The organism is Corynebacterium sp. ES2715-CONJ3 (genome assembly GCF_024814365.1).
Classification (GTDB): Bacteria; Actinomycetota; Actinomycetes; order Mycobacteriales; family Mycobacteriaceae; genus Corynebacterium.
On sequence record NZ_JANUXS010000002.1, the window covers coordinates 115,344 to 346,029 of the forward strand.

Annotated in this window: 210 protein-coding genes (2 of these 210 only partly in view); 153 read left to right on the forward strand and 57 right to left on the reverse strand. The window is 53.4% G+C overall.

Features of this window, described 5'->3' with window-relative positions; genetic code table 11:
* On the forward strand, nucleotides 1–104 hold the 3' end of the coding sequence (gene pulA, locus NXT00_RS02765) for a type I pullulanase (protein WP_259157976.1). It extends 1,708 nt beyond the left edge of the window; the window shows 104 of its 1,812 coding nt (coding positions 1,709–1,812); its start codon lies off the left edge, out of view; the stop codon is at nucleotides 102–104.
* Nucleotides 105–133: 29 nt separating this feature from the next.
* On the opposite strand, the gene NXT00_RS02770 is transcribed toward pulA, so the two are convergent.
* On the reverse strand, nucleotides 134–1,273 hold the full coding sequence (locus NXT00_RS02770; RefSeq protein ID WP_259157977.1) for an HNH endonuclease signature motif containing protein: 1,140 nt from the start codon (nucleotides 1,271–1,273) through the stop codon (nucleotides 134–136).
* An 89-nt stretch (nucleotides 1,274–1,362) separates the two neighbouring features.
* Entirely contained in the window at nucleotides 1,363–2,880 is a 1,518-nt protein-coding gene (locus NXT00_RS02775) for an alpha-amylase family glycosyl hydrolase (RefSeq protein WP_259157978.1), read from the reverse strand.
* Between the two features lie 34 nt (nucleotides 2,881–2,914).
* On the opposite strand from NXT00_RS02775, the gene NXT00_RS02780 reads away from it, so the two are divergent.
* From NXT00_RS02780 to NXT00_RS02830, 11 genes are all read left to right on the forward strand, one after another.
* Nucleotides 2,915–4,240, forward strand: coding sequence for a TrkH family potassium uptake protein (locus tag NXT00_RS02780; RefSeq protein ID WP_259157979.1), 1,326 nt, complete (start codon nucleotides 2,915–2,917; stop codon nucleotides 4,238–4,240).
* Nucleotides 4,233–4,883 carry a TrkA family potassium uptake protein gene (locus NXT00_RS02785; RefSeq protein WP_259077474.1) on the forward strand — a complete coding sequence of 217 codons (651 nt, stop codon included), beginning with the start codon at nucleotides 4,233–4,235 and terminating at the stop codon, nucleotides 4,881–4,883. Before NXT00_RS02780 ends, NXT00_RS02785 begins: the two co-directional genes overlap by 8 nt.
* A gap of 319 nt (nucleotides 4,884–5,202) precedes the next feature.
* Nucleotides 5,203–6,447 carry an extracellular solute-binding protein gene (locus NXT00_RS02790; protein ID WP_259077472.1) on the forward strand — a complete coding sequence of 415 codons (1,245 nt, stop codon included), beginning with the start codon at nucleotides 5,203–5,205 and terminating at the stop codon, nucleotides 6,445–6,447.
* A 158-nt stretch (nucleotides 6,448–6,605) separates the two neighbouring features.
* Nucleotides 6,606–7,961 (forward strand): carbohydrate ABC transporter permease, encoded by a 1,356-nt coding sequence (locus NXT00_RS02795; protein ID WP_259077469.1) that lies wholly within the window; start codon nucleotides 6,606–6,608, stop codon nucleotides 7,959–7,961.
* Nucleotides 7,962–7,990: 29 nt separating this feature from the next.
* Nucleotides 7,991–8,845, forward strand: a complete 855-nt coding sequence (locus NXT00_RS02800; protein WP_396124724.1) for a sugar ABC transporter permease — start codon at nucleotides 7,991–7,993, stop codon at nucleotides 8,843–8,845.
* Nucleotides 8,846–8,920: 75 nt separating this feature from the next.
* On the forward strand, nucleotides 8,921–9,640 hold the full coding sequence (locus NXT00_RS02805) for a hypothetical protein (protein WP_259077465.1): 720 nt from the start codon (nucleotides 8,921–8,923) through the stop codon (nucleotides 9,638–9,640).
* Between the two features lie 277 nt (nucleotides 9,641–9,917).
* Entirely contained in the window at nucleotides 9,918–10,289 is a 372-nt protein-coding gene (gene rpsL, locus NXT00_RS02810) for a 30S ribosomal protein S12 (RefSeq protein ID WP_025251882.1), read from the forward strand.
* A 3-nt stretch (nucleotides 10,290–10,292) separates the two neighbouring features.
* Complete coding sequence (gene rpsG / locus NXT00_RS02815; RefSeq protein ID WP_259077463.1) at nucleotides 10,293–10,760, forward strand: 30S ribosomal protein S7; 468 nt, start codon at nucleotides 10,293–10,295, stop codon at nucleotides 10,758–10,760.
* Between the two features lie 143 nt (nucleotides 10,761–10,903).
* On the forward strand, nucleotides 10,904–12,976 hold the full coding sequence (gene fusA, locus NXT00_RS02820) for an elongation factor G (protein WP_259077795.1): 2,073 nt from the start codon (nucleotides 10,904–10,906) through the stop codon (nucleotides 12,974–12,976).
* Nucleotides 12,977–13,292: 316 nt separating this feature from the next.
* Nucleotides 13,293–14,483 (forward strand): elongation factor Tu, encoded by a 1,191-nt coding sequence (gene tuf, locus NXT00_RS02825; protein ID WP_259077461.1) that lies wholly within the window; start codon nucleotides 13,293–13,295, stop codon nucleotides 14,481–14,483.
* A 230-nt stretch (nucleotides 14,484–14,713) separates the two neighbouring features.
* Entirely contained in the window at nucleotides 14,714–15,265 is a 552-nt protein-coding gene (locus tag NXT00_RS02830; protein WP_259077460.1) for a DUF421 domain-containing protein, read from the forward strand.
* A gap of 58 nt (nucleotides 15,266–15,323) precedes the next feature.
* On the opposite strand, the gene NXT00_RS02835 is transcribed toward NXT00_RS02830, so the two are convergent.
* From NXT00_RS02835 to NXT00_RS02850, 4 genes are all read right to left on the reverse strand, one after another.
* Nucleotides 15,324–17,024, reverse strand: coding sequence for an ABC transporter family substrate-binding protein (locus NXT00_RS02835; RefSeq protein ID WP_259077457.1), 1,701 nt, complete (start codon nucleotides 17,022–17,024; stop codon nucleotides 15,324–15,326).
* A 266-nt stretch (nucleotides 17,025–17,290) separates the two neighbouring features.
* A complete protein-coding gene (locus tag NXT00_RS02840) occupies nucleotides 17,291–19,192 on the reverse strand; it encodes an ABC transporter ATP-binding protein (RefSeq protein WP_259157980.1) in 1,902 nt (633 codons plus the stop codon).
* The gene (locus NXT00_RS02845) at nucleotides 19,189–20,211 is read right to left on the reverse strand and encodes an ABC transporter permease (protein ID WP_259157982.1); all 1,023 of its coding nucleotides are present in this window, start codon (nucleotides 20,209–20,211) and stop codon (nucleotides 19,189–19,191) included. The genes NXT00_RS02840 and NXT00_RS02845 overlap by 4 nt, the downstream gene beginning before the upstream one ends.
* A 4-nt stretch (nucleotides 20,212–20,215) precedes the next feature.
* Nucleotides 20,216–21,199, reverse strand: coding sequence for an ABC transporter permease (locus NXT00_RS02850; RefSeq protein WP_259077448.1), 984 nt, complete (start codon nucleotides 21,197–21,199; stop codon nucleotides 20,216–20,218).
* A gap of 635 nt (nucleotides 21,200–21,834) precedes the next feature.
* On the opposite strand from NXT00_RS02850, the gene NXT00_RS02855 reads away from it, so the two are divergent.
* The 12 genes from NXT00_RS02855 to rpsQ all read left to right on the forward strand — a co-directional run bounded on the left by NXT00_RS02855 (nucleotide 21,835) and on the right by rpsQ (nucleotide 28,770).
* Complete coding sequence (locus NXT00_RS02855) at nucleotides 21,835–22,800, forward strand: DUF5996 family protein (protein ID WP_259157983.1); 966 nt, start codon at nucleotides 21,835–21,837, stop codon at nucleotides 22,798–22,800.
* Nucleotides 22,801–23,616: 816 nt separating this feature from the next.
* Nucleotides 23,617–23,922, forward strand: coding sequence for a 30S ribosomal protein S10 (gene rpsJ / locus NXT00_RS02860; RefSeq protein ID WP_259077445.1), 306 nt, complete (start codon nucleotides 23,617–23,619; stop codon nucleotides 23,920–23,922).
* Nucleotides 23,923–23,955: 33 nt separating this feature from the next.
* A complete protein-coding gene (gene rplC, locus NXT00_RS02865) occupies nucleotides 23,956–24,612 on the forward strand; it encodes a 50S ribosomal protein L3 (protein WP_259077442.1) in 657 nt (218 codons plus the stop codon).
* Nucleotides 24,609–25,262 (forward strand): 50S ribosomal protein L4, encoded by a 654-nt coding sequence (gene rplD / locus NXT00_RS02870; protein WP_259077441.1) that lies wholly within the window; start codon nucleotides 24,609–24,611, stop codon nucleotides 25,260–25,262. Before rplC ends, rplD begins: the two co-directional genes overlap by 4 nt.
* Nucleotides 25,262–25,564, forward strand: coding sequence for a 50S ribosomal protein L23 (gene rplW, locus NXT00_RS02875; RefSeq protein ID WP_259077439.1), 303 nt, complete (start codon nucleotides 25,262–25,264; stop codon nucleotides 25,562–25,564). The genes rplD and rplW overlap by 1 nt, the downstream gene beginning before the upstream one ends.
* 23 nt (nucleotides 25,565–25,587) lie before the next feature.
* Nucleotides 25,588–26,430 carry a 50S ribosomal protein L2 gene (gene rplB / locus NXT00_RS02880; RefSeq protein WP_259077437.1) on the forward strand — a complete coding sequence of 281 codons (843 nt, stop codon included), beginning with the start codon at nucleotides 25,588–25,590 and terminating at the stop codon, nucleotides 26,428–26,430.
* A gap of 16 nt (nucleotides 26,431–26,446) precedes the next feature.
* Nucleotides 26,447–26,728: a 30S ribosomal protein S19 gene (gene rpsS, locus NXT00_RS02885; protein WP_207118735.1), complete on the forward strand. Its 282-nt coding sequence runs from the start codon at nucleotides 26,447–26,449 to the stop codon at nucleotides 26,726–26,728.
* Between the two features lie 3 nt (nucleotides 26,729–26,731).
* The gene (gene rplV, locus NXT00_RS02890; protein ID WP_259077431.1) at nucleotides 26,732–27,088 is read left to right on the forward strand and encodes a 50S ribosomal protein L22; all 357 of its coding nucleotides are present in this window, start codon (nucleotides 26,732–26,734) and stop codon (nucleotides 27,086–27,088) included.
* Nucleotides 27,089–27,090: 2 nt separating this feature from the next.
* Nucleotides 27,091–27,837 carry a 30S ribosomal protein S3 gene (gene rpsC, locus NXT00_RS02895; protein WP_259077429.1) on the forward strand — a complete coding sequence of 249 codons (747 nt, stop codon included), beginning with the start codon at nucleotides 27,091–27,093 and terminating at the stop codon, nucleotides 27,835–27,837.
* Between the two features lie 5 nt (nucleotides 27,838–27,842).
* Entirely contained in the window at nucleotides 27,843–28,259 is a 417-nt protein-coding gene (gene rplP / locus NXT00_RS02900; RefSeq protein ID WP_259077427.1) for a 50S ribosomal protein L16, read from the forward strand.
* Nucleotides 28,259–28,489, forward strand: coding sequence for a 50S ribosomal protein L29 (gene rpmC / locus NXT00_RS02905; RefSeq protein ID WP_259077419.1), 231 nt, complete (start codon nucleotides 28,259–28,261; stop codon nucleotides 28,487–28,489). Before rplP ends, rpmC begins: the two co-directional genes overlap by 1 nt.
* Before the next feature lie 2 nt (nucleotides 28,490–28,491).
* Nucleotides 28,492–28,770, forward strand: a complete 279-nt coding sequence (gene rpsQ / locus NXT00_RS02910; RefSeq protein ID WP_259077418.1) for a 30S ribosomal protein S17 — start codon at nucleotides 28,492–28,494, stop codon at nucleotides 28,768–28,770.
* A 52-nt stretch (nucleotides 28,771–28,822) separates the two neighbouring features.
* Here the strand turns inward: rpsQ and NXT00_RS02915 are convergent, their stop codons facing one another.
* The 7 genes from NXT00_RS02915 to NXT00_RS02945 all read right to left on the reverse strand — a co-directional run bounded on the left by NXT00_RS02915 (nucleotide 28,823) and on the right by NXT00_RS02945 (nucleotide 38,441).
* Entirely contained in the window at nucleotides 28,823–32,683 is a 3,861-nt protein-coding gene (locus NXT00_RS02915) for an AMP-binding protein (protein WP_259157984.1), read from the reverse strand.
* Between the two features lie 9 nt (nucleotides 32,684–32,692).
* Complete coding sequence (locus NXT00_RS02920) at nucleotides 32,693–33,931, reverse strand: alpha/beta hydrolase-fold protein (protein ID WP_259157985.1); 1,239 nt, start codon at nucleotides 33,929–33,931, stop codon at nucleotides 32,693–32,695.
* Nucleotides 33,932–33,994: 63 nt separating this feature from the next.
* Complete coding sequence (locus tag NXT00_RS02925) at nucleotides 33,995–34,216, reverse strand: phosphopantetheine-binding protein (RefSeq protein ID WP_259077398.1); 222 nt, start codon at nucleotides 34,214–34,216, stop codon at nucleotides 33,995–33,997.
* Between the two features lie 11 nt (nucleotides 34,217–34,227).
* Nucleotides 34,228–35,937 (reverse strand): (2,3-dihydroxybenzoyl)adenylate synthase, encoded by a 1,710-nt coding sequence (locus NXT00_RS02930; RefSeq protein ID WP_259157987.1) that lies wholly within the window; start codon nucleotides 35,935–35,937, stop codon nucleotides 34,228–34,230.
* Nucleotides 35,934–37,046, reverse strand: a complete 1,113-nt coding sequence (locus NXT00_RS02935) for an isochorismate synthase MenF (protein WP_259157988.1) — start codon at nucleotides 37,044–37,046, stop codon at nucleotides 35,934–35,936. The genes NXT00_RS02930 and NXT00_RS02935 overlap by 4 nt, the downstream gene beginning before the upstream one ends.
* Before the next feature lies 1 nt (nucleotide 37,047).
* A complete protein-coding gene (locus tag NXT00_RS02940) occupies nucleotides 37,048–37,689 on the reverse strand; it encodes an isochorismatase family protein (protein ID WP_259077393.1) in 642 nt (213 codons plus the stop codon).
* Between the two features lie 32 nt (nucleotides 37,690–37,721).
* Nucleotides 37,722–38,441 (reverse strand): SDR family oxidoreductase, encoded by a 720-nt coding sequence (locus NXT00_RS02945; protein WP_259157990.1) that lies wholly within the window; start codon nucleotides 38,439–38,441, stop codon nucleotides 37,722–37,724.
* An 847-nt stretch (nucleotides 38,442–39,288) separates the two neighbouring features.
* Between NXT00_RS02945 and NXT00_RS02950 the strand changes: the two genes are divergently transcribed.
* From NXT00_RS02950 to NXT00_RS03040, 20 genes are all read left to right on the forward strand, one after another.
* A complete protein-coding gene (locus NXT00_RS02950) occupies nucleotides 39,289–41,541 on the forward strand; it encodes a YncE family protein (protein ID WP_259157992.1) in 2,253 nt (750 codons plus the stop codon).
* Nucleotides 41,542–41,970: 429 nt separating this feature from the next.
* Nucleotides 41,971–44,253 (forward strand): YncE family protein, encoded by a 2,283-nt coding sequence (locus NXT00_RS02955; RefSeq protein ID WP_259157994.1) that lies wholly within the window; start codon nucleotides 41,971–41,973, stop codon nucleotides 44,251–44,253.
* 203 nt (nucleotides 44,254–44,456) lie between these two features.
* Complete coding sequence (locus NXT00_RS02960) at nucleotides 44,457–45,461, forward strand: iron-siderophore ABC transporter substrate-binding protein (protein ID WP_259077377.1); 1,005 nt, start codon at nucleotides 44,457–44,459, stop codon at nucleotides 45,459–45,461.
* Nucleotides 45,462–45,485: 24 nt separating this feature from the next.
* Nucleotides 45,486–47,600, forward strand: a complete 2,115-nt coding sequence (locus NXT00_RS02965) for a hypothetical protein (protein WP_259157996.1) — start codon at nucleotides 45,486–45,488, stop codon at nucleotides 47,598–47,600.
* Between the two features lie 52 nt (nucleotides 47,601–47,652).
* Nucleotides 47,653–48,600 (forward strand): hypothetical protein, encoded by a 948-nt coding sequence (locus NXT00_RS02970; RefSeq protein WP_259157998.1) that lies wholly within the window; start codon nucleotides 47,653–47,655, stop codon nucleotides 48,598–48,600.
* Between the two features lie 42 nt (nucleotides 48,601–48,642).
* On the forward strand, nucleotides 48,643–49,644 hold the full coding sequence (locus NXT00_RS02975; RefSeq protein WP_259157999.1) for an iron ABC transporter permease: 1,002 nt from the start codon (nucleotides 48,643–48,645) through the stop codon (nucleotides 49,642–49,644).
* Nucleotides 49,641–50,693, forward strand: coding sequence for an iron chelate uptake ABC transporter family permease subunit (locus NXT00_RS02980; protein ID WP_259077357.1), 1,053 nt, complete (start codon nucleotides 49,641–49,643; stop codon nucleotides 50,691–50,693). The genes NXT00_RS02975 and NXT00_RS02980 overlap by 4 nt, the downstream gene beginning before the upstream one ends.
* A 59-nt stretch (nucleotides 50,694–50,752) precedes the next feature.
* The gene (locus tag NXT00_RS02985) at nucleotides 50,753–51,580 is read left to right on the forward strand and encodes an ABC transporter ATP-binding protein (RefSeq protein ID WP_259158000.1); all 828 of its coding nucleotides are present in this window, start codon (nucleotides 50,753–50,755) and stop codon (nucleotides 51,578–51,580) included.
* A 242-nt stretch (nucleotides 51,581–51,822) separates the two neighbouring features.
* A complete protein-coding gene (locus NXT00_RS02990; RefSeq protein WP_259158001.1) occupies nucleotides 51,823–52,443 on the forward strand; it encodes a DUF4230 domain-containing protein in 621 nt (206 codons plus the stop codon).
* A gap of 318 nt (nucleotides 52,444–52,761) precedes the next feature.
* Nucleotides 52,762–54,669 carry a Rib/alpha-like domain-containing protein gene (locus NXT00_RS02995; RefSeq protein WP_259158002.1) on the forward strand — a complete coding sequence of 636 codons (1,908 nt, stop codon included), beginning with the start codon at nucleotides 52,762–52,764 and terminating at the stop codon, nucleotides 54,667–54,669.
* 328 nt (nucleotides 54,670–54,997) lie between these two features.
* Nucleotides 54,998–57,037, forward strand: coding sequence for a pentapeptide repeat-containing protein (locus NXT00_RS03000; RefSeq protein ID WP_259158003.1), 2,040 nt, complete (start codon nucleotides 54,998–55,000; stop codon nucleotides 57,035–57,037).
* 356 nt (nucleotides 57,038–57,393) lie between these two features.
* On the forward strand, nucleotides 57,394–57,774 hold the full coding sequence (locus tag NXT00_RS09440) for a siderophore-interacting protein (protein WP_259289357.1): 381 nt from the start codon (nucleotides 57,394–57,396) through the stop codon (nucleotides 57,772–57,774).
* Nucleotides 57,775–58,005, forward strand: a complete 231-nt coding sequence (locus NXT00_RS03005) for a siderophore-interacting protein (RefSeq protein ID WP_259158005.1) — start codon at nucleotides 57,775–57,777, stop codon at nucleotides 58,003–58,005.
* 812 nt (nucleotides 58,006–58,817) lie between these two features.
* Nucleotides 58,818–59,186 carry a 50S ribosomal protein L14 gene (gene rplN, locus NXT00_RS03010; protein WP_259077338.1) on the forward strand — a complete coding sequence of 123 codons (369 nt, stop codon included), beginning with the start codon at nucleotides 58,818–58,820 and terminating at the stop codon, nucleotides 59,184–59,186.
* A gap of 4 nt (nucleotides 59,187–59,190) precedes the next feature.
* A complete protein-coding gene (gene rplX, locus NXT00_RS03015) occupies nucleotides 59,191–59,505 on the forward strand; it encodes a 50S ribosomal protein L24 (RefSeq protein WP_259077336.1) in 315 nt (104 codons plus the stop codon).
* Nucleotides 59,505–60,059 carry a 50S ribosomal protein L5 gene (gene rplE, locus NXT00_RS03020; protein WP_259077794.1) on the forward strand — a complete coding sequence of 185 codons (555 nt, stop codon included), beginning with the start codon at nucleotides 59,505–59,507 and terminating at the stop codon, nucleotides 60,057–60,059. Before rplX ends, rplE begins: the two co-directional genes overlap by 1 nt.
* A 237-nt stretch (nucleotides 60,060–60,296) precedes the next feature.
* Nucleotides 60,297–61,070: an enoyl-CoA hydratase gene (locus NXT00_RS03025; protein ID WP_259158007.1), complete on the forward strand. Its 774-nt coding sequence runs from the start codon at nucleotides 60,297–60,299 to the stop codon at nucleotides 61,068–61,070.
* Between the two features lie 202 nt (nucleotides 61,071–61,272).
* Nucleotides 61,273–63,114: an efflux RND transporter periplasmic adaptor subunit gene (locus NXT00_RS03030; RefSeq protein ID WP_259158009.1), complete on the forward strand. Its 1,842-nt coding sequence runs from the start codon at nucleotides 61,273–61,275 to the stop codon at nucleotides 63,112–63,114.
* 17 nt (nucleotides 63,115–63,131) lie between these two features.
* Nucleotides 63,132–63,881, forward strand: coding sequence for an ABC transporter ATP-binding protein (locus tag NXT00_RS03035; protein WP_310470301.1), 750 nt, complete (start codon nucleotides 63,132–63,134; stop codon nucleotides 63,879–63,881).
* Entirely contained in the window at nucleotides 63,878–65,158 is a 1,281-nt protein-coding gene (locus NXT00_RS03040) for an ABC transporter permease (RefSeq protein WP_259077329.1), read from the forward strand. Before NXT00_RS03035 ends, NXT00_RS03040 begins: the two co-directional genes overlap by 4 nt.
* 61 nt (nucleotides 65,159–65,219) lie before the next feature.
* Here the strand turns inward: NXT00_RS03040 and NXT00_RS03045 are convergent, their stop codons facing one another.
* The 3 genes from NXT00_RS03045 to NXT00_RS03055 all read right to left on the reverse strand — a co-directional run bounded on the left by NXT00_RS03045 (nucleotide 65,220) and on the right by NXT00_RS03055 (nucleotide 73,463).
* The gene (locus NXT00_RS03045) at nucleotides 65,220–66,344 is read right to left on the reverse strand and encodes a hypothetical protein (RefSeq protein WP_259158011.1); all 1,125 of its coding nucleotides are present in this window, start codon (nucleotides 66,342–66,344) and stop codon (nucleotides 65,220–65,222) included.
* Nucleotides 66,345–66,368: 24 nt separating this feature from the next.
* Nucleotides 66,369–68,606 (reverse strand): HtaA domain-containing protein, encoded by a 2,238-nt coding sequence (locus tag NXT00_RS03050; RefSeq protein WP_259158013.1) that lies wholly within the window; start codon nucleotides 68,604–68,606, stop codon nucleotides 66,369–66,371.
* Nucleotides 68,607–71,204: 2,598 nt separating this feature from the next.
* Nucleotides 71,205–73,463: an HtaA domain-containing protein gene (locus tag NXT00_RS03055; RefSeq protein WP_259158016.1), complete on the reverse strand. Its 2,259-nt coding sequence runs from the start codon at nucleotides 73,461–73,463 to the stop codon at nucleotides 71,205–71,207.
* A 749-nt stretch (nucleotides 73,464–74,212) separates the two neighbouring features.
* On the opposite strand from NXT00_RS03055, the gene rpsH reads away from it, so the two are divergent.
* The 20 genes from rpsH (at nucleotide 74,213) to NXT00_RS03155 (ending at nucleotide 89,032) form a co-directional block, all read left to right on the forward strand.
* Nucleotides 74,213–74,611: a 30S ribosomal protein S8 gene (gene rpsH / locus NXT00_RS03060; RefSeq protein ID WP_259077320.1), complete on the forward strand. Its 399-nt coding sequence runs from the start codon at nucleotides 74,213–74,215 to the stop codon at nucleotides 74,609–74,611.
* Nucleotides 74,612–74,626: 15 nt separating this feature from the next.
* Entirely contained in the window at nucleotides 74,627–75,163 is a 537-nt protein-coding gene (gene rplF, locus NXT00_RS03065) for a 50S ribosomal protein L6 (RefSeq protein ID WP_259077317.1), read from the forward strand.
* Between the two features lie 3 nt (nucleotides 75,164–75,166).
* Nucleotides 75,167–75,571: a 50S ribosomal protein L18 gene (gene rplR / locus NXT00_RS03070; RefSeq protein ID WP_259077315.1), complete on the forward strand. Its 405-nt coding sequence runs from the start codon at nucleotides 75,167–75,169 to the stop codon at nucleotides 75,569–75,571.
* A 38-nt stretch (nucleotides 75,572–75,609) separates the two neighbouring features.
* Complete coding sequence (rpsE, locus tag NXT00_RS03075) at nucleotides 75,610–76,227, forward strand: 30S ribosomal protein S5 (protein WP_259077314.1); 618 nt, start codon at nucleotides 75,610–75,612, stop codon at nucleotides 76,225–76,227.
* Nucleotides 76,228–76,230: 3 nt separating this feature from the next.
* Nucleotides 76,231–76,416 carry a 50S ribosomal protein L30 gene (rpmD, locus tag NXT00_RS03080; RefSeq protein ID WP_259077313.1) on the forward strand — a complete coding sequence of 62 codons (186 nt, stop codon included), beginning with the start codon at nucleotides 76,231–76,233 and terminating at the stop codon, nucleotides 76,414–76,416.
* Nucleotides 76,417–76,419: 3 nt separating this feature from the next.
* Nucleotides 76,420–76,866 carry a 50S ribosomal protein L15 gene (gene rplO / locus NXT00_RS03085; protein ID WP_259077312.1) on the forward strand — a complete coding sequence of 149 codons (447 nt, stop codon included), beginning with the start codon at nucleotides 76,420–76,422 and terminating at the stop codon, nucleotides 76,864–76,866.
* 377 nt (nucleotides 76,867–77,243) lie between these two features.
* Nucleotides 77,244–78,038 (forward strand): formate/nitrite transporter family protein, encoded by a 795-nt coding sequence (locus NXT00_RS03090; RefSeq protein WP_259158018.1) that lies wholly within the window; start codon nucleotides 77,244–77,246, stop codon nucleotides 78,036–78,038.
* 419 nt (nucleotides 78,039–78,457) lie between these two features.
* Nucleotides 78,458–79,777, forward strand: coding sequence for a preprotein translocase subunit SecY (gene secY, locus NXT00_RS03095; protein WP_259077310.1), 1,320 nt, complete (start codon nucleotides 78,458–78,460; stop codon nucleotides 79,775–79,777).
* Complete coding sequence (locus NXT00_RS03100) at nucleotides 79,777–80,322, forward strand: adenylate kinase (protein WP_259077308.1); 546 nt, start codon at nucleotides 79,777–79,779, stop codon at nucleotides 80,320–80,322. The genes secY and NXT00_RS03100 overlap by 1 nt, the downstream gene beginning before the upstream one ends.
* Before the next feature lie 264 nt (nucleotides 80,323–80,586).
* On the forward strand, nucleotides 80,587–81,381 hold the full coding sequence (gene map, locus NXT00_RS03105) for a type I methionyl aminopeptidase (RefSeq protein WP_259158019.1): 795 nt from the start codon (nucleotides 80,587–80,589) through the stop codon (nucleotides 81,379–81,381).
* 161 nt (nucleotides 81,382–81,542) lie between these two features.
* Nucleotides 81,543–82,199 (forward strand): L,D-transpeptidase, encoded by a 657-nt coding sequence (locus NXT00_RS03110; RefSeq protein WP_259077306.1) that lies wholly within the window; start codon nucleotides 81,543–81,545, stop codon nucleotides 82,197–82,199.
* Nucleotides 82,200–82,467: 268 nt separating this feature from the next.
* Nucleotides 82,468–82,689, forward strand: a complete 222-nt coding sequence (infA, locus tag NXT00_RS03115) for a translation initiation factor IF-1 (RefSeq protein WP_005519800.1) — start codon at nucleotides 82,468–82,470, stop codon at nucleotides 82,687–82,689.
* A gap of 250 nt (nucleotides 82,690–82,939) precedes the next feature.
* Nucleotides 82,940–83,308 (forward strand): 30S ribosomal protein S13, encoded by a 369-nt coding sequence (gene rpsM / locus NXT00_RS03120; RefSeq protein ID WP_259077305.1) that lies wholly within the window; start codon nucleotides 82,940–82,942, stop codon nucleotides 83,306–83,308.
* A 3-nt stretch (nucleotides 83,309–83,311) separates the two neighbouring features.
* Nucleotides 83,312–83,716, forward strand: a complete 405-nt coding sequence (gene rpsK / locus NXT00_RS03125; protein ID WP_259077304.1) for a 30S ribosomal protein S11 — start codon at nucleotides 83,312–83,314, stop codon at nucleotides 83,714–83,716.
* A gap of 23 nt (nucleotides 83,717–83,739) precedes the next feature.
* The gene (gene rpsD, locus NXT00_RS03130) at nucleotides 83,740–84,345 is read left to right on the forward strand and encodes a 30S ribosomal protein S4 (protein ID WP_259077303.1); all 606 of its coding nucleotides are present in this window, start codon (nucleotides 83,740–83,742) and stop codon (nucleotides 84,343–84,345) included.
* 124 nt (nucleotides 84,346–84,469) lie between these two features.
* Nucleotides 84,470–85,486 carry a DNA-directed RNA polymerase subunit alpha gene (locus tag NXT00_RS03135; protein WP_259158020.1) on the forward strand — a complete coding sequence of 339 codons (1,017 nt, stop codon included), beginning with the start codon at nucleotides 84,470–84,472 and terminating at the stop codon, nucleotides 85,484–85,486.
* A 75-nt stretch (nucleotides 85,487–85,561) separates the two neighbouring features.
* Entirely contained in the window at nucleotides 85,562–86,002 is a 441-nt protein-coding gene (gene rplQ, locus NXT00_RS03140) for a 50S ribosomal protein L17 (protein ID WP_259077301.1), read from the forward strand.
* A gap of 98 nt (nucleotides 86,003–86,100) precedes the next feature.
* Nucleotides 86,101–86,955 (forward strand): tRNA pseudouridine(38-40) synthase TruA, encoded by an 855-nt coding sequence (gene truA, locus NXT00_RS03145; protein WP_259158172.1) that lies wholly within the window; start codon nucleotides 86,101–86,103, stop codon nucleotides 86,953–86,955.
* A gap of 173 nt (nucleotides 86,956–87,128) precedes the next feature.
* Nucleotides 87,129–88,448 carry a type VII secretion protein EccB gene (eccB, locus tag NXT00_RS03150; RefSeq protein ID WP_259077300.1) on the forward strand — a complete coding sequence of 440 codons (1,320 nt, stop codon included), beginning with the start codon at nucleotides 87,129–87,131 and terminating at the stop codon, nucleotides 88,446–88,448.
* 125 nt (nucleotides 88,449–88,573) lie between these two features.
* Nucleotides 88,574–89,032, forward strand: coding sequence for a TIGR02611 family protein (locus NXT00_RS03155; RefSeq protein ID WP_259077299.1), 459 nt, complete (start codon nucleotides 88,574–88,576; stop codon nucleotides 89,030–89,032).
* Here NXT00_RS03155 and NXT00_RS03160 read toward each other — a convergent pair.
* Both NXT00_RS03160 and eccD read right to left on the reverse strand, forming a co-directional pair.
* Nucleotides 89,029–90,180, reverse strand: coding sequence for a S8 family serine peptidase (locus NXT00_RS03160; RefSeq protein ID WP_259158021.1), 1,152 nt, complete (start codon nucleotides 90,178–90,180; stop codon nucleotides 89,029–89,031). The genes NXT00_RS03155 and NXT00_RS03160 overlap by 4 nt on opposite strands.
* Nucleotides 90,177–91,601 carry a type VII secretion integral membrane protein EccD gene (eccD, locus tag NXT00_RS03165; protein ID WP_259158023.1) on the reverse strand — a complete coding sequence of 475 codons (1,425 nt, stop codon included), beginning with the start codon at nucleotides 91,599–91,601 and terminating at the stop codon, nucleotides 90,177–90,179. Before eccD ends, NXT00_RS03160 begins: the two co-directional genes overlap by 4 nt.
* Before the next feature lie 407 nt (nucleotides 91,602–92,008).
* Here eccD and eccCa point away from each other — a divergent pair, with 407 nt between their 5' ends.
* The 11 genes from eccCa (at nucleotide 92,009) to NXT00_RS03220 (ending at nucleotide 103,121) form a co-directional block, all read left to right on the forward strand.
* Nucleotides 92,009–95,656 carry a type VII secretion protein EccCa gene (eccCa, locus tag NXT00_RS03170; protein WP_259158025.1) on the forward strand — a complete coding sequence of 1,216 codons (3,648 nt, stop codon included), beginning with the start codon at nucleotides 92,009–92,011 and terminating at the stop codon, nucleotides 95,654–95,656.
* Nucleotides 95,656–96,720 carry a type VII secretion-associated protein gene (locus NXT00_RS03175; protein ID WP_259158027.1) on the forward strand — a complete coding sequence of 355 codons (1,065 nt, stop codon included), beginning with the start codon at nucleotides 95,656–95,658 and terminating at the stop codon, nucleotides 96,718–96,720. Before eccCa ends, NXT00_RS03175 begins: the two co-directional genes overlap by 1 nt.
* Before the next feature lie 131 nt (nucleotides 96,721–96,851).
* Nucleotides 96,852–97,166 (forward strand): WXG100 family type VII secretion target, encoded by a 315-nt coding sequence (locus NXT00_RS03180; protein ID WP_259077293.1) that lies wholly within the window; start codon nucleotides 96,852–96,854, stop codon nucleotides 97,164–97,166.
* A gap of 794 nt (nucleotides 97,167–97,960) precedes the next feature.
* Complete coding sequence (locus NXT00_RS03185) at nucleotides 97,961–98,248, forward strand: WXG100 family type VII secretion target (RefSeq protein WP_259077291.1); 288 nt, start codon at nucleotides 97,961–97,963, stop codon at nucleotides 98,246–98,248.
* A gap of 43 nt (nucleotides 98,249–98,291) precedes the next feature.
* Nucleotides 98,292–98,429: a hypothetical protein gene (locus NXT00_RS03190; protein ID WP_259077289.1), complete on the forward strand. Its 138-nt coding sequence runs from the start codon at nucleotides 98,292–98,294 to the stop codon at nucleotides 98,427–98,429.
* Nucleotides 98,430–98,760: 331 nt separating this feature from the next.
* Entirely contained in the window at nucleotides 98,761–99,204 is a 444-nt protein-coding gene (gene rplM, locus NXT00_RS03195) for a 50S ribosomal protein L13 (protein ID WP_259077288.1), read from the forward strand.
* On the forward strand, nucleotides 99,201–99,725 hold the full coding sequence (gene rpsI / locus NXT00_RS03200) for a 30S ribosomal protein S9 (RefSeq protein WP_259158029.1): 525 nt from the start codon (nucleotides 99,201–99,203) through the stop codon (nucleotides 99,723–99,725). Before rplM ends, rpsI begins: the two co-directional genes overlap by 4 nt.
* A 217-nt stretch (nucleotides 99,726–99,942) precedes the next feature.
* Nucleotides 99,943–101,289, forward strand: coding sequence for a phosphoglucosamine mutase (gene glmM / locus NXT00_RS03205; RefSeq protein ID WP_259158031.1), 1,347 nt, complete (start codon nucleotides 99,943–99,945; stop codon nucleotides 101,287–101,289).
* 224 nt (nucleotides 101,290–101,513) lie between these two features.
* On the forward strand, nucleotides 101,514–101,819 hold the full coding sequence (locus tag NXT00_RS03210; protein WP_259077282.1) for a hypothetical protein: 306 nt from the start codon (nucleotides 101,514–101,516) through the stop codon (nucleotides 101,817–101,819).
* Nucleotides 101,809–102,900: a hypothetical protein gene (locus NXT00_RS03215; protein ID WP_259077281.1), complete on the forward strand. Its 1,092-nt coding sequence runs from the start codon at nucleotides 101,809–101,811 to the stop codon at nucleotides 102,898–102,900. Before NXT00_RS03210 ends, NXT00_RS03215 begins: the two co-directional genes overlap by 11 nt.
* A 56-nt stretch (nucleotides 102,901–102,956) precedes the next feature.
* A complete protein-coding gene (locus NXT00_RS03220) occupies nucleotides 102,957–103,121 on the forward strand; it encodes a hypothetical protein (RefSeq protein ID WP_259077280.1) in 165 nt (54 codons plus the stop codon).
* Here NXT00_RS03220 and NXT00_RS03225 read toward each other — a convergent pair.
* Nucleotides 103,118–103,966 carry a dienelactone hydrolase family protein gene (locus tag NXT00_RS03225; protein WP_259158033.1) on the reverse strand — a complete coding sequence of 283 codons (849 nt, stop codon included), beginning with the start codon at nucleotides 103,964–103,966 and terminating at the stop codon, nucleotides 103,118–103,120. The two genes, NXT00_RS03220 and NXT00_RS03225, sit on opposite strands and share 4 nt — an antisense overlap.
* 189 nt (nucleotides 103,967–104,155) lie before the next feature.
* Here NXT00_RS03225 and alr point away from each other — a divergent pair, with 189 nt between their 5' ends.
* The 8 genes from alr to groL all read left to right on the forward strand — a co-directional run bounded on the left by alr (nucleotide 104,156) and on the right by groL (nucleotide 110,992).
* A complete protein-coding gene (gene alr / locus NXT00_RS03230; RefSeq protein ID WP_259077278.1) occupies nucleotides 104,156–105,274 on the forward strand; it encodes an alanine racemase in 1,119 nt (372 codons plus the stop codon).
* 42 nt (nucleotides 105,275–105,316) lie between these two features.
* The gene (gene tsaE / locus NXT00_RS03235) at nucleotides 105,317–105,808 is read left to right on the forward strand and encodes a tRNA (adenosine(37)-N6)-threonylcarbamoyltransferase complex ATPase subunit type 1 TsaE (RefSeq protein ID WP_259077276.1); all 492 of its coding nucleotides are present in this window, start codon (nucleotides 105,317–105,319) and stop codon (nucleotides 105,806–105,808) included.
* A 176-nt stretch (nucleotides 105,809–105,984) separates the two neighbouring features.
* Nucleotides 105,985–106,461 carry a hypothetical protein gene (locus tag NXT00_RS03240; RefSeq protein ID WP_259077271.1) on the forward strand — a complete coding sequence of 159 codons (477 nt, stop codon included), beginning with the start codon at nucleotides 105,985–105,987 and terminating at the stop codon, nucleotides 106,459–106,461.
* Between the two features lie 119 nt (nucleotides 106,462–106,580).
* Nucleotides 106,581–107,336: a tRNA (adenosine(37)-N6)-threonylcarbamoyltransferase complex dimerization subunit type 1 TsaB gene (tsaB, locus tag NXT00_RS03245; RefSeq protein ID WP_259077270.1), complete on the forward strand. Its 756-nt coding sequence runs from the start codon at nucleotides 106,581–106,583 to the stop codon at nucleotides 107,334–107,336.
* 41 nt (nucleotides 107,337–107,377) lie between these two features.
* A complete protein-coding gene (rimI, locus tag NXT00_RS03250) occupies nucleotides 107,378–107,854 on the forward strand; it encodes a ribosomal protein S18-alanine N-acetyltransferase (RefSeq protein ID WP_259158035.1) in 477 nt (158 codons plus the stop codon).
* Complete coding sequence (gene tsaD, locus NXT00_RS03255; protein ID WP_259077266.1) at nucleotides 107,851–108,900, forward strand: tRNA (adenosine(37)-N6)-threonylcarbamoyltransferase complex transferase subunit TsaD; 1,050 nt, start codon at nucleotides 107,851–107,853, stop codon at nucleotides 108,898–108,900. The genes rimI and tsaD overlap by 4 nt, the downstream gene beginning before the upstream one ends.
* A gap of 157 nt (nucleotides 108,901–109,057) precedes the next feature.
* The gene (gene groES, locus NXT00_RS03260) at nucleotides 109,058–109,351 is read left to right on the forward strand and encodes a co-chaperone GroES (RefSeq protein WP_259077265.1); all 294 of its coding nucleotides are present in this window, start codon (nucleotides 109,058–109,060) and stop codon (nucleotides 109,349–109,351) included.
* A gap of 33 nt (nucleotides 109,352–109,384) precedes the next feature.
* On the forward strand, nucleotides 109,385–110,992 hold the full coding sequence (groL, locus tag NXT00_RS03265; protein ID WP_259158036.1) for a chaperonin GroEL: 1,608 nt from the start codon (nucleotides 109,385–109,387) through the stop codon (nucleotides 110,990–110,992).
* A 43-nt stretch (nucleotides 110,993–111,035) separates the two neighbouring features.
* Here the strand turns inward: groL and NXT00_RS03270 are convergent, their stop codons facing one another.
* Nucleotides 111,036–111,356 (reverse strand): WhiB family transcriptional regulator, encoded by a 321-nt coding sequence (locus NXT00_RS03270; RefSeq protein WP_259077261.1) that lies wholly within the window; start codon nucleotides 111,354–111,356, stop codon nucleotides 111,036–111,038.
* Between the two features lie 223 nt (nucleotides 111,357–111,579).
* Between NXT00_RS03270 and NXT00_RS03275 the strand changes: the two genes are divergently transcribed.
* The gene (locus NXT00_RS03275) at nucleotides 111,580–112,143 is read left to right on the forward strand and encodes a sigma-70 family RNA polymerase sigma factor (RefSeq protein WP_259077260.1); all 564 of its coding nucleotides are present in this window, start codon (nucleotides 111,580–111,582) and stop codon (nucleotides 112,141–112,143) included.
* On the forward strand, nucleotides 112,144–113,037 hold the full coding sequence (locus NXT00_RS03280) for a hypothetical protein (protein WP_259158040.1): 894 nt from the start codon (nucleotides 112,144–112,146) through the stop codon (nucleotides 113,035–113,037).
* Nucleotides 113,038–113,151: 114 nt separating this feature from the next.
* Here NXT00_RS03280 and NXT00_RS03285 read toward each other — a convergent pair whose 3' ends face one another.
* Complete coding sequence (locus tag NXT00_RS03285) at nucleotides 113,152–113,517, reverse strand: DUF5319 domain-containing protein (RefSeq protein WP_396124920.1); 366 nt, start codon at nucleotides 113,515–113,517, stop codon at nucleotides 113,152–113,154.
* A gap of 357 nt (nucleotides 113,518–113,874) precedes the next feature.
* On the opposite strand from NXT00_RS03285, the gene guaB reads away from it, so the two are divergent.
* Entirely contained in the window at nucleotides 113,875–115,392 is a 1,518-nt protein-coding gene (guaB, locus tag NXT00_RS03290) for an IMP dehydrogenase (RefSeq protein WP_259158044.1), read from the forward strand.
* Between the two features lie 79 nt (nucleotides 115,393–115,471).
* Entirely contained in the window at nucleotides 115,472–116,605 is a 1,134-nt protein-coding gene (locus NXT00_RS03295; protein ID WP_259077256.1) for a GuaB3 family IMP dehydrogenase-related protein, read from the forward strand.
* A 117-nt stretch (nucleotides 116,606–116,722) separates the two neighbouring features.
* Here NXT00_RS03295 and NXT00_RS03300 read toward each other — a convergent pair whose 3' ends face one another.
* A complete protein-coding gene (locus NXT00_RS03300) occupies nucleotides 116,723–117,694 on the reverse strand; it encodes a DMT family transporter (protein WP_259158047.1) in 972 nt (323 codons plus the stop codon).
* A 198-nt stretch (nucleotides 117,695–117,892) separates the two neighbouring features.
* Here NXT00_RS03300 and NXT00_RS03305 point away from each other — a divergent pair, with 198 nt between their 5' ends.
* Together NXT00_RS03305 and guaA are read left to right on the forward strand one after the other, a co-directional pair.
* Nucleotides 117,893–118,837, forward strand: a complete 945-nt coding sequence (locus NXT00_RS03305; RefSeq protein WP_259077254.1) for a LysR family transcriptional regulator — start codon at nucleotides 117,893–117,895, stop codon at nucleotides 118,835–118,837.
* Nucleotides 118,838–118,925: 88 nt separating this feature from the next.
* Nucleotides 118,926–120,503, forward strand: a complete 1,578-nt coding sequence (gene guaA / locus NXT00_RS03310) for a glutamine-hydrolyzing GMP synthase (RefSeq protein WP_259077253.1) — start codon at nucleotides 118,926–118,928, stop codon at nucleotides 120,501–120,503.
* Nucleotides 120,504–120,582: 79 nt separating this feature from the next.
* On the opposite strand, the gene NXT00_RS03315 is transcribed toward guaA, so the two are convergent.
* Nucleotides 120,583–121,674 (reverse strand): PspC domain-containing protein, encoded by a 1,092-nt coding sequence (locus tag NXT00_RS03315; protein WP_259158049.1) that lies wholly within the window; start codon nucleotides 121,672–121,674, stop codon nucleotides 120,583–120,585.
* A 158-nt stretch (nucleotides 121,675–121,832) separates the two neighbouring features.
* Between NXT00_RS03315 and NXT00_RS03320 the strand changes: the two genes are divergently transcribed.
* The 4 genes from NXT00_RS03320 (at nucleotide 121,833) to NXT00_RS03335 (ending at nucleotide 126,143) form a co-directional block, all read left to right on the forward strand.
* Entirely contained in the window at nucleotides 121,833–122,957 is a 1,125-nt protein-coding gene (locus NXT00_RS03320) for a PspC domain-containing protein (RefSeq protein WP_259077251.1), read from the forward strand.
* Nucleotides 122,958–123,001: 44 nt separating this feature from the next.
* Nucleotides 123,002–123,724 carry a response regulator transcription factor gene (locus NXT00_RS03325; protein ID WP_259158050.1) on the forward strand — a complete coding sequence of 241 codons (723 nt, stop codon included), beginning with the start codon at nucleotides 123,002–123,004 and terminating at the stop codon, nucleotides 123,722–123,724.
* Between the two features lie 155 nt (nucleotides 123,725–123,879).
* A complete protein-coding gene (locus NXT00_RS03330; protein WP_259158052.1) occupies nucleotides 123,880–124,602 on the forward strand; it encodes a hypothetical protein in 723 nt (240 codons plus the stop codon).
* Nucleotides 124,602–126,143, forward strand: a complete 1,542-nt coding sequence (locus NXT00_RS03335; protein WP_259077248.1) for a DNA polymerase Y family protein — start codon at nucleotides 124,602–124,604, stop codon at nucleotides 126,141–126,143. Before NXT00_RS03330 ends, NXT00_RS03335 begins: the two co-directional genes overlap by 1 nt.
* 3 nt (nucleotides 126,144–126,146) lie before the next feature.
* Here NXT00_RS03335 and NXT00_RS03340 read toward each other — a convergent pair whose 3' ends face one another.
* Complete coding sequence (locus NXT00_RS03340) at nucleotides 126,147–126,776, reverse strand: hypothetical protein (protein ID WP_259158054.1); 630 nt, start codon at nucleotides 126,774–126,776, stop codon at nucleotides 126,147–126,149.
* A gap of 907 nt (nucleotides 126,777–127,683) precedes the next feature.
* Here NXT00_RS03340 and NXT00_RS03345 point away from each other — a divergent pair.
* The 4 genes from NXT00_RS03345 (at nucleotide 127,684) to NXT00_RS03360 (ending at nucleotide 130,263) form a co-directional block, all read left to right on the forward strand.
* Nucleotides 127,684–127,845 carry a type II toxin-antitoxin system RelE/ParE family toxin gene (locus NXT00_RS03345; protein WP_259158055.1) on the forward strand — a complete coding sequence of 54 codons (162 nt, stop codon included), beginning with the start codon at nucleotides 127,684–127,686 and terminating at the stop codon, nucleotides 127,843–127,845.
* A 353-nt stretch (nucleotides 127,846–128,198) separates the two neighbouring features.
* On the forward strand, nucleotides 128,199–128,651 hold the full coding sequence (locus tag NXT00_RS03350; RefSeq protein ID WP_259077245.1) for a hypothetical protein: 453 nt from the start codon (nucleotides 128,199–128,201) through the stop codon (nucleotides 128,649–128,651).
* Nucleotides 128,652–128,891: 240 nt separating this feature from the next.
* A complete protein-coding gene (locus tag NXT00_RS03355; protein WP_259158058.1) occupies nucleotides 128,892–129,215 on the forward strand; it encodes a hypothetical protein in 324 nt (107 codons plus the stop codon).
* Nucleotides 129,216–129,363: 148 nt separating this feature from the next.
* A complete protein-coding gene (locus NXT00_RS03360; RefSeq protein ID WP_259158061.1) occupies nucleotides 129,364–130,263 on the forward strand; it encodes a sucrase ferredoxin in 900 nt (299 codons plus the stop codon).
* Between the two features lie 68 nt (nucleotides 130,264–130,331).
* Here NXT00_RS03360 and NXT00_RS03365 read toward each other — a convergent pair whose 3' ends face one another.
* The 3 genes from NXT00_RS03365 to NXT00_RS03375 form a co-directional block, all read right to left on the reverse strand.
* Nucleotides 130,332–131,009, reverse strand: a complete 678-nt coding sequence (locus NXT00_RS03365; protein WP_259158063.1) for a methionine ABC transporter permease — start codon at nucleotides 131,007–131,009, stop codon at nucleotides 130,332–130,334.
* Entirely contained in the window at nucleotides 131,006–132,037 is a 1,032-nt protein-coding gene (locus tag NXT00_RS03370; protein WP_259077241.1) for a methionine ABC transporter ATP-binding protein, read from the reverse strand. The genes NXT00_RS03365 and NXT00_RS03370 overlap by 4 nt, the downstream gene beginning before the upstream one ends.
* A 172-nt stretch (nucleotides 132,038–132,209) precedes the next feature.
* Nucleotides 132,210–133,097 (reverse strand): MetQ/NlpA family ABC transporter substrate-binding protein, encoded by an 888-nt coding sequence (locus NXT00_RS03375; RefSeq protein WP_259077240.1) that lies wholly within the window; start codon nucleotides 133,095–133,097, stop codon nucleotides 132,210–132,212.
* A gap of 311 nt (nucleotides 133,098–133,408) precedes the next feature.
* Between NXT00_RS03375 and NXT00_RS03380 the strand changes: the two genes are divergently transcribed.
* The 3 genes from NXT00_RS03380 (at nucleotide 133,409) to NXT00_RS03390 (ending at nucleotide 138,519) form a co-directional block, all read left to right on the forward strand.
* Entirely contained in the window at nucleotides 133,409–136,564 is a 3,156-nt protein-coding gene (locus tag NXT00_RS03380; RefSeq protein ID WP_259158065.1) for an error-prone DNA polymerase, read from the forward strand.
* A 66-nt stretch (nucleotides 136,565–136,630) separates the two neighbouring features.
* Nucleotides 136,631–137,095: a PH domain-containing protein gene (locus tag NXT00_RS03385; RefSeq protein ID WP_259077238.1), complete on the forward strand. Its 465-nt coding sequence runs from the start codon at nucleotides 136,631–136,633 to the stop codon at nucleotides 137,093–137,095.
* On the forward strand, nucleotides 137,092–138,519 hold the full coding sequence (locus tag NXT00_RS03390) for a PH domain-containing protein (RefSeq protein WP_259158067.1): 1,428 nt from the start codon (nucleotides 137,092–137,094) through the stop codon (nucleotides 138,517–138,519). Before NXT00_RS03385 ends, NXT00_RS03390 begins: the two co-directional genes overlap by 4 nt.
* Nucleotides 138,520–138,591: 72 nt before the next feature.
* Here the strand turns inward: NXT00_RS03390 and NXT00_RS03395 are convergent, their stop codons facing one another.
* The gene (locus tag NXT00_RS03395; RefSeq protein ID WP_259077236.1) at nucleotides 138,592–139,068 is read right to left on the reverse strand and encodes a tRNA (cytidine(34)-2'-O)-methyltransferase; all 477 of its coding nucleotides are present in this window, start codon (nucleotides 139,066–139,068) and stop codon (nucleotides 138,592–138,594) included.
* 32 nt (nucleotides 139,069–139,100) lie between these two features.
* Here NXT00_RS03395 and NXT00_RS03400 point away from each other — a divergent pair, with 32 nt between their 5' ends.
* The 3 genes from NXT00_RS03400 (at nucleotide 139,101) to NXT00_RS03410 (ending at nucleotide 142,310) form a co-directional block, all read left to right on the forward strand.
* The gene (locus NXT00_RS03400; RefSeq protein WP_259077235.1) at nucleotides 139,101–140,738 is read left to right on the forward strand and encodes a cation:proton antiporter family protein; all 1,638 of its coding nucleotides are present in this window, start codon (nucleotides 139,101–139,103) and stop codon (nucleotides 140,736–140,738) included.
* 48 nt (nucleotides 140,739–140,786) lie between these two features.
* The gene (locus NXT00_RS03405; protein WP_259077234.1) at nucleotides 140,787–141,644 is read left to right on the forward strand and encodes a bifunctional methylenetetrahydrofolate dehydrogenase/methenyltetrahydrofolate cyclohydrolase; all 858 of its coding nucleotides are present in this window, start codon (nucleotides 140,787–140,789) and stop codon (nucleotides 141,642–141,644) included.
* A 303-nt stretch (nucleotides 141,645–141,947) separates the two neighbouring features.
* Nucleotides 141,948–142,310: a DUF3017 domain-containing protein gene (locus NXT00_RS03410; RefSeq protein ID WP_259077233.1), complete on the forward strand. Its 363-nt coding sequence runs from the start codon at nucleotides 141,948–141,950 to the stop codon at nucleotides 142,308–142,310.
* Nucleotides 142,311–142,522: 212 nt separating this feature from the next.
* Here the strand turns inward: NXT00_RS03410 and NXT00_RS03415 are convergent, their stop codons facing one another.
* Entirely contained in the window at nucleotides 142,523–143,098 is a 576-nt protein-coding gene (locus NXT00_RS03415; RefSeq protein WP_259158069.1) for a hemin receptor, read from the reverse strand.
* Nucleotides 143,099–143,271: 173 nt separating this feature from the next.
* Here NXT00_RS03415 and NXT00_RS03420 point away from each other — a divergent pair, with 173 nt between their 5' ends.
* From NXT00_RS03420 to NXT00_RS03450, 7 genes are all read left to right on the forward strand, one after another.
* Nucleotides 143,272–145,194: an HtaA domain-containing protein gene (locus NXT00_RS03420; RefSeq protein WP_259158174.1), complete on the forward strand. Its 1,923-nt coding sequence runs from the start codon at nucleotides 143,272–143,274 to the stop codon at nucleotides 145,192–145,194.
* A gap of 109 nt (nucleotides 145,195–145,303) precedes the next feature.
* Nucleotides 145,304–146,317 (forward strand): hemin ABC transporter substrate-binding protein, encoded by a 1,014-nt coding sequence (locus tag NXT00_RS03425; protein ID WP_259158177.1) that lies wholly within the window; start codon nucleotides 145,304–145,306, stop codon nucleotides 146,315–146,317.
* Nucleotides 146,301–147,374, forward strand: coding sequence for an iron ABC transporter permease (locus NXT00_RS03430; RefSeq protein WP_259077230.1), 1,074 nt, complete (start codon nucleotides 146,301–146,303; stop codon nucleotides 147,372–147,374). Before NXT00_RS03425 ends, NXT00_RS03430 begins: the two co-directional genes overlap by 17 nt.
* The gene (locus NXT00_RS03435) at nucleotides 147,371–148,174 is read left to right on the forward strand and encodes a heme ABC transporter ATP-binding protein (protein ID WP_259077229.1); all 804 of its coding nucleotides are present in this window, start codon (nucleotides 147,371–147,373) and stop codon (nucleotides 148,172–148,174) included. Before NXT00_RS03430 ends, NXT00_RS03435 begins: the two co-directional genes overlap by 4 nt.
* Nucleotides 148,175–148,216: 42 nt before the next feature.
* Nucleotides 148,217–149,398, forward strand: a complete 1,182-nt coding sequence (locus tag NXT00_RS03440) for an HtaA domain-containing protein (protein WP_259077228.1) — start codon at nucleotides 148,217–148,219, stop codon at nucleotides 149,396–149,398.
* Between the two features lie 161 nt (nucleotides 149,399–149,559).
* Nucleotides 149,560–150,519 carry an HtaA domain-containing protein gene (locus NXT00_RS03445; protein WP_259158071.1) on the forward strand — a complete coding sequence of 320 codons (960 nt, stop codon included), beginning with the start codon at nucleotides 149,560–149,562 and terminating at the stop codon, nucleotides 150,517–150,519.
* A 34-nt stretch (nucleotides 150,520–150,553) separates the two neighbouring features.
* Complete coding sequence (locus NXT00_RS03450) at nucleotides 150,554–151,417, forward strand: HtaA domain-containing protein (protein ID WP_259077226.1); 864 nt, start codon at nucleotides 150,554–150,556, stop codon at nucleotides 151,415–151,417.
* A 60-nt stretch (nucleotides 151,418–151,477) separates the two neighbouring features.
* Here the strand turns inward: NXT00_RS03450 and NXT00_RS03455 are convergent, their stop codons facing one another.
* A complete protein-coding gene (locus tag NXT00_RS03455; RefSeq protein WP_259158072.1) occupies nucleotides 151,478–153,697 on the reverse strand; it encodes an NADP-dependent isocitrate dehydrogenase in 2,220 nt (739 codons plus the stop codon).
* Nucleotides 153,698–154,020: 323 nt separating this feature from the next.
* Here NXT00_RS03455 and NXT00_RS03460 point away from each other — a divergent pair, with 323 nt between their 5' ends.
* The 4 genes from NXT00_RS03460 (at nucleotide 154,021) to yhjD (ending at nucleotide 157,862) form a co-directional block, all read left to right on the forward strand.
* On the forward strand, nucleotides 154,021–155,268 hold the full coding sequence (locus NXT00_RS03460; protein ID WP_259077221.1) for an MFS transporter: 1,248 nt from the start codon (nucleotides 154,021–154,023) through the stop codon (nucleotides 155,266–155,268).
* A 116-nt stretch (nucleotides 155,269–155,384) separates the two neighbouring features.
* Nucleotides 155,385–155,573 carry a hypothetical protein gene (locus tag NXT00_RS03465; RefSeq protein WP_259077219.1) on the forward strand — a complete coding sequence of 63 codons (189 nt, stop codon included), beginning with the start codon at nucleotides 155,385–155,387 and terminating at the stop codon, nucleotides 155,571–155,573.
* An 81-nt stretch (nucleotides 155,574–155,654) separates the two neighbouring features.
* Nucleotides 155,655–156,683 (forward strand): tryptophan--tRNA ligase, encoded by a 1,029-nt coding sequence (gene trpS / locus NXT00_RS03470; protein WP_259077218.1) that lies wholly within the window; start codon nucleotides 155,655–155,657, stop codon nucleotides 156,681–156,683.
* A gap of 93 nt (nucleotides 156,684–156,776) precedes the next feature.
* Complete coding sequence (gene yhjD / locus NXT00_RS03475) at nucleotides 156,777–157,862, forward strand: inner membrane protein YhjD (RefSeq protein ID WP_259077217.1); 1,086 nt, start codon at nucleotides 156,777–156,779, stop codon at nucleotides 157,860–157,862.
* Nucleotides 157,863–158,076: 214 nt separating this feature from the next.
* On the opposite strand, the gene NXT00_RS03480 is transcribed toward yhjD, so the two are convergent.
* From NXT00_RS03480 to NXT00_RS03490, 3 genes are read right to left on the reverse strand one after another with little or no spacing between them, the layout of a single operon-like run.
* Nucleotides 158,077–159,309 (reverse strand): hypothetical protein, encoded by a 1,233-nt coding sequence (locus NXT00_RS03480; RefSeq protein WP_259158077.1) that lies wholly within the window; start codon nucleotides 159,307–159,309, stop codon nucleotides 158,077–158,079.
* A gap of 38 nt (nucleotides 159,310–159,347) precedes the next feature.
* Nucleotides 159,348–160,289, reverse strand: coding sequence for a C40 family peptidase (locus tag NXT00_RS03485; protein WP_259077213.1), 942 nt, complete (start codon nucleotides 160,287–160,289; stop codon nucleotides 159,348–159,350).
* Nucleotides 160,286–160,567 (reverse strand): hypothetical protein, encoded by a 282-nt coding sequence (locus tag NXT00_RS03490; protein WP_259077211.1) that lies wholly within the window; start codon nucleotides 160,565–160,567, stop codon nucleotides 160,286–160,288. Before NXT00_RS03490 ends, NXT00_RS03485 begins: the two co-directional genes overlap by 4 nt.
* Before the next feature lie 95 nt (nucleotides 160,568–160,662).
* Here NXT00_RS03490 and upp point away from each other — a divergent pair, with 95 nt between their 5' ends.
* From upp to NXT00_RS03510, 4 genes are all read left to right on the forward strand, one after another.
* Nucleotides 160,663–161,298 carry a uracil phosphoribosyltransferase gene (upp, locus tag NXT00_RS03495; protein WP_259158080.1) on the forward strand — a complete coding sequence of 212 codons (636 nt, stop codon included), beginning with the start codon at nucleotides 160,663–160,665 and terminating at the stop codon, nucleotides 161,296–161,298.
* Between the two features lie 271 nt (nucleotides 161,299–161,569).
* The gene (locus tag NXT00_RS03500) at nucleotides 161,570–162,733 is read left to right on the forward strand and encodes an amidohydrolase (protein WP_259077783.1); all 1,164 of its coding nucleotides are present in this window, start codon (nucleotides 161,570–161,572) and stop codon (nucleotides 162,731–162,733) included.
* 136 nt (nucleotides 162,734–162,869) lie between these two features.
* Nucleotides 162,870–164,285, forward strand: coding sequence for an NAD(P)H-quinone dehydrogenase (locus tag NXT00_RS03505; protein ID WP_259077209.1), 1,416 nt, complete (start codon nucleotides 162,870–162,872; stop codon nucleotides 164,283–164,285).
* Between the two features lie 49 nt (nucleotides 164,286–164,334).
* Nucleotides 164,335–166,122 carry an HSP90 family protein gene (locus NXT00_RS03510; RefSeq protein WP_259077208.1) on the forward strand — a complete coding sequence of 596 codons (1,788 nt, stop codon included), beginning with the start codon at nucleotides 164,335–164,337 and terminating at the stop codon, nucleotides 166,120–166,122.
* A gap of 73 nt (nucleotides 166,123–166,195) precedes the next feature.
* On the opposite strand, the gene NXT00_RS03515 is transcribed toward NXT00_RS03510, so the two are convergent.
* From NXT00_RS03515 to NXT00_RS03525, 3 genes are all read right to left on the reverse strand, one after another.
* Entirely contained in the window at nucleotides 166,196–166,549 is a 354-nt protein-coding gene (locus NXT00_RS03515) for a hypothetical protein (protein WP_259077207.1), read from the reverse strand.
* Nucleotides 166,550–166,620: 71 nt separating this feature from the next.
* Nucleotides 166,621–168,393: an acetyl/propionyl/methylcrotonyl-CoA carboxylase subunit alpha gene (locus tag NXT00_RS03520; RefSeq protein ID WP_259077781.1), complete on the reverse strand. Its 1,773-nt coding sequence runs from the start codon at nucleotides 168,391–168,393 to the stop codon at nucleotides 166,621–166,623.
* A 292-nt stretch (nucleotides 168,394–168,685) separates the two neighbouring features.
* Nucleotides 168,686–169,585: a sulfurtransferase gene (locus tag NXT00_RS03525; RefSeq protein WP_259077206.1), complete on the reverse strand. Its 900-nt coding sequence runs from the start codon at nucleotides 169,583–169,585 to the stop codon at nucleotides 168,686–168,688.
* A gap of 534 nt (nucleotides 169,586–170,119) precedes the next feature.
* Between NXT00_RS03525 and NXT00_RS03530 the strand changes: the two genes are divergently transcribed.
* Together NXT00_RS03530 and NXT00_RS03535 are read left to right on the forward strand one after the other, a co-directional pair.
* On the forward strand, nucleotides 170,120–171,178 hold the full coding sequence (locus tag NXT00_RS03530) for a Cj0069 family protein (protein WP_259077204.1): 1,059 nt from the start codon (nucleotides 170,120–170,122) through the stop codon (nucleotides 171,176–171,178).
* A gap of 187 nt (nucleotides 171,179–171,365) precedes the next feature.
* Nucleotides 171,366–173,711 carry an acyltransferase family protein gene (locus tag NXT00_RS03535; RefSeq protein WP_396124911.1) on the forward strand — a complete coding sequence of 782 codons (2,346 nt, stop codon included), beginning with the start codon at nucleotides 171,366–171,368 and terminating at the stop codon, nucleotides 173,709–173,711.
* On the opposite strand, the gene NXT00_RS03540 is transcribed toward NXT00_RS03535, so the two are convergent.
* The 6 genes from NXT00_RS03540 to NXT00_RS03565 form a co-directional block, all read right to left on the reverse strand.
* Nucleotides 173,695–174,255: a DUF3151 family protein gene (locus tag NXT00_RS03540; RefSeq protein WP_259077203.1), complete on the reverse strand. Its 561-nt coding sequence runs from the start codon at nucleotides 174,253–174,255 to the stop codon at nucleotides 173,695–173,697. The two genes, NXT00_RS03535 and NXT00_RS03540, sit on opposite strands and share 17 nt — an antisense overlap.
* Nucleotides 174,236–174,868: a nucleoside triphosphate pyrophosphatase gene (locus NXT00_RS03545; protein ID WP_259077201.1), complete on the reverse strand. Its 633-nt coding sequence runs from the start codon at nucleotides 174,866–174,868 to the stop codon at nucleotides 174,236–174,238. The genes NXT00_RS03540 and NXT00_RS03545 overlap by 20 nt, the downstream gene beginning before the upstream one ends.
* A 19-nt stretch (nucleotides 174,869–174,887) precedes the next feature.
* The gene (locus NXT00_RS03550) at nucleotides 174,888–175,808 is read right to left on the reverse strand and encodes a ribokinase (RefSeq protein ID WP_259077200.1); all 921 of its coding nucleotides are present in this window, start codon (nucleotides 175,806–175,808) and stop codon (nucleotides 174,888–174,890) included.
* Between the two features lie 81 nt (nucleotides 175,809–175,889).
* Nucleotides 175,890–176,111 (reverse strand): acyl-CoA carboxylase subunit epsilon, encoded by a 222-nt coding sequence (locus NXT00_RS03555; protein ID WP_259077198.1) that lies wholly within the window; start codon nucleotides 176,109–176,111, stop codon nucleotides 175,890–175,892.
* A gap of 44 nt (nucleotides 176,112–176,155) precedes the next feature.
* Nucleotides 176,156–177,787, reverse strand: a complete 1,632-nt coding sequence (locus NXT00_RS03560; protein ID WP_259077196.1) for an acyl-CoA carboxylase subunit beta — start codon at nucleotides 177,785–177,787, stop codon at nucleotides 176,156–176,158.
* Between the two features lie 137 nt (nucleotides 177,788–177,924).
* Nucleotides 177,925–179,565, reverse strand: coding sequence for an acyl-CoA carboxylase subunit beta (locus NXT00_RS03565; protein ID WP_259077195.1), 1,641 nt, complete (start codon nucleotides 179,563–179,565; stop codon nucleotides 177,925–177,927).
* A 181-nt stretch (nucleotides 179,566–179,746) separates the two neighbouring features.
* Between NXT00_RS03565 and NXT00_RS03570 the strand changes: the two genes are divergently transcribed.
* The 6 genes from NXT00_RS03570 (at nucleotide 179,747) to NXT00_RS03595 (ending at nucleotide 184,861) form a co-directional block, all read left to right on the forward strand.
* Nucleotides 179,747–180,721 (forward strand): biotin--[acetyl-CoA-carboxylase] ligase, encoded by a 975-nt coding sequence (locus tag NXT00_RS03570; protein ID WP_259158082.1) that lies wholly within the window; start codon nucleotides 179,747–179,749, stop codon nucleotides 180,719–180,721.
* A 28-nt stretch (nucleotides 180,722–180,749) separates the two neighbouring features.
* Nucleotides 180,750–181,211 carry a hypothetical protein gene (locus tag NXT00_RS03575; RefSeq protein ID WP_259158084.1) on the forward strand — a complete coding sequence of 154 codons (462 nt, stop codon included), beginning with the start codon at nucleotides 180,750–180,752 and terminating at the stop codon, nucleotides 181,209–181,211.
* A gap of 56 nt (nucleotides 181,212–181,267) precedes the next feature.
* A complete protein-coding gene (locus tag NXT00_RS03580; RefSeq protein ID WP_259158086.1) occupies nucleotides 181,268–182,485 on the forward strand; it encodes a 5-(carboxyamino)imidazole ribonucleotide synthase in 1,218 nt (405 codons plus the stop codon).
* Nucleotides 182,486–182,535: 50 nt separating this feature from the next.
* Nucleotides 182,536–183,036 (forward strand): 5-(carboxyamino)imidazole ribonucleotide mutase, encoded by a 501-nt coding sequence (gene purE / locus NXT00_RS03585; RefSeq protein ID WP_259077190.1) that lies wholly within the window; start codon nucleotides 182,536–182,538, stop codon nucleotides 183,034–183,036.
* Nucleotides 183,037–183,116: 80 nt separating this feature from the next.
* On the forward strand, nucleotides 183,117–183,488 hold the full coding sequence (locus NXT00_RS03590; protein WP_259158087.1) for a hydrogenase maturation nickel metallochaperone HypA: 372 nt from the start codon (nucleotides 183,117–183,119) through the stop codon (nucleotides 183,486–183,488).
* Between the two features lie 137 nt (nucleotides 183,489–183,625).
* Nucleotides 183,626–184,861: an HNH endonuclease signature motif containing protein gene (locus NXT00_RS03595; protein WP_259077187.1), complete on the forward strand. Its 1,236-nt coding sequence runs from the start codon at nucleotides 183,626–183,628 to the stop codon at nucleotides 184,859–184,861.
* 21 nt (nucleotides 184,862–184,882) lie between these two features.
* Here NXT00_RS03595 and NXT00_RS03600 read toward each other — a convergent pair whose 3' ends face one another.
* The 6 genes from NXT00_RS03600 to NXT00_RS03625 form a co-directional block, all read right to left on the reverse strand.
* Entirely contained in the window at nucleotides 184,883–185,077 is a 195-nt protein-coding gene (locus NXT00_RS03600) for a hypothetical protein (RefSeq protein ID WP_259077186.1), read from the reverse strand.
* Between the two features lie 5 nt (nucleotides 185,078–185,082).
* Nucleotides 185,083–185,904, reverse strand: coding sequence for a carbohydrate ABC transporter permease (locus NXT00_RS03605; RefSeq protein ID WP_259077185.1), 822 nt, complete (start codon nucleotides 185,902–185,904; stop codon nucleotides 185,083–185,085).
* Entirely contained in the window at nucleotides 185,897–186,919 is a 1,023-nt protein-coding gene (locus NXT00_RS03610; RefSeq protein WP_259158090.1) for a carbohydrate ABC transporter permease, read from the reverse strand. Before NXT00_RS03610 ends, NXT00_RS03605 begins: the two co-directional genes overlap by 8 nt.
* 119 nt (nucleotides 186,920–187,038) lie before the next feature.
* Nucleotides 187,039–188,316 carry an ABC transporter substrate-binding protein gene (locus NXT00_RS03615; protein WP_259158093.1) on the reverse strand — a complete coding sequence of 426 codons (1,278 nt, stop codon included), beginning with the start codon at nucleotides 188,314–188,316 and terminating at the stop codon, nucleotides 187,039–187,041.
* Nucleotides 188,317–188,555: 239 nt separating this feature from the next.
* Entirely contained in the window at nucleotides 188,556–189,227 is a 672-nt protein-coding gene (locus NXT00_RS03620) for a TIGR03089 family protein (protein ID WP_259158095.1), read from the reverse strand.
* 31 nt (nucleotides 189,228–189,258) lie between these two features.
* Nucleotides 189,259–190,836, reverse strand: coding sequence for an LCP family protein (locus NXT00_RS03625; protein WP_259158097.1), 1,578 nt, complete (start codon nucleotides 190,834–190,836; stop codon nucleotides 189,259–189,261).
* A gap of 108 nt (nucleotides 190,837–190,944) precedes the next feature.
* On the opposite strand from NXT00_RS03625, the gene NXT00_RS03630 reads away from it, so the two are divergent.
* The 3 genes from NXT00_RS03630 to NXT00_RS03640 all read left to right on the forward strand — a co-directional run bounded on the left by NXT00_RS03630 (nucleotide 190,945) and on the right by NXT00_RS03640 (nucleotide 193,877).
* Nucleotides 190,945–191,922, forward strand: a complete 978-nt coding sequence (locus NXT00_RS03630; RefSeq protein WP_259158099.1) for a glycosyltransferase family 2 protein — start codon at nucleotides 190,945–190,947, stop codon at nucleotides 191,920–191,922.
* Nucleotides 191,923–192,087: 165 nt separating this feature from the next.
* On the forward strand, nucleotides 192,088–193,179 hold the full coding sequence (locus NXT00_RS03635) for an NDP-sugar synthase (protein WP_259077179.1): 1,092 nt from the start codon (nucleotides 192,088–192,090) through the stop codon (nucleotides 193,177–193,179).
* A gap of 398 nt (nucleotides 193,180–193,577) precedes the next feature.
* Nucleotides 193,578–193,877, forward strand: coding sequence for a WhiB family transcriptional regulator (locus NXT00_RS03640; RefSeq protein WP_310470282.1), 300 nt, complete (start codon nucleotides 193,578–193,580; stop codon nucleotides 193,875–193,877).
* Between the two features lie 173 nt (nucleotides 193,878–194,050).
* Here the strand turns inward: NXT00_RS03640 and NXT00_RS03645 are convergent, their stop codons facing one another.
* Complete coding sequence (locus tag NXT00_RS03645; RefSeq protein ID WP_259077766.1) at nucleotides 194,051–194,497, reverse strand: metallopeptidase family protein; 447 nt, start codon at nucleotides 194,495–194,497, stop codon at nucleotides 194,051–194,053.
* 89 nt (nucleotides 194,498–194,586) lie between these two features.
* On the opposite strand from NXT00_RS03645, the gene NXT00_RS03650 reads away from it, so the two are divergent.
* The 12 genes from NXT00_RS03650 (at nucleotide 194,587) to secA (ending at nucleotide 208,484) form a co-directional block, all read left to right on the forward strand.
* Nucleotides 194,587–195,015 (forward strand): DUF3499 domain-containing protein, encoded by a 429-nt coding sequence (locus tag NXT00_RS03650; protein ID WP_259077178.1) that lies wholly within the window; start codon nucleotides 194,587–194,589, stop codon nucleotides 195,013–195,015.
* Between the two features lie 130 nt (nucleotides 195,016–195,145).
* Nucleotides 195,146–196,522 carry a phosphomannomutase/phosphoglucomutase gene (locus NXT00_RS03655; protein WP_259077177.1) on the forward strand — a complete coding sequence of 459 codons (1,377 nt, stop codon included), beginning with the start codon at nucleotides 195,146–195,148 and terminating at the stop codon, nucleotides 196,520–196,522.
* Nucleotides 196,523–196,525: 3 nt separating this feature from the next.
* On the forward strand, nucleotides 196,526–197,518 hold the full coding sequence (locus tag NXT00_RS03660) for a hypothetical protein (protein WP_259077176.1): 993 nt from the start codon (nucleotides 196,526–196,528) through the stop codon (nucleotides 197,516–197,518).
* A gap of 43 nt (nucleotides 197,519–197,561) precedes the next feature.
* Nucleotides 197,562–198,758: a mannose-6-phosphate isomerase, class I gene (gene manA / locus NXT00_RS03665; RefSeq protein ID WP_259158181.1), complete on the forward strand. Its 1,197-nt coding sequence runs from the start codon at nucleotides 197,562–197,564 to the stop codon at nucleotides 198,756–198,758.
* Nucleotides 198,759–198,837: 79 nt separating this feature from the next.
* Nucleotides 198,838–199,188, forward strand: coding sequence for a hypothetical protein (locus tag NXT00_RS03670; RefSeq protein WP_259077762.1), 351 nt, complete (start codon nucleotides 198,838–198,840; stop codon nucleotides 199,186–199,188).
* A gap of 28 nt (nucleotides 199,189–199,216) precedes the next feature.
* Nucleotides 199,217–199,885 (forward strand): dTMP kinase, encoded by a 669-nt coding sequence (locus tag NXT00_RS03675; RefSeq protein WP_259158101.1) that lies wholly within the window; start codon nucleotides 199,217–199,219, stop codon nucleotides 199,883–199,885.
* Between the two features lie 119 nt (nucleotides 199,886–200,004).
* Nucleotides 200,005–200,679 (forward strand): MtrAB system response regulator MtrA, encoded by a 675-nt coding sequence (gene mtrA, locus NXT00_RS03680; protein ID WP_259077174.1) that lies wholly within the window; start codon nucleotides 200,005–200,007, stop codon nucleotides 200,677–200,679.
* Nucleotides 200,679–202,292, forward strand: coding sequence for an MtrAB system histidine kinase MtrB (gene mtrB, locus NXT00_RS03685; RefSeq protein ID WP_396124706.1), 1,614 nt, complete (start codon nucleotides 200,679–200,681; stop codon nucleotides 202,290–202,292). Before mtrA ends, mtrB begins: the two co-directional genes overlap by 1 nt.
* Before the next feature lie 17 nt (nucleotides 202,293–202,309).
* Nucleotides 202,310–204,037 (forward strand): MtrAB system accessory lipoprotein LpqB, encoded by a 1,728-nt coding sequence (gene lpqB, locus NXT00_RS03690; RefSeq protein WP_259077173.1) that lies wholly within the window; start codon nucleotides 202,310–202,312, stop codon nucleotides 204,035–204,037.
* A 276-nt stretch (nucleotides 204,038–204,313) separates the two neighbouring features.
* Entirely contained in the window at nucleotides 204,314–204,817 is a 504-nt protein-coding gene (locus NXT00_RS03695; protein ID WP_259077172.1) for a ComF family protein, read from the forward strand.
* Nucleotides 204,818–204,958: 141 nt separating this feature from the next.
* Nucleotides 204,959–205,624: a ribosome hibernation-promoting factor, HPF/YfiA family gene (gene hpf, locus NXT00_RS03700; RefSeq protein WP_259077734.1), complete on the forward strand. Its 666-nt coding sequence runs from the start codon at nucleotides 204,959–204,961 to the stop codon at nucleotides 205,622–205,624.
* 289 nt (nucleotides 205,625–205,913) lie between these two features.
* Nucleotides 205,914–208,484 carry a preprotein translocase subunit SecA gene (gene secA, locus NXT00_RS03705; RefSeq protein ID WP_259077171.1) on the forward strand — a complete coding sequence of 857 codons (2,571 nt, stop codon included), beginning with the start codon at nucleotides 205,914–205,916 and terminating at the stop codon, nucleotides 208,482–208,484.
* Nucleotides 208,485–208,586: 102 nt separating this feature from the next.
* On the opposite strand, the gene NXT00_RS03710 is transcribed toward secA, so the two are convergent.
* Complete coding sequence (locus NXT00_RS03710) at nucleotides 208,587–209,030, reverse strand: hypothetical protein (RefSeq protein ID WP_259158103.1); 444 nt, start codon at nucleotides 209,028–209,030, stop codon at nucleotides 208,587–208,589.
* A 223-nt stretch (nucleotides 209,031–209,253) separates the two neighbouring features.
* Between NXT00_RS03710 and NXT00_RS03715 the strand changes: the two genes are divergently transcribed.
* The 4 genes from NXT00_RS03715 to NXT00_RS03730 all read left to right on the forward strand — a co-directional run bounded on the left by NXT00_RS03715 (nucleotide 209,254) and on the right by NXT00_RS03730 (nucleotide 212,785).
* Entirely contained in the window at nucleotides 209,254–209,664 is a 411-nt protein-coding gene (locus NXT00_RS03715) for an HAD family hydrolase (RefSeq protein ID WP_259077169.1), read from the forward strand.
* Entirely contained in the window at nucleotides 209,664–210,170 is a 507-nt protein-coding gene (locus NXT00_RS03720; protein WP_259077168.1) for a DUF6912 family protein, read from the forward strand. Before NXT00_RS03715 ends, NXT00_RS03720 begins: the two co-directional genes overlap by 1 nt.
* A 217-nt stretch (nucleotides 210,171–210,387) precedes the next feature.
* Nucleotides 210,388–211,479 carry a ferredoxin reductase gene (locus NXT00_RS03725; RefSeq protein WP_259077167.1) on the forward strand — a complete coding sequence of 364 codons (1,092 nt, stop codon included), beginning with the start codon at nucleotides 210,388–210,390 and terminating at the stop codon, nucleotides 211,477–211,479.
* Between the two features lie 19 nt (nucleotides 211,480–211,498).
* Nucleotides 211,499–212,785 (forward strand): acyl-CoA desaturase, encoded by a 1,287-nt coding sequence (locus NXT00_RS03730; RefSeq protein WP_259158104.1) that lies wholly within the window; start codon nucleotides 211,499–211,501, stop codon nucleotides 212,783–212,785.
* 16 nt (nucleotides 212,786–212,801) lie between these two features.
* Here NXT00_RS03730 and rsgA read toward each other — a convergent pair whose 3' ends face one another.
* The gene (rsgA, locus tag NXT00_RS03735; RefSeq protein WP_259077165.1) at nucleotides 212,802–213,821 is read right to left on the reverse strand and encodes a ribosome small subunit-dependent GTPase A; all 1,020 of its coding nucleotides are present in this window, start codon (nucleotides 213,819–213,821) and stop codon (nucleotides 212,802–212,804) included.
* Between the two features lie 8 nt (nucleotides 213,822–213,829).
* Complete coding sequence (gene aroA / locus NXT00_RS03740) at nucleotides 213,830–215,155, reverse strand: 3-phosphoshikimate 1-carboxyvinyltransferase (RefSeq protein WP_259158105.1); 1,326 nt, start codon at nucleotides 215,153–215,155, stop codon at nucleotides 213,830–213,832.
* 18 nt (nucleotides 215,156–215,173) lie between these two features.
* Between aroA and NXT00_RS03745 the strand changes: the two genes are divergently transcribed.
* Nucleotides 215,174–215,923 carry an SOS response-associated peptidase gene (locus tag NXT00_RS03745; protein ID WP_259158107.1) on the forward strand — a complete coding sequence of 250 codons (750 nt, stop codon included), beginning with the start codon at nucleotides 215,174–215,176 and terminating at the stop codon, nucleotides 215,921–215,923.
* A 45-nt stretch (nucleotides 215,924–215,968) separates the two neighbouring features.
* Here NXT00_RS03745 and ybaK read toward each other — a convergent pair whose 3' ends face one another.
* The 3 genes from ybaK to NXT00_RS03755 all read right to left on the reverse strand — a co-directional run bounded on the left by ybaK (nucleotide 215,969) and on the right by NXT00_RS03755 (nucleotide 217,300).
* Nucleotides 215,969–216,469, reverse strand: coding sequence for a Cys-tRNA(Pro) deacylase (ybaK, locus tag NXT00_RS03750; protein ID WP_259158108.1), 501 nt, complete (start codon nucleotides 216,467–216,469; stop codon nucleotides 215,969–215,971).
* A 208-nt stretch (nucleotides 216,470–216,677) separates the two neighbouring features.
* Entirely contained in the window at nucleotides 216,678–216,752 is a 75-nt protein-coding gene (locus NXT00_RS09445) for a 50S ribosomal protein bL37 (protein ID WP_396124722.1), read from the reverse strand.
* 287 nt (nucleotides 216,753–217,039) lie between these two features.
* Nucleotides 217,040–217,300 carry a WhiB family transcriptional regulator gene (locus tag NXT00_RS03755; protein ID WP_259077161.1) on the reverse strand — a complete coding sequence of 87 codons (261 nt, stop codon included), beginning with the start codon at nucleotides 217,298–217,300 and terminating at the stop codon, nucleotides 217,040–217,042.
* Nucleotides 217,301–218,019: 719 nt separating this feature from the next.
* On the opposite strand from NXT00_RS03755, the gene NXT00_RS03760 reads away from it, so the two are divergent.
* The gene (locus tag NXT00_RS03760) at nucleotides 218,020–218,451 is read left to right on the forward strand and encodes a hypothetical protein (protein ID WP_259077160.1); all 432 of its coding nucleotides are present in this window, start codon (nucleotides 218,020–218,022) and stop codon (nucleotides 218,449–218,451) included.
* Between the two features lie 22 nt (nucleotides 218,452–218,473).
* Here NXT00_RS03760 and NXT00_RS03765 read toward each other — a convergent pair whose 3' ends face one another.
* Both NXT00_RS03765 and NXT00_RS03770 read right to left on the reverse strand, forming a co-directional pair.
* Nucleotides 218,474–219,766, reverse strand: a complete 1,293-nt coding sequence (locus tag NXT00_RS03765; RefSeq protein WP_259158110.1) for a hypothetical protein — start codon at nucleotides 219,764–219,766, stop codon at nucleotides 218,474–218,476.
* Nucleotides 219,767–219,797: 31 nt separating this feature from the next.
* Nucleotides 219,798–221,168, reverse strand: a complete 1,371-nt coding sequence (locus NXT00_RS03770) for a DEAD/DEAH box helicase (RefSeq protein WP_396124721.1) — start codon at nucleotides 221,166–221,168, stop codon at nucleotides 219,798–219,800.
* A gap of 213 nt (nucleotides 221,169–221,381) precedes the next feature.
* Between NXT00_RS03770 and NXT00_RS03775 the strand changes: the two genes are divergently transcribed.
* From NXT00_RS03775 to NXT00_RS03800, 6 genes are all read left to right on the forward strand, one after another.
* Nucleotides 221,382–221,609 (forward strand): DUF3107 domain-containing protein, encoded by a 228-nt coding sequence (locus NXT00_RS03775; RefSeq protein WP_259077157.1) that lies wholly within the window; start codon nucleotides 221,382–221,384, stop codon nucleotides 221,607–221,609.
* A gap of 158 nt (nucleotides 221,610–221,767) precedes the next feature.
* The gene (locus tag NXT00_RS03780) at nucleotides 221,768–222,631 is read left to right on the forward strand and encodes a DUF3152 domain-containing protein (RefSeq protein ID WP_259158183.1); all 864 of its coding nucleotides are present in this window, start codon (nucleotides 221,768–221,770) and stop codon (nucleotides 222,629–222,631) included.
* A gap of 189 nt (nucleotides 222,632–222,820) precedes the next feature.
* Complete coding sequence (locus tag NXT00_RS03785) at nucleotides 222,821–223,882, forward strand: TIGR02569 family protein (protein ID WP_259158112.1); 1,062 nt, start codon at nucleotides 222,821–222,823, stop codon at nucleotides 223,880–223,882.
* A gap of 50 nt (nucleotides 223,883–223,932) precedes the next feature.
* Nucleotides 223,933–227,181, forward strand: a complete 3,249-nt coding sequence (locus NXT00_RS03790) for an ATP-dependent DNA helicase (protein ID WP_259158113.1) — start codon at nucleotides 223,933–223,935, stop codon at nucleotides 227,179–227,181.
* 71 nt (nucleotides 227,182–227,252) lie between these two features.
* Nucleotides 227,253–230,585 (forward strand): ATP-dependent helicase, encoded by a 3,333-nt coding sequence (locus NXT00_RS03795; RefSeq protein ID WP_259077154.1) that lies wholly within the window; start codon nucleotides 227,253–227,255, stop codon nucleotides 230,583–230,585.
* 79 nt (nucleotides 230,586–230,664) lie between these two features.
* A protein-coding gene (locus NXT00_RS03800) for a TrkA family potassium uptake protein (protein WP_259077153.1) crosses the window boundary here: on the forward strand, nucleotides 230,665–230,686 show its beginning. The gene runs 1,055 nt beyond the window's last position; the window shows 22 of its 1,077 coding nt (coding positions 1–22); its start codon is at nucleotides 230,665–230,667; the stop codon falls past the right edge of the window.

Below are 230,686 nucleotides of genomic sequence, written 5' to 3' on the forward strand. Positions count from 1 at the left end.
ATGTCAACCAAGGTGTGGTATTCCACAACCCCGCTCCTATAAACCTAAGCCATGAATATGTGGTGGGCCCCCTGAGTGGAACGGTTTTGGAGTGTGTCGAGTAGGCCACTAAGCGATATGCGTAGCGGCCTTTCTAGGATTGCTTTCCGTAGAACTCGAGTGCCCACTGGGAGACGCTTTTGGGGTGCGTCCGAAATTCGAGCTTTCCGCGTTTAGAACGGCGCAGCCCGGGAACCCCAGTTTTGGGATCTTTCTCGATTCGCCCGTGCCTCGAACTGATCCCTGGCACGTCGCAATTAAGACGATTATGCACCCGACACAGGGGCGCTAAATTGTCGTAGGTGGTCGGTCCCCCGCGGCAATGGGCCTCGATATGGTGTCCATCGCAGCTGATCGCTGCGATATCGCAACGCGGATGCACGCAGCTTAGATGCTCAATCGCGGCAATATATTTTTGATAAGGATTAAAGTAGCGGCCCTGTATGGTGCGCTGAATTCGAGCAGAGCTGACAGGTGCTGGGCGACCTTCGGCATCAAGCCCCCAGCAGATTACGTAGCCGAAAGTGCTGATCTTCTCGTTGATGAATTGGCTGAGGTTAATTGTCGCGCCATCACTGGTAGCGATGCGCCCATCGGAAAAATACCTGGTTCCAGCCTCGAGCGGAAGAATAAAACAGGGCTCGTGGATGGGCTTTTTCTCCGGTGATCCCGTGATAAGGCGGTTGATGGCGGCTTGGCCGATGGCGTCGAGAAGCGTCAGTGATTCGTGTGCGGCGCGTAGGGCGCGGGCATCGGCGGCGAGCCTGACCCGCAGCATGTGAGCGCGATCTTCACTTAACCACCCAGAGAAGTGGATTCGCCCGTGGGCGTCGGGGACGGTACCCATGGAAAAGCGTGCCTGCGGCATCGGTTTCTCCATCCCGGCGTTTTCTTCGCGCACCCGCCGGGTCATGAAAGTTCGCAAATCGCGAAGCAGCATGGAGGGTGCTCGGCGGATGAATTCCTCGCGTAAAACGTGAGTATCGATAGATGCTGAGATCTTCTTTATATATTTATTGATCACATCAACCTGATCGACGCTCAGCTCCAAGCGAGCGGCGAGCGCTAAGTGCTTACGATCGAATTGCCGTGCCAACCAATGGAGGTGTTTTGCGCGGCTTAAATCGATCCCCGCACCCGCTTCAAGCTCCTCGGGTGTGATGGAGTGCGTGCGCACATGGTTCAACATCGCGGCGCCGGAGCGCTGTGCGGTGATCCATGTGCGGTAGCTCATGCCCTCAGCCTAACCTGAGCCGGCTGTTATCGCGCGGCGAGCTTTAGACCCCTGTGGATAACCTTTTCCCGCCCCACTACGCTGTGTTTTTACTGGCCGACGATCACCGCACTCGCAGGTGGCAACCACTTACCCGAATTTAGGTCAGCGTTGAGAGCAAAGAGAATCTCGCCTTCATCGCGGATCTCTATTGGCTCAGTAGACATATTGATGGTGACCACTACCGATGAGCGGCGATAGCGTAGCACCCGATCGGAGGGGATATCGGAGAGGAATTCTAGACCCCCTGAGGCGTGGAGGTCCGGGGTATCGCGGCGCAATTTAATCAGGGTGCGCACCACGTGCAGCAGCGATTGGGGATTCTGCTCGTGTCGCTCCACCGTCTTCTCAGGGCCCTGATTAGCGAAAGTGGGCAGGTAAGTATTTGGGTTCGTGCTAAATCCCGCTTGTGGCTTCGTTGACCACTGCATAGGGGTGCGCGCGCCGGTGCGGGTATAGCCGCCCTCATGGGTAGGAAGATCTTGATAGTCCATGGCGATTTCATCGCCGTAGTAGATAAACGGAATACCTGGCATGGTGAGCAGGAAAGTGAAATAGAGCCGCAACTCAGCGTCGGTGAGGTAGTGGGAGATACGTGGATTGTCATGGTTGCCCGTAATCAGGCTGAAATGGCCCGCGCCGACGCTGGCACGGTAGTGCGGGAGGTACTGGTCGATGAAGTCGCTGGCTGCTCTCGAGCTCACGGCCGAGAAGAAAGCGTTATCGGCACGAACCAGTAGGTTATAGCCGTTCCCCGGCCAATCGAGGTAGAAATCCATATCGAACCCGGCTTCCAGGGACTGGCTGGGGTTTCCCCACTCGGCAACAAAGACCGCACCGGGGTGCGTTTTCTTGACGTTTGTGAAGATCTCCTGCCACGCCCTTATGGTTGCGCTCTTATCCGGATCGTGTTTGACCAAGGAATCAGCCATATCGACACGGAATCCATCAACACCCTTATCGAGCCAGAATGTGATTACTTTCGCCATCTCTTCGCGGTTGCGCTGCGCCCCCTGAGAGGATGTGGGCTGCTGCCACGGGGTCTTCGGTGTGGCGAAGCCGTAGTTCAGAGCTGGTTGGGAGTAGAAGAAGTTGAGCACATAGCAACCGTTGCGCGGAGCTACTCCGGCGACGAAAGGCAAAGAATCGGCGTCGCCAAACCATGAGTTCGTCCAGATATAGCGGTCATCCTCAGGGGTCTTATCAGGGGAGGAGGATTGGATAAACCAGGGGTGTTCATCGCTGGTGTGGCCGGGTACAAGATCGAGCAGGAGGCGGATACCTGCGGCGTGGAGAGCGTCGATAAGCGCGCTGAGATCGTTGGTGGTGCCGTAGCGAGGCGCTATCTGGTAGTAATCGCGCACATCGTAGCCGGCATCCTTGAAGGGGGAGTCGAAGATGGGGTTGAGCCAAATGGCGGAGATGCCAAGCTGTTGTAAATAGGGGATCCTGTCGATGATGCCGCGCAGGTCTCCGATGCCGTCACCATTGGAGTCTGCAAAGGATTGGGGATAGATTTGATAAAATGTGGCTTTTTCCAGCCAGCTTTTTCCGCTGTGCGTTTCCATAAATACCATGTTAGTAGTGACTAGGATGTGATTCATGAGGCGTTTTCGACGGTCGCCAGCCCGCTTGGTGGCAGAGTCTTTTCTGGGCCTCATTGTGCTGGGTACGGTGCTTCTAAGCATGCCGTTCTCGCATGCCACCGAGGAGTCGAGCATCCTAGTTTCTTTGTTTACCGCCACCTCCGCGGTCTGTCTCACCGGTCTCGTGGTGGTTGATACTGCCACTTATTGGACGCATCTGGGTCAACTTATCATTATCGGCCTCGTGCAGCTCGGCGGACTGGGAATTATGACCTTGGCAACCCTAGCCTCGTGGGCAATAGCCGGCAGAATGGGGGTTCGCTCCAGACTTAATGCATCCGCAGAGGGCCGGGGATTGCATCTTGGTGAAGTCAAGGGACTCCTCGCAGCCACGATAGGATTTACGCTCGTCGTAGAAATAGTGGTGGCAATGAGTCTCAGCTTGCGTTTTTATCACCACTATGGCCTCGGTGTTCCGGCCGCTATCTGGGAGGGGAGCTTCCACGCCATTTCTGCCTTTAATAACGCTGGTTTCGGGCTCGCCTCCGATAACCTCGTGCCGTATGTCCGCGACGAAGTCATGCTCTGGCCAATCGCGCTAGCCATAATTTTAGGCGGTCTGGGTTTTCCGACGCTCCTAGAGTTAGCCAAGCGGGTGCGTACGCGCGGACACCTGAGCTTGACGACGATTTTCACCCTCTATGGCACGGCCATCCTATTGTCCGCTGGCATGATTGTGACGGCTTTCTTTGAGTGGAATGGGGCGCTCGCGCACCTATCCCCAGGGGATAAGCTCTTCTCCGCTTTCTTTCACCCGGTGAGCTCGCGTACGGCAGGGTTTAACTCCATCGACCTATCGATGTTTCACCCCAATGAACTCATGGCTACCAATATTTTGATGCTCATTGGAGGCGGATCTGGGGGGACCGCCGGTGGGGTGAAAATAACCACAGTTGGAGTCTTAGTTGCTGTGTTGATCGCAGAGATCAAAGGCGACGATGAGGTGGCTATTTATGGTCGCAAATTGCCTGACCGTACCTTACGGCAGGCGTTGGCCGTGGTAACCATAGCGGCATTTCTGGTCTTTTCCTCCATTATGATCGTAATAGTCTTGGCACCAGACTTCGCCACTGATCAATTGGTCTTTGAGGTCATTAGTGCCTTTTCTACGGTAGGACTGTCTACTGGTATCACCTCAGCCCTGCCCCAAGGCGCTCAGATTGTGCTCATTATATTGATGTACGCTGGACGGATTGGGCCGATTACCGTGGTGGCGGCGTTGGCAGCCCGCGACCAGCAGCGACATTATTCTTTCCCTGAAGAAAGGCCGTTCATTGGTTAAATTATTTCGGCGCCAATCCGTGGTGGTTATTGGTTTAGGTCGCTTTGGTATGGCATTGTCTGAAGAATTGGAAAAGCAGGGTGTGGAAGTGCTCGGCCTCGATATGAACCGCGAGGTGGTGGCGCGGGCGACCGAGAAACTTAGTCATGCCGTGGTGGGCTCGGGCACCGATGAGGCGGCCCTTAAGCAATTGGGCGTGCAGGAGGCGCGCCGGGTCGTGATTGCCATCGGATCCGATTTGGCGGCCAGTGTTCTTGCTGCGCAATCCATTTTAGATTTAGGGGCGCCAAATGTGTGGGCTAAGGCCGATGGAGACGCTCACGAGAAGATACTCAAACGGATTGGGGTGCACCACACCATTCGCCCCGAACGCGATACTGGCCGCAGGATTGCCCATCTGATTGGGGGAGCGGCGGAGGAGTATGTGGAATTCGATCACGATTTTTCCATGATCAAATTGGCTCCGCCGGTAAATTTCTTGGGTTTAAGAGTGGAGGAAACTCCTCAGGGGGTCGATATTGTGGCCGTGCGTAAGCAGGGGGGTAGGTTCACTCGCCCCGTTCCCGGCCAGCGCATCGAGTCGGGCGATATCATCATCGTTGCTGGTGCTCTGAGGAGTTTAGAGAGCTTCGCAGCATCCTAATTTCTACCCCCTTTCGTGGGCTTTTTCGGGCGACGGAAGGGGGCTTTACTGTGACTAACTGCGGGTCAAAATGTGATTATCTTCATTTTTTTAGCAGACGTGATTCTAAATTCACAGCATAAGCCCCCTTCATGCTCTGCTAACAGCCTTCTTCGTCTTTGTTCAGGTGGTGCGCTGTGTTTAGATATGATTATTGAGCTTTAGCAGGATCCTTTTCCTTTGGTAGGAAAAAGAACATTGCATATCGCACATATCTTAAAAGTTCTCCCTTTTGTTCAAAAGTGGAGAGAATCTTCTACAAGAAAGTGGTGTTTGTACAGTGCTGAACACTCGCAAAGCCTTCGCAGCAGTAATTGCTGTGGCCTTGGGCTCCGCTAGCCTGGTTGCTTGCTCTAATGACGACGCTTCGACCAATGATGCCGCAGGTTCCGCATCCGGCAGCGATATCACCTTAACCGTATGGACCTCCCAAGAAGATCAGACCAACTCCGATGCCTGGCTACAGTCCATGGAGAAGGCTTATGAAGAGGCTAATCCAGATCTGAATATCACCTGGAAGAACTCCGTGGTGTCCTCGGCTGATGCTGCTACCACCGTGACCCAGGACCCATCCGCTGCTGCTGACGTGTACGTATTCGCCAACGATCAGCTCGGCTCGCTGATGGCTGCTAATGCTATTGGCGCACTGTCCGACGATGGCAAGGCACAGCTCGATATGCAGGCTGAAAAGTCCCTGGCTGACTCCGTCGTGGGTAGCGATGGAGAGTTCTACGGGCTGCCTTATGAGCCAAATACCTGGTTCATGTACTACAACAAGTCCAAGCTGAGCACCGAAGATGTCAAGAGCTTCGACACCATGTTGGACAAGGCTAAGGTTTCCTTCCCAATCTCTAACTCGTGGTACCTCTCAGGCTTCTATGCAGGTGCTGGAACCACGTTCTTTGGTGCTGACGGCCTGGATGAGGCTGACGGCATTAAGGCCGGCGATAACGCAGCCGCCGTTACCGAGTACCTCGCAGGCGTTGCCAAGAACCCGAACTTCATTAACGACGCTGATGGCGCCGGCATGGGCGGACTCGCAAACGGCTCCGTCGACGTGGTCTTCTCCGGCGCCTGGGATGCGCAGGCCGCTGAAGAGGCTCTAGGCGATGACTACGCTGTCGCTGCTCTGCCAACCTACAAGCTCAACGGTGCAGATGTGCAGATCAAGGCCTTCTCCGGTTCTAAGGCTGTGGGTTATAACCCAACCTCTAAGAACCAGGTTGAAGCTGCTAAATTCGCTCAGTTCCTCGCCTCCAGCGAGTCTCAGAAGGCTCACTACCAGCTCAACGGTGTGATCCCTGCTGATAAGACCCTCGTTGATGACCCCGAGATTTCTCAGGATCCAGTGGCCGTCGCTCTCTTCGAGACCGTTGCTAATGCCTCCGTGCTGCAGCCTACCTTCAAAGAGATGAGCGATTTCTGGGAGCCCGCTGATAACTTCGGCAAGGCTCTTGCTAACGGTGAGGTCACCGAGGCTAATGCAGCTGAGAAGACCGAAGCCTGGTTCAGCGCCTACAAATAAGGCTGCACGTTTTTCCTAGCTTCCAAGTAGTTCGATAGCTACTTGATAAAAAGCCCTGAAGCGCTCTGCCTTCATAGCACGATCTGCTTCAGGGCTTTTGTCGAATCGAGATACTGACGACGCTGGGAGTACCCCTCTTTTCACAAAGGAGAATTCCAATGAAGCACCGCGGCCAAGAAGCCGAGTTCAAGATTGGGCAAGCGTGGAGCGATGGCGATATCCTCACCAAGCTATCCCTTTTTGTCTTCGGTTTAGGCAATCTCGCGCGCAAGCAGTACGTCAAAGGTGTGATGCTGCTGGCCATCGAGATCTTAAGCGTCACTCTCTTTATTACCAAAGGCTTTTCTAAGATCGCTGCGCTGCCCGAGCTTGGTGGCGAGGGCGGTCAAACCCGGGTGAAGGTAGACGGTTTCTGGACCTACGTCACCTCAGAGCCATCGATCGTTGTGCTGCTAAACGGCATTGTCTCCGTCGTCGGAGTCCTCGCCTTCTTATGGTTTGCCACCATCGCTTTGCGCAGCGCCTTCAAAGCTCAGGTACAGATTGAAAACTACGGTCAAGCTCGTAGCTTCAAGGGCGATCTGAAAGCACTGCTGAATACAGATGCACCTATTCTGTTTATGACCTTGCCAACTGCCGGCATTCTCATCTTCACCGTCTTGCCACTGATCTTCATGATTTCGATGGCATTTACCAGCTTCGATTCCAATAATTCCCAAAACTTCAAGTGGGTCGGTTTCGAAAACTTCGGACAAGTATTTAGCAACGACGGCGGCCAAGTGAACTTTAACCTGTTCATTGGTGTGTTGATCTGGACCCTCGTCTGGGCTTTCTTCGCTACTTTCTTGAACTACTTCTTGGGCATGTTCTTGGCTATGGTGATTAACCGCCGTACCACCCGCGGTAAATCCTTCTGGCGGGCGATTTTCTCGCTCTCGGTAGCTGTTCCACAGTTCGTATCGCTATTGGTGCTGCGCTCTATGCTGCAGCCTCAGGGTGCTATCAACCGGTTGCTACTCGATTATGGTCTCATCGATTCGGCACTGCCATTTTTTACCGATACCACCTGGGCCCGTGTCACGGTGATTGTTATCAACCTTTGGATCGGTATTCCTTATACCATCATGCAGGTCACCGGCATTCTGCAGAATATTCCCGGTGAGCTCTACGAGGCAGCGCGCCTCGACGGCGCCAGCTGGTGGCAGACCTTCCGCAGTGTCACCATGCCCTATATGTTGTTCGTGATGACCCCGTACCTCATTACTACCTTCACGGCCAATGTGAACAACTTCAACGTTATCTACCTGCTCTCCGGTGGTGATCCGACCCCAGTCGGAGCCTCGGCTGGTAAGACTGACCTCTTGATTACCTGGTTGTACAAGCTCACTGTGGACAAGGGCGACTACAATATTGGTGCCGTCATCGGTATCTTGACCTTCATCGTTTTGTCCACCGTGGCGTTAATTACCTATCGCCGTTCCGGCTCTTACCGCAATGAGGAGGGTTTCCAGTGAGTAAGACCCTTGATCACACTGATGCCAAGATGACCGACCAGCGGGCTGCCCGCCGGGTGGGGGATATCTTAAGCTACGCATTATTAGGCACGCTCTCCATAATCTGGGTCATGCCCATTATCTGGATTTTTGCCAACTCTTTTAATAAGAATACGGCACCTTATTCCTCGACTTTCTTCCCCACGGAGTACACCTTCGATAACTATATTGCGCTCTTTACCGAACGCGATGTTCTCGATTTCCCGAGGATGTTCCTCAATACCTTTGTCATCGCGGTATTCACCATGCTGATTTCGGTATTCTTCGTCTTGATCGTCTCGTTCTCCCTCTCGCGGATGCGCTTTAGGTTCCGCAAGGTTTATATGAACCTCGCGCTGACCTTGGGCATGTTCCCAGGCATTATGGCCGTCGTTGCTATTTACTTCATTTTGAAGGCCATGGGTCTTACGGGTGGTTCGATGACCAATATCGCCTTGATCATCGTCTACTCCGCTGGCTCCGGTATGGGCTTCTACATCATGAAGGGCTATATGGACACCATTCCTAAGTCCTTGGATGAGGCTGCTTATCTAGATGGCTGCTCGCGGTGGCAGGTCTTCTATATGATCATTTTGCCTATTGCCAAGCCCATGATTGTCTACCAAGCTATTATTGGCTTCCTGGTACCATGGCTTGACTTCGTGCTGGCAAAGGCAATCGCACGCACCCAGGATAACTACACGGTAGCTCTTGGGTTGTGGAAGATGCTGGAGAAGGAGTATATCCACGATTGGTTCGCTCGGTTCGCTGCTGGTGCAGTGTGCGTTTCGATTCCTATCGTGATCCTCTTCATCGTCATGCAGCGCTACTATCAGGAGTCTATGGCGGGCTCCGTCAAGGGCTAAGAATAGCGCACAGATTTTTTCAGGGCGCCTTACTATATATAAGTAAGGCGCCCTTCATTACTATGATTAGGGGCTATGATGACCAGTAATTTCGCAGCCAAAGGGCTCAAAATCCGCGGCCTTCTCATCATTGCGAGCATCTTCTTGCTTTTCCACGTGATCAGCCTCGGTATCGAGCGTCGCTTGGTACCGGATATTGCCCAAGCGAGTTTTGGGAATCTTTCTTTTGTGATCATCCTTGAGATCCTCAGCTGGGCCGCCTATCCACTTCTGGCCTTTTGTTTCCTTATTGCACTTGAGCATCTTACGGTTACGCGGGACCTTGTTTTGTTGACCCTAGGGCTAAGCGTTGTGAGTGAATGTGCAGAGGATTTTGCCCGTAGTGGGCGGCTGATCGATATGCGTTCCCAGAGTTTTGTTTGGGCTTTTGTATTGTGCATCATTTGCTACCAAGCGCTGAAGTCTAAAAAGGTGCGCTCGCGTCCGCTAGTGGCCGTGGCCATAATCGTGGCCGCTTTATTATGGGCGTTTATTGCCCAACTGGGAGTGCGTTTTAGTGGGTTCGTGCCAGGGGCTATCCTCCTTGTGTTCTTCCTCGTATTCTTCTACCTCAAAGGCCGCGAAAATACTATGATGCTCTCCGCGGCCTTAATGGGCGCTACCTTTGCCGTCGCTCCGGCTTTCGGTGTGGTCTTTTTGCACTACCGTGCCCCTAGCGTGGAGATTGAGCCGCAGTTTCCACCCGCGTGGATACTAGCGGCCTACCCGGTGGCACTGATCATTGCTGGGTTTTAGAATTTGACGAGCCCATGTCCATGGGACTAGAGTGTCCAATAGTCCCATATGTGGGAGTCTTGGAATTTTGCCCAGTGTCTACTGGGAGCCTGGATTCTAGCAATTAGTTAGATCTTCAAGATTCTTCAAGAAAAACGGTAGCGGCCCCGGAAAGAGCCCCTATTTTTGTTTGTTTAGGGGCATATAGGGATTGTCGCAATCGTCAAGAAAATTCCAGATAGTGAGCGAAATTTCCTCCTCCGGATGGATGAGGATCAATCGAAGAGAAAGACTGTTCATGCCAACTATTCAGCAGCTGGTCCGCAAGGGTCGCCATGATAAGACTGCAAAGGTAAAAACTGCAGCTTTAAAGGGTTCCCCTCAGCGTCGTGGCGTGTGCACCCGTGTGTACACCACCACCCCTAAGAAGCCTAACTCCGCTCTGCGTAAGGTCGCCCGTGTGCGCCTAACCTCCGGCATCGAGGTTTCCGCTTATATCCCAGGTGAGGGCCACAACCTCCAAGAGCACTCCATGGTGCTCGTGCGTGGCGGTCGTGTGAAGGACCTCCCAGGTGTTCGCTACAAGATCATCCGTGGCGCCCTCGATACTCAGGGTGTGAAGGACCGTAAGCAGGCCCGTTCCCGTTACGGCGCAAAGAAGGAGAAGTAAACAATGCGTAAGAATGCAGCTCCCAAGCGTCCAGTTATCAAGGATCCAGTCTACGGATCCGAAGTTGTGACCCAGCTGGTTAATAAAGTCCTTCTTGATGGCAAGAAGTCCACTGCCGAGCGCATCGTGTATGGTGCCCTTGATAAGTGCAAGGAAAAGACCGGCACCGATCCGGTGCTCACCTTGGAAAAGGCACTGGGCAATATCAAGCCTGAGTTCGAGGTTCGCTCCCGTCGTGTCGGTGGCGCTACCTACCAGGTTCCTGTTGAGGTTCGTGCCGCTCGCGCCAATACTCTCGCCCTGCGCTGGTTGGTGACCTTCACTCGTCAGCGTCGTGAGAACACCATGATTGAGCGTCTTGCTAACGAGATCCTCGATGCCGCAAACGGTTTGGGTGCTTCTGTGAAGCGTCGTGAGGATACCCACAAAATGGCTGAGGCTAACCGTGCCTTCGCTCATTACCGCTGGTAATCTTAACGCTTGCGGGCGCTATTAAGGCGCCCAATATGTGGATTACTATTAGAACTATTATCCCTTCAGCTACATAAGTTAGGAATACCGTGGCACCACAAGAAGTGCTTAAGGACCTCCACAAGGTCCGCAATATCGGCATCATGGCTCACATCGATGCCGGTAAGACCACCACCACCGAGCGTATCCTCTTCTATACCGGTATCAACCGCAAGGTAGGCGAGACCCACGATGGCGCCTCGACCACCGACTGGATGGAGCAGGAAAAAGAGCGCGGCATCACCATTACCTCCGCTGCTGTGACCTGTTTCTGGAATGGCAATCAGGTTAATATCATCGACACCCCAGGTCACGTTGACTTCACCGTTGAGGTGGAGCGTTCCTTGCGCGTGCTTGACGGTGCCGTAGCCGTTTTCGACGGCAAAGAGGGCGTAGAGCCCCAGTCCGAGCAGGTGTGGCGTCAGGCCGCTAAATACGATGTTCCTCGTATCTGCTTCATCAACAAGATGGACAAGCTCGGTGCTGACTTCTACTACACCGTGCAAACCATCATCGACCGCCTCGGCGCCAAGCCATTGGTTTTGCAGCTGCCGATCGGCGCAGAAGATGATTTCGACGGTGTTGTTGATCTGCTCGAGATGAAGGCTATTACCTGGCGCGGCAAAGTCGAGACAGGCGCTGAGCCAACCATCGAGGAAATCCCAGCTGATCTGCAAGAGAAGGCTGAGGAGTACCGCGAGAAGCTGCTCGAAACCGTTGCTGAGTCCGATGAATCCCTCATGGACAAGTACTTCAGCGGTGAAGAACTCAGCGTTGAGGAGATCAAGGCTGCGATCCGTAAGCTGACCGTTGCCTCTGAGGTTTATCCAGTGCTTTGCGGTACTGCTTACCGCAATAAGGGCGTTCAGCCTTTGCTCGATGCCGTCATTGATTACCTCCCGAATCCTCTCGATATTGGCGAAGTGATCGGCCACGCTGTGGGCGACGAGTCCACCAAGGTCTCCCGTAAGCCTTCTATCGACGAGCCTTTCTCCGCTCTCGCTTTCAAGATCGCCGTTCACCCCTTCTTCGGTAAGCTCACCTTCGTGCGCGTCTACTCCGGCATTGTGGAGCCTGGCACCCAGGTTGCTAACTCCACAAAGAGCAAGAAGGAGCGCATTGGCAAGCTCTTCCAGATGCACGCCAACAAGGAGAACCCTGTCGACCAGGCTCGCGCTGGAAATATCTACGCTTTCATCGGGCTCAAGGAAACCACCACCGGTGATACCCTCTGCGATGCCAATAACCAGATCATCTTGGAGTCCATGGACTTCCCGGATCCTGTGATCAAGGTATCCATCGAGCCTAAGACCAAGTCTGACCAGGAGAAGCTCGGCGTTGCTATTCAAAAGCTCGCTGAAGAGGATCCAACCTTCACCGTGGAACTCGACGACGAAACCGGCCAGACCGTTATCGGTGGTATGGGCGAGCTCCACCTAGATGTTCTGGTGGACCGCATGAAGCGCGAATTCAAGGTGGAAGCTAACGTTGGTAACCCCCAGGTTGCTTACCGCGAGACCATCCGCAAGGCCGTCGATCGTGTGGAGTACACCCACAAGAAGCAGACCGGTGGCTCCGGCCAGTTTGCAAAGGTCATTGTTGCCTTCGAACCTTATACCCCAGACCCAGAGACCCTCGAAGAGGGCCAATCTGCTACCTATGCTTTCGAGAATGCCGTGACCGGTGGTCGCGTGCCTCGCGAGTATATCCCGTCCGTCGACGCAGGTATCCAAGATGCCATGCAGTACGGTTACCTCGCTGGCTACCCCTTGGTTAATATCAAGGCCACGCTGCTCGACGGCGCCTACCACGACGTTGACTCCTCTGAAATGGCCTTCAAATTGGCTGGTTCCCAGGCTCTCAAGGAAGGCATTGCTAAGGCAAAGCCAGTCCTGCTCGAGCCAGTGATGGCCGTCGAAGTGATCACTCCGGAAGAGTATATGGGCGACGTGATCGGCGATATCAACTCCCGCCGTGGTCAAGTCAACGCCATGGATGACCGCGCCGGTGCGAAGGTTGTTAAGGCACGTGTGCCGCTATCGGAGATGTTCGGTTATGTTGGTGACCTGCGTTCTAAGACCCAGGGTCGTGCCAATTACTCGATGATTTTCGATTCCTACGCTGAGGTTCCTGCGAGCGTATCCGCCGAGATTATCGCGGAGCGCAACGGTAGCTAGACGCTCACCCAGGTAGCCTCCGTTGAAAGTCCAGTACATGGGAGGCTATCTGGGTAACTAGGGTAGTGGCTTCCTTGAGTCATTTTTCTTAGATATAATTCTAAAAGTGGCTTAAGGTGGCCGTTACCCTAGTAGATCCTATATCCACGAGATTTCACTAGCGGTTTGAAAAAAATGCGGTGGAACCTTAGGATCATGTAACTGGCATAAGTAATCGCTGAGCGCCAGATCATCCCCGAGGTGAGAAGGATCAGCACCATCAATTTTTGTGGCTGCGAGGTTCGTGGCCACCACGAAAAGTCCAGGAGGACACACTGTGGCAAAGGCCAAGTTTGAGCGCACTAAACCCCACGTAAATATTGGTACCATTGGTCACGTTGACCACGGTAAGACCACTACTACCGCTGCTATCACCAAGGTTCTGGCTGATACTTACCCAGATCTGAACCAGGCTTTCGCCTTCGATGCCATTGATAAGGCACCTGAGGAAAAAGAGCGCGGCATTACCATCAACATTTCCCACGTTGAGTACCAGACCGAGAAGCGCCACTACGCTCACGTTGACGCTCCAGGTCACGCCGACTACATCAAGAATATGATCACCGGTGCTGCCCAGATGGACGGCGCTATCCTCGTTGTAGCTGCAACTGACGGCCCCATGCCTCAGACCCGTGAGCACGTTCTTCTTGCTCGCCAGGTTGGCGTTCCTTATATCCTCGTTGCTCTTAACAAGTGCGATATGGTCGATGATGAGGAAATTATCGAGCTCGTGGAGATGGAAGTTCGCGAACTTCTCGCTGAGCAGGATTACGATGAGGAAGCTCCTATCGTTCACATCTCCGCTTTGAAGGCTCTCGAGGGCGACGCTAAGTGGACCGAGTCCATCGTTGAGCTCATGAACGCCTGCGACGAGTCCATCCCAGACCCAGAGCGCGAGACCGACAAGCCATTCCTCATGCCTATCGAGGATATCTTCACCATTACCGGCCGTGGCACCGTGGTCACCGGTCGTGTCGAGCGCGGTCAGCTCAAGGTTAACGAGGATGTTGAGATCATCGGTATCCGCGAGAAGAGCACCTCCACCACCGTTACCGGTATCGAGATGTTCCGTAAGCTCCTTGACTACACCGAAGCTGGCGACAACTGCGGTCTTCTTCTCCGCGGCATCAAGCGCGAAGACGTTGAGCGCGGCCAGGTTGTTGTAAAGCCAGGCGCTTATACTCCTCACACCGAGTTCGAGGGCTCTGTCTACGTTCTCTCCAAGGACGAAGGCGGCCGCCACACCCCATTCTTCGACAACTACCGTCCACAGTTCTACTTCCGCACCACCGACGTGACCGGTGTTGTGAAGCTTCCTGAGGGCACCGAGATGGTTATGCCTGGCGACAACGTCGACATGTCCGTCACCCTGATCCAGCCTGTTGCTATGGACGAGGGCCTGCGCTTCGCTATTCGCGAGGGCTCCCGTACCGTTGGCGCCGGCCGCGTTACCAAGATCATCAAGTAATGATCACCGCACCCTAAAAGGTGCGCACTAATCACCGCCTTATCTCCGCTTAGGGGATGGGGCGGTTTTTGGCATTCCTACAGGCATTTACTTCTGCGAGATTATAACGCTCAGAAATGCTGAACCTCCCAGGCTAAGATTTCAGATTGCTGGTGATGTCTTCCAGGCCCATAACGGGCTTGATGAAACTGATCAAGCGCTTATACCAAAGGCTGCTAAGCTGAGTTTTTATGGACCAATTAAGGCTCTATATGTACGAGCAGTTAACGATCGATCCCTGGCGTATCCCCGTGGTGATTCTTTCGGGGATTTTTACCTACCTCGGCTTTATCGTATTGGTTCGGATTTTTGGAGCCCGGGTGCTCTCCAAGATGCACACCTTCGATGCCGTTGTTATTGTCATGTTTGGAGCGGTGGCAGGACGTGCAGTTATCGGTCACCCGCCCACTTTAATGGCGGGAATAGTGGGACTCGGCACGCTTATGGTCATGGAATCCATTTTTGGGATGATCCGCGACGGTCGGTATATCAAGCGAGTCATCAATAGCCACCCCCAGGTCATCGTCGCCAACGGAGAGATGATCGACGATCAGCTACGCAAAACTCATGTATCCCCCTCTGATATTCGCTCTGCACTACGCAGAGCAGGTATACCGACACTCTCTATGGTGCAGCTGATGATTCTAGAACCAACCGGGGACCTTACAGTTTTCAAGGTCGGTATTCCCGTAGATCCCGATCTTCTCAAAGGGGTGGCTGGTGTGGAGTATCTCTACCCCTAAATAGAGAAATTCTCCTGCCGGCATTATGCCGACAGGAGAATACTAAAAAAGAATCTTATTACTTAGCCCAGCCGATATTCTCTACCGGAAGATCAGCGAAAGCGGTGGCGCCGAAGTTAGCCAAACCCTTCTTTACGCCAACCATTTGAGGTCCGTTGTACATAGGGACAACACCGTAGGTAGCAAAAGCTTCCTCTTCTAGTTTATTCGCTTCCTTAATTTGCTCCTCAGCGGTGGGTAGCTTTTGGAGCTTGTCAATCTTGGCATCGAGTTCAGCAGAACCCGTGCCCGAGATATTCAGCTCGGAGTCGGTATTATAGAGCTGACCGAAGTACGCGGCTCCAAAAGGATCAGAAGACCTAAAGCTAAGGAAGAAGAGATCGAAGTCCTTGGCGGCCATAATCTTTGAGAAATCAGATGACGGGCGCTCTTGGATGGAAAGATCCACACCAATATCCTTCATCATTTTCTGCAAAGCAGAGGCAAATGCCTTATCAATTGCGGAGTCGCCCAGCATGGTATAGCGGATGCTGAACTTTTGGCCATCCTTCTCGCGGATTCCATCGCTACCAGCAACCCACCCAGCTTCGTCGAGCAACGCTTGAGACTTTTCTGGGTCGAAAGCCCCCACAGAACTAAAGTTATCTTCGTAGCCCGGCTGGAAGGTGAAATAGGTCAGTGAGCCTGGCAGCTCCTCAGTATAGTCCAGACCATTGAAACGGATCTCTGAGATTAGTGCGCGGTCGATGCCCTTCACAATAGCCTCGCGAACTTTAATATCGCCCAGTTGTGGTGCCTGAGCGTTGAGCATCATCAAAGCATTGGAGGTAAGTACCGAGGAACGAATATCAATAGCATCACCCAGCCCGCGAGCGGTGGCAAGGTTGTCTTTGCTGCTCACGCCGGCGGCATCGATCTCGCCAGCTTTGAAGGCATTGATCGTTGCCAAATTCTCCATGGCGCGCAGCGTCAGCTTCTCAAGTTTGGCGGTCTCGCCCCACCACTTATCATTGCGAACGAAGGTTACGGTATTGGCGTTCGGGTCGAAGCTGTCCACGATGAATGGACCGGCACCCCATTCAGGATGCAGAGTGTTGATATAGCTCTCATTGAAAGTCGCGGGATCGTTAACCTTTGGGTGCAGGATCGAGTTAAACAAGCCCTGCCACCACGGGTAGGTGCCATCGAAGGTGATGATTACTTGCTTATCATCGTCACCCCGGGTGACAGCGGAAATGCGCTCATAGCCATCGGTGCCGCTAGGAACCACCTGAGGGTTAGAGCCGTTATTCATCTTCCAGGTGTTCTCAAAGGCGGTCCAGTCAATGGGGGTACCGTCGTTGAAGGTTGCATCAGGGTGAATATCCCAGGTGAGTACCAAATTCCCATCTACGATATCGTCCTTGACATCAGTGAGGTAGGCGGGATTGGCGTGCCAGGTGCCATCACCGTCGAAGAGGGCGATCTGTGGGTTGAAATAGCGCCAGATCCTGGTTGTATCAGCCGAGCTATTACCGTGGAAACGATTGAGTTGCTCGGGAATTTCTGAGATAGGCAAGACCAGCTCGCCGCCATCCTTGATCTGATCGCGCTCGAGCGGGTTATAATCGCCAGCAGCCTTGATCTCGAACTCGGCTGAGCCTTGGCCGGAGGCTGATTGGGAGCCAGTGCCCGTGGTGGCACCGTCGGCGCACGCACCGAGGGTCAGAGCAGCAACAGATAGCGCAGCCATCGTTGCAATGCGGATATTCTTCTTCATAAGGAAAAAATCTCCTTCATTGATCGTGTGAGGGTGGGTATAAGCGGACGTCAAGAGGGCACCGGGTTATCATGCCCGTGAGTCCAGAGCCTTTCTCATGATGAAGAAAATCTCTGCACGAGACTGCGATACGACGGATCAATCGACCGCAACCTCGTGCAGAAACCTTTTCGCTCTCTAAGCAAACTATAGAGGTGGTGCCAGGATCTTAGTACTCATGTATATTGCTGATACTTTATAATCCTGACACCACAGGGGCAAAGTCTTTATCGACGCGCAACCGTTGGATCGGGGATGGGGATCGCCTCGAGCAGTTGCTTGGTGTACTCGTGTTGCGGATGATCGAAGATATCATCCACCTCACCCTCTTCCACGAAGCGGCCTTTGTACATCACTGCGACCCTATCGGAAAGATGGCGCACGACAGAGAGATCGTGGGCTACGAAAAGATACGATAAACCGAGCTTGCGTTTGAGGTCTTCAAGAAGGTTAATTACACCCGCTTGGATCGAAACGTCGAGGGCAGATACCGGTTCATCGAGAACGATCACACTGGGATTGGTCGCCAAGGCTCGAGCGAGGCCGATACGCTGGCGTTGACCGCCAGAGAAATGCCCGGGGAAGCGATCAATTTGGGAGGTATCCAGGCCGACCAAAGTCATGAGTTCTTGGACTCGGCGATCAATATCGCCGTCGAAGCCGAGCGCATATAACGGTTCAGCGATAACTTCCTTTACCGTCAACCGGGGGTTGAGCGAACTCATGGGATCTTGGAAGACAATCTGGATTTGCTTTCGCGCTTCTCGACGCTGGGTGCGTGTCATCGATGATGCATCAATACCATTGAGAATCACGTGGCCGTGGGCTGGATCAAGATCCATGATCTCAAGGAGAGTTGTGGTTTTACCGCAACCAGATTCACCAACAATAGCCATGCACTCACCCTGGTGAATATCAAAGGTCAATCCGTCGACCGCCTTCACGGTGCCAACTTTGCGCTTAATGAGAGCACCTTTAGTCAGCGGGAATTCCTTGCGAAGATCCTTGACACTGAGCGTAACTGGACGTTCGTCGCGTGGGATTTCAGCAAGAATATCCGGGCTCAGTGGGGGTAGTTGGTACATGCGCTCACCATCGATCCTGCCATCGAGGATCTCTTGAGAGCGAAGGCAAGCCGATTGATGAGCCTGGGTTCCTGGCACGAGATTGAGGGAGGGCTCTTCTTCGTGGCAGCGTGGTTGTACCACTGGGCATCGGGGGGCGAATTGGCAGCGATCGCGCAGTCCCACGAGCACGGGGGGATTGCCCACGATAGGTGTTAAGGGTTCGTCTGAGGAAATATCAGGGCGGGGGGTCGATCCGAGGAGGCCGACGGTATAGGGCATCCGCGGTTGGGCAAAGACCTCAAAGACATTACCTTTTTCCACAGGCCGCCCCGCGTACATCACGAGGACGTCATCGGCGGTTTCGGCCACCACACCCATATCATGGGTGATCATGATAGTGGCGGCACCAGTCTCGCGTTGGGCGAGTTTAATGACATCGAGGATTTGCGCTTGGATGGTGACATCGAGCGCGGTGGTGGGCTCATCCGCAATGAGCACACGAGGATTATTTGCAATCGCAAGGGCGATGACCACGCGCTGGCGCATACCACCAGAAAATTCGTGGGGGAAGGACCTCACCCGTTTGTGCGGCTCTTTAATACCGACAAGATCTAATAACTCTATGGCCCGCTTGAGTGCATCGGCTTTGGAAATCCTTTGGTGCGCTTGCAACGCTTCTACAAGCTGGGTGCCAATATCAAAGACGGGGGTCAGTGCCGAGAGCGGATCCTGGAAGATCATACCGATGCCGTTACCGCGAATCCGTGACATCTCACTGTCGGTTTTGCCAATTAGTTCTTCACCGGCGAAACGAACCGAGCCAGCAATCTTGGCATAATCCGGAAGGAGCCCCATAACAGACAGTGAGGTGACCGACTTCCCCGATCCGGACTCGCCCACAATTCCTAGAGTTTGACCAGGAAAGAGGTCAAAAGACACACCGCGCACAGCATTGACAACACCGGCTTCGGACGGGAAAGAGACATTAAGGTCGCGGACTGAGAGTATTGGGGTATCTAAGGCAGTTGTGCCTTCGAGGGAATACGAGCTAGGCGAACTCATGCGTTTCCTCCGGACTTTGAGTTGGGATCGATGGCATCGCGCAATCCGTCAGCAATAAGCGCTAACGAGACCGTCAGTAGGGTCAAGATCGTGGCTGGGATATAAAACTGCCACGGAGCAGTGAGAACAGTGGCGGTGCCGCCTGATAATAAGGTTCCCAAAGACACATCGGGGAGTTTGACACCTAAGCCGAGGAAGGACAACCCAGTCTCGCCCATAACTGTCGATACCGTGCCGAGAACAAATTGGATAACTAACAGCGAGCTGATATTGGGGAGCATATGGCGGACGATAATTCGTGACTTGGATACGCCCATATAGCGAGCAGCCCGAACAAAGTCGTTTTCACGCACGGAGATGGATAGTGACCAAATCACACGAGCCGAGTACATCCAGCCGAGGAGAATCATTACGAAGATGAGCACCTTCCAGTCGCCGCCGGAGTCAGAAACCAGCAGCGCCAAAATGAGGAAGCTGGGAACCGCGAGGAGGAAGTGAATAATCGCTAGAATGATCTTTTCTACCCAGCCGCCGAGAAGGGCCGCTCCGGCACCAACGATGGCGGAGATTATGGTGGTCGACAGTGCAACACTCACGCCGATAATGAGAGAGCGTCCCAGACCATGGGCGGCCTGTGCAAAAAGGTCTTGGCCACCGTCGGTGGTGCCAAACCAGTGCTCGGACGATGGAGCGCTTGACAGGTTAAGGAAATCAGGTTCTGTAAACGACCACGGGGTGAGCAGGCCACCAAAGGCTGCGAAGAGAGCGAGGAGCCCAAAAATGACCGAGCCGATGACCGCACCCTTATTGCGCATGAAGCGGCGTGCGTAGAGTGTGAGACGGGAGGTGCCGCGGACGAGTTCCGGTGTCTCGGGAGGGGTAGGTTGGGATTCGTTCTCATCGGAACGAATCTCTGAGCCATGGGGCACAGTTGCACCGACGTGGAGGTTTGCTGGCGGCATCACCGTTGAGGTGGCCTCGTCGATATCGCCTGTGGGGCGTTGATTATTATCGTTCATGGTATTAACTCACTCGTACTCGAGGATCGAGGGCAACGACGACTAGATCGGCCAAAATTGCGGAGACGCCGGTGAGTGCAGCCCCGAAGGCGGCAACGGCCACGGCACCGTGGACATCATTTTTCGATATGGTTTCCACAAAATACACGCCCATGCCGTTCCATGCGAAGATTTTTTCAGTCAGTACCGCGCCCGTAAAGATGCCGGGAACAGCGAAGGCGACCGAGGTGGCGACCGGGATGATGGAGGTGCGCAATGCGTGCCGGCGAATAGCCTGTCCCTTTGTCAGCCCTTTAGCTCGGGCTGTGCGTACATAGTCGGCGTTAATATTGTCGAGTAGCAGGGAGCGCTGCATGAAGTGGTAGCCAGCATAGCCAATAATTACGAGAGCGATTGTTGGCAGAATGAGGTGCTGGGCATAATCGACGAGCTTGGGAAAGAATCCCTCCACGCTGGGGTTCGAGGCCCCGGTGACATAGAGGATACGAGCTCCTACTAGGTCGTTGATCTTAATCGCTGCGGCTACAACGATAATCGATGCGACGACGACGTGGACATTCATGGCCACGATTGAGATAGCCTGCCAGATTCGGTCACCTCGCTGGTATTGCCTAGACGCTGTGTACACGCCCACCGACACTCCAAGGACGATGGTTATGAGGGTAGCGACGAGCATCAGTTGAGCGGATACCCAGATGCGGAAACTAATTTCATCATTAACGAGGGATCCAGTTGGAGAATAGCCCCAGTTCCAGTGGAGCAGGATATCGCTTAACCAATTCCACCACCGCTGCCACAAGGGGATGGTGGGGCTGAGATTATAGGGCACAAGGAGTGTGTCAATCTGCTCGGGGGTTAACGGTGGCCTCCGCCCAATATAATTCGAGCGAGGGTCGAGGAAGGCCGACGCTAGGAAGAAAGTAATATTTGTTGCCAGAAAGACGATGAGCGTCCAGCTAGCTGCTTTCCTCAGTAGATATTTGAACAATGGTTTTCTCCATCACGTGCGAAAGTCACAGGGCTTTAAAGTTCTCCAGGAGGCTTAAAACCGGCGTTGGTGCGTAAAACGACAGTATCCCACATCTACTCCGGCATTGTGAATACGGAGCCTGCGGAATTATTGGAATTGTTGTGCTTATAATTTACGGCTCTACGCGGACTTTTAATAATTACAGCTCGCAGAAGCTAAAAAAATTTCGATAATATTCGATCCGTCCACTACCCCCACAGCGGTGATGTGAGGATTATTGCTGCTGGATTTTCTCCCTATTGAAGCTAGGTTTAGGGGCCAAAAATACCGGTTTTCTTAGTCTTGAACTGGATAAATCAAGTCTTCTCCCAGTTGTTTTGTGGTATCGGGTTGATGAGCATCCTTCCGGGGCTAGGTAGTGAGGTCTAGGGCGGAGCTGCGGGTGATGATGATCCAATTTTATTCATTGGATCTCATAGGAGGTACTCCTTAGTGACTTCTCATCATCCTTTGGCGATGTGTGTATGTGATCGAGAGCATAGTGCTAAAAGCCCCGGTGCAGCGGCTGGCGCCGAGGTGTGGGGTGGCTTAAACTATAAGTAGTTGACTTATCAACTTTCCTATCCATTACGTACGCGAAAGTAGCTTAAATCATGAACCACTCTCTCCACTCCGGCTGGCCTGCGCTCAAAGTTGCCGATTGGGAGGAAACCCGCACGACTGTTCATATGTGGACACAAATCATCGGTAAGATCCGCATGGCCTACGCACCCCTCGTCAATCACTGGTGGCAAGTGGCGCTCTATGTCACCCCAGCGGGTCTAAGTACATCCGCGATCCCCTTTGAAGACGGATCCTTTGATATTGAGTTCGACTTTCTCGCCCATGAGATCCACTTCCGTCGCTCAAATGGAAAGCGGGCACATTTTGCCTTGCAATCCATGAGCGTGGCCGCGTTCTACCGTCTCGTGGCAGAGGCAATGGAGGCGATCGAGGTCCCATTCGATATTCGACCTATCCCAACCGAAGTAGACCCCGCACCTGACTTCCGCACAAATGAGACCGACGCTGCCTACGATAAGAGCGCAATCGAGGCATTTTTCCACCAACTTGTGCAAGCGAATAATCTCATCGGTGAATTCCGTGCCGACTATATTGGCAAGGTCAGTCCCGTTCACTTCTTCTTTGGTTCCTTTGATCTTGCATGCACGCGCTTTAGTGGAGAACTCGCCCCCCGCCACCCGGGCGGCGCGCCCAACTGTGGCGACTGGGTCATGGTTGAAGGTTATTCGCACGAACTATCCAGCTGCGGCTTCTGGCCGGGTGGGGGAGATGAGGGAGCATTCTATGCCTACGCCTACCCCGTGCCCGAAGGATTCGAGCGCGCAGCTATCGCCCCCGAAGGCGCTTATTATAGTGAGGAATTCCAGCAATTCCTGCTTCCCTATGAGGTAGTTCGCCAGTCGGCCGATCCTCGCGCTGCAGTCCTTGCCTTCTTACAGAGCACCTACGAGGCCGGAGCCACTCTCTTGAAATGGCCGCGTACCCAACTAGAATGCGACGACTCTAGGCTTGAAGCCTATAAGAATGGCCGCACCCCGCGTGATCTACACTCTTAAAGGTCCACCCTAGGGGCAAAACGAGAGTAGCCGAATCCCCCCTCGTGGCGAGCATATAGACCCACGAGGGGGGCTTCTGTGCCATTCGTACAATTTTCCACCTCGTAGGTTGCGCGGTAGATTGCGCGACCTGTCATCCGGTGTTATATAGAATCTCCGCCGCCGCAGCTACGTTAGGGAGCCGATCGGCATTCAAGGGGGATATGAAGTGATAAAGGTGGTGTGCTAAGCGCTGAAAAAAATTGGCAATCTAGCTTGCAACTTTCCTTCATACATGTTTTAATGATCAGGTTGCTTTGACAGGTGCACTGGTATCGCCCTCAATCGGTTTCAGTGAGGCTGGCAAAGCAAACATGACACCTTCACTTAAGGTGACTTTAGTATTTAAGAGGTACGGATCCTCCTTACGAGGGTTAGCGGCCTTGTTATTACTGAAGCATCTAGGAGGTTTCTTCAAGGAGAATGAGCTCACGCGAGTTCTATTTGAAGGCCAGGATAAGTGACGTGGATGCATGGCAAATAAACAGCGGCAGTACGTAAGTGATCACCTAGGTGAAAACCTAGCGCCCGATCCCTTCCGGCTTGACTTCTTGGGTCTTGTACCCCGAGGGCTAGTGAAAAGGCCAAAGTTTGTGAGCTTTGTAGCCACATCGACATGTTCGACATTTTCCTAGCAAGTCTGGAATAGACAATCAAGTAAGAAACTGGCGTTGCGCCCAGGTATCCCAAGAACTCCTGGACAACGTTATAGAGAATAAGATGAAGCGATTCCCACCAATCCATTGTGGAAGTGGGACAAGCGAGGAAGAGGAAAGCGTGGCGGGACAAAAGATCCGCATTCGGCTAAAAGCCTACGACCACGAAGCAATTGACGCGTCTGCACGCAAAATTGTCGAGACCGTCACCCGTACGGGTGCACGAGTGGTAGGCCCAGTGCCATTGCCAACCGAAAAGAACGTATATGCCGTTATCCGTTCTCCCCATAAGTACAAGGACTCTCGCGAGCACTTCGAGATGCGCACTCACAAGCGCCTCATCGACATCCTCGACCCGACGCCGAAGACGGTCGACGCGCTCATGCGCATCGATCTTCCGGCCAGCGTCGATGTGAATATTGTGTAATCGACGACTTTCTTGGCATCCGGAGAATAAATAATGAGTGAAACTGAGATCAAGGGCATTCTGGGCCGCAAGCTCGGTATGACCCAGATCTTCGACGAAGAGAACCGCGTAGTACCGGTGACCGTCGTTGAAGCTGGGCCATGCGTTGTAACCCAGATTCGTACCCCCGAAATCGATGGCTATAGCGCCATCCAGATCGCCTTTGGCGATATCGACCCACGCAAAGTAAACAAGCCAGGCACCGGCCACTTCAACAAGGCCGGAGTTACCCCGCGCCGTCACGTAGCCGAAATCCGCATGGATGATGTATCTGGTTACGAAGTCGGCCAGGAAGTCACCGCTGATATCTTCGAAGGCACCACCTTCGTCGACGTTACCGGTACCTCCAAGGGCAAAGGCTTCGCCGGCGGCATGAAACGCCACGGCTTTGCCGGACAGGGTGCATCTCACGGTAACCAAGCAGCTCACCGCCGTGTCGGTGGTATTGGTGCTTGCGCTACCCCAGGCCGCATCTTCAAGGGCAAGCGCATGGCTGGCCGCATGGGTTCCGACCGCGTCACAACCCAGAACCTCAAGGTTCAGAAGATTGACGCCGATGCTAACCTCATCCTGATCAAGGGTGCAATCCCGGGCAACCGTGGAGGCATCGTGACCGTTAAGACCGCAGTGAAGGGCGGTGCACACGCATGAGCCATTTAACATTGGACGTCCACACCGCTCAAGGTGCCACCAATGGCACCGTTGAGTTGCCAGCAGAGATCTTCGATCGTGAAGTCTCAATCGCGCTGCTGCACCAGGTAGTCAACGCTCAGCTCGCTGCTAAGCGCCAGGGTACCCACTCCACCAAAACTCGCGGTGAAGTCCGTGGCGGTGGGCGTAAGCCTTTCCGTCAAAAGGGAACCGGTCGTGCTCGTCAGGGCTCGATCCGCGCACCTCACTTCGCCGGTGGTGGCATTTCGCACGGCCCTAAGCCACGCGATTATGCGCAGCGCACCCCGAAGAAAATGATCAAGGCCGCTCTCTTCGGCGCCCTGTCGGATCGTGCACGCAACGCACGCATCCACGTGGTGGAAGAGCTCGTTCCTGGTCAAACCCCTTCAACCAAGTCCGCAAAGACGTTCTTCGAGCGTCTCACCGATCGTCGCAACGTATTGTTCGTCGTCGGCCGTGAGGATATTACTGCCCAAAAGAGTGCTCGCAACTTAGAGCATGTCCAGGTGCTATTCGCTGATCAGCTGAACACCTATGATGTGCTCAAGTCTGATGATCTAGTATTCTCCGTCGAGGCTCTCAATACCTTCATCACCCGCACCCAGGGTGCGGTTAAGGAGGAGAACTAATGGCTAAGATCGCAAATCCCCGCGATATTATCCTCGCACCGGTTGTATCCGAGAAGTCTTATGGTCTGATGGAAGAAAACACTTATGTTTTCTACGTCGCTAAGACCGCTAATAAGACCGAAATCAAGATTGCCGTCGAGCAGATCTTCGGCGTTCAGGTAGCTTCCGTGAATACCATTAATCGAGAGGGCAAGCGCAAGCGCACTCGCTCCGGTTTTGGTTCCCGCAAAGCCACCAAGCGCGCCTACGTGACGCTCCGTGAGGGCAGCGACACAATCGACATCTTCGGCCAGAGCGCTTAAGAGAGTCGAGGTAAGGAAAAACTATGGCTATTCGTAAATACAAGCCGACAACCCCGGGTCGCCGCCAGAGCTCCGTTTCCATGTTCGAGGAGATCACTCGCTCGACCCCGGAAAAGTCCCTGGTTCGCCCACTTCCCAAGAAGGGTGGCCGTAATGTACACGGCCACATCACTGTTCGCCACAAGGGTGGTGGACATAAGCGGCAGTACCGTCTCATCGACTTCCGTCGCAATGACAAAGATGGTATCCCCGCTAAGGTCGCTCATATCGAGTACGACCCGAACCGTACTGCTAATATCGCCCTGCTGCACTACGTAGACGGCGAGAAGCGCTATATCGTGGCTCCTAAGGGCCTCAAGCAGGGGCAGATGCTCGAAGCTGGCGCCAATGCTGATATCAAGGTTGGTAACAACCTGCCACTGCGTAATATCCCAGCTGGTACCGTTATCCACTGCGTAGAACTCAAGCCTGGCGCCGGCGCCAAGCTCGCCCGTTCTGCTGGTGCATCCATCCAATTGCTCGGTAAGGCTGGTAAATACGCTGTACTGCGTATGCCATCTTCCGAAATCCGCCGCGTCGACATCCGTTGCCGCGCTACCGTTGGTGAGGTTGGCAATGCTGATCAAATCAACGTGCGCTGGGGCAAGGCTGGCCGTATGCGTTGGAAGGGCGTTCGCCCAACCGTCCGTGGTGTCGTTATGAACCCGGTCGACCACCCACACGGTGGTGGTGAAGGTAAGACTTCTGGTGGTCGTCACCCAGTGTCCCCATGGGGCAAGAAGGAAGGCCGTACCCGCAACCCGAACCGGTACAGCAACAATATGATCGTGCAGCGTCGCCGGTCTAATAAGAGCAAGAAGCGCTAAGAGGAGGTAAGGAAAGATGCCACGTAGCCTAAAGAAAGGCCCGTTCGTCGATGAGCACCTCCTCGCGAAGGTAGACGCTCAAAACGAAAAGGGTACGAAGCAGGTCATCAAGACCTGGTCCCGCCGTTCCACCATTCTCCCAGATTTCATTGGACACACCTTCGCCGTTCACGACGGTCGTAAGCATGTTCCAGTATTCGTAGACGACTCCATGGTCGGCCACAAACTGGGTGAATTCGCACCAACCAAGACCTTCAAGGGTCATATTAAAGACGATAAGAAGAAGGGACGTCGATAAGCGATGAGCGAAATCAATTCCGCACGCGCGACCGCCCGCTTCGTCCGCGTAACCCCTATGAAGGCTCGTCGTGTTATCGATCTCGTACGCGGCAAGTCAGTCGAAGAAGCTCTGGCTATTTTGAAGTACGCTCCCCAGCATGCTTCTGAGCCACTAGCTAAAGTGATTCATTCCGCAGCGGCCAACGCTGAGAATAACTTCGGCTTGGATCCACGCACCTTGGTCATCTCTGAAGCCTATGCTGACGAGGGCCCCACCATGCGTCGTTTCCAGCCTCGCGCCCAGGGTCGTGCTTTCGCGATCCGCAAGCGCACCAGCCACATCACCGTGGTTGTCGAGAGCCAAAAGGCAGGTGCATAAACGTGGGACAGAAGATCCATCCACACGGTCTCCGATTGGGTATCACTTCCGACTGGAAGTCCCACTGGTACGCCGATAAGAATTACGCAGAGTACCTCGCAGAAGATATCAAGATCCGCGAGTTCCTCACCAAAACCCTCGACCGCGCTGGTATCGCCGATATTGTTATCGAGCGCACCCGCGACCGCGTCCGCATCGACATCCACACCGCCCGCCCGGGTATTGTGATCGGTCGCCGTGGTTCCGAGGCTGACCGTCTGCGCGGCGAGCTCGAGAAGCTCACCCGTAAGCAGGTTGCCCTCAATATCCTCGAGGTCAAGAACGTTGACGCCAATGCACAGCTGGTTGCACAGTCGGTAGCCGAACAGCTCACCAACCGTGTGGCATTCCGCCGTGCTATGCGTAAGGCAATCCAAGGCGCTATGCGTCAGCCTCACGTCAAGGGCATCAAGGTTGTATGTTCTGGTCGTCTCGGCGGTGCCGAAATGTCTAGGACCGAGCGCTACCACGAAGGTCGCGTTCCACTACATACCCTCCGCGCCGAAATCGATTACGGCACCTACGAGGCTCACACCACCTTCGGACGCATTGGCGTCAAGGTGTGGATCTACAAGGGTGACGTTGTCGGCGGCCGTCGCGAGAGTGAAATCAACGCACCAGCAGAGCGCCGTGGCCGCGGTGACCGCAACGCACGTCCGCGTCGCGGTGGCCAGCGTCGTCAGCGCGCTGAGCAGAAGCAGGAGGGCTAAGACCTATGCTTATTCCAAAGCGCGTGAAATACCGCCGCCAGCACCGTCCACACCGTAGTGGCGTTTCTAAGGGCGGTAACCGCATTGTTTTCGGTGATTACGCAATCCAGGCTCTCGAGCCCGCCTATATCACCAACCGTCAGATCGAGTCTGCACGTATTGCAATTAACCGCCACGTCAAACGTGGTGGCAAGGTTTGGATCAATATCTTCCCAGACCGTCCACTGACCCAGAAGCCACTCGGTGTTCGTATGGGTTCCGGTAAGGGCCCTGTGGAAAAGTGGATTGCAAACGTCAAGCCGGGTCGCATTCTCTTCGAGATGAGCTACCCAAATGAGGAAACCGCTCTTGAGGCGCTGCGTCGTGCAGGCCAGAAGCTTCCTTGCAAGGTTCGTATTGTTAAGAAGGAGGACCAGTTCTAATGGCTAACGGTACCCCCGCACACGAGCTTCGCGAGCTGAACGCCGAGGAGCTAGCAACCCGCCTCTCTGAGGCTAAGGAAGAGCTGTTCAACCTGCGCTTCCAGGCCGCAACCGGTCAGTTGACCAATAACCGCCGCCTGCGTGCAGTGAAGACCGATATTGCTCGTATCTACACTGTCATTCGCGAGCGCGAACTTGGCCTGTCTGTAGTTCCAGGAGCTGAGGCTTAATTATGAGTGAGGCAAAAGTGAACAAGAAGGAAAAGGGCGCACGCAAAGTACGCACCGGTTATGTCGTCTCTGACAAGATGCAGAAGACTATCGTGGTTGAGCTCGAAGACCGTCACCAGCACGCTCTTTACGGCAAGACCATCCGTACCAACTCGAAAGTAAAGGCTCACGACGAGAATGAGATTGCCGGCATTGGCGATCTGGTTCGCATCGAAGAGACCCGTCCACTTTCAAAAGATAAGCACTTCCGTCTCGTAGAAATCGTCGAGAAGGCACGTTAAATCAGTGTGGTTGAAAGACCTTGTGAAGAAAATATCTTCACAGGGTCTTTTTTTAATGCGAAATCCGCTGAGCCAGGTCATTTAGAACCTCTACTCCCACCATCCCTGGATGATTGACGGGATACTCAACGCACTCCAGGTGCTCAATCAGATGATCCCAAGCGCTCACCGTAATCTCCGGTAACCGGGTTGCTCGATCTAGCCCCGCGGTATAGTGCACCGCTTGCCCAGAGTAAAAGCCCGCAGTGTGCTCACGCATCAACGATGCATTGTGCGCCACCATTGTCCTAATGCCATCAATTTCGTGGTCACGCAACTGGGAAAAAACTCCATGGGAATCCCTCATGGCCGCGATGATCTCAGCTGCGCTCAGGGGAGTATCATCGGCGCGCTTGAGCCCTGCCATGGCGAGAACTCCTGCCCATAACTCCTCCTCAGAGGGGATCGGCACAGATTGCCATACCTGAGGAGGGTAGGCATCAAGGAGATAGAGTCCGCTGATAGCGACACCGTCCCAGCTGTGCTGAAGTTGGCAGGCCACTTCATGAGCCACAACGCCACCCACCGACCAGCCGACAAGCACGACAGAGCTAAAATGATGGATCTGCCACAGCTCTCGAATTTTATCTAGTGAAGCTCGCGCTTGTGCCTGAATGCTGGTTGCTCGGTGCGCAGTATCGAGAATACCCAGAGATTGCATACCAAAAATGCCGCTACCTGAGTGCCGATCGTACTCTTCCAGGAGGTGCGCCAAGGGGGAATAGGACCAGGTGAGTCCACCTGCTGGAGCGAAGCAGAAAATAGCTGCCCCACCGTGATGCGGACGCAGAGTAATAACCGGATCGAAACCTCCAGCATCTGTTGAATAGTTCAGACATTTAGCCAGGCCGGAAATCGTGGGGTGGGCAAATATATCTGCCACACTAAGTTGCGGAAATTTCAGCGCCAAGTCCACCGCACTAAGCGAATGACCGCCTAGGGAAAAGAAACTCTGATCAGCATCGTTGACACGCTGCCCCAGAACCTCTTCAAAAGCCTTGTGGACTGCCTGTTCCGTGGGATCGAGTGAAATTATCGCGCCACCTGTGTGCTCTGGGACGGGGGCTGGTAGGGCCTGGGTATCTAGTTTGCCATTGGGAGTCATGGGGAAAGCGTCAAGCGCTATATAGAACGAGGGCACCATATATTCCGCGAGGAAGGAGCGTGCATGGCGATCGAGTAATTCGGGAACTTCTCGATCAGCGGGAATATAATAAGCCACAATTTTGGGGTCCCCATGGCTGTGGTCAATAACGACCGCCACGGCGAGCACCTCGGGGAGCTTCGATAGGGTATTCTCGATCTCCGCGAGCTCCACACGCTGGCCGCGAATTTTCACCTGGCTATCTGCTCGCCCCGTATAGATCAGCTCCCCATTCAACCAATAAGCCGTGTCACCGGTGTTATAGAGCGTGGTGGGGCCCAGGTGGGGGAGGGTAATAAAGTGCTGCGCGGTGAGATCTTCGCGCCCTATATATCCCAATCCCACCTGTATGCCACCAATCAGTACAGTGCCGCTAAAGCCTGGTGGCAGGGGCGCGAAATAGGGGTCAACAATATGGATATCGGTATTCCACACCGGTGCCCCAATGGGGACCAGATGATCGGTCGGTGTAAAGGTATGGGCGGTGACATCAATCGCCGCCTCGGCGGGTCCATAAAGGTTATGAATATCAGCATCAAAGAAATCCTGAGCGCGAGATGCCAGGCTTGCCTCCAATGCCTCACCTGAGCAGATAAGGGCGCGCAGATTAAAGCGAGCTGCGTCCCACTGGTCTCTTTTCGAGGGGTGTTGAGTGAAACTTAAAAAGGATGTGAGGGCGGCAGGCACAAAATGACAAATCGTGGCGTGCGCCAGAGTGAGATGGGAGGCAATGACGGCTGGATTCTTATGAGCTAGTGGCGTCGCAATCGCAGTTGGGATCCCGTGAGTAAAAGCTAAGAGATACTCCCATACTGACACATCGAAAGAACTGGGTGTTTTATGCAGCACAATATCCTCAGGTGTTATCTGGTAATACTCGCACATCCAGCTGAGTCGATTGACAATACCTGCCTGAGAATTTGCTACCGCCTTCGGGGCGCCAGTGGATCCGGAAGTAAAAAGGATATAGGCGCACTGTGGATGCGCATGGGGGGATCGGATAGGGGACGTAGGAGCTGAGCAGGTGGAATCGGTGACCCTTATAGTAGGGATCGGGTGATCGAGCGAAGTGGCAGACATTACCACGTCCGCTCCGCTGGCGTCGATCATATAGGTGCGTCGCGCTAGCGGCAGGGTGGGGTCTACTGGGCACCACGTCACTCCCATGAGAGCAAGAGCCGCGACAGTAAGAAGGAATTCCATTCCGCGTTCTATATGCAGGACGACGATATGCCCGGGCTGGAGACCGTAGCTGCGCAGAGCCGCGCATCGCCTATCAACTCTCGCCCATACCTCGGGAGCACTAAGCCAACGCAGATCTTCCCCACCGAGGTCAAAGGTACCAAGAAGTTTATCCAGCTGACCATAACGCTTGCGGGCAGCGGTGATCATCTCTCCGAGGGTCTGGTACTCGATGGCTCGGCGATCCCCTTGGTAATGAGCAATGGAGCTACGTTCATGCGCCGTAGCTACAGATTTTCCCGCAAAGAGGGGGCCACCCGAGATATCTAGTGTGCTGATAAACTCAGCGAAGCGCTGGGCGTGGTCGCGAACAAGGTGCGCGTTATTGGAGCCGCGACCCAAGACAATTATTTCTAATTCCGCTAATGGTGTGGACTGAATGATGAATTCGCAATCATTAATCGGCCCCACGGCAATGGTCTCCAGGAGTGCTTGGATCGTTGCAAATTGAAACCTCGGGCTAAAGGGCCGGAAATTTAGATGCGGCCCAATAAAACGCTCATAGGGATCCGAGATCCCTTTAAGCGCTCGCAATTGGGCCGCGCTGATATCACTATGGGCGCGGAGGAGACTCAGCGCCTTAGATACCTCGTTGATATCGATTCCAGGCTGCGGGATATGAAGATCAACGTCGAGGCCTAGAACATTGACTAAGGGGCCCTGGCTTACCAGCGCCTGTCCTAGGGGGCGGTTCATCATGGGGACCCCGATACTAATGCGCTCGGTGACGCCTGAGAGCACACCGCAATAATGAGCCAAGCTCGCCAATAATAACTCCAGCTCCTGGGCGTGATACTCGCGCGCTAAAGCCATAAATGATCGGCGCGCCGAAGCAGCTACAGTGGCCCTAGCGCTGACCATGAGTTCATCTCCCGCCGGTTCCAGCAAAGGGGGTGGGGTGACCAGCGGAGTCGCACTCCAATAATCGCGTGTCGCCGCACTCGGAGTAGGCGGTTCAAGGGTGAATTCTGCTGCCACATAGTCAGGAGGAATAAAGGGTGACGACGGTAAGTGCGCGTGATTGACGAAGGCGGTGTAGGTATCCGCTATCCAGCGGATAAGAGCATTGACAAAGAAACCATCACAGCAGATATGGTGAAAGCGAGCCAGCCAGTACACCCTATGATCTTGATCCCTAAACAGCCAGTGAGCAGTGAGTGTTTCTCCCACGAGATCGCCATTAAGCCGGGTAAGCATGATGGTGCGGGCGAACTTTCTAGGGTAATCAACGGGCGCCTCTACCACGGTCACCTGGCACGGATTCGGCTGGAGCACGGCGCGGTGCGGACTATCGTAATGAGCATTGATAACCTCCACCGATTGAATACACTGCGTGATGGCCGTGCGGAGGAGATCGATATCTACCTCGCCGTCGAAAATAATGAGCTCCGCGGTTTGGTACTGCGCGCTGGTGGGGTCAAGCATATGGGCGAACCACATAGATTGCTGCGTGGGACTCAGAGCGATGTAGGTAGTGGGGGAATGCATGATGAGTCCTTATCGGGGATAGGTAGTCGAAAAAGCGCGAGGATCGAGGTGGGCGCGTGGGTACTCGCTGAGGGCGGCGCTTAGATCGTCGAAAAGCGTCTCCCGCCACCACGCGAGGTCATGGCCGCCGTCGATAAGAGAAAATGAATGGGGCCAATCTAGGTCATCGAGGGCTGTTATTAATGACATAACATGCGGTAGGAGTTGATCCTCCCGCAGTCCTGTGGAGATATAGAAGTGGGGTAGGCGCTGTGGAATGCTCAGCTCATAGAGTTCGGTGACCAGCCATGGAAGCACCTGGTTATTTAGATCGCGCGGGCTGGCTTCCGGCCCTGGGTGCCACCACAGCGACGGTGACTGCGCAATAACCGCCCCGAAAAGATCAGCACAATTAAGAGCTATATACAGCGCCTGAAAAGCCCCAAGGCTCTGACCTGCAATGAGAGGCTTGGCGCTGCTGAGGCGATGGCCGCGGGTCTTAGCCAATTGCTGGGCCATAAGAGGTAATTGGGAAGCAATATAATGCGAAGTCTCGGGATTTACAGTGAGCATCTGGCGACGCTTATCGGGCGAGGAAAAACCAAGGCCGATAACAGCAACCGGAGGAATCATGCCGTGCGCGATGGCCTGATCGAGCGCCACCTCAAGGTGGAGACGCTGAAACCATATATCGGCGTCGAGCAGAATCAGCAGGGGCAAATCAGCACAAGGGATTGCCGGAAAATAGGAGTAGATACCCTCGGGTGAGCAATCGAAGCGCGCCGGGTGTGGGTGCGTGAGTGCATCCCATATAGGGTGTGGGGGAGCCGACCGCCCGCGGATGAGCGAGAGCCCTTTTCTCCCTTCAGAAATGAGATGACCGAATCGGGCGTGGGGGTCGAAGAAGTGAGGATAATTATTGTGCCCTGGAGGGCGATAGTGGCCAGCATTGATGCGGAAGCAATAGGAAGCGCGCACAGTTGGGGGAATTGTCAAGGTGCGGACCCACACGGATGTTCCTGGGACCTGGCGCATCAACCCGTGAGCGTGGCGTGTCTTATCGGTCAGGCGATTAATCCATACATGAACGTCATCTGGTGGAGAGACCCCGTAGGCGGGGTCAAGCTCGCAGAGATCCACAAGGAAAGTCATCTCGATCCCGGTGGGGTGATGTAGTGGGGTTCCCTGGGTGAGAAGCTGGGATAAAAAGTGCGCAGGGTTGTTCATTGTCGCACAGGCATCGATGATCTCTGCATCGCGATAAAACACTGATAACTCCCAGCTTTTTGGCTGCCTAGTAGTGGCAGCACGATGGTTATATGTCCTGTGGTTTTAGGTGCTGAGAATGTCGAGCCACTGACCAAAGGTGGGGGCAGCAATCAGGTCGTTGAATTCCACCTCGTAGCCATCGGCTCGCCATTTCTCTACCAACATAATGAGCCCCATGGAATCAAGACCGAGATCAACCATTAAAGCGTCGGCAGTGATGATCTCAGGGGAAATGCCTAAAACTGTGGCGAGTTCATCTTTTAATTGTGTCTCGGTCAGTTTCATTGGTGTGCTCCTTACTCTGATGATGGTGTGGACTCCGAAGTGCTTTGGATATATTTGAGTACTAAAGCGCGTAATTCTTTGCGGCTGGTTTTGCCCACCCCGGTGTGTGGAAATTCCTGGGCGAATTCGAAGAAATCGGGAATTTTATAGCTTGCTACACCACGGTTGCGTAGATACTGCCGTAGTTCTGCAGCACTGAGACCACTAGGCCTACTAGGCCTACTAGGACCACTAGTGCTGAGCTCGGTGTCAGTGGTGAGTACTTCGCGCACGATAAAGGCACAGGTTTTCTCCCCGTGCATGTCATCTGCTACGCCCACGAGGGCGGCGTCGCGGATCAGGGGGTGGGTGATGAGGTGGTTTTCGATGTCCTCGGCGGAGATTTTCTCGCCTCCGCGGTTAATCTGATCTTTGGAACGACCCTCAACGATCAGGTGGCCTGTGGGGAGTTGGCGGACAATATCGCCAGTGATATAGAAGCCGTCTGGGCTAAAGGAATCTGGGTCCGCGCCGTTGAAATAACTATTGATGGTATACGGGCCGCGGGTTAGCAAAATACCGGGTTCACCTGGGGCTACCGGTTGGCCAGAATCATCAATGATCCTGATCTCATCATCAGCGGAGATGGGACGGCCTTGAGTTGTGGTGACCAGCTCAGGTGGATCATCATATCTGGTATAGTTCACCAAACCTTCGGCCATCCCGAAGACCTGTTGCAACTGACACCCGAGCTCTGGGCCGATGCGGCTGGCTGCAGCGCTAGAGAATTTAGCCCCACCTACTTGGAGAATCTCCAGCGAAGAGAGATCGGGTTTGGTGTTGGCATGAACAGCAAGCCATGCGAGTGCCAAGGGAGGTACCAATGAGGTCATGGTAATAGCCTCATGAGCGATAATCTTAAAGGCCGTGGAGGGAGAGGGATCGGTGCAAAAGACGACAGTGCCACCCTTGAGCCAAACCCCTAAGACCCCGGGGGAGCTCATCGTAAAATTATGGGACACCGGCAAAATGACAAGGAAGCGGGTGTGCTCGTCGAGGCTGCATATGAGAGCGGATTCACGCACCGAATAGAGATAGTCGGCGTGGGTCCTAGGGATGAGCTTAGGGGTTCCGGTGGTTCCTCCGGAAACCTGCAAGAAGGCAAGATCTAAGGCATCGACAGCGTGGCGCGGGTAGGTAGCACCACTGAGCCACACGCCGGAATGAAGGTAGAGGTTGTCGCTGTGGTCCTTATGCGGGCCAGCGATGATAACGGTGAGCGTAGGAAATTCTTCGCGCAAAGAATCCGCGAGTGCCGCGTGATTAAATCCTTGAAATTCGGCGGCGCACACCAGTGCTGTAGCTTTGCTCTGACTAATAAAATGCCGTAATTCGTGGCCACGGTGTGCCGGTAGGGCGAATACTGGCAGTGCCCCGAGGTGGAAGAGGGCGCCAATAGTGACGGCAAATTCGTAGATATTAGGAAGCTGCACGACCACGAAATCGCCGTTGTTTATTCCACTTTCGGCGAAAAAGGCGGCGGTAGCTTCGATATGTGTGTTGAGGTCCAGATAGCTGGAGCGGTGTATGTCTCCTCCACTGTCCTGGGCTACGAGTGCAGTGTGGTGTGGATATTTTTGCGCTTGGTGCGCAAAGAAATCAGCGAAGGTATCGGATGTCCAATATCCCCTACTGAGGTAATACGCGGCGCGCTCTGGTGGGTAGGGGGTATAGGTCATCATATCGAGTCCTTCTCGGAGCTCTGATGAGGTGGTCCTTGGGGCACGGGATGCACCACTTCTGGACCAAGATTGAGAACCGCGCGGATCGGCCCCAACTTCGTGGAGGTTTCTGCCAGTTCATCCGCAGCTACCGAATCGGCTACAATTCCGCCCCCAGCGTACGCGGTGACATCACGTCCACCAATGAGCGCGCTCCGGATAGCCACCCGCCACTCACCGTTGCCATGGCGGTCCGACCACCCCACCGTGCCAGCATAAAAGCCGCGATCCGGTTCACGCTCTTTGAGTATCTCAAGAGCTCGGTTTTTTGGGTAACCGTTGACTGCTGCCGTGGGGTGTAATAGAGAGGCCAATTCAAGGGCAGTCATATTTTCTTTTAGTTCTCCCTGAATACGGGTCCCCAAATGCCACGTATGCGTGGTGCGAATGAGTGAAGGGTGGCGTGGAATATCCAACGTGCGGCTTAGCGGAGCGAGAATCTCTCGGAGCCCTTCGGTAACATAGGCGTGCTCAATATGATCCTTATGCGAGTTTTTTAATAACTCCGCACGCTGGTTATCGATTGTAGAGTCCTCACTGCGCGGGGCAGTGCCAGCCAAGGGCAAGGAGATGAAACTTTTACCGCGCTTGAGGAGGAGAATTTCTGGGCTGGGTCCTACGAAGTACTCGCCGTTGCCGACTGCGCTGAGATAGCCGTAGCCGGTGCCGGCACTGTGCATATATCGCGCCAGGATGGCCTCGGGGTGCGGTTCGTGAAGGAGGCGGTAACGCTGCGCGCGGGAGAGCACAATCTTGTCAACCTTCCCTGCTTTAATATCACCAATAGCGCGGTTGATTGATTCATAGTGCTGGCTAGGGCTAGGAGAATCTGTCACGGATACGACGGTGAGTGATTCCTGCTCAGTAAGGGTAGGGGTGGTAGAAGAGAACTGAAAACTGTCCGGAGCAAAAAGATAGGGTGTGCGATCAGGGTGGAAGGAAAGAGCTCCTAGAACAATTTCTCCGTCATTATTGAGGTAGTCAATTCCATCGTGCACGGTGGAGAATTTCTGAGCAATCCCGTGGGCGCTGAGGTTTTCTTCTGGTGAAATAAAAATAAAGCTGCGCATATTATTCTCCTCCCGCAGGATCTAATTGTTTGAACACGTGGCGGGTAGGAAGAACAACGCCGCACCGCTTGGCCACCCATAATAGTGCTTGTTCGTGCTCGTCGCGGGTGAAGTCAGCTATGGCGTCACTGATAAGGAACGGCTGAATATCTTTCATAAAGGCATCGCCGGCACTGACTTGGCATCCCATATGCCCGTAGACTCCAGTAATGATGAGTTGATCGCGCCCACTGTACGAGAGTGCTCCAGCTAGGCAGGTCCGTTCGAAAGCCGAGTAGCGCCATTTTTCAATCACATGATCTCCTGCTTCTGGCGCCAAGGGGGCGATGATCTCCGCATCATGAGCGGTCTGCATTCCAACTCCCCACACCTCGTTAAGAAGACCCCGCTGGTGGGGGTGTTGCCGAGGGGGTTGCGCCGAATAAAAGACGGGGATGTCAAGGGAACGAGCTCGATCGGCGAGGGCTGCGATATTGGCTATGACGGTGCGGATGGGCTCCTGATCAGGGTGATAGGCGCGGATAAAATAATTTTGCATATCGTGAATCAGCAAGGCCGCTCGATACACATTGAGTTGCCAATCTGCGGCGCGCACAGCTGGCGGTTGGGGCAGACCGTAAGGAGAAATCTGGGGGATAGCCATTAAAGTGTCCAATCGCAAGATACCGGTAGAGCCTAGCTGTCGAGAGTTGCGCCCCCGTCGATACGCAGATCGTGCATCGTGATATGAGCTGATTCAGGGGAGACGAGGAAGAGGCACGCATGGGCAATATCATCAGGTTGGGCGAGTTTCTGCAGCGGAATTCCGAGGCGATACTCACTAGCGGTGCCGGCAATGACGCGCTCGCTTGCATCGACGCCATCTGGCCACATACCGGTGAGCATGGGCGTGAGTGTGGATCCTGGGGAGACGATATTGCAGCGGACATCGTAGCGAGCGCATTCGAGCCCTAAGGTGCGAGTCCAGGCTGTCACGGCTGCCTTTGACGCCCCGTAGCTGGCCATCCCGATGCGTGGAGTCGTTGCGGAATTAGAGGAAACCACAACAATGCTTCCGCGCCGCCGGGCGCACATGGCCTGGGCTATGGGTGAGACTACAGCGATGGTGCCTCCTATATTGACCTCAAAATTCTGGTTGCCAAAGAAGCTATGGTCTTCTTCTAAGCAGCGATCGGGCTGCATGACGCCAGCAACGTGGATGAGTGCATCGATTGGGCCGTGTTGATTTTCGGCGCGGGCAATGACCTGACGTACCTGCGCCTCATCGCGGATATCCACGGTGTCTTGGTCGATGGCGGTGATCGCCCGGTAGCGAGCAGTGGCCTGCGCGATGACGGCACGTCCTATTCCTCCGGCTGCTCCGGTGACACAGAGATGTTGTGATGGGGAATGCATAGCTGTGGAGTTCTTTTCGCTGATTAAAGGGATGCTGATTAAGGGGATTAAGGGAATCAAAAGTACGGTGTGCAAAGAAAAATGACAGTGTCAGGCGTCTATTCATCTTTTTGCCGTCGCCGGTGCAGCCGATTTGTGATCAGGTCTACATTCCAGCCGAAGCCTTAAGCTAGAACGTAGTACAACTTTTTGTTAACTAAGCCTAACCAAAATGATGTACCCATTAAAGCACGACGATGCGATCGAGGCTAATTATTTTCCACCTTCTGGCTGAATCATCCGATGATTACTCGATTGCAAGCCGGTGGCCAGGGATAGTCATGGGTATGGACTGCCCATTTAGTGGGTGTGCTGCTTTTTTACCCCCGAGTTTTTGTGAGGTATTCAACTTTTTGAGAATCAATCGGGGCGCGTGAGGTTATCCGGCTTCTGAAAAGCTTTGGCTAACCATATCAATTAGGCGTTTACAAAAAGACTGGTCACCTTTTACGTCACCCAGCGCGAGGTGCCATTATCGCCTCAAGTGCGGATTTGCCCCGTTGAGAGCCCAGTGGGGCCGGCTTAAGATCATCAACCGAGAGTACGGTTGAGAAATCAGTCAAAAGGTTGAATTCTGCATCTGGCTCCCCAAGATTTTCTACAGATTTTCTACGTATATGGGGGTGATATCGAGCTTGATATCAGATCTCCCAAAATGCTCAGATACACCCTCTGGTTTCCATAGCCTGCTCACGGTGATGCTGAAAATCTATTCCCCCCAAGTCGAGCTATGTGGCCCCTTATAGATAACAGATTAGCGGTCTGCACTTGCAGGTATGGATCAAATAAAAAAACGGAAAGTGATTATATGAAGAATCTTCTCGCCCCCAAAGCTCACCAGCGCGCTCTCGCTGGACTCATGAGTATAACCGTGGTGGCCTCTGGTCTCGGCGTCGTTGCTACGACTCCCGCATTTGCCACCGAGGTTTGCGCCTCTGTGCAGGCGCCCGGCAATATAGCTCCCGAGGATATGACCCTCACCATCGACAATGCTGATGTCAAAAATTTCCGTTCGGGAGATACCATCCATCTAACCGCCAGCGGGGTCGCCCCTCGCAGCGCTGAAAACCCTTTGGTTATCAAAATTAATAAAGGTGCTAATAATTGGGTTCGCGCCGATCAGGCTCAGGGATCAAACCTCGAAATTTCGGGAACAGAAACGGAATCCCCGAACTTAATAGTTCCGTCCGATCTATTTGCTAATGGCGAATTGGATATCCACGTTGTCCTTCCGCAGGATCTTCCTAATGGCCAAAACTTCCTGACCGTCTTAGGTGGAGGGCAAGGGGGCGAACGACTGTCTTATTCTGTCCCCTTCTTTGTGGATAACACCGCAGCTGACGACGGTTTGTGTGGCACCCTCACCATCCAATCTCCTGAGATTAAAAGTGTAACCGGGTATGCCACGGACTCTCGACGTGCCAAGGCCGGCGAGATCCGCGTTTCCCTCGTCGTCGAGGGGATGATGGCAGGCGCCACACCCACGATGAGTATCGGTACCCAAGCGCTGACTCTGCCCGATGATCTCGTGGTTGATCCTGCTGGTGTATTAAAAACTACCGTGACTCTACCCGTGGGCAGTGCTCTTGCAGGAGCGCATATGCTTACTGTGAGCGATGGTACGACCACAAAGGAGCTCCGTCTGCTGACCACTGGTTATGCCATGATTAGTGAGAATGCCGCTCAAGGCTCCCAAGCTACTGTGCGAGTAGTCAATCTCCCCGATGGTTCTGAACTTACGGGTGTTGGCGTGGAGGGGCAGAACTGGTTGAGTGCCCCGGTAAGCGCCGTGGGTGGAATAGCGGAGCAAACTGGAGTGATGGTTCCTGCCGACGCACCATTCCGTGAGAAGGTGCGGGCCACCTACTCCATAGCTGGTCGCGACTACACGGTTGACACCGGTGAGCGGGTCAATGCCCCTCGTGATCTCATAGCCACGGAACTCTATGATTCTCAGTCGATGGAACTAGGGAAGGGCTTATACCAGAGTGCCATCAACGATAAGACTGGCAAGCTATTTGTCACGCGGGCAAATCGCAGAGAGGATTCTTCGATCTACAAGATTGATGCTAAGACCTTCACGATAGAGCAAACTCTTGATATTCAAGATCGTGATTCCACAGGTGAGAGCGTGCGTGGAGCCTTTGGTGTTGGGTTAGATAATGAGCGTGGTCTCGTCTGGGTGAGCAATACACTGCAAGATACCGTCAGTGTCTATCGCCAAAGCGATCTCAGTCTGGTGAAGACGTGGAGCGAGGGGAGTACCGCGCATCCACGCGATGTTGTTATCGATGAGAAAACAGGTTTGGCTTATGTTTCCATGGTTTCTCGTGCCACCGGCGCTGTGCATATCTATGATCTCGAGGCTGATGCTCCCGTAGCCATTGATCTCGGCCCAGATTTTGCCATCACAATGTCACTTGCTCTTAATGCTGACAAGGGCTTGCTGTATACCACTTCGAGGGTCAACCCGAATATTGCCAAGATCGATATCGCCTCGGCGAATAAGCAGGTGACGACAAAGAGCATGGATTCAGATCTAGTGGAATCCGCATCGGGTGTCGCGTTGGATCCGGTACACAATAAGCTTTATATCACCGCGCAGGGAACCGGTAATACCGTGGTATTCGACGCCGATACCATGGACTTCATTACCGAGATTCCTACTGGAGCATCAGCGTTGAATGCCCGCTACAATCCGAGCGATGGTCGCATCTACGTGGCTCACCGCAAGGCAGGTACGGTAGTAGCGATTGATACGGAGACCGACACGGTTGTGGCCCGTCTGGACGCCGGTATGAATACGAACCATATCTCGGTCGGCGCTGACGGCACTGTCTATGCGGTCAATAAGGCAAGCCAAGCTGATCCAGAGGCCAAAGATAGACTCTTCGCCTTCAAGCTAAAGGAGCAACGAGGCGATGACATGTCGAGTTCTGATCCGCTGCCAATGTGGGCCACAGTTCTGATCTCCATCACAAGTATCCTGGGTATCTTTGGATTGATCATAGGCGGCCTGCGCAATCTAGCGATGCAGTTCGGTATTCGGTTGCCATTCTGAGGCTGCTAGCTCTCGTCATCATCTAGTTCGCTGACTGGGTACGGGGGTAGATCCCGCCCCCGTACCGGCATGGACATATAAACAAGTCCAAATTATATGACGTATCTAACATTTGGGAGCTGTTCGAGCTCTCATGCCACATTCCACTAAGGGTGACCTCATTAATTAGAGGTTTAGCTAAGGGTAGATTTACCTCCCATGTGATACCTGTATCTGAATCTACCTATAAAAGCTGGCTTGAAGTGGGAAAAAGCGTTGATTTGCGCTGTGGCTTACCTTAGGATTTGCAGCGAAGGACTGGTTATATCAATCGAAAGATTGAATATAAGTTACAACTTATCGGTGACAACGGTGGGATCGCTATTTTCTTGAACCTATATAAGTCGCCTGACAAATTTTGGTATCTACAAACAAAGGAATTTTTCTTCAATGAATAAAACTTCAATGAATAAAATAAGAATAAGTGGCACCCAACGCGCTCTGGCAGGACTCATGAGTGCCGCTCTCCTCGGCTCCGGTCTCGGAGTCGTCTCAAGCACCCCTGCCTTCGCTAACGATGCTGAGTGCGCTAGCGTCCAACCGCGCGCTTCTCGCGGCATCATAGGAACCGATCTGAAAATTGTCGGCGCTGATACGAAAAACTTCCACGCAGGCGATATTGTCCGTATCACCGCAACGGACGTTGTCCCTCGCCCTGGTGGATTCCTAGTGCTGAAAATCGACAGCAATGATAAACAGTGGGACCTTGCTGCGCAATCACAAGCTTCCGGACTTCAAGGCTTTCAAGGGCGCTCCGATACTTTAGAAATACCCGCTGATATGTTCGCCGATGGCAACCTCGATGTTTCCGTCGTCCTACCTGGGAACCTGGAAAATGGCCAGCATGTCATTTCGGTCCTCGGAGGCACCGATGGTGGTACCGCTATTTCTGCTCACCTCACCTTCGATGTCAATAACACCGGCGTAGATGATGGCATTTGCATGACAAAGGTCATTGAAGCCCCCACATCTTCTCCCGAAATCACTTCAGTTCGAGGTAACGCCGCCGACAACCGCCATGGACCAGCTGGCCTGCTCCGCATCAAGATGGAAGTACCCGGTTTCACCGCCGGTGAAGAAGCAACTGTCACCATAGGCGAAGATGCTTTCTCACTCGGCACCTTCACCGTGGGCGATGATGGAGTTCTCAAAGCTAGCCTGCGTATGACGGAACCTAAGGCGCTAGCTGGCGTTCACAAAATCGTCGTCACCGCTGGCAGCATGAGCAAAGAACTCACACTTGTCACTACTGCATATGCTGAAGTTAGCGACGGAGCGCCGCAGGGCGCACCTGTGACTGTCAGCGTGGCCAACCTGCCACTTGGAGCTGAGGTCGTACGCGTGGGCACCGATGGTGCTAACTGGTTGAGTGCTCCTGTTAGCGCTGATGATCGCGGCCAAGTGGCGATAGACAATGTGATGGTCCCCGCCGATGCCCCATTCGGGGAGCCAGTAACTGTTACCTACAGCTCGTCTGGAATCGAAACCACTATTTCGGCTGGCACTAATATCAATGCCCCTAGTGCGGCTCTCAATGTTAGTGACTACGAACAGCAGTCAGTAATGCTCCCCACTGGTCTCTACCAGTCAGTCTATGATTCTCGTACCGATACAGTGATCGTTAATGGATCTAACCGCACTGATGACTCCGTCTTCTACCGCCTGGATGCTCAGGATCTCAGCAAGAAGGACGAAGTCGAAATTGCTCACCGCGATGACGAAAATGGTATCTTCGCTGCTTTTGGTATCGCCCTCGATACCGAAAATAACCTGCTGTGGGCTGCAAACTCCCGCCAGGATGCCATTGCCGCCTATGACGGAACAACACTGGAACTTAAAAAGCAATGGCCTGTAGGTACCGCACAGCATCCCCGCGATGCCATTGTGGATGAAACTACCGGCAAGGTGTACTTCTCCCTGGCAGATCGAGACCACGGCAAAGTCTTGGTCGCTGATCCAAACCTCGAGCTAGATCCAGTAGAGATTTCCTTGACCGAGGATTTCAAACTCGCGATGGATCTCGAACTCGATTCGGCTAAGGGTTATCTCTATACCGTTGCCCGAAACTCCAACCATGTGGCAAAGATCAACGTGAAAACTAACGACGTTGAGCTCTTCACGGTTGACGGTTTAATTGGCGGAACCGGAGTGGCTCTCGATCCAGAACGCAACGAGCTATATATTTCATCCCAGAAAACCGGTGAGACTACGATTCTCGATGCGGACACCGGAAATAAGAAGCAGACTATCCGTACTGGTGCGACCGGACTTGGTGTCGCTTATAACCCTGTGGACAAGCGCGTTTATGTGGCCAACCGTGGTGATGGCAACCTCATTGCTATTGATCCCGCAACCAAGGATATCGTTGCAAAGATTCCAGTTGGGCCTTTAGCTAACCATGTGAATGTCGGCCCCGACGGTACCGTCTATGTGACAAATAAAGCCCGCGCGGGTGTCGGCGACGATCGGCAGGACGGCTTCTACGCTTTAAAGCTCAAGGAGCAAACCCCACCGCAATCCCCCAGCGGAAACGATGGGACCTCTAGCGAAAGCGGTCTGCCTGAGTGGGCGACTATCGTGCTCTCAATCGTCGGATCGCTAGGAATACTCGCCGTGATCCTCGGTGGTTTACGCACCCTTGCGATGCAGTTAGGCATCCGCCTGCCTTTCTAAAACACCAAGCGATCGTAAATTCCTACCTAGGTTTTCCTTCTCATCAAAGGAAGACCCAGGTACGGGATTACTGATCCACTAGGGGAATGGGGTTGCGGCCCTATTCCCCTCGTGCTGTCTTCTTCTCCAGCAGATAAAGACCTACGCCTACATGATGACCGCATCATGTGTACCCTCTCAACCTGCTTATGAAAAAGGAATCCATGAACGCCTTGCCATCCATGCTTCGTCCCCACCTCTTAGCGGGGCTCGCAGCCCTTCTGATCCCAGGATTAGTAGCGTGCTCATCTCAAGACGTGCCGCAGGATACGCAATCCTCCAATCGCACTATCACCGATATCGATGGTCAAAACGTTGTCGTACCGCTTTCCCCTCAGCGTGTGGTAGCACTATCTGAACCTACCTTAGATAACCTCCTCGCCCTGGGTATCACCCCGGTCGGAGCGGTGGCAGGCCGCGGTCAAGCAACCTTGCCCAACTATCTTATTGAGATAGCAGGTGACGTACCGCTGTTGGGAAATGTCGCCCAACCCAACTTCGAAGCCATAGCCACGGCTCAACCCGATATTATTTTCGTCGACGGCACCAGCATTAATAACAATCCGCCTGTGATTGCAGCCCTCAACAAAATCGCCCCAGTGGTTTATACCGGTTGGGCGGGGGGTGATTGGCGCGATAATCTCCGCATCACTGCAGACGCCATGAACCTCAGCGATGAAGGCGAGAAATTGATCACAGCCTACGACAAGAAAACTGAAAAAGTATCTAAGGAACTCGACGCCTACGCGGATTCCACCTTTAGCGTTGTGCGCTGGCAGGGCAATAGCGCCTCCATGATCTTAAAGGAACTCCCTGCTGGTCGAGCCCTCGAGGACGTTGGACTGCGACGCCCACCCAATCAAGATCGCGAAGGGCGTGGTCACTCCGACCCCGTTTCCTTGGAGAATCTCCATGATATTGACGCAGACTATATATTCTTTGGCACCCTCGGAGGCTCTGCCGTTAACAACCCCCAAGCAGGCGGTAGCGCTGGGGTAGAAGAGGCCGTAAAAGCCATTACCGCAGCTAAAGATATTCCGGGTTTTAGTGCCCTCGAGGCTTTTCAGCAAGACCATATCATCCCAGTGGATGGCTCCGTATGGACATCCGCAGGCGGCCCGATCCTGATGAATCGCCTGATCGACGATATCGTAGAAAAACTCGTCTAAGAGAGTAGAAATGTCATGACCATAATGACTCACACTTCTATCTACCGCAGCGCAGCACTGAGGCTTAGCGTAGGGCTTAGCGTAGGGCTTATTGCTCTCATCGCGCCAGCACAATGGGCCTATGCCAATGAAGAATCAACCACGGCTACGCCAGTAAGTGATGCCGAGGCCGAGAGCGAGTACATCGATATTGACGTCGATGATGCTCAGCTCAGCGTACAAAGAGATGCCACATCTGGCGACAAACTACGCATCAAGGGTTCAGGGTGGACCAACCAAGCAGGGACCGGTTCCACTATTACGGTGAAATTGAATTATCTGAAAGACGGAGTAGTTGCCCAGTACCAGCGCGGTGGCCCAGATACCGGCAATCCGGACCCAGACGATGTCTTCTCCCACCCCAAAAGTGGTGTCAAAGATCGAACGATCTTCTGGCAATTCGTAGCCGACCCGGATGGTTCTTTTGATGTCACCCAAACTCTTCCCCTCAATCTCAGCCCGGGTCAGATGCTCACGATTAACTTCGCTTCTGGTCTCGTCGAGGGAGATACTTCCCGAACCGTGGTCACCCCGTCGCTTCGGGTGGAGGGGCAGCAGTGGATTGCGCCACCATCTGATAAGCCCACCTGCCAGTCACCTGTCGCCTCTCCGGAGGCTATAGTCTCGGAATTTCCCGACGAGAATAATACGCTGCTGGTCGAAGGGCGCGGTTTTTGCAATACATTGCCCAACGGCGGCGGAGCTCGTGTTGTTATCAAATTTAACTTCGGTGGCATCAAACACTTCGAAGAATTTGCGGTGCACCCCAACCTCACTGTATGGGATATCGTTGTCACAAATGACGCAGACGGCAGCTTCTCACACCGCGTGCGGCTGCCTGAAGACACCCGCGGGCAGTGGGGAACCCCCACTCCGCTCAGCGAGGGGGAACACACCCTCAACGTATTATCAGGTTCTCTCCAAAGTGGCGATATATCTCGGTCCATTCCGCTGACTTTTATCAACGGTGAGTACAGCCCCAACGGAGTCCCTGATCCTATTGATTACAAGGCCGATCTGATACCCGCTAATCGCGCCGGGGTGTCTATTCGCCCCTTCGATACCGACCTCATTATCGAGGTACCTGAGGGACAGCCTGAGGATTGGGTGTATATTTCCACCTACCTCCCCGATGGTTCCCCCAGAATTCCGTGGAAAGATCAGTGGTTTAGACTCAGCGATACCAGGAGTGTACTGCTGCCTAATAACGAGGACATTCCCGAGGGACCGTTGAAATTTGTGGTACAAAATGGCAATCGTGGTCAGCGCGGTGAGCTTATTGGCTGGGTTGACTATGAGTTCAAAGCGATCAGCTCCACGACAACAACCACCGCCCCAACCAGTGCTTATGGAGTTATCGCTAGGGAATTAGGACTTCTCAATAACAGCCTGACCACCTTGGAAAAAACCATCGACACTCAATTCCTTGCCCCCAATGAACAAGATAATAACGAGGATCAAGCCACACAGGGTGATACGGCTGGTGCAGATGAAACTGAGCAGGAGATCATTACTCGCCGAATCGTGCGTCGCCGTAGCTTAGTGGCCCCCACAACGGCAACGAACAGGGTACAAGGTCCGAGCTACGACAGCCGCCCAATATCACCAGTAGATCCACCTGTAACAAGCATCGGTGAATTGAATTTCTCGAATGCCGGCAATGTCACCGGCACTGTTGAGGGGGAGCAACTAGCCATCAAGGTTCCAGATTTATGGACGGGACAGTGGGCGAATCTATATGTCTACCCCGATCTTCCAGGCCAAGAACCTATCGACGCCGGCTGGGTACAGGTAGATCAGTCAGGAACTGTCTATCTGGATACCAGCGGGTTGCCCGATGGTGACTATGCCATCAGCCTCAGCGATCGCGGCGGGAATCTGGTTGGATGGCTCGATCTCGGGCTTGGTTCTTCTGCAAGTCTTGAAGCTCAGCAACAAGACCTAGCTCCTCAGAATGCGCAAGCAGATACCATTCGCCCAGTCATTAAAGCTAACGGGCTCATGGGCCCCACCGACTGGGTGTTAATCCTCGCCTCGCTCATCGTCACTGCTTTGACTGCAGCAGGAGTTTCATTGACTGCGGGCAGAAAACATGCCTAACCATCGCAATTCACCTATCAACTTGGAGCCGAAAAGGACGTGTACATATCTTATGAATTCAATCTTCCCTGTTGTACCCCACTGTGTCACCTCATCTCGTATCCGCCTAGTGCGCTGGGGCGTAAGTGTGCTTGCTGTTACAGGCGGTATCGTATCCGTGGCCCTGCCTACTGCTCTTGCGATCCCGCCAGGAGGTGCAGGACCTGATACGCCAGGGACATCCTCCTCGGTTTCCCCCTCTGTGGTGGAACAGTGCGGGACGCTGAGCTACCAAGTCAACGGGTACCCCGCAGGTGAAGTGGTCAATATCAAGATCGATGACGGGCGTGGCTTCGGCGGTGATGCGAGCGTCCAAGGTCAAGGTGTGATCGCACGACAAAAGATCGATAGTAGCGGTACCGCCTCAGGCTCCATCTCGGTGCCATGTGATCTGCCCCCCGGAGGGCACTACCTACGCTATCTAGCCACCGAAGGAACGAAAAACCTAGGTTATACCAGCGTGGGCAATTCCTACTTCACAGTCACCGCCACCGTAGAGACACCCGCTACTAATCAAAATACTCAGTCCACCCCCACCCAAAGCGCCCGGGGGCGCGTGGGGCAATCAAGAAATTCAGATCGCGCATCCGCCCAACCAGGTGGACGTAATCGCCAAGCTGCGCAGCCTCGAGAAGAAGTAGTCTATGTCGACGAGTACGTCGATGCCCCCGCTCAAGCGGCTTCGCCTAATCAAGCTGCCCAGGCCCCACAGAACCTGGATAATTCCGCTGCGCGCCCTGAGTTTTCGGGAGATACTCATGCCGCCGGCTCCGCAGCCTCAGCACCTGCCAACACTGGAATCTTCGATAAGAAAAAGCAGCAGCAACAAAATGTGGCACAAGCTGCAGCGAATGGCAGCTCTCCATCGGCCCCATATGTGGGATTCTTTGTTGGCCTGGCGATCCTCCTTGTTGGCATGACTGCAATTAATGCGTGGCTCGTGGTTCAAAGGCGTCAATAAATATGCGATCTCGTTCCCCTCTATGGCTATATGGCGATATCTATGACGAGGCATAGGCGGCGACTGAGTTTTCTGCTCCTCGTTGCTGCGCTAGTCTTCATGGTTTTTGCTTCCTTAGCGCTGGGTTCCAATCCTCTGAGCTTAAGTGCAGTCATCGAGGCGCTATCAGGGCGCGGAGATACCATCAGTCGTACCGTTGTGATCGATCAACGAATTCCGCGCACTCTCGTGGTGATGCTCGTGGGTGCAGCACTCGGTGTGGCCGGAGCACTCATGCAAGCCTTAACCCGCAATCCGCTCGCTGATCCAGGCATCTTGGGCATCAATGCCGGTGCCTCCCTGGCCGTGGTCACCGGGGTAGCATTTTTGGGTATTCAAGGGATTGGCAGCTATATCTGGCTTTCACTCATCGGTGCGGTACTAGCCAGTATCGGTGTCTACGTTCTCGGTGGGGTAGGGCGCGCCTCAGTCAGCCCCGCCCGGTTGACACTAGCTGGTGTGGCCATATCGATGGCTATTTCTGCCTTTGTTCAAATGATCTTATTGAGCAACCAGAATGCCTTTAATGAATTTCGGTTCTGGGCAGCGGGATCCGTTGAAGGGCGGGGGGTGGATGTGCTGCTCACAATCAGCTGGATGATCGCTCTCGGCCTATTCCTTGCTTTGCTCGTCGCACCGTCGCTGAACGCTCTCAGCCTCGGGGAAGAAACTGGTAAAGCTCTCGGTGTAAAGGTGGGGCTTACTCGAACTCTCGTCGTGATCTCTGTGACCTTCCTATGTGGAGCCGCAACAGCCGCGGTCGGCCCCATTATGTTTGTTGGCCTCGCAGTTCCATATATGGCACGCGCTATCTGTGGGGCGGATCAACGTCTTGTGATCCCAACCTGCGTCGTGGCGGCACCAGTATTCTTACTCTTTGCCGATATCGCAGCGCGTCTGGTCGTGGCCCCCTTGGAGATCCAAACTGGAATTATGTCCGCACTCGTCGGTGGCCCAGTATTCCTTTATATTGTACGGGGCAAGAATCTGGAGACATTCTCATGAGTACGCCAGCGATAGCACCAACTCGATCCGATGCCCGGTTTTATACCCTTAAGGGAATTCGGTTAGAGAAACGATCCGTAATTGTCGGCACCATCTTTGCTGCGGTGATTGCCACCGCTATGATAGGCGCGCTGAGCTTGGGGGAATACCCCATGAGTTATAGTGAAACGGTCGCTAACCTCGTGGGCATGAGCGAGGATCCGTTGGGACAATTCTTCGTCCGCGATCAACGTCTGCCACGTGTGATTGCCGCCACTTTAGTGGGTGCAGGTCTGGGAGTGTCGGGATGTATTTTCCAGCAGCTCTCTGGCAACCCCCTAGGTAGTCCCGATATCATCGGCTTTACTGTGGGCTCCGCTACCGGTGCGGTTTTGATGATCACTCTCTTTGCGGCCTCCCCGGCCGCGATTGCCGTAGGAGCCGCGATGGGTGGAGTTGCCACCGCAAGCATTGTGTATCTGCTTGCTAGGCAGCATAAAAAACTCTCTGCCATTCGGCTGGTCCTTGTTGGTATTGGTATGGCCTCGATTCTGCAAGCCCTCAATGGACTTATGATCGTTAAGGCCTCCCTGAGCGCTGCTCAAACTGCTGCGCAGTGGTTGGCGGGTTCGTTTAACGCCACAACCTGGTCCGATGTGAGCGTTGCTGCGCTAGCTATGGGTACCTTGATTCCCATAGCATTTTTCTTAAGCCGGCCCTTGAGCATCATCATCAGTGGAGATGAACTAGCAACAGGGCTAGGTGTGCGGGTGGAAGTGCGACGCAATCAACTAATTGCGGTGGGTGTCCTTTTAACCGCGCTTGCTGTTGCGGTGGCTGGCCCCATTTCCTTTGTCGCCCTCGCGGCCCCGCAGATCTCTCGGCGCATGAGTCGCAGTTCTGGGGTGGGCATGGGTAATGCTGCACTCATGGGCGCTGTCCTCGTGATGGTCTCCGATTTGTTGGCCCAGCGGCTCTTTGCCCCCACCCAATTACCCGTGGGAGTCGTCACAGGACTATTGGGTGGGGTCTATCTTATCTGGCTGTTGGTGCAACAATGGCGCACCTAGACAGACGGCACGATGACAAAAGAATTATCCATGAGAGTGGCGATCTATATAAAGAGGCAATGAGCGTGAATTATCAACAGCAAATCTTCGAGGAAGGGCAACCGAGCGCAAAGGATAGCGCCCTCCAAGTGCGTGAGCTATCCGTTGGTTACGGATCTCATTCCATTATTTCTCATCTCACTTTAACTATTCCCCGTGGTGAACTGACCGTTATCGTTGGCCCCAATGCATGCGGTAAGTCCACCCTGTTGCGCTCGCTGGTGCGCGTCATCCCCTCCCAAGGATCCATCCTTCTAGAAGGAGCAGATATTTATTCCTTGGGGGCTAAAGAGGTGGCCAGGAAGATGGGTCTTCTGCCGCAGAGCCCAGTGGCCCCCGATGGGATCGTGGTGGCCGATCTGATTGCACGTGGACGTTATCCGCACCAAGATATCCTAGGTCGCTGGACCAAAGCTGACGAAAAAGCGGTAGAAAGTGCGATGCGCCGTGCCCACGTTCTCGATTTACGCGAGAAGCGTATCGACGAACTCTCTGGTGGTCAGCGCCAGCGAGTCTGGCTTGCTTTAGTGCTCGCCCAGGACACTCCCATAGTGCTCCTTGACGAACCCACCACCTATCTGGATATCACCCACCAGGTGGAAGTGCTCAACCTCGCTCGCGATTTGCAGCGCCACGGTGTGACGGTAGTCATGGTCCTCCATGAACTAACCTTGGCTTTTCGTTACGCCACACATTTAATTGTGATGAAAGACGGAGCAATTCAAGCCACTGGACCCGTTGAAGACGTGGTGACCGAAGAGCTCATTAAGCGCGTATATGAACTGGACTGCAGGTTGGTGAAAGATCCCGAGAGTGGGCGCCCAATCGTGGTTCCTCGCCTCACATAGGAGCTAGCAAGCAAGGGGTACACCAGATGGCGTGCAAGGAGCAGCATCACTGGCACTTTAAGATCTCGCACATTAAGGCCCGCTCATTTTATGGTCGATTATCGTAGGTCGAAATCGGATATAAAGCGTATGTAATATGGAATTCAAGTTTAACTGCAGTCTCAGTAATACTGTGCCAGTACTGTGTCCTTATTCGCGTCTGCTATGGCGCACAAGAAAAAGAAAGAATATCGGGGATTCATATGCGCCGCTTTTTCATAGGTCTCGGCTTAGCACTTTTAACATTGCTCCTTATTGTGGGTTCCGCCTTCTTTTATGCACAAAGCCAGGTATTCAGACAAAAAGAACCCACCATAACGTCTACCGGCATCGCCGCATCTTTCAAAGATATAGCGGAATTAGCTGTGGAGGAATATACCTTTACCAATGTGGGCAAATTTGCAGATGAAGGCCACCAGATCTACGGCCTGACGGTTCCACTTACGGGCAAGAATTTTCTCATTACCTACGACGGCACCGTTAAAGCGGGGGTCAAAGACTTCAGCCAGATCGCTATTGATATGAGTGAAAACACGAAGAAGGTCACGTTGAAAGTACCGCGCGTAGAAATCATCGACTCCAAGATCGACCCCGACAGTGTGATTGTTTACGATCAAAGCTACAATCCCCTCAACCAGCTCAGCGTGGACGATATGACCCGTTTCCTTACTGTCGAAGGTAAAGCGGCAGAAACTCAGGCCATTGAGCATGGCATCCTCAAGCGCGCCGGGGAGCGCGTTGAGCAGCTCCTCGATACTCATATTAAATCCCTGCTCCTTCATACAGACAAGGAAGACTACGAAGTTACCGTAACCTGGAAGTAGTCTGGAGTAGGCCAGAGCAGACTGTAGAAAAACGCCCTCACCTTTGTACTTAGAGAGGGCGTTTTTCCCATCGGCTGGTGTGGTGAGTGTTGAGATAGGACCCATTAGCGAGGATCGCATATATATAAAGGCTGCCGTAGCACTCAACCCCGTGAGTGAAAAATTTCCTTGAACGCAAACGAGTAAAAATATCAGGTATGCAGCATAGATGCGGTAAGCTTTCCATATTTTTCTATTGACACGCAGACTCCTCGTCGCATAAGGTGAGAAATCTCACAAGGTTTTCTTATGACCTTCCTAACGAGAGGAAAGTGTCGAGTGACACAACACCACATCAGGCGCGGAGCAATTGCCTCTGTGACCGCTATATCCATGCTTGCCGGGTTGACAGCCATACCTAGCTATGCCAATGATTTCGATATTAAGACAATTTCACAGGTCAAGGACATCTCCTTCGGCGACAAGGTCGGACGTTTCACGACTCCGACCCAACTCAATATCAAATATATGCCTGATGCACGCGATCGTATCCCAGAGAACCTGGAGTTATTCTCGCTAATTAACGGCCGCGAGTACCTAGAAGGTGCGCTGCACATCAGCAATCCTGATCGCTACGATGAGTCGCAGATATATAAGGGTAATTTTTCGGGTTGCGAGCCAATTGAGGTAGGCAATGAGAAAGAAGAGTATTCAGTCGTACCCAGAGACACGGTGGAGGGGCAAATAAGGGACGGACACCGCCATATCAAGCTCTTCAACGATCCCTATGGCTTCGTGCAGAATAAGCCAAATGACAAGGTCAACTACGCGATCACGACACCCGTCGTGCTCAACGGCCCGGGAGTGTGCTACCCTTCGGTTTTTGCACAGACGCATACAGCGCCCATTAGCGGTTATGCAAACTTTGATTATTACACTCCATGGGTAGCTAATGATGATACCGATCAAGCGGGAATCACAGGTAATGGTGCGAACACCGTCCCGTATTTCACTTATTACAGCGAGGCGGATAAGTCTAATAGCGCCGACTATATAAAGGCATTTGATAACGGTACACCCAATAATATTCTCGACGATGTAGTGGTCACTCACTCGGCCCTTCGTGGTATCTCGGGTCATAGAACTAGTCAGTTCGATGTCGCAGTCGGGCCCGAGTACGTCCCATCACCACAAGGTGACTACTTAGAATTTGCTTTCGTGACCCGCCATCTCTCAGATCCCTCTCGCCCAGGTGCTGGCCGGAACAGGGATAATTTACAAGAGGTGGAAGGATATTCCGGTAAGGCCGTCATTCCCGTCATTATCCTGCCGAAAAAGCAAGAGTTTTCACTCAGCTATAACGATCGTGTTGTCCAAGCTGGAGAGACACTTATTATCGAACCAACAGTAATCTCAGCGCCACCAGCCCAGACGACATTCACGTTTAAGAATAATGTCGACTCGTGGATCACCATTGATGAGGCAACAGGAACTGTCACAGTCAATCCACCCAGAGATATCGTCAGTGTGACGAAGGACTTGATGGTAGTTGTCACCACGGCTACTGGTGATGAGAAGGAGGTGCCGCTGAAGCTGCAGGTATTCGGTAAGGCGATTGTGCCCCCTGTTACCAGCACCACCTCCACTCCAACGTTAAGCCCAGCTCCGAGTGCGCTGCCGACGCCATCGTCAGGAACCGCTATTCCACCGATTCCGAGCAGCACTACGACTCCGACTGTAGAACCATCCCCCAGTACATCTACTACACCTAGCGCTACGCCCACCGCTACGGCTGCTCCAAGCTCCACAACCACGCCTACTGCGACGCCTGCTCCAAGCGCTACAGCGACCTCGAGCGCCTCGCCCGCACCAACCACATCAGCGACCTCTAGTGTCACACCGACCGCAGAGCCAACACCAACTAACTCCAAGGAACCTGTGCCTGAAAGCCCGAAGAAGGGCTCAAGTGACAACAACGGGGAAGGCAAGTGTACCGCCCATCCTCATATCATCATGCCAGCGCTTGTGACCATATTATTGGGGCTAGCCGCGGCATTGCCGTTCGTCCACATTCCACGAGATGAACGATTAGAGAAGAACAACCCGCTTGTCCGTGACGTTCGTAATTTTTTGCGGGCCAACCGTGGCGGACTAGCAGTACTGACGGCGGTATCAGGGCTTATCAGCTTGCTATTCACACCAGCCACCTGCGACGGACCCACCCTAGCTGATCGAATGAGTTCCTAAAAAAGGGGCTCAGCCCACGGGGCCTGTTGGAAACGACGTGCCAGAAAGCGATGGGGTTGGTTGTGGCCCACCCCGTCGCTACCAAATATATTAAGGCGAAAACCAGCCGGGCTTAACTTCACCGACCTTATTCTCGCGGGCGGATTGGATAGTGAGCCAGCCGACAGAGTGTTGTTCAATTCCCTATATGCCTTGGATTGAGCATGCCTATCTCCTAGGCGCTGGTTAGTAGTTAGCCTGCTTCCGTATTTATTCGGGCGCAGAATATGGCTGTGAGCGGTAAAATCGTGAGGTATCAGAATTTTCTCCCCCAACAAAAGAGGACCTCATGGCTCAAGACACAGGCGAAGAATATCCAGAGCAGAAAACACCAGCAGATATCTCAATCACTCCCGAGTCAGAAACCCCGCTCGAGGCTACCGATACTGAGGCGGACCACTATACGGTGACCGCAGTAGAAACTGATATTGACGGTGACATTACCGTGGAACTAAAAGCCTTGGACACCCCAGAGGAGGGTACTGACCCGGCGCAGGTTGTAAACAACGATCAGGCGCTGAGCGCAGATGTCGAGGTAGAAAAACCCGATATTGAGCAGGAGCTCGACGCTGGCGTCGTGGAAGAGGGACAACAGCAATCCGCTACCCAAGAAAAGCTGAATGCTGTCAAACAAGAGGGTGCTAAGAAACTCCACGAGGCCTCAGAGAAGTTCTCTGAAGCTTCAGAAAAAGTCAAAGAGGGGGCAACAGAGAAATTCCAAGAAACTTCCGCCAAGTTCACCGAAACCACAGAAAAGGTGAGGGAGGGAGCGAGCGAAAAATTCAAGGAAACTTCCACTAAACTCACCGAAGCTACGGAGAAAGTAAAGCTCGAGGCAGGCGAAAAATTCCAGGAAGCGAGTGAGAAGCTACAGGATTCCTCCGAAAATTTTCAAAAGAACTGGCCGAGTTATAAGGTGCGCATGGCTGCCCTGGTGCGCACAATCGGACGCGAGATCGCCAACGTTTGGGGTGCGCTTAAGCACTGGTCCAATAAATCCGTGCTGCGTGCGCTCGCAGTTTCGCTCGTCATCGTTTTATTTCTTTATGCCACACTGGCCTCGCTCTGGCTGGGAGATCTTGCATCCAACTACCAATTTGCGGCTCTTACTCAAGTCGAAACCTTCAAATACGCCATTATTGCGCTGGTTGCTAGCGCCTATTTCGTTTTTCGATATTGGGAGCGCCGCGATTCTGCGACTAATCAGCTGGCCGAGGACGGTTTGAGTACCGATCGCCGTCTCGATGAGGCCATGGAAAAATTAGGTTCAGATTCCCCGCAGGTTCGCATTGCCGGCATCTATACCCTTGCAGATGTTGCTGATATCCGAGGTGGCTCTTATAAACAGCGAGTGGTGGATATCTTGTGTGGTTATTTGCGCAGTCATCGCGGAGACGATACCGATGGAGAGCGTGCTGTTGAGTCAACGATCTTCGGCGTATTCTCCGAGCATCTAGTTTCTGCTAGTGGCCTCGAAACTGCAGCGGGGAAGAAGCAGCTCAAGCCAATAGAACAGCTCTGGTCCGATTGCCGTTTCGATTTCCGCCACGCCTATTTCATCTCTGAGGTTGATCTCAGTCAGGCATCTTTTGATTCGGTGGCAGATTTCAGCGGGGCCACATTTACTCGCCCAGCTGTATTCAACTACGCATCTTTCGATGTTGATCCCGTATTCACAGATGCCCAATTCCTCGCTGAGGCCTCCTTCTTCCATACCGTATTCAGGCAAGGAGCGTGGTTCGGCGGGGCTAATTTCACTGAGGACGTGAGATTCGATAACGCCCAATTCCGGGGAAATGTGAATTTCTCCCGAGCCCGCTTTGAGAAGGATCTGTGGTTGAGCGGGGTGACCTTTGCTGGCGATACCTTCTTTGGTGAGGCGAAAATCAACGATAAGGCGAGCTTCGTTTCGTCCACGTTCACCGGGCATACTGACTTCCAGTACACCACCTTCGGTGGCGAAACCATCTTTGACGGGGCACGCTTTGCCAAGGGCGTATGGTTCTTAAACTCGGTCTTCTACCAGAAGGTTTCTTTCCGTGACGCCTCCTTTGATGCCCACTCTGGCTTTAATGGCGCAACTTTTAGCGCAGAGAGCATCTTCGATGCAGCTACCTTTTATAAGGATGCACAGTTCGAAGGGGCTCGCTTTAAAGGCACGGCCTCTTTCGGCTCTGAAGAGGCACCTACTCGGATGGAGACCGGATCCAGCTTTGATTCTGCTGAAATTGAAGTGAGTGATCCTCCAGTCTTCGAGGTTGATCCCGTTGTAGAGTACTTGGTTTTCAACGACGCCCAATGGCCGGACAGCCTCAAATCCTACCGCTAGATTTTTTATCGAACGCTCGTGCTCCTAAAAGCTCATGCTGCATCCTCATGCCACAACAAATAAGGATGCAGCATTGTGTTGCGATCGCGTGCGCCACGGACGTAGGCCCCTCGAGACGTGGATGCGCACACTATGAGTGATCGAACAAGCCCACTCAAAGTCGTATAATTGAGGTAAGCCTTAGCCTCGAGGTCTTTTATTGCTATGGTGACCGTAGATATAAGGAATCCGGCGAAGCAGAAGATTAAGCAGGGGCGTCTAAGGTAGGTAAAAGTATGTACGGGCTCATCATGAGGGTCCTACGAGTAGAAAATTTTACGTGCACAGTTTTACGAATCTGGGACCACAGTCCCACAATGAAGGCTGTACGGGTAAGCTCCCCGGATTTCATTCGGCAGTGCCAACCATGCGGCGGAGACTTTATTCGCTGCTGGTTTGCCCATCCAGATCAACCCACTAAACAAGTGATGCGAGGCTATACTCTCGTCGATATTGATAAACGCAGTGGTGAGTTCACTCTATACTTCCTGATCCACGAACCTTCAGGGCCGGCATATTTGTGGGTCCAATCCTTTGAGCCCGGGGACACCTTTGAGGCATCCTATTACGGTTCGACTCCCTTTGACCTGCCTGATCCACAGCCGAAAGGTTTCATTTTCATCGCCGATGCGGCTGGATTTCCCTACGTCAATTGTCTCGCTCGTCGCTTGACTGACGATCATGCTATCAGGGTGTGAATGCTGGAATGGCGAAAAAGTGATCGCACAATCCCGCTGCTGGACCATCCGAATATTGCCATCGAATGGGATCAGCCTGATTCACAATCACTGCTCGATGAGGCCAAGGAGTTTGATTGGGACGGGTGGTTCCCACACCTAGTGTGCGAGGCAAAGGTTTTGTTGGACACAAAGCGCTATCTGCTCAAAGAAGTGGCGATGGACAAAAGGTCTATGTACGTCCATGCCTGATGGGTCAAAGGTAAAGAAATGGGCAGTAGCAGAGATATATGAGTTTGACGCTGTGAGGTGGTAGCGGACCTTGGGCGAGTAGGCTGTTCTGAAAAAATATGGTTTAGCAGGTGGGATAGTTCACTCTCACGTTGAAGCTTAATACCTAGAACGATAAAAACTAACGGAGAGCTCAGTCATATTCGCAGATAGGAGGTATCTGGCATCATCGCGGTGGGTGTGAACAAGAAAAGCTCTGCGGTGGAGGTCACAACATCAGCACCCACTGGGCTTATTATCAGAGTGAGAATAACGAACGATTCTTCGCACACTGAGGAAGATACTTAAGCCTCAATCGAAAAGCTCCACTAATATTTGGCAGCAGAAGCTCCGAGGTTCGTCACAGATACACTTCAAATGGGGGCCGGAGCTAAGCGCCTGGCTCCTGTATCTGTCTGAGAGCCTGGACGAGCACGAAGGTGTAATTGGCTATCTCACGCTAACTTCACGCTAACTTCACGCTAACCTTAAGCTATGGCGGTGCACTTGGCGGATTCCGCTTTTGACCTCCAACTCTATGGTGGACTTGCGCGTAGGCCACTCCATGAAGGTGTGAGTCCAATAGGGGGCCAAAATGGCAAGCTTGAAAGCAAGTGGTGGGTGTGGTTTACTATCTGGGTTGCCTTTTATAGGTTTGAGCTCGCGATGCCCGATTCCGGGGCAACGGCGGCTTGAATGCCCTTCGGGGCCGAAAATGGAGGCAGCAGTACATAGACCGCGTGTGTCAGTCCGGAACTCTGCCACACATAAAATTTAGGTCAAGGAGACCCCTAGTGATTCAACAAGAATCGCGTCTGAAGGTCGCCGACAACACCGGTGCACGTGAAATTCTGTGCATCCGCGTCCTCGGCGGCTCCACCCGACGCTTCGCTGGTCTGGGCGATGTAATTGTCGCTACAGTCAAGGAAGCAACCCCCGGCGGCAATGTTAAAGCCGGTGAGGTTGTCAAAGCTGTCATCGTTCGCACCAAGAAGGAAACCCGTCGCGCAGACGGTTCCTATATCAAGTTCGACGAGAACGCTGCTGTGATTATTAAGAACGATAACGAGCCTAAGGGCACCCGTATTTTCGGCCCCGTTGCTCGTGAACTTCGTGATAAGAAATTCATGAAGATCGTATCCCTTGCACCGGAGGTGATTTAATCTTATGAAGATCCATAAGGGCGACATGGTCGTCGTAATCTCCGGCCCCGATAAGGGCGCACAAGGCAAGGTTATTGAGGCTTATCCTAAGACCGAAAAGGTTTTGGTTGAAGGCGTTAACCGCATCAAGAAGCACGTAGCAAACTCTGCCCCAGAGCGTGGTGCAGAGTCCGGCGGAATCGTGACCCAAGAAGCTCCTATTCACGTTTCCAACGTGATGGTCCTCGACTCCGACGGCAAGCCAACCCGCGTTGGCTACCGCCTCGATGAGAACGGCAAAAAAGTCCGTATCTCTCGTCGTAATGGGAAGGACATCTAATCATGAGCGATTACACTCCACGTCTTAAGACCCGCTACCGCGAGGAAATTCGTACCAAGCTCAATAAAGAGTTCTCCTATGACAACGTCATGCAGATCCCTGGTGTCGTGAAGGTTGTTGTCAATATGGGCGTGGGCGACGCTGCCCGCGATTCCAAGCTGATCAACGGCGCTTTGGAAGATCTCACCGCCATCACCGGTCAGAAGCCAGAGCTGCGTCGCGCTAAGAAGTCGATCGCTAACTTCAAGCTTCGTGAAGGTATGCCCATCGGTGCCCGCGTAACCTTGCGTGGCGACCGTATGTGGGAATTCCTCGATCGCCTGCTCACTGTTGCCCTGCCACGTATTCGTGACTTCCGCGGCCTCTCTGATCAGCAGTTCGATGGTCATGGTAACTACACCTTCGGTCTCTCCGAGCAGACCATGTTCTACGAGATCGACGTTGATAAGGTCGACCGCCAGCGCGGTATGGATATCACCGTTGTAACTTCCGCTACCAACAATGATGAAGGCCGCGCTCTCCTGCGTGAACTCGGCTTCCCATTCAAGAAGTAGCAATAAGGTGCTGAGGCGAGTAGATCGCCTCAGCACTACTTTCCCACCCGCTCTTGTGATAATCACGAGAGCGGGTGGTTTTGTTTTTCGTCACCTGTCGTCGCCTATCGCCTCACAGTCAGATGAGTAAAAGGTGGTCAATATTACTGCAGGCAACTGGCTCTCCTACGCTAGCCTTGAGGATAACCCCCATACACGGGATTTTTATTGTGCCCACGTCATTTTAAGGAGCCAGCAATGACCTACGAAACCATCCTCACTGAGACGCATGGCCGCGTCGGACTGATTACCTTCAACCGGCCCAAAGCCCTCAATGCCTTAAACAAGCAACTCATGGAGGAGGTCGTTGCCGCCGTAGACACATTCGACGCAGACCCAAATATCGGTGCCATTGTGCTCACTGGCAGTGAGCGGGCCTTTGCCGCAGGCGCGGATATCAAGGAAATGTCCACGAAATCCGCACCTGAGATGTATCTCAGTAACTGGTTCTCTGGCTGGGATGGCCTAAGCTCTGCGCGTACCCCGATTATTGCCGCGGTCAACGGCTATGCCTTGGGCGGAGGGTGCGAAGTGGCTATGATGTGCGATTTCATTATCGCTAGTGATACCGCAAAGTTCGGCCAACCAGAAGTTAATCTCGGCATTACCCCAGGTATGGGCGGTTCGCAGCGGCTTAGCCGGGCTGTTGGCAAGGCGAAAGCGATGGACATGTGTTTAACCGGCCGAATGATCGATGCCGAGGAAGCAGAGCGCGCAGGCTTGGTTGCACGGGTGGTTCCCGCAGCCGATCTCCTTGATACTGCTCTCGAGGTCGCTACCACGATCGCAGAGCGATCTTTTATTGCAACCTCCCTCATTAAAGAACAGATCAACACAGCCTATGAGAGCACACTGCAGCAAGGCCTGCTTTTTGAACGACGTACTTTCCATGCCCTCTTTGCTACCGCGGATCAAAAAGAGGGGATGGATGCTTTCGCTCATAAGCGCGCCCCGGAATTCAAGCACCAGTAACCTCACCGATTAGAGCGCGTAAATCTCCCGCTCAGATGACATAACCCTCAGGGTGGGGGAGAAGAACACTGTCAATAACTCAGGGTTTGCCCTCACCCCGTTTTGGATAATCAGGGTGGTCAAGAATGCTATCCCTTTGTTAGCGTTACTTATAAGAAGAGACATCGCTTTATAGAGCCAATAGAAAGGTCAGCCAGTCATCGTGGCCATATCAGCCGTAGCAAATAAGAGCGTACTTATCGGAGGTTCGGTGCTACTAGCGCTGGCCCTGGCAACGGGCGGGGGAATCTATTATGTCTCCAACAATAAACAGGAAATCAGTGCAGCTGATTACCAGGAGCTCTCCAAGCGAGATAACGCAAAAAAGGTATCCATCTCTGGCACCATCGAAGCCCAAAGCTCGGTGGCGCTAACCACAAACCTGGCAGCACCGGTTAATAAGGTATCTGTCAAAGTGGGCGACCGCGTCCAAGTAGACCAGATCCTTGCGCGTATGGATACCAGTCAGATTGAGCGCCAGCTTGCTACTGCACAAGCGCAGCAAGCTGCCCAGGATGCGGCATCGATTAGCCAAATTCAAGCGGCACAGCGCCAATACGATCAGCTTGTGGGCCTGAATAACGATGGCCTCAACGGGGAAATATCCGCAGCGCAAGCCGCCTTGCGCCAGGCGGACGCTCAATATCAGCGCGCTCAGGCGGAGTATGATTTCCAGCGCTCCCAGGTTGATCGAGGCAATGATCCGAGCATTATCGGCCAGACCGCAGCCGTCGAGGCAGCACGGGACCAGGTTTTAAACTCAGCACTTGAGGCGGCTCGCACCAGTACCACCATTTTCTATCGCGCAGAAGACCAGGCCCGCGATACCGCGGATCTAGCCGCGCTTAATACCAAACTGGCCCAGTTGATCTCGCAACGCGGCCTGGCCACAGATCCCACCGAGATAGCCCGTCTCGATGCTGATATCGCCTCCACCCAGGCCTTAGTTAAAGCTCTGCAGGAGAAACTGAAGCGCTATCCCGAGAACTATGTGGGCGCTGGTCTTACCACTGCCAGCAATGCGGCGGGACTCTTAGCCAGCCTGCGTAACCTCAACGATGCGCAAAATCTACTCAATAATACCCTCGGGGGCGTGGATCTAAAGCTTCAGAATGCCCAGCGGGAACTAGCTCTGGCCTTTGATGCTAAGAAGGATGCTGCGACCAATGTCATCGCAGCACAGCGCAGTGTCGATAACCAGGTACAAAACCAGCAAGCCGCTATCGATGATGCGATGCGCTCCGCGCGGGCGAGCCGTGCGGCCAATGGAGCATCAAATCAGCAGTTGCAAGTAGATATTGCCTCCGCCGAGGTGCGCAGCCCAATATCTGGAATTATCACCCGCGTAGATGCCAAAGAAGGCACCCCGGCTACCGGTCCCTTGATGATGGTGGCCGATGACCGTCGCCTCATTATCCACTCCACCATCAAAGAGATCGATATCTCCAAGGTAAAGGTAGGACAAGAGGTAGATTTCACCACCACCGCTACTGAGAATAAGAAGTTTGAGGGTCGCGTGTCCTTTATTTCACCGGCTGCTAGCACCGATGGCTCTACCGCTATGAACCCCCAAGCAGCAGGTTCTGGACAAACTAGTTCCTCCAAACCTACCTTTCCAATTGAAATTGAGGTTATAGGCGACCGAGACGGCCTCCTATTAGGCAGCTCTGTTAAAGCGAAAATTATTACCGAAAAAGCCAGCGATAACCCTCTCGTATCCAAAGACTCCGTGTTTAAAGGTCCCGACGGAAATTTCGTGCTCGTTGTCGCGAAGGAGGATGGCACCGATATTATTCGCAAGCGCCGCATCGACCTGGGTAAGGAACTTGACTTCGATTATGAGGTCACGGGCGGAGAGGTGAAGACGGGTGATCGCATCCTAGGTGACTATCAGCGCTTCATAACCGATGTGGATGATGAGGTTGAGGTTGCCGAAGACCCCGCTGCTGCACCATCAACCACCGCGCAATCTGGGGATGACGTCGCAGTGGAGAAGGTTAATTAATGACTCAAATCGATAGTATGCCGCCGCAGCTTATTGATATGCGAGGCATCTACAAAACCTTCAATGCTGATACCGAGAATGAGTTGACTGTGCTGCATAATTGCGAATTCGACGTCGCTGACGGGGAATTTGTTTCCATTGTCGGGGCTTCCGGGTGCGGTAAATCCACGTTGATGAATATCATTGGGATGCTCGATCGTCCCACACGTGGAAAATACCTGCTCGAAGGGGTGGACGTCCTCGATCTTCGCGATGATCAGGCTTCGCGCTACCGCAGTAAACATATCGGATTCGTTTTCCAGAACTTCAACCTCATTGGGCGCATTAGCGCTAGGCAAAATGTGGAAATGTCGATGATGTACGCAGGTGAATCCCGCAAAGAGCGCGAAGAACGCGCTATGCATTTACTGGATATGGTGGGTATGGCCGACCGCGCAGGGCACGCGCCGAGTGAATTATCGGGTGGGCAGAAGCAGCGTGTCGCTATTGCCCGCGCCCTTGCTAATAACCCCTCGCTTATTCTTGCCGACGAGCCCACCGGTGCTCTCGACTCCAAAACTGGCCGCATGGTGATGGACTTATTTCATACCCTCAATCAAGAACAGCAGCGCACCATAGTCTTTATTACCCACAACCCCGAGCTGGCTAAAGAGACGACCCGCACGGTCACGATGCGTGATGGAGTGCTGCGCGGTCCCAGGGCTCCCCGAGATCCTGAGCTGATTAAGGCAACCCAACGGGCCACAAATCGAGGTGACCACCAGTGAGCGTACTTGAATCGCTGAGACTCGCATGGAGTAATATCGCCGGCAACAAACTGCGCTCATTGCTGACGCTTTTAGGCGTCGTTATCGGTATTGCTTCCGTGATCGCTATTCTTACCCTCGGGCAAGCTCTGAAAGTGAATGCCAATTCCAGTCTGGCCAGCCTTGGTGCGGCCGACTACTCCCTGCAGATCCAGCCCACTTTAAGCGAAGAAGAGCTCGAAGAGCTCGGCGGGGAAGACGCTTATTTTTACTTCGGACCACTCGAGGACCCCGAGGATGGCATTAGCGAAGATATGATCGAGCGCCTTCGTCAGGTTATGGGTGATGACCTCGCCGGTGTTGCCATCGGTGATCAATCGGCTAGTTTTGGTAATTTCAACTCTGGTGAAGCAGACGCGGACGGAACCGTTAGCTTTGTGAATGAAGATTATGCTACTTTGCGGGATATTCCGGTTGAGGTGGGTCGCGGGATTTCGGCCGACGATATTGCCAATAGCCGTCCTGTGGCGGTGATTTCAGATCAGCTGGCGCAGGCGCTTTTTAAAGGAAATGTTAAGCGCGCTATTGGATCCACACTCGATTTTGAATCCGAAGAGAGCTTCGTCAGTGTGAGCGTGATTGGCGTGCAGAAACCAGCAGAAGGAAACCTCTTCAATATCAGCGGCCCGCGAAATGCCGCTCTTATGCCGTATTCCCTCCAGGAGTACTTCACCGGTGAGGAGAACTATTGGCAGAATATCTTTTTGCGTAAAGGGCCGCGCATTGAGCCTGCGGAATTTATGGATAAAGTCTCATCCTTCTTCGAATCCTATTACCAGGACAACCCCGACTACAACGTACGGGTTTTCGACGGGGCGCAGAGCTTGGCGATTCTCAATACCTTCCTCTCGACCATCAGCGCGGCCATCGCCGCGATTGGCGGTATCTCGCTTTTTGTGGGCGGTATCGGAGTAATGAATATTATGCTCATTACCGTCACCGAGCGCACCAGAGAGATCGGTATCCGCAAAGCCCTCGGTGCCACTAGGCGCGATATCCGACGCCAATTCGTTATCGAAGCCATTGTCGTGTGTATGATCGGTGGACTTATTGGCCTTGCCACCGGATCGATCTTGGGTATGATCGGCTCCTATTTCATGGGCGGGGTGACTGCTCCTCCGCTCTGGGGCATTCTAGTATCCATCGGATTCTGTTTAATTATCGGAGTATTCTTCGGCTGGTATCCCGCCAATAAGGCTGCAAAATTAGACCCCATCGAAGCGCTGCGCTACGAATAGAGCCCACAGAAACCCCCTAGGAGAAATTCCTAGGGGGTTCTATTCCGTATGCGAGGAGTAATTAGCGGGGGATGAAGTGATTGAATGCTGCTATAACGATCGCTGCCAAACCGATGAGGCCAGCAATGACCCCCACCACTATGCCCACTATACGTCCAACGCCCATATCCTGAGGATTGGCGGGTTCATCAGGTTCAAGGTCAGGGGTTGGCTGCGCAGATGTCGTTGGAGGTTGCGGAGCTGGGGAGGGAGTGTGAGAAGGTGCGGGATCGTGATTGGCCTTCGGGAGTGCTCCGTAGGCCAGCTCTAAGAGCTGTTGATTTGTCTCGGCATCGCGCTCTATAGCGGGGCGCATACCGGTGTTAGGAACCAGCGGATCTACGACCGTAACAGTCAACTGCTTAGCATGGTCGGTTAACGGGTGGCCTGGATAGCGCTTCTCGTCGCGATCATTGTTGAGCTTCCGACACGCGGCGTCGGTACTTAAGCCCAATTCGCAATCTACAAAACCTTGAGCAATGTCGTAATTAACCACCGCGAACGGGGAGATCTCTGCAGTAGGTGTGCCTGCCTCGAGGTCACCGATAATATCGCGAAGGCGGTTGGCACCATCGGAGACGATTTTCTCGCGGTTATTGATCAAAGCAATACGCTTATCGAGGCTATCCTGCGCTTTTAGAGCATCACGGCGGGCCAGTAACTCTGTGGAGCTTTGGCGCAGCAACTCTAGTGCCCGTTTACTTTCGTTGAAGTCAAAGCCCACCTTGCTGAGATCAAGAGCTCTAGCTGCAGCATCACCTTCCACCTTCATCATCGCAAGACCCAACCGAGCCTTGGCGATATAGCAATTATCCTCAGATAATTGGTGGGCTTGGTTCATCTTCGGGGTACGCTGCGTATAATCTGCGTATTTTTGCTGGTAGGCAGCAGTGTGATAGACGTGGCGCAATTGGCTTAGGGCGTGGAAAGTATGCAACTCGCCCATATACTGGGCACTATCAGCAGCCTTGTCCACATAGTATTTATGCGGCATGGCATCACTAGTCTCTATCTCATAGCCATCAACGTTAGTCTCATGAGCTATCCCCTGAGGAATGACAGCTGTAGAGGCAGGCAGCAATGCGGCGCCAGTGGCTAGTGCACTAGCAAGCGCCACACCAGACAATAAATGACGATAATTGTGCATGATATGTCCTTTCATCTTAAAGATCTATATACGCGGAAGGAACTGAGCCAGCAGCCCGAGATGCTGCGCGATGAAGCCACCAATGAGCCCAATAGCTGCAAGAACCGCAATGATGATGCCCGCAATGGCGCCACCACTAAGTCCGGTTTCACTTTCGGGTATCGGGGTAGGAGCCGGGGTCTCGTCCTCAGAGAGATTGAGCAGATCATCATTCTGAGGAAGTTTCTCTGGCCACAGTTCAGCGAGCTTCTCGCGGCTGGCGAGATAGGTTTGTCGTGCCTCGTCGACGCGCATACGAGCGGCAGTAACTTCAGTATCAGAGCCTGCTTTATTCACCGCAGCGAGATTTTCTAGCGCCTCGTTCAGGCGAGAGCGGCTATCGGTGAAAATCTGCCATGCCAATTGCTTATATTCGCGAATTTCGCGCCGGTGGGCTTCCTCTGGGGTTTCGGTGCTCAGAGCTTCGCGCGTGGGATCGACAATATGCACCAGCTCATAGTGCTCGATCCCGCTGGTATTATTTTCCACCACAGTGGGTACGAAAAAAGATCCGTTAGCAAGCGCAAGGAAATTGCCTTGGGACCTATTGGAGGTTTCGCGCCCATTGGGAATATCAAAAACGCGCTCTTTTCCATCATGAGTGACAGGTGTGAAAGTTGAGGGGTCGAACCATATAAGCTGGCCACGCTCACCAGATAACATGACTGGCTGATTCTGGCTATCCCAACTAACTCCTGCCCACCCTGTGAGATCGGGGCGTGCTGCTAAGCCTTGATCCGCCGTCACATCGCGATTGGCATAGATCAGCCGCTGAACTTGATTGCTACCGGCTGAGGTGAAATTATTCCAGCGGATAATGTCGGCCCCATTATTGGCCATAGCCGGCATCGACTCATTGGAATTATCCTCTTGTGACCCCGGCATGAATTTTGCCACCGCCTCAGGCTCCCGGGCGCGGGGATCAATGCTGATCAAGGCCTTGCGCTTGGCCGAATTCTCACCATTGAGATAGATATCCGCATTCGAAGAATAAACGAAAGTGCCATCAGGCATACTGAGCAGCACTGTGGCCATGGGCTCTGGCGCAAAACCGGGGGCGTAGGGGCTATCACCCGCAATATCGTTCGTAGCAAAGAGCTCTGCCGCCGAAGGCAGGACGATATCGGAGCTGATAGCGGGAGTATCGCCGCCGGAAATAATATTGAGGTGGCCGATCTTTTCCACCGTAGGGGTCGATGATTGGTTGTTCTCCACCGAAATGGCAATAATATCGCCAGTCGTATCGTGCACCCCAATGCTATAAACAGTGCCTTTGGTTGTGCCAACGGGTTCAATTTGCCCGAAGCCAGAACTGGTGACCTTTACTCTTTTAATGACAGAGCTGAAGCGATCGAATCTGCTTGGGGATTCACTGAAATAAAAATAGCCGTGAACGGCGTCAAACGCGGCAATATTATGGCGCGACAATGGGAAATCCACCTCGGCTATCTGCTTCATGTCGGAATTGATGAGATAGAGACCATGGCCACCCACCGATACCAAAACCTTATCTCCTAATTGGTACAAACCATGGTGCTGATCATAGGTGGCAGGCGAGCGCCACTTCTGCTGCATGACCTCTAGCGAACCAGTATCAGAATCAGGCCGTGCTCCCTGCCCCTTGGCACTAAAGGAGAGCGGATCGAGCCCTTGACCTGGTTCATAGAATTCGGAGAACATACGATTGCCCTCGGTCGTGAGCGTGGTTGGAATATTCTCCCAATTGATATAGCCCGTATCTTGTTTAAAAGCACCGCCGGCAGTGGAGAGCCGAGCAATCTTTACTGGCTCGCTCGGGGCATAGTAACTCTTATCCTGGTACTGCTTACTGCGCACGGTGGCCTCGAGGTACGAGCCTGAGTTATCGATAACTATCTTGGGATTGCGAAGGGTCATATCAAGATCGCAGGTAGCCGAGAGGTCTCGAGCTTTTTCCTTAGTGCCACAATAGTTGCGAAAGCGAACCTCACCACCGAATTGCGCCTCAGTGCGCTGGGTTTCGGAATCAAAACGGTAGCTCTGAAGTGGGAAGTGGAATGTCCGATCGGTAAAAGTGACCCCATCCTCTAAAAAGGTTGGACCGCCGGTGTAATTATTGAAGCTGGTACGAATACCCCAGCGAAGTTCTTCCACCGGAACTTCGGCGGCTACTGCGTGGAGTGGTAGGAGCACCAGGCTGGTGCTGGTGATCAGAAGGGCGCGTGATATTGCTAAAAGTCGCACAGTGAGTTGCTTGCCTTTCGGGAAAAGAAACATGGTGAACCGAGAAAAGGTGAATATCGCTTCCAACTTAGCATAAATGTTAGGGTTACCTAAGGTAATCTGTATGCTGGGAGAATCGAGGTGATGGGAACTAACTAAAAAACCTTGGCAAGGGGGTAAAATAAATGAAGAGAAGCGGTGCTGAGTATCGGCAAAAGAATCTCGAGGGTTGATCCGTACTCAAGCCTCCGGCTGCAATTAAGGAGAAGACTGGCTTTTCATAGCGATGCAGAATTTTTCACAAGCCAGCCAGAGCCTAGGGCTATTTTGCAAATTGGCAGGCGGTAAGCTTCCCTCAAGGAAAGGCCGCTACTTAACCAACATTACTGGCGCTCAGACGACCCTAAGTATCGGCCGACGGAAAACATCTTATGGCCAGTCAGATGGTGCTTCCCATTTTCGGTAGTCGTAGCAGTTAAAGTGATCCCTTTTAAAAATTTGTGCCCTTCAATTGGCCTAATGCTTCGAGTTTGATCGAGGGTCACATACCACGCCTTTGGCAGGGAGGAGCTTGTCGGGATTTAGATTCAAAGGGGATAGGCAACCATCCCGTAATGGAGGGATCGATCGGCAGGCCGGCTTAAAACTGATTCGCTGCGAGGGGTTATTTCAAACTTAGGGGCTGAGCGTCTGCAGCACACGGTCAAATAAACCTAGTAAAACCTAGGTCTGGCACTGGGTTATGACCCTAGTGAGGGCAAGATTTCATCAGGCGTCACCTGGTCAAGGCTCCTAGTTTTTCCAGTTCCAGATTTCTCGGAGCGCTGATCTCCCCGGATCCCACATATCCTTCTTTGGTATCTTGATTGGGTGAAAATCATCAATAGGTAGATCTCAGGGGACATTAGCTTCCTCAGGCTATATTCCGAACTTTTATGGGAACGACTGGTTCTAACTTCCATGCTTGGCCCCTCCGGCATCTGTGAGGCGGCTCTGGAGTTGAGCTTTCCTCGAGGGGTGCACTGACAACTTTTGGAGCTGTAGCCGTAGTGGCTTTGTATGATGATGTGGGAAGCGAGACGACCAAGAATTTGTCGGTACTCAGGCCAAAGCTACCAAAATTTCTAAAGGACTCTATGGTGGACGCGAGGTTTGAATCACTTGAAAAGTACCAGTGAAAATGGCGAGAAGATACTAATATTCCATCGAAATCGAAGCCATCATAGGGAGGATCCCCGCTAGCCTAAGTGTGCCATATATTCTGGTAGTCGGATTCACTATTTTTGCATGCCCCCTCAAATTCTGCGGTTGACATTTGGCTGTACCTCACCGTGTGAGGCAGCAGTTATCCAAGAGTCTGGGCCAATCGGTGGGTTGGTGTTGGAATCGCAGGTTCGTTAAGTACTCGCGGGAGTTCGCTCATTTATGCAGATCTAGGCTGATTATTCGTAGATCCGATTGTTCTTTATGTGATGACGCAACTAGCATAAGAGGAGCTAGGACTCTTTTACTCGATAACTTCTTGTTTTGAGGGGGGAACACTCTGGCTGCAACCCGAATGCTCCCCTGAGATCTAGAATTGGATTAATTGCATCAAATCGCCGAGTGGAAGCTCCTAGAGTTCCCAGGCAATCTTGAGTGTATAACCGATTCGTACCAGGAACCGCCCGCGACGTCTAAAATGCTGTGGGCGGTTTTCCCCTTTTTCAACTAGTCGATATTTTTGGGGTTCTTCCTTGATCTCCTTCACCTCCTCTCTTGTTCTCGGGCAGTGCCCGACGAGTGCCGAGGTCAATAAAGGCCCTGGGGCACCGCATAGCGAGGAGAGGGATCAACAGGTTCGTTAATCCTGAGATGAATCTTAGATTACGCAGTCCAGAAAGAGCGAATAACGCTACATGTAGTGGGTAAAAAGTTATTCTCCCAGCTTAATTCTGCCTACAATCGCAATATATAGTGGTGTCTAAGAAGCTTAATGACTATTCCTACTTGGCTATCTAAAGTTGCTAATCGCGACTCATATCTCGCGGTATTTATATTGCTTACAATCGGATTCGGAATTATCAGACTCTCATAACGCTTACGTGATTCCAAAGTGAAATAATTGATGTATAGCAACCTTTTTTGATGTCTTAACTTCTCTTCTGCCCAGTTTTCTGTCCCCAATAGCTGCCTCATTACCGACGGCGCCCCGCTGCGGACTGATGGGAAAAGTTTGCGACAGACCACTCAGAATAGTGTTGCACAAAAATTTGTCAGGTTAGTACGGTGCCGTCTGCACCCGATTTCTGAGTGCAGACGGCATATTGCTTCAAAAATTTCGTTAGGGCTTTGTGATCGGGGATTGCTATTGGTTTAGTCTCTCCTATCCATAACATCGCACTATATTGGGGTGTACCGTAGACGACCCCTACGAGCTCGATACCCGCTATCTGTGCAGTCTGTAAAACTGCCCAACGTGTTGTCCCACCAAGCATGTACGTATCCGCTTCGAGCGCCGAAAACGAGCCTATAGGAGTCGGATCTCTCGCCATCCCCGATACGCGAAAAGCCACGAGCTACTCCGCCCAAAAGGAAGCTAGGGCTACAGGCAGAACTTAGAACTCAGAACTACCGGACCTAGAAAAACCTCGCGAGTAATCCTAGGTGCTGCGCCACCCCAATAATTGCCGCGATGATCGCAAGAACGCCAATAACGATTCCAGCGATAGCGCCGCCGCTTAAACCAGACGAATCTTGATCATCTGGATGTGGTAGCGGGGTGGGGTTGTCAGGGATACTCGGCATGTCGGGGAACTGTGGGGTATAGGGGCGGCCAAAAATTTCCTCGTAGGCTTTTTTAGCTTCGTTATAGCTATTGATCGCCAGTTCGAGTCGGGCGGCTACATTTCTAGCCTCTACCTCATTCTTATTTTTCAACGCCTGGATATGGGCCCGCTGCAGATTACGCACCTCTTCTTCCGTGCTCTGCGCGATACGTAGGGAGATGCGTTGCTGCTCTTTGAGCTTATTAAGTGCCTTTTCTTCTGCCGTTTCGGCGCTCAAGGGCTCGCGGGATTCATCGCGCAGGCGAATGAGTTGGTACTTTTCGTCGATACCCTTCCGGTAGGTGGGGATAAAGAAGCTGCCGTCGGAAAGTGCGAGCAGGTTATCTTGGTAGACCTCGAATAATCCGTTGCCATCGCGAATGCTGAAATCTCGCGGGGAGTCACCTTCTTGCTCAAGGCGTTCCAAGGTATCGGGATTGATCCAGACGAGCTTCGAATGAACGCCGTCGACTACAACGAGGTGTCCGTGGCTATCGAAGGTGGCGCCAGAAATTCCGACGACGGAATCTACTGGTTGTGGACTGCGTACTTGGGTGAGCCGGCCCGATTGGTAGCGCAAACTCTCCGCGAGAGAATATTGAGCATCGTCATTCTTATCCCACCGAATGATCCTCTCACCATCAGTGGCGATGCCCTCGAGGACCTGGGTGCCCTGATAGCTCGTGGAAGCAGGGAGATACTCGGCTAGGCGGGCTGGATCATCTGGATTGATATGCACCAGGATATTGCGCAAAGTTCGATCAGAATCTTTCAGCCGAGGGGCAGCCAAGCTGTGGTAGATAAAAGAACCATCGTCCATGCTGAGCAGGCGCGGTGCCGTGAACCCCGCAAAGAAAGTGGGAGCATAGGCCGTGGTCTCATCAGTAACCGCTGCTCCCAGAAGTGTTGAAGTGTTGGGTAGGGTGAGGGGAGCAGAGAGGGTGCCCGTGACAGGATCGACGATATACAGTTCGGCCGTGCGCTCATCTACTGGAATATCAAAAGACTGGGGCTTCTCTGCCACGCTGATTGCTACGATACGCCCAGTCTGGTGGTGGACGGCGAGGGCGAAAATAGGATTGTTGGTGCTACCGAGCCGTTCCTCTTGGCCGAAGCCGGTAGCGGTGACTTTCACTCGGAATAAGTCAGAGCTAAAGCCTTGGCGGTATCCATCGTGGGTATGTGGGTCCCACTTGGTGTAGTAAAAATAGCCATGGTCCGCATCGAATGCATTGACTCCATTGGTAGCAAGAGGGGCAGCAAATTGAGCCCTATCGCCAAGCTGCGGGTCTACTATGTGGAGACCTTCGCCCGTCACCGCCACGAGTGCTTTGTTGCCGTGCTGGTAAAGATTATGGCGGGCGGAATCATAATCTTTCGGCGATATCCACTCCCCGCTTTCGGCTCGCAGATTCGACCGATCGCTGGATAGACGCTGACCCTCGCCATGAGTACTGAAGGAAATCGCATCGAGGGAGCCCCCTTCACGGTAGAAATTCGAGAAAGTCTTAACGCCCTCTGCCGTAAGGGAGACGGGAATATCTTCCCAGGAAATAGTTCCCTCAGCCTTGTTGGCTGCGAAGATGCCTCCAGTGGTCGCGAGCTTTCCAATGGCTACGGGTTCATTGGGGGAGTAAACCTCATTCTTTAGATACTGGCGTGAAGAGACGGTGGCATAAAGATAAGAGCCTTCCTTATCTATTACAACTTTAGGATCCTTGATTGACAGATCCAGATCGCAGTACACATTGAGGTCGCTACCGTCTTGGCCATTGCAGTATTTCCGGTAAACAACCTCGCCTTCGAATTGAGCTTCTGTATGCTCGCGAGTGGCATCGAAACTATAGTCCTTGAGCGGAAAGGTGAAAGTATAGTTTCCCGGGTCAGGCTGGGTCGCCCCACCGTGGACGAAGGTAGGTCCGTTGGTATAGGAGTTAAAAGACGAGCGGATGCCCCAGCGGAGAGAATCCATGAGAGCGGGTGCCGCCGTGGCAGTGGCTACTGGGAATACTGGCAGCAGACTGCTCAGGCTGATCATGGCCACTAGACGGCTGATACGAAATGCGCTCAAGACATATGTCCTTTCTACTGTTTTAATTCACACCAGTGATATGATCATCGCCTCGCAACTGTTGAGTGCACGTCTTACGTTAACAAGAGCGGCAAAAGCAGAGATACCTTGTGGCAGTTGCAGCCGAGTAGGGTGTGAATATATATCGTGGTTGATGCTCACCATACGCGGGCTGGGATAGGTTTACCTAACTTGAGATGTCAGCGGGGAAGTTGGGAGCAAGAGCGCACACCAGTCACGAGGTGCAAGAGCCGAATAGCCTACCGGTGAAAGCCTTGTATGAAGATTGTCTGCTGAGACAATCGGTGGAATTCCGTATCATTTACGTTTCTTAACCTACGGGCTAAACCAGCCCGTATAGGCGTTCCGCAGAGCCACCGGGGATAAAGGCCGGGGATGAGGGCAGCAGCGGGCGAAACGTTAAGATGTGCGCAGAGGCGTCGATAAGCGAGGGCGATGGGGGCTTGTGCCTCTTGTTGCATGTGGGGGTATAAGCGTGTAGCGTTATCGCTTGGACTTTTATGCACCGAGCAGGTTATTTTCTGGATAATCTGTGTGGTCATCAAAAGCTCCCCAAGACAATTTTTCAACCTACATTGTTGTAGGCCCCCCGCCTTGTGCGACCGCAACCAAAGAGCAGCGAGCTTCCCCACTATTGAGTGAGGGCGGCGAGAGTGGCCAAAAGCGTGCGGTAACGTGATGAAGGTGGCGTGGAACCGCAACGAGAAAGGCTATAAGGGTCTCTATCTATGACCATGACTGATCCTATTGCCGACATGCTGTCGCGCGTGCGTAACGCTAACCACGCACACCACGACACCGTGTCGATGCCTTCCTCCAAGCTCAAGGCAAATATTGCTGAGATCTTGAAGTCAGAAGGCTATATTGCTGATTACACCGTCGACGATGCCAAGGTTGGTAAGACCTTGACTCTCGAACTGAAGTACAGCCAAAGCCGCGAGCGTTCCATTTCTGGACTGCGCCGCGTATCAAAGCCAGGTCTGCGCGTTTACGCAAAGTCCACCAATCTGCCTAAGGTTCTTGGCGGCCTCGGCGTGGCTATCATATCCACGTCCCAGGGTCTGCTGACTGACCGTCAGGCTCACGAGAAGGGTGTAGGCGGAGAAGTTCTCGCCTACGTCTGGTAAGGGAGGAGCGAGAATATGTCACGTGTTGGTAAGGCACCCATCGCTGTTCCTGCCGGCGTCGATGTTAAGATCGACGGCCAGTTTGTAGAGGTTAAGGGCCCTAAGGGCACCTTGTCTCACACCATCGTTGAGCCGATCAAGGCGCAGCTGGAGGATGGCCACATTGTTGTGAGCCGCCCAGATGATAGCCGCAAGAACCGTTCACTCCACGGTCTGTCCCGCTCTTTGGTGAACAACCTCGTGGTTGGCGTCACCGAGGGCTACACCATCAAGATGGAAATCTTCGGTGTGGGCTACCGTGTACAGGCTAAGGGCAAGAACCTTGAGTTCGCTCTCGGCTACTCCCACCCAGTGTTGATCGAAGCACCGGAGGGAATCACTTTCGCCGTTGATGGAAACACTAAGCTGTCCGTCTCCGGTATCGACAAGCAGAAGGTTGGACAGGTCGCCGCCATTATCCGTCGCCTGCGTAAGGATGATCCTTATAAGGGCAAGGGTATTCGTTATGAAGGCGAGCAGATCCGTCGCAAGGTCGGAAAGACGGGTAAGTAAAGCATGAGCACAACCGAAAATAACAACGGAAAGCGTTTGCCGGTAGGTAAGGATATTTCCACCCGCCGTCGCATCGCCCGCGCACGCCGCCACTACCGTATCCGTAAGAACCTGCGTGGCACCGCTGAGGCTCCACGCCTTGTTGTTCACCGCACTTCTCGCCACATGCACGTCCAGGTGATCGATGACCTCAAGGGTCACACCTTGGCAGCCGCTTCCTCCTTGGAGCAAGCAGCCGCAGTTGAGGGCGATAAGAAGGCTAAGGCAGCCAAGGTCGGTCAGCTGATCGCTGAGCGCGCCAAGGCAGCTGGCATTGAAAAGGTCGTCTTCGACCGTGCCGGCTATAAGTACCACGGCCGTGTTGCTGCACTGGCCGACGCAGCTCGTGAAGGTGGTCTGAAGTTCTAATGATCATCTCTAATAACAACAACGGAAGGAACGCCTAAATGTCCGGACGTGAACGGCGTGAAGGCGGACGCTCCGCCGATGAAAATAAGAATGAGCGCCGCGGTGGACGCCGCGACGATCGTCGTAACCAGCAAGATGAGCGCTCGCAATATATTGAGCGCGTAGTTACTATCAACCGCGTGTCCAAGGTTGTCAAGGGTGGTCGTCGCTTCAGCTTCACCGCACTTGTAATCGTGGGCGACGGTAAGGGCATGGTTGGCGTAGGCTACGGCAAGGCCAAGGAAGTCCCAGCAGCCATCCAAAAGGGTGCAGAAGAAGCACGTAAGTCCTTCTTCCGCGTACCTATGGTTGCCGGCACCATCACCCACCCAGTCCAGGGTGAAGCAGCTGCAGGCGTCGTTATGATGCGCCCCGCTGCTCCTGGTACTGGTGTGATCGCTGGTGGCGCTGCTCGCCCAGTGCTTGAGTGCGCGGGCATCCAGGACATTCTCTGCAAGTCCTTAGGCTCCGACAACGCTATCAACGTGGTGCACGCTACCGTTGACGGCTTGAAGCAACTGGTTCGTCCCGAAGAGGTAGCCGCTCGCCGCGGTAAGACCCTCGAAGAGGTCGCACCAGCTCGTATGCTGCGCCAGCGCGCGGGACAGGAGGCTTAAATCATGGCCCTGAAGATTACCCAGAACAAGGGACTGGTGGGTGCCAACCCTAAGCAGCGTAAAAATATCGCCGCTTTGGGCCTCAAGCGCATCGGCCACTCCGTCGTCCGCCCAGACAATGGTGCCGTGCGCGGTATGGTTCAGACCGTACGCCACATGGTCACTGTCGAAGAAGTGGCAGGGGAGTAAACAATGAGCGAAGTAATTAAGCTTCACGACCTGCGCCCATCTAAGGGTGCACACAAAGCAAAGACCCGGCTCGGCCGCGGTGAAGCCTCCAAAGGTAAGACCGCCGGTCGCGGTACCAAAGGTACCAAGGCTCGTAAGCAAGTATCGGCTGGCTTCGAGGGTGGTCAAATGCCAATCCACATGCGCCTTCCTAAGTTGAAGGGCTTTAAGAACAACAATAAGGTTATCTACCAGGTAGTCAACGTTGCTGATCTGCAGGAGCACTTCCCAGAAGGCGGAGATATTAAGGTTGCCGATTTGGTAGCCGCTGGTCTCGTGCGCGCTAATAAGCCCGTAAAGGTGCTTGGTGAGGGCGAGCTGACCGTCAAGGTCACCATTGAGGCACAGAAATTCTCCAAGTCTGCTGTTGAGAAAATCGAAGCAGCTGGTGGATCTGTCTCCGAAGCATAATAGGGCATAATTCGGCCTTATAGTTTTAACGCTTAAGAGATCACCCCTCTCTCTATCCTGTTGTGGCATAGAGGGAGGGGTTTTCTGTGCCTATAGCTCTCCTTCTTCATCTCCCGTAAGGGCCCACAGCCCATGATTTCTTCAAGTGCACATGCTGCTGAGAGTTTTGGCCTAAGATCCCAGGGCGGGTAAGGCGACTATATGACTTTTTTCACGGCGGTTCCCTTCTGCCTTTTTGGGCCTGGTGACTTAGAGTTAGGAGCTAGTGTGCGCCGTCAATCGTTCTTAACGTCCGTGCGTTAATTGAGCGACAAGGTCGTACTGACGCTAAAGAAAACACGAATTCACTGAGTTCGTGGACGTGAAAGGATTACGGGATGACGCTCAATGATGTGATCGACAAATCGGTAGCAAAAAAAGTGCTCCTTCTCAATCACTCACCAGCCCGCTTGGCCGTTCGCGCCATTCTCGCCGGAGTCTATCTCACCCTCGGTACTGCCTTTGCGGCCCATATGGGGGATAAGGTCGAAGCCCTAGCCCCAGGCCTCGGAGGACCAGTCTTTGCCATGCTGTTCTTTGTGGGCCTGGCGGCAATCATTTTATTGGGGGCGGAACTGACGACCTCCAATATGATGTATATGTGTTTTGGGCTCTACCGCCGCGTGATTTCCGCGAAGAACGCCACCATCATTTTGCTCCTCAGCACCGTCTTCAACCTTATCGGGGCCCTCATCGTGGGATTCCTCCTTTCCCGTTCGCATGTATTCGCTCATATGACTGATACCCATCTAGCGGCGGAGATACTCTCCCATAAATTAGATAAAGACCCCGTCGGTTGGATCATCGAAGGCATTGTGGCCAATTTCGTGGTCAATATGGGCATTATTGGCGCATTGCTGCTGAAAGACTATCTTGCTAAATTCTGCATGCTTCTCTTTGTCATCGCCATCTTTGTGGGCCTGGGGACCGAGCACGTTATTGCAAACTTCTCGCTGACGAGTATTGTTGGCTTTGCATCTTCTCCGCTGCCAGAACTATTCACCTCCGCACAGATAGGCCAGAACTGGCTATTTGCCTGGATCGGCAACCTCATCGGCGGTGGTGTTTTCATGGGCCTCGGTTATGCCTGGCTTAATGCGGGCCCCGATGGCTATGTTGACCATATCCAATAAGGATCTACCAAAGGGCAGCGGCGCGACCTCAGTGTGACTGTCGAGGCGGGAGTGATCAGTAGTTCTTCCGGTGGCGATCAACGAGGTTTGCCCCCTGCCTTTGCTCCCGTTAGGGGGATGAGGGGAGTAGTGTAGTATGCCGCTGGCTTTAGATGGTGGTAGAGTACAAAAGTCAAACATTGTCCATTTTCTTCCGCGCACTTAGTGCACCGACTTTTAAGCGTTTGCCGCTAGGAGAGTCATAAGCTATAAGCGCGGGAGATTAATCAACGAGCACGAAGTATTTAGCGCTGCTATATCGCTTGAAAAGTCTCCACTGATGTTTGATCCATGTACCGCCTTCATCGACGGACTATGGCCAAAAAGAGTGGATGATTTTTTGAGTATATTTAGCGGCGGCGAATACCTGGGAGGCCTGAGTGTCCGCCATTATCCAGGCATTTAAGGATGCGGATCTTCGTAAGAAAATCCTCATCTCACTTGCATTGATTATTCTCTACCGCGTGGGAGCCCAAATTCCATCGCCAGGTGTAGATTACGCCTCAATATCGGGGCGCATTAGGGAATTAACCTCCGACTCATCGAGTGTTTATTCCCTGATTAACCTTTTCTCCGGTGGCGCGCTCCTGCAGCTATCGATCTTCGCCATTGGTGTCATGCCCTATATTACGGCGTCGATTATTGTCCAGCTGCTTACTGTAGTTATTCCCCGCTTCGAGGAGCTGAAGAAGGAGGGGCAGTCGGGTCAGGCTAAGATGGACCAATACACCCGTTACCTCACTTTGGCGCTGGCGCTGCTGCAGTCCGCGGGTATTGTCGCACTCGCAGACCGCGAGCAACTCCTAGGCTCAGGTATTCGAGTCCTCCAAGAAGACCGCAATATCTTCACCCTCATCATTTTGGTTACCACTATGTCTGCTGGTGCCATTCTTGTGATGTGGCTTGGCGAGTTGATCACTGAGCGCGGCGTTGGCAACGGCATGTCGCTGCTTATCTTTGCCGGTATTGCCACCCGTCTCCCTTCCGATGGTGCTAATATTCTCGCCAGCTCAGGGCAACTCGTTTTCGGCCTTGTTGTCTTCGCAGTCATCATCTTGGTCGTTGGCGTGGTCTTCGTTGAGCAAGGGCAGCGCCGCATCCCCGTCCAGTACGCCAAGCGTATGGTGGGACGCCGTCAGTATGGTGGCTCGTCCACCTATCTGCCGCTCAAGGTCAACCAGGGTGGCGTGATCCCGGTCATCTTCGCATCGTCGCTGATTTATATGCCCGTGCTCATTACCCAGATCGTGAACTCCAATACCTTTGAGGTTCCCGATAACTGGTGGCAGCGCAATGTCATTCAGTACCTGCAAACGCCATCGTCGTGGCAGTATATCGTACTGTACTTCTCCCTCATTATTTTCTTCAGCTATTTCTATGTCTCGGTTCAGTACGATCCGAACGACCAAGCTGACAATATGAAAAAATACGGCGGCTTTATCCCTGGTATCCGTCCCGGCAAGCCAACTGCAGACTATCTGTCCTATGTGATGAACCGCCTGCTTTTCGTGGGCTCTCTCTACCTTGGCTTCATCGCTGTATTGCCAAACCTCATGCTCGAGTTCGGGGTGAGCTCTCAATCGGGCTCAACACCTTTCGGTGGCACCGCGATCCTCATTATGGTTTCGGTCGCCCTGACAACCGTCAAACAGATTGAATCTCAACTGCTGCAAAGCAATTACGAAGGACTCCTGAAATAATGCGTATTGTTCTCCTCGGCCCTCCTGGGGCAGGCAAGGGCACGCAAGCAGCTATCCTCACCGAAAAGCTGGGTGTGCCGCATATCTCTACTGGTGATCTGTTCCGCGCCAATATCGGCGAAGAAACTCCACTCGGAATAGAAGCAAAGCAGTATATCGATGCAGGCAAATTGGTGCCTACCGATCTCACTGCGCGCATGGTGGAATCTCGCCTGAACGAGAAGGACGCAGCACAGGGATTCCTCCTCGACGGATTCCCACGCACCGTCGAGCAGGCCGATCTTTTAGATACCATGCTCGAGAAGCAGGGCCATCAGCTTGATGCAGTGGTGCAGTTAGATGTTGCTGAGGATATCGTTGTTGAGCGTATGCTCGCTCGTGGCCGTGCCGACGATAATGAGAAAACAATTCGCACGAGGCTTGGGGTCTACCGCGAGGAAACCGCGCCACTTATTGAGCACTACGGCGAGAAGATCCTCAAAATTAACGCCGAGGGAAGTATCGAAGATATCAGCTCTTCCACGCTTCAGGCCCTCGGTCGCTAAAACAGTGCACACGCGCTAAGAAAAGCTCGCTCCTAAAACGCTTAATCGTCCCCTTTGTACCAGGCCGAAAGCTTTGACCAGCTCAACTAGCCTCTGCTCATGCGAGTGAGGTAAGGAGGAACGGTCTTGCTTTCGGCCTTTATAGCTATGTACATGCCGCGCCGCCTCGGTATAGTCCTGGCGGCCGTACCTGCCACACGGAGCAGGCAATGAGGTATAACTGCCTCAGTCTTTTATCCTTTCGACTATTTCCAAGGAATACTCATGGCCTTTCGTAAACGCCGCACAACTATCAAACCCAAAACCCCAGCCGAATTAGATGCTATGCAGGCTGCTGGCGAAATCGTGGGGAAGGCGCTGACTGCCGTGCGCGACGCCGCGAGCGTAGGCATGAGTACGCTGGAGCTCGATCGCATCGCCGAAGATATTATCCGCAGCAACGGCGCGATTCCCACTTTCAAGGGTTACGAAGGTTTTCCGGCATCTATTTGCGCATCCGTTAACGAAGAGATCGTGCACGGTATCCCGCATCCGGACGTGCGCTTGGACGAAGGAGATCTCGTCTCCATTGACTGCGGCGCCACACTCGATGGCTGGGTGGGAGACTCCGCTATTAGCTTCGGCATTGGTGAGTTGGCCGCCGATATCCAGGCACTTAATGAGGCCACGGAGTATGTGCTCCACCAGGGTATAGCCATGATGGTGCCGGGTCGTCGCCTCACTGATATTTCACATGCGCTAGAGAAAGCTACGCGGAAGGCCGAGCAGAAGTGGGGTTATTCCTTCGGAATCGTGGCTGACTATGGCGGACACGGAATTGGTCGCACCATGCACGAAGATCCGTGGCTGCCCAACGAAGGCAAGGCGGGGCGAGGCCCAGAGATCGTAGAGGGGTCGGTACTAGCCATTGAGCCAATGTTAACTCTGGGTAGCCCTTATTCAATTGTGCTTGATGACGGTTGGACAGTAGTGAGTGAAGACGACACGTGGGCAGCCCACTGGGAGCATACTGTTGCAGCTACTGCTGCGGGGCCACGCATTCTCACTCCCCGCTATTAAGGCAGATAAGGAATGAGGGTGGGGCGGACCCTCGATTCCCCCGGTTATTATCCAATATTCTAAGTCCCATGATCGCTTCACCAGGGGCGGGGATGGTGGATTCGTCAACTATAGTGTGAGTAGTTTCGCTTTCGCTTTTCCAGACCGTTATAGTGGTAGCTATGATTTCTCAGCACACGAATAAGAAGTCGGCGACGAAACGCCGCGTAGCCTCGGCTGCGGCAGCCTTTACCATGGCTCTTGGCCTCGCCGCCACCCCAGCAGCAGGTGCCCAAGACTTTGTCGGCGGCTCCTCCGATATTCTCGGCAACGTGCGCGAGGGAGCTTGGCAGACTCGCCAAAATATATATCGTCACGCAGATGCCACATTCAATCCCCAGGTTGCTGAAGGTATTAAAAACGCAACCGATGGTGCCGTGAATTTCGTTTTCCCAGGCCTTATCCAAGAGCGCGAGCGCACTTTCGACTATGGCCCCTGCCCCAAAACCGCCCGGGTATGTGTTGATCTCGCCCGTGAGCGCGCATGGCTGCAGGAGGATGGACATGTAAAGGGCGGAAATGTACGCATTTCTGCTGGAGCCCCTGGCTGGGAAACTCAAACTGGCAACCTGCGCGTGACCCGCAAGGTACTAGACGAGGTATCCTATGTCTTCAACAATGCCGCCATGCCTTATGCTATTTACTTCACCCATAACGGCCAAGCCTTCCACGAGGGTGATCCTGATCTTTGGTCGCACGGCTGCATTCACCTCTACCGCGATGACGCCATTGCCTTCTGGAATCACTTACAGGTAGGTGACCCGGTCTTCATTTACTAGGCTGAAAGTAGTGGGGGCTGAACGAATCCCCCCCAATGCTCACTGCCAATATCTAGAACGCGGTTATTCTCACGATATGGGGATAGCCGCGTATTCTTTTGGTATCTCTGGATATATTTAGCGGGGTTGTGGTGGTGACACGCCGTTGTCAGTTAGGAAAATATCCAGGGTATGTGTACTATGGGCAGATGGTGCAGATGTGTTTTGTCTGTGCTATTCCAGTGGTAATCAAACGAACCGGCCGACAGGCTGGGGAAATGCAGAGGATATGGCTAAAAAGGAAGGCGCTATCGAGGTTGAAGGTCGCATTGTTGAACCTTTGCCTAACGCTATGTTCCGTGTTGAGCTCGATAACGGACACAAGGTTCTTGCTCACATTAGTGGCAAGATGCGCCAGCACTATATTCGTATTCTTCCCGAGGACCGGGTAGTAGTGGAGCTTTCTCCCTATGACCTGACCCGTGGTCGTATTGTTTACCGCTATAAATAAACTATTCGCCTTCATGCTTCACTGAATTTTCACGTGTGGCAGGGGCTTTTTGGGCATTATTCCCTAAAGGAATAGCTCCAGGCTCCTTCTAGCGTGAGACTTTCATCCACACCTTTGGCCGCGGTGGCTAAAGCCTTGCACTTTTATTTCAAAGCCCTACTCATCCCGGCTTCCGATCCGGGTGAGGGGGTTAATTGGCAGGGACGAGCATGGAGAAAACCACCGCAACAACCGGAAAGGTACCGCCACTATGGCACGTCTTGCTGGTGTAGATCTTCCACGCAATAAGCGTATGGAAGTCGCACTTACCTATATTTACGGCATTGGCCCCGCCCGTGCTAAGCAGTTGCTCGAGGAGACCGGCGTCTCCCCGGATCTACGTACCGACAACTTGAGCGATGAGCAGATTGCTGCTCTGCGTGACGTTATCGAGGGAACCTGGAAGGTCGAGGGTGACCTCCGCCGCCAGGTCCAGGCAGATATTCGTCGCAAGATCGAAATTGGTTGCTACCAGGGTCTGCGCCACCGTCGTGGGCTGCCTGTTCGCGGCCAGCGCACCAAGACCAACGCCCGTACGCGCAAGGGTCCGAAGAAGACCATCGCCGGAAAGAAGAAGTAATCCATGCCTCCAAAAGCACGCGCTAATGCACGCCGTTCTGGGCGTCGCGTCGTAAAGAAGAATGTGGCTGCAGGCCACGCTTATATCAAGTCCACCTTCAATAACACCATTGTGTCCATTACGGATCCCTCTGGTGCTGTGATCGCTTGGGCATCCTCTGGCCACGTTGGCTTCAAGGGTTCCCGCAAGTCCACTCCATTTGCCGCTCAGCTCGCTGCTGAGAATGCTGCCCGCAAGGCCATGGAGCACGGCATGAAGAAGGTTGAAGTTTTTGTGAAGGGTCCGGGCTCCGGCCGCGAGACCGCAATTCGTTCCCTCCAGGCTGCTGGCCTGGAAGTTACGTCAATCTCTGATGTCACCCCACAGCCATTCAATGGCTGCCGCCCACCCAAGCGTCGTCGCGTTTAAGGAAAGGAAAAAGGTAACTTACTATGGCACGTTATACCGGCCCAGTAACCCGTAAGTCCCGCCGCCTCCGCGTCGACCTCGTCGGCGGAGACCGCGCATTCGAGCGCCGTCCATATCCTCCAGGACAGGCCGGCCGCAACCGCATCAAGGAGTCGGAGTACTTGCTCCAGCTCCAAGAGAAGCAGAAGGCCAAGTACACCTACGGTGTGCTCGAGAAGCAGTTCCGTCGTTATTATGCCGAGGCTAACCGCCTGCCCGGCAAAACCGGTGAGAACTTGGTTGTTTTGCTCGAGTCCCGTCTCGACAATGTCGTTTACCGTGCAGGTCTAGCGCGCACCCGCCGCCAAGCCCGCCAGCTGGTCTCCCACGGCCACTTCTTGGTCAACGGCAAGAAGGTAAATATTCCTTCCTTCCGCGTCTCCCAGTACGACATCATCGACGTTCGTGAGAAGTCGCAAAAGATGGTGTGGTTCGAAGAGGCTCAGGACTACCTGACCGACGCAATTGTTCCTGCGTGGCTTCAGGTTGTTCCCGCTAACCTGCGTATCCTCGTGCACCAGCTGCCCGAGCGTGCTCAGATCGACGTTCCACTGCAAGAGCAGCTCATCGTCGAGCTTTACTCGAAGTAAAACTTTTATATGCCTGGGCTGAGTACAGCTCGGGCGCATACAAGTATCTTCGGATTCACTCAACTTTTTACCCTTTCCGCCCTCGCCGACGTCATATAGTGGGCGTCAAATCTAGGAGAGTTCCATGCTCATTTCTCAGCGTCCAGTCCTCACTGAGGAGAAGATCGATAGCGCTCGATCCCGTTTTACCATCGAGCCACTCGAGCCAGGCTTTGGCTACACGCTTGGTAATTCGCTGCGTCGTACGCTGCTATCATCCATCCCGGGTGCGGCAGTGACCAGCGTCAAGATCGACGGAGTGCTGCACGAGTTCACCACCATCGCTGGTGTTAAGGAAGATGTCACCGATATCTTGCTCAATATCAAGGGATTGGTATTGTCCTCTGACTCCGAGGACCCAGTTGTGATTAACCTCAACGTGGAAGGTCCTGGAGTTGCAACGGCCGGCAGCATTACGCCACCGACCGGCGTGGAAATCCACAACCCGGACCTCCACATCGCAACGCTTAATGAGCAGGGACGACTGAATATCGAGATGGTTGTGGAGCGTGGCCGTGGCTACGTTCCTGCCACCATGTTCGGCTCCAGCAATGAGATTGGCCGGATCCCTGTGGATCAGATCTATTCTCCAGTGCTGAAGGTGAGCTACAAGGTCGAAGCAACGCGTGTCGCGCAGCGTACCGACTATGACAAGCTCATCATCGACGTGGAGACCAAGAACTCTATGACCCCAGGTGACGCTCTCGCTTCGGCAGGCAAGACCTTGGTCGAGCTCTTTGGGCTCGCCCGCGAGCTCAACGATGCGGCAGAGGGTCTGGAAATCGGACCATCGGTTCAAGAAACTGAGCATATTGCGGCTTATAATATGCCTATCGACGATCTTAATTTCTCGGTACGCTCTTATAACTGCCTCAAGCGCCAAGAAATCCACACTGTGGGTGAACTAGCAGAATGCTCGGAATCCGATTTGCTCGATATCCGTAACTTCGGACAAAAGTCCATAAACGAAGTGAAGATCAAGCTCGCTAATCTGGGCTTGACCTTGAAGGATTCACCTGAGGATTTCGACCCATCGCAGCTTGAAGGCTACGACGCCGAAACCGGTGACTATGTTGATTTGGATCCAGAAGAGTCCGAGTAAATAGCCTTTAGTACCCAGCTTAAAAAAATTATCTGCTGGGTGCGCCCAATCACACCTGTCAACGAGGAGAACCAAATGCCTACACCAAAGAGGGGCGCCCGTCTCGGCGGTTCTGCGAGCCATCAGAAGCACATTCTGTCTAACCTCGCAGCTCAGCTGTTTACCCACGGCGCAATCAAAACCACCGACGCCAAAGCCAAGCTGCTTCGTCCATACGCGGAAAAGCTGATCACCAAAGCGAAGTCCGGCAGCATTGCCGACCGTCGTAACGTGCTCAAGCTCGTCAACAACAAGGACGTTGTTGCTCATCTCTTCGATGAGCTCGCACCTCAGTTTGCTGAGCGTACCGGCGGTTATACCCGCATCATCAAGCTCGAAAACCGTAAGGGTGACAACGCTCCTATGAGCCAGATCTCCCTCGTCCTCGAGGAGACCGTCTCCGCTGAAGCGAACCGCGCAGCGCGCGCTGCAGCGTCCAAGGAAGCTCAGGCCGAGGAGACCGAGGCAGAGAAGTAATTTTCTACCCAGTCTTTACAAACCCCACCGTGCAGATCCACTCTGCTCGGTGGGGTTTTTCGCTGCTGATAGCTAGCTTTGCTACGGTATAGGGCGTGATTGAGAACCCCACTACTCGCATACGCCTCGACCTCGCCTATGACGGCACGAACTTCCACGGGTGGGCCAAACAAGGAGATTCCTCGCTGCGTACAGTGCAGAAAGATCTGGAGGATAATCTCGCTCTTATCATGCGACGCCCCATTAACCTGACCGTTGCGGGTCGCACCGATGCAGGTGTTCACGCCACCGGCCAAGTGGCTCATTTTGATATCGATCCTCAGGCTCTTAACACCAGAAGTCTCAATCATGACCCCAAAAACCTTGTCAGGAGGTTGGCGCGCCTGCTGCCAGAAGACGTGCGTGTCCACGATGCTTCTTATGCTCCCGGAGGTTTCGACGCCCGTTTTTCAGCCCTGCGACGCCATTATGTCTATCGTCTTAGTACTCACCCTCGCGGTGCGCTACCCACTAGGCGATGCGATACCGCGCACTGGCCCAAAAATATCGATGTCCATGCCATGCAGCAAGCCGCTGCTGAGCTCGTGGGACTTAATGATTTTGCAGCATTTTGTAAATTCCGGGAAGGTGCCACCACCATCAGGGACTTGCAAGAATTCACTTGGCACGATATCTCCACACCTACTGAACCCCATACCTTTGAGGCCCATGTCAGCGCCGACGCTTTTTGTTGGTCCATGGTGCGCTCCTTAGTGGGCTGTTGCCTCGTTGTCGGGGAAGGTAAACGCCCTGCTGGTTTTGCTGCCTCGCTGCTTGCAGAATCCTCTCGATCATCACAAATACCCGTGGCTCCCGCCCGTGGGCTCACCCTTGTCGGGGTGGATTATCCCGAAGACTCTGCCTTAGGAGAACGTGCAGATATGACGAGACAGAAGCGCGTCAAGCTCGATTGATAGGGAAATGTGGCCCCAAAGCCCTTCATGGAGCCCTCAGCATCTACTAAACTGACAGATACTACTGTGGTTATTTGAACAGACCGCCTAACTGAGAGCGTGGGGCTCGACGTGTGGGGGTCACGGGGAATTATTCTGGCTGCCTAAAATAAGAAAGGTTTGAATAACCTCTGATGGCAGTTACTCCGACCACGAAAGCCCAAGTTACTGGGCACAAATTTCTGTGGCGCCGCGTTGAACACGCACTGATCCTCGGTGATGAGCGCATGCTGCATGATCCTCTAGGCAGGCGACGACGGGCTGTACTCTTTGGTCTCGCCGCTACCGTATTAATCGCCATATGCTCGGTTGCCTTGGCGTTTTTTCGCCCTGCCATCGATCCAGGGCAAGCGGAATTGATTCGCGCCGATAGCGGGCAGCTGTATATGCGCATGGAGGACCATTTGCACCCGGTGGCGAATCTCACCTCCGCGCGACTTATCCTGCAAGAAGCTGTCGAACCTGTCAGTAGTAGCGACCAGTCCCTCTTTGGGTTAGCCAAAACTACCCCCATAGGAATCGTAGATGCCCCCGCTCTCTTCGCACCCCAGCAGGGCTCGCAACCAACCTTCGATGCGATCGCTTGCCATGAGATACAGCCACCGCATCAACGCCTAGACAAGGGCAGGGATATGCTGGTGGTGATACTCAGCCCGAGCGAGCGGGTGAGCGCGACTTTAAGACCGATCGTCGATAGGGAAGCTTTCTTAGCCCGCACCAGTTCCGGCGATTTCCTCATTAGCGAACAGGGTCGTTTGCCCTTGTTGCCTGATACTAGCCCCGAGGGGCGAATGATGCGGCGTGCTTTAGGCATTGAGAATGCCACACCACTGTGGTTTGCTGCCGATGCCATGATAGACGCCATCGACGAAGTTCCACCTTTCCGCGACTTTGATATCAACACCGTGCTCGGCACCGGTTTTGACTACTGGGGTGAAAAGGATGGAACCATCATAAGACTGAGCCCAACCCAGGCAGAATTGATCATGGCCAAAGGGATTGAGTATCGCCAAATCCCCAACAGCGAACTGCGTAACTATACCGATAGAGTCGGTTACTATATACCGCTTCCTCCGACACGCCCAATCCTCATAGACCCAGCGGAATTTATGCCGTGCATCAATAGCACAGGTCAGCTTCTCATTCCGAGGCAGCGAGACCCTGATATGATGCTCTCACCGTCTTTCGGATCACGCGTGGATCGACCCTCGCAGGGTTCCACTCTTAGCTATATCGGGCCAGGCTATGCGCTTGCTGTTGATACCGGTTCAGGGGTGCATATTATTTCTGAAACTGGCAAACGGCATGGACTTCGCTATCCCGAAATGATAAAAGAGCTCGGCATCGACTCAACAACGCCTATGAGCTGGGAGTTGCTTTCCCTGCTCCCTGAAGGGACTCCGCTGAGTCAGGAGGCCGCGCTCTCCGAAGTTATTCCGCAACAAAGCCCGTGACGCGCGGGTGAAAGGAGAAAATTCCCCCCAAACTGTCCGTACATCTAACTATCGCGGTATGATTGCTGGCAATACGCGGGAAAACTAAAGTCCCCCGTACGTCGGGAAGGAGAATGGCGCGCTTTATGGCAATTCAAACGCCTGCGGTTGAAACCCCAGAGAAACCGCATACCACTCGCGATCAGGTACGCGCCAAGATACACGCGATAACTTTCCACCACGAGCGAATGAAGACCCGACGATTTGGTTTCTTGGTTCGCCCGCTTGTTCTCGTTGCGGGCTGGGTAGTTGTCATCCTCGGCCTGGTGACCATTCCTTTTCCAGGGCCGGGATGGCTCACGGTATTCGTGGGCATAGGAATACTTAGCCTCGAGTCCCACTTGGCCGGCCATCTTTTGGGGTGGGCTATCGGCCTCTATGATCGATTCTTTCAGTGGTATCGCTCAAAACCTCGAATCGTTCGCTACTTTCTCATCTTTCTCATCTGTTTAGTGGCCTGGATCATGGTGGGCTCAACTGCGGTAACTATGTGGAGCTACGGCGCTTTGCCTGCGCTCGATCCAGTGATGCAGTATATTATCTAAGTTCGCATCCTCGAATAGGCAATGGTTAGCACCAAAATCAGGCTGGCCAGTACCACGAGCCAGCTCGAAGCCAAGGGAATGGACGATTGGTGGCGTCGTGGTGCGGCGATAGCGTGAGCGGCTGGTGGTGTTGAACTGACTAAAGATGCTTCATCCTCTGGAAGGCGATAGTCTAAGACCCTCGGGATATCAATGGCGCCGCTAGTAGGATCAACACTGGATATGACAAGCTCGCGCAATTCTCTCGCCGTCGCGGTAGGGTATTTCTGGCGTAACAGCGCAAAAGTTCCACTAATGAGCGGGGCAGCAAAGCTTGTTCCCTCGAAAGACTGTACCGAAGACGCAGACTGCTCGATTCCGCTCGCGAGAAAGCCTCCCGAATTTGACAGCGCCGCGAATACTTTCCCCGGGGCTGCAACCTGAGGTTGGGAGGAGTCTAGGGAATAAGCAGCATGATGATAAGGATCCGAAAGAGCCGCAACTGAGACTACGGTGGGCATAGCCGCTGGCACAATAAGTGAGTCCGGCGTACATTGAGCATCTTGATTACCGGCCGCGGACACCACCACGATATTCGCCTCCTCCGCGCGGTTGAGTGCCGCTTCCAGGCCAGAGAGATCAACAGAAAAAGGCCCTTGGGGGATACAACTGACCACAGAAATATTGATCACATCGACCCCCTGATCAACGGCTACATCTATAGCCTGGCTCAGGGTAGCCAACGTGCCACCAGCATCGCGGTGATCGCTCATCTGTTTAATAGAGACGATGCCGGCATCGGGCGCCACCCCTACGATCTCGTCTTGATCCCACCGTGCCGCAATAATGCCGGCCACAGCCGTTCCATGAGCATCGCAGTCTTCTAAAGCATCTCCAGACTCAGGGTCGGCTATGACACTGCCCCCCGATGCTAGATTCGGAAGGCGTGGATGGGTACTAACTCCAGTGTCGATCACGGCGACTCGGGTGCCAAAACCGGTAGCAAAAAGGTGGGCGCGGCGATACTGGTCTGCTAGCGCTGCCTGTTGTTCCAGTGCCGCTGAGTTTGCTGGGACCCCTTGGGCGCACTCAGCGGCTGCTGATGGAAGGAGCAAGACTGCGAGTGTTCCCCATGCACTTAAACCGGCAACAAAGGAGGCTATTTTCATAGAGCCAAACCTCGTAGGAGGCTAAAGAGACCAGCCGTTTGCAGTGCTAAGGGAAAGATCGCTGCGAGCGCAAGAAGTTCAATGCGCTCTAGCCACACCACCACCGTGGGTTCGAGAGTAGAGATCTTATCGGCCATACTTGGGGCCGCCACCATCATGAGCGCGAATATCAAGGCAACAATGCTTAAGCTCGTACTTGAGAGCAGAGCCGCTAGCGGAAGCAGGGCGAAACCTGCGAGGTGCGCAGGTATCCACAGTGCCCAGATTTCAAGGGAAAAACGATGCCGGTGGGCGTGTAAGATCAGCGCCAAGCTGAGCGCGAATATCAGCCAGAAATGGAAAATACTCAGATCGAGGATTTCCCGCAGACCAAGGATCAACAGGCCTAAGGTTGCTAAGCTCAACCAACTTCCGATAGCTATCAGCATGCCCGAATACATGGTGCGCGCATGTCGAGTGCGGAGGGGGCTTTCTTCATAATCCTTATCCGCTATATCAAGCGGCTGCCCAATAGTTGGAAGTAAAGGTACCCGCAAGCCCGCGATTTTGGCCAATATTTGCGGCCCTGCGGCGAGCATAATCACCATGACGACGATGGAGACACTCAAGCCATGACCTAACCACACCATCGTGGGGTTAAGCGAAACCAAGATACCCGGCGAATACACAAGGCCTCCCAACCCTAAGGAAAATATTCCAAGGGCATAGGCGACTGTGAAAACCACATATCCGCGAGCTGGAATGAGCAGTTGCATGACTGTGGCTACCACAACGACTGTCAAGGCGGCAGCGGCTAGGGAGAGAGCCCACCCGCGCGCAAAATCAGTGGCAGTTATACCCTCAACAAGCAAGTCTGGGCTCAATAAAAGCTCGCTGCCACCTACAGCGATGAGGGCAGATACAGCGGTGAGAAGCGAGATAAGCGGAATAGCTATATGAAGCTTCGCCCATATGCTCATACTGCCAAAAATTCCGGCTACGAGTAATAAGGTGACCGCTAACGGAATCGGCAAGGGCAGTAGAAAAGCTCCACCTACTAGACTAGCTGCCCCGCTGACCGCCGCGAAAGTAGGGGTATGAGCAGTTCTGAGCTCTTTCGGGGCGGCGGCCGCTAAAGATTCCGCTGCATCGCGCACTAATGGGGGAGGCGTGGCAGTAGCGTTGCGGATAATCATGACATCGCCGTGGCTGAGCCCCAGCGACTTGAGGGGAGCGTGCATATCGAGGATGATCCCCGCAGCTGTCAGAACCTGGTAACGCCCTGGGTGAGAATGGATATGAGCGAGATGGAAAATCTCTGCCATCATATCGCTCAAGCTACTCGAACCCGGTAGGTAAAGATCGATGTGTTGAGGATTATCGCCAAGTTCAATCCGAATAAAGCTGCGAATACTCTCGGTATCTCGAAGGGATGAATTCATCTTAGGGGCGCACTCCTTAGGGATAAGTGGGGGAGAAACTTAGGGATAAATAAAGGGCAAAGTACGTAGTTTTAGACTGCGGTTGGCTCGTATCGGTTCCCCAGTGAGCAGACGAGGTCCAAGCTGAGAGAATGCTCAGAAAATGGGGGTGCGATATGGGGTTTATTTTCGCAAGGGCCTTACGGGCGCACAGCAGAGCTACTAAGGTTTTGATTGCTTTCCACGTGAGGTGAGAATGCAACGCGACGGTAGGGATGCCGTCCGCGCGCTTAAGCGATAGGGCGCATAAGGATCCTGCCCTTTCGTGTACTGCCAAGGCTTCTAGAGGGGTTATCGCGCTTATAGGACAGAGCGTTCTATAAGCGATGAGGAAAACGTCGATACCTACCCGTCCTAAGGAGACCGCCATGGCCCCGCCTCGTTTTAGTACCGTCGTCGCCCCTATCAGCCTTAGTGAGCGGAACGCCATTCCACCACTTCCCACTCAAGCACTAGTCCCTGACCCTGTTCCAGCGGCCACCAAGCCTAAACCCATGCCTGTGATGCGCATTGTTATGCCATTAGTAATGGTGCTTGCAATCGGCGCCATGGTTGCTCTCATGGTTATCAATGGCGGCACTCTCAACCCAATGATGCTCATTTTCCCCATCATGATGCTCATGGGCATGCTGATGATGTTTAGCCCACAACCAGGAGAAGACACAGATGAAATCCGCCGCAGGTATTTGCGTCATTTGAGCACCCTGCGTACCCAAGCGGCACACAATCACCAGGCCCAGCGGCTCAACGCCCTTCATGAGCATCCCGCACCAGTAGATCTGTGGAACCTTCTGGGCACTAACCGGATGTGGGAACGTAACGCTTATGACCCCGATGCATTAGCGCTACGTATAGGACTGGGGGAAACAACCCTAGCCACCCCCATCGAACTGGACGACCAAGGAAATATCGAGGATCTAGATCCGGTATGCGCAGTCAGCGTGCGGCATATGGTTAAAGCGCTCTCGGTAGTCCCCGATATGCCCATCGTGGTGCAGCTGCAGGCTTTTCGGGCGCTCGATATATCTGGCTCCCAAGCGCACGGGCTGCTCCGGGCCGTGGTGGCTCACCTCGTTACTTTCCACGGCCCGGATACGGTAGGGATTGAGCTTCACGGGGAGACCTTTCGCAGTTGGGCGAAATGGCTGCCGCATACTCATCCGGTGGCGGTGGAAAAAGCAGCTGAGAAAATTCTCATCCTCGATAATAAGGTGCCTGCCTCGAAGGTAAAGGAACTGGTTGCGGCTCGGACGTGGACCACAATTATCGCAGTGAATTCGCAGGATAAAACTCTCAAAAAGCTCGCCGACGATGATGGTTTGGTCCTCGAGGCACGAAGCAAAGATCTCGTTGCTCACACCGAGGCTGGCGCTGAAGCACTCGGGGTGGCTGACTATATGGGTCTGCGGGAAATGACTCAACTAGCTCGAAAACTCAGTGCCTATCGACGCCCCGATGCCGCAGGTAGTGGCGGTTCCCAAGACTTTTTGAGTTTGCTCGGTATTGAGGATATTTCTGCCGCAACGCTGGAGAAATTATGGCAACCGCGGGGAGCGCGGCGATTAGCGGTGCCCGTAGGCGTCGATGATGCGGGAGCGCCGTTGATTATTGATATCAAAGAATCAGCGCATGGTGGTATGGGCCCGCACGGATTATGCGTTGGCGCAACGGGTAGCGGTAAATCGGAGCTATTGCGCACCCTTGTTATTGCCCTAGCAGCCACTCACTCTCCAGCGGTTCTTAATTTTGTATTGGTGGACTTTAAAGGTGGTGCCACCTTCTTGGGTATGGATACCCTGCCGCATACCTCTGCGGTGATCACGAACCTAGCAGAAGAGTCCGTACTCGTGGAGCGGATGCACGACGCTATATCGGGGGAAATGAACAGGCGCCAAGAACTGCTGCGTACTGCAGGGAAATTCAGCAATGTTGATGAGTATAATGCAGCCTGCTTAAAAGACGATTCCCTAAAGCCTATCCCCGCATTAGTCATTGTGCTCGATGAGTTCTCCGAACTTCTTGGTCAGCATCCAGATTTCGCGGATCTTTTCGTTGCTGTTGGTAGGCTCGGTCGCTCCCTTCATATTCACCTCCTGCTAGCCTCGCAGCGGCTGGAAGAGGGGCGGCTACGAGGGCTTGATTCGCACCTTAGTTACCGGATTGGGCTGCGGACCTTCTCAGCGGCGGAATCGCGGCAAGTATTAGGGGTACCAGATGCCCACCATCTCCCAAGTAAACCGGGCGCGGGCTTTATGAAAACCGATGCCGATCGCCTAAAAAAATTCCAAGCCTCCTATATCTCAGGCCCATGGATGCGCCCCGACTATTCTCAGAATCTCGATCAACTCGATTGTCGTGGTGTTCGAATTTTTGATGGATGGGAGTACCCTCAGGAAGAAAAAGTTGAACTCCACGTGGCAGATCCGCGCGGCACTATAGTCGACGCCGTCATCGAAAGTGCCCAAGAAGTCGCACATAAATGCGATCTCTCCGCGCACCGCTTATGGCTGCCGCCCCTCCCCGAAGAACTGCCAATTGCCCAGGTAGCAGGCCCGCAACCGTTCTTGCATGCCGCTGTAGGCTTGATCGATCGCCCTTATCACCAGCGCCAAGACCCGTTCGTTATCGATTTCACCGGTTCCAAAGGGCACCTCGCCCTGGCTGGAGGTCCTCAAACCGGCAAAACCACAGCTTTACGCACAATCATTACCTCCCTTGCGGTCACCCACTCCACCAAACAGATTCGGTTCTATATTCTCGATCTGGCAGGTAAGGACCTTTCGGATATCACCCTAATTCCCCATTGTGCGGCCGTGGCCCACCGCGGTGACGTGGAGAAGATCAACCGGATCGTCGATGAAGTCTTAGGGTTTATCGATGCCCCAGCTCCAGAACATACCTTCCTCGTCATTGATGGTTGGCACACAGTAGGTAGTGATTACGAGAATCTTCTAGCCAAACTTGGCCGCATCGCTGCCGATGGACTTGCTGCCCGCGTGCATCTGGTCATCTCCACGGCGCGATGGACGGCATTGCGCCCGGCCATCAAAGATCTCATCGCCAATCGTTTGGAATTAAAAATCAGTGAAGCCTTAGATTCCGTCATCGATCGCAAAGCCCAATTAAGTACTCCCGACCTCCCCGGACGTGGGCTTAATACCGCAGCTGAGAGTATCCTTTTTGCGCGGTCTACTGCCCAAGATCTCGCGCATATTGCCTCCGTTACTAAGGATCAAGATCATGTGCGGGCCCTTCAAATGCTCCCTCAGCATTTATCGCTTGATTCACTCTTGGTACCGGCCACGGGTTCTCATGCTCGTACTACCGAGATCGTCCTCGGTATCGGTGGCGCCCGTCTTGAACCAATAACCTGGGATACCAACCGCAGTCTGCATGTACTCTGCTTCGGATCCCAAGCAAGCGGTAAATCCACAGCACTGGCCACAATCATGCGTGGTATATGCCAGTTGGGAGCAGAGAAAGCGCGCATCGTCCTCATCGATCACCGTCGTCATCACCTTGGCACCATTAAACAAGACATGCTTGCTGCCTACTGTGCAAGTAGCGCGAGCACGGAGCAAACAATCGCGGCAACGGTGGTGACTCTGAAATCTAGATTGCCCGAAGCCGATATCACTCCAGCAGAGTTGAAGGCTCGCTCATGGTGGCAAGGCCCGGACATCTATCTCGTCATCGATGACCTCGAAGTTGTTGCCGACTATCTGCTCCAACCACTCGTTGAATTGCTGCCCCACGCTCGCGATATCGGCCTGCACGTGATCATCGCTCGGAAGTCCGGTGGGGTAGTGCGCGCCCTCTACCAACCGTTGTTGAGTGAATTAAAGGACCAATCCCCTCTCTGTCTCATACTCGACGCGGACAAAGACGACGGTCCCATTCTCGGAATTAAACCTCGGGCGTTGATCCCAGGTCGAGCCACCATGGTGCTTCGCGGACATGATAGCGGATTAATTCATATCGCGGAGCCCGAACAGGAAACCGATAAGGAGCAATAATGGACGACGATGACGTATCTGGCGCCCCCACCCCACACCCACCAGACAGCGATCCGACGGTGGAGATTACCGTTACAGTCCTCGATACTGCCACCATCTTTGAAGGTCCAGATACAGTTTACCGCTACGATCTCACTGTCGGCGGAGTCATAGATGGTACCGCGACTAGTGCCATCATAGATCAACTGCGTGCTATCGCTGGGCAGTCGTGGCCCCATATCGCCGTGACGATCGATGCCCCGCGCCGAGTAGTTGATATGCTACGTGTGGCCCTGGATGAGACCGGAGTGCAAAAAAGCTCGCCACCACCGACATCTCCTGAGCGCTCCAATCCTTTGAATATTCCCACTGAGCGTGAAGTCAAGAGATCGAGTTCTCAGAGCCTCTGGCGGCCCAGTAGGAGGGCCCTTATGTGGAGTGGGCTGAGCATACTATCGGTCATCGCACTCCTGGGCCTGGGATCGCTAACAGCGTTTATCCTCCATAACTCACGCGCCCAGGCTCCCGACCTCCTTGCAGCAACTCCTACTAGCTCTGCGATGGAGACTTTATCTAAAGACCCGATGGCCGATCGTGGTGCAGCCGAAGAGGTAGAAGAGTCTTTTAGGAATCGAGAGAGAATTTTTGAATCTGATTTGCTGAATTCTGCCTTGATCTCGGTCGTATTGCCGCCAACTTTCACTATTGAGTTGCGTCGAGAAACTCCCGATATTCTCACCGCAACTGGTCAAGACGAGAATTTGCGTGTGCTCATAGCCGCCGATCCTCTTTACGATGCTGATCCTGAGTTTGTGCGCCAGGAATTGGAGCAAGAGGCAAGAGAAAACCCCACGTTCACCCTCCTGCCGCCTAGCCAACAACCGCGTCAGGGGGAGGTTCGCTATATAGAGGAACCGGGCGATGGATCTCATGCCCAGTGGGTGGTCTGGATTGAAGGCGATTTTATCTACTCGCTCGGCTGCCACTCCCGTTTCGATCTCAAGCTCTCCCAGCAGGCAGTGTGCGCTAAGGCTGCTGAAAGCCTGACAGCGCGGAAAAAAATGATGCACCCAAGGGAACCGTAGAGACCCTGCTGTAGTCCTATCTTTTGTAAGTGCTTAAAACCGCAAGCGATCTGGCTCGGTAACACTAAGCCTTTACCCCATGGGAACCACGTTGGAACCCCCACCACCCCAATCAATGGAGGATATATCGAATGAGTAATCTCTTTCGCACCGAATCAGACGTCATGGTCGCTACAGCCGGCCGCGTCGACGATACGAATAATGAAGTTCAATCCGAGCTCAACCGGCTCCGCGGAGTCGTTGACTCAGTACGCGGATCATGGTCGGGCACCGCTCAAGTAGCCTTCGACGGCTTAATGGAACGATGGAATACCTCGGCGCTTGAACTTCAAAAAGCGCTCAGCAGTATCAGTGACAATATCCGCTCCAATGCTCGAGCGTTTGAAAATGTCGAAGCCGATAACGCCCAATCACTACATAACGTTGGAGGCGGGCTCAACCTCTAAATGCTTAAGCCTCCCCACCACATAGCTTGCGCAGCTTAAATATTTCGCCCCGCGTTCAGCCATAGTAGCGGCACACTGCGTGCCTCACAGTAGAAATAAAACACCACGAAAACCTAGTGGTGTTGCGTTGTACCAAAACTTAATAGAGCACGATTGTTGAGCCTATTATATTCTTGCGACCTCTCAACCTATCGGGCTGCTCACTGGTTAGAAACCCCAATGATCCCCGCCTCGATCTAGACACGTATCTGTATCTGATTAGAGGTTGTTGTAGCTCTCTAACCACTGATAAAGCTCATACCTTAAAAGAGCCTGCGGTTTATGTTGTTTTCCTTCGACATATGGCAGCTGAAACCACCAGCAGAACATTACTTCCCATCACCTCACCGGCCTCTGCTTTTTCCAGCTCAGGCTTTCGATAACATCCTTAAGGGTAGTAGTGAACTCAACTCCATCTCATGTCACGATAGGTCACTGTTTCGAGGGCGATTTTTTTATATTGTCTCTCCAGTCGATGTCATATCAGCATCCTTGGACAAAGTTGCCGAGAAGGCGCTGGGAGTTAAGGGTTTCAATTCCGGTATATGAGCACCCCACGAGCTCAATCAACTACCAGAACTAGCCGCTTGTATATGACAGTGGAATCCGTCTGCCCTCGCAGATAGGGATCACCCACGAAGGATACTTTTTATGACAGTCGTGCTCTATGTCCTTAACCAAGTGGTTTTCTAGAGCGATTGTTCTAGGTCGTGCCACTTTTCGCACAGCTCATTCTCATTGAAGGAGAAAAAATAATGGATATGATTAAATACGGCTTCGGCGAAATCGAGGCGGCCTCAGGCGATATTCAGGCCACCTCAGCTCGCATCAATGCTTTACTCGATGCCTTGAAATCTCAGATACAGCCCATGGTTGCTAGCTGGGAAGGCGATTCGGCCGCGGCCTACCAGCACGCTCAGCTGCAATGGGACAAGGCTGCTGCCGAACTCAATACCGTGCTTGCTACCATCGCACAAACCGTACGTTCCGGTAATGATCGTATGGGTGAAGTTAATAAGCAAGCCGCAAGCTCCTGGTCCTAAAACCGCGATGTGTCAGTTACAGGGTAGAGGCCCTTAAAAAGTAATGCCAACGAAGATCTCTCCCGACAAACCCCTGATGATTGAGAGTGATCCTCTTAATAAGCGCGCGGAACCGATGACGATAGCTGTGGTAGGCCCAATCGAGGAGAATTCCGCCCAAGGGTCGAGCGTGAAGCTCTGAACCTGTTGCTGACCATCTCAATCCTGCACCAAAGCACAGGGCTCTATGGCCTTATGTATCGGTGCAGGATTTTGGCCAGGTGTGGAACGTCCGCTAGAATTGGTCCTCTGTGTGTCTTCTCGCCACTAAGACAAACGCCACGTAGCGTCAAATCTTGGAGCGGAAGAAAAAGCTTATATCACTGGGTCTCCACCGGCCGCCAGTGATGAGGGCTGGAATGAGGGTTGAAACTTTTACAGAATTAATGCGGTAGAAGGTGTCCGTTTTCCAGCTCTGGAGTTGCACATATTTTTGGCTGGCAGTTCTAGACAGACTTTAAAGGAGTCAATAAGTGTCTACTTATCACCCAAAGGGCGGTGACATTACCCGCAAGTGGTATGTTATCGACGCCACTGACGTGGTTCTGGGTCGCTTGGCTGTTACCGCAGCTGACCTACTCCGCGGCAAAGGCAAGCCTCAGTTCGCACCTAACGTTGACTGTGGTGACCATGTGATCATCATCAACGCTGACAAGGTACATATTTCTTCTAATAAGCGTGACCGCGAGTTCCGTTATCGCCACTCCGGTTACCCAGGTGGTCTGAAGACCATGACCCTGGGTCGCTCGTTGGAATTGCACCCGGAGCGCGTAGTCGAGGAATCGATTCAGGGCATGATGCCACATAACCGTCTTTCCCGCGCTTCCGTAAAGAAGCTTCACGTCTTCGCTGGCCCTGAGCACACGTACGCTGCTCAGAAGCCAGAGACCTTCGAGATTAAGCAGGTGGCACAGTGACCGATCAGAATCTAAACGACACCACAGCAGCCGACCTCGCCGCAGCTCAAGCAGCGACTGAGGAATTCACCACCACCATCGGAGAAGCCGTTGCTCCCGAAGCTGAGGCTGAAGTTGCTGTTCCCGTCTTGCACGAAGGCCCTATTCAGACCGTTGGTCGCCGTAAGCGCGCCATCGTCCGGGTTCGTATGCAAGTGGGATCCGGCCAGTTCATCTGCAACGGACGCACCCTGGAGGAGTATTTCCCCAATAAGCTGCACCAGCAGCTGATCAAGGCTCCACTGGCCTTGCTCGATCGCGATGGTCAGTTTGATATTCACGCCAACCTTGTTGGCGGTGGCCCCACCGGTCAGGCAGGCGCATTCCGCCTCGCCATCGCCCGTGCGCTCAATATCTACAACCCTGAGGATCGTGCAGCCCTGAAGAAGGCTGGCTTCCTCACCCGTGACGCTCGTGCTGTTGAGCGCAAGAAGGCTGGTCTGCACAAGGCCCGTCGTGCCCCTCAGTACTCCAAGCGTTAATATCTGCTCGATTTCAGTACAGATATACACAAGCCGCTCTTCTTTGGTCTCCAAAGAAGAGCGGCTTGTGCTCTATCGGAAACTTCGCCAACGTGGCCATATTTTTTGGGTTTAGAGACTAAAGAATCGAATCATCGCGGTTTTTAACTACGAACTTTCTATATTCACGACTATCCTGAGAGGGATTGCACAAACCTGGAAAGGGGTTATTTCACCTATGACTCGACTCTTCGGCACGGACGGTGTCCGCGGGCTCGCCAACGAATCACTGACCGCCCAGATGGCCTTGCGTTTAGGCCAAGCAGCAGCAGAAGTACTTACGTCTGAGCACCGCACCTCAAAACGTCGTCCCACCGCGGTGATCGGGCGCGACCCCCGGGTTTCGGGCGAGATGTTGGCTGCTGCTCTTGCTGCCGGCATGTCTAGCCGAGGAGTAGACGTTCTCCGGGTCGGTGTCTTACCAACACCTGCGGTGGCGTACCTCACCGGATTCTATGGAGCTGATATGGGTGTGATGATTTCGGCGTCCCATAACCCTATGCCGGATAATGGCATTAAATTCTTCTCCAAAGGAGGGCATAAACTCCCCGACGAGGTCGAAGATCTTATCGAGCGCACTATGGAGTCCCTGCCAGAATCTGGCCCGACTGGTCATGGTATTGGACGCGTGATCGAAGAAGCTGTCGATGCAAAAGAGCACTATTTAGCGCATCTAGCTGAAGCTATGCCACGGCGCCTCGATGGTCTCAAGGTGGTCGTCGACTGCGCCAATGGAGCCGCCTCAACGGTCACCCCGCACGCCTACCAGGCTGCCGGAGCCGAGGTCATCGCCATCTATGACCAGCCGAATTCCTATAATATTAACGATAATTGCGGCTCAACCCATATCGACAAAGTACAGGCTGCAGTGCTCGAACACGGTGCCGATTTAGGCCTAGCCCACGACGGCGACGCCGATCGATGCCTTGCCGTCGATGCCACGGGCGCCCTGGTGGACGGGGATAAGATCATGGCTATCCTAGCGCTGGCTATGAAAGAAGACGGCGAACTACGGAAATCTACTCTCGTAGCAACAGTCATGAGTAACCTCGGATTGAAGATAGCCATGGAGGATGCTGGTATCACCGTACGTACCACCCAAGTAGGCGATCGTTATGTTCTCGAAGATCTCAATGAGGGTAATTTTTCTCTCGGTGGCGAACAATCCGGCCATATTGTCATGCCCGATTACGGCACAACGGGGGATGGCACACTAACCGGTTTGGCTTTGATGAGCCGCATGGCGGAGCAATCGAAAAGCCTCGCTGAGCTCGCCCAAGTTATGACAACCCTGCCACAAGTCCTCATCAATGTGCCCGTGGCTAATAAGGCTGTCATCGCCGACCATCCCAAGGTCATTGCGGCTATCGCTGAAGCGGAAGCCGAGCTCGGGCGCACTGGTCGAGTTCTCCTCCGAGCCTCCGGTACGGAGGAGCTTTTCCGGGTGATGGTCGAAGCTGCCACGAAGGAAAGCGCCGGACGCATAGCCGGCCAACTTGCGACAGTGGTCGCCCAGGTCTCCTAAAACCGCTCGGATATGATAAAGCCGCATACGAAACTCGGGCTCGCGTGCACTTGGATGGACGCGTGGGGAAGCGAATAAAAAAATCTCTCACACAGGGAACCGCTCGTATATGAGAACAGTCTGATCTTCCAGCCAACAAATATTTCTTTTCGGCTGGGCGCTCAGTATATTCATCAGCGTATACGCGAGCCCAGCTCCTCTAAGGAAAGCGGGATAGTGAGTATATGCCTAGGGATCTACAACTCAGCATCGAGCTCAGAGACCTCATTCACCAGCGCGCGACCTCGGCTCACTCTGCTCTTGACTTACTGCCGGAAGCCCCCGTCGACGATGTGCTTCCGCACGCCCTGGGCGAGTACTTTATCCCCGAAATAGAAAAGCTTCGATCTCACTACCAAGAAGTCTGGCGGCGTCGGATAGCGGCACGTCGCACGGTTGCCGAGCAATTAGACGCCCTTTATGATCACACTTGTACCATCGTTGATGTTGATGAGACCATAGCCCGAGAACTGCGAGCTCATGATGAGTAGCTTTTATGTGCGCTTTATGGTCTCAGTCCACCAATTGATTGCGGCAAGCGATGGCAAAATCAATATTGCTCCCAATGTGCAGTCGCGTCTAGGTCTCAGCCTCGATTCGGCGGAGAGTTGGCAACCCGCAAGCGTTGTAGCTGCGGCAATACGCATCGCCCAACCTCTCAATTCTGGGATAGACCAGATAGATCATCACCTCAACACCGAACTGTGCGCGAGTGGCTTGACTACACACGCCCATCAACTCACAGCAGCTTATCGAGGCATATCCGCAGCAGACACCGCCGCGCAGCACATCAACGAGCACTCTCTGGCGGCTTTGCGCGCAGCAGATATCATCCACCAGCATGCAATCAATGGGATCGCCAGTGTGGTGGAGGATTTTGAAACTTTCAGCAGCTCCCTAGCAGATACCCTCAGTCGAACTGATCTAGCTCGCGAAGCGATCGACTACGCAAGCCTAGTCACTCAAGGCCGCGAAGCTATTGAGGCTAGTGCGCACGCGATTATTCGCATCTGCACTCTGCATGATAAAAAAGTGGGAGAAATCCTAGGCCACCTCTTAGAGAGCGTGGATACGGCTATGCACCCCGGAGGTGATGTGCCAGGCGCCATGGAAATATCTTCTTCCCAGCCCGACCCTCCGGTGGTCACCGATTCCAGCGGGGGACTTTTACTCTCAGCAGCAAATCTGGATTCACCGGTGGTGTCCCTCATGAATACAATCGGTGCCAATCTCCACCGCTCTATGGTGGCGGCTCAAGCCTTCTGCCAAGCGAGCCACACTATTATTGAGGTATTGGCAGATATGATAGAGCACTCGCTGCCAACTACAGACCAGGTAGTAGCAGCCACTCCAGTGGCTGCTAGTCCTTTAGAAGAAACGCTGGAGCTTAGTTCGCAGCACCAGACCCCACCAATGGCTGAACCGAGTTCACCTATCGAGGCCTCACCTCGAGCTACAGTCGACCCGGAGACCCCAATTACTATTCAGCCCGGCAACGCAGAGACGGTTTTTCAACCAGACAGCGAAGTCTCGGGGCTAGGCCGTGGGCTCCATAGCTCTGGATCTTGGTAGCTCGTATGGGTTATGACCGTTTTATTGCAGAATTCCAAGAAGAGAACTCTCGAGCAATGAGCGAATTTGAAAAACGTATGGTTCAAGCTGCAGCAGAGGTCGCCCGAATTCGGGCGCAGCACCAGCAAGAATTACCAGCGCACACCGAGCATGAAACAAAAAGCGCGCCCTCCCACCAAAGGGGTAAAGCGCGCAGTATCCTCAGGCCGGTGCGATTTTAAAATGGCATCTCAAGGCCGCGAGGTTCAGTTAAATCGGCACGTTCTTTTAATTCCGCAGCATCAAAGGTTCTCATACCTGTAGCCTCGGCATCCTTCTCTGTAAAACCTGAGAGCTTACGATCCTCATTGAGGGTGGCCAGCAGATAGCCCGTGATAAAACCGACGATATTCTCACGCCTCTTAGCCTCTTTCCCCAAACTAGAGAAGAGACGGAAGTGAGCATTTTCATGCAAAGTGGTGTGTGAAGCATCCTCCCACTCGCGGTAGAGACAGGAGTCCTTCCACGCTTGTGCCACAGCCGGGGCATTTCCGTAATCCAGACCCGGGTAATCGCCACTACCGATAACCAAACCAGAGGCTGGCACATGTGGCGCCGCCAATTCAGCAGCAGGGGATACTTGAGCGGGGTACGCTGCCACCACACTCTTCAAATCCTCATGACCAGTGGCTGCTAATACCGCCGCACCGGCTCCCATGCCATGACCGAAAAGACCCAAGCGCCCAGGAGCAACGGTAATATTTCCGGCCCCGAGACGAACGCCCACTAATACCTGGAGAGCGGTTTCCAAGTCGGCCGCGAAACCTTGGTGGTCAGGATTGATACCTGTTTCAGTATCGGGCGCAACCACCACGATTCCCCAGCTAGCAAGGTGCCTGAGGGTAGCATGGTAGTGGCGAGAGTTTTTCAGCCAGTCATGGCCAAAAGCGATGCCAGGTAGAGCTTCACCCTCGGCTGGGCTATAGACCTTGCCAGGTAAACCTGCATAAGAGAGATCTCCCACGAGTACGTGGTTCGGGCCTCTGCGGGAGTATTTTTTAATCTTTTTAGTTAAATTTACGCTCACGAAGTCAAGGGTAGTCGAAAATGCTCGCTGTGTTGGCATAGCGTGGTGATATATGCCCTCGATCACGAATTAAGCAAGGGTAGAAGAGGGGAATCTTCTGGGTACCGAGGTGCTGCTGCCATTAATATTCTGGCGCCCTAGCCGTGGAGAAGGTGCTTGGGGGATAGGGAAAGTGGCACAATAAATCCCATGGATCTTAATTCGGTGGTTGTTGATCTAGCTGCTATCGCCCATAATACTCACACTCTCAAGGACCTCGTCGCTCCTGGGCAACTGATGTGCGTGGTCAAGGCCAATGGCTATAATCATGGCGGCATCGAAGTTGCTCGCACCATGAGCGCCAACGGTGCCGACCAATTCGGGGTAGCCACTATCCAAGAAGCCCTTGAGCTACGCAGAGCCGGCATCACCCAGCCCATTTTAAGTTGGATATGGTCCCCGGAGGGGCCTGTTGTCGAAGCCATTGAAAATGATATCGATCTTGCTGTCTTTTCCATCGAAACGGCCGAAGCGATCGCAGCCTTGGCTCGTCGCGGGGTAAGAAATACCCAGTCGACGGTGCGGGTAACCATAAAAGTTGATACCGGTATGCATCGTTCTGGCCTATCTATTGATCACATACCCGAGGTGGCGCGGCTATTACATCAAACCGAGGGTGTTGATGTCACTGGGATGATGAGTCACCTGGCTGCCGCCGACACCCCCGACGACCCTTTAAATGATGAGCAGGTCACAGCTTTTCGGAAAGCGATCGCGCTGGGGCGCTCTCATGGTCTCACCCTGGGCACCAACCACATCGCGAATTCTGCTGCTCTACTGAGCCGAAGCGATTGCCTTTTCGATATGGCCCGCCCAGGACTTGCACTCTACGGTGCCAAACCCTTTCCCATGCCGGAATGGCGGCTGTGCCCAGCTATGCGCTGGGAGGCCAAAGTATCCGTGGTTAAACCGGTGAGCCGTGGAGAGGGAGTGAGTTATTCCCATACGTGGCATGCCCCTGCCGATGGTTATATCGCAGTTATTCCCATTGGGTACGCTGATGGCTTGCCGCGCCGGCTACAAGGCAGCTTAGAGGTAGATATCAATGGCCGCCTTTACCCGAATATTGGACGCATTTGCATGGATCAGTTCATCATTGATCTTGGCGGTAATGAACACAGGGTAGCTGTAGGGGATACAGCAGTTTTGTTTGGTTCCGATACTCTCGATGTTGACCACGTGGCTGAGCAGTGGGGAACGATAAATTACGAAGTGATCTGCAGTCCAACGGGTCGAACGAGCCGCCTTTATCGGGAAGCGAGTTCCTAAGTAATAACCGGTTGAAGGTGACTATCGAAGGAGATTAAAAGAATGCTCAAGACTTTTCCCCAATCAGGGAATATCCGCCTGGAAACTGCAGCTGATACCCAGGAGTTCGCTGCGCAACTCGGTGCTGCGGCAGAGGCGGGCGACGTCATTATTCTCGACGGCCCATTGGGTGCCGGGAAGACGACGTTTACCCAAGGTCTTGCTCGTGGTATGCAGGTAAAGGGCCGTATTACGAGCCCCACCTTCGTCATCGCGAGAGAACATCGATCGCTAATTGGCGGGCCTACTTTGATCCACGTTGATGCTTACCGATTACTCGGTGAGGATCCTCATGCTGTGGATGCTCAAGGGGCCCTAGATTCCCTTGATCTAGATACTGAATTGGATCAGGCTGTGGTGGTGGCCGAATGGGGCGGCGGTCTTATTGAGCAATTGGCTGATAGCTATCTCTTTATTTCATTTGATCGCGAGACCGCCGTGGTAGAAGATCCCACCTCTCAAGCTCGCTATATACGGTGGCATATGGTTGGTTAGGTGCAGTGCTAGCCACTGAGCCACAGCTAGCCGCAGCTAGCCGCAGAGCCAACGGTCGTTTTTAGGGGTGAGTTTCGTTCGCGCTATCACCGCGTAGGTAGAATACAATGAGCTGAGACCACTTCGGTGGGGCACTAACCGCATGTATACAGGAGATAATCGAGAACATTATGGAAATGACTGCAACTATCCGCAATATTATTGCTGTCGCTATTGCGATGATCGTCATTGGTTTTGCCGGCATTATTACAGCAAGCTATGTCAGCCATGCTGCAACGGAGCAAGTTGGCCCCTTGGAAAAAGCCGTCAAGACTGTGGATGCTGCAGGTCTTACCGTCACCGGCATTTCTCCTTATGATGTTTACGGTTCGGACTACCAAGTGGCAGCCATTGTATGCCCAGGGGAAAGCCGTTCCTCTGTTGCTGAAAAATTCAATGTAGACGAGTCCGAGCTCCAAGGTCTTCCGCGCCGCCCCATCAAGGAGGGCTACAACTATATGCTTGTGGGTTCTCAGCTGGGCGAGATTCGCACCGAGCGTCTTGACCGCGACCTTGTTGATCTTTGCCAAGTAGCGACCCAACCATTCCAGGCCCAAGCGATGATCCCATTAGTTAAGAGTCCTGCTGGCGCGTGGACTATCGCGGCGCAATAACCTCGGAGACTATATTATTTTAGTCCTGTGGCCCCAGCTCTGTTAGAGGAAGCTGGGGCTTTTGTCGTGAAATGGGCACAGGCTCGCATCCTGCGATGGGGGTGACTACCCTTAGTCTGGTGTTAGTACTAGCAATAGATACCGCGACCGAGAACCTCGTTGTGGGAGTAGTGCGCACCGATCAATCAGGTGTGCCAAAAGCTCTGATAAGCGAACGCATTGTTGATGATGCCCGCGCCCACAATGAGATGCTGGTTCCCACTACTCTCGAGGTTTTAGATGAGGCAGACTTAAGCTTTGCTGATCTCGACGTCATTGTGACAGGAACTGGGCCGGGCCCCTTCACGGGCTTGAGGGTAGGAATGGCGACCGCCCAAGCCTACGCTGATGCCTTAGGAATTCCAGCAATTGGGGTACCCAGCCATGAGGCCCTGGCTCATCGACTGTTCTCTCAATACCCCTCTGCTGCGCGTATCGTGGTGGCCACGGACGCGCGCCGTAAAGAAATTTATTGGTCATCTTTCCGCCTCCTGGAGGGGCGTATTCAGACAGTAGCGGGCCCAGAGGTATGCCGCCCCGAGCAATTAGGGCAGCCACAGCCGGAATCTGATCTTGGTTTCACAGATATTGACCTGCTCTCAATCCCTGAGAACATTGCACCGCACTTAAACGCTGCCTATAAGGGCGTCACCCGTGTGCATCTCCATGCAGGCGCGCGTGATCTGGTGGCCCAAGCAGACCTGAGTGGATTAGAGCCATCTGGTGCTGTCAGGACAGCGCCGCTGGTCCCATTATATCTTCGGCGCCCCGACGCTAAGGAGCCTAAAAAAGTGCCGCTATCGAAAGCTCTTTCGCCACATTTTAAGCGCATATGATGGTCCATACCCAGCCAGGACACTAAGAATCGGAATAATCTGTGCAGCTTAGAGAAGTATACTCAGGTGATATTGACCGCCTCGTGGAGTTGGAAAGAGAACTGTTTCCAACAGACAGTCCGTGGACTGAAGCGGATTTTCGCGCTGAACTAGCTCAGGAGTTTACCAGCTATCTCGCCGTGGTTGATCCGCAGCGACCAGAAAAGCTTCTAGGCTACGTGGGGTTGGCCTTTCTTGGCACTCCAGGTGCCTACGAGGCTGAGATCCGCACCATCGGGGTAGATCCCCACTTTCAGCGGCGGGGCGCGGCCAAGCTTTTGATGGAGAATGTTGTCTATCTCGCCGAAACCTTAAATGCCCCCATTTTCCTCGAGGTTCGCTGCGACAATATTCCAGCCATATCGCTGTATGAAGGTTTTGGTTTTGTGAAAATTGGGGTGCGTAAAAACTACTATCAACCTTCCGGTGCGGATGCATTTACCATGGTGCGGGAGAAGAAAGAGGATGAACAATCATGATCGTTTTAGGTATTGAATCTTCCTGCGATGAAACCGGCGTGGGCATTATTGAATTGGGCGAGGATCACAGCATGACCATCTTGGCTAATGCGGTGGCGTCATCCATGCAGGAGCATGCCCGCTTCGGCGGGGTCGTGCCCGAGATTGCTTCTCGTGCGCATTTAGAAGCTATGCAACCGGTGATGCGTCAAGCTTTAGCGGAAGCTGGGATCAGCCGACCCGACGCGGTAGCCGCTACGGTGGGACCTGGACTCGCTGGCGCACTTTTGGTGGGAGCTTCTGCTGCCAAAGCCTACGCCGCTGCGTGGGGGGTGCCATTTTACGGGGTTAATCACCTAGGTGGGCACGTGGCGGTGGCCAATCTGGAAGGCGACGATTTACCGCACGCAGTAGCTCTCCTCGTGTCAGGTGGACACACCCAGCTGTTGGAAGTGGAGAAAGTGGGCAAGCCGATGCGGGAGTTGGGCAGCACTTTAGACGACGCTGCTGGAGAAGCGTATGACAAGGTCGCCCGCTTGCTCGGACTCGGCTACCCAGGAGGACCGGTCATTGACACACTAGCGCGTACCGGTAATAACACCGCTATTGCATTTCCGCGAGCTCTTAATAAGGCCTCCGATCACACCGGCCCACACCGTTTTGATTTCAGTTTTTCGGGTCTAAAAACCGCGGTGGCGCGCTATGTTGAGCAGGCCGAGCGCGAGGACCGAATGGTTAGCATTCCCGATATTTGTGCATCGTTCCAGGAAGCTGTGTGTGATGTTCTAAGCGCTAAAGCTATTCGTGCGTGCAAGGAAACTGGTGCCGAGGTACTGCTTCTTGGTGGTGGGGTTGCAGCCAACTCCAGATTGCGAGAACTGACGGCGCAGCGCTGTCAATCAGCTGGAATAACTCTCCGGGTTCCGCGCTTCGAATTGTGTACCGATAATGGATTGATGATCGCGGCTCTTGCTTGCCAGTTGATTGTAGAATCTGCTTCGCCCTCAGCGTGGACTGTAGGCACTGATACCTCCCTTGAGGTGGAGATTCCACTCCTGGCGCGGTAGCAAAGGAGAGCGCAATAAGGTGAGCGTTCGCTATCAGCGTTCACGAGTGTGAAGAGCTTGAAGGGTTAGCACTTGGGAGGGTAGAGTGCCAAGTGGCTGCTTTTTTAAAGCACCCCAAGACACAAACAATATTGATAGTTGAACGAGGGAGATTCTCATGGCAGTGAATATTAAGCCACTGGAAGACCGTATTCTGATCCAGATCAAGGAAGCTGAAACCACTACCGCTTCGGGCTTGGTCATCCCTGATTCCGCTAAGGAGAAGCCACAAGAGGGTGTCGTTATCGCCGCTGGTCCGGGCCGCCTCGATGGCGCCGACCGCGTCCCAATGGATATCAAGGAAGGCGATACTGTTGTCTTCTCCAAGTACGGCGGAACTGAGCTGAAGTACGACGGTGTGGAATACCTCCTGCTCAACTCCCGCGACGTTCTTGCCATCATCGAGAACTAAGCATCACCTTAAAAAGACGAAGGTTAGAAACTTATGGCAAAGCTCATTGCATTCGACCAAGAGGCACGCGAGGGCCTTCTCAGAGGCGTTGACGCACTAGCAAACGCAGTGAAGGTGACGCTGGGTCCCCGCGGGCGCAATGTCGTATTAGATAAAGCCTTTGGTTCGCCAACCGTCACCAACGATGGTGTCACCATCGCACGCGACATCGACATCGCAGAACCTTTTGAGAACCTAGGTGCTCAGCTCGTTAAATCGGTTGCGGTGAAAACCAATGATATCGCTGGTGACGGCACAACTACCGCCACGCTTTTAGCTCAAGCTCTCATTACGGAGGGTTTGCGTAACGTAGCGGCTGGCGCCAACCCTATCGAGTTGAATAGGGGCATCGAGCGCGGTGCGCAGCGCGTTGTGGAGCAACTTCTTGAGCGCGCTGCCGAAGTCTCAAGCTCCAGTGATATAGCTAATGTGGCAACCGTCTCCTCTCGCGATGAAGAGGTGGGCGATATGGTCGCAGCCGCTATGGAAAAAGTGGGCAAGGATGGCGTCGTCTCGGTGGAAGAATCCCAGTCAATCGAGTCCTATCTCGACGTCACTGAGGGTGTATCTTTCGAAAAGGGCTACCTATCGCCCTATTTCATCACAGATATCGATGCCCAACAGGCGATTCTGGAGGATACCTATGTCCTTCTGGTTCGTAATAAGATCTCCTCACTACCTGATTTCTTGCCCCTGTTGGAGAAGATTGCAGAGGCTTCCCGGCCGGTGCTGATTATCGCCGAAGATGTTGAAGGTGAGGCGCTGCAAGCTTTGGTTGTGAACTCTATTCGGAAGACGCTACAAGCTGTAGCTGTAAAATCGCCGTATTTCGGAGAGCGACGCAAAGCCTTCATGGACGACCTCGCCGTCGTGACAGCCGCAACGGTCATCGATCCAGAGGTGGGTGTGACCTTAAAGGATTCTGGTCTCGACGTCTTAGGCTATGCCCGTAGGATCACGGTAACCAAGGACGAAACCATCATTGTTGATGGTAAGGGAACCAGCGAAGAACTGGAGAGTCGGCGCGAGCAGATTCGCCGCGAAATCGCCCAAACCGAATCCACCTGGGACCGTGAAAAAGCCGAGGAGCGCTTGGCAAAGCTCTCCGGTGGCGTAGCCGTGGTTCGCGTGGGTGCTGCAACCGAGACCGAAGTTTCCGAGCGTAAACTGCGCGTTGAGGACGCTATTAACGCCGCCCGCGCTGCTGTTCAAGAAGGCGTTATCGCCGGTGGCGGCTCAGTACTCGTGCAGATTGCCCAAGATCTCAAGGCCTACGCCAACGACTTTGAGGGTGATGAAAAAGTAGGTGTCATGGCTTTAGCTCATGCTCTGGTCAAGCCCGCTTTTTGGATTGCCGAGAACGCTGGCCTTGACGGTGCCGTTGTAGTCTCGCGCACCGCTGAGATGGATAATGGCTACGGCTTCAACGCCGCGACCCTGGAGTACGGGGACCTTCTGGCACAGGGAATTATTGACCCTGTAAAGGTCACACATTCCGCAGTGGTAAATGCTACGTCCGTAGCACGAATGGTGCTCACTACTGAGGCTTCTATAGTGGAAAAGCCTGCTGAGTCCACCCCTTCCGGAGGACATAGCCACTAGGAGAGTTAACATCGAGTGGAGCTAGTAATCACGAGGGTCCCCCTTATGGTACTAGCTCCTCTTCTTTGTTCCTGTGACTGAGTAGATAGCGCATTCGTTCCTCCGCATTCATCCCTCCCCAAATCCCATAGGGCTCGGCTTGAGTTAAAGCGAAATCGCGGCAATGCGCAAGTACTGGGCAGTGGGCGCAGATGGCTTTAGCTCGCTGTTCCCGTTCTTTTTTAGCGACACCGCGCTCGTATTCGGGATTGAAAAAATACTTGGCAGTAAATTCGTGACAAGAGCCTAGATGCTGCCACTCCCATTCGTTAGCGATTGGTCGATGCTGAATCTTAGTCTTGGTTTCGGCTGTGAATGGATTCATAGGTTAAGCGTCTCCTTTCTATCTTATTGGAAAATTGGACTAACCTATGGCGCTTAAGGTTCCATCTGCCGAAGACCGTCGTGGTGGTGACAAGGCGAGAAGGTGGTTCGCACATTTTTCACAAACCCCAAGTAGCAATCTAGACTGGGTACCATAGGGAAGCAGATCGTCAACCATGTATTAGTTTTCTTCCTCTCTCCGACCCGAAGGCCACACAAACACTATGAGTGATACTGAAGCAGCTCTAGCGGAACTTGTTCCCCTAGCCGCCGCTGGCGATACTCGGGCCTTAGATCGCGTGCTCAAGATTGTCCACCCCCTCGTTCTGCGCTATACCCGTGCCCGCCTTACCGGGGGACGCCAACCTACTCCAGAGGATGTTTGCCAAGAGATCCTGCTGGCGGTAGTGAAATCAATGACCACCTACGTCGATCAGGGTCGTCCCTTTATGGCATTTGTCTATGGAATTGCTTCTCACAAGGTTGCCGATGCGCACCGCAGCTATTCCAGGGATCTGTCCAATCCCACAGAGCAGGTACCTGAAACGCACTGTGATACCCAAACTCCAGAGGAATATGCGCTGCTAGAGGTAGGTAGTAACAGAGTGCGGGCATTGCTCGATTTACTCAGTGAGAAGCCGCGTGAGATTCTGATTTTGAGAATTTTCGTTGGGCTATCAGCGGAGGAAACCGCTGGAATTATTGGCAGCACCCCAGGTGCAGTTCGTGTCGCGCAACACCGCGCGCTTGCGACTCTGCGTAAAGCCATTGAGCAGGAGACGATCTAAATGACATCCCGACGTCATCGCGGCGACCAATCGGGCGCAAGCGACGTGAATTTCACTGAGTTGCGCGCCACTGATGAATTCGTGGACGCGATTTCTTCAGGCGTTGATCCCTCTAATGGTACCGATGACTTGGCTGGCAACCTCCTCGCATTCCGTGAAGAGATCTACCGCGATATCCCACGAGCTCCCAGCGTCCGCGAACTGGGCGTAATTCCCGCTCAGGATGATCCCACTAGCGTCTTCCCACCGATTTCGACTCATCTTTTTGCCCCTGAGGTGGATTCCGCTCTCGCAGAGGAAACTTCCGCGGAGGTCATTGATCTCGGTCATCGTCGCTACAAGTTTGGCCGTATTGCCTCCGGTTTGGTGGGAGCGGCAGCTGCAACTCTTATCATCGCCGGCGGTGGAATAACGATTCTCAATGCCGACGAGACTAGCCCGCTGTATGGCTTATACCAGCAGCTTTTCGGTACGACAGATCAAGCTGCTGTGGTCGAGCTAGCCTCCACCTTGGAAGAGGTTGATTCTCGCAATAATTTAGGTGACACCGAAGGTGCGCGGCAATTACTAGAGCAAGCCCGTTCCATTGTCGAGCGTCTAAATGATTCGAATCGCGCGCAGGCGCGTATCGATATCGAAAAGAGAACTGTTACGGTTACGGTCACCCCGCCTCCAGTTACGGAGGTCACCACCACTACCGTAACTCTGACGCCGGAGCCTTCGGTCAAACCACATTCTCCCGCTACCACGGTGACTCCAAGTCCGCAGGGGAGCGCATCGCCTAGTGCAGATAATCCTGCCTCGTCTACGGTTCCACAACCCGATGCACCAGCGGAGCCTAGGCCGGCACAGCCTTTGCCGCCACTGGTCATACCGGAGAATGTGCGCCCGTAGAACCGTTTGAAGCCCGCGCTCTCAGCCCTTGTCTAGCCTCGTCTCGATGTGCGAAAAAATAGCAGGTGCTAGTGTCACGGTGCTAGCTGAACCGGATGTGAGAAATGACGGTTTTTAGGAATGACGGCCAGCTCGGTGCATCCCATCGAGGTAGCCAGTACAATATTCCCACGATACGTAGGCGTCTTGATCCGGATATAAGCAGGGTTCGTGCATGGGTGCCAGCTCGCCGGCCAGAGTGGATCGCATATTGCCCTCAACAATATCCCATGTGCAAAAATGCTCGTCGTCACAGTGATCGCAGAAAAATACTAAACCCTTGAGTCCGGTGGGCTCTAAAATACGGCGAAATTTCTTTACCATCTCGAGTTCGCGCTGCAACAGGATTCTCTCATCCTCACTCAGCTCAATAGCTTCGTCGTCTTCGGTTAGAAAGGATGCAGGGTCGAAGGGGTCGTCAGCGAATGGGTCGCGGGGCATATTCCAGTATTCACTCACTCTTTAAACCCTAGGGTGCTGCGCTACAAGGCACAAATCTTAATGGGGCTTCACCATTATCTCCTTCTAATTTCGCGGCAACGTTCCAGTAATCAGAAGAACTCGTGGAGGACAGAGAAGTTTATATAAGGCCAAGGGTGCAGGTTGAGGATATCAGCTTGGAAGGCCAAGGGTTTCCTCCCTCTTTGTATAAAGCGCTACGCTAGTAGCAAGCTGATTAGTTGTGAGTGTGCGCGAGGATCATCTCGTGCAGCCGCTCAAGCTATATCTGTGCAGTGCGAACCTTCTCTATAATTTTCACGCATATTCCTTTTCACGTTCCTCAGGAGGACAATATCTATGACTCAGCGCGTATCAACCGGTGGCGATGATCCCAATAAGGTGGCTTTGGTGGGGCTTACCTTCGATGATGTTTTGCTCCTGCCGGATGCATCCGACGTAATTCCTTCGGAGGTATCCACCACGACGAGGTTGAGCCGCAATATTGAACTCAATATCCCTATTATTTCCGCCGCTATGGATACCGTCACTGAATCGCGGATGGCCATTGCCATGGCGCGTGAGGGCGGGCTGGGTATTTTGCACCGAAACCTCTCCATCGAGGATCAAGCCAGCCATGTGGAAATTGTCAAGCGCTCCGAATCGGGCATGATCACCGATCCTGTTACCTGCACGCCCGATATGACGATCGCCGAAGTAGATGCGATGTGCGCAAAATTTCGCATTTCAGGTCTCCCTGTAGTCGACGAACAAGGCATTTTGGTGGGCATTTGCACCAACCGCGATATCCGCTTCCAACGCGATTATTCCCGTAAGGTGGGCGACGTGATGACGCCTATGCCACTCTTTGTGGCACCCGAGGGGGTGAGCAAGGACGAGGCCTTGGAATTGCTGAGCAAGCACAAGGTGGAGAAACTTCCCATCGTTGATCCTGCTGGCAAGCTCACCGGACTGATTACGGTGAAAGATTTTGTAAAAACTGAGCAACACCCCAATGCTGCCAAAGACGGATCAGGGCGTTTGCTTGTCGGTGCTGGTATCGGTGTGGGCGAGGAATCCTTCGAACGTGCAGGAGCGCTTGTCGACGCCGGCGTCGATGTGCTTGTCGTTGATTCCGCCCATGCGCACTCCCGCGGCGTGCTGGAGATGGTGAGCCGAGTAAAGCAAACCTTCGGTGAAAACGTTGACGTTATTGGTGGCAACCTAGCCACCCGTCAGGCTGCGCAAGCGATGATCGATGCGGGCGCCGATGGCATCAAAGTAGGCATCGGCCCTGGCTCCATCTGTACAACGCGGGTGGTGGCTGGAGTGGGCGCCCCGCAGATTACCGCGATTATGGAGGCCTCAGTTCCAGCGCATAAAGCTGGAGTCCCTATTATCGCCGATGGCGGCATGCAGTTCTCCGGCGATATTGCTAAGGCTCTTGCAGCTGGCGCCAGCAGTGTGATGTTGGGATCGATGCTCGCAGGCACCTTGGAATCACCAGGCGATGTGGTGGTTGTAGGGGGCAAGCAATATAAGCGCTACCGTGGTATGGGCTCCATGGGGGCGATGCAGGGTCGTGGCCTCAGTGGCGAGAAGCGTTCCTTCTCCAAGGATCGTTATTTCCAAGCCGATGTTAAGAGTGAAGATAAATTGGTGCCCGAAGGCATCGAAGGTCAGGTTCCTTTCCGCGGGCCAATCGAATCGATTGCGCACCAATTAGTTGGCGGTTTGCGTGCCGCGATGGGCTATACCGGGTCGGCGTCGATTAGCGATCTGCACCGAGCTCGATTTGTTCAGATCACCTCAGCGGGGCTCAAGGAATCGCATCCTCACCATATTCAGCAAACCGTTGAGGCCCCCAACTATCACTAAATCCCTTTCAGCCCTAGCTTTCTAAGCCAGTGCTAAAATAGCGAGGGCTTTATTGTGATGAGCGAGAAAGAGTGAGCGCATGCGCGAATATGTGGAAATTGGAATCGGCCGGGAAGCCCGCCGCACCTACCAACTCGAAGAGATCAAGGTTGTGCCCTCAAGGCGCACCCGCTCATCTCAAGATGTGGATACCAGTTGGAATATTGATGCCTATAGCTTTGATGTGCCGATTATCAACCAGCCTACCGATGCGCTCGCGAGCCCTGAATTTGCTATTGAACTCGATCGCCTCGGCGGTATGGGAGTTATCAATGCGGAGGGAATATTAGGCCGACACGAAGACATCGACGCGGTACTAGGCGAGCTCATTGCAGCCGCTGAAGCCGAAGAAGGCTTCGGATGTGGCACCTCTGTATCGGTGTTGCAAAAGCTCCATCAGGCTCCCCTTCGCGAAGAATTATTGAGTCAGCGCATCAAGGAAATTCGCGATGCTGGTGCCACTGTGGCAGTGCGGGTTTCTCCGCAACATGCTCGGGAGCTGGCCCCCACCATTATTGAGGCTGGTGCGGATCTGCTTTTTATCCAAGGTACGATCATCTCCGCTGAACATGTGGCCCGTGGCGGGGAACCGTTAAATTTGAAGGAATTTATTTCCTCGCTCGATATTCCTGTGATCGTGGGTGGAGTATCTGAGTATTCCACTGCCTTACACCTGATGCGCACTGGGGCCGTCGGTGTGATCGTGGGTTCAGGGGTAACGACGAACTGGGAATCCTTAGGTATCCAGCCACCGATGGCCACCGCTATTGCTGATGTGGCTGCGGCCCGGCGCGACTATCTTGATGAGACTGGTGGCCGGTATGTCCATATTATTGCCGCGGGGGATATTTATTCCTCGGGTACGATGGTCACCGCGATCGCCTGTGGGGCCGATGCCGTCATGCTGGGATCGTTATTGGCCCCCGCCCAAGAGGCAGCAGGTCACGGCTTCTTCTGGCCTTCAGTGGCAGCTCATCCTCGTTTCCCGCGCGGGATTATTGAATTGCCCATGCCTTTAGAGGGCGCTGATCGGCCAAGTTTGGAGCAGATTTTGCAAGGACCCACAACGGATGTACTGGGCACGCAAAATCTTGTCGGGGGACTTAAGCGAGCTATGGCGAAATGCGGCTACGCCGATTTGAAGAGTTTCCAGAAGGTAGAACTCGCTGTCTAAGAGCAGCCCATGCGAAAAAAATATCGAAGAGATTGAAACGATCTTAGCGCCGCCCTAAAGACCTAGAGAAAAAGGGGCGGCGCTTTTTCTACGACCGTAGAGTGCCCGAGTGAGCTTTTATGCTGGTGTTTTCCTAGCATGGATAGGTTCTTCGGGTTGATCGTCGACGACGCGCGGCTTTTTGGTCGTTCGGGTCGCTCCTATGGAGGCGGTGATAACGCATGCAATGGCGATGAGGCCGAGTGCGCTAATATTCTGTTTGAGCAAGAGCCATCCCATGATTGCAGCGACAACTGGTTCTAAGGACATCAGCACCCCGAAGGTTGCTGATGGGATCGAGCGCAGTGCAATGAATTCTAAAGAATAGGGAATAAGAGAAGCCAAGAGAGCGGTGGCAATTGCATAGCCAATAAAGACTGGCTCAGATACAACCGTTGAAATATTGGCTAAGCCTTGGGGTGCGGCAGGGATCGCACCGATGATAAGAGCGACCGCAAGACCGCCAGTGCCGTTAATATGCTGACCTACTTTTGCGCTAGCCACAATATAAAGCGCCCAAAAGAATGCGGCGAGAAGGATAAAAACGAGGCCTAGGCCGTCGAGGGAGGCGGAGGAAAAGAAGGATTCCAGGCCGAAAATTCCAATACCTACAACGGCAAGACCCACCCAAAGAAAATCTTTGGCGCGCCGGGAGAGGAGAGCAGCGAGGCTGAGTGGTCCGAGAAACTCTATAGTCACGGCGGTGCCAAGGGGAATACGGGCTAGACCCGAATAGAAAAATCCATTCATTAAACTGAGGGCGATTCCGAGGGCGATGACGTGGGTCCACTGGGTGCGATTCCACTTAAGAATTTTTGGTCGCGTTATTGCCAAAAGTAGGGTACCTGCGATGCCGAGGCGGTAAAAAGCGGTGCCCCAGGTGCCAGCAACGCTAAAGAGTTGGGTGGCTAATGCGGAACCGAGTTGCAGGGAGATAATCGCAAGGATCACAAAAGTGATCCCGATCCACGCTCCAGATAGCGAGAGCGGCCTAAGGCGCGGGCGCCGAGCGGCTGGGGCCATGATGTGGAGGCGCGGGAGAACGTTCATAGGAATATTGTTGCTGATAGCAAAAGGTTTAGTCTAGCAACGGTTTTTTGAGTAGATATGTTAGAGTTCCTTTTATATTGTCCAGGATTTTCCTGAGAATTACCCAGAAAACCCGACCGCGCGTACGAGCGAAACTATATATTCCCGCCCAGAATTATAGTTCCAATCCGCCTCATAAAACCCACAAGGAGTCCGCCCATGCGTATTCGACGCGGTATTGCATCTAATTTGTACCGATTGCGCATGCTTGTGGAATTACGCCGACTAGGGACCATGAGCGAGGTCGCAGAGATTCTCCTGCTCACACATTCTGCGGTGTCCCAGCAGCTCAAACAGCTGGAAAAAGAAGTTGGTTATACTCTCATCGAAAAATCGGGACGGCGAGTTCGCCTAACCGATCGTGGAGAAATCCTCGCAGATTATGGTCACCGCATGCTGACCCTTGCTGATGAAGCAGCCGCGGCCCTAAAAGATCAACGCGATATCCGGGGGCATCTAAAAATAGCGAGCTTTCAATCAGCCCTGGTAGGACTGATTTCCTCCATTGTCACCGACATGGCAGTCCAACACCCTGACCTCAAACTGGAATTCCACCAATACGAAGTCGATGCCGCCATCGCGCAGCTACTGAGCGCCCACGTCGATGTCATCATCGGCGAAGAGCTTCCATTTATGCCAGCCCTAGACACGCCCGGTATGCACCGCGAAGATCTCTACCACGAAGATATGGTCCTTGCGTGCCCCACGCACGGGCCGTGGGCGAAACGATGCGCGCATGTGCGCGATTTCAAAGAATTAGCCCCGGTGCCTTTTCTGCTCAATCCTCAATCCTCGGTGGCCGGATACTGGGAGCGCAATTTCTGCCTCAACCATGGCTTTATGCCCACCGCCCTTCTAGAGTCCCCTGATCCTCTCCTGCAGCTTAACCTGGTCGCACAAGGGGTGGGGGTGGCTATTCTACCGTCACTGGTCCTGCATAATTATCCCGCAAATATCCTATTAAAGGCACTGCCTGGTCATCCGCAGCGAGTGATTTTCACAGCAGTACGCGAAGGGCGCGAAGCCTACCCTGCTATCCAAACACTGCGGGCGACTCTTGCCGGGGCGTGGTCGAATCCGCAGGAAGTAGACCACACGCTATAGCGGTTCCTCCATAGTGAGGCTATTCGTGCGCTTAAGGGATCGCCTTTTATTCTTTATCTTGAAGGGGAAACCGCTAGACTGTGAAACCGTGAGCAATCAAACCCAAGCACAGCATCATCCGGTTCTCGTGATCGATTTCGGGGCCCAATACGCGCAGCTGATCGCTCGGCGTGTGCGAGAAGCCAATATTTATTCCGAAGTTATCGCCCATACCGCCACCCTCGACGAGATTAAGGCCAAGAAACCAGCAGCTCTCGTGCTCTCTGGTGGGCCTAGTTCCGTGTACGCTGACGGGGCGCCGAAACTCGACCCCGCATTGATGGAATTAGGGATCCCGGTCTTCGGGATCTGCTACGGATTTCAAGCCATGACCCATGCCCTCGGGGGTGTGGTAGAAAATACCGGTAATCGGGAATATGGCCGTACCGATATCACCGTGGAATCTGGGGTTTTACATGCCGGACTCGATCGCATACACACGGTGTGGATGTCCCATGGCGACGCGGTCTCCCACGCTCCCGAGGGATTCGAGGTCACGGCCCATTCGGCCGGTGCTCCCGTGGCAGCGTTTGAATGTCAGGCAAAGCGCATGGCCGGGGTGCAGTATCACCCCGAGGTGATGCACTCACCCCATGGGCAAGAAGTCCTTGTGCGATTTTTGACTGAGATCGCTGGGTTGGAGCAGAACTGGACCCCAGCCAATATCGCGGAGGAGCTGATAGCGGGTGTTCGCGCTCAAATCGGCGAATATGGTCGCGCTATCTGTGGGCTTTCTGGAGGCGTTGATTCCGCGGTGGCTGCAGCCCTCGTGCAGCGCGCCATTGGCGATCGTTTGACTTGCGTATTTGTTGATCATGGTCTGTTGCGCGCAGGTGAACGCGAACAAGTAGAAACAGATTTCGTGGCAGCCACGGGCGCGACACTTGTGACCGCTGATGAGCGCGAGGCCTTCCTCCACAAGCTCAGCGGGCTCACCGATCCAGAGGCCAAACGCAAAGCCATCGGCAATGAATTTATTCGCTCATTCGAGCGCGCCGTCAGCCATGTGCTTGCTGATGCCCCGAAAGGCTCGGCAGTAGATTTCCTCGTGCAGGGCACCCTGTATCCTGACGTTGTCGAATCTGGCGGTGGTTCTGGTACCGCAAATATCAAGAGCCACCACAATGTGGGCGGGCTACCTGAAGATCTTGAATTCTCCCTCGTGGAGCCGTTGCGTCTGCTCTTTAAGGATGAAGTGCGCGCAGTGGGCCGCGAATTAGGTTTGCCTGAAGAGATCGTCAATAGGCAGCCCTTCCCAGGCCCTGGATTAGGTATCCGCATTATCGGCGAAGTCACCGAGGAACGTTTGGAGATCCTGCGCGCCGCCGATCTGATCGTGCGCACTGAGCTCAGCGCTGCCGGACTGGATGCTGATATCTGGCAGTGCCCCGTGGTGCTGCTCGCTGACGTCCGCTCTGTCGGCGTCCAAGGTGACGGTCGCACCTACGGCCACCCCATTGTGCTGCGCCCAGTATCCTCTGAGGATGCCATGACAGCAGACTGGACGCGATTGCCTTATGACGTTGTGGAGAAGATTTCCACCCGGATTACCAATGAAGTTCCGGACGTCAACCGCGTGGTGCTCGATTGTACGTCCAAGCCCCCTGGAACTATTGAGTGGGAGTAAAAGTACATACACCAACGCCACTGAACTTTTCGCAGTAAAGCGAAAAAGCTCAGTGGCGTTGCGTTATCGTGACAGAGATTTAAGCGCGGGTAATGGTGATTTCCCCGATATTGGTGGTGGCAGTAAGAAAAAGGGTTGGTCCTTTATCCTGTCCTTCAACCTGCGATGACCCAGGACACTGAAAGGTCCCAATATTAACCGAACAGGAAATTGAGGTATTCATACCGCGGGGGATGAGAACCTCGATTGTTCCTGTCGAGGTGCTTAAATCTAGGTTACGGTCACGGTCGAGAGGAGGAAGAGAGCGTAAATCGAGCTCGATACTGCCTACGTGAGTGGAATAACTCTCCTGTAAATCTTCATAGGTTTTTATCTCAGCGTCAATCGAGCCAATATTCATATCTGACGAGGGCGAGGCGCCGAATACCGCCACTGATTGCACAATAATGAGCCCGATAATTCCGAGGATGATTATGGGCCAAGCGCTGCGCTCGGGACGGTGGGGAGTGGTAATGAGGGGATCAGAAACCGAGTAATTAAGTGCCGAGTCGTCGAGGGGATACCACTGCGAGCCTAAAGGATCGGGGCTCCACCTACCGGTATGGGTGGGGTCATAGGGGCGGTCTGCATAAAAATCCATAGGAGGTGGTGTGCTCACAGGTGGTAGAGGATAGGTGGAATATCGGGCAAAAGTAATAAGGAGAAAAGCAAGGGTAATAAAGATGCCCGCAACGCTGCTAAGAGCGTTAGGGGAATCAGAGATCAGTATTACCAGTCCCACCGCCACTAAAGGCCACCACCACGCGCGCGATGGACGACTAAGAGAATTCATTGAGCCTAAATCTATAGGGCCCTCGCCGTGCTCAGTGCCACCGCGGGGAAAACACAGCGCACACGCAAGGTAGATAATCAGCCCAGTGCTATGATGCCCAAGGCAGGCCGCTACAAAGGCTAAACGTACGACATTGGGATCGATGAGATAGCGTCGCCCTAGTGCTTCGCATACCCCTAAGAGAGGGCTTGAGGACGGGTGCGCAATTGTGGGGCGGGTGGCCCAATACGCGGCCCACTGCTTCTTGTCACACAGGTGGTGCAGAATATTCTCGTGAGCTTTGTCCGCGGCAGATTGAGGTGACGCGGAGAAAGAATGATGTGAAGGAGAAAATTCCATACCATCATTATTCGCTCAGGGGAGCGGGAAAGTCTATCGGGATCATCCCTGATTTTTTAAAGATCACCTCTTGCGATAACCCTGCATCTATAAAGGTTAATAAAGATAGGGGAGAACCCCGATGGCGTAGAGAGATATAGACGTGCCAGTATAAAAATATGGCTACACCACATATGTCTATCCCCACGTTCTATCGGCATCGCGATAGTGGGATGATTGGCGGAGTATGTAGCGGAATAGCCACCTACTTCGGAGTCAATGTGGCATGGGTGCGCTTAGGTTTTGCCGGAGCGTCGCTGCTGGTGAACGTCGGCACGCTTTTTTATATCTTGATGTGGATCGCTACCGAATCGCGCAGAGGTCTTCCCCCGCCACCTGATCGTTTTCGAGCTCCGGTGTCCTGGGGCTTGGTGGGGATTACAGTCCTAGGCGCGCTAGTAGATATCCACAGCGCGCGCTCTATTGGCTTTTTAGTATTTATTGCAGGCGGCGCCGTCATCACATGGTTCGCTCTGGACCGAGGTAAATCGATCATAACGCTAGTTCTCATGGTCGTCGGCACCAGCATGATCCTGGCTGGAGTGGTCATCGGGGCAGTACGCTGGCGCGTCGAACCAACTTTTCCCACCGCAATTGGCACAGTGCTCTTAACACTCGCAGGGGTGGCAGCCTTGATGGTCCCAATAGGAGTGCGAATATGGCAGCGTATGAGTGCGGAGCGGGAGGAGAAAATACTGAGTGCTGAGCGCGCCGAGATAGCGGCCAGGCTGCACGATTCGGTGCTACAAACCCTCGCATTGATCCAAAAACACGCAGAATCTCCGGCCGAGGTCATACGGTTGGCACGTGGTCAGGAACGGCAATTACGGCGCTGGTTATTCGAACCGGAAACCGATACCACTCTATTTACTGCGATTGAGCGTGCCTGCGGGGAGGTGGAAGATATCCATGCGGTACGCATCGCGCCAGTAACCGTAGGCCACGATCAGTTGCTCGAACCGAATGTGCAAGCACTGGTACTCGCCGCGCGGGAGGCGATGGTCAATGCCGCTAAATATGCTCCCGATTCTGAGATTGATGTCTACTGCGAGAATTTTGATGATATCCATATCTATATCCGCGATCGCGGCCCCGGGTTCGACCCACAGCACATTCCAGCGGATCGCCATGGGATTCGCGATTCCATCTGTGGCCGGGTTGAGCGTGCTGGTGGGAAGGTGAATATTCGCTCGCAACAGGAGGGGGATACGGGTACTGAGGTGGAGATTATCTACCCGATATAGCGACCGGGTATAAGGACGGTGAGTTTTAAGGGATAATAATAAATATGAAAGTTTTTCTTGTCGACGACCATTCCGTTTTCCGCGCCGGGGTGCGCGCTGAAATCGGTGATCACGTCCAGATTGTGGGCGAGGCAGGAAAAGTGCCAGATGCCATTGAGGGTATCCGTCTGACTACTCCCGATGTTGTTCTTCTTGATGTTCATATGCCCGATGGGGGTGGGGTAGCGGTTATTCACGCTGCCAAAGAGATGGATCCCGCTCCGCGGTTCTTGGCCTTAAGCGTCTCTGATGCCGCCGAGGATGTGATTGCGATCATCCGGGCGGGGGCGCGCGGTTATGTGACGAAATCAATTGATGGGCCCCACCTTGTCGACGCGATGCGGCGAGTTAATGACGGTGATGCAGTCTTTAGTCCGAGGCTCGCAGGTTTCGTCTTAGATGCTTTCGTATCCCCCGATGCCCACAGTGGTTCCGGGGTCATTGATTCCCCCGAATATGATGCCGCCATCGAAAAATTGGCGGGGGAGAATACTGCTTATGAGATCCGAGAGATTATCAAAAACGACCCAGTAGTCGATGCCCTCACCAGACGTGAATTAGAGGTACTGCGCTTTTTAGCCCGCGGCTATACCTATAAGGAAATTGCGCGCGAACTGTTTATTTCGGTCAAGACCGTGGAAACGCATGCGTCGAATATTTTGCGCAAGACCCAGCAGTCGAATCGCTATGCCTTAACGCGCTGGGCGCAGTCGCGGCACCTCGACTAGTAGCAGCGATCGTAGATGGTGACGCAACTACCCCCTTCTTCCTCTTATTTTTCTCATATTTTAGATAAATAGCCAGCTTAGATGATGTTTTCTAGGGTGCTCTGTGCTTTCGTGGGGGTTTGACAAGACGGAGTGAAGGTATTTAGATAAAAGATGTGAATCAAACAAGTGTTCGAAAAGTGGAAGGTGATGCAGCTCCGAGCAAGGAGCTGCGCATCGCCGCTTTGCGGGCACAAATGGCTCAGATCGCCCCAGTTTTAGAGCCCGATCACCACCAGCACAGTGAGCATTCCCAAGCAGAGCAGCACTCCTATACCGAGCAGGAGATTGTGGCCTTGGGTGCTGATTTACGTGATATTTTCCCCCATGGAGGTTTAAAACGGCGAGCCGTTGCACTCATGGATTCACCAGCACTGCTTGCTGTGGAAATGCTCGCCCATATCAGTAGCGCCGGACTCTTCAGTGCAGTGCTAGGGTGGCCAGAATTAAGTTATGCGGGGATATCTGAAAGCGGTGGACAGCTCGATCGTATTATTGCCGTCCCAGAACCCGGCGCGCAGATATGGGAAGCCGCCGCCATTTTAGCCGAAGGGCTTGATGCCATCTTTATCAACAGTGAGCAAGCAACCCTCACGCCCAGTCGAGCGCGTCCCTTCCTTGCGAAGGTGCGCCACGGAAAAGCAGCCGTTATTGTACTGGGAACGCATATCCCTACATCATGGATGGATATTCGCGCCCAGATTACGGGTTTTCGGGGAATTGGATACGGTACAGGCCGTATTAAAAGCATTGATATGCAGGTAACCACTACGGTGAAGGGAATAGCAAGAGAAAAGCGGATTACTATCGGCCACCGTCCTCACCTATATGCCGTTTAATGCGCACTCTAGCTTTATGGTTCCCAGACTGGCCGGTGCAAGCAGCAGTGATCAGTGGCTTGGCCACGCATATGCAACCGGTCATTATTTCGCAGCAGCACAGCGTGACAGTGTGCAATACCCACGCTCGTGCTCGTGGAGTGAAGCGAGGGATGCGACTACGAGCGGCTCAGGCCCTAGTGCCCGAAGCAGCCATTATTGCAGGTGATGCGGAGCGAGAGGGGCGAACTTTTGCTGATATCACCACCTCACTCGATGAAATAGCAGCGAGCGTTGAAGTATTACGGCCTGGACTTGTGGTAATGAATGCCCACGCTATCGCCCGCTTTTATGGCAGCGAAGCGAAAGCCACAGAGAAAGCTCTCGCAGCTAGTGCACGGCAAGGCGTTGACTGCGTAGCAGGTATTGCAGATGATATCCCTACCGCTACGATCGCCGCTCGCTATGGGAAAACCGTCGAGCAGGGATGCTCCCAAGAATTTTTGGCTCCGCATCCGTTATCGCTGCTCACTATCGAGCCGAGCCTCGACTGCGATGCGCACACAGTGTCTACTTTCATGAGCATGGGGGTGCAAACCTTCGGCGATCTAGCAGCCCTTGATAGGACAGCGGTTCATACCCGCTTTGGGCATATGGGGATGCGCTGTCACCGCATTGCGTGTGCAGCAGAGAAAAGGTTGATCGCTCCCGATAGTCCAGTTAGTGATATGGCCCTTGAATACCGGCCAGAAGAAGCCATCAATCGAGTGGATACCGCGGCCTTTGTCGCGCGCTTTCTAGCAGCGAATATTATCGATACCCTCCGCATGCATGGTTATGAATGCGTCCGTCTCAAAATAACCGCCACTATTGGTCATACGCAGCTGGAACGGATATGGAGGACGCGCGAAGCACTGACCGAACAAGCGATAGCCGATCGGATGCGCTGGCAACTTGCTGGATGGATTACGGCACACGCACCCGAGGGAGAAGACGATGATGCGTTAGGTATTACCGAGATCATCATTGACCCCGTAGAGTGCCGAGTTCCTGCCCCGCGAACCTTATTAGGCAATGAGGCCGATGAATACCAGAGTCAGCGGGTTATTAGCCGCGTGCAATCGACCCTTGGGGTGGATCGCGTAGTTCAGCCCACACTCATTGGGGGAATAGGGGTAACCGAGCGTGTTATTTTCACCCCCTATGGTGAAGATCCGGTGAATATCGATCAACAATCGTGGCGCGATGCCATCCCTGCTCCTTTGCCAGCGCGCGTGCTCCACCCAGCGGCGCGGTGCCAGCTTCTTGACGGTGCCGGTATGCCGGTTGAACTAGACAAGGACCAGATGCTCTCAGCCCCTCCTGTCACGATGCGGTGGGGAAAGAAAGTATTTTCTTTGCATTATTGGGCTGGTCCATGGCCCTTTTTGGGGCAGTGGTGGGCGCAAGAAGCCTCGGGCGCGCGTCTTCAGGTAGTGGGGGAGGATATGCACAACAACCCACAGGCATGGTTATTGCTGTGGGTTGCGGGGGTGTGGCGGGTCGAAGCTACTTACGATTGACGCTTACTGTTTACGGATATCAATAACCACGCGCACGGGGTTGTCGAGCACCTCAACCGAATAGGGGGCTGGAGAACCGTTGAGTCCAATGACAAATTGCCCACGACCTTCGAAAGTGCCCGAAGGTTTTACCGCGGTGACGATAGGGCCTGGGCCCTTGACTAGATCGGTGACAGCATCGGAATCGAGTCCTACCTCGAAGGGGAGAACAAGGCCGTCGATATTAACGTTGAGGAAGCTATCACCTGGAATATCAACGACTAGACCAGAGGCCTGCTGGGTGGGAGTATCCACATAGTCGATATACCAACCAGGTTTCCCCGTGCCTGCGAATTCGATAACAACTCGATCGAATCCCTTGTGGCTACCAATGCGAACTTCTTGAGGCACTAGTAGGGAGGGGACCGAAGGGCGTTGAGTGCGCATTTCTTTAGATGCCTCACCGAGGGGTGTGATTCCAGCACTGGCACTTGAAGAGGCAGCAGGGGAGGAGAAAGCTGTGCCAGTTTGAGCGGCCGAGGTGAAATCTGCAGTGGACTCGGTAGGAGATTGCGGGGCGCAAGCGCTGGTACAAGCTACTAGGCTTGCCGCGCCTGTGGCCACGAGGGTGCGCATCAACGTAGGTCTACTCATAACCTCAACTGTAACTACCGCACCAAATAAAGGGAATTATAAAAGCTTAAAACACTAAATTGTTGTCAAATTGCAACAGTTACCGAGTGCCAGGTGCGCTGGGATTAACGATACCCCCGCTAGCACCCTAAAAAAGGGGCGCGCTCGCAGCGCATAGAGGAGCGGAAGTTCTCCACGGGTCAGTAGATCGGGGCTTTTCTCAGGAAAATAATCACCTCACAGATCCGAAGACGGGGGCGATTAGCCAGAAGCCCGCTATCACCGCATAAACTTCGCAGCCTTTGCGCACTGCGAGTACGCCGTATTGAGCACTAAAAAATATGCGTCAGTTATGGTCATAGACATAGACATAGACATAGACATAGACCAGCCCGGTACCGCAGTCAGGGATGAAACCGCTTTTAGGCATGCGCTTAAGACTGGGCATTGGCCACGGCAGACGGGGCAGCGCTTAAAAGATGTGCCTATTATCGACGCGTACGAACAATCCTATAAGGCTGCTTAGTCCCATGGTGGGGCGGGGCGATCTGAGGGCATGCCGTCGATGTCTAATCGTTTGACGATGGCTAGGCGGGTGCGGGGCTACGTCACCCAGTCCACAAGCCCCGTCTACGCGTCCCAGGGCACGACTGCGAAAGCCAGTAGCAGTGAGCCTAAGACGTTAGGCACTACGGGACGTAAAGGTGGATAGAAGACTGCAGAATGTCGAGAGACCGACCCCGAGGGCGACCATGACCAGGCCCAACGGCAGAAACTCGCAGCAGCCAACAAAAGATAATTTCGCGGGAGCAGCTGGAGCTTGAGTGCGGCATGGGCGATTGAGTTTTCTTCTCGTGCAGCGAAGGATTTTAAGAAGTTTGACTGACCAGTGCAGCTACGGGTTTTGTTCTTGCGTGAGATTGCGCAGTTGGATAATCCACACGATCGGGGGAAAGCCCTGACGGCCAATAAGCGGGGGTCGCGGCGTTGGCGTGTAGGTGACTGCCGTATTGTTGCAGATATTGTGGAAGATACCGTGGGGATTGTTGTCGTTGATATTGGACACCGGTCTACGGTGTACGACTTTTAGGACGGCACCCAGGTGCGCGTGCACGAGGTTAAGCGTCACTCAAGCACCAGTAGGTGTTTTCGTCGAGCTCCCTTGAGTGGTTAATTCCTGCAAAGGGGCTTTTTGTCTAGGCATGCGGCCAAGTCGGGGTGCGTAGTGCGTTGTTTTCTCTGCTGACCTTCTCGCTTGTGCTGTGTGCCCGATAGATGGGGTTTGCGGACATGTAGCACGATCTACCCCTTTAAAAACAATCCCCACGGGGGCACGGTAGTAAAAATGCTATAGATTATTTTTCTACATCGGTTACATTATTTACTGACCCCATATTATTAGGTTGACCTAACTTAAACTGCCTTCTCCGAAAGGAAGTTGAAGTGTCTGAAAATAGTGTTAAACATATCGTGAGTATGGCTCCTGCTGATATTGCAACTGTTATTGGGGTAGTTCTGACTCTTCTTAGCGTTGTGGGAATTGGGTTAGGGATAGGTTCTGCTACGAACCCCAACCTGTCAAGTGATACGGGTTCTCGTCAAGTATGGGATTGGGATTCTCGGAAAGGTTTGGAAAACGAAACTCCACTACGCTGGAACTCTCATGAAGTCATTGGTGGTGGGGAAAAAGTACGAGTCTTTTTCAATATTGGAACTCCAAGTTGTTACGGAATTCGATCGGAAGTAACCGAATCTCGGACAGCCGTAACCATTTCTTTGTTTGAAGGTTCACTTCCTGATGCTCCTGAACAATGTTCTCTTGTAGGAACAAGCGCGTCAACCGTTGTCGAACTTGCGCGCCCACTATCTGGTCGATTGGTTCTCCACGGTAACTAGAACCCATCTGTAGTTGTTTCTGCAAAGCTTCTTTGCCGCATCGAGGGGAGTGACCTTGGTGTGGTGATTTTTGAGGGTTGCGCGTGGTGAAAATGCGCCCCTCTCTCAACTCTCTTAGGTGCTACTAAGCTACCAGGAGGGGTCAATCTGTTGGCCTTATCCAAAATTGCAGTACATCTATGCCGTTAGTCGGTTAATATCAGGCCAGAAAAATTTTCCGCTCTGGTAGTGGAAAGCGGCATGGCGCGAAAAAAGAATGAGAATAACGATCAATTAGATCTTTTCGAGGAATTGAATCGGCTCTATCAGAAGCAAGAGAAGGAGCGCAATAATGTATCGCAAGCCAGAAATTCTACGCAGCACAGTGAGCAGCGTGCTGGAGACACTCAACCAAGCGGAACCGACATACGCGGAAGTAACAAAGCGGCACCGAGAACTCAACGACCAGGTAGAGGAGATGGCGCGAAGCCTAGCCCCAGCGGGGCAGGAACCTTCCCCAAGGCATTGGGAGGAGGCTTATTCGGAGATTATCGCCCTAACCTCATGACAGTTGTATTTATTTAAATGCTTGCAACCTAACCCTCTACGAGGTTTACTAAAATTCCTTGATAGGATGCTGTACCCACCTCTCGACCAAAGGGTAGGCTAAATCTCACAGCATTGTCTGGCAGCAGCGCTCATCGAACTATTACTTTTTCTAATCCCTGTGCGAATGGAGCTGAGAGAAAAAATTTCCGCTACTATACCCCCACCTCTCCAATCGTTGTGTTCTGATTCCCACCTCGAGCCGCTAGCAGGCACCGCGAAGAATGCACACACCTATATCCTCGTCGAAAAGCCTGGTAGCTGGAGTAAAGATATCCTCGATGGCAATACCTTTAACGCCGCCGATACTGAGGTCCTCACCCAATTACCCCAGGTGTTGCTCATACGCCGGCCGGGGCGCGCTGGGCACCAAGTGAACTCTGACGGTGGATTCCGCATATATATCGTCTATGTTGCAGCGGGCATCGTAGAGATGGCTCAAATCAATCAGATCAGCGACCTCCTCGATTTCGATTTTTCTGGGCCCGGGCACAATGGCGGTCGCACCACGGTGGTAGCGGAACCGGTGGTCTTGGTATGCGCGCACGCCAAACGGGATCGGTGCTGTGCGATTAAGGGCCGTCCGATAGCGCGCCATCTTTACGAACGATTTCCGCAAGGGCATATTTGGGAGTGCAGTCACACCGGCGGGCATCGTTTTGCTCCGAGTCTGATCCTCTTTCCGTGGGGTTATTTCTACGGCCGCTTCGATGAGGAGGATGCTCTACGCATCTATATGGAAGCTCAAGCGGGTCGGCTCTATTTGCAGGGTAATCGTGGGCGCGGGCTGTGGGATAAGCGGGGGCAGGTTGCAGAATTGGCGGTGCGGAATCATCTGGCCGCCCAAGGTGAATCGCTCCCTATTGGGGCAACGGGGGTAGTGGACACCATGGTAACGCTTGCCGACGGTCGTGTCTTTGATAGTGAACTTATAGCGCGCACAGTCGACAATGCGCATATTTCCTGCACAAAACCACCAAAATCCGTGGACATTTGGGTGGCTACTGAGGTGAGACAACGCCTTTAGGAGTATAAAATAGCACTACCCCCGTTATCTCAATAGGGGTAGTGCTGTGGAGGTTTTCCTGCGAGCCTTTAGCGGCGCATCACTTTCTTCGACAGCCAATTGCCCAGCAGCTGAGCGATTTGAACCAAGATAATTATGGTAAAGACCGCTATATACATCACCTTAAAATCGTAAGCGCGATAGCCATAGACAATAGCGAAGTCGCCCAAGCCCCCGCCGCCGATATAGCCGGCCATCGCAGACATATCCACGATAGCAATAAAGATGAAGGTATAGCCGAGGATTAAGGGCCCGAGAGCCTCGGGGATAATAACCTGGGTGATAATCTGCCACGGTGTAGCGCCCATGGCGCGTGCTGCCTCAATAACGCCTGGATCAATACTGATCAAGTTTTGTTCCACAATGCGCGCAACGCCGAATGTGGCGGCGATAGACATACCGAAGATAGCAGCATTACGCCCAATTTGAGTGCCCATCACGATCACTGTCAGTGGCCCTAAAGCAGATAGCAAAATGATAAACGGAATGGGGCGAACAAAATTGACGAGGGTATTTAAGGCGCCGAAGAGGAATTTATTGTGGAGGATCCCACCCTCGCGGCTGGTATAGAGCAAGACCCCTAGGGCTAGACCCAAGGTTCCGCCAATGGCCAGGGTTAGCAAGACCATGACGAGGGTATCAGCAATAGCAGTAGTGAAGGTTCCACTTAGGCGCGACCATTCGGCTGCTACGACAGTGGTGGTCATCTGATGATCTCCTCAATCTCGGTGGTGTGGGTGAGATGCTGATAAAAATCGTCAATAGCAGCGTCGTCACCGGTAAGGCGCACGGTTATTTTGCCGAAAGATTTATGCTGCAAGGTGGTCACGCCGCCGTGGACGATGCCAATACCTACCCCTCGGGAGCGCGCTTGGGCGGAAGCAGTGAAAAACCCGGAATTCTCCGATAATGTGATCGTGAAAAAGCGACCTGGGTGGTAGAGCAGCTCATCTGCTTCAATGGTATCGGGGGTATTGCGCAGACTCGTGGCCACGAAGCGCTTGGCCACATCGGTGTGCGGGTGGGAGAAAATCTCGTAGGTAGAGCCATATTCCACCACACGGCCATTTTCCATCACAGCGACTTTATCGGCTATGGAGCGGATGACATCCATTTCGTGGGTGATCACCACGATGGTAATACCCAGTTCGCGATTGACCTTACGCAAGAGGTTGAGAACTTCTTGAGTGGTCTCAGGGTCGAGTGCGGAGGTGGCTTCGTCGGCAAGCAAGAGAGCTGGATCGGTGGCAAGTGCACGGGCAATACCCACACGCTGCTTTTGCCCGCCAGAAAGCTGTTCGGGATAGTTATGCCCCCGATCGCTCAAGCCCACGAAGTCGAGAAGTTCCTGCACCCTAGATGTGCGAGTTTTCTTATCAACCCCCGCTAGTTTGAGGGGGTACTCGATATTGCCAGCGGCAGTGCGGGACTTCATCAGATTGAACTGTTGGAAAATCATGCCGATATTGCGGCGCAGTTTCCGCAGTTCCCGTTCGGGCATACCCACAATCTCAGTGCCGTCGAGCCGCAAAGATCCCGAGGTTGGGGTATCGAGTCCGTTGATCATGCGCACTAGTGTGGATTTACCGGCGCCAGAATAACCGATAACCCCTAAGATTTCTCCGGCGTCGACAGCAAGGGAAACCCCGTCGAGGGCGACGATATCCGTCCCCGATTTTTTCTTGGAATGGAAAACTTTAGACAAGTTTTCAAATTCAATACGTGTTCCGTTCACGGATGTCCTTAGATAGCTTCGGTTAAAAAATCTTCATGCCAGCCCACACCCTAACCAGTAACGATGGAGATCGTCGCTTCCTGATAACCGTGATAACCGTGGCTCCTGCATGGGGGGGGGAGAAGGCGCAACGATTATCAGGTGAAAAGGGGTGAAAATGTGGAGCTCGAGACTATTTAGTCTGGTCTTCTAGGCGCTGGAGTATCGCCTGAAGAGCTTCAGGGGTGCTCTCTACGGGAACGGACGTGCCCTTAGAGTCCTCGGCGTTAGCAGCTAAGACCTGAGGATCATGCCAGAGTTGAGCTAGTTTCAAAATGGTGGGGTCATTCTTCTTGGATTCGCGCACCACGAAAGCGTTGATATAAGGCTCCGCCTCAGGTGCATTTGGGTCATCCTGGAATATAGCGAGCTTCGGATCAATTCCGGCCCGATCGAGGAAAGAATTATTAATGATTGCTGGCCTACCTTCGCCGTATGCGGCGGTAGTTTGTGCGGCATCCACAGACGTTACCTTCACCTTGGATTCTTTTTCGATGATATCGGCTTCGGTGGGGGTCAAGCTGCCCTGGGCTGCTGGCTTTAAGGTCACTAGATCAGCCTGAACGAGGACGTTAATGGCGCGGCCTAAATTCGATGGATCGTTGGGGACGATAACAGTTTCTCCCTCGATGCCATCGAGGCTAGAATGATCCTTCCAGAAAAGCGCGAGGGGAACAATCTCCGTGGCTCCCACTGGAACCAGATCGGCATTATTGCCCACATTATATTCGGCGAGGAATTTCAGGTGCTGGAAGAGGTTAACATCTAGCCGATCTTGGGAGAGCGCCAAGTTGGGGGTTGAGTAATCGGAGAAATTAACAATATCTAGGGTGATATCGTTTTCCTTTGCTACCTCTTCTAAAGCGGCCCATACCTTCTTGGTGCCATCGGTCGTGCCGATGCGGATGGTGGTGCTGCTATTTTCGCCGCCTGGGGTGGCAGTATCATTAGAGCAGGCGGTCAGACCGCCGGCGGCTAGGAGTGCGGCAGTGGAGACTGTGATAATGCGAGAAATATTCATGATGACATCACCTTCAGGTTGATAAGTATTTGTTTATGAGGGATAGGTAAGGCAACGGCCTGCTGCACCCAGCTTGTTATAGTCGAGGCCCATCCGCGTTTCTGGCCTTCAAGCAGGTCAGCGTATGTGTAGATGGTGGCATCCCACCCGATTCCTTAGGGGAAAAGGGGGAGTGTGAGCCGATCTGAACCAAGCTGTCTCCTTAACCTAGCGTGAAGCGTATCCTAGTCAGATTTGGTTGTACAGCTTAGTCTAGTTTTGGGATCGCCTTAAATTCGTACGTATGTTCTAAAATATGATATATATTTCTTGTGGACCCAGCAGGAAATTTTCACGGAAAGCCGCTCAGTTGGTCACGTTTAGAGCGATATTTATCAGGAAAAGAAGCGTGCGAACTGCGGGCTCTACAATCCGAAAGCTTGGAAAAAAATAGCACACCTGTTCAATATTATTCACCCCGATCTCATGTAGAACTCCACGCGGCTAGCTGCTTTAACTTTTTACGCGGCGCATCCACTCCAGAAGAGATGATCGAAGCCGCCGTAGCAGTGGGAGTAGAAGCTATATCTTTGCAGGATAGAGATGGTTTTTATGGGGTAGTGGCCATGGCTGAAGCAGCTGCTGCGCATGGAATAGCTACCGTTTTCGGTGCCGAATTAACACTTGATACCGCTATCCTCTCCGTGATCTGTAAAAACCCCCGCGGATACCAGTTGCTCTCCGAGCTCATTTCCCAAGCCAAGATGGCGGGGGATAAAGACCACTGCCATTACCCCGATCTTCAAGCCATCGCCACGCAGCTATCTGGCCACTGCTATATCCTTGCGTCAGCAGAATGGGCCGAAGAGATAGAAACCCTTTACCAAGCCTTCGGGGCGGAGAATATCCTCCTCGAATACGTGGTGAGTATGAGCCCGACCGATAGCGATGCGCATGCCCTTTTAGACGCACTTCATACTCGCTACCATGGCGAATTAGCGGCCATTGTGACCACGCGGGCATGTGCGGCTCATAGCGGAGCCGCCCCAGTAGCCCAAGCGAAACAAGCGCTGGAGCGTAATCAGGCACTCTCTAGCGCTGCACCTCAACTCGCCGCGATGGGCGCTATGTGGCTGCGTCCGCGTGATCATATCGAAAGTGTTTTAGCTCCACACCACCGACGCTATATCGATCACGCCTGTACCATCGCGCGCGAATGCGCCTTTCAGCTCACCTTAATTAGTCCCAATCTCCCCCAATGGGAGGTACCTGAAGGGCACGACGAATTTAGCTGGTTAGAAGCCTTGGTCCACGAGCGCTTCCCCCAGCGTTATCGCACTAGAGATAAAGAGATTAGGCACAAAGCTGAAGCCCAAATCGCCCATGAACTCTCCGTCATTAAACAACTAGGATTTCCCGGATATTTTCTGATCGTCAGCGACCTCGTCGATTTCGCGCGCACGCGAAATATCTTGTGCCAAGGCCGCGGCTCGGCAGCAAATTCCGCTGTGTGCTTTGCCCTAGGTATTACCAATGTGGAGCCTGTAGCCGCAGGTCTGCTCTTTGAGAGGTTTTTATCTCCCGACCGCGATGGTCCCCCCGATATCGATGTCGATTTCGAATCCACACGTAGGGAGGAAGTTATCCAATACTGCTATGAGCGGTATGGGCGTGAAAACGCTGCGCAAGTAGCTAATATTATTAGCTACCGCCACAAAGGGGCCATCCGCGACGCCGCTCGCGCCTTAGGCTATGCCCCAGGGGCTTCAGACAGCTGGTCAAAAGGAATAACCGAACCCCCACAGGTAGTTTCTACACTTGCCAACCAGCTCTGCGGACACCCCCGCCATCTAGGCATCCACTCTGGGGGTATGGTGATCTGTGATCGGCCCATATCTAGCGTGGTGCCCATAGAATGGGCCCGCAAAAAAGGTCGCAGCGTCGTGCAATGGGATAAAGAAGCCTGCGCGTCGGCCGGGCTGGTCAAATTCGACCTTCTAGGTCTTGGTATGCTTGAAGCTCTGCATCACATGATTGACCTGGTCAAAGAGAGTACAGGCGATGAGATTAACCTGTGGGAACTCGATCTAAGTGACCCCAATATCTACGAGATGCTCAGCCGGGGCGATGCCATAGGAGTCTTCCAAGTAGAATCCAGGGCCCAGCTTAATACCCTGCCCAGATTAAAACCGCGCTGCTTCTTCGACCTCGTCGTGGAAGTTGCTCTGGTACGCCCAGGCCCTATTCAAGGTGGGAGCGTGCACCCATATCTGCGGCGGCGTAGTGGGGTCGAAGAGATCAGTTTCGACCACCCTGTGCTAGAAAAATCTCTCTCCAAAACTTTAGGCGTGCCCCTGTTCCAAGAACAGCTTATGCATATAGCCGTGGATGCAGCCGGCTTTACTGGGACCGAGGCAGACGCCTTACGTCGCGCTATGGGTTCTCGTCGATCAGCAGAGAAAATGTCTCCACTAAAAAAACGCTTCTATTCGGGCCTACGAGAAACCAACGGGATTACGGGGAAAACAGCGGATAAATTATGGAATAAGATCGTAGCTTTCGCGGCCTACGGCTTTCCAGAATCACACGCGCAATCTTTCGCCTCACTGGTTTACTTCTCTGCTTGGTTTAAGTACTACTACCCAGCCCAATTTTGTGTGGGACTCATGCGGGCCCAACCCATGGGCTTTTATTCTCCCCAATCCCTCCTTGCCGACGCCCGTCGGCACGGCATCAGGGTTCTCCCCGTATGCATAAATTCCTCGCGTGCGGAGCCTACCGTCGAAAAAACCGAGGACGGGTGGGGGATAAGGATCGGACTAAATTCCATCAAGGGGCTCCATAAGGTCTCCGATATTGTCGCTCATGCCCCTTACAGCACAATTGCTGATGTGGCGCGCCGGGCGGATGTGAAAACCAGCGATATTGAAGCCCTCGCCCAAGCAGGAGCCCTTGATATTTTTGGAACTGAACGCAGGCAAGCTCTGTGGCAGGCAGGTATAGCGGCCACCGAAAAACCTGATATGTTGCCAGGACTCTCGGTACTGCAGGCGCCGAGTCTACCTGGAATGAACGCTTTTGAGTTAGCGGTAGCTGATATCGCCACCACAGGGCTCACCCATGATAAGCAGCCCATGGTGCTCTTTCGAGAGTATTTGGACAGCGTGGGTATCATTCCCGCCGCTGAGCTATTGAATATCCCTGACGGTACCCGTATTCGAGTGGCCGGAACCGTCACGCACCGCCAAAAGCCCGCGACGGCTGGGGAGGTCACATTTATCGGTATGGAAGATGAGACAGGACTGATCAATGTGGTGATCACACCTGGGCTCTGGAAGCGACAACACGTCCTCGCCCGTACTGCCACCGTGCTGATCGTGCGCGGTATCGTGCGCAACGCAAACCGAGTTGCCTCTATTAGTGCTGATCTCCTAGAGGAATTTTCCCCTGCTGAATTACTCAGCGCTGGTTCACGCGACTTCCACTAAGAAACGGGGCACCGCGCACAGTACAGCGGCATGCGGACAGGGAGAGAAAGTGTATCCTCATTGGGTATGGAGAGATCGTTGCATGCTGTTCATCCGAATCTAGTGAAAGTACGCTATATCTCGCGCCTGCCGTGGCTTATCGTCGCGCTGATTGCCTCTCTGGTGTGGTTTTTTCTCTTTGAGCACTGGGTATGGGCGCTGGCTGTTCCCCTCGCATTACTGGCTATAACCTGCTGGTTTATCTGGTGGATCCCTCGCCAAGTGCACTTTCTTGGATGGCAAGAAACCTCAGAAGAAATCATCATTGCTAGTGGGCGACTCTTTCGCAGCATACGCATTATTCCCTTTGGCCGGGTGCAATATATTGATGTACTGCAAGGCCCCCTTGAGCGCATATACGGACTCAAAACTATCCATATCGTCACAGCTGGCGATGATGCGAGCTATATTCCTGGCTTAGAAGCCGAGACCGCCGAAGCCTTGCGCGAGCGCCTGCTCACATTTGCCAAGGAAAAGATGATCGATCTATGAGCGATATAGACAAGCACCGCCTCCACCCTTTGACCCCAGTGGCTAAAAGTGGCGATGTCATCGTTGCCACCACTGTCTTTGCTATCACCGCCGGCGGCTCCAGTCTCGGAGAACTCGTTGATATGGTGCGCAATAATTGGGATACGGCATACCTGCGGGCAGTTCTGTTACCACTCGTCGCACTCATGGTGTTTCTTGCCATCGTCGGCTCTCTGCTCTATGTGGGCTGGAGAGCGATTAGCTACGAAATTCACGGGACCGAAGTGGTCTACCGGTCGGGGATTATCCGCAAAAAGGTTCGGAGTGCTCGCTTCGATAAGATTCAAGCGATTGAATTATTCGAACCGATCAATGCGCGCATTTTTGGGCTGGCAGCGGTGCGATTAGAACAAGCTGGCGGGACTAATAGCCATGTTGACATCGCTTATCTCAAGCGCGCCGACGCGCTTGCGCTCAAAGACCAGCTGCTCGGGCAAACCCGCCGACACACCGCAGCGCCTACTCGTGAAAAGCTAGATCGAGCTGAGGATAAACCTTCTCCCCATAATTCACCACAGGACACAGCTACCCTTTCCCCAGAGATTATCGTGCCACCCATACCTGTATGGATGTCACTTACGGCAGCCGCGCTCTCCAAATCGACGCTGATCTCACTGCTGATCACAATTCCTCTCTTTATTTTTCAGCCACTACCTACGATCGCTATTTTCTCTTTCCTTCTTCCCTTAGTAGTCAACGCCTTTCAGATCATTGATCGTTCGTATCGCTTCACAGTTGAGCGCGATGGTGAAACCCTCAATATCAGTTATGGGCTGCTGAACTTGGAACGAAAAACTCTGCACGCTGAACGCACTCACGCGGTTGATATGGTGCAACCAGTGACCTGGCGGCTTCTCGACTGGTGGTTGGTGCGCGTGTCTGTGGCAGGTTATGGCAATGCCGAACGCGGTATGCTTGTTCTCCCCATTGGCAATAAAGAAAAAGCGATGAAAGTTGTTGCCGCTCTCATGGGTACTACCATAAATCCCGATCTAAAAGAACAATCGTCAGCAGATGACCTCGATAATATACGGCCTCAGACGTCGAGGCCGTGGGAGATTTATCGCAGCCCACAACGAGCTCGGTTTGTTTCCCCTATCGACTGGAATAGGCAGTATGTTCTGCTCAACGAGGATTTTATAATCAGCACACGCGGGCGGATCGGGCGCAGTGTCGCCATGGCTCACCGCCGACATATCCAGCACCTAGAGCTAAGCCACGGACCATTCGAACGTCTCGCTGGGATCGAATCGGTGACCATGGCTATCATTCCTGGCCCCGTGACCATCAAAGCTCGCCAGTTGGGTCTGCAGGACGCGCGCGGGCTCATCGCCGAGGTGGCTGAACTAGATCTCAACCACTATCTCTCAGTTTCGAACCGATAGGGGAGGCACAGCCTAAGCGCCGGATAGGATAACGGCGCCCTGCTCTGAAATCTCAGCTCTAGAATCTCAGCTTTAGGATTCGGCTGCGCCTTCAAATCCGAACTGACGCCACGCTTCGAATGTGGCAATGGCAGCGGCATTGGCAAGATTGAGGGAGCGTCGACCTGCGAGCATGGGAATGCGCACGATGTCGGTTATGCGGGGGTGGTGGAGAGCCTCCTCGCTAAGCCCCGTTGGTTCCGGCCCAAAGAGTAAAATATCGCCACGCTGATAGCTGATATCTGCGTAATTGGTGGTGCCATGAGAACTGAAGGCGAAAACGCGTCCGTGGGGGAGGGAGGTAAAGACATCAGCGAGGTTCTCGTGAACGCTGAGCACTGCTAAATCGTGATAATCTAAACCTGCCCTGCGCAGGTTTTTATCTTCAAAATTAAAACCAAGAGGACCAGCTACATGCAGGTGTGCGCCAGTTGCCGCGCTGAGCCTGATGGCATTGCCGGTATTGGGAGGAATGCAGGGCTGATCGAAGACGATATGAAGCAGAGACATACGCAATATACTAGTGACTAAGAGAAGAATATATGCCAGCCGAAATCCTCTTTCCCGCGATTATCGCCATCATCGGCGGTCTAGGCGCTGCTGCTCTCCGCTTGCCGCCACTGGTTGGATTCCTTGCAGCAGGGTTCTTCATGAGCTTTCTCGGAATCGAGCACATCCCCGGAATTGAAGAACTGGGGGAAGTTGGGGTAGCCGTTCTCTTATTCACAATTGGTTTGCATTTAGATATTCGAATGCTCACGAAAATCCGAATTGTGGGCACAGCCCTCGGCCACGTTATAGCTAATACGGCCGTATTTGCACTTCTGTTTGGCGTTCTGTCCTCAGTACCTTTCTTGGTTTTCCTCGCCTCGGGGTGGACAAGTGCCTTGATAATCGGCTTGGCCTCTTCATTCTCGTCAACAGTCTTTGTCATGGCCATCATCGAAGAAACGGGGCGGGCGCGTTCGCGAGTTGGGCAAATATCCGTCGGCGTTTTAGTGCTCCAAGATATTTTCGCCGTAGCCTTTCTCGTTTTAGCGAGCGGACAAGTGCCACAACCGTGGGCCATCGTGCTCGTCGCTCTACCTGTCATTAGACCTCTGGTAGGTAGGTTGCCTGATCGCGTTTACCGGATCGAATTACTGGTTCTCGCAGGTGTTACTACCGCTATTGGTGCCTATGCTCTGTTCGAACTCGCCGGATTATCGGGAAGCTTCGGCGCCCTAGTCATGGGCTTAGTCATCTCCGGTCACCCCATTGCCGGGCGCCTTTTCACCGCCTTAACCAGCGTACGCGAACTCCTGCTGGTGGGATTCTTTATCGCTATCGGCCTGGGTGGTTTCCCTTCCATCGAGGGTTTATTATTAGCCGGTCTCCTCCTAGCACTGCTCCCTCTCAAGGCAGGATTATTCATGATAATCCTGTACAAAGTGGGAATGTCGAGTCGCACTGCGTTGCTGACGGCTGGCGCGCTTGCGAACTATTCGGAGTTTGGTCTGATCGTTGCCGCTCTCGCCGTGGAACGAGGTTTTCTCAACGGGGCGTGGGTGCAGATCATGGCCGTGGCAGTCGCTGGCTCCTTCGTCCTTAATGCCCTAGCGAAATTGAAGATGGACGTGCTATTCGACCGCTTGGTCGATATATTGCCGCAGCGAGACCCCTCCAAGCTGGCTGCTGGCGAACGTCCCCTTGATGTCGGCGGAGTTGACGCCATGATCTTAGGGATGGGACGCGTAGGTGCAGGTGCCTATAAGCGACTCACAGAGGCGTATGGGTTAACCGTGGCCGGGATCGAACACGACGAGTCACGCGTGAATGCGCTGCGTCGGCACGGGTATATTGTCTTCCATGGCGATGCCACCGACCCTGAATTATGGGCTCGCATGTGCGCTAGTTCCCATGAACCACAACTGCTGGTGCTAGCGATGCCCGATCATGGTGCCAATATCGAAGCCCTAGCCCACGTGCGCGCGCAAAGTTCGACCATCAAGACTGCGGCGATCGCGAAATATGGCTACCGTGCTCAACAGTTACGTGAGATGGGCATTGATGCGGGCGTTAACCTCTACTCGGGTGCTGGCACGGAGCTTGCCGACGTCGCCTTCAGAGCCCTTCACGGTTCTGAGGTGGAACTGGATTCCGAATTTCAGACCAACCCGCTTGATGCGGCCGGAAACTAGAACAGCGAACACCCCACAAGGCTGCCTAATCATGGAATAATTACCCCCATGACTGCTCTCAAACTTGACGGTAACCTATACCGCGATGAAATTTTCGCCGATCTTAAAACTCGCGTGGCCGCGCTCAGGGAGCGGGGAATTACTCCAGGTTTAGGGACCGTCCTCGTAGGCGATGATCCCGCCTCACACTCCTATGTGAAAATGAAGCACCGCGATTGCGCCGAGGTAGGAGTGCGCTCTATTCGCCGAGATCTGCCCGCGAATGCCTCCCACGAAGACTTACTCGCAGTTATCGAGGAACTCAACCACGATCCCGAATGTACGGGATATATCGTGCAATTACCGCTGCCGAAACATATCGACGAAAACGCCATCCTTGAGGCTATCGACCCAGCCAAAGACGCCGATGGTCTACATCCCATTAACTTAGGGAAACTAGTTCTCAACGAACCGGCACCGCTGCCGTGTACGCCCAACGGGGCGCTCCACCTGCTCAGCCGCTTTGGGGTAGCTACCCAAGGAAAGCACGTCGTTATCATTGGCCGTGGAGTAACAGTGGGTCGTCCCATGGGGCTGATGCTCACCAGACGATCAGACAATGCCACCGTCACCTTATGTCATACCGGGACTGTGGATCTCAAAGCGGAAACTCTACGCGCAGATATTATTGTTGCTGCCGCTGGAGTGGGGCATATGTTAACCCCCGATATGGTCGCACCCGGTGCCGCCGTTCTCGATGTGGGAGTGTCTCGAGTCGATGGTCGCCTCGTTGGTGACGTCCACCCAGGGGTTCTTAAGGTTGCCGGCTATGTATCTCCTAATCCAGGTGGCGTGGGCCCTTTGACGCGGGCCTTTTTAGTGCGCAATGTAGTCGAACGAGCCGAATCCCACCTCTTGGGGAACTAAGGCTACACGAGGCGATCGCTTAAATTCGTTGACCCCTCGGACTGCTTTGTGATTTCTACGCTCTACTCTTAGGCGCCTGAGCGCCTGAGCGCCTGAGCGCCTCGTCGAGAAGCGACCGAACTCGCAGCTCTGAGGCACAGCTGAGCGCTCTTACACAGGCATATCAGGTTTTGGAGGTTTTGAGATCACTAGGCTTTTTGAATACATTGGGGTTAGTTGCGCAGCACGGGAGAGAGGGCGCGCACGCTCGTGTCAGCAGATAACGCCATACGCGCCGTGGTGCAGAAATCAGAGGTCTTTTCCATGAAACCGACACACCCCGTCACACTAGCGGAGATCAAAGATCTCGATCGTCTACTCATCAACCCCCATGATGCCAATCTGAAAAAGTCCTCTGTCCCTCCACTTCTACAGCGCATTGGTATCGCTCTCTTTGTGGTGTTGGTTTTCCTGTCTGGTTTTCTTTCCTATACCGAACACTGGCGCCGCGCCACATTTGCTCTTGGAGCTGCCATGATGTGGCTGAGCTTATTGCGATTAGTCTGCGATTCTCGAGTGATGGGTATCCTCTCGGTGCGCTCGCGCGGAAAGGATGCAGTATTCACTGGATGTTTGGGCTTTGCCATGCTGTTTTTGTCCGCGTCCGTGGACGCACTCGGTAGTTAGAGGTAGTTAAGAATTAAGCCGCGTGCCTAGTGTCTCTCCATGGGGGTGCGCCCCCTATTGGGAACTTGGGGGTGAAATTGGGGGTGGTGAACGGTGATAAGGGTTCTTTAATTGGGGAAATTTTTGTAGATACTCCATCTTTCCCGACCCTCCACGATCAGGGAATGTCGCTAGTGAGGCTACGGATTCATGTAATCTTTCAAGTGGTAGAACTAATCTGAAGCCGATATCTTTTTACTTCCTACTTTGGGCATAGTGATCGTGTCATCGGAGGCAACCGATTGAGAGGCGTCAGTGGTGGGATGCTGTTCAGGCTTATCTTTTGACTGTGTCCATCTCGGGCTGAAACCCGGCAGCACCCAGATCAGCAGGAAGGTGAGACCAGCACCCAGTCCTGCACCGACAAGGCGGTGATCGTCACCGATAAGGAAATAAATGGCGGCGTTTAAGCCCGCGATAACTACCCAGAAGATGCCAAGGACAAATCCGAGCCTGCGGGGAATAAAACTATTTTTTTCGGCCCAGTCCAACTGCGGAAAACGATCGCGGGCCTCCTTGCGGATGCGTCGTGACGTACGTTGGGCGGGGGCAATGGTCGCGAAAAGCGTGGCTAAGAACGCAACGCCGAGCACGATTGCATCGCCCACGATAAAACCGAAACTGAAGAGGGCGAGTGCACCAGCGCAGGCGAAGCGTTCAAAGAGGCTCAGGGGAAGAGGCTGTTGGGGGTCCACGTCGGGGTAGAGAAATTGAAAGGAGTCGCTCGTGGAGGGGAGCCGATTAGTCAAAAGCAATCCTTCGATAGCGGGAATGGTCAAATCACTGGGCTAAGTGTAGCCTAATATTCACATTTTTAATATGTGCTTAACTAGAGGCTAGCTTGCTCATGTCAACCTAAATCTTTGCCCATATTATGCCCATACTTTTCGATCCCTGGTGGGGAGAAACGAGATCGATAGTGATGCCAACTCGTTATCCGGTGAGTACTGCTCCCAGATATTATGGTCCCTTCAAGGGCCTTGTGCGGAGCACGGCAAAAAGCCTCGTCGTCATCCCAGCTCTCTTGGGACTACTTTTCCTCAGCGCACCAACTGCTATGGTGCCAGAAGCTGCAGCTCAAACCACCTGTGCTATGAACTGGGGTGTGAAAAAGAGTTTTCGGGAATATATTGTTGGCCCCATTGCTCAGGGGGGCTGGCAGCAAAGCTCGGGGATTGGCTTTACTGGCTCCCCGACCGGGGCTGATAGCGCCTTCGTATTTACTCCTGGTAAGGCCACGATCGAGAGCCCCAGTGAGGCGATTATTCCTATGCAAGGGGTGCTGAAATTTCAAGGACATAAAGCAGCTGACGGCTCTCAGTACTTACTCGATATGGAGATCAGCGATATCAAAGTCAAAGCCTCGGGTATTACGGCCGAAATTATTGCTGACTACAAATCTTACGAAGCCGATATGACGCAGGTGGAGAAAACTACGCGTGGCGCCCCAATCAGCGGCGATGATGTCACCATCGCTATTATTTCCCTCAATAATGCCGTCAATACCGAATCCGGGATCGTTGATCTAGGTGGCACTGTGACGCTCGCCGCTGGTGGAGATGCCCTCTTCCTCAACGCCTATCAACAGGGATCGCTCTTAGATTCGACCTCGGGAACAGTTAAACTGGATGGATCCTGCCAAAACTCCAGTACAGGCGACTTTGCAGCAAATGGTACTACCGGCGGCGGCGATTTCTGCGCCAGCGGACTTAGGCGTATCGACGGTAATTTTTCAGGTACTGCGGGTGAAGTCATGGGCATGGTCTCGGAGTTTAACGACACCATGGGGGCCATTCACACATTGATGTGTAATTCCATGCGCTTTACAGATACGGTGCATAAATTTGCAGGCCTTGAGGATAGTAACCGCACCCAGCCGGCCAACCCCAATCAGCAGGCCGCCCAATCGAGTACCAATCAACGCACTGGTACAGCATCAGGCACAACCGTGACACCAGGCGGGGTGTCAGATCCTAGCGCACCAAATCCCACGCGCATGACGTACAATACCGCGGTTTGTCAGGCAGCGGATGCTCGCGGAATCGCGCAGGCGGATGCTCGATGGGGGATTAAAAAATCCTTTCAATCCTATATCACAGGCTCAATTGCCAAGGGCTCATGGTCACTCGCGGGTGTGCGTTATACGGATGGACAGTTCATCTTCAGCGGTCGTTCAGGTGCTATTGACCCACAGGCGCGCACCGGTACGATTGCTTTTAATGGGGGAGTGAAATTCACAGGCCACCAAGGGGTGCTCAATCTCCAACTGACCAACCCAGAGATACAATTTACGGGCTCAACCGGGCAACTCGTTGCGGCAGTGACCTCTTCTGATACCTCGGGCACGGTCAGCAATTATGGGCGCGTCGTCGTGGCTAACCTACAGTTCGATTCGCTTGATCTTAGTGATAGTTCAGCTAACGGCGCAGCTCGTGTCACTTTGACTGCGGCTGGAGCGCGCGCTTTCGCGGGCTTCTACGAACCAGGTATTGATCTCGATCCCTTGACTTTCTCCGCTACTCTAAAGCCGGGCGCTAATTGCGCGACGGGTCAAGGGGGACGTGCGAGTGCTGCAATAGCTGGCGATTCAGGTAGTGCTGATTCCTCAACACCATTAGATGGTACGCAGCTCGGTGAGGTGATATTTGGTGAGGAAGATGCCGCATTGAACTCGCAGGGTTACACCGAGGGCAAGTCGCGATTTAAAATCAAGAATTCCACCCAAGACGTCACGGGAATACCCATGGATGTTACTCCTGCTGCGTATGCACTCATGGCGCTTTCGGCATTTGTGATTGCAGGGGGCACCCTCTCCCGCTTAGTTATCAGTCACCCCGCCTCCTAAAATTTTTTAGTCAACCAACGGAGATAACGTGATTTTTTCAGACCAGTATTCTCGCCCACGATCGCATCGTCTTTCCACACTCCTTGCCGGGCCCCTTGCAGCAGTTCTATTGGTTGGGTGCGGTGTACAAGGTGCCTATGACACGAACGCAGCTCTACGTCAGGAGCTTCCTGAGGCACATAGCTTGAGCGATCCGCGAAGTTTCGAGGGAGTGAGTGCGGTTACTGATTTCGATGAGATCGTTCCCGTCACAGACTCCGCGCAACCACACCTTCCTGTGGAATTAACCGATGCCGATGGCTACGATGTCGAAGTCACCGATACCTCCCGAATTGTGGCACTTGATCTCTATGGAACTTATACCAAGACCTTGCGAGGATTGGGTTTGGGCGACAATATTATTGGGCGCACCATTTCCTCTAGCGAAGAGTCCTTAGCTGATCTCCCCGTGGTCACTCAAGGTGGCCACACTATTAACGTGGAGGCAGTGCTTTCTCTGGAGCCCACTCTCGTCATCGTGGATCATTCGATTGGGCCTCGCGATGCTATCGATCAAATTAGAGCCGCCGGGATTACAACGGTGGTGATGGAACCCTCGCGCACCATCGAATCTGTCACCGAAGATATTATGACCCTCGGTGCCACCGTTGGCCTTAATAAAGAAGCTGAAGAATTAGCGCGGCGCACCGAGGCGGAAATTGCTAAAGATAAAGCCGCTATTGATGAGCTCATCCCTGCTGAGCCTATGCGAATGGTCTTCCTCTATGCTCGCGGCAACGGTGGTGTTTTCTTCATTATGGGTGAGGGCACGGGTGCCAAGGACCTCATCGAGGGGGTAGGGGGAATTGATCTTGGTACTGAGTACAACCTGTCCTACGCGGAGCCTGCAAACGCTGAAGCTTTAGCCAAAATTAACCCCGAAGTAATAGTGATGATGAGCGGTGGTCTCGAGTCCACGGGTGGCATTGACGGACTCCTGCAACGTCCTGGCGTGGCACAAACGATCGCCGGTAAAAAGCGCCGTATTGTCACGCTTCCCGATGGACAATCGTTGGCCTTTGGCCCCCTAACTGGACAAACTCTCCTGCGATTGGCAAAGGCGATCTATGCCCCCGAGCAATAATAAGGCTGCACCACTTATTGCTGAGAGCGGCCACGAAGTCTTTGCCCGCAGGCGCACGAGGCGACAATATACCACTGTGATTCTGCTGGCCTTGGTGATTCTCGCATCCTTACTGTCCCTTATCCTGGGCCAATTCTATATTCCGTTGAAGGATGTACTACCGCTGATGGCAGCGGGACCTGGTCAAGATAATCTTGCTGGAAACGTGATATGGGAGATTAGGCTCCCACGTATCGTGCTAGGGCTTCTCGTTGGTGCGGCCTTAGGGGTCGCGGGAACTCTCATGCAGGCCGTTTTTGCCAATCCACTAGCCGAACCCTCCATTATTGGGGTGACTGCGGGTGCCGGTGTGGGCGCGGGACTCGTCATCGTCTTTGATATCAACCTCCTGGGCACCTTCACAGTTCCGCTCGCGGCCTTTATCTCTGCTGTTATCGTGACAGTGGTCATCTATCAACTTGCTCGATCCCAGGGGAAAGTTCAGGTCGTGAACCTGATATTGACAGGGATCGCGATCAATGCGGTCTGCGGAGCCATCATTTCCTTCATGGTTTATCTTGCGCCAACCGCCAACCGAGAGCAGATCATTTTCTGGCAAATGGGTTCACTTAATGGCTCCCAGTGGAAACACGTAATCGTGGTCGCGCCCATAGTCTTGCTCGGCCTGGTGATGGCTCTGCGTTTGGGACGCACCCTGGATGTCTTGGCGCTCGGCGAGCGCGCCGCGGGGCATACGGGCGTGAATGTTGCGACACTGCGCATTATCGCGATCGGGGCCTCAACTGTCCTCACCGCCGGAGCCGTGGCTTTTGCAGGTCTTATTGGGTTTGTTGGCCTCATTATTCCGCATGTGTTGCGCACCATTTTAGGTCCCGAGAATAAAATTTTAATCCCCACCTCTGCTGCAGCTGGAGCAGCGCTGATCGGCTTTGCCGATGTTTCAGCGCGCACCATGATTGCTTTTGCTGATCTCCCCATCGGTATTTTCACTGCCTTTGTCGGCGGCCCTACATTCTTCATTCTGCTCCGCCGCATGATGAGAAAGGGACTCCATTGATTTCAGCGTCTCATATCAGTCTCGATCTTGGCGGCCGCACCCTTCTAAACGATATATCCTTCACCGCTGAACCTGGCCATGTCACCGGTCTTATTGGCCCTAATGGGGCGGGGAAGTCGACCCTGCTTGCTGTTCTCTGTGGTGATCTTGAACGGCGCACAGGCACGGTGGATATCGCCGGTGTCGACCCAGCGTCGGCAAGCAGCAAGGAACTTGCACAACGGCGCGCGGTTATGCTCCAAGATGTGAGCGTCTCTTTCGAATTCTTAGTGCGAGATGTGGTGGCCATGGGACGCAGGCCGTGGGAGGGAAGCGAATATGAGGCGCGCGATCAAGCCATTATTGATGCCGCATTGAGTGCGACTGACACATCCCACCTCGCCGGACGCGATATTGCTACTCTTTCGGGAGGAGAACGTGCTCGCGTTGCCCTCGCTCGGGTGCTGGCGCAGCAAACTCCTGTCATCATGCTAGATGAACCTACTGCAGCACTCGATATTAAGCATCAGGAACAAGTCCTAGGTTTGGTACAAGCGATTGCTCGAGCGGCGGGTGTCGCAGTGGTGGTGGTGCTGCATGACCTCAACGCAGCCGCTAGTTACTGCGATAAGATTATTTGCCTAGCCAACGGTACAATCGCGGCTATGGGGTCGGTGGACGACGTCTATACCGCTGAGACCCTCAGCACGATCTACGGGTGGCCCATTGAGGTCACGCACAATAACGGTGTGATCAGTGTGCATCCCAAGCGCCGCTGCCATACCCCATCTGCCACTGAATTTATTAGCCTCCTGCAGTAGGATATCCCCGTCTACCTTCGGATCTGACCGAGAGGGCCCATTATGAAGACCATTGTGACCGCTACCGCCATAACCGCAGCACTGTGTAGCCACAATCTTGCAATCGCGAATTCCGCCCCCACCGAGACTGTAATTAGTTGTGCGAACCCAGGCTGGTCTATTACCGGCGGCACATTAGCGTGGGGAATCAAAACCTCGTGGCGTAGCTATATTACCGGCACTATCGCTAAAGGCGACTGGGGCACCACAGACAATGTGACCGATAACGGGTCATTAAAATCGGCGGCGGATTTCCAGTTCCGCATGCCCATCGATCCCTCCACGAGCCGCCTAGCTCTCAATCCTGATGGCAGCATTCACTCTGCCGATATTGAAACGGCACCGGGTGGAATAAGCTTCACCGGCCATAAAGGAGCACTAGCGTCAACATTCCTCTCGCCCTATATCCGCATTGTCGACGGCGAAGTTCGGGCGGGAACAAGCTATGAAGGTTTCTATGTTCCTGGTAAATCAATGACGCGATACCAGCCTGAGGATCGCACTGCCGCTAATCGGGTAGAAGGTAAAGATACCTTCGGGACCTCCCGAGACTTCAGTTATCACCACAATTCTCAACCTGGTGCAGATGACACCATGACAATAACGCTTAGCGCCGAGAATCTGAGAATTAAACCTCAGCCAGGCACCCAAATTCGAGAGATCAACGGGCAGCAGCAGCAATTCATAGAGGGAGTCGATATTGTCTTCCTCGGTACCTATAACCAAGACTACAGGCCAGAACTCGACGATATTACTGTCAGCCTTGATGTTCAGCCCCGCTGCTTGGATGCCACAGCCGCAGCAACTCTACGCCGCGACCTAAGCAAGGAAAGCCTTCCGTCCGAGTATGCACATAGTCGCAACAAACCCACCCGATTAAGCCCCGCTATGGTGGAGGCGCTTAAAACGCTCAACCCTACGTCGCCTGTCGGGCAGATCGCGCCAGAGGATCCGAGTAATGATGACACCCAGGGTCCTTCCGATGCTCCAAAACCTTCCGCAGATTCCTCCCAATCAAGTAATGCTGACAACAAGCAACAGGGGAGTTCCGACCCTGACTTTGGGTCCATCAGGCAGGTGTGGTCGACCATGTTGGCGGTGATCGCGGCTATGGCGAGCATTATGGTGGTGGGGAAGATGCTCGTGGATATTGCCCGACCTTTCCTCTTGGAACATCAGGGGTAGCAGACGGGCGATTAGCCCTTAATATGCTCAGCAAAATGATGAGGTCCTATAGTGGGACTACTCGTGGGAGGTATTGAGAATTTAGGGTTGCCTATATAGAGTAACTGTAGAAATTGTGGCGCGCCCATTGCGCCTAGCACTAAAAGGAGATTCACGTTCTTATGGCACGTACCCGCATCGCCCTCGTTGCAGCCACATCCTTGGTCGCATCACTACTCAATCCCGTAAATGCGCACAGTGCCGAAATGGTGTCGCCTACGTGTACCCAGCCTGGCTTTGTTGTCAGTAAAGGCACGCTGAAGTGGGGCATTAAGCAAACCTGGCGCAGTTATATTCAAGGCCCAGCACAGGGGCGGTGGTCCCTCGAGGGTGCGGTCGGTGACAATGCGGCTCGCCGTACGTCCAGCGAGTACCAATTCTTTTTCGATGTGGATCCAGCCACCACTCGGTTAGTGGGCACCCTGGATGAGAATGGCTCGCTGAAGATCTCTGAGGCTGTCGTAGGTACGAAGAAGTCCCAGATTAACTTCACTGCTCACGAGGGCAAGTTGGCCACCACCCTTCGTTCGCCCTATATCAAAGTGGAAGGAGGGCAAGCAGCAGCCGGCTCTAGCTATATCTCCTATTATGTCCCTGGAAAAGAGATGATGGAGTACGAAAAGTCCGATCTCACCAGTAGCAATCGCCAAGTGGGGACTCAAGAATTCGGTGCCGGTGCTGCGTCCACGTGGGTGATGGAAGAGAATAATACTGTAACGATGAAGGTCACCGGGATGCACTATCGTCCGCAGCCTGGCACTATGGCTGGCATGGTAAGCGGAATCGATACGGCTTTCCTTGGGCAGTACGATGAGCTGGCTCCGCTCGACGACGCCACCCTTGAGCTTAAGGTTCAGCCCCAATGTCTCGACACAGTGAGCACCGCTTCTCTAGGCTATGAAGATAACTTACCCGCAGCGCCAGGTGATAAGCTTGACGCGAACCCTAGCGATCCGAGTACCCCTGAATCCTCCCTTAGCGTCGGCGCCATCGTGGGTATTGTTATAGCGGCAATAGTTGGTGTCGTAGGACTGCTCGCAGCAGCTCTGCAGGCGCTAGCTCCTGGCCTCATCCGCTCCTAAAAACGCCCGTTACTACTATAAGGATAGACACCCTATGTCATTTTCACCCTCCCAGCGCTTCCTAAGTGTTACCACCGCGACCATGATGGCATTGTCTCCTGTGGTGGTGGCGCCCGCAGTTACGGCAACCGAGGCCGTGGTCAAGCAACAAGATGGTTCGCAACCACTTGTTAAAGGCACCTTTGTGTGGGGTTTCCGGAGCAGTTTGGTGCGTTATATCGAGGGGATCATCGCCCAGGGAAAGATTGAGGTCACAGGTCCCGCTACCCGGCTGTCGGGGGATAAGGCCAATGAATTTTCATTCCCTCTCGACCCGGCTCGCTCCTCTATCGATCGAGACGGCAACGGCGAACTGAAATTTGACGGCGGCGTGCATTTCTTCGGGCACCAGCAAGCCGACCGCACCTGGTCTCTCGACGTCGAGCTGAGCAATATCACCCTGCTCGTGGAGGGAGTAAATGTGACGGTACTAGCTGATCATATTACAAAGGGGGATCTCTCCTCTGCCCCAGGAAGTGAAATTAAAGATGGGGTGAAGCAGATTTCAGGTCAACAGGTACGCCTCGCTCAATTTACTCTCGCTGCCCCACTGGTGGATAAAGAGGCAGGTGGCTATTCCTTTATCAACCAGGACACCGCCACCACGCTGGAAGGCTTCACCCAGGCCTTCCTCTCTGATACATATAAGCCTGGAGTCGCTCTCGACGGCCCCGATCTCACCGTGATCAATCGAGAGAATAAACCGGTAGAGAGCTACGGCGGCGAAACTCTCGTCACGAGTGAAAATCGCACGAAGATCATCGTGGGCTCCATTTTTGGTGCGCTTGCCTTTATTGGGGCACTGATCGCCCTCCTGAAGGAAATCGCACCCCGCTTCGGCATTATGCTGCCGTTCTAGACGCCACATAGACCAAAATAATGACCGCACCGACTATCGGTGCGGTCATTATCTTATGGGTTATGAGAGGTTGAGACGATCGATAATGGTGTTAAATTTTGCTACCGGGCGCATGACCGACTGCAGGGTAGTCTCATCGGGTTGGTAGTATCCCCCCAAATCTACTGGATCACCCTGGAGAGAGATGAGCGCAGCGTCGATCTCTGCGGCGTGCTCCTTGAGCTCGCGGGCTACCGGGGTGAAAATCTCGCGCAACTCGGAATCAGATTCTTGGGCAGCTAATTCCTCAGCCCAATAAAGGGTGAGGAAGAAGTGGGAGCCGCGATTATCAATTTCGTGAACCTTCCTCGAAGGCGATTTTCCATCTTCTAAGAGGCGTTCGGTGGCCTTATCGAGGGCGTCGGCAAGCACTGCCGCTGGTGTGGACTCGGTGGTGCGGGCAATATGGCGCAGCGCCTCGGCGAGTGCGAGGAATTCCCCGAGAGAGTCCCAGCGTAAGTGATTCTCCTCTTGAAGCTGCTGAACGTGCTTCGGGGCGGAACCGCCGGCCCCTGTTTCGAAGAGGCCACCACCTGCCATCAGGGGGACGATGGAGAGCATCTTCGCTGAGGTACCCAACTCCAAGATAGGGAAGAGATCCGTATTATAATCGCGCAATACGTTGCCAGTCACCGAGATGGTGTCCTCGCCCCTGCGTATACGCTCGACGGATATCCGGGCCGCCTCAACGGGCGAGGCGATGGAGATATCGAGCCCATCGGTATCGAGCTCGGATAGGTAAGTGTTGACGAGTTCGGTGAGCACGCGGTCATGGGCACGCTCAGGGTCGAGCCAGAATATAGCAGGAGTGTGGGAGATGCGGGCGCGTTCCACAGCTAGCTGAACCCAGTCGCGAATGGCTGCATCTTTGGTCTGGCAGGCTCGCCAGATATCACCTGCTTCCACTTCATGGGAGATGAGAACTTCTCCCGACGATGAGATAACCTCCACAGTTCCCGATGTTGACATCCTAAAGGTCTTGTCATGGGAGCCGTACTCTTCGGCCTTTTGGGCCATCAATCCCACGTTCGGAACTGTACCCATGGTGGTGGGGTCGTAGGCGCCGTGAGCCTTGCAATCTTCAATGACCGACTGGTAAACGCCCGCATAGGATGAATCAGGGATGATCGCGAGGGCGTCTTGTTCTTCATCATTACTATTCCACATATGACCTGCACTGCGGATCATGGCTGGCATCGAGGCATCGACAATGACATCGGAAGGAATATGCAAATTCGTAATTCCCTTATGAGAATTGACCATAGCTACATCGGGTCCCAATTCGAGAGCTTTGTCGAATGCGGCCCTAATTTCGGGACCATTCTCGAGGTTCTCCAGGCCTGAGTAAATAGCGGCTAGACCATTTTCCCCATTCAGGCCATGGGCGAGAAGTTCGTCGCCGAATTGTTCGAATACGTCGTGGAAATAAGCCCGCACGACGTGGCCAAAAAGAATCGGATCGGAGACTTTCATCATGGTGGCTTTAAGGTGAATGGAGAAGAGGACCCCCTCCTTTTTTGCTCGAGCTACCTGAGCAAGAAGAAATTCATCGAGAGCCCGTGCAGACATAAAGGTAGCATCGATGACTTCACCAGCGATAACAGGAAGTTCCTCGCGCAGTACCTCGACGTCCCCAGAGCTAGTGCGTACCTGGATTTTTAAAGTATCGTCCTGTTCGATGACCACGGATTTCTCATTATGGCGAAAATCATTAGCTTCCATGGTGGCCACATTGGTCTTGGAATCAGCCGACCACGTACCCATATAGTGCGGGTTTTTCTTGACGAAATTTTTAACAGCTTGCGGCGCACGGCGATCGGAATTGCCCTCGCGTAGTACTGGGTTGACTGCCGAACCCTTGACCGCATCGTAGCGGGTGCGGATATCCCGATCGGTATCACTGTCCGGATGATCGGGGTAGTCGGGGAGTTCGAAACCCTGGGACTGCAGTTCCTTGATAGCGGCTTTGAGCTGGGGGAGAGAGGCAGAGATATTGGGGAGTTTAATTATGGTGGCTTCAGGAGTGGTGGCGAGGTGTCCGAGAGTTGCCAGTGCATCATCCACTCGCTGATCGGGAGCGAGATAATCTGGGAATTGGGCAAGGATGCGGCCCGCGAGTGAGATATCGCTGCTGACGACGTCGATGCCCGCTGTCTTGGTAAAAGCTCGTACCACAGGCTCGAGTGAATAAGTGGCAAGAAGTGGAGCCTCATCGGTGCGGGTCCAGAAAATCGTTGACATCAGTCTCCTTAGATTTGTCGATATGTGAGCTAGTAAACTACTCAGGGTTTTCTCCTCAAGAATACCTATTTTGTTATCTATGTGGATTAACTCACCTTCTTTATATATCTAGCTGTAGGTTTGTCGTGGACTCTCGGGGGTAGAACCAGTAAAGATCTCTTATCGGGAACTTTGGGCATTGCGGCTATAGTCCGATGAGCCTGGATATAAAAATTAGGTGCAGAAAAGTAATGAAGGACACAGCGGGCGGTCGTCTTTTATTTTGACCACCTTCGAGCCGGCAAAGGTGCGGGCTGGAAAGGAAGCAGGTAGCTTAAGTTCACGTGACCACCCAATCAGCTCAAGAGAAAAGAAGAACCGTGCCACATAAGCCGCTGCGCCGAGTGATTCCCCGCCAAGACGAGATCTCTACACGCCAGCGCCTTATTGTATGGATCGCGCTCGGCCTTGCTGGGTTTGCCATCGGTGTAAATGAATTTGTCACTATGGGGCTGCTCCGCAATATAGCTGAGGCCTTCAACCTGACCGAAGGAACAGCCAGCCTCATCATCTCTTCTTATGCCCTTGGTGTGGTGCTGGGAGCTCCCCTTATCACCGCCTTTACCGGCATGATGCCGCGACGTCGACTGGTGCTCATTCTCATGGCAGCCTTCACCTTAGGCAACGCTATGACCGTCGTATCGCCCAGTTTTGAGGTCTTAGTTATAGCGCGTTTTATTGCGGCCTTACCGCACGGCGCCTTCTTCTCAGTCGCCGCCCTGGTGACTACGTCTATGGCGGACCCGCGACACCGCGGACGAGCGCTTGCCTTTGTTGGTATGGGCTTCCCACTCTCAAGCCTTATCGGTGTCCCACTCGCGCAAGCAATCGGCGTGGCCTATGGCTGGTATAACGCATATGTATTCGTTACCGTCATCTCGCTCATCACGGTTGTGGCCTTGTGGCTGCTGATGCCCCATATGAATAAGATGCTGCCTACTTCACCGCTAGCAGAACTGAGCAGCCTCAAGCGCGGGCAGGTGTGGCTATCACTTATGATCGGTGCTGTTGGTTTCGGCGGTATGTTTGCGGTTTATACCTATATATCCTGGACGATGACTCAACGCGCCGGGGTTCCCGAAACCATGATCTGGCTGGTCTTAAGCATTTACGGGGTCGGAATGATCGTGGGCAACTGGGCTGGTGGAAGGCTGAGCGATTGGAGTGTAGAGGGTGGAATTTTTGTCACCCTTGTAGCGATCGTGCTCTCCTTGCTGTCCTTCTTCGCCTTAAGTGCATGGATGATCCCAGCTATTATCAACTTCGCTGTGATCGGCGCTTCCGCTTCTGCGCTCATACCATGTTTGCAGATCCGACTCATGGATGTGGCGGGTAAAGCCAAAACCTTAGCCGGTGCTTTAAACCATTCCGCACTCAATATTGCGAATGCGGCCGGCGCCTCGATGGGCGGTGCGGTTATTGCAGCAGGTTATGGATATGCCTCGCCCGCGCTCGTGGGCGCAGGTTTGGGAGCACTCGCGATCGTGGTGTGGGCTCTGGCAGCTACGCTGCGACGTCGCCAAGGCGACTAGGTGGCTTCGATCAACCGACTGTGCGCTCACTATTTTGTCTCTTCTCGGGTAAATTGATAGTAGGTATATCTTTTTTTCACCCAAGGGCATCTTCGATTAAAGGAGCTATATTTCTCATGCAGTCGACTAAAACAATCGGCATAGTCATTCTTATACTCGGCGTCGTCTTGCTGATCGCTTCGTATTTTCTCGTCGGAGGGCATGATATTGCAGGAATGGTGGGATCTATTGGCTTAGGCATCGGCGGTGCTGGTGTGGTGAGCGGAATCGTCTTAGCTATCATCAAAGAGCCACGTAAGCAATAAGGTCTAGGAAGTTGAGGCGAGGTCGCCCACTTTTCCCTGCGGTGGTGTACCAGTAAGCAGGTGGGCTAAACTTATGGGTTTATGACGGAAAATAGCATCGCATCTCCAATGAAACGCGTCCTCTCGGGAATTCAACCTACCGCTGATTCCTACCACTTGGGCAATTATCTCGGAGCTCTCAAGCAGTGGATCGGCCTCCAAGATGACTACGAGGCATTCTATTTCATCCCTGATCTCCACGCGATAACCGTCGATCAAAATCCCGATGAGTTACGCCGCCGCACGGTTGCGGGAGCCGCACAGCTGCTCGCTTTAGGCATTGATCCGCACAAATCAACCCTCTTTGTACAATCGCACGTACCTGAGCATGCGCAATTGGCGTGGGTGCTCACCTGTATGACCGGTTTTGGGGAAGCCGGCCGCATGACCCAGTTCAAGGATAAATCTGCCAAGCGCGGGGCAGATCGAACGTCAGCTGGGCTCTATACCTATCCCATGCTCATGGCGGCTGATATTTTACTCTATCGACCCCAGCTCGTCCCTGTGGGTGAAGATCAACGCCAACACTTAGAGCTCACCCGCACTCTCGCGGAGCGATTCAACTCTCGCTATGCGCCCACCTTCCCTGTACCAGAAGGCATGATTCCCCAAGGGTCCGCTAAGATTTATGATCTCCAGGATCCCACCTCGAAGATGAGCAAATCTGCTGCCAATATTAAAGGTCTCATATCTCTTCTCGACGATCCAGCGATGTCTGCCAAGCGTATCCGTAGTGCAGTCACAGACACCGATGGGGAGATTCGCTTCGATAAAGAAAACAAACCCGGGGTCTCCAACCTCCTCGTTATCCAGTCAGCCCTCACGGGGGAGAGTGTGGCAAGCCTTGTCGATAGATATGCTGGTCAAGGCTATGGGGTACTTAAGGTAGAGACCGCAGCCGCGTTGGAGGCATTTGTGAGGCCATTGCGGGAGAAATTTGCTATGTATATGAATGACCAAGCGGAGGTAGAGAAGATCTTAGCCGACGGTGCTTTGAAGGCCCGCGAAATCGCGAGCCAAACTTTGGCAGATGTCTACGATAAGGTGGGCTTTTTGCCCAGGATGCGGTAGACTAGCGCTCCAACCCTCCCTACTGCGCGCAGGCGCAGAGGGCTGTACAGACCAATCACGAGCACATAATTATTAACGAGAAAAGACAGATTTTTGGCTACCAATAAGCACCCAGTCCGTACTAAAGAGGACGAGTATGGGATTGAACGAGCGACCGAAGATAAAAAAGGCTTGATGGATAAATACCGTGCCAAATGGGGCTGGTTTGATCATGTCATGCTCATGACCGAGCGTTATACCCAAAACGGGGGAAACCAGTTTGCCGCAGGTATTACCTATTTCTCAGTCTTGAGTATGTTCCCCATACTCATGCTTATCTTCGCTGGTATAGCAACTGTTTTGGCCAGCCGCCCCGAACTCTTGGCGGACATCAACGAGCGCATTACTGCTCAGGTTTCCGGCCAGATGGGGGAAACCCTCAATGAAATTATCGACACCGCCATTGAACAGCGTGGTGCCATGTTCGGAATCGGCGGAATCACTGCCCTATGGTCCGGCCTGAACTGGGTATTCCATCTCACCACGGGTATTTCGATGATTTGGAACTACCCCATCAAGGAAGAAAACTTCTTTAAAACAAAGCTCAACGATTTTATTCGTCTCATTGCACTATTGGTGCTCATGATCGTTGCTATTGGCATCACTGTTATCGGCAGTTCTGGTCTAACTTCCCAGCTGATCGAATTCCTTGGCCTCGAGGATATCCCCGGGATCCAGTGGATGACTACAGTGGTAGCTTTAGCCCTAGGTATTTTGGCCAACTTCCTGGTGTTCTTCTGGCTCATGAAGCGCCTTCCACGTGGCCCCGTTCCCATGAAATCGGCTTTTCATGCCAGCATTATCGGCGCTCTAGCCTTTGAAGTATTCAAGCAATTGGGCTCCCTTTTCTTCTCCAATGCCCTGAGCAACCCCGCAGGTGCGACCTTCGGCCCAATTATCGGTGTAATGGTGCTCTTCTACTTTATTTGGCGAATCGTCTTGTACTGCAGCGCGTGGGCAGCCACGACGCCGGAAGCTCTTGCTATCGCGAAGTTGGATCCACCACCTCCAGCTATCATTCGTGTCCGAGAGCAGGTCAAGGTTACTCCACTAGCATCGTCTAGTGGCGCAATCGGCTCAGGCTTAGCACTCGGAGCGGCAGTGACTGGAGTCGTGAGTTTCTTCTTGAAAAAGAAGTAATCGCCATCGCACTACCCCCGCACCCCAAAGATAAAAACTTGTGGGTGCGGGGGTAGTGTGTTGGCCCCCAACCCTATTGGAGATATGGGGGGTACCCGCCGCGGTAGGCCGGGTAGGTACTCTGTTCAACCGGAGTGCGTATATCAACCACCATCGGGGATAGATATACTCAAACCCCCACCTGCTCAGAAGCGGTGGGGGTTTGAGTATGACACTAGAAGCGAGAGAAGCGCTTAGTAAGCATCTCTTCCAGCTGAGTCCACAAGGTGGTGTGCTCGTCATAAGGAGGCGTCGGGGTATAGCCAACTTGGCGGGTGCCGCCCGTAATATAAGAAATATAGTCTTGCATGCGAGGGTTAGCTAAGAAGAAGGCGTTAAGTGAATCGTCTTGAGCCCAGTCGGCGGCGTCGGCAAGCAGTTCATAGGATTGCAATACTTGAGTCTTATCAACGCTCTCGGGGCCTTGAGCGATATCGCGGGCGATCCCATTGAATGAGTAGACGTTGTCGGGATGAACGGAGACCTCAAGGGTGCCAGCATTGGCTGCGGTCATAATATCTTCCCAGGTAGCTACCATAGCGAGGTCATGCTCTGTATGTTCGATTAGCCAGCGGACCAGGGCTTTGGAGGAGGAGAATGTGAAAATTTCTCCATATTTGCCTAAGAATACTGGCTGTGCCTCAACATAGGTACGCAGAGTATAAACGGTACGCCCGGAGATGGAAATTTTGATGGGATCAATACCAGCCGCAGCCCAGACCGTGGTGTCATAAGGGTCAACACGCTCGGCCTCTTGCTTTCTTCTGGCCTCTTCTTGCTCGAGAAGTTCCGCGGCAGCAACAAGGCCAGCTTCTACGCGGGCTTCCGCATCGGCGAGAGCCGCAGCCTCGGCATCAGGGGCGATGGTGACGGCTTCATCGAGGGCATCGACCACCTTATCCCAGTTGGTTAGCACCACACGACCAATAGCTGTCCATTCAGAGGCGCCTGCGTCACCGCTGAAATGGTCTGCACCGCGCTCAGCATTGCTCAGGATGGAGTGAGAAGAAAAGAATACCTGCACACTTGTGGCGGCCATGACGTCAGCTAGGCTGCGGGCGATCTTGAAGGTGCGCGCCACATGAGAAACATTCTCATAGCTCGGGCGATCGGCGAGAATCTTTGGCAGGCCAACCAGATCATAGTAGTGCTTAGCATCGGGAACCACACGCTCGGCACCGAGGTGATTAAACGCCGCCCACTTAGGGTGGCTACTCAAGTCATGGCTAGCATTTTCTTCAATAAAAATAAGCATATGGGCTGGCGACTCGAAGAGGAAGAGGTCATCGCCCTTTCCAAGGAAGGCTTGCCACTCCGCTCCGTGTTCGCGCCATTCGGGAGCCCACAGGGTAAAGAAATCACCCTCGGTCAAAGAGATTTTTACTGGGAAAATGCCGTTTTTACTCATGGAGATATATCCTAGCCGTTTATATGGTTAAAGTGCATCTATTGGGGGCGGAAGAAGCCCTTGAAATCCATCCCCATATTGGTGGTCCTGAGGGGATTTTCTGAGACCGGATTACCAGCCTCGATCATCATTCCATCGCCAGAGTACATGGCCACATGTCCGCTCCACACCAGGAGATCTCCGGGAGCGAGATCTTCGCGACTAATTGGTTGTCCCACGGCTTGCTCGCTAGCAATGCGAGGTAACTCCACTCCCGCTTGTCGCCAAGCCCACTGGGTTAGCCCTGAGCAGTCAAAACCCTGGCGTGAGGTGCCACCCCACTGGTATGGAGTGCCGATGGCGCTGCGGGCGATCTCTACAGCTTTATGTCCCCTCATCTGGCTCTGGTCAGGTGAGTGTGAAGTTGAGCTTAGTGCTTGTTCACCCGAAGATTCTGAGTCGAGCGAGCTGATTGTGGGTGGGAGAATGTCGGCAGCTTTGCAAGCATCTTTAAGGGCTGGAATGAGTTCCTTGGTCACCATCCGCTGAGTACTCAGAGTTAGAAATTTCCCGCGTTGCGAGACATCCTCAAGAACCTTGGTATAGGGACTTAATGCTAATTTCAATTGCTCGAGAATACAGTAGGCCTGAGTTAGAAATTGCGCTGGCAGCCGCAGGAGCATGGTAAGAGCTGGTCCACTGATGGCGGGGTTGGGGACTGCCACCTGGCTGAGCAAAGCGATAGCACGGGCGAAGAATTTGCAGGCGAGTTGCTGCAATTTTATACGGGCTTGGTTGATTAAACCTAAGGCTGGCAGCACAGTTTGGCCAGCCTCTACAGTGTCTCTAATAAGATTGACATTCTCCGCTAAGAATACTGCAGGCTCTACCCCAAATTCCTGAGCCAAAGGACCTACCTTCTCAAAGTTGGGGACCTGTGGTAGCGGTGCAGGGTTGAGGGGCTGAAGTAGTTTCTCAGCCTCAGATATAAAGTCCATCATTGTTGGGCCAACCTTTCGGCAAGGGTGAGGTCATCGGTTTCGATCGTATGCAACCATTTCAACGCACGGTCGGTGCTTTCCTCTACGTATTGGATTTGGTTTTGTGCTCGCGACCCCAGGGCGTGCACGCAAGCATTAAAAGCGGTGATATAGTCGCCTACCCCTGGCAATATTTCACCGGGGAGAAGGTGCTCTGGGATGGGAGTCTGAGCTAAATCGAGGACATCTTTGGCGAGCGAGCGCACAGTCTCGGGTGCAATATTCAACGTATTGGTCATGCTTGTTAAGACTTCACCTACTCCCTTTCGGTTCCGTTGGCGCCCTACAAGAGAAAAGTAGAGGTGAGTATGGGTGAGGGGCTACGATGACGGGTATGGATATTTTGACCGTGGACCACCCACTAGCAGCTTCTCGCTTGTCAATTATGCGCGATAAGCGCACCGATAACGCTGGCTTTCGTGCCGCACTTGCAGATCTCGGCGCCATGCTCATTTACGAGGCGTCGCGTCTGCTGCCCGTCGAAACCTTTCCGCTCGTCACACCCGTCGCGCAAACCGAAGGGACTAGACTCCAAGATCCTCCTATTATTGTCCCGGTCATTCGCGCAGGACTCGGTATGATCGACCCCGCCCTCAAAATGATCCCTGATGCCCAGGTTGGTTTTATCGGACTGGCTCGCGACGAAGTCACTCACCAGCCAGTACCTTATTTGGAGGCACTGCCTAAGGATCTCTCGGGCCGCACCGTCTTCGTTGTAGACCCCATGCTGGCCACCGGTGGTTCTTTGCTGCACGCCATCCGAATCCTTCATGATCGAGGCGCAACCGATATCACTGCTGTTTGTATGGTTTCGGCGCAAGCAGGTGTCGATGCGCTCGCCCAATCAGGCCTGCCCGTGCGCCTCGTGACCGCAACAATTGATGCTGATCTTAACGACGATGCTTATATCGTCCCCGGTCTAGGCGATGCTGGCGATCGACTCTACGGCCCGCGCAATATCGATCTCTAACTATCTGGCACTACCAAAGGTCGATGCCGAATAGATCTTCTAGATCTTCGTAGCACACCCCGCAAGATTTAGTTCTCAAGGGGTGTGCACTGTGCTCTTACACTGTGCTCTTACCAGGGCACGAATCAACCGAAGAGAACCCGCACATTGGTAGCTCGGCTCACTAAGGCTACATTAAGGAGGGTGCAGGCGCCCTGTAAAGACAACTCAAAAACGGTGACTAAAGAGGATGAACTTGAACGATACTGATAATCAGAATCTCCACGCTTTTATGAGCGCATGGTGCGAGGAGCACCACGAAGAACTCATGGACTGGCGACGCCATGTCCATATGTATCCTGAATTATCGAACGAAGAGTTCAATACCACCGCTTTTATCGCCGAGAAACTAAGAGAAGGGGGACTCGAACCTACTCTGTTCCCGCGTACTGGGTTGGTAGTCGATATCGTTGCCGATCCTGAATCTAGGATGGGTAGCGTAGCCTTTCGCGCAGATATTGATGCGTTACCTATTCACGAGCACACTAACGCCCCTTATAGCTCGCGCCACGACAATATTATGCACGCATGCGGTCACGACATACACATTACAGTCGCATTGGGCTTCGCTCGGGCTCTTATAGAGGCCCAGCGACAAGGTCTCGTGCGGCGCAATGTGCGGATCATTTTTCAACCAGCCGAAGAAGCAATGGGCTCAGGTGCCCCCGAGATTGTGAAACTAGGGGTACTGTCGGGGGTAGAGAGAATCTACGCCCTTCATGCCGAACCGAAGATCCGAACTGGAACCGTAGGTTTGAAGGTAGGTGCGCTCACTTCCGCGGGTGACCTGGTAGAGATCAGAGTGAGTGGTCCAGGTGGTCACTCCTCAAGACCCCATCTCACTAGTGATGTGGTTTATGCACTGTCTAAATTAGTCATTGACCTACCAGGCCTGCTGAGCAGACGCGTCGATGCGTCGACGAGCACCGTCTTAGTATTCGGCGCAATCCATGCGGGTCGAGCGGGCAATGCTATCCCCGAGACAGGATCCGTGTGCGGTACCGTGCGCACCGGTCGCATCGAAGTATGGCACGAGCTGCAGCCATTGCTTGAAGAACTCATTGCGCAGGTTTTGGCACCGACTGGTTGTGAGCACGAGATCATTTATACCCGTGGCGTTCCCCCCGTTATCAACGATGTGGAGGCCGTGGAGATATTCACCAAGGCGGCACAAATGCGCGACCGGTCCTCCACGGTTCCAGTGTCCCAATCGGCTGGCGGTGAAGATTTCTCTTGGTACTTACAAACTGTTCCAGGTGCGATGGCTCGACTAGGGTGCTGGGACGGCACCCACTCACCAGGCGATCTACATAAAGCCACCATGTTGGCAGACGCAGCGTCCATACCAGTCGGTGTGCAACTCTTCGCCGGTGTGTTGGAACAAGAACAGCGATAAAGAACGAAACTTCCCCGTGCTTCGCACTAGACTAAGTGAGAAATGCCTAAGTCTTAGGCAAACTCTCATACTCGCGCGCTATGTATATTCGACCTTAAAGGTGCGCGATCGACATTAGTGCCGGAGGTAACGACGTTTGTCCAGTCTTAATAAGCGCATCATCATCATTGGAGGCGGTCCCGCGGGTTACGAGGCGGCCTTAACAGGTGCGAAATATGGCGCGCAGATAACCCTCGTCGAAGAGCAGGGCCTCGGGGGATCCGCAGTAATCACCGACTGCGTGCCTTCGAAGTCCTTTATCGCCGGTGCCAATATCAAGACCGATATGCGGCGCGCCGACGATATGGGTTTAGGCGATAGCCTCAACGAAACGGACCTGGACCTCACTCTTCTCAACGAGCGTGTACAGCAACTCGCAGGTGAGCAATCCAGTGATATTCGGGCTGCCGTTACTGCCGCCGGCGTACGTATTATCGACGGCTATGGGGTTCTCGATGATTACAGTCCCAAGCAGACCAGACATTATGTCAAAGTGACCGGACGTGATGGCAGCGAGGAAACCCTCGAAGGCGACCTGGTCCTTATTGCTACGGGAACCACTCCGCGCATCCTGCCTAAAGCTCAACCCGACGGGGAGCGCATCTTTACATGGCGCCAAATCTACAGGTTAAAAACCCTCCCAGAGCACTTGATCGTCGTCGGCTCCGGGGTTACTGGAGCAGAATTTGTATCCGCCTTCGCTGAACTCGGCGTCAAGGTGACAATGGTAGCCTCCCGCGATCGCATTCTGCCCCACGATGATGCAGACGCCGCTGATGTGCTTGAGACCGTGCTCGCAGAACGCGGCGTATCTTTGGAAAAACATGCTCGCGTTGATAGTGTCACCGCCACCGATACGGGAGTGCGTGTACGTACAACAGATGGTCGCGTGATTACAGGCTCTCACGCTTTGATGACAGTAGGATCTATTCCCAATACCCAAAATCTGGGTCTAGAGAAGCTTGGGGTAGAGACGACCTCTTCTGGTCATATCAAAGTTGATCGGGTATCGCGTACCAATATTTCGGGTATTTATGCCGCCGGCGACTGTTCTGATCAGTTCCCGCTGGCATCGGTGGCAGCTATGCAGGGCCGTATCGCTATCTACCACGCATTGGGGGAAGGGGTAACCCCGTTACGGTTGAAGACGGTAGCTACCGCGGTATTCACCCGCCCCGAGATAGCTGCTGTGGGGGTCACCCAGCACGATATTGAATCGGGTGAAGTTTTTGCCCGTTCCTATACCCTCCCTCTCCCGCGAAATCCCCGAGCGAAGATGCGCTCTTTACGCCACGGCTTTGTCAAGATCTTCTGCCGCAGAGCTTCTGGCATCGTTATCGGGGGAGTGGTGGTGGCTCCAACGGCATCGGAGTTGATTCTTCCCATCGCCGTGGCGGTGACCAATCAGCTTACCGTTGACCAGTTAGCGAGTACATTCGCAGTCTATCCTTCCCTTTCCGGCTCAATCACCGAAGCTGCGCGCCAATTAATCGTGCACGACGATCTGTGCTAAAAAGATTCAAATACTCTAGATCCCCCAACTTCCCCACGACGAGGTATGTGTGTCCAACTCGAATGAACAAGGTCAATTCCAAGTAGATTTGGGCGGCATGGTTGAACTGCTGTCGCGCAATCTATACAACAGCTCCAATGTGTATATTCGGGAGCTGTTGCAAAATGGAGTCGATGCTATCCACGCGCGTACCCTTGCCGATCCCCATTGGGATGATGGGGGTACCATCCGTCTGATCGTGGATAAACGCGAGCTCAAGGTCATCGATAATGGCATTGGGCTCACCGAGGATCAAGCGAAGCAGCTCCTAGCCACCATTGGCGGCTCGTCGAAGCGCGACGAATTCGGACTCCGCCGATCGGACTATCTGGGTCAATTTGGCATCGGCCTACTTTCCTGTTTTCTCGTCTCCAACGAGATCACGGTGTACACCAAGAACGGCGATAACGCTCCAACCGTATGTTGGCGTGGTCATGCGAACGGCACGTGGGAGGTGTCAGCTATTGCAGATCGTGACGATCTACCGCGGCAGGGCACGCTCGTGGTTTTGCAAGCAATTCCCGGTGAAGCCGATTTTGATAAGCAGCAGATCGCTGAGATCGCGCGCCGTTACGGTGAATATCTCCCCGTCACTATTGGGGTAGAGGGGGTATATGGGGGTGAGGTCCTCATCAGCGAGCCTATCCCTGTGTGGGAGGATACCCGCCGGCGCCAAGTGCAATGGTGTAAGCAGCATTTCGGTTTCGAACCTTTTGCCATCATCGATGTGAGCGTAGAGATCGCTGGTTTCACCGGGGTCGCTTTCGTTTATGGCCACGCCACTCATCCAGGGAGTAGCGCACGGCATCGGCTTTATCTCCGCAATATCTTACTGTCATCCAAAATCACCGATCTGGTCCCTGAATGGGCATATTTCGTGCGCGTCGTAGGTAATACTGATTATCTCAGGCCCACAGCGAGTCGCGACGATATCGTCGACGATGAACTATTAGACGACACCCGTGAACAAATTGGTAAAGCTATTCGCGCATGGATGAATTCACTTGAGGATGACGAGTTTAGACGTTTCCTCAGCCTGCATATGGCGGGTCTGAAAGCCCTAGCTACGACTGATCGAGAAACTCGGGACCTCGTCGTGCGCGCTGTACCGATGGAAACCTCGCATGGTCGGCTCACGCTTGGTGCAGTTATGGCGAAGGGTCCGCTGCGCTATTGTGCAACCGACCATCAATTCCAGGCGATCGTGCCCGTGGCTGCTGCCAATGATTTGGTGGTCGTTAACGCCGGGTATGTCTACGATCAGGAGATCATTGAGCAGGTTCGTCTCGATCATCCGGATCACGCGGTTGTGACAGTAACTACGGCTGATATCGTGGGCGCTTTTAAGAAACTCTCACCAAGCGATGAATCTCAATTCCTTCCCCTCATTGCCGCCTGCCAGCAGGCTCTGGAGGGCCAAGACATAGCGGTGATTGTGCGCAATTTTAATCCTTCAAGCGTGCCAGTTCTAGTTGTACCGCGCGACGCAGCGGGCGCTGGAGTCTTGGAAAAAAATGCTCGCGAAGCGGTGGGAGACTCTGGGTTAGCAGGATTACTTGATCAGTTCGAGAAATTACAACCCGAGCTTGACGACGCTCGCGCCCAGCTTGTCCTCAATGCTCAGTCGACACTTGTGTACCAATTGCTCAAGGCTCAGGGGAGGCCGGTTATCACGAATGCCATTAGGGGTTTGTATATCCAGGCGCTCCTAGCAGGACGCCACTCGCTGAATATACAGGCGCGAACGTGGGCAACTGAAGTTTATTCCGCGCTCATCAATATCTCTATTGGGGAGTAGGGGTACCCCTACCCCCCTATAGAAAAAAGAGGGGGTGGTATCCAATCACCCCCTTTTTTTCTCTTGATCTTTCTCAAATTGAGTGGTTGTGACTGTCTATATAGCGTGCTACAACTTCCCGGCCTAAATCAGCAGCGTCCTGAACGGTCATCGCCGGCAGAACCGGATCATTGGGGAGAACTCTATCAGGGTCGCCGATAGGAGTTGTGGTGATTATAGTCCCGTCGAAGTGAGCGAGAGCTACCATATCCACGCGGGTTTGTTCGCAGATTGCCCAGTAATAGTCTTTCGCTGAGCTTCGAGCTCTAGTGAGAATCTCCTGGGGATTATCGGTGATCTGCGCGAGAGCGGGGCGATCATCGATGCGGTTGTCGTCGTGAAGCGGGCGCAAATAAAAGCGTCCCCCATTGAGTTCGATTACGTCCATGCTTTTGTAGTTTAGCCGCAGTTAGGGGCCTCTGGAGTATCCCCTCCCATACCGTGAGGGGACTGGGCGGACTACTGCAATTCTAGGAGCACGTCATTCTTACTGACACCTTGGCCAGTTTCGACGCTTAAGCCAGTGACAGTTCCCGATTTATGAGCCTTGACGGGGTTTTCCATCTTCATTGCTTCCAGTACCACCACCACATCGCCCTCGGATACCTCATCGCCTTCGTGGACAGATACCTTAGTGACGGTGCCCTGCATAGGGGCGATAACGGCATCGCCTGAAGCTTGGGTCTTAGCTCCGCTGGAGCGCCGCTTGCGAACTTTTTTACGAGGAGTTTGGCCACCGAGGGCCAGATCTGCAGGGATAGCAATTTCAACGCGGCGCCCATTAATCTCAACGACCACCGTGGTACTCGCTGATGACTCCTCGTCGTCGGGGATCTCGTCGGGATCGGCAAAGGGTTCAAGGGGATTGACCCATTCCTCCTCGATCCATTTGGTATAGATATCAAAATCCTCATCAGAGCCTATAAAGGCGGGGTTTGCCACGATATGGCGATGAAAATTCAAGGAGGTGGGCATACCCTCGATGGTGTATTCCGCCAGGGCGCGCCGGGAGCGCTCGAGCGCCTCTTGCCGAGTCTCACCATAGACGATTAGTTTGGCCAGCATCGAGTCAAACTGTCCGCTGATGATGGAGCCCTGCCTCACACCAGAATCAACGCGTACGCCAGGGCCTGACGGCTCGTTATAAGCGGTAATGATGCCTGGGGCGGGCATGAAATTATTGCCTGGATCCTCGCCGTTAATGCGGAATTCAAAAGCATGGCCGCGCGGCGCAGGATCTTCGGTGATATGCAGTGGCTTTCCTTCGGCGATGCGGAACTGTTCCCGCACGAGGTCTAGTCCCGTTGTTGCTTCGGTAACGGGGTGTTCGACCTGCAGGCGGGTATTGACCTCGAGGAAGGAGATAAGTCCATCGGAACCCACGAGATACTCCACAGTGCCCGCACCATAGTAGTGAGCCTCGCGGCAGATGCGCTTTGCGGATTCGTGTAGTTGCGTGCGTTGTTCATCCGTTAAGAAGGGGGCAGGAGCTTCCTCAACTACTTTTTGGAAGCGACGCTGGAGGGAGCAATCGCGAGTACCTGCGACGATGACATTGCCGTGTTGATCGGCAAGAACTTGGCACTCAACGTGGCGCGCCTTGTCAAGGTAGCGCTCCACGAAGCACTCTCCACGGCCGAAGGCGGCGGTGGCTTCTCGCGTGGCGGAATCAAAGAGCTCCGCTACGTCGTCCATAGTATAAGCCACCTTCATGCCGCGGCCGCCGCCACCGAAGGCGGCTTTGATAGCGATCGGCAGACCGTATTCCTCCGCGAATGCGATGACTTCCTGTGCATCGCGGACAGGTTCTTTGGTTCCCGGTGCCATGGGGGCTTCGGCGGTTAAAGCGATGTGCCGAGCGGTCACCTTGTCTCCCAGATCCTTAATGGATTGCGGGGAAGGACCGATCCAGATCAGACCAGAATCGATGACTGCTTGAGCAAAGTCTGCGTTCTCGGAGAGGAATCCGTAGCCTGGGTGGATCGCATCGGCGCCAGATTTTTTTGCGGCATCGAGGATTTTGTCGATCACAAGGTAGGATTCCGCGGAGTTTTGTCCGCCCAGTGCGAAAGCTTCGTCGGCAAGCGAAACAAAGGGTGCATCAGCATCGGGCTCAGCGTACACCGCGACGCTTGCGATATTGGCGTCACGAGCTGCGCGGATCACGCGAATGGCTATCTCGCCGCGATTAGCGACGAGTACTTTGGTGATTTTTTTCTGTTCCACAGTCACGTGAAGCACTCCTGGTTACTCTAAGGTGGATATTTTCTTGTGGTGGTTGAAAAGCTCGAGAGGAGATCCCCCGCTGGGTTGCGCCGTAAGTCACGTCCCTTTTCAGCCTATGACTAGACAAAGGACGACGCTTACACCCCTTAAAATGTTTTGTCGAAAAAACTTTACCTGATAAGGGTAGCTCAGATCACCTTTTCGCATATCTCTATTCTACAGAGATCATGTACAAGGGGTTACCACTTCAGGCGATACTGAAACCCACCTTTGAACTGGCCAGCACGATTAACGAGTATTAGGTAGTCTCAGTGCCGAAGGGATGCGGGCCGCGGCGGACTTCCTTGCGCACCATATTGCTCCACTCCAGCCACGAGCCGTCATAAAGACGGGTGTTTTCTTTTCCTAGCAAATACTTGAGGACAAACCATGTTAGGGCAGCCCGGTTACCAGCGCTACAGTAGACAATGATCTCGTCTCTTTCTACAAGATCGTGGTATAAATTCGCTAATTCCGAGCGTTTACGGAAGCGACCGTTGGCATAAAGGGCTTTTTCCCAGGGGATATTTACAGCACCTGGAATATGACCCTGACGTTCGGTGAGGTCGAGTGCTTCATCCCGGTGCTCTAAGCCCTGGTACTCCTTGTTGCTCCGGGCATCAACGACGAGAGAGTGGGATTGATCTTGGGTCACAACCTGGGCTACTTCTTCGACAAATGCCCGCAGTAGCTCGTCATTGCGCGCAACCACAGGGTAGTCACTTTCAGGTAAGTGTGGGATATCAAAGGAAATATCGCGCTCTTCTAAAATCCACGCATCTCGTCCGCCATCTAGAAGACGAACATCGGGGTGCCCAAAGAGCTCAAAGATCCACAAGGTATATGCGGCCCACCAATTCGATCTTTCGCCGTAGATAACAACCGTATCGTCTCGGCTAATACCCTTTTTCCGCATTAATTGAGCGAACTGCTCGCTGCTAATAAAGTCGTGGGCTAGGGGGTCATTTAAGTCCTCACCCCAGTCAATTCGGATGGCGCCAGGTAAATGGCCGATATTATATAAGCTCTTCCCTTCATCAGATTCGATTACGCATAATCCGGGGGTGCCTAAGTGAGCCGATAGCCATGATGAGGAGACTATGCGTTCGGGATGCGCGAATTCGCGAAAAGGGGGGTACGGGTCAAAGGGCAGGGCCATAATGAAGTATTAAACCTTTCTGATAAACAATTTAAGGGAAATGAAGAAAATTTCTGGGTTATAGTGCAATCGATCTCGCAGCCACCACAATCAGCTCGAGGATATGCCGCGACAAATCAGAACGGAAGCAGTCGGTGACCTTAGAAACCGCCTCGCTGGGCACGTGTCAACATGCTAATCTTTGTCAATTTCTATTAAAGCTTAACAATGTCAACGGCAAGGGGGAGAGCCGAAGAAAAGATATGTGGTGTTGATTACTCCATAGGCTTTTTACCGCTCGTGATGGCGACAGTTAAGTTAGCCTAAAAGAGGTGCCCAACCCACGTCTTTCCAGCTCTTGAGGCTGGTTCAAGATAAGGATGGGGTGCGTCAATTAGAAATTAGTCTCACTAGATAAGGTCACCGAGAGTCCGCGCATGCTCCTATAAGCTTCGTTGCCTTCAGCATGAAGAACCACTGATCTCGAAGGGGAGTCGATAGCGGTAGATAAATGCAATGATGATCGGTGAGCTTGGTAGCTATGAAAGGTTATATATGCACAAGAGTATTGTAGTTTTTGAGGTTGAAGGAGGCTCTGACAAGGGCTTTAATGGGCACCGAAAAGATACGATGCCCATCGTCAAGGCCATTGAGGATAAGGGGTGGCATGCAGAGGTCGTTTTCTATCGACCTGAGTGGGCTGACGGTCTCTTTGATTATATTTCTGCCAATTTTGATGCCTATATCTCTCGGGTTAATCCTGGCAGCATCCCTGGTGGCGAGAAGGGTTATTTTGAGCTTCTGACTAAGCTATCAGACGCTGGTCTAGTCGGTATGTCCACTCCTGAGGAGATGATGGCTTATGGTGCTAAGGATGCTCTGGTCAAACTTAAAGACACCGATTTGGTTCCCACCGATACCGCAGCTTATTACGATGTCGCTACTTTCCATGAAACCTTTCCCACCTCACTTTCGTATGGTGAACGAGTGCTTAAGCAGAATCGAGGGTCAACGGGTTCGGGCATCTGGCGCGTACGTCTCGAGGATTCCGAGTTGCAGGCCACTGTGGAGCCCGGCACAGCGTTGCCGCTTGATACCCTCGTGCGCTGCACTGAGGCTGTAGACAACCATACTGAGGTGCATAAACTGGGCGATTTTATGGACTTCTGCGACCAATATATTATCGGCGACAACGGCATGCTCGTGGATATGCGATTCATGCCCCGTATCGTCGAAGGAGAAATTCGCATCCTCCTCGTAGGACCCCACCCAGTTTTTGTTGTGCACAAAAAGCCAGCCGCCGGCGGGGACAATTTCTCTGCCACACTGTTCTCTGGTGCTAAGTACACATACGATAAACCGGAGGCATGGCAGGAGCTCGTCGATCAGTTCGCCGCCGCTCGCCCAGAGATAGCTGAGAAACTCGGCGGAGATAATATTCCGCTTATTTGGACCGCTGATTTCATGCTTGCCGATGGAGAAAACGGCGAGGACACTTATGTGCTGGGAGAAATTAACTGCTCCTGCGTAGGATTTACCTCCGAGCTTGATATGGGGATCCAGCAGCTCGTAGCCCAGGAAGCTATTGGGCGCGTTGAAGCGCTGCATGACTGATTAAAATTACCCGCCCCGGTTATGTGGGGAAATGGTGAAGAGCTTCCCCATCCCGCCCGTACCCTTTCTTAAAAAAGAACAGGTCGCGGGCGGGTTTTTTGGTGTCTGAATTATTAGAAGCCCTATTCTTTTACTAGAATGATACGAGTTAAAAAAGCTCGCGCCTCGCGGTTGTCGGAGAGCGTGCGTGGCTCGTAAAAAGACTACTGGCGATTGTGTGGGGTTACCGTTGGAACAACTCGATGCGAGCAAATATCGTTATGATCTTGATGGCTTGCGCGGTCTAGCTATCACTTTTGTGGTCATTTTTCATGTCTTTGTCGGGCGAGTATCCGGCGGAGTCGATGTATTCTTGCTGCTATCCGGCTATTTCTTTCTCGGTGCCCAACTCCGTTATGCTCGCCGTCCCCAAGCGGATCCCAATCCGTTTTGGCCCCTGTGGCGCACTATCCGACGCTTAGTACCTTCACTCGCGCTAGTAGTTGCACTCACGGGGGCAGCCGTCTATGTTCTCACCCCTGAGCTACGCAGCCTTAACCTCGCATCCCAGATGCAAGCGAGTCTTTTCTATTATCAGAACTGGGAATTAGCTATCCAGGGTGCCAGTTACGGCGCGGCTACCAGTACCGTCAGCCCTTTGCAGCACTTATGGTCCATGGCGGTGCAAGGGCAGTTCTATATATTCGCCATCGCCCTCGGTAGCCTGGTTGCCCTAAGTACTCGGTGGGGTGCTACGCGCGCCAAACAGCTCGTCAATGAGCGGTTGGTATTGATATTTCTCATTTTGGTGACCTCGATGAGCTTTGGCTACGCCTGCTATCTCTATGGAGTTAATCAACAGCTCAATTATTACTCCACCTTCTCACGCATGTGGGAGCTTAGCCTTGGCGCTCTTCTAGCGCTCACCGCCTCGAGGCTCCGTCTAAATTCTCACTTCGCAAGGCTCAGCGGCATCGTAGGCGTAGCGATGGTGCTGAGCACAGGTTTCCTTTTTGATGGTGCCAACGTTTTTCCTGGCCCTGCTACTCTTTACCCGCTCGGAGGTGCCGCCCTGGTGGTTATCAGCGGTGGGGCAGGGGTCAGCTTCCTCGCTGGCTCTATGATGCGCTTTTTAGGGCGCATTGCGTATGCGCTATACCTGTGGCATTGGCCGTTACTTATTATCTCCACAGTTTATCTTAAAGAAGAAAAACCAGGTGTAGTCCTAGGCCTTGGCGTGATTGTCGTGAGCCTAGTTTTAGCTGTAGCGACTCATCATTGTGTAGAAAAGCCACTGATGCAAAAGGGCAAGCGACCTATATGGGGAGAAAAACGCATGGGTCAGGCGCTGAGGAGTCTAAGAGACACAAGGTCCTCTCGCCTCCGCCTTATTGGGGCGTTGGGGGTAGTCGGGTGTATATCGGCAGCACTCTATATTCCCAATATGTGGCGGCAGGAAGTAGAGGCGCTCAGCGCAACTGATCTCGATCCAGTTCTTTACCCAGGGGCCGCAGCATTATCGATGTTACGAGTACCCCAAGCACCTGTCGAACCAGACCCATATGTGCTCCCCGATCGCATGTCGCCGGCTTGGCGAGATGGGTGTATGTCCTTTATTGGCCAAGACCCCACCGTCATGGTCATTGACGACCCCAAAAAGGATTGTGTTTACGGGGACAAAAAAGCCAAAAAACTCATGGTGGTGGTGGGGGGATCTCATGCTGAACAGTGGATGGCTCCGTTGGATCTACTTGGTAAAGAACACGGTTTTCGACTCATCCCGCTCGTGCGCCAATCATGTCCCGCCTTCGTCAATGAGCGAGATGGAGTTTTTAGTAAAGAGTGCCAGACCTTCAACGACGTTATGGTGGACAAACTTAAGGAGTTAAACCCCGATATTGTCTTCTCTACCTCGACCAGACCGCTCCTTGAGATAGGGCGTCGTCTCGATGAGGTACCCAAGAGTTATCCCACCTTGTGGCGCTTCCTGGAAAAAGAGGGCTTCGCCTTCGTGGGGGTGCGCGATAACCCTTGGTTCCTCCATCCGGACGGCCAGGCCGATATCGTGTCGCAGTGTTATGCCGAAACCCAAGATCTCAAGAAATGTGGCCGCGATCGTTTCGCTATTTACAGCGCCAAGGATCCAGCTGCGCAGTATTTGAACAAACCAGATATGCTCGCCATCGATACTGCTGATTGGTTTTGCCCTGATGGATTCTGTCCCCCAGTGATGGGCAATATCTATATGTACCGAGACGCTAACCACCTCAGTGACGAGTTCGCACTAACACTCGCCCCTCTGCTGTGGAAAGAAATGGGAGACCTTGTTAACAAGGTTGGTGGGGAGCGCAAAATGTCTGAGAAGGAGCACGTGGCCACCTCCAGTCAGACATCAACTTCGCGGATATCGACTACTACCCCCGCCGCGTCGACAAGCCCAACTAAGGAACCAAGCGAGAAGAAGCGGCCGCAGCCGATTCCATTGCAGCCGGCGGCGGACCCGCGTAACCAGTGGGAAAAAGGACTCGACTGGCGCCTTAGTCCTGATCTTTAAACGACGGTCTGCGTCGACGTGGCCTATGACGTCGTTTTGTGCGCAGAAACTCCTCACGAGAAGGTTTGGGTATCAAAGTGCTCACGCAGGCCGGGTCCGATTCGAGCAAAAAGCGAAGATAGCGCTCATAGCCATCCGAATCCCCGATCAGCTCCGAGGCGCGCGCTAGGCACGCGACGGCTCTTAGAACCCCCTGATTGGGTAGATGGGAGAAGGGGATATGACCAGTACCTTTCCACCCGTGTTCGGTGAGCCGATTAAGACTAGCCACATATGCCGCACACGCATAGGTATAGGCGGTGATTCGGTGATGTGCTCTCATGGGGTTTCGTGATAGGGCATCATCGAGGGCATTTTCAGCCAGCTCTGCCCAGCCAAGTGGCGAATCAGGACATTCAATAACGGAGTAGATATCGATAGGATGACGAATATTATCAGCGGGGAGCTCGATAGGCCAAAGAGCTGGGAGCTCTATCTCATCCTCGGCCAATAAGTCCGGGCACGTGGCGAGCCTGGGAAGTTTTCTAGAGCGACGTTGATGCATGGCTGTCCTTAGAAGTGGGTGCCCAGAAATCACTAATGTCCATCCCGAAAGCATAAAGAGCTCGACGGACGACGGCTAAAGAGAGCCCCACAACACTGTGGGGGTCCCCCTCTATACGGTCGATAAAAAATCCCCCCATAGCCTCCAAAGTGAAGGCGCCAGCGCATTCAAGGGGTTCACCGGAACGCGCATAGGTCGCAATATCCCGGTCACTGGGGGAAGCGAAATAAATGGTAGTCTGAGTAACTTCCTCCCAACGCCCCTGAGGGCTCAGAAGGCAATGTCCGGTGAGGAGTTGTGCTTGTTTACCTCGCTGGTATTTCCACCGTTCGATGGCCCGGTCGATGCTGTGAGGTTTGCCTTGCAGGAAGCCATCTATAAGTAGCATCGAATCGCACCCTAAAACTATTGACTCTGGAAATTGGCGTGCGATAGCTTCCGCTTTCTTCGTGGCTAGTGTTTGCACCACGTGCTCGGGGTTCTTATCAGCTAATTTCTCGATCAGAGCATCTTCGTCAATATCAGCGACGTGAACGTCTGGATCAATACTCGCTCCGCGGAGAATTCCAAGACGGGATGGAGAGGCTGAAGCGAGAATAAACAAAGAGCTCATACCCGCATTCTAGCGCAGACTAGAAGGGCAGAATATCGTCTTGGTGAGGATAAGATCGCTGTGCGCCCAATCGAGTGCAGGCAAAAGCACCAATTCTTACTGCGTATTTCGCGGCCCGAACAAGATCATCACCCTGATCTAGGCGGGCAACGAGACCACCAACGAAGGCATCGCCCGCCCCCGTAGTATCTATTGGGGTAATGGGGGGAGCGGGAATGTGGGTGCGATGCTTGTGATCGACGACCTCTACACCCCTTGCACCTAGCGTCATGACCAGCGAGGAAAAACCTTGACCTAGCAATTGCTGGATTAGCCGGTCAATATCCGGATCTGATTGGGGAATAGAGCCTGGGTTGAGAAGAAGTTGGGCTTCGTATTCGTTTAGGATCAGCGGATCGGCGCGTAGGAGCAGCCTCCGATCGAGGGGTATGACAGGTGCAAGATTGATGACGAATCGGGGGTGACTGTTTTTATGTGGGTGCCCCCGTTCTCCCAATAGGGTGGCCTCAAGGGTGGCTGATGGCAGCTCACCCTGCATCACAACAATATCGGCTCGCGAAATGATGTCACGATTGTCGCGAATATAGTCTGGGGACACCTCCGCATTGGCTCCGGGCACGACGATAATCGTATTCTCGCCGTCAGCTGCAACCGTGATAACTGCGAGTCCCGTGGGGCCAGGATGATGCTGGATACGCGATAGATTGACGCCTGATTTCTCCAGCAGTGACAGAGCTACCGGGGCATAGGCGTCAGAGCCCACCGCCCCTAGAAAAGAAACGTGGGATCCCTGCAGAGCAGCGGCCACCGCTTGGTTCGCTCCCTTCCCACCAGGACTGATATTCCCACCAGTTCCGAGCAGAGTTTCCCCTGGGGTGGGGTGGCGAGCGGTGGACACTGCCAAATCGGCATTAATAGAGCCAATGACAACGACGCTCATAGATCGCGCTCCAAGCTAGTAGGAATGAGCCGGAAAAGGATTTCAAACCCTCCGAAGGCTTTAGGATCTCAAGGACGGACCTTAATAGAAGCTCACATGTTGAAATGCATTAGGGTTGAAGATTGGGTGGGGCCTTGAGTCTTCAGCAATTTCTCCCCAGCGATTTACTTCCCTGCACTGATGTGAGTCCCGCGCTGAGTTCGCAAGCGAGCCGATGAGCATCGCCAAGGCCGCGAGTTCTTGGTCGTCAGGCTGCCCTTTGAGCACCTTAAAAAGCGGCTTATCAGCAAATTTTTCGTTCATGAGGTAGTACTACCTTTTCTTGTCGGAGTGACCCAATTGCGGCCCTAGAGCGGAATATTGCCGTGCTTCTTAGCAGGTGTTGTCACAACCTTGCGATCGAGAAGGCGGAGGCCTTCAATAATATTTCCGCGAGTATGAGAAGGAGGAATAACTGCATCGACGAAACCACGCTCGGCAGCCTTATAGGGGTTCACAAGGGTGTCCTCGTACTCGCGTTCGTACCGGGCGGCAAGCGCCTCCACGTCCTCGCCATTGAGGTGGGCCTGCTTGAGCTCTTTACGATAGATAAAACCAACAGCTCCCTTAGCTCCCATGACTGCGATTTGGGCGGTGGGCCAAGCAAATACGAGGTCGGCACCCATATCTTTGGAGCCCATCACGCAGTAAGCCCCGCCGTAGGATTTCCGGGTGATGACGGTAATTTTACCGACTGTTGCCTCCGCATAGGCGTAAAGTAATTTAGCGCCACGGCGGATAATGCCATTGTATTCCTCTTCGGTTCCTGGTAAAAAGCCAGGAACATCGACGAATTCAATAATGGGAGTATTGAAAGCATCGCAGGTGCGGATGAAGCGAGCCGCTTTTTCGGATGCCTTAATATCAAGGCATCCAGCAAATTCGGTGGGTTGATTTGCCACTATTCCCACGGAGCGTCCCTCAATACGGGCAAAACCAGTGAGAATATTGTGGGCATAATTCTCCTGGATTTCGAAGAATTCACCGTCGTCAACCACTCGGCGGATAACGTCAGTCATATCGTAGGGCTGATTAGGTAGATCGGGGATGAGTGTATCTAACTCTCGGTCGTACGCAGTGATATTCTCGCTCACTGAGCCCTCCATTTTAGTGCTGGCCTCGCGCGGGGCTTCAGCTCTGTTGTTGGACGGAAGGTAGTCGAGGAGGTCACGTACCCAATCGAGGGCATCGGCGTCATTATCAGCGGTATAGTGTGAGGTCCCTGAGGTGGCCATATGGGTATGAGCGCCACCTAATTCCTCTTGAGTGATCTCTTCACCGGTGACAGTTTTGATGACCTCTGGTCCCGTTATGAACATTTTCGAGGTTTTATCGACCATGACAATGAAGTCTGTTAGCGCTGGTGAATAGACGTGGCCTCCCGCGCAGGCACCCATGATTAGCGAGATCTGGGGAATCAGGCCTGAGGCTAGAGTATTGCGGTAAAAGATCTTTGAGTAAAGACCCAGCGATACCACACCCTCTTGAATGCGGGCACCAGCCCCCTCGTTGATGCCGATGAGTGGAACACCAGTTTTAATGGCGAGATCCATGATTTTTACGATTTTCTCGCCATATACTTCCCCTAGCGCACCCCCGAAAACCGCCCCATCCTGGGAGAAAACACAAACCTTTCGTCCGTTTACAGTGCCGTAACCCGTAACTACTCCATCGGTAACCGGGCGTTTCGCGTCTAGTCCAAAATTCTTTGAACGATGGCGTGCAAGTGCATCTACTTCGACGAAGGAGTCCTGGTCCAGCAGGTATTCAATGCGCTCGCGTGCGGTCTTCTTACCTGCATCGTGTACCCGCTTTACGGATTCAGGCCCCATAGGGGCAGTGGCCTCAGCCAAGCGGTTGCGCAGATCGGCGAGTTTACCTGCGGTGGTGGTGAGGTCGGGCTTGGATGCTGAAGCAGAATTCGTCTTAGCAGCTGTCATAACACCATAGTTTAAAGGTTCGAGCCGATTTTTGTGAACATCGGATCGACGATCAGTTAGGGCGACAAGCACGCTAGGTGACATTGTTAACTCGCTATCATCCCGTTGTGATGAATAAAAATCACGGCATCTCGACACTAAAGTGGAATATTGCCGTGTTTGCGGGCTGGGCGCGGACGGTGCTTGGTTCCTAGTAGACGCAGATTGCGCGCTATATAGCCGCGTGTTTCAGAAGGTAAAATCACAGCATCGACGAGACCGCGTTCGGCAGCAAGATACGGATTCAGCATGTGATCTTCGTATTCTTTCTCTAAAGATAGCTGAAATTGCTCCAGCTCTGTGGGGTTAAGACCGCGCAGTAGGGCAGCTCGCAATTCCTTTCTATATAAGAAGCCAACCGCCCCTTTTGCCCCCATAACCGCAATTTGAGCTGTAGGCCATGCAATATTGAGATCGGAGCCCAAACCCTTCGATCCCATGACGCAATAAGCTCCACCATATGATTTGCGCATGGTGACAGTGATCGTTGGAACTGTTGCCTCACCGTAGGCATAGAGTAATTTAGCTCCACGCCGCAAGATGCCCGTGTGTTCTTGGGAGGCGCCGGGAAGGAATCCCGGAACGTCGACAAGCGTAATGATAGGGATATTAAAGCAGTCACAAGTGCGCACGAAGCGTGCAGCTTTTTCGGCAGCGTCGATATCGAGACAGCCGGCGAAATGGGTTGGCTGGTTCGCCACAAAACCTACAGACTGACCTTCAATTCGGCCGAAAGCAATAACGATATTCTGGGCACGATCCTGCTGAATCTCCAGGTACTCACCATCATCGCTGAGCGTAGTAATAACCTCGCGCACATCATAGGGCACAGTGGAACTATCGGGAATGATGCTATCGAGGACAAGATCTGAGGCTGAGACATTTTCTGCGACGCTTCCTGTCTCAACACTTGGGTCTGTTGACGTGTTGAGGTCACGATTATTCGACGGGAGATAGCTGAGGAGGTCGGCCACGAAATCGAGGGCATCTTCATCGTTGGCCGCACTGTAGTGTGAGGTGCCGGCGAAGCTCATGTGAACGTCTGCGCCACCTAACTCTTCTTGGGTGATATCTTCAGCCGTGACAGTTTTAATGACATCGGGGCCAGTGACAAACATTTTCGAAGAATCCTCAACCATCACAACAAAATCAGTAAGTGCAGGCGAGTAGGCGTTCCCTCCAGCGCAGGCGCCCATAATGACGGCAATCTGGGGGATAACACCCGAAGCATTGATATTGTGGTAAAAAGTTCGAGCGATGAGATCGAGAGAGACAGCCCCGTCTTGGATGCGGGCGCCGGCACCTTCGTAGAGACCAATGAGGGGCCGCCCAGTTGCGACGGCGAGCTCCATAACTTTGCACATCTTTTCCCCGTATACCTCACCTAAAGCCCCTCCGAAGACCGTGCCATCTTGGGAGAAAATACACACTTCGCGTCCGTCGATGGTGCCCCAGCCGGCAACGATGCCGTCAGTAGTAGGTCTTCTAGAATGCATTCCAAAGGCGGTAGTACGGTGCTTTGCTAATTGATCCATCTCGACAAAGGAGCCGGGATCGAGCAAATAATCTAAACGATCTCGAGCCGTGAGGCGATTATGGGAGCGCACCTTATCAACTGCGTGCTGGCCACTCGGGGTGTGGGCATCGAGTCTTCTAGCGCGAAGATCTGCAAGTTTCCCAGCTGTGGTACTCAGATCGGGGAGAGATTTTGTATCGAGAAAAGGTGAGGAAATAGTCATGTTTGGTCATGATAGCGGAAAGTGAAGATAGTTTCTAGGGCAAAAGTCATATTTCAAATAGCGTCAGTTGGCGTCTAGAGATGCCCTAGGTCAGCGTGCAGTTTGAGCTTCCTCCCTCTATTGGGGAAAAGGGGGTAAAAAATGCTACCCCCATTTCCCCAATGGAATTAGGATGACAATCATGAACGCCCCCGATCTCTTTAGTCTGCGCAACCCCTACAACCTTGGTTACCTGGAAGAAAAACTCGTCCGCACCGGAGTCATCCCCTCGCTTATTTATCGAGCTAAAACAGGGTCAACTAATACCGATCTTGTAGAGCTAGCGAAGCAGGGAGCCCCCAGTGGAACGGTATGCCTGACAGATCATCAAAGTGCGGGGCGAGGGCGTATGGGTCGGAGTTATGAAGCTCCCTACGGCGCACAGTTGACCGCATCCATCCTGATTCGCCCTCATCGAGCAGCCATTGAGCGGTTGGGAGTCATGCCCCTCGCAGTAGGCGTGGCCCTTTGCGATGCTCTGGCATGGCCAGGGGTTCGACTCAAGTGGCCCAATGATCTCATTATTGAGGATGGAGAAATAAGTAGCGAGGATAACGGTGCAGGTGCTAGTGCTCCTGGCAGCACTGATGACTCCGCGCTCGCCTGCTCCAAGCGCGGTGGCGCTGCGAGAAGCGAAGATATCGCGCAACGACTTCGTGCTGGTGCTGCTGCGGTTCCAGTGAGCTCCTATGGGGGAGCGCGAAAATTGTGCGGGATCCTTGCGGAGGCTGTTTCTCTGGGGAAAGAACCAGCGGTGGTCATCGGGTTTGGTCTCAATACCGCAATGCGTCGTAGTGAATTGCCGGTAGAGCATGCAACGTCATTGGCTTTAGAGTCTATTCCTTTTGATCGCGATGACCTTGCGGTTAAGGTGATCCGTGCACTGGTTCGCCGGTTAGAGCAGTGGGAATGCGGTGATGAAAAGTTGCTCGCTGATTACCGGAGCTTATCAGCCACGATTGGGCGCGATATTAGGGCGATCGTCCCAGGGGATCGCGAGATATTGGGTGTGGTGCGCTCGATCGCAGCCGACGGTCAACTGGTTGTCGACGATGGCGTGGGCACGCACCATCATTTGGCAGCGGGGGACGTAACACATTTGCGGTTGCGGGAGTGATAGCTGCACTGTGCCTTAAACTAAGGGGATGATGAGTATTCGTTTGGCGCCGGGGGAGCGCGTCTTCATTGATCTAACGAGTCCGCTGAGCGCACTATTCTTCCCGCTTCTCGAGATTCTTACTGTAACCGGGTTAGCGTGGATGGCAATCGGGTATTTGGACCGGCCAGAATTGAGTGGAACTTATGATCCAAAGATTCGAAACCTCATCGTGCTGATGTGGGCAGGGGTCGTAGTATTCCGCCTCGTTACTAAAATTGTCACCCTACGGAGGCGTCGTATCATCGTTACGGAACACAGGTTGCTCCTGCGCGAAGCTGGGTGGACTAGCAGCATCTTTAGCGCCCCGATCGAGCAGGTTCAGGCTGTTGACCGCCACCGCAATACTATTCGGCTGATGCTGCGCGGTCAGCAGCGTGCATTCTCGATGACCCACGTACCCCAAGCGCGCCGCGTCTTTGCTGTTCTAGAGGACCTTATTCATCGCTAATAATTCTTGTCTCAATCGCTTGTGGCAACCAGGCGGGCTGTTTAGAGTTACAAGGTGTGAGCTATCAAACACCTGCAGATTCATCCCGCGCTGCCCATGCCAGTGGAATGCCCATTATTCTAGTCATCGGAGACGGGCAACTAGCTCGAATGATGCATACCGAGGCAATCGAACTGGGCTTATCCGCCCGCATACTGGCCGCTACCGATCAAGCGTCGGCAGCCCAGGTTAGCCGCGATCTACACATTGGCGATTATCTGTCCTATACCGACCTTCAAAACAGCGCAACTGGGACTGATGTGATCACCTTTGACCACGAACATGTCCCCAATGATTATATCCATTCGTTACTCGACGAAGGTTATGATGTACAGCCCCGACCGCACGCACTCATATACGCTCAAGATAAGCTACTTATGCGCCAGCGACTTTCCGATATGGGCGCCCCCATCCCTCCTTTCGCCGCAATCTCCTCGCGTGACGACGCCCGCGCCTTCTACACCCGAGTCAATGGTGCGGTCTGCCTGAAAGCGCGCCGTGGTGGTTACGACGGTCATGGAGTGTGGTTTCCCAGAACTGTGACTGAGTTGGAAGAACTCGTGGATAAGCTGAGAGCTGAAGGGGTTGAGCTCATGGCTGAGGAGAAAATTGCACTGAGCCGGGAATTATCAGTTCTTGTTGCGCGAACCCCCAGCGGCGAGGTCAAAGCCTGGCCGGTCTCGCAGTCGGTACAAGAGAACGGAATATGTACCGAAACCCTCACGCCCGCACCTGGGCTGAGTGAGAAACACAGCTCCGAGATCAAAAGCCTAGCGCAATATATCGCTACAGAATTACGTGTGACCGGGGTGCTCGCAGTGGAACTTTTTGCAACTGATAACGGCTCAGTTGAGCCTACAATTCTCGTTAATGAGCTAGCAATGCGTCCGCATAACACCGGACATTGGACCCAAAATGGGTGTGTCACGAGTCAATTTGAACAACATCTGCGCGCGGTCCTGGATTATCCTTTGGGTGATACTGAACTCACCGCACCCGTGATCGGTATGGCCAATGTCTTAGGCGCCCCTGCTGACCCCGATCTGCCCATGACTGCGCGTATGAAGGCAGTATGGCGTCGGTATCCGACGGCAAAGATCCACCTCTACGGTAAGGATTACCGGCCTGGCCGCAAACTTGGCCATGTAAATATCGCAGGTGACTCAGCTGACGACGTTCTTCAAGCCGCCCGCAATGCAGCTCATTTCCTTAGCACCGCCAGCTGGATGGACTAACATTTGTTGAGGCTTTTAGAAAATCCTTTTAATGACATAAGGACGTGCATATGAAACCCCTCGTTGGCCTTATCATGGGCTCAGATTCAGACTGGCCTACAGTCGAACCAGCCGCCAAAATTCTCGCCGACTTCTCAGTCCCCTTCGAAGTGGGGGTGGTCTCAGCGCACCGAACACCAGACAAGATGCTTGCTTACGCAGAGCACGCTCACACGCGAGGACTCAAGGTTATTATTGCCTGTGCTGGCGGCGCAGCTCATTTACCCGGCATGGTCGCGGCCGCAACACCGCTACCCGTCATTGGGATACCAAGGGCACTCGATACTCTAGATGGGATGGATTCCCTCCTGTCCATCGTCCAAATGCCAGCTGGAGTGCCTGTGGCAACGGTGTCCATTGGTGGCGCAAAAAATGCTGGCTTGCTCGCTGTACGAATGCTAGGGGTAGATGACTTCGAACTTGTAGAAAAAATGGTCCAATTCCAGCGAGAAATGCGCGAGGAAGTGGAACGAAAAGATGAGCAACTAAGATCTCGCCTGCTTGGATCCTAGATCTATTGGGGCGTCGGGTGCCCCCGACGCCCCAATAAAATTACAGGTGCTCACGTCGTCACGAATAGCGAGGCTCCACAATGACCGAGATTGAATATGCCTCCCTCATCTATCAAGCAATCAGGCCATGGACGTCTGGATATACGGTGAAAACGGTCTATGTGCGCGTCGGAGCATTCAGACGTGTGGACCCTTTTAAGCTGGAAAACGCTTGGGTATATACAACCTTTAGAACGCGAATGCGCGGCTCGCAGCTAAAAGTTCAGTGGACAGATGCCACCATCGAATGCGAGCGGGGTCATTTTAGAGTTGTAGACATAAATGATCTTGAGGACCTCGATTGCCGTTTTTGCGACTCGCCTACCATAGTCTTGTCGGGAAATGAGCTCGTGGTAAGCTTCATCGACCTGGACGGTCGCCATATCTGCGGTCCCATCCGCATAGAAGACTAAAAGGAGCATGGGCGCGGGTAGAGGGAAACTGGCTGGCACCAAGGGACTGCCCTAGCTCACGAGTAATTATCCACAGTTTTGACCGCTGTTTCGGTTTCCTGTTGTTGCCTACGTACACGGTCCATAGCGTGGATATTATGGCACCGACATTATCTCGATACGCAGAGTATGCAACCCAAGCGGCTGGTCTTCTTTTGAGCATCAAAGCAGAAACACCAACATGGGAGAAGCTTAGTGGCCTTCTAGGAATGGCTCGACATGAGGCGAGTCTTTTGATTAGGAACGCCGCATTTTTTACCCCTGAACAACTTCAGTGGGCCCTAGAATCAAAAGTTTCGATGAGTAAACTGTCTCTAATTGCCAAATATTGCAGAAAAGTGTCCAATCGAGAAATCGATCGCCAACAATTGTGCTGGCAGTTCCTTCGCGAATCTTCTTCCTCGAGTGCCGATGAAATGCGCGAGTATCTTGCCGGGTACGTTGACAAGCTCAACGAGAAGGCTAACAAGCCGCGGCGCGAGTACACCCGAATTTCCGCTATCCCAGACCACGACGGCATGCGTTATGCCATGCTCAAATTAACCGACGCTCATGCGGCGCTCTTGCAGAATATGACAGAGCAACCGGCCAAAGAAATATTAAGCCGTGGAGAGGCTTATACCCTCGAAGAGGCGCGCACGCGTGTGATCATGGCTCTGATCTCAGGGGATAGCCAGCCTCAACGAGATGACAGCAATCCTCTTGATCCCCGGTATCGGCCCTTCATCTTGATTCCTTTTGCGGAGAAGGCTTGCAACGTCGATGGCACCTTAGTTACTAGTGACGGAGTGATTGTCGATATAAGGGCCCACGCTAATACCTATCTTGCTCCTATGGGCTATGCTGCGATCGCCTCACGTCTAGAGTCTGGACATATCGAGATCAGCGAACCGATCGCCATTGAGCAGCGTTATGCTACTCAGAAGCACAGACTTACTCAGGTGGTCAGTCATTTGATCTGTGCGCATCCCGACTGCAGGATTACCGCCAACCACTGCCAAATGCACCATATTGTATGGCATGCAGGCGGCGGCAAAACGGAGAACCGTAATCTCTGTCCGTTGTGCATGCGCCATAATAAACTCAACGACGACCATCCTCGGCAAACCGTACATGGGCGAATCGATATCGATGTCGATTCGGGACGCATTGGGCACCATAGAAAAGGAAAACCGCTCCGATTTAATCGCGCTCCCGCTATTGAGAAGGGCTTTGCTGCGGTGGGACGTCGAATTTTAAATTCAGATTTACGAGACGCGCGCGGACATATCCGGTGTCATTGCCACGAATTTTTCGAATCGGTCGAGATTGATAGTGAACAGCTAAAGAGCTGATAACTAAAGTATTTAGAAAAACTAGCGGCCGCTGAATGCGCGGACGGCCACGACCGTAGTGATGACGCTAAGTAGTGCCAGGACCGCAGGCCATAACGCGGGTTCAGGTTGCAATAAATTCAATGCGGCCTGAATGACAAAGAGCACCGAGAAAAAAGCTAAGAATCCAATAATTGCTTGGTGGACTAAAGTTCTCCTCTTATTCGGGTTTTGCATATATGTTATTTCACCCCTCCCGCGGTCAGACCGGAGACGATCCGGCGCTGGAAAGCGAGGACCATGAGGATCAAGGGAATGGTCACTAGGGCACCAGCCGCCATGACGGAGGAGTAGGGATAGTCGTAGTAACTCTCGCCGGAGAATCGTGCAATAGCCACCGTGACTGGCTCAGTAGCACTCGTCGATAGTTGGTTAGCCAGCATAAATTCGTTCCACGTTGCGATAAATGCGAGGATTGCGGTGGTAAACAGAGCTGGGGCAGCTAAGGGTAACAGAATGATACGGAAAGCTTGACTTTGCGTCGCCCCATCAATGCGCGCTGCCTCCTCGAGTTCCCACGGTAGTTGGCGAAAGAAAGAGGTTAGAGTGTAAATCGCCAACGGAAGTGCGAAGGAAATATTGGGAATAATGAGAGCTTGATACTGTCCCAGCCATCCCAGATTGCCAAATAGCTGGAATAGTGGTGTTACGAGGGCAATGCCAGGGAACATGCTGGCTGCCAAAATGATCCCAGTGACGTACCCTTTGCCTGCGAAATCAAGACGCGCGAGGGCATAAGCGGTAAAAACTCCAATGGAAAGCGCCACGAGTGTGGTTATCACGGAAATAAAAAGAGAGTTAACTATAGCCGCCAAGAAGTTGTTGCCCTTGTCGGTAGAGAGTGCCTCGGTGAAGTTCTCAAGTGTCACGTGCGTTGGCCATGGGGTGGTGTCGAAGGTGTGATCCTTGTGTCTGAACGCAGTGATGAGCATCCAATAAAAGGGGGAGAGACCCCACACCAAGATAAGAAGAACGCCAAAGTAGTCGCCAACATGTTTACGCATGGGAATCTCCTGACGTAGGGGTCATTATTTCTCTTTCCTCTATTGGGGTGTCGGGGGACCCCGACACCCCAATAGAGGAGGGCAGTTTAGCTTTGCTTCCACCCAAATCAGCGCCGAGAACTTTAATCATAAAAAATGCGACCGCAAAGATTAGGAGGAAAATCATCGTCGATAATGCGCTCGCCGAGTTGAAATTATTTTGGCGCATATCTTCCACGACGAGCTGAGAGATCGTTGCGGTGGGAGAGTTGGCACTCGGCGAGATGAGAATTACCGGCAGATCATACATCCGTAGAGCGTCGAGAGTGCGGAAAAGTATAGCGACGAGCAGTGCGGGTTTGATTAGCGGAAGTGTGATGAAGCGGAAAGTCTGCCAGCGCGTGGCTCCGTCTACGCGGGCCGCTTCGTAGACATCATTGGGCACCATCTGTAGACCCGCGAGAATGAGTAGCGCCATGAAAGGGGTAGTCTTCCACACGTCAGCAATGATCACGGCCGTTCGGGCAGCCCACGGGTCGGTAGTCCATGAGATGGGCGTCGATAGGAACGTATTAACTATGCCCCGGTCGGCGAAGATGAATTGCCACAATTTCGCGGTCACAGCCGTTGGAATCGCCCACGGGATGAGGACGGCGGCGCGAATCAGTGCGCGTCCTGGTATATCTCGGTGCATAATGATCGCCATCGCAATTCCAAGGAGAATTTCGAGGATAACGGTCACGCCCGTAAAAAATACCGTATTGCCGAGGGCAGGCCAGAAGTCTGTGGCGAGCACTCCTGGGGGACACGTCGCTATTTCCCCAGATGGCAGCATGCACCGTTGCTGAATCCAGTAACTGTAGTGGCGTAGACCAGCAAACCCTCCTTCGACAAAGAGACCAGTTTGTGGGTCGAGGTGCTTATCGGCCTGAAAACTCAGGTAGATAGCCCGCATGATCGGATAGCCGATAACGATAGCGAGAACGGTGAGTGCGGGGGCGACAAGCAGGCCCGCATGGCGCGTAGGTGGAGCCACGAGACAGAGTCCTTTTTCTTGGTGCTAAAACGCTCAAACACTGCCAGAATGGGCAGGGTTTGAGCGATAGCTTAGCAGGGCTTAGGCAGCCATTACCGACGCCTCGACACAGCGGGCAACTAACCTGCTGCCCGAATGGCGGCTTCCATATCGCGCGCGGCGTCGTCGACGGACTTCCCATCCGTCAGGGCCGCATAGGCGTTATCTTGGATGGCCTTGGAAATAGCGGGGTAGAACGGGGAGGCCGGACGTGGCACCGCATTTTCTAAGGAAATCTTTAGTGCCGGCAGATAAGGATACTTCGCGATTAAATCGGCATCATCATAGATTGAAGCCAGAACTGGAGGGAATGATTTCTCTGCGAAATAACTCTGATTCTCAGCACTTGTGATGAACTCAATGAAATCCTTCGCTGTTTCTTTGTGCTTAGAATTGACGTTGATGCCGTTATTGAGCCCCCCGAGGGTGGACACTCCCACTCCAGACTTGCCCACCAGCGGTTGAACTTCCACGCGACCCGCGACCGTGGAGTCATTGTCTTGGGCCATATCGTACATATACGGCCAATTGATAGCGTAGGCGGTTTCGCCAGCAAGGAAACCTAAATGAGTTTCTTGCTCTGTTGTGGATGTTGAATTCTTAGCGATCACGCCGTCCTTATAGGCATCGACAAGCGCTTGCATACCTGCTTTAGCTTCATCCGTGGCGACGGCAGGAGAACCATCCTCATTGAGAATATGTCCGCCCCAGCCTTCGATAAAGCCAGCTGCGTTAACGGTGAGTCCTTCGTACTGCTTGAGCTGCAGAGTGAGGCACTCGACATTCTTTTCTCTGGCTAATTCGCAGGAATCGGTCAGTTCCGCAAAATTTTTGGGTGCGGTTGGGACGATCTTGGTATTACGGAACAAAAGTTGGCCGTTAGTATTCTGGGGCATCGCATATAAGGTGCCTAAGTAGGTCGCAGAGTCAACGGTTGGTTTCAGCAGTTTTGATGTATCCACCGCGAGTTCCCCTTTAAGCGGTGCAATCCACTGATTCGCCGCGAATTCGGCTGTCCAAATAACATCCAGCGCCATCACATCGATATCATCGCTACCAGCCTGTAGGTTCTGCACAAGGAAATCGCGCTGGTCACCAGCTTCGCCAGCTAGCTCTTTCATGGTTACTTGCTCGTCGGGATGCGCTTGATTCCATTTATCTACGATGGGAGCAAGCAGTTCGGTGTCTAATTTGCCAAGCGCATACGTGATCGGCCCACGGGCGCCAGCGGTAGCAGGTGTGGGGGCGGCGGAGTTTGTGGTGGTCGTTTCATCAGAGCAGCCGGCGAGTCCGAGTGACCCAGCGACGCCCAGAGCTGTAAGAAACGCTCCGATTCGGAAATTGTGACGAGTATTCATGAGTATTGCCTTTCCAGGGGATGGGGAGACTCTCCTTCAGAATCTACTGAGCATCCTCCCTACCGCGCACCCAATTACGAGTAATGGGGTGAATTTTGGGGGTGAATATCAGTGTATTTTCCAACACAGGGATTTTGCCGCGCGTGCTTTAATTGGAGTAGTCCAGCGGTTAGCAGTGATAGTCCCAGTTGATCTCTGTTCCTTTACCCCCGCGAATTGCCCCCATTTTCTCAATATGTCTAGAGATCTAAAGAGACTTTTTCGCTCTCTCGTATATGGGCCAGCCGCTCAGCTGACACCAGGCCATTGATTAGGACGACGCTGCCTAATGCCGCAAAGGGGGAAAGGATGGCCTGATTGAAGCCCTCTGCATCTTTCCACCCTCGACTAAGCACACGAGCCTCGTGGGGAATTGTATGGTGGGCGAGAGTTTTCAGGTCGGGGCTGGGTTGTGAGAATGAATCGCCATGGTAGCGAACGGTAGGGCCGAAATCAATGGCGCCCTCGGGCAAATCGCTCCCTATTTCCTTCACCCCGCGGCCAAAGGGGTCGTTGGTGACCAAGACAATATCACCATCGAATTCAGCGCTAAATGAGCGTGGAGGCGCAAAGATTACGTCAGCTGCATCCGGGTCTGCGAAAGGCTCGTGTGGGTCGAGAAAACGATAGGGAATCGAGGCCGTAATAGAGCCGAGAGCAATGCATACCGCTTGCCACGTGCTAGGCAGCGCTATGCCAATTGTTTCGGATTCGTTGAGATCGAGCTCGTCGATAAGCATATTTGCAACCTTATTAGCCCAATTATCGAGAGTTTGGGCAGAAAAGTCGAGCCGAGCTCCAGTGGTCTCGTCGTAGGTACTCAGACGTGGGATTGCGGGGTTGGCTGTGATAAGAGGGCTGAGTAACGGCACAAATGATCCTTGAAGGTCTAGTGGTGAAGGGCTAGTTAACGCAGCGTGGGCTATCGCCACCTGCATCGATCTGTGGGGAGTCCGCAGCATCATTGACGACGCTTCCAGGATCGTTGCTTTCTGGCTCTGCGGTATTGCTGTTCACGGGGGCACCCGGTTCCCCAATTGGGGCGGAGTAGTCACCCCCGGCGATCACGACGATCCCCTCATACGCGAGCTCAGGATCCTCCACTACCGGCACTCCGCCGAGAGCTTTGGCGATCTTGCGGGCAGTTGAGTCGTTGAGGTTTCGGGTGATTACCTGGGTGCGATCGTAGCGGCCTATCTCAGCATTACCCACGTCGGCAATGGTGAAGCCTTGTTCGGTAAGGTAAGCGCCAGCGCCAGCTGCGAGTCCGGACTGTGCTGAAGCATTCAGTACCTGGATGGGCGTCGGATCTTTCTCAGCGGGACCCTCGTCGGCCGCCGGAGTATCGGCTGGGTCGGCCGGTTCTTCGTCGGTACCAAGAAGTGCCTGGAAAAAGGCTTTGACCTCGTCAGGGTCAATCGTAACGACAGATTCTCCATAGTCTCCGACACCGTCGATATCGGCCACTGGGATGGTATTGAAACGCACATTACCCCCAGCCAGATCTTGCAATTGGGTGGCAAAGCTTATCACATCCCAGTCTTCGTCGATCACCACTGAGCGGGTGACAGCTTGACCTAGCTGGGCTAGTTTACCCGGGCTCGTGAGGGTGCCCGTAGAGAGAACTTTATTGACGAGAGAGGCCATATACGCTTGCTGACGAACGATGCGGTCGAGGTCGCCTCGGGGCAGTCCATGTCGTTGGCGCACGAAAGCCAGGCCGCTACCACCAGAGAGCGTCTGGACTCCAGCAGGGAAGTCGGCGCCAGAGAATTCGTCGTAGACGGCATTGTTAAGACAAACATCGACTCCACCCACAGCATCGGTGAGCAAAACAAAACCCAGCAAACCAATTTCCGCATAATGATCAATGGTGACTCCAGCTAGGTTAGTAACAGCATCAATTAACCCATTGCGACCAGCCTGCTTGGATTGGCTTTCGAGTTCTTGCTCGTCGACAATTCCAGCATTAAAGAGTTCGGTGCGTTTGATTGCCTTATAGCCGGCGTACACACCGTTAATTTTGATATTGCCCAGCTCAGGGTCTGCGATATAGGTGTCTCGTGGAATGGAGATCGCAGTGGCTGATGTCCCATCATTGGGGATGCGGATGAGCATGATGGTGTCAGTATTATCGGCTTCTTCGTCGCCAGCGTGTAGTAGCTCGATCTCTTCAGGGGTGAGGGGATTGCCTTGCGCATCCGTGCGTGAGTCGGATCCGACAAGGAGGATATCGATAGCGCCATCGAGTTTTTCTTCCTTGACTCCCTGGTCGCCGCCAAGTTCGAGTGAGCCTGCGGATGCGACGGAGTTTCCCACACGCCCCACAGTGGCGTAGCCCACGCCAGAAATCGTGAGGACCGCAGCGGAGATAAAGGCGAGCAGCACCTTAACTACCCCAGGGCCTTGCTGGGCGGTTTGGGGTAGGTAATGAGGGGCGGGGCTGATATCGCGGACGGGGCGCTTTGGGGTGGTGCTCACGGTGGTTAAAGTCTTCCTCGATCGAGATTTAATAATGGTGTTGAGTTTAGCCGACGCGACACGCCGCGAGTACCCGACGGGCGGGTTCGGGCACTAAACTTAGGCCTTGTGAATGAGCCGATTGCAGTAGTGACAGTGACGTTTTCCCCAGGGGTATATCTGAAGCGATTTATCGACTCCCTTGAATCGGCCACAAGCGACGGTTATGAACTCATTCTGGCCGATAATGGGTCTGTCGACGGGGCGCCTGAGCGCGCTGCAGCTGACAATACGAGGATCACTTTCCTGCCCACTGGCGGAAATCTCGGCTATGGGAGCGCCATAAACGTCGCCTATGATCATCTGCTCACGCTTCGTGAACGCCGTGAACGCCGTGAACATGATGAACGCTCCGAACACAGAGATATCAACCACGGAGATATCAACCACAGAGCAATCAACAGCGAGTATTTTCTCATTTCTAACCCAGATGTGGAATTTCAGCCAGGTAGCATCGACGCTCTGCTTAACTGCGCCCGTCAGGCGCGGGAGCGGGGAGAAAAAGTGGCTGCTGTCGGGCCTCTGATTAGGCAGCTGGATGGGACGGCGTATCCCTCGGCACGTGCGATCCCGACATTATCTAATGGGATCGGACATGCCCTCTTTGCCTCTATGTGGCCCGATAATCCATGGAGTAGAGCTTATCGGAATAATGCAGTCATGGATCGGCAGCGAGAAGCTGGGTGGCTGTCGGGTTCTTGTTTGCTGGTGAGCTTCGATGCCTTTGCAGAGGTCGGTGGTTTTGATGAACGGTACTTTATGTATATGGAAGATGTGGATCTAGGCGATCGCTTCGCGCGTGCAGGCTATGTCAATATCTTTTGCCCCGACGCCGAAATAACGCACGCAGTAGGGCATGCGGCAAGCAAATTGCCTGAGAAGATGTTGCCAGCACACCATGATTCGGCTTATCGCTTCCAAGCTGATCGGCATCCAGGTTTCGCAAATCTGCCGATTCGATTTGCCCTGTGGTTGGGTTTAAGGCTGCGATCAATAATTATGGTTCAGGCTGCGCGTCACCGCCGCGATGGTGTCGATGGTGGGTAGCATAGCCATGATAACGCTAGAAAGGCTTCTCCTTTCAAGCCTTGGATCAAGGCTTGGTCTAGTGCTTGGTCTAAGGCTCGGTCTGCAGCGGGTGGTCGCGCGTTGCTGGGATATGGGCGGATGCAATTTTTTAGCGTTGAAGAACAATGAGGAGGTTTGAGGAACGTGGATGGATCGGCGGGATGGGGCGAGACAACCGATGCTGTTGTTCTTGTCGGCGGCAAGGGTACCCGGTTGCGTCCTTTGACGACGCACACCCCAAAGCCTATGCTGCCAACGGCAGGAGTGCCGTTTCTCGCACACCTTCTGGCTAGAATTAAGGCCGCAGGGATTACCCACGTCATCTTAGGAACCTCCTTCAAAGCCGAGGTTTTTCAAGAATATTTCGGTACCGGCGAAGAGTTTGGTCTAGAGATTGAGTATGTCTTTGAGGAAACCCCACTTGGAACGGGTGGCGGTATCCGCAATGTCTATGAAAAACTGCGCCACGACAATGTCATCGTTTTCAACGGTGACGTCTTAGGTGGCACAAATTTGGAGGCCATTCTCGAGGCTCATAGAGCTAAAGACGCCGATCTCACCATGCACCTCGTTCGAGTGTCGGATCCACGGGCGTTTGGATGCGTGCCCACAGACTCCGCTGGTCGAGTGTTGAAGTTTTTAGAAAAAACTGAAGACCCGCCAACAGACCAGATCAATGCTGGCTGCTATGTGTTTAAAAAAGAAATCATCGAGCAAATACCGCCCAATAGAGTCGTGAGTGTGGAGCGCGACACCTTCCCTTTGCTTTTGGAGCAAGGGCGAAAATTTTACGGATTTGTCGATACCGCGTACTGGCGAGATATGGGCACCCCGGACGATTTTGTGCGCGGATCCTCTGACTTGGTGCGCGGAATCGCTTATTCGCCACTCCTGGCAGGTAAAAATGGGGAATCCCTGGTTGATCCTTCAGCGCTCGTGCGAGAGGGCACGCTTTTACTGGGTGGCACAGTCATTGGGCGCGGTACCGAAGTGGGAGCCGGGTGCCGTTTAGATGATGTGGTTGTTTTCGATGGAGTCACCATTGAACCTGGTGCAATCATTGAGGATTCGATCATTTCACACGGGGCTCATATTGGCGCCAACGCCCGCATCAAAGGTTGCGTTATCGGTGAGGGTGCTCAGATCGGTGCCCGCTGTGAGTTGTTAACGGGGATGCGGGTATGGCCCGGAGTGGTCATTCCTGATGGTGGAATTCGTTTTTCCTCCGATAGTTAGAGCGGTCGCTGCAGTAGCGCTGCCTATTCGAGGAGCACTAATTAGTGCTATGGCCTGATGCTATGGCCGGGTGTTTTTTAAGGGTACTTGCGATAATTATTGGGGGTAGGCACAAGATGTGGTACCCCCATAGTGACCCCCGCGATGCGCCGGCATGTTAAAGCTGTGGCGTGTGTGATCTATGAACTGCATAAATCAAAATGCTTCGCAGGAGATGCGCTCTTTAGCTTGACGACATCTTGTGTCACCGTGTTGAATCTCAAGTATGTTATTTGCCAGGCCTCGCTTCGGCGCATACGCAAAGAATTGTGCTATGTAGGCGCAAGTCTCTCCGCGTGGCGAATATACGCATAAACCGTTAAAGACTTATTGATTTACTATGAGCAAAGGAGGCTGGCGTGGAAGATTTCGCTGGCAACGCCGCGCCTCATCCCCGCTCGCACCGCGATCTCGGCCTCGATTCTCTATTCGACGCCATCGAACAAGAGTGGCAGGAACAGGCACTGTGTGCTCAAACCGATCCTGAAGCTTTTTTTCCCGAAAAGGGTGGATCTACCCGCGAAGCAAAGCGTATTTGCCAAGCATGTGAAGTGAAAGATGACTGCCTCGAATACGCTCTCGCCCACGATGAGCGATTTGGAATTTGGGGTGGACTCTCGGAACGTGAACGCCGCCGCTTAAAGCGAGAGATTAGTTAGACGCCACCCCATATGCTCTCGTGAAGAGAACTAACGGTGCACACATCCAATTTAAGCCTCCACACCCTCGTATACGAGGCAGGGGGCTATTATTAACTCTCCATTGAGGTGTCTTCAAAGAATCTCGAGGGGTACCCCATATCTATCTATAGGGGTCGAAAGTGCTTGAGGCCTCACAGGGGAAGATCATCCGGGGTGAGGTTGAGATATTCGGCGACGAGTCGACGAAATATCGTTGTCAGTACTTCATTAAGTTCTAGACGCGAATCTACACGCTGCTCAATTGGCATGCGGAAAAGCACAATTCTCGCTCTGGTCGCATGGCCGTCGCGATCCACGCCCGCCGAAATCAGGCGTGCTAGGGGTACAGGCCCATCGGCCACGATATCGCGTGGAAAGGCCTGAAAATCAGTATTCAACCGCATCCGAGGAATAATGTCCACCGCGATATCTAACATGCTTAGCTGGTCGAAATAGTGTTCCTGAAAAGGGGCGTAGGCGTTTAAGATATCAGCATCAAAAAGCTCGCGGCGGTTCCGAAATCGGGGCAGCGCGGGCGGCAAAAGCGGACCGCGAACGCCATGTCCGTGTCGATCGCGTCGAATTTTTCCCTGGTGCATACCGTTTAGGGTATCGGGATCGAGCTTCTGGATGCTAAGGGCGCGCCGTAGGATGAAAAAGCTCAAGTAAAGGATTAGACTTGCCAGTTGTGAATCAGATTCGTCGTTGCTCTCGCCCAGGCTGCGGTCAGGTGGCCGTAGCGACGTTGACCTATGCCTATGCACACTCCACCGCCTATGTCGGTCCCCTCATTGCCAACAGCGATCCGCATTCCTGGGACCTATGCGAGCGACACGCCGCTAAAATTACTGCTCCAAAAGGCTGGGAGATGGTGCGCGTTGATGCCCCCGAGATTGGCGAAGATGATCTGACCGCCTTAGCTGAGGCTGTCCGAGAACAAGGCAGGCTGCAATCTGGTTTATTACAAGAGGCTCAACTCAATCAATCTCCAGGGGCCGAATTGGCTCCACACCATCCAGCCAAACGTGGTAAAGCAAAGGCTGCCGAAAAAGCACAGCGCAGAGCTCACTTATCTCTCGTGCCTGATGCCGAAGACACGAGCAGCGACGCGGATTAAGCAGATTCAGAAAATTCTTAGCCTAGTGAAGAACTAGCGCACACTCTCTGCGCATCGTAGAATGGTGGATTGTTTTTAATCGCTTGCGATTAGTCATCGCGCCCTAGTCTTAAGAAATCAGGTCCACGTTATGCGCTCCCGGGAATCTATTGAGGCTGTGATCAAGGCTTACGACGTCCGCGGGGTCTACGGTGAAAGCCTAGACGCCCACCTCGTTAAGGATATCGGTGCTGCCTTTGGATACCTCGTACGTACAATGGGCCAGGAGAAAATCGCGATCGGTTACGATATGCGTCCTAGCTCCCCTGAATTATCTCGTGCATTTGCCGAAGGTGCAGCAGAACAGGGTATAGACGTGGTGATCGTGGGGCTCAGCTCCACTGATCAATTATACTTTTACTCGGGGCACTACAATTTAGCTGGTGCAATGTTTACTGCATCCCACAACCCGGCCCAGTATAACGGCATCAAAATGTGCCACGCTGGAGCGAAACCGGTAGGCCAAGAGTCCGGTCTAGCCGATATTACCGAGATGCTGCTCGAAGGGATTCCTCCCTACCATGGTCCTCTAGGGGCCATCGACACAGAAGATTGTCTCGAGGACTACGGCAATTACCTCAAAGGCCTGGTGGACCTGAAGGATATACGCCCCCTGACGGTAGCCGTAGACGCAGCCAACGGTATGGCGGGCTTAACGGTGCCGGAGGTTTTCTCCTCTCTTCCCATCGACATTAAACCTCTCTACTTCGAACTCGATGGAACCTTCCCTAATCACGAGGCGAACCCCTTAGACCCGAAGAATCTCGAGGACTTACAAGCTTTTACTCCGAAGGTTGGCGCAGATATCGGGCTTGCCTTTGATGGGGACGCCGACCGGTGTTTTGTCATCGACGAAAAGGGACAATCAGTGAGCCCTTCCGCCATTTGTGCACTTATTGCCGAGCGTTATCTCGAGCGGTACCCGCAAGCAACCGTGATCCACAATGTCATTACTTCCCGTTCGGTGCCGGAGATTATCGCCGAAAACGGGGGGAGAGCAGTGCGCACCAGGGTGGGACACTCCTTTATTAAGAAAATAATGGCAGATGAGGGAGCTGTATTCGGTGGTGAGCACTCAGCGCACTACTACTTCCAAGAATTCTTCCATGCTGACTCCGGTCTACTCGCCGCCCTCCACGTTCTCGCGGCTTTGGGTTCCACCGATCAGTCGTTGAGTGAGATGATGGCCAAATATCATCGCTATCACGCCTCTGGGGAGATCAATACTCGCCTGAGTTCCGCAGCTGAACAGCAGCAACGCACGCAGGCAGTCCTCGAGGCCTTCGCCGAGCGGATTGCTGCGGTTGATGAGCTCGACGGAGTTAGCGTCTTTTTAAAGGATTCGCCAGCCTGGTTCAATATTCGTGCCTCCAATACAGAGCCCCTGTTGCGGCTCAATGTCGAAGCCCCCACAGCACAAGAGGTTGATAGTCTGGTAACAAAGATCCTTCAGATTATCAGGAGCTAACACATGTCGGACTACGATCCGCTCGCCGTCGCCTTTTACGATATCGCCCACGAAGGCGCCTATCTACGCGCACTCGCATCGGCTATCGAAGAAGGAGTCCAGCTGGCAGCGGAGAATAATCCTCGGCCGACCTTAGCCACGTTCGTCGGAATGCGACCGCGCAGCGTGGTCATAGTGACTGACCATTCGGTTGCCAGAGAGTGCGCCTTATTGGCCGTGAGCTTCTTTAACCCGCTGCCGTGCCCTGTTGTTGTAGTGGACCATATTCCCGGATATATTGGCGCGCTGGACGTGGTGATCATCCTTAGCAATGGGGGCCTTGATACTCCCGACAGCGCGCGCCATGTCAATCAGCTGCTCGCCCGAGGGATCGATGTGGTGCTTGCTGTCGATGCCCACTCTCCGCTGCTTGCCGACGTTGCCCCCGGAGCTATTATCATCCCCACCGTGCCCACACACGAAGGTCTGAGTCTGATGAGACTGACGGGTACTGTTATGGCACTCTTTGAGTTGGCGGATTCTGAGGCGCTGATTGTCGCACAGAAATTCAAAGATCTGGCCGATGGTATCGATGCCGAGTTGCAGGCATGTTCACCTCAACGCGACCGTACGGAGAATCCGGCTGTAGCTTTAGCGGATCTATCCGGTTCCATTATTCATACAACACCTTCTACAGAGCAACCAGGCGATTATGAATTAGTCCAGCTTATCGCCACATTGTGGACATCATATGGGCGGGTAAGTGCGGCTCTGGGAGCCGCAGATATGCAGCTAGCCGCTGGATATAGAGCAAGAAACCGTGAGCGACCAGTCAAAGATATCTTCTATGACCCATTCCTTGATGATCCTGTCACAGCTCCAACACTGACAACCATCATGTGGAATGCAACCGACGAAGTGGGCGCCGGGGTCGTTACAGAACGTGTTACCGAGCGTGGTCTCGCAGCTCAATTGCAACTGAGCGTCAGAGCCTATGCTGCTACCGTGTACTTTTAAAATCCTTATCATCTAACGAGACGGAGAATCCTACCCTATTATGATGCTGCCCTTAGATCCTCCCACCCAGGCGTACCCGTGGGGTTCACGAACCCTCATTGCTCAACTCAGAGGAGAAACAGAGCCAAGCAAACACCCAGAGGCGGAACTCTGGTACGGCGCCCACCCCGCACTCCCGGCGCGAGTCGACGGGCAGAAACTGGATGAACTTATTGCTGAGGACCCCGCGGCTCATCTAGGTGTAGATATAGCGGAGAAGTTTTCTGGCGAGCTACCTTATTTGCTGAAAATCCTAGCCGCAAATGAACCGCTGTCTTTGCAGGCGCATCCATCTGCACACCAAGCCCGCGAAGGCTTCGAGCGGGAAAATGCCGGTGGTATCGATATCCGTGATCCGCACCGTAATTACCGCGACCCACAACCAAAACCGGAACTCTTAGTCGCACTGACAGAATTTCACGCGATGGCGGGCTTCCGACCGCTGAAATTAACAAGAGAATTGCTTCAAGCCTTGGCATGTCCGGAGCTAGACCGCTATCTAGCGATATTAGGTGACGATGATAGCACTCCAGAAGAGACAGGCTTGAGAGGACTATTTACCACCTGGATCTCCATCCCAGCTCCAGCCCGCCGCACCCTCATTGCAGCCATCGTAGAACGAGCCCGAGCATTTATCCGGGACATGGAGAACCACCCAGTGGAAGAAAATACCTGGATGGTTGACGCCGCGAGAAATATTGTCAATCTCCATGAGCACTACCCAGGTGATGTGGGAGTGCTGGGTGGTTTACTCCTTAATTATCTCGTTCTGCAGCCCGGGGAGTCTATCTTTCTGGACGCTGGAAATCTCCATGCATACTGCCGTGGGATGGGAGTTGAAATCATGGCCAACTCCGACAATGTCTTGCGTGGTGGCCTCACATCTAAACATGTGGACGTTCCAGAATTGGTCAAGGTGCTGCGCTTTGAGTCTCTAGCAGAGCCTACGCTCAGAGATCGTGACGGGCACTACGAGGTCAATCTTGATGCCTTCGATTTACACCGCTTTGATATCGTCGACACGCGCACAGTATCTCTGAGCGGTCCACGCATCGTTCTTTGTACGCAGGGCGAAATAACAGTTGGTAACGGAGACGCCGAGCTAGATTTGACACCCACTCAAGCAGTGTGGATCTCAGCGGCTGACCCTTGCGAGATTAAGCTGACCGGGTCTGGGCAGGTATTTGTCGCCCGAGCCTAGAAGGGCTTGATAATGCGATCGACTACGACTACAAATCAAGATACAAATAGGTACTAGCTCGATGCGGAAGGACGTTGATATGCACGCGTGGGATCATGAAATCTTCAATGAAGAAGTGGTCACTTCTTTCCTTGACGAGCTTGCTATGCTGGACGAGTCTGAGATCGCGAGCAATATTCACGATGCAATTCTCCTAGGGCTCGATGACCAAGGCAGTGATGATGAGTTCATTATTGGACTCGCCGCCGCAACGATCGTGGCTATTTGGGCTTCGGCTCCTTATACCGATGGGGAAGTGGTAGAACACTATCCTTTTATACGAGAGCTTATCGGTCATGGTGATGAGGAGCTTCGTGAAAGCGCCAGCTCGATTCTCGAATTAGCGGAAACCGATCTTGATCTCGATGTCTATACTGAGGCGCTGACCTAGAGTAACCCAGGAGAGAATGGAACGCTAGATGATTATTGCGATTGAGGGTATCGATGGGGCCGGAAAGAATACCTTGGTGAAACGGTTGCGGAACGCCTTCGATGCAGACACCCTCTCTTTCCCCCGCTACCAAGACTCCATACACGCACAGCTGGCGCAGCGGGCGCTTCATCATGATCTTGGGGACGTTGCCGACTCTATTAATGCTATGGCGGTACTTTTCGCTCTCGATCGTGCAGAGGTCAAAGACTATATAGCTTCATATGCATACGACCCCCGCCGCGTATTGATCCTCGACAGGTATGTCGCTAGTAACGCTGCCTATAGCGCGGCGCGTAGCCTAGACGATGCACTTGTAGAGTGGGTGGCAACCTTCGAATTCATAGAGCAAGGGTTGCCCGTACCTGATCTTCAAATATTATTAGCTACATCACCTGAGCTCGCCCATGAGCGCGCTCACCACCGTGCTCGCACCGATACTGACCGTGCGATTGATAGCTATGAGGCCGATCGTGGTCTGCAAAATCGTACCGCCGCCACCTATCGACGATTAGCGCAGGAAAATTGGTATTCCCCATGGTTGATCATTGACGGACAGTACAATCACGCGGAGGTTGAAGCCCAAGTCCGTGAAAAGCTACCCGTTTGCACCAATCTCACCGAATATATGCGACCACAAACTCAACCCCGAGACTAGTGTTGTTGCTCGCTTAGCTCTAACATTATCGGTACGACCTCTCATCTGCTCAACAACCAAACAACTGAATTCTCGCTGCACCGCCTGCAGGCCGCTGGGGTGAGAAGGAAAAGAAGAAGATGGCCCATAAGATTCTCGTAGTCGATGACGATCCAGCGATCTCAGAAATGCTCTCGCTAGTGCTCGAAGCTGAGGGCTTTGACAGCGTGGTAGTCAACGATGGTGCTCAGGCGGTAGATACTTGCTACCGGGAGAACCCCGATCTAATCCTGCTCGACCTCATGCTGCCGGGGATGAATGGTATCGATATCTGCCGTGCAATTCGCCAAGATTCTGCCGTGCCTATCGTGATGCTGACCGCCAAAACCGATACAGTCGACGTAGTTCTCGGTCTCGAATCGGGAGCGGACGATTATATCCCCAAGCCGTTTAAAGCCAAAGAGCTGGTGGCTCGCGTGCGCGCTCGTTTACGCGGCGCAGCAGATAAAACTCATGACTCTGTACATATCGCGGATCTCTATATTGACGTCAAAGGTCATACCGTCACACGTGGCGGCGAGGAGATTTCCCTAACACCCCTGGAATTTGATTTGCTCTCGGAACTAGCTTCAAAACCCGGAGAGGTTTTCACACGAGAAGAATTGCTGCAGAAAGTGTGGGGATATCGGAATGCCTCCGATACGCGCCTGGTGAATGTACACGTCCAGCGCTTGCGCGCCAAGATCGAAAAAGACCCCGAAAATCCGCAGATTGTCCTAACCGTGCGCGGTGTGGGTTATAAGACTGGCGACTAGTGAAGCTACGACCCTTTATTAAAAAGTTCCGGAGCAATCACCATCGACTACGGTTTTGGATCGCCGAAAGCTGGCGCACCTCGCTACAATACCGCCTGATCACCACTATCTTGGCGTCCTCTTTGGTGGTAATGCTGGGATTGGCCTATATTTTGGTCTCTATAGTGACCTCCAAGCTGATTCAGGCAAAACTGGATATCGCTGATGCTGAGATCGAGCGAGCGCGGATCGCGGTAGAGCAACAAATCGAGGCAACCTCAACAAGCTCAAGTGTGCAGGTACGTCTCAATGCGGCGCGAGCAGCGCTAACCTCGCGATCGATTAACTCACCGGATTCACAGACTGCATACGAGCCAGTACTACTCGTGGAGGGCCCCGACGATTCAATTGTGGTTGCCCCGGAGGCGTATCGCATCCCGGAACGGCTGCGATCATTTGTTTCCCAAGGCCAAGTATCATATCAATTTGCTACCATTTCGCGTGCCGACGGCACCAGCTATCGGGCGATGATCATTGGCACGCCAACTCAATCTGATATCCCGAATCTGCAGGTTTATCTGGTGCTATCAATGGAGGCTGAGCGCGCTACGCTATCACTACTGCGCGGCGTTTTCGCTGCAGCAGGCCTAGTCCTTGTGGTTCTTATGATGGGTATCACGTGGCTAACAATTCGCCAGGTTATAGCACCAGTTCGAGCGGCCAGTCGCATTGCTGAACGCTTTGCCGCTGGGCATCTACGAGAACGCATGATTGTTGAAGGCGAGCACGAAATGGGGCGATTGGCGGAGAGCTTCAATACCATGGCAGCTTCGCTATCGAAGCAAATCGATCAGCTGCAAGAATATGGCAGCCTACAGCGCCAATTTACCTCTGACGTGTCCCACGAGCTGCGTACTCCCTTAACGACAGTGCGCATGGCAGCTGATATGATCCAGTCTCATAATGAGGAGTTAAGTCCCGCAATGCGGCGGGCCAGCGAACTGATGGTCAGTGAACTCGATCAATTCGAGGCACTGTTGAACGACCTCCTGGAGATCTCTCGCCATGATGCGGGAGTAGCTGAGCTCGCAGAATCGACCATCGATATGCGGGCCTGCGTCAAGGGTGCCTATGAATATACGTCGCATCTAGCAACCGAACTTCATGTGGACGTTGAATTCGATCTTCCCGATGCGCCCGTGCAAGTGGTGTGCGACCCGAGGCGCATCGAGCGTATCTTGCGCAATCTCCTAGCAAACGCCATCGACCACTCCGAGGGGAAACCGGTAACGGTAGCGATCGGGGAAAATGCGCAGGCCGTATCGGTGACCGTGACAGATCACGGTGTTGGACTCAAGAGCGGTCAGGAAGACTTGGTTTTCAATCGATTCTGGCGAGCGGATCCGGCGCGCGTGCGCCATTCAGGGGGAACTGGACTGGGCTTAGCCATTTCACATGAGGACGCGGTTCTCCATGGTGGCAGTCTCGAGGCCACCGGATTCCCAGGTGCTGGCTCATGCTTTCGCTTAACTATTCCCAAGCTACCGGGTGAGGGTTATGGTCAAGACCCACTACCCCTTCGCATTGACATCCCAGATGCCTCCGAACGCTTAAATGCCGTAGCGGACCTTTGAAAGACGAGTTCTCATTTATGTACGTCAAGAATCCCTGTGGGCTAATCTTCGTAGTTGTCTCGATCAGCGCGTTGACTGGGTGTGTGACCCTTCCCTCGACGAGTGAACCGCAAGCACTACGGAGTCTTAGTAGCCAAACTCCCACCCAAGAGCCCGGGCCAATACTAGGACGTGAACCTGATCTCCTCGTACGTGATTTCTATGCTGCAAGCGCGAATCCCAGCCAAAATTACCAACAGGCTCGACATTATCTCACCGCCTCCTTTGCCCAAAAGTGGGCACCTCAGCCGATTATTACGGTATTAGATCGCATAGATATGTCGAGTAATATTGCCCGCGACACTAACAAACTCTCTTATACCATTACCGGTACTGTGGTAGGCACCATCAGCGAAGGTGGGGCGTATAATCCGCAGCGTAGCGACTATCGTGCGGACGTTGAACTGGTGCGAGTCGACGGCCAGTGGCGAATTTCAAATAGCCCCAACGAGATTGTGGTGGAACGTACTGAACTGCGCAATCGTTACCTTACCCAAGCAATTTTCTTCTTCAATCCCGCAGGCGATACCCTTGTCGCCGACCAACGCTGGGTATATTCCGGCTCCAGCTCTCTGGGATCGGCTCTCATTAGCCTCATTATCGCAGGCCCCTCGAAGGCTCTCAGCCCAGGAGTCCTCGATCAAATCCCCGCCACCGCCAGTTTTGTCGGGATTGACAACGGCATCTATCAGCTCGCCGGTTTTGCCGAATTTGATGATGATGCCCGTCACCGACTCGCTGCCCAGCTCGTGTGGACGCTTGCCACTGCAGGGATCGCGGGACCGTACCGTTTCGATGTTGACGGGGTCCCATTGCTGACTGCCGAGGGAGACGCCAATCTTACCGTGGACGATTTCCCTGAATTCAACCCGCAGGCCGCCCGAGCCTCATCCGCAACTATGTATGCCCTGACCGGTGGCTCCATTTCCCAAGTATCTGCTGGCCAAGAAAGTCCGGTTACCGGCCCATTAGGCACACTCAATGATATTGAATCCTTCAATATTTCCGCCCAGAGCAAAACTGTCGCACTCGTGCGCACCAATGGCTCTGGCGATCTTAAACAATCCCAGTTGCTCATCGGGGATATTGACGGAGCCCTGACCACCGTCGCTGAAGCTCGCACGTTTACCCAACCCACTTTCGAAAATAAGGGCAAAGCCTTGTGGGTGGTGGCAGATGGTAATTCTATTAAGCGCATTGCACGTTCGGAGAGTAGTAAAGAAAGCGCACTGATCGACGTCGACATTGCTGATCTCGATCTCAACGACAATAGCCCCGATATATCTGCTTTCGCTTTGTCTAATAACGGCGTACGCGCGGCTTTTATTATTGATGGCTACGTTTATATTGCTACAGTTTCCACCCCGCGTGCAGGAGAGCGCAAGCTCAGTAACCGCTATGAGATCCTCCAAGTGGCTCGCGGTTCAGCGGTATCACTCGATTGGGGTCCTGAGGGCACCCTGTATGTGGGGACTTCGAGTAGTGATACTCCCGTGTGGCGTGCCGAACCCGACGGATCCTCAGCGCTGGCACTGTCTTCCGGCAATATAGTAGCGCCGGTAGTCAATCTCAGTAGCAACCAATCGGCCGTATATATCACCGACGCCCGCGCAAGCTTGCAGCTGTCAACTACTGGATCGGCAACCTATTGGCGCGAGATCCAAGGTTTAGAAGGCGAGCGCGCTGTGACGGTGATTCCTCAATAGAAGTAATCCCCCCTCCTCCATATTGGGGAATCGGGGGCCCCCGATTCCCCAATACGGAGAGGCACTATGCTTAGCAACTCGGGGTTGCGACCACTATGGTTACAGGTGAAGGTCGGTTGTTGAATATCTGGTGAGCTAATTCCATAAGTTGGGAGCTGCGCGGTGCTCTTGCCCCTTAGAGAGCTGTTCTTACCCAAAGAGTGTGTGGGATGCCGGCACCCAGGGGTTATTGTGTGCTCAGAGTGCGAACAGGTCTTTCGGAGTATCCCAAGCCCCGTGTCCTTGCGAATCGACCCCCAGGTGCCTACTTTCTCCTTGGGGCCTCTCGGTGGAGTGCGACGGCGAACGATTATCCAGATCAAAGAGCGCGGGCGTTATGATGCTATTCCTTTCCTCGGAGCTGTGCTGCGCGCGAGTGTTGAGTATTTATATGTCTGCGGACATTTGCCGGAGCCGGTCATACTAGTGCCGGCGCCCACGAAGCGCAGTTCGGCGCGTAAACGGGGCGGAGACCCGGTGCGGCGCATATGCCAAGCCTCGGGGATGGAGGTGGCCGATTGTTTGTACTTGAGGGAATCAACACAGGAATCGGTGGGGCTTTCGGCGACACACCGTGCTCGAAATATGCAGCGCGCTGTGGCCTTAAAAAGCCAGCTCAAAGGAAATGTTGTGGTGGTCGACGACGTGTTGACCACAGGAGCTACAATGCGGGCCTCAGTGAATGCTCTGAGTTGGGCGGGCGCAAATGTATACGGAGTTCTGGCGCTCAGTCATGCCTAGCTGCAGAGGCAGAAAAGGTTTGGCGCGATGACTATGACGCGATGTATTATTGATAATGAAGTTGCTTCCCGCCACATTTTCCTTATCTTGAGTAATCCTTCACAAGATTCGGGTGGCGGCCGACCAGGAAGGTACGTGACTATGACCACGCCTGCTGAAAAAGATACCCTGAGCCCCGATGTCCAGTTAACAATTACTGGCCGTAATGTCGAGGTTCCAGAGCACTTCGCGGAGCGCGTGCGGAGCAAGTTAGGAAAAATCGCCCGCCTCGACCCGACTCTCACCTTCTTCCACGTGGAGCTCCAGCACGAGCGCAACCCACGCCGCGCCAACGAGAGTGATCGGATCCAGATCACGGCAACCGGCAAAGGCCATATTGCGCGAGCTGAAGCGAAAGAGGACTCCTTCTACGCTGCTCTGGAAACGGTTCTCTCACGTATGGAACGTTCCCTGCGTAAGGTGAAGGCACGTCGTTCGATCTCCCTATCTGGTCACCGTGCCCCTAAGAACACTGGCGAGATTGTTGCCGGATTGGTCAATGAATCTGAGAAGCGAGCCGCCAAAGAGGATACTCGCGAGGAATTATATGATCATGATCCTTATGCTGATCAGGTCCAAGATATCCAGCCGGGACAAATCGTTCGTACCAAAGAGCACCCCGCCAAGCCTATGAGCGTTGACGATGCGCTGAGCGAGATGGAATTGGTTGGTCATGATTTCTATCTCTTCATCAATGAGGAGACGGGTAACCCGTCGGTGGTTTATCGCCGCCACGCATTCGATTATGGCTTGATCTCCTTGAGCTAGGTCAAACTAGGTCGAGCTTGGTCGCGCGAGGTCGTGCGCGGTTGAGCCAGGCCCTCCGCCCGTGGTCCCCTCGGGGAGGCGGCGGAGGGTCTTTGATTTTTCACCCCAATCTATGATTGGGGTTCTTGCTTTGTAACTGTTGTGAGTACAATGGTCACGGAGAAATAGCGAGGTGCCTATTGGAACGATATAGGTAACCTTTATTCCCGAGTTTCGCTGCGGTTCGTCGTGGTGGGCGAGGGGTTAAAAACCACTAAAACTTACCATTTGCTAGTAAAGGAACTCACTCGTGTTCGGACTTTCTAAGATGCTGCGCATCGGCGAAGGACGCAAAGTTAAGCGTCTTCAGAAAATTGCAGAGGAAGTGCTGGCTCTCGAGCCACAGTACTCCGATCTCACCGATGAGGAGTTGAAAGCCAAGACCGAAGAGTTCAAGAGTCGCATCGCAGACGGAGAGACCGTCGATGATCTGCTTCTCGAGGCATTTGCTGTTGCTAGGGAGGCTGCTTGGCGCGTCTTGGGACAAAAGCACTATTTGGTGCAAGTGATGGGCGGTGCGGCTTTGCACTTCGGCTCAGTGGCCGAGATGCGCACAGGTGAGGGTAAGACCCTGACCTGTGTATTGCCCGCCTACCTTAATGCGCTCGAAGGTAAGGGCGTGCACGTGGTGACGGTTAACGATTACCTTGCTAAGCGCGATGCCGAGTGGATGGGACGTGTGCACCGCTTCCTTGGCCTGGAAGTGGGAGTCATTCTTTCGAATATGCGCCCTGACGAGCGTCGCGAGGCCTATAACGCCGATATTACCTACGGTACTAATAACGAGCTCGGCTTCGATTACCTCCGCGATAATATGGTGCATACCCTCAACGATTTAGTGCAGCGTGGCCACCATTATGCAATCGTCGACGAGGTTGACTCTATTCTTATCGACGAAGCTCGAACCCCGCTGATCATTTCAGGTCCCGCTGATGGCGCCTCTCAGCACTACAACGTGTTCGCGGCACTCGCTCCGAAGATGAAGGTGGATATCCATTATGATGTCGACCATCGTAAGCGCACCGTTGGTGTGCGTGAAGAGGGTGTTGCCTTCGTCGAAGATATGCTGGGTATCGAGAATCTATATGCCCCTGAGAATTCGATGTTGGTGTCATATCTCAATAATGCATTGAAGGCTAAAGAGCTGTTCACCCGCGATAAGGACTATATCGTGCGCAACGGTGAGGTCATGATTGTCGATGACTTCACGGGCCGTGTGCTTGATGGTCGCCGCTATAACGAGGGTATGCATCAGGCTATCGAGGCGAAGGAGAAGGTGGAGATCAAAAATGAGAACCAGACCTTAGCCACCATCACTTTGCAGAATTACTTCCGCCTCTATGAGAAGCTGGCCGGAATGACCGGTACCGCTGAGACAGAGGCAGCCGAATTGCACCAGATCTACAAGCTGGACGTGGTTCCCATTCCAACTAACCGGCCACCGCACCGCGATGATATGACCGATTTGGTGTATAAGACCCAAGAGGCAAAATTTGCCGCAGTGGTAGAAGATATCGTTGATTGCGTTCAGCGCCGCCAGCCGGTGCTCGTTGGTACCACCTCAGTGGAGCGCTCCGAGTATTTATCTCAGCTCCTCCAACGCAAAGGCGTGAAGCATCATGTCCTTAATGCCAAGCATCATGCTGAAGAGGCCGAAATTGTAGCCAAGGCAGGCTTGCCTAGTGCTGTCACGGTTGCTACCAATATGGCCGGTCGTGGTACCGATATTGTGCTGGGTGGTAACCCCGATATCTTGGCTGATATAGCACTGCGCGATCGCGGTTTGGATCCCGTGGAGACCCCTGAGGAATACGAAGCCGCCTGGGATGACGAGCTTGCAAAGCAAAAGACGCGCTCGGAGTCTCTAGCCGACGAGGTACGCGAAGCGGGCGGTTTATATGTGCTCGGTACTGAGCGCCACGAATCCCGCCGCATTGATAATCAGCTGCGCGGCCGCGCGGGTCGTCAGGGTGACCCAGGTACTACTCGTTTCTATCTCTCTATGCGCGATGACCTGATGGTTCGATTTGTCGGGCAGACCATGGAGAATATGATGAATCGCCTCAACGTTCCCGATGATGTCCCTATTGAGGCAAAGATGGTTACCAACTCTATAAAGGGTGCGCAGGCACAGGTTGAGAACCAGAACTTTGAGATGCGTAAAAACGTCCTCAAATACGATGAGGTCATGAACGAGCAGCGTAAGGTCATCTACCGTGAGCGTCGCGAGATTCTGGAGTCAGCCAATATCGCCGATAATATCCAAGCGATGATTGACGAAACTATCTCCGCCTACGTGGATGGCGCTACAGCCAATGGCTATGTTGAGGATTGGGACCTTGACGCACTGTGGAATGCCCTGGAGTCCCTCTACGGACCGTCGATGACCCCGCAGTCGCTTATCGAAGGCTCCCAGTATGGCCGCCCCGGCGAGCTGAGTTCAGATGAACTGCGGGAAGCCGTGCTGGCTGATGCTCATGAACAATATGCAGCTCTTGAAGAGCTGGTCAGCACAGTCGCTGGTGACAAGCAGATGCGTTACCTCGAACGCCAGGTCATCCTGCCCATCATTGACCAGAAATGGCGCGAGCATCTCTACGAGATGGACTACCTCAAGGAAGGTATCGGCTTGCGCGCCATGGCGCAACGCGATCCCTTGGTTGAATACCAAAAAGAGGGAGGCGATATGTTTAATGCTATGAAAGATGCCATCAAGGAAGAAACCGTACGCCAGCTTTTCATGCTCCGGCGCACCTTCCAGGCCCAAGCTGATGCCGCTGCTGCTCAACTGGCTGAACAGCGCGATTCCGCCGAGGCGTAGACCGCACTCGGCAGACAGAACTCGATCATTATCAGCCTGCGGAGCGGGTTGTAACCCCTGATAGACAGGATGGTTGCAGCCCGCTCCTTTGGGTATCAGAGATCAGATAACGCGAAGAGTGGAGATACGGACTGCGGTGCCCTCTTCTTTCTTGACGGTGGCAGTAAAGGCGCGGTGATCAGGGCCGACTGAAAAGGTGCCATAAGCCTCGTATACGTGCACGGGGGCGTCGAGGGAGGTGTGATAGGTGTCCTTCTTGCGGAAAAAATGGAGGCTGGCGATCTGGATATGGCCGAGCTGTGTATGTGAGGTTGGCTGTCCCTTTAGTTTTGCGCGTATATGCCTGATGACTGCTGCGTCGTAAGAGCTGGCGCGCAGGACTGAGATGGGCTTTTGACCGCACGCGCATTGAAGCGCTCGGTAGAGAGAGCATTTGATGTGCGTTGTTATGTCTTCGGGGAGTGTGACCGGCGGCGGATGATAGATCCGGCGAGGTTCGTATTCTGCACACTGGAGAAGGGCGAATCCGGGTTTAGGATGGTACATGACGCTCCTTTGGTAGGGTTGAGCGCCACGGAACCAATGATGATCGAGCTGTGGTAGGCCTATCGAGCAATGGTAAGGATATTCATGGGCGGTGGTGGGCTTGGCGGGTTTTAGACCCGAGCCCTGAATGCCTCGTGCTAAAAAATCCTACTAGATATATGCAACAATAGGATCAGTCTAATTGTAAGCGATATGGCTTAAAAAAGTGAGGTGGAGATTAATCGTGCAAGGCTTAATTGTGGATTATGTGGGGGTGCTTGATGGCCCCGAAGAGGAGCAGTATCGCTGGCGTCATGTACTGAAGGCATTGCGAGCTCAGGGAATCGCGACGGCCGTACTCTCCAATGATCCAGGCGGCCCCGGTGCTGAGCCGATCCGTGTGTTGGCTAGCTCCGGTGTGGTAGATGCCGTTGTCCTTTCCGGAGAGATTGGGGCGGAGAAGCCTGATTTCGCTGCTTTCCAAGCAGCAGCCGATGCTATTGGTATTCCCATGCAGGACTGCGTTATGGTCGACGATTCGATTGTCAATGTGCGCGGTGCCGTAGAAGCTGGTCTCGTGGGATCCTACTATCAGCAATTTGATCGCACCTTGGTAGAGCTGCAGAGTATTTTCAAGTTTGAGGGCGAGTTCTAGTGCGAGTCTATATTCCCGCCACTGTCGGTTATTTGCGATCTTTGGAAGAGGACGGAATCTTAAGCGTGCGTTCGGGCTACGGTTTCGCAGTCACCGCGGCGCTGCGGGAGAGCTATGAATCCGGTGAAGAGGAAGATTTTGAGGAGATTGCTTTCGATGAGGCGGCGCGGGCGTCTATACGTTTACTCGCTCTCTATGACGAGGAATATTATCCGCACCGTCGCGTGGTGATCTCAGTAGATCTTCCCGATGCGAATCTTCACCCAGATCCTGACCTGGGGGAGGCTGTGGTGCGTGTGGACCCACCGCGTATTCACCGTGAAGATCTGGCCGCCATTCACGTCGATGCCGCAGGTAGTGAGGAGGCCACTGCGAAGGCCATCAAAGTGATCGATGAAGCTGATCTTGGTGATGAGATCGCGGAATTGGCCGTGGGAGATGCTATCGATAATTATATGGCATGGTATGACCCATCCGAGCTGCCGGTATTAATCGATCTGTTGTAGAAACCATCGATAAATTAAGAATCCCACTGCATATATGGCAGTGGGATTTTTATTGCACAATAACCTACGGTGCGGTAAGCTACGGTAGCGTAAGTTTTGAGGGGAAAACCTTTCACCCTAGTGGAAGAAAGGTTACCCCCGCTCACAACTCCACTCAGACTTTCACTGTGACATCTACCCTGACATCTACCCAGCCATCTACCCAGAAATCCACATTATGGAACAACTGCCAACCCCACCTAGTACAAAAACCACCCGTGATCGCCTCAGCCGTATCCGCTCCGCATTGAAGCGACTGACCACACCGTTATTACCCGACGACTACGCAGTTTTACTCAACCCCCTATGGTCCACGCGGGAATTGCGCGGTTTGATTGTCAGCGCACATAAACAAGCTGATGCCGTGCATCTCAAAATTAAGCCGGGCTGGGGCGTACCAGTGAGCTTTCGCGCTGGACAATACATTGGTATCGGCGTAGAGATCGACGGACGATTTGTGTGGAGGTCGTATTCACTGACAGGTGCTCCCAGCCTAGGTGACGGTCTGCTGTCGATCACTGTCAAAGCTGTGGAAAAAGGAAAACTCTCCCAGCACCTTGTGGGCATGGCTAAACCGAAGATGGTGGTGCGCCTAGCCGCTCCCGCAGGAGATTTCCATCTTGAAGATCCACCACCCCCCGCTTTGGCATTTATCGGAGCAGGTGCCGGTATTACCCCCATAATCTCAATGGTGCGCACCCTCGCCGAACAGGATCACCTCCGCCATTGCGACACCTATCTGCTCTACAGTGTGCGAGCGGAGGAATGCTGCTTCTTCGAGGAGGAATTGCGCGATTTGGCGCGCCGCTATCCAACATTCCGCGTGCACATTAATATCACTTCCACAGAGGGCCGCATTACCCCCGATCATATCCATGAATTCTGCCCCGATATTGCCGATCGCGTGGTGTATGCATGCGGGCCAGAGAAGATGCTCGACGCCTACGAAGAGTGGGCAACCGCCCAGGGCGTGACTCTAAAGACAGAACGCTTCACATTTTCGCGCGAATCGGACGCCCAAGGCGGCACGATCGACTTCGGCAACGGACGTAGCCTGAGTGTTGATGGGGCGACCACAATCTTAGAGGCCGCTGAAGAGTTGCAGGTGGGTCTTCCCTTTGGTTGTCGTATGGGAATCTGTCAGACCTGCGTATGCACTCTTAAAACCGGGATGGCTCTCAATTTGAAAACAGGCGAAGCGTACGAAGCAGGCACCCGCTTGAGAACGTGCGTCTCGGTGGCCTGCGGCGATATAGAACTAGCACACTAAAAAAGTAAAGGAGCCTTTGATGGCTATCGACAATATTCAGGCATATGCTCATTTAAGCGATGACGATATCATCGACATTGGACACAAATTTGATTCGGTAAAAAAAGACATCATGTCCGACTTGGGCCCCAAGGACGCCGCCTATATTAAGCGGCTGATTCGCATTCAGAGAGGGCTTGAGGTTGCAGGAAGAATCTCTCTGCTTCTCCCGAGGAAGAAACCACTCTGGTGGGCTGGCACCACTATGCTTACCGTGTCGAAGATTTTAGAAAATCTCGAAATCGGTCATAACGTTCTTCACGGGCAGTGGGACTGGATGAATGACCCCGAAATTCATTCCACCACCTGGGAATGGGATATTGTTTGCCCTTCGTCTCAATGGAGACATGCCCATAACTATATTCACCACACGTATACCAATGTTCTGGGTATGGACAATGATGTTGGATACGGAGTCCTCCGTGTGACCCGCGATCGTGCCTGGAGCCCTTTATTTGCCTTCCAGCCCGTGATTAATACAGTGCTCGCAAGCCTGTTTCAGTGGGCTGTCGGCTATTACGATGTGGAACTCGGGCGCTACTTCACCAAACGAGCCACATGGGCGGACGTTAAGGATAAATTCTGGGAAACCACGCGTAAGGCTGGCCGACATAATGTGAGGGATTATATTCTTTACCCGGCACTATCAGGCCCTGGCTATAAACAATCCATTAAAGCGGCCCTCGTAGCCAATGGTATCCGCAATATATGGGCCTATGCTGTTATTTTCTGTGGGCATTTCCCCGACGAAGCTGAAACCTTCACCAAAGAGCAGTTTAGGAATGAAGATCATAACCAGTGGTATCTAAGGCAGATGCTGGGATCAGCCAATTTCCACGGAGGTAAAGTGCTCACGGTCATGTCAGGAAATCTCAACTACCAGGTTGAGCACCATCTATTTCCGGATATGCCATCGAACAGACTGGCAGAAGCGTCCCTAAAGGTTCGGGAGATCTGCCAAGAATATCAGTTACCATATAACGTCGATTCCTTTGCAGCGCAGCTTTTTAAGGTGCAGAAAACTCTCTTGAAGCTCACCCTGCCCAATAAGTACCTAGTAGCAGATAAGGATAATGCTCCCGAAGTTCGATCGAATAGAGCATTCACGAAAAACCCCCACATTGAAGCCCAGTTAACCCACGGTGAGCACAGCGGTACTCGACGCGGATTGACCGTGGGATTACGACTCCTTAAAGAATTACGTCCTACAGTTCCCGAGGCTGTCAAGGTGATAGTGCGCCGCACAACGAAGGGGTTAGGGGCTTAGATCCAAAGCTTCAGATCTAAAGTTCCCAATCGGCCTTGGAGCGCAGGGCCTGGAGTAGCTTGCGCACCGCTTTCACCCGGCGCCCCGCGGGGGAGTCGGTGGGAATGAGGTCGAGGCAGCATTCGGGATCAGCGGGGGGACCCATGTGGGTGCATCCTCGTGGGCAATCCTCAGCGTGAGGCGCTAGATCTTCAAAAACACCGACAACGGTGTCGGCGTCGACGTGTGCTAACCCGAAAGAGCGAATTCCGGGGGTGTCAATAATCCACCCCCTTTTCCCCAAGGGGAGGGCAACTGCTTGGGTCGACGTATGACGTCCTTTACCCACCCCCGATACCTCGCCGGTGGCGCGATGGGCCTCGGGCAGGAGCCTATTGACAAGAGTTGATTTCCCAACCCCTGAGTGCCCAATCAGTGCGGATATCCTATTGTCCAGGACCCGTTCGATAGGTTCGAGAGGATCATCGATACCGCACATCACGACGGGGACGGCGAGAGAGGCAAATTCGCTAGCGAATTCGGCGGGGTCTACCAGATCGGATTTAGTCAGGCAGATGACTGGTTGCAAGTTGCCGACAAATGCTGCCACCAGGGCTCTTTCAACGAAACCTGCTCGCGGTGGGGGATCGGCTACAGCGCATACTATGAGTAACTGGTGGGCGTTAGCGACCACGATGCGTTCATAGGGATCTGTATCATCTGCCGTGCGACGCAGGACCGAGTTTCGATCCTCTAATTTGACGATGCGAGCTAGGGTGCCGGGTTTTCCAGATATATCACCGACGACACCCACACGGTCGCCAACCTCGACGGGAGTTCGTCCCATCTCCCGAGCCCGCATGCACACGATCGCTTCATCGGGCGTGGTGGCAGAATCGAGCACAACACCCCAGCGGCCACGGTCCTTGGTTATCACCATTCCAAATTCGGCATCGTCGTGACGCGGACGGTCTTTAGTGCGTGGCCGCGACCGCTTGGATGGCCGCACTCGCACATCTGACTCATCCCAAGACCGTGAGACATTACCCCTAGCCACTATGACGTTTATTCTCCCTTCAGCATTGCATGCCAGCGTTGATCAAAATTGGGAAGAGTTTTCGAGGTGGTATCGATGTCGTCGATGAGCACCCCGGGTATCACCAGACCAATAATAGCTCCTGCCGTTGCCATTCTATGATCCGCATAGCTGTGCCACGTGCCCGCACGCAGCGGGCGAGGTTCGATGATCAAACCGTCGTCGCGCTCACTACAGTGGCCTCCAAGACCATTGATTTCATCAGCCAAAGCACTCAGCCGATCGGTCTCGTGGCCTCTTAAATGGCCGATACCTGTGAGAGAGCTCGTGTCGCTTGCCAGTGCTGCCATCGCCGCTACTGTTGGAGTCAACTCCCCGATATCTGACATATCGAGATTAATTCCGCGCAGCTGACCTAAAGGCGGTGCGTGCACGATAAGATCGTGTGAATAGTGGCTGTGAGCATATTCGATCTGGGCACCCATCTGTTTAACGATATAGCGAATCGCATCACCAGCCTGGGTCGATTGAATCGGCCAATTGCGAATGCGCACGACCCCTCCCGTAACCATCGCGGCGGCGATAAAAGGGGTGGCATTAGAGAGATCTGGCTCAATCTCCCAATCATGACCCGAGATGGGGCCAGGGTGCACCGTCCATTGGTGAGTTACTGAGGTATCAACCTCCGCTCCCACCTCCCGCAACATCTCAACCGTCATCGTAATATGCGGAGTGCTGGGCAGTGGGCCGCCATCGTGATTAACGACTAGGCCGTGATGGTATCGAGGAGCCGCCATGAGTAGTCCAGAGACAAACTGCGAAGAGGCAGAGGCATCGATGGTGACCTCTCCTCCCGCAACTTCCCCGCTGCCTTCAATGCTAAGCGGGAGGCTGCTGCCTGAAATATTGACTCCTAGCTGTTGCAATCCTGCAATTACCCCACCCATAGGGCGAGAGCGCGCATGCGGATCGCCATCCATATAAACTCTGCCGTTGGCCATTGCCGCTATCGGGGGAATAAAACGCATGACCGTCCCCGCCAGGCCGCAATCGATGGGACCGCCTACCAGTTGGGTGGTCGGGCGGATGAAATAACAAGCGCATGAGGGATCGTCGGGATGAGGCTGTAGATCAATCTCGCATCCTAAACTGCGCAGTGCCTGCACCATGAGAGAAGTATCGCGGCTTAAAAGAGCGCCTGTAATACGGGAAGGCTCGGTGGCAAGAGCAGATAGAACCAAGGCTCTATTAGTCATCGACTTGGAACCTGGAACGCTCACAGTTGCTCGCACTGGTGTGCCCGGCGAGGGCGCTCGCCACCATGAAGTTCCTGGAATATAGGCGGAAGAGGTCATGTAGACCATACTAAAGGTATGTGTGGTCGATATGTGCTTTTTGCCGAGGCTGAGGAACTGCTTGATCATGGAGGGGTATTAAATATACAGGCACCCTACGGGGTGCCGCCTGCTCGCTACAATATAGCGCCTACGCATATAATCCCTATCCTCGCTATTGGGGACGCGGGGGTAGAGAGAGGAGCTGATAGTGGATTGGACGTACCGAAACCCCAAGCTCTCAGCACCCTAGCGGGCACTGTCAAGGCATCTCTTCTTCCTGCACGTTGGGGCCTGATTCCCCCTTGGCAGAGCACCCCGAGCGGGCCGCCCCTTTTTAATGCCCGTGCGGAAACAGTGACGCAGAAGCCGAGTTTTAAAGCGGCCTTTGCTAGGCGGCGCTGCCTCATCCCGATGAATGGCTACTATGAGTGGAAACACAAGGAGCCTTTTTATATCCACGCCACAACGCTGATGTGGGCGGCCGGTATCTACGAGACGCACCACAATTGCTTATCGACGACGATCATCACCACGCAGGCTATCGAGCCGGTTGCTGAGATTCACCATAGAATGCCCTTATTTATTCCGCGAGTCAACCATATGACGTGGTTACAAGACTCGACTAATGGTGAGCCTTGTATGTCCACATCCTTTCTCGCTGAGGAACTACTCGATAATATTGACTCCAGCTACTACGAGAATCTTCATATCGATCGAGCGAACCCTCTCGTGGGGCATATTAAGAATGAGGGCCCGCACCTTCTGGAGAATCCGGGGTTGTTTTAAAAGGTTCTACGGGACTAATGCCCAGGCCGGTGACCTTTAGATCTGCTATGCCTGAATGTCGGCAAAGCTAGCGTTCGTGAGGGTGGCTAGGTCTTGCGGCCTTACTTCCACATCCAATCCGCGACGACCACCTGAGACAAAGATACTATCGGCCAGTAGTGCGGTTTCATCTACCACGGTAGGCAATGGATTCTTATGGCCGATAGGTGATATGCCTCCCGGTATATAGCCCGAGGACTTACTGGCGTCGTGGGGATCGGCCATTGTTGCCTTGGGAACACCGAAGGCTTTGGCTGCTTTTTTAAAACTCAGATGATACGGCACTGGTAGGCACGCAACCGCTAACTGCCGCTTTGGACCTTTACCTGCCGTTAAGTCGATGACGAGGGTTTTAAAGACCCGCTCAGCCTCTACCTCCAGTGCTGCCACGGCATGCTCGCCGAAGTGGTCGTTGCCCGCCTCGAAAGTGCTGGTGGTGTAGGTGATTCCAGCGTCTTCTAAGGCCTGAAGACAGGGTGTTGCCGCATGAGATTTTTTCTTCGCCATAACTGTCTATTCCTACACCCCCATATAAGGAGGTTCAACATAGCAGCAATGAATGAGGCTAAAGCTCAGTGTCTAAAGGGACGAGTGATGAAATAAAATGTCACAATATGCAGGGTATAAAGTGCATAGTAAAAGGCTGCTCCACGTTCACACTATAAAGCGAACGCGAAGCAGCCTATGATCGAAGCGCTTAAATCACCGCAGTGACTTAGGAATTTGGACGCCTACCGTGGTTGGCGCTCTTCTTACGACGATCCTTGCGTTTACGGCCACGCTTGCTCATAGAATATCTCCTTTAACACAATGAGAGCTGTTAACAGCACGTAGTTTACTTGGTTGGCGGGTGGTGATGTTAATCTGCGAGCCCGAAGGCCCAAAGGTTGTACCCGTCTCGGCTGCAATACTTATCCGTCGTTCCCCGTTAAACGCATACTCGCGGGCGCCCTCTATGATGCCCAGCTAGTGAGCTACGCATTAGCGAAACTAGCGCGGGCATATATGATTTCAAAGGGGGTGGGGGGCTTGAGAAACGGGGAGATTGCTGGTTCTTATCCAACCGGTAGGAGTGCTTTATGCATTCACCCGTGCGCGGCCGCGGCCACGGTTCTTGCGGCGCTTGAGGGCTCGGCGTTCATCCTCGCTCATGCCGCCCCACACTCCGGCGTCCTGGCCCGACTCGAGGGCCCACGCCAGGCACTGCGACGTTACTGGGCAGCGGTTACATACGAGTTTCGCGGTTGCTACCTGCGCTAGGGCAGGACCGGAATTTCCAACGGGGAAGAAGAGTTCAGGGTCTTCATCGCGGCAAACTGCTTTGTGGCGCCAGTCCATAGTATTTACTCCTATATCGTTATAAAGTGCATAGGAATATAGCCTTCTAGGGGACCCCTAGAAAACTAAAATTCCATTAGTTTTAGTACGTGGTGAGAGTATGCATCATGGTCAGAACGCAACGTCGCTGGCTAATGCCCCTAAGAGGGTGAGCCAGGCAGTGGGCGCTTGTCTGTGTATGCTGTCTAGTTTTGGGATTTTTACCCCAAAACAGTCCGAAAGCCAACCATCCGTTAAGGAGGTCAGCTCCAAGGCTTGGGCACAAGGATTTCACTCTCACGACTCTCCCCGTGCTTTGGTATGTCGTTGATACTGTCACGTTCCGCACTAAAATGCTAGAGTTTATCCACTAAAAGTGATTAGAAACACTCATTTTCTCCTGTTCTTGGCGACTCACACCAACCCCGGAATTCCTTTTGTCTGAAAAACTCTCGAAATCTTAGAGTTGTGAACTGGTGATATGAATGAAAGCTAAGTGATAACCTCCCGTGACTTTCGTCAAATCGTCGGAGTGCACCCATATAGTTGAATAATCAACAACTTGCTCAAGGTTTCGTAGGGCTCAACGAGGCTCACGCGGGCTTGTGGAAGCGTACAGGATTGTACAGAGGCAATAGAATGGTGCCCGAATCGCCGCCGTCGAATCTCAAAACTCTACCGAGGTGATCCCGGTGCCGCGGAGTGAAGGTAAGACCTGCTCCTTTAGGTACCATGAATTCATGACGTCGACTTCAGCTATCACGCCCCCCCAGGAGATTAAAATCGCCGCCGCCATCGCGGCCGTCCAGTCGCTAATCGGTATAGGCTATGCCTTCCTTCTTTTCTACCGTGGATTCACTGGCGCCAGTCAACCCGATATCATCTATGAGTCCTCGGATGCAGTAACCTCGGTAGCCTTTGGAACAGCACTATTCTTCCTTATTATTTTCGGAACCGTGATCGTCGGTGCTTACCGAATGGCGAAGGGATTACGGTGGGGCCGTGGACCAGTCATCATGCTAGAGAATTTACTTTTACTTATGTCCTACTATATGTTCACGGGCTCCCAGATCCTTATGGGCGTGGTAACAGCATTGAGCACTATTATGGCTCTCGGGTTGCTCTTTAGCCCACGCTCGGTGCAGTGGGCAGCAGAACGCTTCGCCCACTAGAGAGGCGATATTTAATCCGCTCTCAGGCTGGCTGATAGATTCGAACTTTGCCCCGAGATTTTAGTACTATGCTGCGGCCGGCCACGCCGAGCGCACCTGGAGAGGATCCCACACCACCTGCGATCTGGATCTTCCGTACGGGGTTTCCATCAGCACTTTCAACTGCCGCAAAACCCTCAGCGGTGGGGTAGAGGATATACGAGCCGAGATCCGCAGGTAGCCCAGAAGCGTCGTCGACGACGTAGTCGATATCGAGGGTGAGCGGATGCAAGATATACAGACGCCGTCCATCAAACCACGCGATATGATGCTGCAAGTCATTACTGATCACTGCAGTGGTGGGGCCAGGGCCGGTTTGTTGAATGGGGTCAATTACGCTGTCGGCAACGAGCTTCGCCTCAAGTGTAAAACGCAGATAGTGAGGCTCTGGCTGCTCGATATAGACAGCCGCTGTTTCCTCGGTTATACCCACCACTGCCGGATTCGTTCCAGTCAACTCATACTCGGCGTCGACTTGAGGAGAGCGGGATTCCTCGGGCTCGGTGGAGAGGATTCTTAACCATATGCGATCCTCGCACTGCTCGATTAAAGCTAGTTTTTTTACCCGAGTTTGGGCGCTTATGATCGTGCAGCCCGGATGTGGTTGTAATTCGGGTTCGTGGGGGGTGGGATCGAGGCCATATTCGATGGTGCGTACGAGGTCGGAGCGCCACAGGTCGATGCGTGCAGGGGATATATAACCGACCCGGTCATTAGACACCAACGCGGATACGTCCATGGGTGCGGATGATGAGCGCGTTGAACTATAGGTTCCAGTTGCCGCTTTAAGGCTCACCACATCCCCGCAACCGGCCCCATTGCGATAGATGGCGACAATATCATCCCATGCTTCTGTGACAGCACACAGCGGGAGATCGCGGCTGTAGCTCCAGATCTCTTCACCTGTATCGGGGTCGCTCGCGCTAATAATGCTGGTTTGGTCGATGGTTGTAGTTGTCACCAGCAGTCCTTGAACTAATAGGGGTGCCGGAGCCAAAGAGTCATCGGGGATGCTGCGCACCTCTACATATTGGTTAGCGAGAGTTTGTGACTTCTCGGGCGCAGCAAAGGAGCTTTTAGCTGGATGTAGCGAAACGGATCTAATCGGCGCACTAATAACGGCGCTTATAACGAGGCTGAGTGCTGCTATTGCGATGATGGCCGCACTTATATAGTGAAGGGGCGAGGAAATGAGACGGCGAGCTTGCAACGGGTAGCCTTCGGGGGAACGTACCAGCGCGCGTTCGCGCCACTGCCTTTTGTTGAGGGGATTCATCAGTCGAATTCCTTAGACCAGGTTGAGCTTCTTAGCTGCGCGAGGATCGATGCGCTCGAGAGTTACGCCCCGATCTGGACCCCCGACTTCCCTTGCGCCGTGGTGATGAGGCCTGGGCGTGAATCCTACCCCCGAATACCTTGCGTTCCGCACCGACTCGTTCGGCTGCATCTTGGGGTATATCCAAAGCTTCGTAGAGTTCTGGAGAGTTACTAAACCACTGTGGTGGGGTAGGTATATCGAGGGCTAGTTCATCGTTGATGAGTTTCCACTTCGTCAGCTCATCGTAGCCCACGAGAGTAACAGCAGTACCGCTGTGGCCTGCTCGACCAGTGCGGCCAATACGGTGAACATAATTCATGGGATCGTCGGGGGTTTGGAAATTGATCACATGGGTGACGTCGTCGATATCAATACCTCGGGCCGCCACATCGGTTGCGACCATGATATCTATTGTGCCACTGCGAAAAGCCGCTAAGGAGGCTTCTCGGGCAGCCTGATTGAGGTCGCCGTGGACGGCACCGACGAGGAATCCGCGGGCTGCAAGATCCTCAGCTAGGCTGGCAGCTGAGCGCTTGGTGCGCGTGAAGACGATCGTCCTTCCCCGATCCTTTGCCTGCAGGATGCGGGTTATACACGCGGTCTTATCCATGCGGTGCGAGGCGAAAACAACCTGCTTGGTTGAGCTGTGTGTAGCTTGTGCATTCGCCTCCTCAGCACGAATGTGTAGGGGCTGACTTAAGAATGTACGAGCCAAAGTGAGTACAGGCCCTGGCATAGTTGCTGAGAAGAGCATGGTTTGATGCGGGTGTGTGAGCGCCGTCAGAATTTTCTCAATATCGGGGAAGAATCCTAAGTCCAACATTTCGTCGGCCTCATCAAGCACCAAAATGGCTATTTCATCCAGGGCTAATACCCCCCGCTGGTATAGATCAAGGAGTCGGCCCGGCGTCCCCACAACCACATCGACGCCCTTTTTGACGGCCCGCTCCTGTTCTTCAATCGGGCGTCCGCCATATAAGGTAATGACTTTTATGGGGGTGTAGCGAGCTGCCTTCTCTAAATCATCACCCACTTGGACGGCCAGTTCCCTCGTGGGAACTACTACCAAGGCTCGCGGAGTGCCATCCAGTTCTTTGATATCTGCGGCATCAAAGACTCGATCGAGCAGCGGAACCCCAAAGCCATAGGTCTTTCCCATACCCGTTCGTGCCTGACCGATGAGGTCACGGCCGTCGAGGGCAATGGGAAGTGTGAGCTCTTGGATTGCAAAGGTATGGATTATGCCTTGCTCAGCAAGAGCTCGCGTAATTTCGGCTGCAACGCCTAGGGCATGGAAGGTGGGGGTCTCTTTCTTCGACACACATCTGATACTAGTGTGTTTCGGTGTTAACAACCTCATTTCACCCCGCTTCACCATAAGCTAAGCACCCCATCGACTGATCTCCCGCCCGCTGCTATCGCAGCACCTCCTCGGTTGCCCCGAGCGGGATAGTGATTGTCCTGATGGGACAGTTCTCGGGTGACGCGCGCAGGGAAACTGTCTAAGATGAAGGACTACAGATTAACTGCACCGCACAAACGATTGATTTCACTGTTAACCGAAGGACACATTATGGATATTAAGATTGGTTTTTCCGATTCCCCACGTGAGCTCGTGATTACGAGCTCCCAAGATCACGACACAGTGGTCGCTAAAATTTCGGAGGCCCTCCATCAGGGTACCGGTGTCCTCGAACTGGAAGATGATAAGCAGCGCCGCTACCTTATTCGCAACGACCGTATCGCCTATGTCGAAATTGGTACCCAAACCGCGCATCGCGTTGGTTTTGCTGGAGCATAAACGTGGGCGATAACGGTGATCGCACTCTTCCCTCCTCAGAACCACATCCTGAAGGGGATAATGGTCGTCGGGAGGGAAATAGGCGTTCTCCATCTCGAAGCACTTATGGGTGGACGAATGAGGGCGATTCCCCAGAGCATGGTGAGTCAACCCCACGGCTGGTACGCTTCGCCCAGGTCTATGGTTGGCGAGCCTATGCGATTCCGGTCCTAGCGGTACTCACAGTATGGGTTTTAGTGGATATTTTTACTAACCCCGATACCACTGTGTTCCCGGTTAATTCCATGCGCGTAGGCACGAGTGCCAATACCGATTCGCACAGCCAAGGTCTGGGGCAAGGGCCGGACCCCGCACGTGCCGAGCGGCCCACAATTGCCGAAGGAGCCCTGCCACCGGGGCCGTCCTTTAGCGTGAAAGGTTCGGGCAAGTACCGATTGGTGGGTCAACCTGGCGCCGCCGCCGGGGAAGGGAAGGAAGCAGTATTTCGCTACGTTATAGAAATCGAAGATGGGGTGGACACCTCAGCCTACGGTGGTGACGATGCTTTTGTGAGCATGGTCGATGCCACGTTGACCAGCCCCAAGGGATGGACCCACGACCCTCGATTCCGCTTTGAACATATTGCAGGAGACTCGGGGGAGATCCCCGATCTGCGCATCCAGCTCTCCAGTGTGGAGACAACCCACAGCTCGTGTGGCAACGATATTAGTATGGAGACATCGTGCTTTAATAGCATCGGCAACCGTGTGATCATTAATGAATCACGGTGGGTGCGCGGAGCATCAACATTTCTCGGTGACCTCGGTGGATACCGCCAATACCTGCTTAATCACGAAGTCGGGCACGGGATAGGCTACGGCCAACACGCACCGTGCGGTGGTGCCAATGAATTAGCCCCGGTGATGATGCAGCAAACCCTCAGCTTGAGCAATTCCGAGCTTAATGCGCTCAACCCGGATGAGGTGTATCCCGATGATGGCTTCGAATGCAAACCTAATCCTTGGCCCTATCCTTTCGCCTAGCCTCGGGTTTGGTGCTGTACTCTGTGCTGCTCCTGCAGTAAGGCGGGAGCCACATAAACTCATGGCGAGCGAATATCTCTCGTATCCAAGGGGCACGGAATGATCTAAAAGCCCATATAAAGGGAGCGGAGTGAGGCTCTGGAGTTGCAGCGGGGGTAGATGTCTCATTCGGTTATTATGCTAGTTCCCATGGCTGATAACTCCACCGACCGTCCGGATGACATTACTAATAAGAGCGTCATCGACAGCGCTGTCACAGATAGCGAGCAGGCAGCGGCCTGCTGCGATAAAAGCGAAGATAATGTGGTCTTCCTACCTAAAATTAAGCCTCAAGAGGATGCTGCTGTCTCCGACAATCCAGTGGCTGGGCCCGAAACCGAAGATGAAGTGCCAGGATATATTTGCTCAGTATTTCAAGCACCGAGCGGCATTACCCCGGAGCCTATGGGTCTTGCCTGGGACTATGGGCTCAAAATAGGCACCACTATATTCGCTCGAGTGGCCTACCCCGAGAGGGCAGTGTGGTCATCGCGGATACGCGAGAACCTGCGGGTACCGGGGCTGAGAATAGTGCGTCCCATACGCTCCTCCGATGGTCGCTTTATCAGCAAAGGATGGCGTGCCTCTCAATGGGTCGATGGTGAACCAACAGATCGTATTGATGAAACAGTCGCCGCAGCCCTGCGACTCGACCACATTCTCGCCACGGTGCCACGTGGAGAAACCTTCAGCGCCCCCAATGCTCGAGACCTCTATTCCCTCGCTGATCACGCTGTTACGCGCGGTCAAGACCTAATCCAACTCGACCCATCTCAACCTCGACACCGTGAAGCGATCGCCCTTCTTGCCGAGTTACGCCCACTTCTGAGCGATATCCTCGATATGGATGGAAACAAGGTTGCGATCCAAGTCACGCACGCCGATATGCTAGCAACGACAATCTACTCTGGGTCGCAGGCGCCTGTTATCACCGATATTATCGGGATGCTCAGACCCGCCGGATATACCGCGGCGCAAGTCATGGTGGACGCCCTCATCCTCAATGCCACCGATCCCCGCATCTTCGACCGCTATCGCCACGTCCCCCATCTCGACCAGCTGCTACTCAGAGCGCTCCTCTACCGCATTTATATTTATGCATTGCACTCTGATTCCGCAGAGGAGACCGGCACTAACCTTGCCCGAGTGTGTTCCGTCCTGCACGATCGATGTGAGCGCTCAAAGGCTTACGAGAACACTTCCCATACCTAACTCAGTAATATGCTTGATAATGAAATAGACGCGGATCAAGGTAGGAATTAATGAGTTCAGATCATAGCGACAACTCATCGCGGAATAGTCGTGGGGAAGAAATTTATGCAGGTTATCATCAGATACCCCCCAATCCTGACATTCGGTTGACGTCACCCAACTCGGATAATCCGCGGCGCTCGTGGTCCAACGATCTTTTCAACGCCCAACAAGGCATCTGGCGGCTTGAGGGCCCCAGCGGCTCAGGGGTCACCACGCTTTTATTAGATACCGTTGCTGAGCGCATTATTCGCGGTCATGACCCTGACTCCATGATGGTCATAGCGGCAAGCAAAGAAGCCGCAGCGAGATTGCGTGTTGGTTTGACCGCACGCCTAAGAGGGCACAGTTTTACTAGTTCTTCGAGTATCGTTCGGTCGGTCCACTCATGGGCCTTCGCCATCGTGCGAGATCATATGGATGAGCATTTAAGACTCATCAGCGGTGCCGAACATGACGCAGTGATTCGAGAATTGCTTGACGGCGAACGAGCTCGTGACGGCGGCATCCGATGGCCAGATGATATCCGTGAGGCAATTGGCATGGTCGGTTTTGCTCGAGGTCTTCGTGATTTCCTGCTACGCGCTGCTGAACGCGGTCTATCTCCCGGTGACCTCATCTCATTGGGCAGCAGATACCAACAGCCCATGTGGGTGGCCGCAGGGGAATTTCTGCGCGAATATGAACAGGTCATGTCCTTGGGTAACACACATCAATTATCCGCCTCGGAACTGGTGAGTAGGGTTTTGGAATACGATGTGGAAAGCCTGGGATTTGAAGCCGTATTTGTTGATGACACGCAACACCTTGATCCCAAATCTACAGAATTTATTCACAGGCTTACCACGCGCGCCTCGTTCGCTGTTATCGCAGGTGATCCGCATCAATCGGTTTTCCGTTTCCGCGGTGCACGGCCAGATTTTCTCAGAGAGTTCCCTGCTGAGAATCATCTAAAGCTCACTGATACACATCGAGTGAGGTTAGCGCGAGAATCCTTCAGTGATGACTACCGCCAGGGGCGAATCGAGATGAACGTCGTAGCGTCAATGGAGGAACTGCGTCATGTGGTAGCCGATGTGGTGCGGCGTGAGAATCTAATCCACCAAATCCCCAATCAAGAGATAGCCGTGATTGTGCGCAATTCCGCCGAGGTCGATCCCATCAGACGTGCTCTCATAGCGGCTGGGGTGCCGGTGCACACAGATGCAGGTGCTCTCGTTCTCGGAGAACAGCCGCTAGTTTCAGCGCTTCTGCTCACCGTGCGTGCCGCACGCGATGGTGTGAGCCTGGAAGAACTGGAGGACTTACTCATCGGACCAATTGGTGGTGCCGATCCAGCAACTTTACGACGCCTCTTGCGCGGCCTCCGGCTAGCTGAATTGCGCTATACGCGCGCTGTAGAAAGCGGTTTTGATAATTCTACTCCGCAGCGGAGAGCTATGGAGGTATTAGCGGATTTGCTGCGCGCTGATGCCGCCCAAAAAAATGCTGATTTCGAAGAGGTCGTCACAACCGTTCTCGCACCCCGTGAATGGGAGATACTCAGCCACATCCGTAGCATCCTCGAGCAGGCACGGCGCCCTGGTTCAGTAGAAGAGGTGCTGTGGAATATTTGGGAAGCAACTGGATTAGGGCGCCACCTTCTGGCTGTCAGTCTTCGCGGCGGTGCGCCTGGATCTCAAGCCGATCGCAGTCTCGATGCGGTCATGACGCTCTTCGATTATGCTGGCGACTTTGCTGAACGTCGTCCGCACGCAGGAATAGATTCCTTTATCGCGCATATAGCCCAACAGGAGCTTCCTACCGGGGTACGTGATAGACGCCTGAGCGCACCCGATGCCGTAACAGTGCTCACTGCCCACGCCACCACAGGCCGCGAGTGGGACACGACGATCATCGCCGGAGTTCAGGAGGGGAGCTGGCCCAACACGGGAGTCACCGGCGGGATATTCGGCCAAGAAGAGCTCGTTGATCTCATCGACGACGGCATTGAACCGGGCGTTCCTATCTCGCGGATCCGAGAACGCATCCACGAGGAACAGCGCCTTTTTGATATGGCAACCTCACGTGCACGCCAAAAGGTAGTAATCGCCGCCGTTGACGCCCCCGAGGCTGACGAGGTCATGGAAATATCCCGCTTCCTCGTGCCCTATCTCGATATGCTCGAGGAGCAGTCCACGCCAGATTCTCAACCGCCAGCGAAACCGGACCAGAGTTACCAACCAGCGGTAGCAGATTCCACCGCCAGTGCCGAGAATTTAGAGGAGATGGGGCGCACCACGCTGCTATCGATCCCAACGGTGGTGGCCGAACTGCGCAGAGTGCTGATCGATCCTCATCGCCCAGCTTTTTTTAAAGAACAGGCGGCGCGTCACTTAGCTCGAATGGCCCACGCTGGCATAGCCGATGCGCACCCGTTTTCGTGGTGGGGAAGTGGTGGGATAAGTAGCGATAAAGAACTAACGGTGACTGCGCTGTCACCTTCTAAAATCGATAGAGCTTTACACTGCCCATTGCTGACAATGCTAGGTCCTTTAGTCGTGGACTCGGAAACCTCCCCGGCACTGCTCAAAGGTATCCTTGTGCACGCTTATGCCGAAGCTTTAGCTCGTGGGATGGATAAAGATCGAGCCCAAGAACTGCTGCGCGCTGCTTATCCCCAGATCAGCGATAGCGCAAAGTGGCAAGAGGAGACACATATCCAACAGTGGCAGGAAACACTCGACCATACCGCTGCGTGGATCGAGACGAATAGCCATGATGCCGCAGATATATACGCGGAAATCCCCGTGAACGTGGAGGTTCTTCCCGGAGTTCGCCTAAGAGGTCGTATCGACCGCTTAAAAAAGACCACCGACGGGGCCTATCACATCTACGATTTCAAGACTGGATCCAACCTCCCCTCGACGTCCGATGCAGATAAGAACCCGCAGTTATGTGCCTACCAATTAGCATTGAACAAGGGGGAGATAGAAAATGGGCGCGTCATAAATGGCGCTGGGATGGATATTGAAGGTGCGAGCCTCATCTACGTAGAGTTATATGGTGCACGGGGTACCAAATTTCGCAGTCAAGTGCCAAAACAAGAGGCCGATTTACAAGAATTTGCAGATCAACTCCCACCACTGATGGACAAGTTGCGCGGACCCTACCTGGAGGCGCGAGTCTCTCAGAGGTGCGATACGTGCGTACTTAGAAATATTTGCCCTGCCCACAGTACCGGTAACTTGACCACCACCCCCACGGGTATGCAGCTATGAGGACGTAGCTTCCACGATGACATATTTTTTTCAATACCCGCACCAGAGAACAGGCAAGTAGAACAAAGACGATGAGTGACAATCGAAGCACCGATATTCGCCTAGACCCGTACGAGCTGTCGCAGCTATTAGGGCAGGCCCATCCGCCTACCTCACAACAGGCTGCGGTGATTTCTGCAAACCGTGAACCCCTCCTCGTCGTGGCCGGAGCTGGGGCTGGAAAAACTGAAACAATGGCAGCCCGTGTGGTGTGGTTAGCCGCCCAAGGTGTTATTGATCCTTCCCGGGTGCTCGGATTGACGTTCACCCGAAAAGCAGCGCAACAATTATCACAGCGGATTCGCACAAGGCTGGGACAACTAGCTCACCTTCCCCACCTAGAAACCCTAGATCCCAAGGGGCGCCTCGCTGAAAATCTCTCTGTTATCGCCCCCACAGTATCGACCTACGACGCATTCGCTGGATCCCTCATCAGGGAGTTTGGGCTCCTACTTCCCGTGGAGCCCGGGAGCAGAATGATTACTCAGGCCGAATTATTCGAACTCGCCTACGCCGTGGTGGAAGCCTACGACGGTGAGCTGATGAGTGGTGGAAAAACAGCAACCGCTGTTCAAACTCTTCTGGATCTGGTCAGCGAATTAGATAACCATATGGTCAGCGCTAACCAGATCATTGAGGAAAGTCAGCCATTTATTAACCTTTTTGAGGAATTACCAAAGGGGCCACGTCAAAGAGATGCCCTCAATGGGGATATGGTCAAATTTCGCGACGCACAGATCCTGAGGATGCAGTATCTTCCTCTGGCGCAGCAGCTCAAGGATCTATTGGCCGAGCGTAACCTCATGACTTTCGGGGAGCAAATGTCGCTTGCCGCCAGACTAGCCACCGAAAATCCGCGCGTATCTGATTCCCTCGCCAAGCGCTTTGATATCGTTTTGCTCGATGAGTACCAAGACACCTCCCACGCTCAACGTGTCTTGTTATCTGAGCTCTTTGCCGGCCAAGCTGTGACGGCTGTGGGAGACCCCATGCAGTCCATTTATGGGTGGCGTGGTGCTACCGCAGCTAATCTGGAACGTTTTGTAACGGACTTCGCGCATAGTGGCAACCAGGTGGCCCCCAAAGCCCAACTGACCATGAGCTTCCGCAACCCACCGCGCATTCTTGAGTGCGCCAACGAAATCAGTGAGAGCGTTTTAGGTCCGATTAGGAAAAAGAATCGCTCCGTAGAGCCACTAGTCTCACTCCCGCACGCTGATGAGGGGGTGGTGGAACTAGGCTATTACCCCAGCCCTGAAGCGGAGTGTGCGGCAGTAGCCGAGAAATTCGCCGATTTCTATCACAATCGTGGAGATTCTCCTTTTACAGCGGCCGTCCTCGTGCGCAAACGCAAGCATATGGATCTCATTTCTCATGAACTCAAAAAGCGGGGAGTTCCAGTGGAGATACTTGGATCCGCTGGACTAGTCGATATTCCGGAGGTCGCTGATCTTATTGCTGTGGCTACCATATTGATTCGTCCTCTCGATTCCCAGGCTGCTATGCGGATACTCAGCTCGCCCATGATGGGTCTATCAGTAGCTGATATTGAGGTACTTGCCCAGCGAGCTCGCAACCTCAAAGGTCGAATGCACGGAGACGAGCACCCAGCGAATCGCCCTGAGCCAGCTGTGGATGATGATCCCACTATATCGGCGGCTGAGAAAGCACTACGCACCCATATCGCGTCAGCGGTGAAAGAAAACCCAGAGGAAATTGTCGGGCTTGCGGATGCTATTGCAGACCTGGGAGAAGCCGAAGGTTTTAGTCCCCTGGGGTTACGACGTTTAAAAAGACTCGCCGCCATTTTAAGACGCTTGCGCCGCAATATTCTTAGTCAACCGCTACCGGATCTGTTCGCCCAGATCGAAAGCGAATTAGGATTACGTACTGAGGTTCTAGCGCGAGAGAATCCCCGCGCTGACGGGGCTAGCGGAGTAGTTCATCTTGAGCGCTTCCATGAGGAGGTGGCGCGCTATGCACAGATACCTGGCGCCAGCCTATCGAAATTCTTGGATTACTTGGATCTTGCTAGAGAACACGACAACGGGCTTAGTCCCGGGGAAGTCACGGTTCGTACGGATCGGGTGCAAATCCTCACCGTCCACAAGGCCAAAGGTTTGGAATGGCGGTATGTCAGCGTCCTCCACGCCGATGCTAATACCTATAGCGCCAGAGTACGTACCTGGTTGACTGATCCAGCGCAGGTGCCCTCCACATTGCGCGGCGACGCCCAAGAAGAGACAGAGCAATCAGGTTCACCCGTATTAGATCTCACGGAGGTGGAGGATCGTAAACAGTTGGAGACTGCTCTCAAGGGACATATTCAGGAATTCAAGGAAGGGGCCGAAGAGGAGAATACTCGTCTCTTTTACGTTGCCCTCACGCGAAGTGAACAATATTTGATCATCACAGCCTCGCATAACCCGAGCCGCAAGGCCATCATTGACCCCTACGAGCATCTCGCTCAGCTAGCCAAGAAACACCCAGACTATATCATTCACTGGTGGCAGGGGCGGCAGGCTGATGGGAATGATACCGATGCGCAACCAGAGAACATTGAGCACCAACCTAGCTTTTTCCCGCCGGCAATCACCACTCCAGCTAAAGAAGAGGCAGCCCAGCTGGTACTCGCGGCTATGGAGAAGGTTCCAGCCTATTCCGCGGACTACGAGATCTTCGAGCAATGGGAACGCGATGTCCAAGCGCTAATCCGAGAATATGAGCGCCAAAGCACCACTGAGGTCGAGGTAGCTCTATCAGATCAGCTTACTGCCACCGATATAGTCGCCCTTAGTGAAAACCCTGAGCAATTCGCGAAGCGGCAGCGCCGACCGATACCGTTTAAGCCCAATACCTACGCCAAGCGGGGAACCGCGTTCCACTCCTGGTTGGAAAACAGATTCGGTGCCACCAGTTTGCTCGATGAGGATCAATTGCCGGGCGTTGATGAGCATATACCCGATGAGTCCTTAGCGGAGCTCAAAAAAGCCTTTTTGGCTTCTGAATGGTCAGACCGTAGCCCCGATTTCGTTGAACAACCCTTTGAAGTGAGTATCGATGGAATAGTCATCCGCGGCCGCATGGACGCCATTTTTCGCGAAAACGACGGCAGCTATATGGTTGTGGACTGGAAAACTGGGCACCCTCCGACCGCACAAAAGTTGCGCAGTACACGACTGCAATTAGCAGTTTATCGTTTAGCGTGGGCACGGCTAAAGGATCTACCACTCGAGCAGGTGCGCGCCGGGTTTTACTATATTTCCTCTGGAACCATGATTACTTTCGAGCAGTTACCCTCGGATCACGAGATCGCCGCAATGATCGCGAATGCCACGGGTCAGGCAGATCGCGAAAAAGGCTGAGGGGGAGCAGTCGGTGTGACTGCTGAGTCTAGTAGACTAATCGAGGTGTAAATATCATCGATGAGGGAGAGGTAGCGGGATGGCATCCCATTTGCCGGATA

Bases quoted from the DNA above. Each gene is read 5' to 3' on its own strand.
- NXT00_RS03405 (WP_259077234.1), top strand. From the start codon at position 140,787: ATGACTGCTCTCAAACTTGACGGTAACCTATACCGCGATGAAATTTTC.
- trpS (WP_259077218.1), top strand. From the start codon at position 155,655: ATGACGGAAAATAGCATCGCATCTCCAATGAAACGCGTCCTCTCGGGA.
- NXT00_RS03595 (WP_259077187.1), top strand. From the start codon at position 183,626: ATGGCACCGACATTATCTCGATACGCAGAGTATGCAACCCAAGCGGCT.
- NXT00_RS03480 (WP_259158077.1), bottom strand. From the start codon at position 159,309: ATGAGTAAAAACGGCATTTTCCCAGTAAAAATCTCTTTGACCGAGGGT.
- NXT00_RS03660 (WP_259077176.1), top strand. From the start codon at position 196,526: ATGTCGGACTACGATCCGCTCGCCGTCGCCTTTTACGATATCGCCCAC.
- rpsM (WP_259077305.1), top strand. From the start codon at position 82,940: ATGGCACGTCTTGCTGGTGTAGATCTTCCACGCAATAAGCGTATGGAA.
- NXT00_RS03355 (WP_259158058.1), top strand. From the start codon at position 128,892: ATGGCGCGAAAAAAGAATGAGAATAACGATCAATTAGATCTTTTCGAG.
- NXT00_RS03515 (WP_259077207.1), bottom strand. From the start codon at position 166,549: ATGGACGTAATCGAACTCAATGGGGGACGCTTTTATTTGCGCCCGCTT.
- NXT00_RS03325 (WP_259158050.1), top strand. From the start codon at position 123,002: ATGAAAGTTTTTCTTGTCGACGACCATTCCGTTTTCCGCGCCGGGGTG.
- rpsG (WP_259077463.1), top strand. From the start codon at position 10,293: ATGCGTAAGAATGCAGCTCCCAAGCGTCCAGTTATCAAGGATCCAGTC.
- NXT00_RS03410 (WP_259077233.1), top strand. From the start codon at position 141,948: ATGAAACCGACACACCCCGTCACACTAGCGGAGATCAAAGATCTCGAT.
- NXT00_RS03670 (WP_259077762.1), top strand. From the start codon at position 198,838: ATGCACGCGTGGGATCATGAAATCTTCAATGAAGAAGTGGTCACTTCT.
- glmM (WP_259158031.1), top strand. From the start codon at position 99,943: ATGACTCGACTCTTCGGCACGGACGGTGTCCGCGGGCTCGCCAACGAA.
- NXT00_RS03550 (WP_259077200.1), bottom strand. From the start codon at position 175,808: ATGAGCGTCGTTGTCATTGGCTCTATTAATGCCGATTTGGCAGTGTCC.
- NXT00_RS02845 (WP_259157982.1), bottom strand. From the start codon at position 20,211: ATGAACGATAATAATCAACGCCCCACAGGCGATATCGACGAGGCCACC.
- groES (WP_259077265.1), top strand. From the start codon at position 109,058: ATGGCAGTGAATATTAAGCCACTGGAAGACCGTATTCTGATCCAGATC.
- NXT00_RS03790 (WP_259158113.1), top strand. From the start codon at position 223,933: ATGAGTTCAGATCATAGCGACAACTCATCGCGGAATAGTCGTGGGGAA.
- NXT00_RS03765 (WP_259158110.1), bottom strand. From the start codon at position 219,766: ATGAATCCCCTCAACAAAAGGCAGTGGCGCGAACGCGCGCTGGTACGT.
- rpsE (WP_259077314.1), top strand. From the start codon at position 75,610: ATGTCCGGACGTGAACGGCGTGAAGGCGGACGCTCCGCCGATGAAAAT.
- rplD (WP_259077441.1), top strand. From the start codon at position 24,609: ATGAGCCATTTAACATTGGACGTCCACACCGCTCAAGGTGCCACCAAT.
- rplV (WP_259077431.1), top strand. From the start codon at position 26,732: ATGAGCGAAATCAATTCCGCACGCGCGACCGCCCGCTTCGTCCGCGTA.
- rplB (WP_259077437.1), top strand. From the start codon at position 25,588: ATGGCTATTCGTAAATACAAGCCGACAACCCCGGGTCGCCGCCAGAGC.
- NXT00_RS03285 (WP_396124920.1), bottom strand. From the start codon at position 113,517: ATGCCCCGCGACCCATTCGCTGACGACCCCTTCGACCCTGCATCCTTT.
- NXT00_RS02945 (WP_259157990.1), bottom strand. From the start codon at position 38,441: ATGCATTCCCCATCACAACATCTCTGTGTCACCGGAGCAGCCGGAGGA.
- NXT00_RS03190 (WP_259077289.1), top strand. From the start codon at position 98,292: ATGCCAACGAAGATCTCTCCCGACAAACCCCTGATGATTGAGAGTGAT.
- map (WP_259158019.1), top strand. From the start codon at position 80,587: ATGGCCTTTCGTAAACGCCGCACAACTATCAAACCCAAAACCCCAGCC.
- rpmD (WP_259077313.1), top strand. From the start codon at position 76,231: ATGGCCCTGAAGATTACCCAGAACAAGGGACTGGTGGGTGCCAACCCT.
- NXT00_RS02950 (WP_259157992.1), top strand. From the start codon at position 39,289: ATGAAGAATCTTCTCGCCCCCAAAGCTCACCAGCGCGCTCTCGCTGGA.
- NXT00_RS03770 (WP_396124721.1), bottom strand. From the start codon at position 221,168: ATGAGGTTGTTAACACCGAAACACACTAGTATCAGATGTGTGTCGAAG.
- NXT00_RS03395 (WP_259077236.1), bottom strand. From the start codon at position 139,068: ATGTCTCTGCTTCATATCGTCTTCGATCAGCCCTGCATTCCTCCCAAT.
- rpsH (WP_259077320.1), top strand. From the start codon at position 74,213: ATGACCATGACTGATCCTATTGCCGACATGCTGTCGCGCGTGCGTAAC.
- NXT00_RS03240 (WP_259077271.1), top strand. From the start codon at position 105,985: ATGACTGCAACTATCCGCAATATTATTGCTGTCGCTATTGCGATGATC.
- rplR (WP_259077315.1), top strand. From the start codon at position 75,167: ATGAGCACAACCGAAAATAACAACGGAAAGCGTTTGCCGGTAGGTAAG.
- NXT00_RS03525 (WP_259077206.1), bottom strand. From the start codon at position 169,585: ATGGCCCTGCCCTTTGACCCGTACCCCCCTTTTCGCGAATTCGCGCAT.
- NXT00_RS03315 (WP_259158049.1), bottom strand. From the start codon at position 121,674: ATGGAATTTTCTCCTTCACATCATTCTTTCTCCGCGTCACCTCAATCT.
- NXT00_RS03215 (WP_259077281.1), top strand. From the start codon at position 101,809: ATGATGAGTAGCTTTTATGTGCGCTTTATGGTCTCAGTCCACCAATTG.
- NXT00_RS03000 (WP_259158003.1), top strand. From the start codon at position 54,998: ATGGCTCAAGACACAGGCGAAGAATATCCAGAGCAGAAAACACCAGCA.
- NXT00_RS02770 (WP_259157977.1), bottom strand. From the start codon at position 1,273: ATGAGCTACCGCACATGGATCACCGCACAGCGCTCCGGCGCCGCGATG.
- NXT00_RS03540 (WP_259077203.1), bottom strand. From the start codon at position 174,255: ATGCATCAACGTCGCTCTAGAAAACTTCCCAGGCTCGCCACGTGCCCG.
- eccCa (WP_259158025.1), top strand. From the start codon at position 92,009: ATGGCCCCGCCTCGTTTTAGTACCGTCGTCGCCCCTATCAGCCTTAGT.
- rplW (WP_259077439.1), top strand. From the start codon at position 25,262: ATGGCTAAGATCGCAAATCCCCGCGATATTATCCTCGCACCGGTTGTA.
- NXT00_RS03455 (WP_259158072.1), bottom strand. From the start codon at position 153,697: ATGTCAACGATTTTCTGGACCCGCACCGATGAGGCTCCACTTCTTGCC.
- NXT00_RS03390 (WP_259158067.1), top strand. From the start codon at position 137,092: ATGAGCGATATAGACAAGCACCGCCTCCACCCTTTGACCCCAGTGGCT.
- NXT00_RS02780 (WP_259157979.1), top strand. From the start codon at position 2,915: ATGAGGCGTTTTCGACGGTCGCCAGCCCGCTTGGTGGCAGAGTCTTTT.
- tsaD (WP_259077266.1), top strand. From the start codon at position 107,851: ATGATCGTTTTAGGTATTGAATCTTCCTGCGATGAAACCGGCGTGGGC.
- rplC (WP_259077442.1), top strand. From the start codon at position 23,956: ATGAGTGAAACTGAGATCAAGGGCATTCTGGGCCGCAAGCTCGGTATG.
- ybaK (WP_259158108.1), bottom strand. From the start codon at position 216,469: ATGGCGAAGAAAAAATCTCATGCGGCAACACCCTGTCTTCAGGCCTTA.
- rplP (WP_259077427.1), top strand. From the start codon at position 27,843: ATGCTTATTCCAAAGCGCGTGAAATACCGCCGCCAGCACCGTCCACAC.
- NXT00_RS03275 (WP_259077260.1), top strand. From the start codon at position 111,580: ATGAGTGATACTGAAGCAGCTCTAGCGGAACTTGTTCCCCTAGCCGCC.
- NXT00_RS03675 (WP_259158101.1), top strand. From the start codon at position 199,217: ATGATTATTGCGATTGAGGGTATCGATGGGGCCGGAAAGAATACCTTG.
- infA (WP_005519800.1), top strand. From the start codon at position 82,468: ATGGCTAAAAAGGAAGGCGCTATCGAGGTTGAAGGTCGCATTGTTGAA.
- NXT00_RS03025 (WP_259158007.1), top strand. From the start codon at position 60,297: ATGACCTACGAAACCATCCTCACTGAGACGCATGGCCGCGTCGGACTG.
- NXT00_RS03445 (WP_259158071.1), top strand. From the start codon at position 149,560: ATGGCACGTACCCGCATCGCCCTCGTTGCAGCCACATCCTTGGTCGCA.
- NXT00_RS03420 (WP_259158174.1), top strand. From the start codon at position 143,272: ATGCCAACTCGTTATCCGGTGAGTACTGCTCCCAGATATTATGGTCCC.
- fusA (WP_259077795.1), top strand. From the start codon at position 10,904: ATGGCTCACATCGATGCCGGTAAGACCACCACCACCGAGCGTATCCTC.
- NXT00_RS03655 (WP_259077177.1), top strand. From the start codon at position 195,146: ATGCGCTCCCGGGAATCTATTGAGGCTGTGATCAAGGCTTACGACGTC.
- NXT00_RS02800 (WP_396124724.1), top strand. From the start codon at position 7,991: ATGACCGACCAGCGGGCTGCCCGCCGGGTGGGGGATATCTTAAGCTAC.
- alr (WP_259077278.1), top strand. From the start codon at position 104,156: ATGGATCTTAATTCGGTGGTTGTTGATCTAGCTGCTATCGCCCATAAT.
- NXT00_RS02965 (WP_259157996.1), top strand. From the start codon at position 45,486: ATGACTCACACTTCTATCTACCGCAGCGCAGCACTGAGGCTTAGCGTA.
- NXT00_RS03185 (WP_259077291.1), top strand. From the start codon at position 97,961: ATGGATATGATTAAATACGGCTTCGGCGAAATCGAGGCGGCCTCAGGC.
- NXT00_RS03545 (WP_259077201.1), bottom strand. From the start codon at position 174,868: ATGAGCTCTTTGTTTATTCTCGCTTCAGCCTCTCCATCCCGTCTTGGA.
- NXT00_RS02835 (WP_259077457.1), bottom strand. From the start codon at position 17,024: ATGAAGAAGAATATCCGCATTGCAACGATGGCTGCGCTATCTGTTGCT.
- lpqB (WP_259077173.1), top strand. From the start codon at position 202,310: ATGTACGTCAAGAATCCCTGTGGGCTAATCTTCGTAGTTGTCTCGATC.
- NXT00_RS03485 (WP_259077213.1), bottom strand. From the start codon at position 160,289: ATGATGGACTTTATATCTGAGGCTGAGAAACTACTTCAGCCCCTCAAC.
- NXT00_RS03400 (WP_259077235.1), top strand. From the start codon at position 139,101: ATGCCAGCCGAAATCCTCTTTCCCGCGATTATCGCCATCATCGGCGGT.
- NXT00_RS02775 (WP_259157978.1), bottom strand. From the start codon at position 2,880: ATGGAAACGCACAGCGGAAAAAGCTGGCTGGAAAAAGCCACATTTTAT.
- NXT00_RS03795 (WP_259077154.1), top strand. From the start codon at position 227,253: ATGAGTGACAATCGAAGCACCGATATTCGCCTAGACCCGTACGAGCTG.
- NXT00_RS02795 (WP_259077469.1), top strand. From the start codon at position 6,606: ATGAAGCACCGCGGCCAAGAAGCCGAGTTCAAGATTGGGCAAGCGTGG.
- NXT00_RS02955 (WP_259157994.1), top strand. From the start codon at position 41,971: ATGAATAAAACTTCAATGAATAAAATAAGAATAAGTGGCACCCAACGC.
- manA (WP_259158181.1), top strand. From the start codon at position 197,562: ATGCTGCCCTTAGATCCTCCCACCCAGGCGTACCCGTGGGGTTCACGA.
- NXT00_RS03560 (WP_259077196.1), bottom strand. From the start codon at position 177,787: ATGACAGCTGCTAAGACGAATTCTGCTTCAGCATCCAAGCCCGACCTC.
- NXT00_RS03340 (WP_259158054.1), bottom strand. From the start codon at position 126,776: ATGAGTAGACCTACGTTGATGCGCACCCTCGTGGCCACAGGCGCGGCA.
- NXT00_RS03785 (WP_259158112.1), top strand. From the start codon at position 222,821: ATGGCTGATAACTCCACCGACCGTCCGGATGACATTACTAATAAGAGC.
- NXT00_RS03090 (WP_259158018.1), top strand. From the start codon at position 77,244: ATGACGCTCAATGATGTGATCGACAAATCGGTAGCAAAAAAAGTGCTC.
- NXT00_RS02940 (WP_259077393.1), bottom strand. From the start codon at position 37,689: ATGGCTATCCCCCAGATTTCTCCTTACGGTCTGCCCCAACCGCCAGCT.
- rplF (WP_259077317.1), top strand. From the start codon at position 74,627: ATGTCACGTGTTGGTAAGGCACCCATCGCTGTTCCTGCCGGCGTCGAT.
- NXT00_RS03375 (WP_259077240.1), bottom strand. From the start codon at position 133,097: ATGAATATTTCTCGCATTATCACAGTCTCCACTGCCGCACTCCTAGCC.
- NXT00_RS03365 (WP_259158063.1), bottom strand. From the start codon at position 131,009: ATGACCACCACTGTCGTAGCAGCCGAATGGTCGCGCCTAAGTGGAACC.
- NXT00_RS03280 (WP_259158040.1), top strand. From the start codon at position 112,144: ATGACATCCCGACGTCATCGCGGCGACCAATCGGGCGCAAGCGACGTG.
- NXT00_RS03155 (WP_259077299.1), top strand. From the start codon at position 88,574: ATGGCAATTCAAACGCCTGCGGTTGAAACCCCAGAGAAACCGCATACC.
- NXT00_RS03295 (WP_259077256.1), top strand. From the start codon at position 115,472: ATGCGCGAATATGTGGAAATTGGAATCGGCCGGGAAGCCCGCCGCACC.
- NXT00_RS03565 (WP_259077195.1), bottom strand. From the start codon at position 179,565: ATGACTATTTCCTCACCTTTTCTCGATACAAAATCTCTCCCCGATCTG.
- NXT00_RS03745 (WP_259158107.1), top strand. From the start codon at position 215,174: ATGTGTGGTCGATATGTGCTTTTTGCCGAGGCTGAGGAACTGCTTGAT.
- rplX (WP_259077336.1), top strand. From the start codon at position 59,191: ATGAAGATCCATAAGGGCGACATGGTCGTCGTAATCTCCGGCCCCGAT.
- purE (WP_259077190.1), top strand. From the start codon at position 182,536: ATGAAACCCCTCGTTGGCCTTATCATGGGCTCAGATTCAGACTGGCCT.
- NXT00_RS03600 (WP_259077186.1), bottom strand. From the start codon at position 185,077: ATGCAAAACCCGAATAAGAGGAGAACTTTAGTCCACCAAGCAATTATT.
- tsaE (WP_259077276.1), top strand. From the start codon at position 105,317: ATGCTCAAGACTTTTCCCCAATCAGGGAATATCCGCCTGGAAACTGCA.
- NXT00_RS02990 (WP_259158001.1), top strand. From the start codon at position 51,823: ATGCGCCGCTTTTTCATAGGTCTCGGCTTAGCACTTTTAACATTGCTC.
- rpsQ (WP_259077418.1), top strand. From the start codon at position 28,492: ATGAGTGAGGCAAAAGTGAACAAGAAGGAAAAGGGCGCACGCAAAGTA.
- NXT00_RS03175 (WP_259158027.1), top strand. From the start codon at position 95,656: ATGGACGACGATGACGTATCTGGCGCCCCCACCCCACACCCACCAGAC.
- NXT00_RS03210 (WP_259077282.1), top strand. From the start codon at position 101,514: ATGCCTAGGGATCTACAACTCAGCATCGAGCTCAGAGACCTCATTCAC.
- NXT00_RS03220 (WP_259077280.1), top strand. From the start codon at position 102,957: ATGAGCGAATTTGAAAAACGTATGGTTCAAGCTGCAGCAGAGGTCGCC.
- NXT00_RS03430 (WP_259077230.1), top strand. From the start codon at position 146,301: ATGCCCCCGAGCAATAATAAGGCTGCACCACTTATTGCTGAGAGCGGC.
- NXT00_RS03530 (WP_259077204.1), top strand. From the start codon at position 170,120: ATGCACAAGAGTATTGTAGTTTTTGAGGTTGAAGGAGGCTCTGACAAG.
- aroA (WP_259158105.1), bottom strand. From the start codon at position 215,155: ATGACCTCTTCCGCCTATATTCCAGGAACTTCATGGTGGCGAGCGCCC.
- NXT00_RS03005 (WP_259158005.1), top strand. From the start codon at position 57,775: ATGCTGGAATGGCGAAAAAGTGATCGCACAATCCCGCTGCTGGACCAT.
- NXT00_RS03730 (WP_259158104.1), top strand. From the start codon at position 211,499: ATGGCTATCGACAATATTCAGGCATATGCTCATTTAAGCGATGACGAT.
- NXT00_RS03110 (WP_259077306.1), top strand. From the start codon at position 81,543: ATGATTTCTCAGCACACGAATAAGAAGTCGGCGACGAAACGCCGCGTA.
- NXT00_RS03605 (WP_259077185.1), bottom strand. From the start codon at position 185,904: ATGCGTAAACATGTTGGCGACTACTTTGGCGTTCTTCTTATCTTGGTG.
- NXT00_RS03135 (WP_259158020.1), top strand. From the start codon at position 84,470: ATGCTCATTTCTCAGCGTCCAGTCCTCACTGAGGAGAAGATCGATAGC.
- NXT00_RS03490 (WP_259077211.1), bottom strand. From the start codon at position 160,567: ATGACCAATACGTTGAATATTGCACCCGAGACTGTGCGCTCGCTCGCC.
- NXT00_RS02985 (WP_259158000.1), top strand. From the start codon at position 50,753: ATGAGCGTGAATTATCAACAGCAAATCTTCGAGGAAGGGCAACCGAGC.
- NXT00_RS03710 (WP_259158103.1), bottom strand. From the start codon at position 209,030: ATGTACCATCCTAAACCCGGATTCGCCCTTCTCCAGTGTGCAGAATAC.
- upp (WP_259158080.1), top strand. From the start codon at position 160,663: ATGGATATTTTGACCGTGGACCACCCACTAGCAGCTTCTCGCTTGTCA.
- NXT00_RS02830 (WP_259077460.1), top strand. From the start codon at position 14,714: ATGGACCAATTAAGGCTCTATATGTACGAGCAGTTAACGATCGATCCC.
- NXT00_RS02960 (WP_259077377.1), top strand. From the start codon at position 44,457: ATGAACGCCTTGCCATCCATGCTTCGTCCCCACCTCTTAGCGGGGCTC.
- NXT00_RS02970 (WP_259157998.1), top strand. From the start codon at position 47,653: ATGAATTCAATCTTCCCTGTTGTACCCCACTGTGTCACCTCATCTCGT.
- NXT00_RS03320 (WP_259077251.1), top strand. From the start codon at position 121,833: ATGGCTACACCACATATGTCTATCCCCACGTTCTATCGGCATCGCGAT.
- NXT00_RS03450 (WP_259077226.1), top strand. From the start codon at position 150,554: ATGTCATTTTCACCCTCCCAGCGCTTCCTAAGTGTTACCACCGCGACC.
- NXT00_RS02925 (WP_259077398.1), bottom strand. From the start codon at position 34,216: ATGAAACTGACCGAGACACAATTAAAAGATGAACTCGCCACAGTTTTA.
- NXT00_RS02930 (WP_259157987.1), bottom strand. From the start codon at position 35,937: ATGATGACCTATACCCCCTACCCACCAGAGCGCGCCGCGTATTACCTC.
- rpsS (WP_207118735.1), top strand. From the start codon at position 26,447: ATGCCACGTAGCCTAAAGAAAGGCCCGTTCGTCGATGAGCACCTCCTC.
- NXT00_RS02805 (WP_259077465.1), top strand. From the start codon at position 8,921: ATGATGACCAGTAATTTCGCAGCCAAAGGGCTCAAAATCCGCGGCCTT.
- NXT00_RS02840 (WP_259157980.1), bottom strand. From the start codon at position 19,192: ATGAGTTCGCCTAGCTCGTATTCCCTCGAAGGCACAACTGCCTTAGAT.
- eccB (WP_259077300.1), top strand. From the start codon at position 87,129: ATGGCAGTTACTCCGACCACGAAAGCCCAAGTTACTGGGCACAAATTT.
- NXT00_RS02975 (WP_259157999.1), top strand. From the start codon at position 48,643: ATGACGAGGCATAGGCGGCGACTGAGTTTTCTGCTCCTCGTTGCTGCG.
- NXT00_RS03645 (WP_259077766.1), bottom strand. From the start codon at position 194,497: ATGCACCAGGGAAAAATTCGACGCGATCGACACGGACATGGCGTTCGC.
- NXT00_RS03755 (WP_259077161.1), bottom strand. From the start codon at position 217,300: ATGGACTGGCGCCACAAAGCAGTTTGCCGCGATGAAGACCCTGAACTC.
- NXT00_RS02935 (WP_259157988.1), bottom strand. From the start codon at position 37,046: ATGCGCAGCTTTATTTTTATTTCACCAGAAGAAAACCTCAGCGCCCAC.
- NXT00_RS03300 (WP_259158047.1), bottom strand. From the start codon at position 117,694: ATGAACGTTCTCCCGCGCCTCCACATCATGGCCCCAGCCGCTCGGCGC.
- NXT00_RS03725 (WP_259077167.1), top strand. From the start codon at position 210,388: ATGGAACAACTGCCAACCCCACCTAGTACAAAAACCACCCGTGATCGC.
- rpsL (WP_025251882.1), top strand. From the start codon at position 9,918: ATGCCAACTATTCAGCAGCTGGTCCGCAAGGGTCGCCATGATAAGACT.
- NXT00_RS03180 (WP_259077293.1), top strand. From the start codon at position 96,852: ATGAGTAATCTCTTTCGCACCGAATCAGACGTCATGGTCGCTACAGCC.
- rpmC (WP_259077419.1), top strand. From the start codon at position 28,259: ATGGCTAACGGTACCCCCGCACACGAGCTTCGCGAGCTGAACGCCGAG.
- NXT00_RS03100 (WP_259077308.1), top strand. From the start codon at position 79,777: ATGCGTATTGTTCTCCTCGGCCCTCCTGGGGCAGGCAAGGGCACGCAA.
- NXT00_RS03035 (WP_310470301.1), top strand. From the start codon at position 63,132: ATGCCGCCGCAGCTTATTGATATGCGAGGCATCTACAAAACCTTCAAT.
- mtrA (WP_259077174.1), top strand. From the start codon at position 200,005: ATGGCCCATAAGATTCTCGTAGTCGATGACGATCCAGCGATCTCAGAA.
- guaB (WP_259158044.1), top strand. From the start codon at position 113,875: ATGACTCAGCGCGTATCAACCGGTGGCGATGATCCCAATAAGGTGGCT.
- NXT00_RS03555 (WP_259077198.1), bottom strand. From the start codon at position 176,111: ATGAACGAAAAATTTGCTGATAAGCCGCTTTTTAAGGTGCTCAAAGGG.
- NXT00_RS03270 (WP_259077261.1), bottom strand. From the start codon at position 111,356: ATGAATCCATTCACAGCCGAAACCAAGACTAAGATTCAGCATCGACCA.
- NXT00_RS02855 (WP_259157983.1), top strand. From the start codon at position 21,835: ATGAACCACTCTCTCCACTCCGGCTGGCCTGCGCTCAAAGTTGCCGAT.
- NXT00_RS02980 (WP_259077357.1), top strand. From the start codon at position 49,641: ATGAGTACGCCAGCGATAGCACCAACTCGATCCGATGCCCGGTTTTAT.
- hpf (WP_259077734.1), top strand. From the start codon at position 204,959: ATGACCACGCCTGCTGAAAAAGATACCCTGAGCCCCGATGTCCAGTTA.
- NXT00_RS03385 (WP_259077238.1), top strand. From the start codon at position 136,631: ATGGAGAGATCGTTGCATGCTGTTCATCCGAATCTAGTGAAAGTACGC.
- rpsD (WP_259077303.1), top strand. From the start codon at position 83,740: ATGGCACGTTATACCGGCCCAGTAACCCGTAAGTCCCGCCGCCTCCGC.
- NXT00_RS03570 (WP_259158082.1), top strand. From the start codon at position 179,747: ATGAACGCCCCCGATCTCTTTAGTCTGCGCAACCCCTACAACCTTGGT.
- NXT00_RS03335 (WP_259077248.1), top strand. From the start codon at position 124,602: ATGCGCACTCTAGCTTTATGGTTCCCAGACTGGCCGGTGCAAGCAGCA.
- NXT00_RS03775 (WP_259077157.1), top strand. From the start codon at position 221,382: ATGGATATTAAGATTGGTTTTTCCGATTCCCCACGTGAGCTCGTGATT.
- NXT00_RS03440 (WP_259077228.1), top strand. From the start codon at position 148,217: ATGAAGACCATTGTGACCGCTACCGCCATAACCGCAGCACTGTGTAGC.
- groL (WP_259158036.1), top strand. From the start codon at position 109,385: ATGGCAAAGCTCATTGCATTCGACCAAGAGGCACGCGAGGGCCTTCTC.
- eccD (WP_259158023.1), bottom strand. From the start codon at position 91,601: ATGAATTCATCCCTTCGAGATACCGAGAGTATTCGCAGCTTTATTCGG.
- NXT00_RS03760 (WP_259077160.1), top strand. From the start codon at position 218,020: ATGACGTCGACTTCAGCTATCACGCCCCCCCAGGAGATTAAAATCGCC.
- NXT00_RS03590 (WP_259158087.1), top strand. From the start codon at position 183,117: ATGACCGAGATTGAATATGCCTCCCTCATCTATCAAGCAATCAGGCCA.
- rplO (WP_259077312.1), top strand. From the start codon at position 76,420: ATGAGCGAAGTAATTAAGCTTCACGACCTGCGCCCATCTAAGGGTGCA.
- NXT00_RS03305 (WP_259077254.1), top strand. From the start codon at position 117,893: ATGCGTATTCGACGCGGTATTGCATCTAATTTGTACCGATTGCGCATG.
- NXT00_RS03360 (WP_259158061.1), top strand. From the start codon at position 129,364: ATGGAGCTGAGAGAAAAAATTTCCGCTACTATACCCCCACCTCTCCAA.
- NXT00_RS03615 (WP_259158093.1), bottom strand. From the start codon at position 188,316: ATGAATACTCGTCACAATTTCCGAATCGGAGCGTTTCTTACAGCTCTG.
- rpsK (WP_259077304.1), top strand. From the start codon at position 83,312: ATGCCTCCAAAAGCACGCGCTAATGCACGCCGTTCTGGGCGTCGCGTC.
- NXT00_RS03575 (WP_259158084.1), top strand. From the start codon at position 180,750: ATGATGAGTATTCGTTTGGCGCCGGGGGAGCGCGTCTTCATTGATCTA.
- NXT00_RS09440 (WP_259289357.1), top strand. From the start codon at position 57,394: ATGAAGGCTGTACGGGTAAGCTCCCCGGATTTCATTCGGCAGTGCCAA.
- NXT00_RS03465 (WP_259077219.1), top strand. From the start codon at position 155,385: ATGCAGTCGACTAAAACAATCGGCATAGTCATTCTTATACTCGGCGTC.
- NXT00_RS03500 (WP_259077783.1), top strand. From the start codon at position 161,570: ATGAGCGCATGGTGCGAGGAGCACCACGAAGAACTCATGGACTGGCGA.
- NXT00_RS03160 (WP_259158021.1), bottom strand. From the start codon at position 90,180: ATGAAAATAGCCTCCTTTGTTGCCGGTTTAAGTGCATGGGGAACACTC.
- NXT00_RS03045 (WP_259158011.1), bottom strand. From the start codon at position 66,344: ATGCACAATTATCGTCATTTATTGTCTGGTGTGGCGCTTGCTAGTGCA.
- NXT00_RS02915 (WP_259157984.1), bottom strand. From the start codon at position 32,683: ATGCATTCCCCCACTACCTACATCGCTCTGAGTCCCACGCAGCAATCT.
- rplQ (WP_259077301.1), top strand. From the start codon at position 85,562: ATGCCTACACCAAAGAGGGGCGCCCGTCTCGGCGGTTCTGCGAGCCAT.